This window comes from Cupriavidus pauculus, assembly GCF_022179805.1.
GTDB classification, from domain to species: domain Bacteria; phylum Pseudomonadota; class Gammaproteobacteria; order Burkholderiales; family Burkholderiaceae; genus Cupriavidus; species Cupriavidus pauculus_E.
Window position 1 is genome coordinate 115343 of the sequence record NZ_BPUO01000009.1, and the last position, 178538, is coordinate 293880.

General features: G+C 61.5%; 126 protein-coding genes and 13 pseudogenes (1 of these 139 cut by a window edge). 76 read left to right on the forward strand and 63 right to left on the reverse strand.

The genetic code is table 11. The annotated features are described in order from the left end of the window. The 3 genes from MFF62_RS19840 to atzF all read right to left on the reverse strand — a co-directional run. Nucleotides 1–670, reverse strand: the 5' portion of a protein-coding gene (locus MFF62_RS19840) for an ABC transporter permease (protein ID WP_238264844.1). The gene continues 161 nt to the left of window position 1, outside the view; 670 of the gene's 831 nt are visible here — the first part of the coding sequence; the start codon lies at nt 668–670; its stop codon lies off the left edge, out of view. A 5-nt stretch (nt 671–675) separates the two neighbouring features. Continuing rightward, nucleotides 676–1710, reverse strand: a complete 1035-nt coding sequence (locus MFF62_RS19845) for an ABC transporter substrate-binding protein (RefSeq protein WP_238264845.1) — start codon at nt 1708–1710, stop codon at nt 676–678. Nucleotides 1711–1788: 78 nt separating this feature from the next. Continuing rightward, a complete protein-coding gene (atzF, locus tag MFF62_RS19850; RefSeq protein WP_238264846.1) occupies nt 1789–3516 on the reverse strand; it encodes an allophanate hydrolase in 1728 nt (575 codons plus the stop codon). A gap of 464 nt (nt 3517–3980) precedes the next feature. Here atzF and MFF62_RS30930 point away from each other — a divergent pair, with 464 nt between their 5' ends. After that, nucleotides 3981–4217: an IclR family transcriptional regulator domain-containing protein gene (locus MFF62_RS30930; RefSeq protein ID WP_404990799.1), complete on the forward strand. Its 237-nt coding sequence runs from the start codon at nt 3981–3983 to the stop codon at nt 4215–4217. 1053 nt (nt 4218–5270) lie between these two features. Here the strand turns inward: MFF62_RS30930 and MFF62_RS30800 are convergent. Further along, nucleotides 5271–5405, reverse strand: coding sequence for a hypothetical protein (locus MFF62_RS30800; RefSeq protein ID WP_283205359.1), 135 nt, complete (start codon nt 5403–5405; stop codon nt 5271–5273). 385 nt (nt 5406–5790) lie between these two features. Between MFF62_RS30800 and MFF62_RS19855 the strand changes: the two genes are divergently transcribed. Beyond that, the gene (locus tag MFF62_RS19855) at nt 5791–7287 is read left to right on the forward strand and encodes a beta-propeller fold lactonase family protein (RefSeq protein WP_238264847.1); all 1497 of its coding nucleotides are present in this window, start codon (nt 5791–5793) and stop codon (nt 7285–7287) included. A 120-nt stretch (nt 7288–7407) separates the two neighbouring features. Here the strand turns inward: MFF62_RS19855 and MFF62_RS19860 are convergent, their stop codons facing one another. After that, on the reverse strand, nt 7408–7572 hold the full coding sequence (locus MFF62_RS19860) for a hypothetical protein (protein WP_238264848.1): 165 nt from the start codon (nt 7570–7572) through the stop codon (nt 7408–7410). 313 nt (nt 7573–7885) lie between these two features. Here MFF62_RS19860 and MFF62_RS19865 point away from each other — a divergent pair, with 313 nt between their 5' ends. Then, a complete protein-coding gene (locus tag MFF62_RS19865; protein ID WP_238264849.1) occupies nt 7886–8290 on the forward strand; it encodes an ATP-binding protein in 405 nt (134 codons plus the stop codon). 224 nt (nt 8291–8514) lie between these two features. After that, nucleotides 8515–9681 carry a GGDEF domain-containing protein gene (locus tag MFF62_RS19870; RefSeq protein ID WP_238264850.1) on the forward strand — a complete coding sequence of 389 codons (1167 nt, stop codon included), beginning with the start codon at nt 8515–8517 and terminating at the stop codon, nt 9679–9681. 593 nt (nt 9682–10274) lie between these two features. On the opposite strand, the gene MFF62_RS19875 is transcribed toward MFF62_RS19870, so the two are convergent. Next, nucleotides 10275–15188 (reverse strand): putative Ig domain-containing protein, encoded by a 4914-nt coding sequence (locus MFF62_RS19875; protein WP_238264851.1) that lies wholly within the window; start codon nt 15186–15188, stop codon nt 10275–10277. Between the two features lie 336 nt (nt 15189–15524). Here MFF62_RS19875 and MFF62_RS19880 point away from each other — a divergent pair. From MFF62_RS19880 to MFF62_RS19890, 3 genes and pseudogenes are all read left to right on the forward strand, one after another. Next, nucleotides 15525–15632 (forward strand): annotated as a pseudogene (locus MFF62_RS19880) (phage tail protein); the annotation flags it as partial. Between the two features lie 49 nt (nt 15633–15681). Continuing rightward, on the forward strand, nt 15682–15897 hold the full coding sequence (locus MFF62_RS19885; protein WP_238264852.1) for a hypothetical protein: 216 nt from the start codon (nt 15682–15684) through the stop codon (nt 15895–15897). Between the two features lie 314 nt (nt 15898–16211). Then, a complete protein-coding gene (locus tag MFF62_RS19890; protein WP_238264853.1) occupies nt 16212–17006 on the forward strand; it encodes a bestrophin-like domain in 795 nt (264 codons plus the stop codon). A gap of 655 nt (nt 17007–17661) precedes the next feature. Here the strand turns inward: MFF62_RS19890 and MFF62_RS19895 are convergent. Together MFF62_RS19895 and MFF62_RS19900 are read right to left on the reverse strand one after the other, a co-directional pair. Then, entirely contained in the window at nt 17662–19071 is a 1410-nt protein-coding gene (locus tag MFF62_RS19895) for a DUF2252 domain-containing protein (RefSeq protein ID WP_238264854.1), read from the reverse strand. A gap of 47 nt (nt 19072–19118) precedes the next feature. Beyond that, nucleotides 19119–19357: pseudogene (locus MFF62_RS19900) on the reverse strand (hypothetical protein); the annotation flags it as partial. Between the two features lie 344 nt (nt 19358–19701). Between MFF62_RS19900 and MFF62_RS19905 the strand changes: the two are divergent. The 3 genes from MFF62_RS19905 to MFF62_RS19915 are packed head-to-tail and all read left to right on the forward strand — an operon-like array spanning nt 19702 to nt 22454. Further along, on the forward strand, nt 19702–21672 hold the full coding sequence (locus tag MFF62_RS19905; RefSeq protein WP_238264855.1) for an alkyl/aryl-sulfatase: 1971 nt from the start codon (nt 19702–19704) through the stop codon (nt 21670–21672). Further along, entirely contained in the window at nt 21669–22262 is a 594-nt protein-coding gene (locus MFF62_RS19910; RefSeq protein WP_238264856.1) for a hypothetical protein, read from the forward strand. The genes MFF62_RS19905 and MFF62_RS19910 overlap by 4 nt, the downstream gene beginning before the upstream one ends. A gap of 36 nt (nt 22263–22298) precedes the next feature. Continuing rightward, nucleotides 22299–22454, forward strand: coding sequence for a hypothetical protein (locus MFF62_RS19915; protein WP_238264857.1), 156 nt, complete (start codon nt 22299–22301; stop codon nt 22452–22454). 224 nt (nt 22455–22678) lie between these two features. Here MFF62_RS19915 and MFF62_RS19920 read toward each other — a convergent pair whose 3' ends face one another. Then, on the reverse strand, nt 22679–23455 hold the full coding sequence (locus MFF62_RS19920) for an aldolase (RefSeq protein WP_238264858.1): 777 nt from the start codon (nt 23453–23455) through the stop codon (nt 22679–22681). 47 nt (nt 23456–23502) lie between these two features. Next, the gene (locus tag MFF62_RS19925) at nt 23503–24456 is read right to left on the reverse strand and encodes a Bug family tripartite tricarboxylate transporter substrate binding protein (RefSeq protein ID WP_238264859.1); all 954 of its coding nucleotides are present in this window, start codon (nt 24454–24456) and stop codon (nt 23503–23505) included. Between the two features lie 161 nt (nt 24457–24617). Here MFF62_RS19925 and MFF62_RS19930 point away from each other — a divergent pair, with 161 nt between their 5' ends. Beyond that, nucleotides 24618–25256, forward strand: a complete 639-nt coding sequence (locus MFF62_RS19930) for a helix-turn-helix domain-containing protein (protein WP_238264860.1) — start codon at nt 24618–24620, stop codon at nt 25254–25256. Nucleotides 25257–25316: 60 nt separating this feature from the next. Here the strand turns inward: MFF62_RS19930 and MFF62_RS19935 are convergent, their stop codons facing one another. Then, nucleotides 25317–25898 (reverse strand): TonB-dependent receptor domain-containing protein, encoded by a 582-nt coding sequence (locus tag MFF62_RS19935; protein WP_404990792.1) that lies wholly within the window; start codon nt 25896–25898, stop codon nt 25317–25319. Between the two features lie 274 nt (nt 25899–26172). Beyond that, entirely contained in the window at nt 26173–27765 is a 1593-nt protein-coding gene (locus MFF62_RS19940) for a sensor histidine kinase (protein WP_238264861.1), read from the reverse strand. 205 nt (nt 27766–27970) lie between these two features. Between MFF62_RS19940 and MFF62_RS19945 the strand changes: the two genes are divergently transcribed. Then, entirely contained in the window at nt 27971–28180 is a 210-nt protein-coding gene (locus MFF62_RS19945) for a hypothetical protein (protein ID WP_238264862.1), read from the forward strand. On the opposite strand, the gene MFF62_RS19950 is transcribed toward MFF62_RS19945, so the two are convergent. After that, entirely contained in the window at nt 28175–29143 is a 969-nt protein-coding gene (locus tag MFF62_RS19950) for a DMT family transporter (RefSeq protein ID WP_238264863.1), read from the reverse strand. The genes MFF62_RS19945 and MFF62_RS19950 overlap by 6 nt on opposite strands. A 100-nt stretch (nt 29144–29243) precedes the next feature. Here MFF62_RS19950 and MFF62_RS19955 point away from each other — a divergent pair, with 100 nt between their 5' ends. Then, nucleotides 29244–30167: a LysR family transcriptional regulator gene (locus MFF62_RS19955; RefSeq protein WP_238264864.1), complete on the forward strand. Its 924-nt coding sequence runs from the start codon at nt 29244–29246 to the stop codon at nt 30165–30167. Nucleotides 30168–30176: 9 nt separating this feature from the next. On the opposite strand, the pseudogene MFF62_RS19960 reads toward MFF62_RS19955, so the two are convergent. Beyond that, nucleotides 30177–30307 (reverse strand): annotated as a pseudogene (locus MFF62_RS19960) (IS30 family transposase); the annotation flags it as partial. Between the two features lie 561 nt (nt 30308–30868). On the opposite strand from MFF62_RS19960, the pseudogene MFF62_RS19965 reads away from it, so the two are divergent. Further along, nucleotides 30869–31951 (forward strand): annotated as a pseudogene (locus tag MFF62_RS19965) (hypothetical protein). After that, nucleotides 31939–32798, forward strand: a pseudogene (locus MFF62_RS19970) (nucleotidyl transferase AbiEii/AbiGii toxin family protein). The pseudogenes MFF62_RS19965 and MFF62_RS19970 overlap by 13 nt, the downstream one beginning before the upstream one ends. A 104-nt stretch (nt 32799–32902) precedes the next feature. On the opposite strand, the gene MFF62_RS19975 reads toward MFF62_RS19970, so the two are convergent. After that, on the reverse strand, nt 32903–35818 hold the full coding sequence (locus tag MFF62_RS19975; protein WP_238264865.1) for an HD domain-containing phosphohydrolase: 2916 nt from the start codon (nt 35816–35818) through the stop codon (nt 32903–32905). A 1113-nt stretch (nt 35819–36931) separates the two neighbouring features. On the opposite strand from MFF62_RS19975, the gene MFF62_RS19980 reads away from it, so the two are divergent. Together MFF62_RS19980 and MFF62_RS19985 are read left to right on the forward strand one after the other, a co-directional pair. Next, complete coding sequence (locus MFF62_RS19980) at nt 36932–39817, forward strand: bifunctional diguanylate cyclase/phosphodiesterase (protein WP_238264866.1); 2886 nt, start codon at nt 36932–36934, stop codon at nt 39815–39817. Nucleotides 39818–40820: 1003 nt separating this feature from the next. Next, the gene (locus MFF62_RS19985) at nt 40821–41711 is read left to right on the forward strand and encodes a type IV toxin-antitoxin system AbiEi family antitoxin domain-containing protein (RefSeq protein WP_238264867.1); all 891 of its coding nucleotides are present in this window, start codon (nt 40821–40823) and stop codon (nt 41709–41711) included. Here the strand turns inward: MFF62_RS19985 and MFF62_RS19990 are convergent. Together MFF62_RS19990 and MFF62_RS19995 are read right to left on the reverse strand one after the other, a co-directional pair. Beyond that, on the reverse strand, nt 41688–42569 hold the full coding sequence (locus MFF62_RS19990) for a nucleotidyl transferase AbiEii/AbiGii toxin family protein (RefSeq protein WP_238264868.1): 882 nt from the start codon (nt 42567–42569) through the stop codon (nt 41688–41690). The two genes, MFF62_RS19985 and MFF62_RS19990, sit on opposite strands and share 24 nt — an antisense overlap. 90 nt (nt 42570–42659) lie before the next feature. Next, the gene (locus tag MFF62_RS19995) at nt 42660–43016 is read right to left on the reverse strand and encodes a hypothetical protein (RefSeq protein WP_238264869.1); all 357 of its coding nucleotides are present in this window, start codon (nt 43014–43016) and stop codon (nt 42660–42662) included. Between the two features lie 295 nt (nt 43017–43311). Here MFF62_RS19995 and MFF62_RS30935 point away from each other — a divergent pair, with 295 nt between their 5' ends. Next, nucleotides 43312–43503 carry a hypothetical protein gene (locus MFF62_RS30935; RefSeq protein WP_404990800.1) on the forward strand — a complete coding sequence of 64 codons (192 nt, stop codon included), beginning with the start codon at nt 43312–43314 and terminating at the stop codon, nt 43501–43503. Between the two features lie 613 nt (nt 43504–44116). Further along, complete coding sequence (locus MFF62_RS20000) at nt 44117–44917, forward strand: YecA/YgfB family protein (RefSeq protein WP_238264870.1); 801 nt, start codon at nt 44117–44119, stop codon at nt 44915–44917. Between the two features lie 241 nt (nt 44918–45158). Here the strand turns inward: MFF62_RS20000 and pdxR are convergent, their stop codons facing one another. Then, a complete protein-coding gene (gene pdxR / locus MFF62_RS20005) occupies nt 45159–46688 on the reverse strand; it encodes a MocR-like pyridoxine biosynthesis transcription factor PdxR (protein WP_238264871.1) in 1530 nt (509 codons plus the stop codon). A gap of 186 nt (nt 46689–46874) precedes the next feature. Here pdxR and MFF62_RS20010 point away from each other — a divergent pair, with 186 nt between their 5' ends. Continuing rightward, the gene (locus MFF62_RS20010; RefSeq protein ID WP_238264872.1) at nt 46875–47627 is read left to right on the forward strand and encodes an SDR family oxidoreductase; all 753 of its coding nucleotides are present in this window, start codon (nt 46875–46877) and stop codon (nt 47625–47627) included. A gap of 75 nt (nt 47628–47702) precedes the next feature. Next, entirely contained in the window at nt 47703–48161 is a 459-nt protein-coding gene (locus tag MFF62_RS20015; RefSeq protein WP_238264873.1) for a cupin domain-containing protein, read from the forward strand. A 266-nt stretch (nt 48162–48427) separates the two neighbouring features. Here the strand turns inward: MFF62_RS20015 and MFF62_RS20020 are convergent, their stop codons facing one another. Further along, nucleotides 48428–51448 (reverse strand): autotransporter family protein, encoded by a 3021-nt coding sequence (locus MFF62_RS20020; RefSeq protein ID WP_238264874.1) that lies wholly within the window; start codon nt 51446–51448, stop codon nt 48428–48430. 1158 nt (nt 51449–52606) lie between these two features. Between MFF62_RS20020 and MFF62_RS20025 the strand changes: the two genes are divergently transcribed. The 6 genes from MFF62_RS20025 to MFF62_RS20050 all read left to right on the forward strand — a co-directional run bounded on the left by MFF62_RS20025 (nt 52607) and on the right by MFF62_RS20050 (nt 59219). Continuing rightward, nucleotides 52607–53260, forward strand: a complete 654-nt coding sequence (locus MFF62_RS20025; RefSeq protein WP_238264875.1) for a carboxymuconolactone decarboxylase family protein — start codon at nt 52607–52609, stop codon at nt 53258–53260. Nucleotides 53261–53268: 8 nt separating this feature from the next. Beyond that, nucleotides 53269–53688: an NUDIX domain-containing protein gene (locus MFF62_RS20030; protein ID WP_238264876.1), complete on the forward strand. Its 420-nt coding sequence runs from the start codon at nt 53269–53271 to the stop codon at nt 53686–53688. Between the two features lie 408 nt (nt 53689–54096). Next, nucleotides 54097–54420, forward strand: coding sequence for an H-NS histone family protein (locus tag MFF62_RS20035; protein WP_238264877.1), 324 nt, complete (start codon nt 54097–54099; stop codon nt 54418–54420). A gap of 420 nt (nt 54421–54840) precedes the next feature. After that, a complete protein-coding gene (locus MFF62_RS20040) occupies nt 54841–55128 on the forward strand; it encodes a hypothetical protein (RefSeq protein WP_238264878.1) in 288 nt (95 codons plus the stop codon). A 209-nt stretch (nt 55129–55337) separates the two neighbouring features. Next, nucleotides 55338–55586 (forward strand): hypothetical protein, encoded by a 249-nt coding sequence (locus MFF62_RS20045; RefSeq protein ID WP_238264879.1) that lies wholly within the window; start codon nt 55338–55340, stop codon nt 55584–55586. A gap of 147 nt (nt 55587–55733) precedes the next feature. After that, the gene (locus MFF62_RS20050) at nt 55734–59219 is read left to right on the forward strand and encodes an ATP-binding protein (protein ID WP_238264880.1); all 3486 of its coding nucleotides are present in this window, start codon (nt 55734–55736) and stop codon (nt 59217–59219) included. 497 nt (nt 59220–59716) lie between these two features. Here the strand turns inward: MFF62_RS20050 and MFF62_RS20055 are convergent, their stop codons facing one another. From MFF62_RS20055 to MFF62_RS20065, 3 genes are all read right to left on the reverse strand, one after another. Further along, the gene (locus tag MFF62_RS20055; RefSeq protein WP_238264881.1) at nt 59717–61786 is read right to left on the reverse strand and encodes a Kelch repeat-containing protein; all 2070 of its coding nucleotides are present in this window, start codon (nt 61784–61786) and stop codon (nt 59717–59719) included. A gap of 1025 nt (nt 61787–62811) precedes the next feature. After that, complete coding sequence (locus MFF62_RS20060) at nt 62812–63087, reverse strand: hypothetical protein (protein WP_238264882.1); 276 nt, start codon at nt 63085–63087, stop codon at nt 62812–62814. 593 nt (nt 63088–63680) lie between these two features. Next, nucleotides 63681–64934 carry a lactonase family protein gene (locus MFF62_RS20065; protein WP_238264883.1) on the reverse strand — a complete coding sequence of 418 codons (1254 nt, stop codon included), beginning with the start codon at nt 64932–64934 and terminating at the stop codon, nt 63681–63683. A 519-nt stretch (nt 64935–65453) separates the two neighbouring features. On the opposite strand from MFF62_RS20065, the pseudogene MFF62_RS20070 reads away from it, so the two are divergent. Beyond that, nucleotides 65454–65634, forward strand: a pseudogene (locus MFF62_RS20070) (transposase); the annotation flags it as partial. Nucleotides 65635–65938: 304 nt separating this feature from the next. Here MFF62_RS20070 and MFF62_RS20075 read toward each other — a convergent pair. The 3 genes and pseudogenes from MFF62_RS20075 to MFF62_RS20085 form a co-directional block, all read right to left on the reverse strand. Then, nucleotides 65939–66226, reverse strand: coding sequence for a BrnA antitoxin family protein (locus tag MFF62_RS20075; protein ID WP_238264884.1), 288 nt, complete (start codon nt 66224–66226; stop codon nt 65939–65941). Next, nucleotides 66210–66383, reverse strand: a complete 174-nt coding sequence (locus MFF62_RS20080) for a BrnT family toxin (protein ID WP_238264885.1) — start codon at nt 66381–66383, stop codon at nt 66210–66212. Before MFF62_RS20080 ends, MFF62_RS20075 begins: the two co-directional genes overlap by 17 nt. Before the next feature lie 324 nt (nt 66384–66707). After that, nucleotides 66708–67003 (reverse strand): annotated as a pseudogene (locus tag MFF62_RS20085) (arsenate reductase (azurin) large subunit); the annotation flags it as partial. 129 nt (nt 67004–67132) lie between these two features. Here MFF62_RS20085 and MFF62_RS20090 point away from each other — a divergent pair. The 8 genes and pseudogenes from MFF62_RS20090 (at nt 67133) to MFF62_RS20125 (ending at nt 72370) form a co-directional block, all read left to right on the forward strand. Next, on the forward strand, nt 67133–67468 hold the full coding sequence (locus MFF62_RS20090; RefSeq protein ID WP_238264886.1) for an ArsR/SmtB family transcription factor: 336 nt from the start codon (nt 67133–67135) through the stop codon (nt 67466–67468). Beyond that, a complete protein-coding gene (locus MFF62_RS20095) occupies nt 67465–67944 on the forward strand; it encodes an ArsI/CadI family heavy metal resistance metalloenzyme (protein ID WP_238264887.1) in 480 nt (159 codons plus the stop codon). Before MFF62_RS20090 ends, MFF62_RS20095 begins: the two co-directional genes overlap by 4 nt. Further along, nucleotides 67935–68364, forward strand: a pseudogene (locus tag MFF62_RS20100) (arsenate reductase/protein-tyrosine-phosphatase family protein). Before MFF62_RS20095 ends, MFF62_RS20100 begins: the two are co-directional and overlap by 10 nt. A gap of 41 nt (nt 68365–68405) precedes the next feature. Continuing rightward, the gene (locus MFF62_RS20105; protein WP_238264888.1) at nt 68406–68900 is read left to right on the forward strand and encodes an arsenate reductase ArsC; all 495 of its coding nucleotides are present in this window, start codon (nt 68406–68408) and stop codon (nt 68898–68900) included. A gap of 3 nt (nt 68901–68903) precedes the next feature. Continuing rightward, on the forward strand, nt 68904–69980 hold the full coding sequence (arsB, locus tag MFF62_RS20110; RefSeq protein WP_238264889.1) for an ACR3 family arsenite efflux transporter: 1077 nt from the start codon (nt 68904–68906) through the stop codon (nt 69978–69980). A gap of 9 nt (nt 69981–69989) precedes the next feature. Continuing rightward, nucleotides 69990–70412, forward strand: a complete 423-nt coding sequence (gene arsC, locus MFF62_RS20115) for an arsenate reductase (glutaredoxin) (protein ID WP_238264890.1) — start codon at nt 69990–69992, stop codon at nt 70410–70412. Next, nucleotides 70409–71170, forward strand: a complete 762-nt coding sequence (gene arsH, locus MFF62_RS20120) for an arsenical resistance protein ArsH (protein WP_238264891.1) — start codon at nt 70409–70411, stop codon at nt 71168–71170. The genes arsC and arsH overlap by 4 nt, the downstream gene beginning before the upstream one ends. 18 nt (nt 71171–71188) lie before the next feature. Then, nucleotides 71189–72370, forward strand: a complete 1182-nt coding sequence (locus tag MFF62_RS20125; protein ID WP_238264892.1) for an MFS transporter — start codon at nt 71189–71191, stop codon at nt 72368–72370. A 175-nt stretch (nt 72371–72545) separates the two neighbouring features. On the opposite strand, the gene MFF62_RS20130 is transcribed toward MFF62_RS20125, so the two are convergent. Then, complete coding sequence (locus tag MFF62_RS20130; RefSeq protein ID WP_238264893.1) at nt 72546–72851, reverse strand: hypothetical protein; 306 nt, start codon at nt 72849–72851, stop codon at nt 72546–72548. Between the two features lie 522 nt (nt 72852–73373). Between MFF62_RS20130 and MFF62_RS20135 the strand changes: the two are divergent. Continuing rightward, nucleotides 73374–73583 (forward strand): annotated as a pseudogene (locus MFF62_RS20135) (hypothetical protein); the annotation flags it as partial. 123 nt (nt 73584–73706) lie between these two features. Here MFF62_RS20135 and MFF62_RS20140 read toward each other — a convergent pair. From MFF62_RS20140 to MFF62_RS20155, 4 genes and pseudogenes are all read right to left on the reverse strand, one after another. Further along, entirely contained in the window at nt 73707–74144 is a 438-nt protein-coding gene (locus MFF62_RS20140) for a hypothetical protein (protein WP_238264966.1), read from the reverse strand. 317 nt (nt 74145–74461) lie between these two features. Then, nucleotides 74462–74999: pseudogene (locus MFF62_RS20145) on the reverse strand (BamA/TamA family outer membrane protein); the annotation flags it as partial. A gap of 575 nt (nt 75000–75574) precedes the next feature. Further along, nucleotides 75575–77566 carry a beta-propeller fold lactonase family protein gene (locus MFF62_RS20150; RefSeq protein WP_238264894.1) on the reverse strand — a complete coding sequence of 664 codons (1992 nt, stop codon included), beginning with the start codon at nt 77564–77566 and terminating at the stop codon, nt 75575–75577. A gap of 769 nt (nt 77567–78335) precedes the next feature. After that, nucleotides 78336–79670, reverse strand: coding sequence for a tail fiber protein (locus tag MFF62_RS20155; protein WP_238264895.1), 1335 nt, complete (start codon nt 79668–79670; stop codon nt 78336–78338). A gap of 224 nt (nt 79671–79894) precedes the next feature. Here MFF62_RS20155 and MFF62_RS20160 point away from each other — a divergent pair, with 224 nt between their 5' ends. The 5 genes from MFF62_RS20160 (at nt 79895) to MFF62_RS20180 (ending at nt 85767) form a co-directional block, all read left to right on the forward strand. Further along, nucleotides 79895–80977, forward strand: a complete 1083-nt coding sequence (locus tag MFF62_RS20160) for a tetratricopeptide repeat-containing glycosyltransferase (protein ID WP_238264896.1) — start codon at nt 79895–79897, stop codon at nt 80975–80977. Nucleotides 80978–81337: 360 nt separating this feature from the next. Further along, nucleotides 81338–81700 carry a hypothetical protein gene (locus MFF62_RS20165; RefSeq protein WP_238264897.1) on the forward strand — a complete coding sequence of 121 codons (363 nt, stop codon included), beginning with the start codon at nt 81338–81340 and terminating at the stop codon, nt 81698–81700. A 2-nt stretch (nt 81701–81702) separates the two neighbouring features. Continuing rightward, on the forward strand, nt 81703–83424 hold the full coding sequence (locus MFF62_RS20170) for a hypothetical protein (protein WP_238264898.1): 1722 nt from the start codon (nt 81703–81705) through the stop codon (nt 83422–83424). 160 nt (nt 83425–83584) lie between these two features. Then, nucleotides 83585–84187, forward strand: a complete 603-nt coding sequence (locus MFF62_RS20175) for a hypothetical protein (protein ID WP_238264899.1) — start codon at nt 83585–83587, stop codon at nt 84185–84187. Between the two features lie 23 nt (nt 84188–84210). Beyond that, nucleotides 84211–85767: an AAA family ATPase gene (locus MFF62_RS20180; RefSeq protein ID WP_238264900.1), complete on the forward strand. Its 1557-nt coding sequence runs from the start codon at nt 84211–84213 to the stop codon at nt 85765–85767. Nucleotides 85768–86224: 457 nt separating this feature from the next. Here the strand turns inward: MFF62_RS20180 and MFF62_RS20185 are convergent, their stop codons facing one another. The 4 genes from MFF62_RS20185 to MFF62_RS20200 form a co-directional block, all read right to left on the reverse strand. Next, nucleotides 86225–86575 carry a hypothetical protein gene (locus MFF62_RS20185; protein ID WP_238264901.1) on the reverse strand — a complete coding sequence of 117 codons (351 nt, stop codon included), beginning with the start codon at nt 86573–86575 and terminating at the stop codon, nt 86225–86227. A gap of 3 nt (nt 86576–86578) precedes the next feature. Further along, nucleotides 86579–87112, reverse strand: a complete 534-nt coding sequence (locus MFF62_RS20190; RefSeq protein WP_238264902.1) for a helix-turn-helix domain-containing protein — start codon at nt 87110–87112, stop codon at nt 86579–86581. Further along, a complete protein-coding gene (locus MFF62_RS20195) occupies nt 87093–87611 on the reverse strand; it encodes a hypothetical protein (RefSeq protein WP_238264903.1) in 519 nt (172 codons plus the stop codon). Before MFF62_RS20195 ends, MFF62_RS20190 begins: the two co-directional genes overlap by 20 nt. A 966-nt stretch (nt 87612–88577) precedes the next feature. Next, nucleotides 88578–88904 carry a hypothetical protein gene (locus MFF62_RS20200; RefSeq protein ID WP_238264904.1) on the reverse strand — a complete coding sequence of 109 codons (327 nt, stop codon included), beginning with the start codon at nt 88902–88904 and terminating at the stop codon, nt 88578–88580. A gap of 231 nt (nt 88905–89135) precedes the next feature. On the opposite strand from MFF62_RS20200, the gene MFF62_RS20205 reads away from it, so the two are divergent. The 12 genes from MFF62_RS20205 to MFF62_RS20260 all read left to right on the forward strand — a co-directional run bounded on the left by MFF62_RS20205 (nt 89136) and on the right by MFF62_RS20260 (nt 116916). Further along, nucleotides 89136–90815, forward strand: coding sequence for a ShlB/FhaC/HecB family hemolysin secretion/activation protein (locus tag MFF62_RS20205; RefSeq protein ID WP_238264905.1), 1680 nt, complete (start codon nt 89136–89138; stop codon nt 90813–90815). Nucleotides 90816–90904: 89 nt separating this feature from the next. After that, on the forward strand, nt 90905–92665 hold the full coding sequence (locus tag MFF62_RS20210) for a DUF2341 domain-containing protein (RefSeq protein ID WP_238264906.1): 1761 nt from the start codon (nt 90905–90907) through the stop codon (nt 92663–92665). A gap of 15 nt (nt 92666–92680) precedes the next feature. Further along, complete coding sequence (locus MFF62_RS20215) at nt 92681–93091, forward strand: ExbD/TolR family protein (RefSeq protein ID WP_101683502.1); 411 nt, start codon at nt 92681–92683, stop codon at nt 93089–93091. A gap of 13 nt (nt 93092–93104) precedes the next feature. Further along, a complete protein-coding gene (locus MFF62_RS20220) occupies nt 93105–93818 on the forward strand; it encodes an energy transducer TonB family protein (RefSeq protein ID WP_238264907.1) in 714 nt (237 codons plus the stop codon). A 173-nt stretch (nt 93819–93991) separates the two neighbouring features. Beyond that, the gene (locus tag MFF62_RS20225) at nt 93992–95650 is read left to right on the forward strand and encodes a putative porin (RefSeq protein WP_238264908.1); all 1659 of its coding nucleotides are present in this window, start codon (nt 93992–93994) and stop codon (nt 95648–95650) included. 11 nt (nt 95651–95661) lie between these two features. Beyond that, nucleotides 95662–96525, forward strand: coding sequence for a GumC domain-containing protein (locus tag MFF62_RS20230; RefSeq protein ID WP_238264909.1), 864 nt, complete (start codon nt 95662–95664; stop codon nt 96523–96525). Between the two features lie 51 nt (nt 96526–96576). Then, nucleotides 96577–97188 (forward strand): YbjN domain-containing protein, encoded by a 612-nt coding sequence (locus MFF62_RS20235; RefSeq protein WP_238264910.1) that lies wholly within the window; start codon nt 96577–96579, stop codon nt 97186–97188. A 207-nt stretch (nt 97189–97395) separates the two neighbouring features. Beyond that, on the forward strand, nt 97396–98091 hold the full coding sequence (locus tag MFF62_RS20240; protein WP_238264911.1) for a secretin and TonB N-terminal domain-containing protein: 696 nt from the start codon (nt 97396–97398) through the stop codon (nt 98089–98091). After that, nucleotides 98088–98603, forward strand: a complete 516-nt coding sequence (locus MFF62_RS20245; RefSeq protein WP_238264912.1) for an RNA polymerase sigma factor — start codon at nt 98088–98090, stop codon at nt 98601–98603. The genes MFF62_RS20240 and MFF62_RS20245 overlap by 4 nt, the downstream gene beginning before the upstream one ends. Before the next feature lie 87 nt (nt 98604–98690). Next, the gene (locus MFF62_RS20250) at nt 98691–99674 is read left to right on the forward strand and encodes a FecR family protein (protein WP_238264913.1); all 984 of its coding nucleotides are present in this window, start codon (nt 98691–98693) and stop codon (nt 99672–99674) included. A gap of 187 nt (nt 99675–99861) precedes the next feature. Further along, the gene (locus tag MFF62_RS20255; RefSeq protein WP_238264914.1) at nt 99862–113556 is read left to right on the forward strand and encodes a filamentous haemagglutinin family protein; all 13695 of its coding nucleotides are present in this window, start codon (nt 99862–99864) and stop codon (nt 113554–113556) included. Between the two features lie 726 nt (nt 113557–114282). Then, a complete protein-coding gene (locus MFF62_RS20260; protein WP_238264915.1) occupies nt 114283–116916 on the forward strand; it encodes an autotransporter family protein in 2634 nt (877 codons plus the stop codon). Between the two features lie 222 nt (nt 116917–117138). Here the strand turns inward: MFF62_RS20260 and MFF62_RS30805 are convergent. Both MFF62_RS30805 and MFF62_RS20270 read right to left on the reverse strand, forming a co-directional pair. After that, nucleotides 117139–117339, reverse strand: a pseudogene (locus MFF62_RS30805) (nucleotidyl transferase AbiEii/AbiGii toxin family protein); the annotation flags it as partial. Beyond that, nucleotides 117336–118064 carry a type IV toxin-antitoxin system AbiEi family antitoxin domain-containing protein gene (locus MFF62_RS20270; protein ID WP_238264916.1) on the reverse strand — a complete coding sequence of 243 codons (729 nt, stop codon included), beginning with the start codon at nt 118062–118064 and terminating at the stop codon, nt 117336–117338. The gene MFF62_RS20270 and the pseudogene MFF62_RS30805, both read right to left, overlap by 4 nt. Nucleotides 118065–118661: 597 nt before the next feature. On the opposite strand from MFF62_RS20270, the gene MFF62_RS20275 reads away from it, so the two are divergent. Both MFF62_RS20275 and MFF62_RS20280 read left to right on the forward strand, forming a co-directional pair. Continuing rightward, nucleotides 118662–119114: an antitoxin Xre/MbcA/ParS toxin-binding domain-containing protein gene (locus MFF62_RS20275; RefSeq protein ID WP_238264917.1), complete on the forward strand. Its 453-nt coding sequence runs from the start codon at nt 118662–118664 to the stop codon at nt 119112–119114. Continuing rightward, entirely contained in the window at nt 119111–119581 is a 471-nt protein-coding gene (locus tag MFF62_RS20280) for an RES family NAD+ phosphorylase (RefSeq protein WP_238264918.1), read from the forward strand. The genes MFF62_RS20275 and MFF62_RS20280 overlap by 4 nt, the downstream gene beginning before the upstream one ends. Before the next feature lie 65 nt (nt 119582–119646). On the opposite strand, the gene MFF62_RS20285 is transcribed toward MFF62_RS20280, so the two are convergent. Beyond that, nucleotides 119647–121350 (reverse strand): phage integrase family protein, encoded by a 1704-nt coding sequence (locus MFF62_RS20285; protein WP_238264919.1) that lies wholly within the window; start codon nt 121348–121350, stop codon nt 119647–119649. Between the two features lie 394 nt (nt 121351–121744). Here MFF62_RS20285 and MFF62_RS20290 point away from each other — a divergent pair, with 394 nt between their 5' ends. From MFF62_RS20290 to MFF62_RS20305, 4 genes are all read left to right on the forward strand, one after another. Continuing rightward, on the forward strand, nt 121745–122932 hold the full coding sequence (locus MFF62_RS20290) for an ATP-binding protein (protein ID WP_238264920.1): 1188 nt from the start codon (nt 121745–121747) through the stop codon (nt 122930–122932). Nucleotides 122933–123125: 193 nt separating this feature from the next. Then, nucleotides 123126–123518, forward strand: a complete 393-nt coding sequence (locus tag MFF62_RS20295) for a ubiquitin family protein (RefSeq protein WP_238264921.1) — start codon at nt 123126–123128, stop codon at nt 123516–123518. 773 nt (nt 123519–124291) lie between these two features. Continuing rightward, nucleotides 124292–125233 (forward strand): PIN domain-containing protein, encoded by a 942-nt coding sequence (locus MFF62_RS20300; protein WP_238264922.1) that lies wholly within the window; start codon nt 124292–124294, stop codon nt 125231–125233. A gap of 2 nt (nt 125234–125235) precedes the next feature. Continuing rightward, nucleotides 125236–127650 (forward strand): hypothetical protein, encoded by a 2415-nt coding sequence (locus MFF62_RS20305; protein ID WP_238264923.1) that lies wholly within the window; start codon nt 125236–125238, stop codon nt 127648–127650. Between the two features lie 299 nt (nt 127651–127949). Here MFF62_RS20305 and MFF62_RS20310 read toward each other — a convergent pair whose 3' ends face one another. Beyond that, on the reverse strand, nt 127950–129242 hold the full coding sequence (locus MFF62_RS20310; protein ID WP_238264924.1) for a HEPN domain-containing protein: 1293 nt from the start codon (nt 129240–129242) through the stop codon (nt 127950–127952). Between the two features lie 353 nt (nt 129243–129595). Here MFF62_RS20310 and MFF62_RS20315 point away from each other — a divergent pair, with 353 nt between their 5' ends. From MFF62_RS20315 to MFF62_RS20335, 5 genes and pseudogenes are all read left to right on the forward strand, one after another. Further along, a complete protein-coding gene (locus MFF62_RS20315) occupies nt 129596–130636 on the forward strand; it encodes an H-NS histone family protein (protein ID WP_238264925.1) in 1041 nt (346 codons plus the stop codon). A 722-nt stretch (nt 130637–131358) separates the two neighbouring features. Next, nucleotides 131359–131502 (forward strand): annotated as a pseudogene (locus MFF62_RS20320) (single-stranded DNA-binding protein); the annotation flags it as partial. 302 nt (nt 131503–131804) lie between these two features. Next, nucleotides 131805–132428 carry a hypothetical protein gene (locus tag MFF62_RS20325; protein WP_238264926.1) on the forward strand — a complete coding sequence of 208 codons (624 nt, stop codon included), beginning with the start codon at nt 131805–131807 and terminating at the stop codon, nt 132426–132428. Further along, the gene (locus MFF62_RS20330) at nt 132428–133126 is read left to right on the forward strand and encodes an RES domain-containing protein (RefSeq protein WP_238264927.1); all 699 of its coding nucleotides are present in this window, start codon (nt 132428–132430) and stop codon (nt 133124–133126) included. Before MFF62_RS20325 ends, MFF62_RS20330 begins: the two co-directional genes overlap by 1 nt. Before the next feature lie 269 nt (nt 133127–133395). Further along, the gene (locus MFF62_RS20335) at nt 133396–137235 is read left to right on the forward strand and encodes an NACHT domain-containing protein (protein ID WP_238264928.1); all 3840 of its coding nucleotides are present in this window, start codon (nt 133396–133398) and stop codon (nt 137233–137235) included. 301 nt (nt 137236–137536) lie between these two features. Here the strand turns inward: MFF62_RS20335 and qatD are convergent, their stop codons facing one another. Continuing rightward, entirely contained in the window at nt 137537–138322 is a 786-nt protein-coding gene (qatD, locus tag MFF62_RS20340; protein ID WP_238264929.1) for a Qat anti-phage system TatD family nuclease QatD, read from the reverse strand. A gap of 317 nt (nt 138323–138639) precedes the next feature. Then, nucleotides 138640–140355 carry a hypothetical protein gene (locus tag MFF62_RS20345; protein ID WP_238264930.1) on the reverse strand — a complete coding sequence of 572 codons (1716 nt, stop codon included), beginning with the start codon at nt 140353–140355 and terminating at the stop codon, nt 138640–138642. 718 nt (nt 140356–141073) lie between these two features. On the opposite strand from MFF62_RS20345, the gene MFF62_RS20350 reads away from it, so the two are divergent. Next, nucleotides 141074–142051, forward strand: coding sequence for a DUF3375 family protein (locus MFF62_RS20350; RefSeq protein WP_404990801.1), 978 nt, complete (start codon nt 141074–141076; stop codon nt 142049–142051). Here the strand turns inward: MFF62_RS20350 and MFF62_RS20355 are convergent. The 3 genes from MFF62_RS20355 to MFF62_RS20365 all read right to left on the reverse strand — a co-directional run bounded on the left by MFF62_RS20355 (nt 142026) and on the right by MFF62_RS20365 (nt 145370). Further along, the gene (locus MFF62_RS20355) at nt 142026–142937 is read right to left on the reverse strand and encodes a hypothetical protein (RefSeq protein WP_238264931.1); all 912 of its coding nucleotides are present in this window, start codon (nt 142935–142937) and stop codon (nt 142026–142028) included. The two genes, MFF62_RS20350 and MFF62_RS20355, sit on opposite strands and share 26 nt — an antisense overlap. 434 nt (nt 142938–143371) lie before the next feature. Continuing rightward, nucleotides 143372–144310 carry a hypothetical protein gene (locus tag MFF62_RS20360; RefSeq protein ID WP_238264932.1) on the reverse strand — a complete coding sequence of 313 codons (939 nt, stop codon included), beginning with the start codon at nt 144308–144310 and terminating at the stop codon, nt 143372–143374. Between the two features lie 322 nt (nt 144311–144632). After that, nucleotides 144633–145370 (reverse strand): hypothetical protein, encoded by a 738-nt coding sequence (locus MFF62_RS20365; protein ID WP_238264933.1) that lies wholly within the window; start codon nt 145368–145370, stop codon nt 144633–144635. Nucleotides 145371–145555: 185 nt separating this feature from the next. On the opposite strand from MFF62_RS20365, the gene MFF62_RS20370 reads away from it, so the two are divergent. From MFF62_RS20370 to MFF62_RS20380, 3 genes are all read left to right on the forward strand, one after another. Then, nucleotides 145556–146401: a hypothetical protein gene (locus MFF62_RS20370; protein WP_238264934.1), complete on the forward strand. Its 846-nt coding sequence runs from the start codon at nt 145556–145558 to the stop codon at nt 146399–146401. Nucleotides 146402–146433: 32 nt separating this feature from the next. Beyond that, nucleotides 146434–147765: an HNH endonuclease gene (locus MFF62_RS20375; protein ID WP_238264935.1), complete on the forward strand. Its 1332-nt coding sequence runs from the start codon at nt 146434–146436 to the stop codon at nt 147763–147765. Between the two features lie 999 nt (nt 147766–148764). Then, a complete protein-coding gene (locus MFF62_RS20380; protein ID WP_238264936.1) occupies nt 148765–149328 on the forward strand; it encodes a GIY-YIG nuclease family protein in 564 nt (187 codons plus the stop codon). Nucleotides 149329–149428: 100 nt separating this feature from the next. Here MFF62_RS20380 and MFF62_RS20385 read toward each other — a convergent pair whose 3' ends face one another. From MFF62_RS20385 to MFF62_RS20400, 4 genes are all read right to left on the reverse strand, one after another. After that, a complete protein-coding gene (locus tag MFF62_RS20385; protein ID WP_238264937.1) occupies nt 149429–149872 on the reverse strand; it encodes a hypothetical protein in 444 nt (147 codons plus the stop codon). A 151-nt stretch (nt 149873–150023) separates the two neighbouring features. Continuing rightward, nucleotides 150024–150347 carry a hypothetical protein gene (locus MFF62_RS20390; protein WP_238264938.1) on the reverse strand — a complete coding sequence of 108 codons (324 nt, stop codon included), beginning with the start codon at nt 150345–150347 and terminating at the stop codon, nt 150024–150026. 2 nt (nt 150348–150349) lie between these two features. Beyond that, entirely contained in the window at nt 150350–151093 is a 744-nt protein-coding gene (locus tag MFF62_RS20395; protein WP_238264939.1) for an endonuclease NucS domain-containing protein, read from the reverse strand. A 183-nt stretch (nt 151094–151276) separates the two neighbouring features. Next, entirely contained in the window at nt 151277–152158 is an 882-nt protein-coding gene (locus tag MFF62_RS20400) for a DNA-binding protein (RefSeq protein ID WP_238264940.1), read from the reverse strand. Nucleotides 152159–152289: 131 nt separating this feature from the next. On the opposite strand from MFF62_RS20400, the gene MFF62_RS20405 reads away from it, so the two are divergent. The 4 genes from MFF62_RS20405 to MFF62_RS20420 all read left to right on the forward strand — a co-directional run bounded on the left by MFF62_RS20405 (nt 152290) and on the right by MFF62_RS20420 (nt 155560). Continuing rightward, complete coding sequence (locus tag MFF62_RS20405) at nt 152290–153588, forward strand: tyrosine-type recombinase/integrase (protein ID WP_238264941.1); 1299 nt, start codon at nt 152290–152292, stop codon at nt 153586–153588. Next, nucleotides 153588–153800: an H-NS family nucleoid-associated regulatory protein gene (locus MFF62_RS20410; RefSeq protein ID WP_238264942.1), complete on the forward strand. Its 213-nt coding sequence runs from the start codon at nt 153588–153590 to the stop codon at nt 153798–153800. The genes MFF62_RS20405 and MFF62_RS20410 overlap by 1 nt, the downstream gene beginning before the upstream one ends. A gap of 329 nt (nt 153801–154129) precedes the next feature. Then, nucleotides 154130–154726: a hypothetical protein gene (locus MFF62_RS20415; protein ID WP_238264943.1), complete on the forward strand. Its 597-nt coding sequence runs from the start codon at nt 154130–154132 to the stop codon at nt 154724–154726. A 432-nt stretch (nt 154727–155158) separates the two neighbouring features. Next, nucleotides 155159–155560 (forward strand): hypothetical protein, encoded by a 402-nt coding sequence (locus MFF62_RS20420; protein WP_238264944.1) that lies wholly within the window; start codon nt 155159–155161, stop codon nt 155558–155560. Nucleotides 155561–156570: 1010 nt separating this feature from the next. On the opposite strand, the gene MFF62_RS20425 is transcribed toward MFF62_RS20420, so the two are convergent. Next, nucleotides 156571–158472: a putative Ig domain-containing protein gene (locus tag MFF62_RS20425; RefSeq protein WP_238264945.1), complete on the reverse strand. Its 1902-nt coding sequence runs from the start codon at nt 158470–158472 to the stop codon at nt 156571–156573. Between the two features lie 757 nt (nt 158473–159229). Here MFF62_RS20425 and MFF62_RS20430 point away from each other — a divergent pair. After that, the gene (locus MFF62_RS20430) at nt 159230–161467 is read left to right on the forward strand and encodes a rhodanese-like domain-containing protein (RefSeq protein ID WP_238264946.1); all 2238 of its coding nucleotides are present in this window, start codon (nt 159230–159232) and stop codon (nt 161465–161467) included. A 51-nt stretch (nt 161468–161518) separates the two neighbouring features. On the opposite strand, the gene MFF62_RS20435 is transcribed toward MFF62_RS20430, so the two are convergent. The 10 genes from MFF62_RS20435 to MFF62_RS30810 form a co-directional block, all read right to left on the reverse strand. After that, the gene (locus tag MFF62_RS20435; protein WP_238264947.1) at nt 161519–162946 is read right to left on the reverse strand and encodes an FAD-dependent oxidoreductase; all 1428 of its coding nucleotides are present in this window, start codon (nt 162944–162946) and stop codon (nt 161519–161521) included. Between the two features lie 8 nt (nt 162947–162954). Then, complete coding sequence (metC, locus tag MFF62_RS20440) at nt 162955–164154, reverse strand: cystathionine beta-lyase (RefSeq protein ID WP_238264948.1); 1200 nt, start codon at nt 164152–164154, stop codon at nt 162955–162957. 12 nt (nt 164155–164166) lie between these two features. Continuing rightward, nucleotides 164167–165033, reverse strand: a complete 867-nt coding sequence (locus MFF62_RS20445) for an amino acid ABC transporter ATP-binding protein (RefSeq protein WP_238264949.1) — start codon at nt 165031–165033, stop codon at nt 164167–164169. Next, nucleotides 165020–165832 carry an amino acid ABC transporter permease gene (locus tag MFF62_RS20450; protein ID WP_238264950.1) on the reverse strand — a complete coding sequence of 271 codons (813 nt, stop codon included), beginning with the start codon at nt 165830–165832 and terminating at the stop codon, nt 165020–165022. Before MFF62_RS20450 ends, MFF62_RS20445 begins: the two co-directional genes overlap by 14 nt. Next, nucleotides 165822–166568, reverse strand: coding sequence for an amino acid ABC transporter permease (locus MFF62_RS20455; RefSeq protein ID WP_238264951.1), 747 nt, complete (start codon nt 166566–166568; stop codon nt 165822–165824). Before MFF62_RS20455 ends, MFF62_RS20450 begins: the two co-directional genes overlap by 11 nt. Beyond that, on the reverse strand, nt 166565–167803 hold the full coding sequence (locus MFF62_RS20460) for an aminotransferase class I/II-fold pyridoxal phosphate-dependent enzyme (RefSeq protein WP_238264952.1): 1239 nt from the start codon (nt 167801–167803) through the stop codon (nt 166565–166567). The genes MFF62_RS20455 and MFF62_RS20460 overlap by 4 nt, the downstream gene beginning before the upstream one ends. Beyond that, complete coding sequence (locus tag MFF62_RS20465; RefSeq protein WP_238264953.1) at nt 167800–168678, reverse strand: transporter substrate-binding domain-containing protein; 879 nt, start codon at nt 168676–168678, stop codon at nt 167800–167802. The genes MFF62_RS20460 and MFF62_RS20465 overlap by 4 nt, the downstream gene beginning before the upstream one ends. A 13-nt stretch (nt 168679–168691) precedes the next feature. Further along, the gene (locus tag MFF62_RS20470) at nt 168692–169516 is read right to left on the reverse strand and encodes a transporter substrate-binding domain-containing protein (RefSeq protein WP_238264954.1); all 825 of its coding nucleotides are present in this window, start codon (nt 169514–169516) and stop codon (nt 168692–168694) included. Nucleotides 169517–169620: 104 nt separating this feature from the next. Then, complete coding sequence (locus tag MFF62_RS20475) at nt 169621–170616, reverse strand: tripartite tricarboxylate transporter substrate binding protein (RefSeq protein WP_238264955.1); 996 nt, start codon at nt 170614–170616, stop codon at nt 169621–169623. Between the two features lie 148 nt (nt 170617–170764). Then, complete coding sequence (locus tag MFF62_RS30810; RefSeq protein ID WP_283205361.1) at nt 170765–170890, reverse strand: hypothetical protein; 126 nt, start codon at nt 170888–170890, stop codon at nt 170765–170767. A gap of 226 nt (nt 170891–171116) precedes the next feature. On the opposite strand from MFF62_RS30810, the gene MFF62_RS20480 reads away from it, so the two are divergent. Continuing rightward, the gene (locus tag MFF62_RS20480) at nt 171117–172106 is read left to right on the forward strand and encodes a fatty acid desaturase (protein WP_238264956.1); all 990 of its coding nucleotides are present in this window, start codon (nt 171117–171119) and stop codon (nt 172104–172106) included. Further along, on the forward strand, nt 172093–172920 hold the full coding sequence (locus MFF62_RS20485) for a phosphate/phosphite/phosphonate ABC transporter substrate-binding protein (RefSeq protein WP_238264957.1): 828 nt from the start codon (nt 172093–172095) through the stop codon (nt 172918–172920). The genes MFF62_RS20480 and MFF62_RS20485 overlap by 14 nt, the downstream gene beginning before the upstream one ends. A gap of 29 nt (nt 172921–172949) precedes the next feature. On the opposite strand, the gene MFF62_RS20490 is transcribed toward MFF62_RS20485, so the two are convergent. The 5 genes and pseudogenes from MFF62_RS20490 to MFF62_RS20505 form a co-directional block, all read right to left on the reverse strand. Continuing rightward, on the reverse strand, nt 172950–173984 hold the full coding sequence (locus tag MFF62_RS20490; protein ID WP_404990793.1) for an NtaA/DmoA family FMN-dependent monooxygenase: 1035 nt from the start codon (nt 173982–173984) through the stop codon (nt 172950–172952). Then, a pseudogene (locus MFF62_RS30940) lies at nt 173938–174228 on the reverse strand (LLM class flavin-dependent oxidoreductase); the annotation flags it as partial. The pseudogene MFF62_RS30940 and the gene MFF62_RS20490, both read right to left, overlap by 47 nt. 12 nt (nt 174229–174240) lie before the next feature. Continuing rightward, the gene (locus MFF62_RS20495; protein ID WP_238264958.1) at nt 174241–175239 is read right to left on the reverse strand and encodes a Bug family tripartite tricarboxylate transporter substrate binding protein; all 999 of its coding nucleotides are present in this window, start codon (nt 175237–175239) and stop codon (nt 174241–174243) included. A gap of 133 nt (nt 175240–175372) precedes the next feature. Then, the gene (locus MFF62_RS20500) at nt 175373–176485 is read right to left on the reverse strand and encodes an LLM class flavin-dependent oxidoreductase (RefSeq protein ID WP_238264959.1); all 1113 of its coding nucleotides are present in this window, start codon (nt 176483–176485) and stop codon (nt 175373–175375) included. A 25-nt stretch (nt 176486–176510) separates the two neighbouring features. Then, nucleotides 176511–177881: an LLM class flavin-dependent oxidoreductase gene (locus MFF62_RS20505; protein ID WP_238264960.1), complete on the reverse strand. Its 1371-nt coding sequence runs from the start codon at nt 177879–177881 to the stop codon at nt 176511–176513. Between the last annotated feature and the right edge of the window lie 657 nt (nt 177882–178538).

Sequence of the window (178538 nt, forward strand, 5' to 3'; positions counted from 1 at the left end):
CGATGAACATCTCGGCCACGATCACGATGACCAGCGCCATCGACACTGCCGAACGCAGGCCGACGAAGGTCGGCTGCAGGCTTTCCCAAATCAGCACGTCCTTGAAGATGCGCCAGCGCGAGGCGCCCATCACCTTGGCCGCCATCACACGCTGCTTGCGCGCGTTGATGACGCCGTAGGCGCTGTTGAACACCACGATCAGCAGCGCGCCAAACGCCGCAATGGCGACCTTATTGAAGTCGGATACGCCGAAGATCAGAAGGAACAACGGGATCAGCGCCGACGACGGTGTGGAGCGGAAGAAGTCGATCAGGAATTCCACGCTGCGGTATGCGCGCTCGTTGCTGCCGAGCAGCACGCCCAGCGGCACGCCGACTACGGCGGCGAACGCGAATGCCTGCAGCGTGCGGCCCACGGTAACCAGGAAGTCGGTCAGCAGCGCGCCGCCGGCCAGCCCCGCGACCAGCGCCCCTAGTGTGTCGGCCGGACTGGGCAGCAAGATGGCTTTGATTAGCCCGAAACGCACCACCAGGTCCCAGATGACGAACAGGACTAGCGGGCCGATCACGGGCAGGAAGCGTTCGGCGCGGGGCTTGAGGCGCGCGGCGTCGGCGGAGGCCGGCGGCGCCCAGGGCGCCGCGGCCGAGGTCTTGGTGGCGATTTCGCTCATGATTCTCAGCCCTTGTAGATCAGCGATGCGACGTCGACCTTCTTCGAGTAAATGCCTTTCTCGGTGAACAGGTCGTAGAACTTTTGAAAGTAGGCAATATCGGTAGACTTGAACTGGTCGTAGAACAGGTAATCGGCCATCGGCACCTCGGCGGTCAGCGCGCCTTCGATGGCGGTGTAGCCGGTCAGGTATTTGCGCGCCTCGGTTGGGTTCTTTTGCACCAGTTCCACGCCGCGCCGGTACGCCACCATGTAGCGCTTGGCCACGTCCGGGTTCTTCTTGATGAATTCGCTGGTGAGGCTGGCGGCGCCGCCGTGCCACGGGGCCATGGGATCGCCCAGCACGTACTTGGCGATGACGCCGACTTCCAGCGCGCGCGTGGTGCCGTTGATGCGACCCACGGTGCCGGTCGGTTCCAGCGTGTAGACGCCGTCGATCTGGCCGGCAGCGAGCGCAGCCACGTGCTGGCCAATCGGCAGTTCGATCACGGTCATCTTGCCGGCACCCGCGCGTTCCAGCACTGTCTTGGCCAGCAACACGTTCTGCACGCCCGGGCCGCAGGCCACGCGTTTGCCCTTGAGGTCGGCGATGGTCTTGATGGGGCTGTCCTTGGCCACCAGGAACTCGTCGAGCACGAATTTGGCGTTGGTCGGATTGGTGCAAAAGATCTTGAACAGGCCCGGCTGTGCGATTTCGCCGATGGCGAGCACGCCCGATGCCGTGCCGTTGGCGCTACCGTCGGAGCGGCCTGCCAGCATGGCTTCCATCACCTGTTGTGCACTCGCGAACTTCTGCGCTTCCACGTCCAGCCCAGCTTCCTTGAAATAGCCTTTCTCCACGGCCGCATAGAACGGCAGGCCCGAGGCCACCGGCCAGAAGCCGACACGGATCTTGGGGCCGCTGCCCTGGGCGCGGACGATGGCGGGCGCGGCAAGCACGGACAGGCCGGCGGCGCCGGCCTTGAGGATCTGGCGGCGCGTGGCGGAGGCGGGCGCAGCAGTGGCGTGGTGGACGGCGGCGAATTGCGGGTGCTTGGGCATGACGGTACCTGGTTTGAGAGAGTGTGTGAGGGACGAAAGAGTTGTCGGCAATGCGCGGCGGCGCGGGGGTTCGTGCGACTAGGCGGCGGCAAGCGACTGCACGTAGGCACGCCAGCCACCGTGCGCTGTCACGTCGGTGGCGCCGGCCAGCGCGTGGCCTTCGCAGACGAAGCCGTGCTCCCAGCTACCATCGGCCAGTTCCACGCTGCCCAGCGCGAGCGGCTGCGGCACCAGCGCAAGGAAGCTGCCGACGGCGTGCAGCGGCACCTGCCAGACCTCAACGGCGATGGCGACGCCGTCGCTGCCAGCGGCCACACGTTCCAGGCCTGGCTTGGGCGGCGTGGTGCCAGGCAGCGCGTGGAGGCGATAGCGCGGCGCGGTCGTGGTGGCGAGCGCCAGGCGTGCGCCGCGTTCGGTGAGCTGCGTGTTAAGCGGCATTCCGGACAGATGCGCGCCTACCACTACCAGTGGCAGGTGCGTGGCCGCCGACGGCGCCAGCGCGGCCACTGGTACCGGCGCGGGCAGCGGCTCGCCGGTGACGCCCTGGGCGAGGCCGGTGGCGTGGTGGAAGCGCTGGCCCAGGTCGGCCAATTGCCAGTCGCTGCCCGCGCGGCCGATCAGCGTGATGCCGAAAGGCAGGCCGTCGGGGCGGATGCTGGCCGGCATCGACAAGGCCGCGTAGTCGAGCAGGTTGACGAAATTAGTGTACTGGCCGAGTTCGCGGTTCCGCGCCACGGGTTCGGCGAGCATGTCGTCAAGCGTGCAATGTGTGGGGGCGGTCGGCACGCAGAGCACGTCGATCTGTTCCCACATGGCGCCGGCCTGTTGCGCAAGCGCCTGCAGCCGGTGTTGGGCCGTGTAGAGGTCGGCGGCGTCGTAGCCCGTACCGGCACGCAGGATAGAGCGCACGGGTTCGATCACGGCGTCTTCCTGTTTGTCGAAGAACGCGCGCACCGCTTCGTAGCGCTCGGCTACCAGCGCGCTCTCATACAGCAGCGAGGCGGTTTCAGCGAGAGGGGCATAGTCGATCGGCACCGCGCGGCCACCTTGGGCTTCGAGATCGGCCACGGCGTCGGCGAACGCCTGCGCGGCGAGCGTGTCGCCGAAGAATTCGGGTTGGGCTGGCACGCCGAAGCGGAACGTGGCGGGCAACGGCTCGGTCACCATGCGCAGCCGGCGCGAGTACGGGTCCTGCGGGTCGAAGCCGGCCGCGTTTTCCAGCACCTTGACCGCGGTGGCGACCGTGCGCGCGAGAATGGACACGCAGTCCACGCTCTGCGCGGCGGGCAGCACGCCGAACGCCGAGATCAGTCCCTTGCTCGGCTTGAGCCCCACGATGTTGTTCAGGCCGGCCGGCACCCGTCCCGAGCCGGCGGTATCGGTGCCGAGGGCGAAATCGACTTCGCCGGTGGCGACGGCATAGGCCGAGCCGGAGCTTGACCCGCCGCTCACGTAGCGCGCGTCGAAGGCATTTGGCACGGCGCCGTACGGCGACCGGCTGCCGTTCAGCCCGCAGGCGAACTGGTCAAGATTGGTCTTGCCCTGCAGCGCGGCGCCGGCCTGGAGCAGGCGCGTGATGACGGTGGCGTGGCGCGTGGGCGTGTAGGCGAATTCGGCACAGGCCGCCGTGGTCGGCACGCCGGCCACATCGATGTTGTCCTTGGCGGCAAACGTCAGGCCGGCGAGCGGGCCCCGTCCCTGCGTGCCTGGCGCCCGCAGCGGCGCGGCGAAACGGGTGATCCAAGCATTGGCGGGATCGGCAGTGTGCGCGTCCGTCGCGGAGGCGGCATGAGGCTTGGTCATCATGGGGTTTTGGCTTTGGGTCCTAGAGAAAATCCCTTCTTGGATCCAAGATGAGCAAGCGCTGTGCCAGCAGATGGCAGTGGCTCCGAAAACTGCTGAAATCCATTGTCGGGTCTGCGTTGGCGGCCGGTGGACGGGTTATGGCTAGAGAATGCCCCGGGCGAGGGGCACGGGCGAGCGGCGCCCCAATTCCGGGGTGGTGGGCGCGATAACGGTGCAGGACTCGTGGCGCCGGCGCCTCAGAACCGGGAACAGTGGGGCAGGCGGCGCCCGACCCAAAAAGCGGAGCCCATGACGATCGCGACCAACGTTGCGTGACGACGCCTCGACTCGAATTTGGCATCCCTCTGCCGAGACGCCGTAATTCCCGTTGCTGCTGGTTGGGATCCCCGCCCCGTGACGCAGCCTGAGCATATTCTGGCTCGCCTGCTCGCCTGCTCGCCTGCTCGCCTGCTCGCCTGCTCGCCATTCGCGAGCGCGGATACGCGCTTACCGAGGAGGAATACCTGCTCGGTGACTATTCTGTTGCGGCTGCAGTGGTCGATCGCAGCGGCGTCGCGCATGCGGCTGTAAACATTCCCGTGGCCAAGCCGCGTTGGCAAGGTGCGGACGATGAGCGGCGCTTTGCTGACCTGGTCATTGCCGCCTCAGCAGCAATATCGGGACAGCAAACGCCGCTGGTGGCGTTACGCCAGGAGGGGTGATCCAGGGTCTGTCGTGACGTGGTTCTTGCCTCTCGTTCTATGGCGACAAGCTGATCCGGTAGCGCTTTCGGGCCAAGAAGCGGCCATTGACATCATGTTCTTCCGATGCCCCTTTGTGACCGGACCCGGTCGGCGGCCCACATTGACAGGCTGACGCGGCTCGGTGGGCGGCTCGCGACCCATGTCGGCCGAGCGTCTGCATCAACGGTGACGCCAGCTCCCAAGTCTGAAGCAGTCATCCGGATGATGGTGCATGTTAGTCGCTATGCCGCAGCAGCCTGAGGTCTTGGACGTCAAGACGAGCAGTCAGCGCGTCCAACGCTCCCATTTCCTCGCGTTCGGTACTCACGGCACTCTCTTGAATACGAGATTTAGGCCGCGAACTCCTGGCCGTATTGCACGTGGCCTCCGCTATCCAACCTAGTTATGGGGCGAACATTTCAATACGTTTCGTTTAAATGTCCCGAATTGACAAGCAATCGTCCCCGGATGTCAAACAAGCATTTTCGTCTTCACTGATAATAGCTTGCTTGTGCAGATATTTTGCCGCGCGATGGAGTGCCGACCACCTCGGTGGTTTACTTTCTATGGCGCTTTCTGTTCGGCAACGCGAAATCCTAAAACTGATGTCGAACGGATATCGGATGCTAGTTGTCCGCTCGCCACTAACAACCCGCGCGGTTCATATTGCTTTGGTTTCCCAACGGGGACGCGAAGGACATCGCATTCCACTATGGCGTGTCCAAAAGATGTTAGATATTGGGGCCCTTCGCGCGGACACCGGTTCATTGGAGACGGCGAACGAACTTCGGATAGCTACCGCAGGCTGAAGGTGTGGGAGTGAATCCTCCTTGAAGCAGCCCACACGAACGCCAAATGGTGGATGGCCGTGGCGACGGCCGACGCGACCAGCAACAGCATGAAAAGAACCACCGGATGTCGGATTGTGGCCGGCCTCGGCAGACCGTTTGGCCGTGGTTGTGCACGGCAGTCTCTGGTCGACCCCTTGCAGCCGTCCACCGGCACTTGTTCCGATGCCTCCTACCGAACCCTTTAGCGGTCATGGTGGGTGTCCGGTGTCCAGCGTCGATCACCCAGCCCGGCTATGCCGAGATCGAGAACGGCAAGAGCAAGATGCGCAAGGCAACGCGCGAGAAGGTCGCCGCAGCGCTGCGTCGCATTGCTCATGGGAAAACTCCACATCGTGCAGACGGACGCAGCCCCACAACGGGATCTGTCACCGGTCGGGGTAGGAAATAGGAAGATAGCCCTTCCCAGAATATTGCTGCGTTCAGTCGGACTAGGTGGCAGCGCACCAGGTAGATTCAGGGGCGATTATTGCCCGGAATTCGCGGCGGGGACACGGCGCCCAGACTGCGACCCAACGTAGCCGCGCAAGCATCCCGACCATGCTAATCAGTGAAATGACTGGCAGTAGCGTTGCAACTTACCAACATCACCCCCCCTCTGAAGCGGGGTTTAGAAAGTGGCTTGCTTGCAATGACGAGTGAATCTTTCCATGGGGAAACAGCCGCGTGGCGCTTCATGATCGTGAAACGCCGATATCGATGATTTGCACCAGAAAAAAGGGATTACCAATAATTGTGGTTTGGAGCATAACCGCTACACTTTCGCAGCTTTACTCGACATAGCGAAGACCACCAAACCAAAAATGAGACAACTCACCCCTGCTTTCAAGCGCGTTGCGTCTATCGTTCCTGCGCTTGTTTTGGCCGCATGCTTTGGAGGCGGCGATGGCGACAGCACCGTGTCGCAGCTACCCACACAGCAACCGCCTCAACAACCCGGGCAGCCCAACCCATCCGCTCCGGTTAAGTATGCCGTTGGTGGCAACGTGACCGGACTGGCCGCTAACAAGCAGGTCACACTGAAGAACAACAACAGCGATCCGATGACGGTGAGTGCGGATGGCGCATTCGTGTTTCCGACCCGGGTCGAACAAGGCACGTCGTTCGAGGCAACCGTTTCCGGACAGCCTGCTGGGCAGACTTGCGCGGTAAGCGGCGGGTCGGGCGTGGTGACCGCGGACGTGACGACAATCACAGTCACGTGTTCGGTCAATCAAGTCGCATACATCGTGAATCAAGGCTCCAATACGGTGTCGCAGTTCACGATCGGTGCGGACGGCAAACTGAATCCGATGAGCACCGCGAGCGTACCAACGGGCGCCAGCCCCGCCAGCCTGATGATTTCCCCATCCGGTAAGTTCGCGTACGTGTTGAACTCCGGTGCGGCGACCGCCACGGTTTTCCCGATCCTTGCTGATGGGGCGCTAGATGCGGCGAACGCGATCACCGCAGCGACCGGCGGGATTGGGCCGCAGGCGATGGATTTCTCGCCGGATGGCGCTTATGCGTACGTCGGGCACCTAGATGGGGCGCTCACCACGATCAGCCTGTTGACTGACGGGACGTTCACGCCAACGAAAACCTTTGCGGGCTTCGGTTCGGCGGTATCAAAGGTCATCGTACAGCCCTCAGGCGACGCTCTCCTGATGGGGTTCGGTGGGTGCGTGGCCACGATGACAGTCCAGTCCGACAAGTCGATTGCGTCTTCAGGATATGGACTCTGTACTGCGGGTAGCGTAAGCCAAGTCGCGGTGTCCCCTGATCGCCGATCATTCTTGACGTCATATATTGGCGGTACGTATGTCAGCGTTGGGGCTTTCAATGACCCAGCTACGGATCCAGATTACTTGATCGGCTCTTGGGCCACTGCGTCTGGCGGCTTTTCGGACATAGCTTTTTCGGCGTCAGGCTCCGTAGTCTATGGTGTTTCGCCCAACCTCAGCCAAGTTGTTTATGGCGCGTTCCAGGGGGCTGGAAGGACCTTGACGACCTACCCCGCAGCTCCGGCAAGCACGGGCGCAGGCGCATCGTCGATTACGCTCGACATGGAGAAGAAGTTTGCCTACGTGATTAACTATTCCGCCCAAAGCGTATCGCGCTACCGCGTCGCGGCCGACGAGATGCTGACGCCGATCTCGGTGGATGCGCTCGCAGGTGCGGCGCCAGTCCGCGTGGTTACGTCGTACGTGCCGCTCCACTAGGGTGCCGCCCTGGGCGAGCGATATACGCCTCACCAGGATGGTAAAGCCCGCCGCTGTGAACAACGCCCGCCTCGCGCGGGCGTTTTCTTTACCGACCAGGATGATCTATGCAGGGCAGGTTCACGCTCGACAGAGGTCTGCCGCCGCCTGGATGGACTTGAGCAGCGCCGCTTTATTGCGTGAGCGCACGTAGCCGGTGGCCGCGTCGTTGCGAACGACAAGTTCCTTTCCCGCCCAGACAAACGGATCGAGCCAACCGTAGTGCTGCTTGGCAAGCGCGAGCATGCCGCGCACGGTCGTGCCTGCGCCGCCTCCCAGTCATGGCAGTCCCGCGCATCGGGCACGACTTCGATGTCGCCTGGCGTCCCAGATCGATGCGGACCACCGAGGGTAGTCTGTGAGCTCACCGAGATAGACGTCTTTCACGATCGTTCCCTCCTTCGCCACGCTATAGTCGGCCGTCACGCCGTCACGCCGTCACGCCGTCACGCCGTCACGCCGTCACGCCGTCACGCACACGACCGATATCGGCAGGGGATGGCCAGTCTCAGACACCTACGGTCAGCGGACTAGAACACATAGTTTGCGAAAGCCCCGTATGTCATCTGCGTCTTCCTTTCCACGACCGGGCTGTTCTCAACGCCGCCTGGCAACTTGGCCGCGACAATGCACGCCGGAAGCGATAACGCTGGTCATCAGTGATCGCGGCCCCGGCATCCCCACCGATGTGCTGGATAAGGTATTCAATCGCGTGGAGCCATCGCGAAACCGCTCCACCGGCGGTATGGGGCTAGGCCTCACATCCGCGCTCGCCGTCATTCGTGCCCATGCGGGCGATATTGTCCTCGGCAATCGGGAGGGCGGAGGCCTGGCGGTATGCGTGACGCTTCCGGTATTGCCCAAGACGCACCGAATCCATCAGGGTTTCGGTATGGGGCACGCTGCCATCCTTGTCTCGCTTCAGACAACGGACGAGGTCTGGGGAGGCGGGGCTGCCTCTTGATGCATTTCAATGAAACTAAAGTCTGTAGTAAATTTAATGCATATTAGGTATTTGTAGTGTTGTATGGTGGGCAATACATTGAGTGTTTTCGCCTGGCCTTCCCGCTTAGTACAAGTTTCTTTTCCCGACAATTGCGCCGGCATAGATGTGTACCAGTGTTCTGTGGAGGCTACCGCCGCCTCCGTTCCGACCTACCCATCCGGCCTCCAGTCTCATCGACAAGCATGCCGCAGCGCTCCCCCTACAAGCTTGACCACGTCACGCTACACCCCCTAACCCTCGCGTTTTCGGATATGGCTCTGGAACAGGCGCTGTCTCAGGCCTCGGCTCAGCGCACGCGCTACCAGGGAACAACAGCGATGCTGGTGGGGATATTCGTCTATGTACTGGCTGCAATCCTGGATCACAAATTGGTGCCACCAGCGCATGCCGCAGATGTTTGGCTCATCCGTCTTACCGCCCTGTGCATGCCGGTTTTCGTTCTGGCCCTAACCTTTACCCGCCACTTCAAGTCGTTATGCCACCCTCTGCTGGCGGCGGTTGGTCTTGCGGCCGGGATGGGCGTGATAGGCATCCAATGCCTCTTGCCCATCGAAAATTCTGCCTATTACTACCCCATGATGGTGTTGGCGACTTTCTACACTTACAACTTCGTGGGAACCCGCTTTGTCTACGCTCTCGGCGTCGATTCGGTGATGTTTGTCACGTACAACGCGCTGTTCGGCGTGATGATGGAGTATCCGCCAGACATTCTAATCAGCCACGATTTCTTCATTGTCTCCGCCAATTTGATTGGCGGATCGGCGGGCTACATCTCCGAGCGTCAACGTAGGATGCTTTTCCTGCGTGAGCAAGAGCTCGAAGAGGCCAACGCCATGCTGTGCGACATGAGTGAGCGCGATGCGCTGACAGGCATACCGAATCGACGCAAATTCGACATCGTTTGGTCCGCCAAACTGCAGCGTGCTGCACGGCAGCCTCTTCCTCTGGGAGTCTTGTTGATCGACATCGACCATTTCAAAGGATACAACGACTACTATGGTCATCAATGCGGCGACAACTGCCTCAAACAAGTGGCACAGGCGCTGCAAGCAACGGTTCTACGTACCAACGACCTGGTTGCGCGTATTGGCGGGGAAGAGTTCGTAGCAGTGCTGCCAGGCCTGGATGGCTCGGATGCAGCACTGCTCGCGGAGAAAATGCGACAGGCCGTCGAGGCTAGGAAAATTCCCCACGCCGAGAACAGCGCGGCGCCGGTTGTGACTATCAGTATTGGCGTGGCCGCCGGCATTCCAGAGAGTCCCGCGCAGTTGAGCGTATTACTGAAGGTCGCTGACGCCATGCTTTATCAGGCAAAGCAATCAGGCCGCAATCGGGTAATGGTCGCATGAGAGTACGCCGCCTGACGGAACCACTGGGCATGTAGTCGCGGTGGACTTCCATTGCCCATCCGGCAGGTTTCAAACTGAACAAGCCTTTCGAATGCCGACTCTTCTATTCTGGCGACCGACCGATTATGGCCAGCCTCGGCCGGCCGGTTCGCCGTCGTCATGGTCAGCAGTCTCTGAACGACCCTTCGGCGACTTGCTATCCAGCCAGTCAGAGTGGCAGTTGATTGATCGGTAGCGGACGATTGATTCTGGATAATTTGTGCAAAAGAAAAAGCCCTCGCGCCGGGTAGGCGAGGGCTGAAAGTGGTAGCGGGCGAGTTGCACACACACCCGTTCTGGAATGATCGACTTATGGCCTGCGATGGCGCATCATCAATTTTGATGATGTTGCGCCCAGTAGACACGCAGCGGCGAAGGAGTTGCGGCAGCCGGTCTCCGGGAACGACAGGCCGCATATCGACCCATCTCGGCCATCCATATGTTCCGACGGCAATGGCCGCATCCAGGTCTAAAGCGGGTCATCCGAAGATGCCGTTACGCCAGCGATGACCCGACTTCCCGCCGCCATCCGAAGATGGCGGCGGGAACGTGGGTCAGAACGGTGCGGTGAACGTCAGCCGCACGCCTTGCTGCAGGCCGGTCATGCCGAACAGCACGTTGTAGTCGAGGCCGAAGGTCAGGGTTTTCGTGCGCAGCTTCGCACCCAGGCCTACCTGGATGCGATCGCGGCCGAACGGCGTGCCGTACACCGTGTACGCGGGACCGGCGCTCGCCAGGTCCGCATAGGCGAGATTGGCGGCGCTCTGTCCTTCGAAGTCATGCTGATATTCGACGCGCGCGAACGGCAGGAACATCCCGTAGCGCGTCTCCTTCGCGAACTCGGCACGCATCCCGAATGCTCCGGAGACCGTGGTCACCGTCTGGCCGAAGTACGTCAGCGCGCCGAGTCCAGCGCCCGATTCCGAGAACGGATCGAGCTTGCTCTCCGCGACGAGCATGCGCGCATACGGCGAGAACAGCCACCGGTCGCCGCGATGCTCATAGCCCGCCGACAGCGAGGCGAACAGCTGATGGCCGTCACGCTGGCCGTTCGCGAAAGCGGCTTCTTCCGTGACCCAGCGGCGCGAGTCGAAGCGCAGCAGGCCCGCGCCGGCCACGCCATCGATGAAGTAGGACGGCGTGGGACGATAGCTGCCGTACAGCGCGATGCTGTACGCATCGGCACTGCTATGGGTACCCGACGAGCCGATATCGGTGCCATCGCGCCCGTAGCCGAAGCCCGCGCCGACCGTCACCTGGTCAGACACGCGGTAGTCGGCGCCTACCGTTACACCGCCCGTGGTGAAGCGAAAGCCCGAGCGTTGCGTGCCCACATTGGCAAAGCCGAAGTCCACGCTGCCCGCGGTCCAGAACGCCAGGCGGGCATCGCTGCTATCGTTCCCACCGGCGCCCGCTGCGTCCGCGCCGGGCAGGTCCGGCGCGCCGGCCATGGCGGTACCGAAGCCATCGGGAGAACCGGGCAGGGCGGCCAGTAGCGTGCCGGCGGCAAGCTTGCCGAGCACGCCTTCCGGCGCGCTATTGCGGCCGGATGCATTGGCGGTCTCAGTGCTGCCAGCGCCGATCACCGCCGCATCGCCTGTACCCGTGACGGCCTTGTTGGCGGCGAGCCCGTTCGTGCCGAATCCACTGCCGCTGCGCTGGTTGTTCCGGGTGGACTGTGTGACCACGCCACGCTGGCACATGTCGCGCGCGGACAGGCTCTGGATGTCCTGGCACTGCTGCGGACTACCCGCGGCCGCAGGCATCACGACCGTCAGGTTGTTCGTGAACGCGGCGCGGCCGTTCGCGTGCAGGCGCTCCAGACGTTGGTTGTAGTTCGAGATCTGCGCCGTGGCGAACCGCCGTGCTGCCTGGATCTGCGCGTTGATCAGGCCCGAGACGTCCGGGTCCGTCGAGGGATCGCGACGCGGGGCCACCGAGATCTGCAGCGCGGCCGGCGCTGACGTCGCCGAGGCATTGCTGATCGTATAGGTTATGACCGCCGTGCCCGCGAACGCCGCTGCAGGAGCAAAAGTCACGGTGTAGGTCTGGCCCGCCAGCAGTTGATTGGCCGAACCCTGCGCGGACGCCGACGCAGTCTGCTTCGGTGCCGCGGCCGCGAGCACCGCCGAACCCGCGTTGGACGGCGAGACCGAGAGAATCGCCGCACCCGTGAACGGGCCGCCGGTAGCCCCTTCGGTAATGTCGACGACCACCTCCTTGCCCGCCGCCGTGACGGCCTGCTTCTGCGCGATCGGAATCGGGACCGACGTCACCGTGATGCTCACCTGCACCGGTGCCGAGGCGCCCGCCGCATTCTGCAGTGCGTACGCGAACGTCACCACGCCCGCGCTCGTCGCGGCCGGCGTGAAAATGATGTTGAGCCCCTCGACGCGCGCTGTGCCCGTTGCGGGGGGCGATACGATCGATACACCCGTGAATGGACCATTGGTCGCATTGGCGGTGGCATTGATCGTGATCGGCGCGTTCGAGCCGGTCGTCGCCGCCACCGGCGGCGCGGTGGGCACGGTCTGCGTCGTATTCAAGCTGAACGCGCGCGTGGCCTGGAACGGCGCGCCCGTTCCGGTGCTGCTGTCCATCACGGCAATCGTGAACGCGCTGGCCCCGATCGCCGTCGGGGTGCCGCTGAGCACGCCGGTACTTGGATTGAGCGTCAGACCGGCGGGCAGCGTACCCGCCGAGACCGAGTACGTGTACGGCGCAAGGCCGCCATTTGCGGTCATCGTCTGGTTATAGGCGATACCCACCGCCGGATCGGGCAGGGTGGCTGGATGCAGCGTGATGGTCGGCGCACCGATTGTGAGCGTATAGCCCTGGGTGCCGTTGTACGGCCCCGCGCTGCTGTCGGTCGCGCGAATCGTGAAGTTGAACGTCCCGGCCGCCGTGGTGCTTCCGGACAACACACCTGCCGGGCTCAGCACCAGGCCGGTGGGCAGGCTTCCCGCACTGACCGAGAACGTGTATGGCCCGATGCCGCCGCTGGCCGTGACGGCTTGCGTGTACGGCGCGCCAATCGTCGGGGCGGGCAACGTGGGCGGCGTCAGCGTAATGGCCGGTGCCGCGACGGTGAACGTATAGGCTTGTGTGCCGACGGCCGGACCGCTGCCCGTCGTGCTGTCAGCCGCCCGAACGGTGAAATTGAAAGTGCCTGCCACCGTCGGCGTACCGGAGATCACGCCCAACGGGCTCAGCACGATTCCGGTCGGCAGCGCGCCGATCGAGATGAAGTACGTGTACGGGCCGACGCCGCCGGACGCCGTGACGGTCTGGTTGTAGGCGATGCCCAGGACCGGCGCCGTCAGCGAGCCTGGCGCGACGACCACGCCGCCGGCCACAACGGTCAGCGTGTAGTTACGCGTGACCGGGAACGGACCGGCACCTGTGGTGGAATCGGTCGCGGTGATCGAGATCGGGAACGAACCGGTCGCGGTCGGCGTGCCAGACAGCACGCCGGTAGTGGTCCACGTCATACCTGCCGGGAGTGCACCGGTCATCGAATACGTGTAAGGCGCGGTGCCGCCGGACGTCGTGAAGGTCTGGTTGAAGGCCGTGCCTGCCACCGCGCTGCCAATCGTCGCTGGCAGCAGCGTCAAGGCCGGCGGGATCACTGTCAGTACATATCCCTGCGAGCCCGAGAATCCATGACTGTCGGTGGCCTGGATCGTCGAGTTGAAGGTGCCCGCCGCCGTCGGCGTACCGGAAACGACGCCGCTCGTGGGGTTGAGCGTCATGCCCGGCGGCAGGGAGCCCGCCGTTACCGCAAATGTGTAAGGCGCTGTGCCGCCGCTCGCGCTGATGGTCTGGGTGTAGCCTACGCCAACCTGCGGATTCGTCAGCGACGCGGGAGCGACGGTCACCGTGGGTGCGGCCACCGTCAGCGTATAAGTGCTGATCACCGAGAACGTGCCACCGCTGGTGCTGTCGGTCGCCCTTACGTTGAACGACACCGCGCCCGCCGAAGTCGGTGTACCGGATAACGCGCCGGTCGCAGTATTGAAGCTGAGGCCGGCCGGCATGGTGCCGCCAGTGACGGTCAGCGCGTAGGTGTACGGCGAAGTACCTCCCGCGGCCGTGAAAGCCTGGGTGTAAGCGACACCGACGGAGCCTGTCAGCGCGCCCGGAGCCGGCGACATCGACAACGTTGGCGTAGCGACATTGAGCGTCAACATGCCGCTCGTCGCCCAGAACGGGCCGGTGCCGGTGCTGGCGTCGGTTGCGCGCACTTGGAACGGGAAGTTGCCAACTCCGCTCGGTGTGCCTGTGATCGACCCATTGGTATTCAACGTCAGCCCCGGCGGCAGCGCGCCGAAGGACACCGTATAGGTATAGGGGCTAGCTCCGCCGCTCGCGCCTGCAACGCTGGCGCTGTACGCACCGCCAGCCGTGGCCAGCGCCGGACTGGCGGGCGCATAGGTGACCGTCGCCGAGCCTACGGTGATTGACACCGTTGCCGGACTGGACACACCGGCGCTGTTCTGTGCGTTGTAGAGAAAGCTGTCCGGGCCGGCGTAGCCGATATTCGGCGTGTAGGTGACGTTCGTGCCCGTGATGAACACCGTGCCGTGACTCGCCGCGCCGATGAGATTGATCTGCGTAGGTGCACCGCCCGACAAGGCGAGCGTGATGGCATTCCCACTGCTGCCATAGGCGACGTTGGCGGACGACGGTGCCGCGATCGGCGGATTGGGCGCTACGTACGTGAACTTGGCACTCGCGCTGATGGGGCTCGTGCCGTTCGACGTGGTGACCCGCACGTCGGCGGTGCCGGGTGTGCCGGATGGGGTGACTGCCGTGATGGTGGTTGCGCTGACGACCGTGATGGCGGTTGCGCTGATGCCGCCGACGGTCACAGCATTGGCACCGGTGAAGTTGGTACCGGTAATCGTGATCGACGTGCCGCCTGCGGTAGTCCCGCTGTTGGGCGAGACAGCTGTCACCGTGGGCTGGCTCGCGCCAGCGGGCACGATGAAGTTCACGATACCGTTGGCGACCCAGGGGCCGCCGGCTGTGTTCTGTGTGTAAAACGTGCCGGTGTCGGTACCGGTGAAGCCGAGGGGCGGATAGTAAATAAAACCCGACTGCTGGATGCCCGGGTTCGAACTGCCCGGAATCGCGCCGCTAAAGACGTACAAACGGCCGCCCTGACTGGTTGGCAAGTACGTGTCCTCGCTGCCGGAGTTGGCAAAGCCGCCGACACCGTCCGCAATGCCCCAGTAGCTGCCGTAGCCGAGCCCATTGTCACAGGTGGCGTTATCGGTCGCGTTGAACTCGTAGATTGTCTTGGTGGGGGACGCCTGCGCGCTGACATTGATCGTGCAGGGCTTGGCAAAGGCCTGCGGTGCGACGAGCGCCAGCAGGAAGGCAAGAAGGGCACGCATCAGCAGCGTGCCGATCATGAAACGCCGGACGGCAAACGTCCGGTCCGCTAGTGTGACTGGCGTAATCAACCCAATTCTCCCGTCAACCCGCTCGCAGGCAGGTTTGAAGAAATTACTTCTTTGATATTTTTGAAATGTCTGCGCGATGGCAGCGGCGGAATTGTTTCTGTCCGCTTACAAGTCGGAAACATAAACGAAAACTTCAGGCGCGGCACGCAGAACGGCCGCATTACCTACCAAAGCATGGGAAGGAAAAGAGAAACGTAGGATTTGCCCCACAAAAATTTGTCGAAAAGGGCAAAAACAACACGCGGACTGGCGCGCTGTGGAAAAACACCTGTATGTGCGCGCAAGATCGGGGCGCCCGTCCTTTTTTGTCGGAAGCAACCACCAAGGAGGTCGACTGTGGATCCGTATCTCGGAGAAATCAGGCTCTGCTCTTTTGCGTTTGCACCACGAGGCTGGGCGCTATGCAATGGGGCGCCTCTGTCCATCAGCCAGAATCAGACACTGTTCAGAGTAGTGGTTGATTGGCTTCGCCAAAACCAGGCGACCCGTCACGATGTCGACCTTTATCGCCATGCGGGCGTTCAGCGACGAGAGTTACGTCGGCGCTGCCAAGATTGGCATGCTGATCGGCTCATTTGCTGCCGGGGTGCTTGGATTGGCGTGGGGCTTCATCCTTGCGCGGTCAAAAGTTAGGGGCTTACTCGTGGGTCGCTCCGGCGGACTCATCCCCGACATCTTCCATGTGTATTACAAACTTTGCCTTCAATAATTTCAAGCTTGATGGCCGGACTCCGTCCGTGGGTTGCAGGGTGGGAGACAAACTGCCGACCCATTTCCGTCAGTCAGCTACATGGATGCCAGTGGCCGAAAGCTGATCTGGCGCCTTTGTTCGAAGACCGTTGAGCTGCAGGTTACGTTGGGGCCGATACCGTGCACCAAAGGCTGCATCGTCTGGCAAGCTATAAATGGACTTTCGCCCAATGGACATGGCGTCTTTAGGTGCGCTGAAATTGGGGGTAGCTTCCATCTCGGAGAAGCCTGCATATACACTGAGAAGCCGTGTTCACTACTGGGAAGGCAGATATGGGATCGCTTCTATATGGTTCCGGGATATTCGGCGCCATTGCCTTGGCCGTCGGACTGTTCTTCAGCATCTTGGTTGCCATGGAGGTGGGCCGTTTGGTGTGGCAATGGCAAGTCAATGCTGGCCGGGAACCGGAGAGTAATGGGGTGGGTGCGGTCACAAGCGCCATTTATGCGCTGCTCGGTCTGCTTATCGCCTTCACGTTTTCGGGAGCGGCGAGCCGATTCGAGGGGAGGCGGACTCTGATCGTCCAGGAAGCTAACGACATTGGGACCGCGTACTTGCGCCTCGATCTGCTGCCCACACACGCTCGTGAAGAGCTTCGAGATACGTTTCGGCGATATTTGGATGCTCGACTCCAGGCGTATCGGGCCGTTCCCGATCGCGAGCGGGTTGCGCAAGCTCTCGCGGGCGCTAGTGAGCAGCGTGATCGCCTGTGGGAACGATCAGTCGAAGAGTCCGCCCGTGCCTCGACCACGGCGCCAACTATGCTGCTGCTGCCGGCACTCAATGCTGCATTCGATACGGCATCGACCCGGCTCGCGTCTACGATGGAACATCCACCTGGCGTGATCTACGCACTACTGCTCGCGCTGAGTTGGGTTGGGGCGCTCGTTGCCGGGTACGGAATGGCGAGACGGGGGCCACGCAACTGGCTCCATGCGTTGCTATTCGCGGTCACGCTGGCTGCGGCCCTCTATGTCATCGTCGATCTCGACTTTCCACGTCTAGGCCTGATCCGAGTCGACGAATTCGACCAGGTACTGCAAGAAGTTCGCGACAGCATGAAATGATGGACATTGCCGGGCACGTGCGGGCAGCTCCTAAACCTATTACTTCTCGAACTATTGGATGGCGTTGGCTCTTCAACGGCGTTGTAGGCGTGTCATCACGGCCTAGTCGCCTCTACGATCAGTAGTTCTGGTAGGCAGATTGGTCTCGGCCATTCAGTGTGCAAGCCGAATCGTCCTTTCTTGCCGGGCCTTGGAAGACCGGCTGGCCGCCGATATGCTCGGCAGTCTCACGACGACCCATCGCGAACGCGTACCCTTCACTGATCCGACTACCGGTACCTGACAAAAGGCGGTCGTCCGCAAGCTTCTCGTGCCGCTTCGCCTTCGAACAGAATGGATTTACCCCGCGCTTCCTCTATAACTAGTCCTCGGAGACGTGAAACCATACTCGGGCCGGCTTCAAGGGTCTTCCGTCGACCGAATTTCTCGGCTGGCTGACTGGCTTACCGGGATAAGTTGCCGCTGTATATGCAAGCGCCGCCGTCGCGTCCTCGAACGGGCAAGGCTCCCCGCTAGAACCATCGCTGTTGATCGGGGTCACAAACCACCGCCCGTTCAATCTCGTGATGACCAAGCGCGTAACCAGTGTCATAAGTGGAGGCCGCCGGCTACTTCGTCAGAACGCCCAAAGCGCCGCTCTTGCGCCAGGTCGGATTCACACCCGAAAATCCTGCGCAAACTCTTCATCGCCACGGGCCTCTAGTCTGCCTGTTCGGCACGCAGTCATGAACAGGCCGTAGTCGACCTCGTTTTGTTTAGCGTAGGCAAAGGCATACTCGACCAGCGCATCAGCAAGACGCTCGCCGCTGCCGATGTACGATGAAATCTCAATGGCCTTTCCACCCGCTTTCGCGTGGGCGCGGGCTAGCGCCCAGCCACACATGCGCGCATAACCTTTGAGGACGGTATTGCTCATGCGCTCCACTTCTGCCGACACCTTCATATCCCGCAACTGCCGGAAATAGAAGTGACGATTGGCGGGGCCCGTCGTCCACCCTAGAAACGAATCGCTCGCCGCCTGAAGCAGGCGCTGGCCAGCTACGACGCGCTCTCCCTGATGTGAGGGGCCGGCTGCGGGAAAATAGGTGGCAATGACGGAGGACCGCGCCTCTTTGACTTGCAGAAAAAGGGGATTGTCGTGGCAGTCGATGAACAGCATGACAAGGCAGAACGTACCCACACTGCCAACGCCGACCACCTTGAATGCGATGTCGTGAAGCTCATACTGTGAAATCAGCGCACGCCGGTCAAACGGTAGTGTTTGCACGTAGGCGTCAAAGGCTTTTGCGAGCTTCCCTTTCCATGCATCGGTGTCGGCCCATTTTTCGCTACCAAGCAAGGTGTTTGGGCCGCCAGGGTGGAACAGTGCCGGAGGCGCGTCTTGAATGGTCCAGCGGCCATCCTGCAAGGTCGCCATCTTGGCTAAAACGCTTTCGTTGGTCCGACTCGTCGCCTTTTTGCTCGTCTTTGCAATCAATTCGCGGCCTTCGTCGCTCACCGCACGGTCCATCATTCGGTCGAAGGTAATGACTTCGTGCCAGAGATCCAGTGAACTGGATTCCGAGTATTCGCACATTCTGTCGCTGTACTCCTGCACCGCAGTCGACACGCATTCGGCGATCGCTCCGCGGCCAACGCCCATATGATCGCCAGCGATGGCGAAACTTGCCACGAGGCGCTTCAGGTCCCATTCCCAGGGGCCAGGAGCGACTTCGTCGAAGTCGTTCAGATCGAAGACGAGTTGTCGTTCCGGGGTCGCAAAGCCGCCAAAGTTCGATAAATGTGCGTCCCCACAAATGGGAAGGATGATGCCGGTGTTGACGGTACCCGCGAGGTCGTGTGCCTGCAATACCGCACTGCCTCGAAAGAATGTGAAAGGCGAAACGGACATCCGGCCGTATCGGAGCGGTACCAGCGCCTCAACCCGCCCAGCGCTGTTAGCTTTCAGTAGTTCGATCGGATCACGCTTGGTGTCGCCGATATTTGCGTGCTGAGAGCGTCTGACGTGTTGTCTTGCCTGGCGCCCGAAGTCCTGCCGCGCGGAGGCATTCTGTGAACCGGTCATTTGGGTACCTCTCGTATTTGCCACAGCTAACTTATGCCGCCATCTTTTCAGTATGGTGGATTGACCACGACAAACTGCGAGCCCTGCGGCTGATACCAAGTGTTGCCACATTGCTGGTACACCATGCCGCCACAGTGGACCGACACGCACCCGGGCGGCACCGATCGCACCATCGACCCTATCACCGCCGAGGTCACAGCCACTGTCGCGGTGGCCGCTGAGGCCGTCGCGACGGGTGGTAGTCGTTGTCCCATCCGCCGTGGCAGCCGCCGCCACCTTCAACATGTCGCGCAAACTCTCCGGATCCGTGCAGCATCGGGCGGCTTGGCCCTCATACATGCTTGCAGCGGCGGGCCCTTGGCGGAAGTGAATATTTTCGGCTCTTGATCTAACTGAATTGGCGTTGGCATATAGGTCTTGCCCAACGCAAGGAGAGGACCCCGGCGTAGGTCGTCAGACCGGTAATTTTCACGTTGGCTGTGGTGGTCGACCGCCTGGATGCACTCCCTCACTCTTCCCGAGGTGCAATTCCATAAAACTCTTTAGACGAACAAGAAAAGATTCACTTCTGCCGTGTCAGATGTTGGGAGACCATCCGTTCACTTGGAGGGACTTCTTAGGGGGATAGCGATGAAGGCCGTACTCGTCTTGACTGGCGCGCTTGCCATGGGGTGGACATCATTGGGTTGGGCGCAAACTCAGCCGATAGGGGGCAAGCCAGCAACGGCGGCCACAAAGGCGGCAAACGCTGCCGTCCTGACCGAACTGCCTTTTAATGACAAGGCGGATTTCGAAGACGCGCAACGTGGTCTTGTTGCGAAGCCTGACAAGCTGACGATACGCAACGCCAAAGGCGACGTTGTCTGGGATCTCGAGGCATACAAACAATATATTAGTATCGACAAGCCGGCCCCCGACACAGTAAATCCGAGCCTGTGGCGAAACGCGCAACTAGTCATGCAGAACGGCCTGTTCAAGGTGTCGGATCGCATTTACCAGGTTCGGGGCTTCGACCTGTCCAACGTGACATTTGTGCAAGGTAACACAGGCTGGATTGTCCTCGACCCCCTTATCTCGGAAGAGACAGCGAAGGCAGCCTACGATTTCGTGACGCAGCATCTTGGCTCGAAGCCTGTCGTGGCTGTCGTGTATAGCCATTCACACATCGATCACTACGGTGGCGTGAGAGGCGTGGTGAACGAGGCCGATGTCAAATCGGGCAAGGTCAAGATCTTCGCGCCAGAGGGCTTCACCGAGCATGCGATTAGCGAAAACGTCATTGCCGGTAACGCCATGGGTCGTCGTGCCGTGTACATGTATGGTGCGCTCCTGCCTCGGAACGATCGTGGCGGGGTGAATGGCGGCCTGGGACAAACGGTCTCCACGGGTACGGCAGGGCTGATCGTTCCCACGGACATCATCGGCAAGACCGGCACCGAGGTCACCGTGGATGGCGTGAAAATGGTGTTCCAGATGACACCTGGCACCGAGGCACCAGCCGAGATGAATACGTACTTTCCGCAGTTCAAAGGCATGTGGATGGCCGAGAACACGACCAACACGATGCACAACATTCTGACACTGCGCGGAGCGCAGGTACGCGACGCACTGAAGTGGTCCAGCTACCTGAACGAAACCATCGATACATACGGCAAGGACGTCGATTTCAAGTTTCAGGCTCACCATTGGCCGATGTGGGGTAATGCCAAAATCATCGACTATTGGAAGAAGCAGCGCGATCTCTACAAGTACACCCACGACCAGTCGGTCAACTTGATGAACAAGGGCTACACGGGCGAAGAGATCTCGGAAATGATCAAGCTGCCGCCGGAGCTCGACAAGTTCTGGCCGAACCGAGGCTACTACGGCACGCTGCGCCACAATTCGAGAGCGGTGTATCAGCGGTACATGGGATGGTATGACGGTAATCCGTCGGACCTGAACAACCTGCCGCCCGAAATGGCAGCGAAGAAGTACGTCGAGTATATGGGCGGTGAAGCGGCCATCCTGAAACGTGCCAAGGCGGATTTCGACAAGGGCGATTATCGCTGGACCGCAGAGGCGCTCAAGCAGGTAGTGTTCGCCAATCCGAATAGCAAGGCGGGCAAAGACCTGCTTGCCGATTCCCTCGAGCAGCTCGGCTATCAGGCGGAAAGTGGTCCGTGGCGTTCCGTGTACCTGATGGGTGCATATGAACTGCGTAATGGCGTGCCCAAGGCCGGCGGCACCGATGTGGCAAGCCCGGACACCATCAAGGCGATGCCGCCCGAGATGCTGTTCGACTATCTTTCCGTGCGTCTGAATGGCCCGAAGGCTGCGGGCAAGAAGATCGCCCTGAACCTCGATTTCACCGACCTCAAGAAACAATATGGGCTGGCGGTCGAGAATGCGGTCCTGAACTACGGTAAGCCGTTGCCGCAGGCAGACGCCAAAATCACCTTGTCCAAGGCGACTCTCGATTCCATCCAGCTCAAGGAAACCACGATCGAAAATGCTATCGCAAAGGGCGACATGAAGGTGGAAGGCCGCCGCGAAGCACTTGGCGAGTTCCTCGGTCTGCTGGATTCCTTCCCGTTCTGGTTCAACATCGTGACGCCATGAAGACCAAATCGACTGTGCTAGCCGGTGTGCTCGTAGCGGGCGCGCTGGCCCTGGTCCCGGGCCAGGGAGCGGCATGTGGTTCCGACTTTGTTCTCGGTGACGAAGTTGGGGCCGCCCATCCGGCGTCGATCGGCGTCGCTTTTGCGATGAACGACGCGCTCTCCGGAGGTGCGCTGCCGCCTCCGGAGAATCTGACGGGTATGCAAGCCCGTTTGCGATCGGACGATGCGGCCCACATGCTGGGGCAGCGACTGACGTCGGTCAAATCAAAGCTGCCGCCTACCTCCCTGCTGCTTGTCGAAACACGGCTTTGGACACGATATGTCCCGGTCGGGCAACGCAAGGCTGATGTTCATGCCGACCACGATGCGGGCCCTGCCGAGGGGGACGTTGTAGTGGTCACGGGAGAGCAGGTACTCCGAGGCCTGCTGGAAGGACGGATCTCCTGGCAGCAGGCAGTGGATCATGGACTGGTCGTGGTGACGGGTGATCCGGCAAACCGGATGCGTGTGGCTTCGCTGCTTGCAGGTCGATTTGCGCAGCCACCCGGTGCTGCGCTTGCCAGCCACGAGCAACATGTTCGACGCTAGCCTGATCCCAGAGGCGAACCGCAACAAACGCTGGCAATGAGCGCGATTTCTCAAGGCACCGAATATCGCGGCATGGTGGAGGGGCTGGAATTTACCCTCATCCGCAACGACCTGCTGTTCTACAGCATTGTGCTGGCTACCGCTGGTCATCTGGGCATGGTCCACGGGGCGAATGCTGCCTGGTGGGCCTGACGAGCCCACGCTTGGCGACATTGGCATTCATGTGCGATGCCTGGTTCCCATCCCGCTGATGGTCGTGGGCGAAGCGCTTGCCCAGACGCTGGTGCCGCTGCGCCTGACTCCAGTTCGTACACACTGGTATTGTCAATCCAGACCTGGTGCCACGCTTCCGAGAGGTGATCCTGGGATGGGCAGCCACGCAATCGGTCCTCACTGTGGATTACCGTGTAGCGCGGTCAATTCGCACCGAGTTCACGACGGGCGCGACGCGAATAGTAGGCAAAGGTTGCCTCGAACCGTTTTTGGGTGCTCACCCAGCGCTGTGCCTCACGGCCCAGTTCCGGAGAAATCGGCTGAATCTCGCCGGCGGCCATTGCCAGTAGCTGAAGTCGGGCTGCCCGCTCGAACATGACGCCCAGAACACAGGCTTCCTCCACCGAAGCCCCGGCAACCAGCAGGCCGTGGTGCGAGAGCAGGATCGCCTTCTTGTGGCCGAGCGCTGTGGAGATGATCTCTCCCTCTTCATTGCCCACCGGAATGCCAGGCCACTTTTCGAGGAAAGCCGTCTGATCGTAGAGCACGCACGTGTCCATGTGCGAGATGGTCAGCGGCACTTCCAGCATCGCCAGCGCGGAGGCATGAGGCGCGTGGGAATGCACGATGCAGTTCAGGTCCGGGCGGGCGCGGTAGAGCCAGGAATGGAAGCGGTTGGCCGGGTTAGGCATGCCGCTGCCCGACAGGACTTCAAGGTCTTCGTTGACGAGCAGCAGATTGTCCGACGTGATTTCGTCGAAACCCAGGCCAAGGCGCTGGGTGTAGTACGTGCCGGGCGCTTCGGCACGTGCCGTGATTTGGCCCGAGAGCCCGGAGTCGTGCCCAAAAGCAAACAGGATTCGGCAGGTTTCCGCGACCGCTTCGCGCAGCGGCATCTTGTCAGCCCGGAGTTCGGTCTGCATCTTCTGGAGCGAGGCGGTAACAATCTCGCCCTTGCTCAGTTGCATCGTGTCAGCCATGGTGTGTCCTTTAGGGATGTGCGGGAGAGTGTTGGGAATGCGTGTGTTTATTTGGCTCGATCGCCTGCGCCGAGCAGCGCGGACCATCGTTGATCTTCTTGCTCGATCAGGGTGCGGAATTGTTCAGGTGTCGAGCCGAGTGGCTCTGTGCCTTGCGCCACCAACGTTGCCTTGAACTTCGGATTCGCGATTGTCGTGGCGACAGCGGCGTTGAGCTTTTTCACAATGGCCAGATCGAGCCCTGCTGGACCGATGAGGCCAGCGACCGAGCCTGACACCACGGTCGGGAAACCCAATTCGGCCGTCGACGGCACCTGGGGCGCGGTGGATAGTCGCCGCGGGTTTGCCACGGCCAGGGCGCGAAGTTTGCCTGAGGTCACGAACGGCATGACCTGAGGCGTCGCCTCGAAGGTCATGTTTACCTGTCCCGCGACCACATTGGTGACCGACTCCGCGCCGCTCTTGAATGGCACGTGAAGGAACTCGACCTTTGCCACGTCCTGCAGCACACGCATCCCCTGATAGGGCGAGCTGCCGACGCCAGCGGTGCCGACGCTGACGGCGTCCGGCTTGCGTTGGGCCAGCTTGATCATGTCGGGGAGAGTCTTTGCAGGAACGTCCGAATTCACCACCACCAGATGCGGTGTCGAGCCCACCAGCGAGATGTAGGTGAAGTCTTTTGCGCTGTCAAAGTTAACCTTGACATCGGTATGCGGGTTGACGGCCAGTATGCCGACCGTCGTAAACATCAGCGTGTACCCGTCCGGCCGGGCGCGCCGCACAAAGTCCGCCGCGATGTTGCCGCCCGCACCGGGACGGTTCTCCACGACGATCGATTGACCGAGTTGCTCGGCAAGCGCCTTGCCCGTGGCGCGGGCCACGAGGTCTGTGATGCCGCCCGCGCCAAACGGGACGACCAGCGTGATGGGTTTGTCTGGATACTCTGCCGCGTGAGCGACAAGGGGAAGGCTCGACAACAGTGCAGCAGATAGCGCGACCACGGGCAGGTCACGACAACGGGGGCGGCAGGGACTCACTTGCATTCTCCTAGGGGGCGCTTTTTTAAAGCAGGGATGGAAACAAGTGTGTCTATAATGACACCAAAGTGTCATGTGTGCAACTAAGTTGTCGGGGGCGCGTGGGGGCCGTACAATCGCGGGCCATGGAAGCGCCTGTGCAGGCGCATGAAAACTGCGGTTCTGGGATGACGAAAAAGCAAGAAGTGAGCGCGGAGCCTGCGGCAACCGGCATCGCCGAGCGCCTGGCAGAACTGAGGAAGTTGAACGGCCTGACGCTCGAGGATTTGGCGCAGCGCGCGTCGCTGACTAAGAGCTATCTATCCAAGCTCGAACGCGGGCTGTCGTCGCCGACGATCGGCACCGTGCTTAAGCTCGCTGAAGCGCTGTCGGTAACGGTCGATCAACTGATCTCCAAGGCATCGCGTGCCAAGGAGATCCTGCTCGTGAAAGCGGGCGACCGGATTCCGTTCAGTCCATCGGCTGAGCGGCAGGGATACACCTATGAGGCGATAGCGACAGAACGGCCGGACAAGGCCATGCAGCCGTTCATCATGCTGCCGCCATTCACACTGGCCGAAGACCAGCCGATGGCCAGCCACGCCGGCGAAGAGTTGATCTTCGTGGTATCCGGGCAAATGGAAGTGCTATTTGACGATCGCACCGTGCGGATGAGCGCCGGCGACTCGCTCTACTTCAATGCGTCCATCCCGCACAGATCGCGTTCGGTAGGAAAAGTCCAGGCGCAAGCGCTCGTCGTGGTCAGCGATCGCAAGAAGATCTGATTCCGTTGGTGTTGGAGCGCAGCGGGAGAACGAGGGCGGGAGATGCCTCCCGCCTAGTTGCTACCAGCGATGCTTGTACTGGCCGTCAGGGTAATGCCGGCGGCTGGCAGATGGCTCGTGTTGTCGCTGTTGCGCAGTAGCCGGCTGTAGAGCGGGTAGTAGTAGCGATTCAGAAGGTTCTGGATACCCACCGTGACGGGGTCCTTCTTCGTGACCTGGTAGCCGCTGATTAGGTCCAACGTCGTGTAGCTTGCGGCATCCCGCCGGCCGAAGCTGACCGAACTCGGGCAAATTGACGCCCTGGCTGAATGAGGCGTAGAACTCGTGGTTCTTGACCGGCTTGTAGGCGACGCCGATATTGCCAAGTACGGCACTGTAATCCACCGACCCGTCCTTGACCGTTGCGGGATTTGCCAGGCGGGACTGGGATAGCGGCACGAAGTCGTCAAAGCTCGCCCGTGCGTACTGGTAGCGAAGCCTGCCTTCGGTGGACCATTGCTCATTGAACTTGTGTTGAAGTTGTGCGAAGCCACCGAGGCTCCGCGTCGTGATTGGCGGCATATAAGTCAAGGTGCCGATTTTGTTGAAGACGCGGCCGCCACTGGCGTCGTACGCGGCAGCGTTGAAGATGTCGATGGGCATGTCGCTTCGTTCTTGCTCGAAGTCCATCCCCCAAATGACACGTGTGGTCTTGGCTGCCCCAATTGGCGTCTTGATGGTCAGTCGGCTACCAAGAACCTCAGAATTCTGGTGGCTTGGTCGACGTTACCGCCGCGCGGGCGGCAGAGGTCAAATGTTTGAGTAGGGATCACTATGCCTCCCGGGATGCGGACGCAGATGTCCTCGCTTCGTACACTTCTCGGCCTGGCTGCCCGTCCGCGCAGCAGTCAAATTCGACAGTGAGCCCCAGAAGCGTTCAAGAACGAAGAGCTTCGGCTGCTCCAACGGGTAGGGCAAATCGAAAAACGGTGTGTCCGTTGTCGGCGCGATTAACCCAAAGTCGTCCTTGATGGGCGTCGACAATCAGTTTGCAGATGCTCAAGCCCATGCCGAGCCCTTCTTCCTTTGTTGTGAAGAAGGGGTCGAAGATGCGGTCTATGGTCTGAAGGTCTGGTCCCATGCCTGCATCATGGACAGAGACCTGGACCCAATTGCCTTCGGAGGTCGAGCGAATGGTCATCGACCGCGCCTCCGAAGGCAAATCCGACATTGCCTCGATTCCGTTTACAAACAGGTTACCGAGCAATTGCTGAAGCTGGACGGCATCACCATCAAGAGACGGTAGGTTGGGCGCCAGCTCCAATGTGATTTGTACTTTCGATCGCGCGGCATCGTGCCGGAACAGTCGTACCGTTGTTTCGATCAGCTCATTCAGGTTGATGGGCGCTGTCTTGCCGGGATGCTTTTTCAGGAGAGACCGAATTCCTAAAATGACGGCACCAGCTCGATGGCCATCCAGAACCATGCGTTCCACAGATTCCAGGGCTTCGTCAACCCGAGGGCTCGGCCGGTTAAGCCAACGCATGGCAGCCGACCCATTTGCGACGATGGCGGTAAGCGGTTGATTGATCTCGTGAGCGATGGAACCGGTGAGGGCGCTGAGGGCGGAAATCTTGGCGACGTGTGCGAGCTCAGCCTTCGTTTTGGCGAGCGCTTCTTCGGTCTGCTTTCGGTGGGTGAGATCGAGGACAAACGTGACCCGCCGGTGGGCGCCTTCGCCAAGACGAGTTGCAGTGACCAAGGCGGGGGCTCTACTACCGTCTCGGCGGAAGAATTCGCGCTCGAACGGCGGGAGAATGCCACCGGATCGGAACAGGGCTTCCCGGCGGTCGATTGCCGGCTTCCAGTCATCGGGCGTTAGCGCGTCCAGGGACATCGGGAATGAACTTTCATGGCCGACATAGTCGAGAAAGCGAAGAAAAGCCTCATTTGCCTCGATGATCTTGCCGCCGCGCTCCCAAATCAGAATACCCAGAATGTTCGTGTTGAGGATCTCGCGAACCTGGAAAGGGATGTCCGTTGTTGTATGACGACGAGCATTCTGCAGCGCGGACGCACTGAGCGTGCAGAGGAAGCGCAACTCTGAGCGCTCGGCCGTTTCGAAGCGCTTGCCTCGCCTGACGAACATCACTCCAACGGTCTCGCCGCCAGCGCGCATCCGCGCGCAGAGCAAATGCTCTATCGTGTAGCCGGAGTTATGGGTGGCGTCGCTTTCAGCCTCAAACGCCAAAACGTCCGGGCCTTCTTCGTTTTGGAGAAGTTCCAGTGCTTCTGCGAGTGGAACACAAGGCGACTGGATGGAGAATCTCTCGTAGCCTTCTGCCGAAATGCTGTGTGCTTCCGGCAGAAAATCGTCTTGGCCCGGGGCGCAGACCAGTATGCCTGCGAGCTTCGCACGGAATCGGTTGAGCGCCAGAGACGGCGCACACTGGGAAATCCTCTCGGCTTCTGGCCCGGCAGCTAGCGCTTCTGTCCAAGCGATGGCTGTTTGCAGGTCTATATTGTCCATACTCGGGCTGGCCAAGGTCGAATCTTGAAGAGGCGCTGGCCAGAAGCAAATCGCCGACGCAAAAGCTGTCCTTTTGCCAGAACTCGTGGGCTCGCGTCTATCCGACCTAGGTGTTAATTCGGAGTGCATCGTTCGCGTCGCGACCACCGCCATAGTCGGTCAGGACAGGCTTTAACACCAAAGTCCAACCGGTCACGCGTCGTCCATGACCGAATTCGGGAAATCGAGGGCGCCCGAGGATTTCATCCGCGCGCTGGAGCCACGTGTGGTGGCGCGCGCGACCGACGTCAACGTGAGCAAGGTCTACGTGGCAGTGGGCCTCGGCGTGGCCATCGTCCGACGTTTGGCCGTGGATCCCGCGCGCGATACCGACCTCGCGATCATCGACGCGGGCGACGTGTTTCCGCCGTTATAGGCGCACTTCAGCCTGCGCGGAGACCATTTCATTCGGGGCCACGTGCGGGATTTCATCGAGACGGTCGGGCCGGGCGAGAGCGCGCTGCTGGAACCCGGGTGCCGTGGCGAGCAATGATGCCAATACCATCAGGCCGCCACCGAGCCATGCCCACACCGATAGCTGCTCGCCGAGCCACGCGTACGCGAACAGCGCACCGAAGGCGGGCTCGCCGCCCATCAGCAACGCTACGCGCGTCGGGCTGCTGCGCTTGACCGCAAAGTTCTGCGCGAAGAAGGCAAACAGGGTGCAGGCCAGCACGAGGTAGCCGATGCTAGCCCAGAATGCGCCATGCCCGGCGAGCGCGGGCAGCGGCTGCCACTGGGCGGGCATGAACACCACCGCGATGACGATGCTGCCGAGGGCCACCATGCCAGACTGGATCGCCGTGGCGGTGAGCGGTGCCAGCGTGGCATCGCGCATCACACGTTTGGTCACGCACATCATCAACGCGCGGAGCAGGGCGGCCAGCAGCATCAGCGCATCGCCCAGGGTGGGCGTCGACACGCCACCGCTGACCAGCGCGGCACCGGCCAGCGACAGCGCCACGGCCAGCCATTCTATGGGCAGGGGCCGCCGGCGAAGCAGCACCCATTCCACCAACGGCGTCAGCGCGACGCACAGGCTGATGAGGAACGCGGCATTCGAGGCGTGCGTCATCGATACCCCGAACGTTTCGGCCATCAAGATGCCGAGCAGCAGCACGCTGGAGCCCAGCGCGCCCGCCAGCGTGGACGCCTTGACCCCGCGCAAAGCGAACAACGACGGCGACAGCACAAGAAACGTGATGCCGAATCGCAGCGCGAGCAGGCCGAGCACCGGGTAGAACGCGAGCGCGATCTTGGCGACGCCGTAACTCGTCCCCCATACGACGGCCACGGCCAGCAGCATCAGGTCGGAAATCCACAGTAGACGGTTGGACATGGCAGGAGCGTATTGGCGTTGAACACGCTAGATTGTCGGGTATTGCGCGGAAAACTATAATCGGGTCCATCTGCACAGCTTTTATGTCGTGAATGCACAGATGAACCAGACCGAGCTGTTCGCCTTGTTGCCAGACATGGCCACGTTCTCCCGCGTCGTGGACGCCGGAAATTTCTCCGCGGCCGCGCGCCAGCTCGGCAGCACGCCATCGACGATCAGCCGGCAGATCAAGCGGCTGGAAGAAGCACTGGGCACGCGCCTGCTGGAACGTTCGACCCGCAGCGTGCGGCTGACCGATGCGGGCGCGCAGGTCTATCGACATTGCCGCGACATGGTGGGCGCGGCGTCCGGCGCAGTGGATGTCGCCGGCCAATTGATGAGCGCGCCGCAGGGAAGAGTGAGCATCAGCGCGCCGATCGGCTATGCGCAGGCGGTCATCCACCCGCTGATCGCCGGATTCCTGCGCGAATGGCCGGAAATCGACGTGCAACTGATCTTTACCGACCGCGAGGTCGATCCGTTACGCGACGACGTCGATATCGTAATCCGCCTGACCCGTTCACCACCGTTAGGTCTGGCGGCGCGGTCGCTGGGCAACGCGCGCTGGCTGCTATGCGCCTCACCGGCCTATCTGGCCGCCCGCGGCACACCCGCCACGCCGCACGACCTGACCCGCCACGAGTGCCTGTACCTCGGTGAAACCGTCGACGACAACCGCTGGACCTTCCACCGCAGCAGCGCGAGCCAGACGGTGCAAGTCCGAGGCCGTTACCTCGCCAATGACGTGGGCGCCCGCCTGGACGCCGCCGCACAGTCGATCGGAATCGCCGCCTTGCCCGAATTCGCTGTCGCGGATGGCTTGCAGCACGGCCAACTGGTTCAGGTGCTGGCAGACTGGGAATTCGAAGCACGGGCGTACATGGGGCCGGTCTGGCTGCTGTATCCGCCCAATCGCTTCCTGCCATCGCGGGTGCGCGTCATGATCGATCATTTGATTGAGTCTCTTACGGACCCCATACTTTAAAGGGCGGTTTCAAGTCTGAGATGCAACACCAGTTCGTAAATTTTTGATCTCTTCGGCATGGCTTCGGCGGGAGTCGCGAAGTTGAGAACCGCCCAAGGCCGATAGTTCAGCGGCTTTGCGACTCTGTTCAAGTATCCCTGCCATGCAGGCAACCCGGCGGCCAGGACGGTCGAGCCCCGGCAAATCATCCGAGTGCCCGCCAACTCCCATGCTCTTCTGATTCACGGCGAGCCGGCGTGAGAAGACCCAGTCCGGGGCGGCAGCAAGCGCCAGGAGTTCCTCCGCGATCCTGCAACGACGTCGTTTAGGTCTGAGCCATCTACGTATGCATACAGGGTATGTCGTTGCATGGCGATTTATTTGATTACGCGATCTCGGGATTGTGTGCCATCAAGGCAAGCATGTCGCCCGACGGTTCCTGGCCGGACTCAACCGGGTGGCCGCAGCGCTTCCGCGCCCGGCTCTGTCCGACCTTTATGTGTAGTCCGCCCGTTTGTTTGCCCATGTCACGCACCCCGACAACCGTGCCTTCCTGCGCCGCGCCTTCGACACGATCGACCACCAATGGCGACACCCGAATAAGTTACTAATAAGCCTCTTTTAGATTTATTTCACTTAATTTGATCGTTTCAGCGAATGCTGAAACACGCATTTCCAATGAAATACGGGCAGGATTTCATCCAATGTGGCACTTTCAACGAATGCTGAAAGACCCCGCTCCCATGAAAGAGGCAGAGAGCCGTGCTGTGGACGCACTGCGGAACTTGCTTTCGAAGGTCCCCATTGTGCAGGTAGAGGCTATCGAGCTCGAAGCGACGCAGGCCACCCGGCGCCCCGATTTGATTGCGCGACTGCTAGTCGACGGCCGCCAGCACCTGCTCGTTTGCGAGTACAAATCGAGCGGACAGCCTCGGCACGCGCGTCAGGCGCTGCTTCAACTGCGCGACTATCTCTCGCACTGAGCCCCCTTGGCGACGCCAGTTTTCATCGCGCCCTACATTTCGCCTGCCGTTCGGCAAATGTGCGAAGAGATGGAGGTGGGTTACCTCGACCTGGTTGGCAACGCTCGGATTAGCTTCGGCGGTGTCTTCATTGATCGCACGGTGTCAGATAAGCCAGCGGCCGAACAACGCGAACTGAAGTCCTTGTTCAAGCACAAGTCGGCGCAGGTGCTACGCACCATGTTGCGCGACGTCGGCCATGCATGGCGAGTTACCGAATTGTCCGATCTCTCCGGAGTAAGCGTCGGGCACGTTAGCAATGTGCGCACTGCGTTGATTGATCGGGAGTGGGCGCGTGCTACGGAAGAGGGTCTTGTTATCTCCGACCCCGACGCGATGCTCGATGCATGGCGGGATAGCTACGCCGCGCCGTCAGGAGAGAGGCTACGCTTTTATACGACGTTGCATGGCAGCGCGCTCGAAGGAGCGGCCCGTGAAGCGTTGGGCTCCGCGAGGGACGCCGGACGCGCCGCGTTCGCGTCCTTTTCTGCAGCGCAATGGCTTGCTCCGTACGCCCGAACCGGGATGCACTACTTCTTCGCCGACTATGCAGGACTGCGCAAGCTGCAAGCCGCGCTGAAACTCGAGCCTGCCACGAAGGGTGAGAACGTGGTCGTTACGATGCCGAAAGACATGGGATTGCTTGCCGACGTAGTGGAACCCGAGCTGGGCGCGATTTGTACTAGCCCAATCCAGACCTACCTAGACATCTCAATTGCGGGTGAACGAGGTGCCGAGGCGGCCGAGCACCTGCGGCAAGAAATACTCTCATGGCACAAATGACACCGCAGGAACCCCAATCGGCTGCTGAATACGAAGACCGTACGACCGCAGCCGTCAAGTCCGTGCTGATCGAGATCGGGCAGATCCTCGGCGGCTTCAAGGGTAAGTTCGCAGTCATAGGTGGCGCCTGCTGCTGGCCAATGAGGAAATGCCTCATGTGGGTACGCTCGACGTGGACCTCAGCCTGGATGCTGAGGCCCTTGGCGACGGCGAGTATGCGACCTTGATTGGAGCACTCAAAGGCCATGGATACGCTCAGCGCGAGGGTCTTCGCCGCTTCCAGTTGGTTCGCCAAGTTCCTGCTCAGGATGGTGGAGACGCAATCGATGTTGTGGTCGATTTTCTGATGCCACGGGACGCGGAAATCGTCAAGAACGATCCCCCACTAGTTAGCGACTTTGCGGTGCAGCGGGCCGATGGCGCCGACTTGGCGATGCGGTTCAACGAATTCGTTGCGGTCACAGGGACTATGCCAAATGGTGGAACTAACCGAGTGGAGATCGCGGTGTGTTCCATCCCTGCTCTGCTTGCAATGAAAGGCCATGCTTTGGCAGGCCGATATAAGCAGAAAGACGCTTACGATATCTATTATTGCGTGCGCCACTATCCCGGCGGGATTGAGGCACTGGCACAGCAATGTCGTACGTTGTTGGGGCATGCCAGCGGCGAGCGGGGTTTCCTGTACATCGCCGAAAAGTTCGACACCTTCGATGGCTATGGCCCAACCTGTGTGAGGCGATTCGTCGAAAACACTCATACACTTGGTGACCGCAGCCCCGAGCAGTGGCAGCAGGACGCATTCGGCCAGATCGACGCGCTGCTGCGCGCGATGGCGCTGCGGGGCTAGGAGCCCGATTCGTGAGTCAAGCACCCAGCGCAGCTGCCGGAATTCGACGGATAGCCAGGATAGCGCTTAGATCGTTGCGCCAGCCGTCTTTGCTTAAGAGGGCGTTAATTCGTCCGCTCAAGATACTGACCGACATCTACTGCATCGCGCTGCTCCTCACGCATGAACCTCTGTGCGTAGCGTTGATACACACCCGAGCGCAGGAACAATTCGAACAATTCGGCATCGATGTGCTGTTGCTTCGCAGCGCGCGCCATAATGTCAATAGACTCTGACAAGGTCTTCGCCTTCTTGTAGGGGCGATCCGCGGCTGTAAGCGCCTCGAAAATGTCAGCAATCGCCATCATTCTTGACAGCGGACTCATCTCCTCCCGGCGCAATTGCCGGGGGTATCCGGTGCCGTCCATCTTCTCGTGATGGTTGCCTGCGATCTCAGGCACCTGGCGAAGGTGTTTGGGAAACGGCAATCGGGACAGCATGACTTGCGTCTGCACGATGTGGTCTTCGATCTTGTAACGCTCCTCCTCGCATAGCGTGCCACGGGCGACCATGAGATTGTGCAACTCCCCACGCTGGTACAGACATACCGGGGCGTTTCTCCGGAATCCCCAAGGGTTGTCCGAAGGAATACGGTCAGCCGCGGATCGTGGAATCAAATGTTCCGGCTTGTCCGACAGCAGTGGCTCACGTACCGGCAATGCGGGAGCTGCATCGTGCCGCTTGCGGCCGAGTTCCTGCTGTGACACCCCGAGACAATCATCAAGCGTGCGTGTCCATGTGCGTGTCGCCACCTTCTTCAAACGCACCCTACGCGCTTCGTCCATCGATTCGCCGCCTTGGTTACATTCCGCCACGAAAGCAAAATCTTCATCCAGTTCGGATAGCGTTTGCTGCAGTTGCGTCTCTGCCGTCCTCGAGTCGTCGCCGGCAAGGATGCCACGCAGACAGTCGATCTCCGCTTCGCGTTTGAGCACCTCAAAACGCATGCGAACTTCATGAATCCTGTCATAGAGCGTCTCGAGCTTGGTCGCCTTGTCGATAATGAACTCGGGCGTGGTGACCTTGCCGCAATCATGCAGCCACGCCGCGACATGTAGGGCTTCCCATTCACCCTCTGTCATAGAGAACGACCGATATGGTCCGTCCTTGGCCTCGCATGCGGCTTCCGCCAGCATCTTGACGAGTTCGGGAACGCGGGCGCAATGACCTCCTGTATGCGGACTCTTGGCGTCGATCGCGTCAGCCAGTAGGCGGATGAACGCGTCAAACAACTCTCGCTGGGCGCGCGTCAACTCTCGCACTTCGATTGCGCCGGCAAAAAGGCTCGACAGGGTGGTCAAGAATGCCAGCTGGGATGCCTCCATCGGCGTCTCGCGCAGGATAAGAATCAGGCCTTGCAACTCCCGCTGGCGGTTAACAAGCGGAATCGCGACAGCGTGGCTTTCTCCTTCGTTCAACATCGCCAGCGGTGCAATGGCTTCGCAGTCGCCCTTGCGGAGATACCCGCATTGCGGCTGGCCGTGCCGCAGGGCGTCGCGCAGAAGTGGAGGCACCTGATCCCACTTTAGCTTCACTGGGTCGGACGGCACCGCTTCGCCCGATCGATTTTGCGCTGCCGCGACGACGAGATTCCTGTCATCGACCCGATAGAACACGCCTGCGGCGCCTCCGGCCTCGTTCAATGTCTTCTTCAGCAACACCGGTAGCAACTGCTCCAGACGCCCTTCCGCCGAGATAGCCTGAACGATCACCAGAAACCGGCGGATCGTCTGGCGCATTTGCTCCGTAGCCCGCACCAACGTGTTTATTTCTCTGATATGCGTGTGTACAGAAAGCGGATGGTCAAAATCGAACTTTCGGACAGCCGATAAATCATCGGCCAGCAAGCCTAGCGGCTTGGCAATGTGACGCGTCGCGATCCAGAGTACGGGCATCGAAAGAAGTACGATAGCGATGGTAATCGCCATGCCGATCACCGCCTGCCGTCTCGCGCTAGCCAGCAGTTCGTCTTCTGGTACTGCCGATAGCAGATAGAACGGCTTGCCGGCTCCAGCCAGGATCGTGCTTGTCGTGGCGTACCACTGCCGCCCGCCAGCCGACAGCATGGCGTGCCCCAGTGTGGGCGGGCCGCTTGAGCGCGGCGCCATCGCGGTGAGGACCGGGATACCGTAATCCGCCGGAGCCGCGAGGAGGCTGTCTCGCTGCGCGTCCGGCGCGATGGATGCTTCGGGCAGCTTCCGATCGATGCCGATCACCCGGCCATCGCTGTCGAGCAACGCTAGGACTGTGTTCGCCGTGGCTTTCTTTTTGGCAAGTAATTTGCCGAGCGCCTCGAAGTCGAAGTCCCCACCCACAACCGCCTGCCCGTCGGGCGTGCGGAACGCAATTGATTCGCCCGCCTCATGGTTGGCAAAGAATATATAAGGCTCCGTGCGCACCGGCGCATCGGCGGCAATGGCGTCTTGATACCACGTGCGCAATCGCGGATCGTAGCGCAGGGCATAATCGGTATCGTCCGCCGTCCAGATATTGACTAACTCGCTATCAAAGAAATCAATGCGTCCGTTCGGTGACCCGCCATTTCGATTGACGCTGCGTACTAGGTATGCCGCCGTGGAGGGAGCGTTGAAAAAGGTACGGTCCGTGGCGCTACGCAGCGGTCGAACGTAGAAAAATGCCCCGTCTGCATAGCCGATGAACAGGGCCTGCAAGATTGGCGCGCTTTCCAACGCTTCGCGGGCAAGGGCAAGACGCGCCATGCGTTCGTCGTGGTTACGCGCACTAGCGAGAGAACTGTGGCGAACCAGCCTGACCGCCGCTTCGGCGGGCGCCAACAGTTCATGAACTTCATCGAGCATGTCCGAACCAATCCGCCGCGTCGCATCAGAAGTCGCAGTTTCGAGCGCCGCCTTTGTCATCCAGTAGTTGACGCCGCAGGCAAGCACGCCGACCACCACGACGATCGACCCGAACAGCATCCACAGATAGACAGGCAGTGAGATGCCCTTGTTTGATCGCATACGATCCTTTCCGACGACTAACGAGCCGGTGTGAATCTGCGCAGTATGAAGACTTTGGGAACCATTCCTACGTTATCCACCGAACCGTCCGAAGCATTGTATGAAGAGACGGATGGTGCTCACTCTGAAACACGAAGGCATCGCGTTTAAACCACTGTATGGAGCGTTGGATGACTCCATTCTGCCCACGGCATGGCCTTCCCCGAGTACGTAGGGGTTCGGAACAATTTATACCGAATCGTTCCTGCGTGCGCTACCGAGTTCTCGCCTCAAGCTTCAGTCATATTGCAGTGCGCATAATCACATCCTGCCCCAATGGGGTCGGTGCTATTTTTCGCATTGGTCAATTGGCCGAAGGTCCAATGCGAACGGGAGATGAGTCTTCTATATCGCTGCAGACGGCTTGCTCGGCAAGTCAGCTCCCGATCCAAAATGACACGGCGCCCAGCGATAGGGTTTTCAGATACGCTCACGGAAATTGACGGCGGCGTCGCGCACAGTGAGTACTCAGATATAGCTTCGGTTTGCTCCGGCGTGGCCTTACGCGCGGTACGCAGGTACACATCCGAAGAGCAACCACATTTCTTCGCTCGCGAAAAAGAACGAGCAGGCTGCGTTCGGTTGTAACGGTGGTCCACCTGCGTTGCGCTATCTCACCCGGGCTTCCTACGCCGGTCCCGGCGCTGAACGCTTTGGCAACGAAGCACTGACCTCCTAATGACTTCTAAATTCTGAGGGTAGTCGGGCGTCGCATGCGCGCCGACGGCCACCGAGGCCCGACTCAGACCACTGTCGCGACGGAAGGCCGTCGGGGATGTCAACGCAGAACGACTGGACGGGCACGGCAGGCGCGGACGCTATGTCAGAAAAGGTGACAGTCACTTCCTTGCTCGACTTGACTCGGTCAGTCCCGGTCGCTACTGGAATCCAAAGGAAAGCGGGCACGCGATTTGCCCCAGATTAGGATGAGCCGGTGGCGAATGCCGCACTAGGCGTTAATCTGCGTCTTGAGATGCCGATAAATGAGTCGGCCGCGCGGTTGTCAGCGAGGTGACGCATTGCAATCTTTACATACGTACCGACAAAACTAGAAACTTTGCGAAGGTGACCGCGTTGCCAGATCCCATCAATAGCCGCACAGACGCGGGCGCGCAGCTATCGGGCGGGGCGCTGGAGCAGGTGTTGCGGCAATTCCCGGAGCCGCTCTTGCTGAAAAACGAGCAAGGCGTCTGGCGCTTCGTAAATCCGGCGATGTGCCAGTTGATGCGGCGCCCCGCGGAGGAATTGTTAGGCCGCAGCGATGAGGAGCTATTCGGACCGGCGCGTGCGGCGGCTTATCGCTCGGTGCACCAACGCGTCGTGGATAGCGGCGAGCCGCAGGAAGAGACCGAGGTGTTCCAGGTTGCCGACGGCGACGAACGTGTTCTGCGTACACGCAAGCGGCTGGTGCACATGACGGATGCCGGCGAGCCGGTGTTGTTGGTGTGGATCAGCGATATTACCGAAGCCCATCAGACGGAGCAGGCGCTCTCGGAAAGCGAAGCGCACTATCGCTGTGCCGTTGAACTGAATCCGCAGATACCTTGGACGGCCGACGCGGCTGGACGCATTACAGAAGCCGGACCGCGCTGGGCTGAACTGACCGGCATGCCCCTCAACGAGGCGCTGGGTGAGGGATGGATGCGCTGTGTACACCCTGATGACTTGTCGCGCCTGAGTCATTGGTGGGGCGAGTCCATCGCTACCCATCGGCCGGTGGACCAAGAGTATCGCGTGAGGATGCGCGAGGGTACCTATCGCTGGTTCCGCGCGCGTGCGGCAGCACGTATCGACGACGATGGAAAGGTCATTCGCTGGTACGGCACGCTTGAGGATGTGGACGACCGCAAATCCGCGAGTATCGCGCTGCAGGCCAGCGAACGCTTCGCGCGCAGCATACTTGAGAACAGCCCCGACTGTATCCGGGTGCTCGATCACGAAGGCCGGGTGCTATACATTAATGCGACTGCCGCGCGCGTATTCGACCTAAAGAACCCGGACGCCAAGATCGGTTGCTACTGGCCCGACTTCCTGCCGCACGAGTACAGGGACCTAGCCGAACGCGTACTGCATACCGCGCGTGGCGGACATACCGCCGAGTTCTCTCATTCGCGCGTGCGACCCGATGGCTCGACCCAGTGGCTCAAGAGCGTAGCCACCGGCGTGCCTGCTACCGACGATCTTCCAGCTCGCATCCTTATCATTTCGTCAGATGTTACCGAAGCCCGGCGGGCGCGGGAGGCTGCCAGTACGGCCCGTCGCCATACCGAAGCGCTGGCCGCAAGATTATCTGCAGTGCTGGAAAGCACCACCGACAGCGTGGTGCAGCTGGACCATAACTGGCGTTTGACATATTTCAACGGGAACGCCGGCAGGGCCATGGCCGGACGCCACCCAGCGCTGGGTCGCTCGGTTTGGGACATCTTCCCCGAGGAGCGGCATGGGGTATTCGCGGAACACTATCGCGCAGCGGTACGAACGCAACGACCCGTCGTGTTCGAGCACTTCTTGGAAATGCTGCAGGCCTGGTATGAGGTGCACGTGTATCCGACCGACGAAGGCCTGTCGGTGTTTTTCCGTGATATTTCCGAGCGCAAGCGTGCCGAGCAGCAGTTGCTCGCCAACCAAGAGGCGCTCGCGCACATGGCACGACATGATCCGCTCACTGGCATCGCCAACCGATTGTTATGGCGTGAGCGAATTGAGCAAACCATCGCGGCGGCCGCGCCGAGCAAGGCTGCGGCGTTGCTGTATATCGACCTTGATGGCTTCAAAGGGGTAAACGATGCCTTTGGCCACTACGCTGGCGACATGGTATTGCAACAGGTGGCCGGGCGGTTGTTGCAATGTGTGCGCGACCCCGAGGGTGTGGCGCGCATCGGCGGCGATGAATTTGTCGTGATCCAGGAGGAAATAGGTGATCGACAGGCCGTAGAAAACCTCGCCTGTCATCTTGTCGCGCAACTCTCGCGTCCGTTCCATCTCAAGGGGGAGCCTGTAACCTTGGGCGGTTGTATCGGCATCGCCATGATTCCCGAAGATGGCCGCAATGCCGACGAACTTCTGCAGGCGGCCGACGTGGCGCTTTACCAGGCGAAGGCTGAAGGGCCAGGTACCTGTCGCTTTTTCTCGATCGATGAGGGTGACCGCACTAAGGTGCGCATGGAACGCAAGCGTGCGCTGAACAATGCTTTGGCGGCAGGGCAGTTGGAGCTGCACTATCAGCCCATCTACGATCTACGCTCGGGCCATCTGCGTAGCTTCGAAGCCCTTCTTCGATGGCGCCACCCCGCGCTTGGGCTGGTGTCGCCGGCGGAGTTCATCCCGCTTGCCGAAGAGACAGGCCTCATCGTGCCGATTGGCGAGTGGGCACTCAGCGAAGCGTGCCGGCAATTGGCGCGATGGCCCTCAAGCATCTGCGTGGGCGTCAACCTGTCGCCACTTCAGTTCAGGGGCCGAGCGCTACTCGATGCCGTGCGCCGCGCGGTGGAAGAGGCCGGCGTGCAAATCTCGAGGCTGGAACTCGAGATCACGGAGTCCGTCTTGCTGCGCAACGACTGCGAAAACTTGGAACTGCTCCGAGAGTTGCGCAGCATGGGGGCGCGCATCGCCATGGACGATTTCGGCACAGGCTTTTCGTCCCTGAGCTACTTGCGAAGCTTTCCGTTCGACAAGATTAAGCTTGACCGTGCATTCGTATCGGACCTCGCGACCAGCGCCGAGGCGCGGGCGATTCTCCATGCGGTACGCAGCCTCGGCGCCGCGTTCCGTGTACGCACAACGGCCGAAGGCATCGAGACGCCCGAGCAATTGGCGGTCGTGCGGGAGGAAGGCTACGACGAGGGGCAGGGGTATCTGCTGGGTCGGCCTCAGCGCACCGAGGACGCTTTCGCGCTGGCACACGGTCAGCATGATGCTGTCAAGACCCCAGACAAGCCCGGTAGCGACGAACTTTCATAGTTGTGGGCGCGCCGTCACGCACCATACGGGGAAGCGCCACCGGCATCGTCGAGGGGATCGTCCAGCCGAGACACACCATTATCGTGAGTTGGTCGTCTGTGACGAATAACCCAAATCGTCTATCGCAACCGCTCGGTATGCGGGATGCGGCGCGCTGCCTTTTGCACGCAGAATTTTGCGATGTCGAAGGTCACCCCCCGCACCCGTACAAGCACACCCGCACAAACACACCTATGCTTTAAGCAAATGTCCACGGGGCCGGTATATGTTTGACACACCGAGATTCTTCATTGCCCATGCATTGCGGCGCAGTGCGACGAGCGCGCTTGCCGTACTTATGGCTGTGGGCGTGGCGGGTTGTGAGGGGGTGCCGCGCGATACCACCGCGACCCCGCCCCCACCGCGCGAGTTATTCACTCCCAGCGATGAGCTTAATCCTCCGCCGAGCACGACGCGAGATCAACGGCCAGCCGTGCGTGCGCCGTAGCGTCGGCGACATCTGGCTACCATTCCACACAATCCCTGAAGAGGGCCGATCTTCTGTACCGGACAGCGGACGTGGGCATGCTCTGGGTCAATGCCCTCGCTGAACTGTCCCTCGGTGGCATCAAAGACTCGGGCTGTGGATCGGATGGCGGCCCTGGGCGCTTCAGGCATTTCTCAATGTGCGACCGGTTGCGATTTCCAACGTCTGAGGCGCATGGCGATTGCTATTAATAGCTCACCGAAAAAAGGAACCGATACGCGTACCTTGTCGCATGCGCCGCATCTGTCCCCAGCGCAATCGCGTGAATATCAACTCTACGCGGCATTGATGCCGCGTAGAGTATCACAAATCTGCATCAGTTGGATAGGTGCAAGCGCCTTGTTGTGGCGTTTCGTGAGCTGTTCCTTTGCTAAATTTGTGATATGCTATGCAGCATTAATGCTGCATAGCACGACGTTCTAATGATACCCCCAATGATTGGTCCGCAGCAGGGGTCAAAAATTTGGTATCGCTCCCATGAATCGTTCACGCCTTCAGATCGCGAAAGCAGATATCACCGAGTTTTTTGACAACCTGAGTTGTCCGGTCCTGAAGATGGCACACATTAGAGCCATCCTGTCGAAGCAAAGGCGCTATTGGCGGTTGGCACAACGTACATCGGCGAGCGACCTTATTGAGTTCTTGCGACAACAAGGCAAGCTTAACCAAGTCGAGTTTCCGTTCCCGCAGCGTGCTGAGACGCTGTACCTCTGGGGTGAGGTCGATCTCTATACCAGCCTGTTGGGGCTACGCCAGGGGTCGTACTTTAGTCACTACACCGCCATGCGCTTGCAGGGGCTCACCGAACAGACGCCGACGACGATATATCTGACCGATGAGCGTAGTGCTGGTGTGCCACGGGCGCCGGTAAAGCTCACCCAACTCGATATCGACCACGCATTTGCCCAGCCGCCGCGCACGTCGCGTAATGCGGTCGTGTATGAAGAGCGGAAGCTATGCCTGCTGAACGGCGGTTACACCGGTTACTTGGGTGTTGTGACACAGCGAGTCAACGGCGACACCGGCTTGGACGTCGAAGTGCGCCTGACCAACGTAGAGCGCACGCTGATCGATATCACGGTAAGACCGTTCTATGCAGGGGGAATCTATGAGGTGGTAAAGGCTTTTGAATTGGCGAAGCAGGTGGTGTCCGTCAACAAATTGGTAGCCACCCTGCGTAAGTTGGACTTCGCCTATCCTTACCATCAGGCAATTGGCTATTACCTCGAACGCGCAGGGTACAGACCCTCGCAATTGGATTTAGTACGGCGTTTGCCCTTGGAGCATGACTTCTATCTTGCGCATGCCATGGGAGGCACAACCCGCTACGTAAGTGACTGGCGTCTATTTGTCCCAGATAGTTTTTAATTGCTCGGTTAGTCCGACAACATAGTTGAAGTAGTGTCGGAAATCCTTGAGATCAAATCCGGCGGCGACGGTGTCCTTCACACGATCAGCTCCCCTCACATGAAAGTCGTAGGTGTGCCGAATCCTGCCTAGCAAGTTGAGCGGGACCTTCTTGACCGCGAACATGGAGCGCAAGATCTGCTGGTTGCGATCTCGCAGGAGAGGAATGCCGAGCCCATCCACCAGAACATGGATGTCGACGAAATCCTTAGCTCGCTCGGTGCCCGGGCGGGCGCGCCTAATGATGGACCCATATTCCGGCATCTGTTGACAAATTGCCCGCAATTTTTCCATAACGATCATCGCTGGCGAGTACACATAGATGACAGTCCCATCGACATCATGCAACTGTTTATCTTCCACGAACTCGAAACGACTGATGTCGATGAGAAATCTAGTTCCTTGTCCAAGATTGATGGCCCACTTTCGCAAATCATCGACGTTTCTGTGGTGCTTGGCGTATTTATCCGCCGTGACAAGCTTGAACTCGACACCATAGCCTCCCCAGAAATGTTTCATTTCTTTGCTGATGGCGTGGGGCTTCTCAATCATCCTGTAGTCAAATACGTGAAAGCCACCTTCCTGGAAAGTTGAGGTAAGGGTCTTCTCTATTCTTTCCCGTACTGCATCCGTGCCTTCACCGAAGTCATGCTGCATCGAAAAATCTAGATCGACGGACGCCCGGGCACTGACGCGATGAACCAGTGCCATAGCATTTCCCCCCTTGAGCACGAGTTGGTCCAGCAGCTCATCATCCGAAAACATCGCTTGGATAGCCAGCAGTTTTATGCGTTCGAGAAGCGTGGTGCCCTGCTGCATAGCGGAGCTCATATGAGACCACATCCAGGAATGAAGCTGAAGACCATAGCATCTGTAAGCTGTCTACGACAGTCAGGACGACCAGATCGCTTAACCAAAGTCAAACGAGTCGCGGTTGACAGCCAAACCGATCGTCCGCTTGCTTGGTATCTTTGAATGATGGGGACATTCCGCAAAGGGCAAGCGGCTGATGACCAGATACACGATGAGAGGCTGCTGTCCGTTGCATCTGAACTGGACCGCGTGCATGCGCTTGTTGTGCCGAAGCAGTTCCGGGCCGCGGTAGATTCGGCTGCCCGCGAAAAATCCCCGATGCACAACTGAAATGGCAGAACTGCCAATCTTCACGTTGTCTCCGCGCTCGTTTTTAGAGGTTTGTTGTGGATCAAATCCAAGATGAGCCTTGTAGGAACACGATGAAAGCGGATTGGCGAGTGGCGAGTTCATCGAGACCTCATCGCGATGCCAGCGGCGAGTCCTCTTCAATCCACAATGGGTCGATGCGTTTTGTGTGTCGGTGCGTCCCTGTCACGACGGCATCGGCGCGTTACCCCCCTCCGCAACAAGGCAGCAACATTTGGGAAACGTGCCCATGTTGAAACTCATTTTCCGCCCTCTACGCCGCCTCAAGCAGCGTTTCGGTGCGCGACTCTATCCACAACCAGAGCAGTATGCCGTACGTGCTTTGCCGAATCCCATTGCGCGACTTGTGACGCGACATCGCAAGCGTGGCGCGAAGGAGATGCAGCGACAACTTGCGCTTGGCGTCACTGAATACCGGTGGAAAACTAGGCTGGATAATTGCGTCTGCAGGCTATGCATGGCCAACGAGGGCAAAGTATTTCGCTGGGATGCCCCGCCGATCACTGGACATCCGGGTTCTTGCTTGCGATGCGACAACGGTTACTGCCGGTGTCGGGCTGAAGCTCTCTGACTGGGGGCGACGAACCATACCTCGCGAATGCGCCCTCGACCGCAGCCGAGGCAGGATCCACGGCCTACCGCCGGGCTTTCGTTGCATCGTCATGAATCCACCCAGTTAGCACCGGAAACGCTGCTGCAAAGCTCGCTGGCATTTGCACCACGCACTTGCACTCGTAGTCGAAGAACACAAACAGCACCCCATACCTCGCAGAAAGAGGTCAAAAGAGTTAAGTCAAGCACCGTGGCCATTGCGCCTGACAGGACGATGACTGGACGAGTGGCCGGATCTTCATCGACCTGCATCGCTCATCGTTACGCAATGGAAAGGACGCGCTGCTGATTGATCGTGATGCCGCCCTACGCGGAGCTTAATTTCGCGACTATCCCAGTCATACTGTGTCGGGAAGCGACGTGTTGCCACCGGCCCAAAGGCGCCACTCGGGAGTGGCCGCCGCTCCGCGCAACGGCCGCGGGGATGCACTTGGCTTGCCGCGCGGTACCGAACGTCACGGTCTTGCAAGTCGTACGGCGGCACGCTTGCGAAGGGGCGGCGCTATACTTCGCGGCGATGCGTGCAGCGCATCCCACGCAATCACTGAACCCGCATCGCGAGAACCTGCCCCATGACCGACTCCACCGCCCTGACGCCCGACGAACTCCAGGAGCTTGATGATCTTCTGGACGACCTGCGCCAGCGCGCTGAAGAAATCCCGCAATGGGAGTTCTGCGACGGCTTTCTCACGGCGCTGGTCTGCACGCGCCGACGCATCCCCGCGTCCGACTACCTGCCCATGTTGCTGGGCGACGGCGCGGCGCTCGATGTGGCCGAGGGTAGCCCGCTGCCCTTGCTGCCCGCGTTCCATGAAGCGGCCCAGCAGGCCCGCTTCATGGAGCTGTGGCAGCGCAGATGGAACGAGGTGGAGCACCAACTCGACCAGCCCGTGCAGACGCTGGAGGACGAACATACCTTCCATCCCGAGGCCATGGACATGCGCGGCGCCATCTTGAGCCTGCCCCAGGAAGAGCGCGCCGAGATGGACGGGCGGGAAATCCCGTCGTTTGGCCAGGTGTGGGCGCTGGGCTTCATGTTCGTGGTGGAGAATTGGCCCGAGGAATGGACCGCCCCGCGCGACAAGGAGGCTGCCCAGTGGCTAGACGACGCGCTCAACGGCATCGTCGCCCTGACCGAGGACGACACCGGCCAGCCCGAGATCTGCATGTACAGCGAGGATGGCCCGCCCAGCATCAGCCAGGCACGCGTGGAAACCTTCGCCGAGGCGATCTGGGCTGTCTACGACCTCCGCCAGATCTGGAAGAGCATGGGCCCGCGCGTGGAGGCCCTGGTGAAGGGCGACCAGCCCGGCCGCAACGACCCGTGCCCTTGCGGCAGCGGCAAGAAGTTCAAGAAGTGCCACGGGGGATAAGGGGAAAGCGCTTTTTGGCAGTTTTAGCTGCATCTACCTTGTTTTTTGGCTGGGCGGGCTGGCGTGCCATCGCTGTGATAAGACACGCGTCACTCTCAGCGGGCTAGGACAGGTCGTGGGCCGACTACCGGACAACACGCCGACGCGATCATTGCTATCAGAAAGCTGCACTAGGCGCATAACCGGAGCATTTCTTCCCGTGCCCGAAGGTGCCTCGAGCGGCTACATGGCGCCTCGCAAATCAGCCATCAAGGCACGCCCGTAACGTACGCGCGTGACGGCCCGCTTCGTTCGCATCGCTGATGTTTGCAAAACCCATCACTAGACCACGCGGCGTGTCCCGCATACGGCCGTGCGCATACCAGATCGAAAGCGGCAACACTGCAAGTCCCGCCTGTCGAGCACGCGATGCAATGGCGACATCGTCGATCGGACCATAGGCTGTCTCGGCGAATTGCACCGCGAACTGGATTCCGCCGGACGGCAGCTCAACGGTCAGGTGCTCGCCGAACGTCTGCTTCAAGGCCTGGGCAATCAACAGGCGTCGCTGTCCGTACAACGTGCGCATCCGCTTCACATGCCGCGCAAAATGCCCCTGTTCAATGAAGTCTGCCAGCGCCGCCTGAAACAGCGTTGGCGCACCGGCATTCATGCTGCAGGCCACCCGTGCAACGCGCTCGACCGCGCGCTCCGGCACCACTGTGTAGGCAAGCCGTAGACCGGGGAACATCACCTTGCTGAAGGTGCCGCAATATAAAACGTGATCATGCCGGTCGAGGCTCTTCAAGGCCGGTAAGGGTCGGCCAAGGTAGCGGAACTCGCTGTCGTAATCGTCTTCGATAATCCAGCGAGACGCCGCCTCTGCCCACGTCAGCAATGCCATGCGCCTTGCAAGCGACAGTGTATTCCCCAAGGGACTTTGATGCGATGGCGTGACGATCGCGAAGCGCGCCTCAGGTTCGCGTTCGATGCCTTGATCGACATCGATGCCCTCTTCATCGACGGGCACTGGGACTAGCTGCACGCCGGTCTCGGCCAGGAAGCTGCGCGCAAGCAGATAGCCGGGGTCCTCGAACCAGATCCGATCGCCGGGGCTCGCGAGACTGCGCAACACCAGTTCAAGCGTCGCACGGTAGCCACTGGTAATGAATACCTGATCGGGCAGACATGTGACGCCCCGCGACAGACCAAGATAGGTCGCGATATGTTCCCGTAGCGGCAGGTAACCCGCCGGATCCGGGTAGGCAAGCAGCGTGTGGTCGCCGCTACGCGCATGCCGCGAAACGAGCCGGCTCCATATCTTGCGCGGAAATGCGTCAAGCGCCGGCAGTCCTGGCTGCAAGGGTTGCGGCTGGCCGCTCAGGGCGACGGCGATCGCCGGCTGGCGAGCCGTCGTCGTGCGCCTGGGGGATGCTGGCGTCTTTGCTGCTCCCGCACCCTCTGCGGCCGGCGCGTCATCTGCATCCTGTTCACGGCCGCCATCAGGTGCCTCTTGCCTCAGGGACGCCGATAGCGAAGGCGCTACAAAGGTGCCGGCAGCGCCACGCATCTGCAGGTAGCCCTCGTCGACAAGGATTGAGTAGGCCAGCTCAACGGTGCCTCGCGCCGTATTCAGTTGCGTGGCCAGGCCGCGTAACGCCGGGACCCGGTCACCCGGACGGAGATGTCCCGCCGCGATCGCCGTCCTGAAGCGCTCGCAAATCTGCAGATAGATCGGCAGCGGCTTCTGGCGGTCAATCCTAATGGCCAACGCGGGCTTGCGTAACGTCATGACAGTCTCACTGGCAAATACGGGGCAAAAATCAACTTGGACTAGTCGAATGGTCAATTCTTGACCCTTATCTATAGGGCATGATTGTTCCACAATGATTCAAGCAATGCGACGGTGACGGGCACCTTAGTGATCCCCCCTGCCAGGTGCGCAGCGCCTTCCCTACCCTGATATGGAGAATCTGTCATGAAGATCGTTGTAATCGGTGGTTCCGGCTTGATCGGCACCCGTCTTGTCACGCTGCTCAAGGATGCAGGTCATACGGCTGTCGCCGCATCGCCGCGTACAGGTGTCAACACGGTGACGGGCGAAGGCCTGAACCATGCACTGAGGAATGCGGATGTCGTCGTCGATGTGACGAATGCGCCATCTTGGGAGCCGCAAGCGGTGCTCGACTTCTTCAGCACCTCGGCACGCAATCTTGGCAAGGCCGAGGTGGCCGCGGGCGTGCGCCATCACGTCGCGCTGTCGATCGTTGGTACCGACCGCATGCCAGACAACGCGTATTTCACGGCCAAGGTTGCACAGGAAGCGCTGATCGACGCGGCCGGTGTGCCATACACGATCGTGCGCGCCACGCAGTTCATGGAATTCATCGGCGGTATTGCGGATTACGGCACGGATGGCGCCACTGTGCGCGTCGGTGACGGGATGTTCCAGCCGATCTCTGCGGATGACGTTGCGGAGGCGCTTGCGCAGGTCGCACTGGGCGTACCGCTAAATGGCACCGTCGACATCGCCGGACCGGACCGCGCGCCCTTCGCGGAAATCGTTTCGCGCTATCTAAAGTCGGTGGGCGACGCGCGCACTGTCGTGACGGATCGCGACGCGCGCTATTACGGCGGCCATGTCGAGGAACTGTCGCTGGTGCCGCAGGGCGACGCTCGAATAGGCCGCACCAGTCTTGACCAGTGGCTGGCGCGCGTTCATGTGAATTAAGCCATATACCCGGCGCTTCGCTTGCGGCTCGATATCGACCGCGAGCCATACATCTGCATCTACTTGAGACACGACATGAAGCTTCTCATCGCCACGTTGATCCTCGCCGCGCTGCCCTTGCAGGCAACCCTCGCCCAAGACCATTCCGGCCATCAGGCAACTGTGCCAGTGCAAGGACTGGCGACCACCTCCTCGGGCGTCAAAGTCACGCTCGTGTACCAGCAGGAAATCCCCAACATGCCGGGGAAGAGTGTCAAGGGCGTACTGGTGGAGTATGATCCGGGCGCCGTCAACGCCGCGCATACACACGCAAAGTCAGCAATGATTTATGCAACCGTGCTGGAAGGCGCCGTTCTGAACCAACTTAACGGCGGACCACTTCGCACATTCTCAAAGGGGCAAGACTTCACCGAAATGCCTGGGGATCGGCACGACGTTAGCGCCAACGCGAGCAAGACGGAGCCCGCCAAGCTGCTTGCGGTGTTCGTCGTGGACACGAATGAGACCGTGCTAACCACTCCATTGAAGCGTTAAGGCAGTCTGCGTAGGCACGCGCGGGAACGCAGGCAGTCGCATTGCTGCAGGCGGATACTCACGCTTCCAAATCGGTGTTGATTTGCACTGAGAACCGACCCAGCGGGGGTGCGGACGTTGGGTCGGTTCTCAACACCTCCGGAGAATAGCCAAACCACGATAGTGCTCCTAACCAGCCCTTGGTCGGCCGATCAGCGAGCGGTACGTGCCATGAGGGCGCACGGCCCCGCGCCAGCAGGCGCGGGAGCCGGGCAAGCTCCCCGCCCTTACCAGCGATAGCGGAAGCCAAACTTCGCGCCAATCGCGTTGCTGTCGCCGAAGTTCTGCAAGCTCGTGCGCGCCAGCAGTTCTCCGTAGACCGTGTACCGGTCATCGTTCCAGTTCAACGATGCACCGATACCGAGGCCAGCCCACAGCGCCTGTTCCTTGCTGACCACGCTGATGTCGGCCACACGTGCTGACGTGCCGTGCAGGAAGTCGTAGTACAGGTTCGTGATGCCGTAGATGTGCGAGCGCTGCGTCTTGCCGTTGGCCGCCATCCACCTGGTCTCATGGTCCAGCGACACGCCCAGGCGCGAAACCAGGCTGTTGCCGTTGTCGCGCGACACGTTAGTGCCGTACTGGTCGGTGAACGCATCGAAGCGCACCTGCGACCAGGCCAGTTGGGCCTGCGGCGTGATCGACCAGTTGCCGCCCAGCGCGAGCTGGTGGCCGGCTTCCACGCTGGTGGCCACGCCGCTGCCCCGATTGCCGTTGGCCAGCTTGGTGGCCAGCGTCGACGAACGGATATCGGTGTCGTACCAGGTCAGCGTCGCGCGGGCATCGACATACGAGCCATTGTTGCCATACCACGTAGCCGTACCACCAAAGCCGTAGCCGGTAGCGTCGACCGAGCCGTTGCCGAACATCGACGACACGCTGGAGTTGGCAATGCCGTAGTGGAAGGTCGGCCCCACCACCAGCGTGCCGGACTGGTTCTGGATGACCGGTGCATCGACACCGCCCTCGAACTTCCACATGCGCACGTTGTAGCTGGCGCTGGTGGTGCTGGTGGACGGATCGATATGGGTGTTCGACCCTTCCACGCGCGCCCAGGCACCACGGCCGATGATCGGCTTGCCGGCTTCCTGCTCGGCCTGCACCGAGGCGTTGGGCGACCACGAACGGTTGCCCACGCGCTGCTGCAGCGTGCCCAGTTCGTTGAAGCGTTGCAGCACACTGGAATAGGCTTCATACAGGGGGACCGTCGGGGCCAGCAGCGGGCCGGAAGCCGCCGCCGCTGCCGTGCCGACCGAAGCGGGGTCGAGCAGCGTCGAACGCAGATACCAGTCACCGTCCGTTGGCGTGGACGCGCCGTTCTTGTACAGGCGGTACGCATATGCGCCACCGACCACTGCCTGCTGACCCTGGAACGTATAGTCACCGGCCAGCGTGAAGGTGCCGTTCGACGCGCCCTGCACGTCGATGACCTTGATGCCTTCCGAGGTGAGTGCCCCGGTGCCGCCAACGTTGACCACCCGGAGCTGGCTAGTGCCCGAGGTGTCGCCGCTCACCAATAGGCGTCCCGTGGCCGAGCTATCACCGCCGAGTGCCGTGTTCACCCGCACCGTACCGCCATTGCCGATGTAGTTGCCCGCAATCGTCAGCACGCCAGAACCGCCGCCCGGCGTCACGGTGCCGGTGTTGGTGACGTTGCCAAAGATCGTGCCAGAGCCGGACAGCGTACCTGCCGCATTGACCGCCACCGGGCTGGTGATGGAGCCATCGATGGCCAGCGTGCCGAGGTTGACGGTGGTCGGCCCCGTGTACGTCTGGGCGGTGTTGAATACCGTGGTGCCCGTGCCGTTCTGCGCTACGCCGCCAGCGCCCGAGACGAGGTTGCTGAAGGTGTAGGTGTCAGACCGATTGAACGCCAGCGTGGCGCCATCGTTGACCACGACATTGCTGGTCAGGCTTCCGCTGGTGCCGCCGTTGCCAATCTGCAGCGTGCCCTGGTCAACCGTCCACGGCGCGGTGACCGTGCCGGTGCCGATCAGCGCCCAGGTGCTGGTGCCGGTTTTCGTAAAGGTATCGAAGAAGCGGTACTGGGCGGTATCGCCAATGGTCGAGATGTCGAACACGGCATTCGTGGCGCCGCCAAGGCGGAAGGCGTCGCTGGTGCCGGCGCCGGCGACGACGTTGCCGACGATGTTTGAGCCGGCCTGCAATTCCAGCGTACTGATACCGCTTGTGCCGAATTCGATGGCGTTCGCATTGCCGCTGCCGGCGCGAATGGTGCCGGAGTTTACGACCGTCAGCGTTGTGCCAGGGGCCAGAGCGTAGATGGCAACGTTCCCTGCGCCGCCCTCGATCAGTCCGGAGTTCTCGATGGTATTTGTGCCGCCGCCCACTCGAATTCCGCGGCCACCGCCTGCGCCTCCGCTCAAGTCGGCCCCGCCGCGAATCGTGCCTTGGTTGATTACACTGCCGGCGGTGCTGGTGTTCATCGTCACCCCCGCGCCGGCCATGCCGCCAGAAGCATCGCCGCCAACGATCAGGCCGGTGGCCGAATTGACGAGCGACGTCCCGACCGCCAGCGACACGCCGGTGCTGAATCCATTATTGGCGGCGGTAAAGCCTACCCCGCCGCCACCGCCCTTGATCGCCCCGTTGTTGATGATCATTGCGCCGGCACCGGCGGCGGAAACACCCGTACCGCCGCCTGCGCCGGTTGTCGATGCGGCGCCCCCCGTAATCGACCCGTTGTTGATGACGGTAGCGCCAGCGGCAGCGGCAAGGGAAACCCCCGTACCGCCGAGCATGCCGGCCCCCGATGCGTCGCCCCCTTTGATCGAACCGTTGTTGGTGAGCGTCAGGGCGGCACCGCTCACGAAAACACCCGCGCCGCCGGCAAAGGCTCCCGACGAGTCCCCGCCGGTGACCGTGCCGTTAACGGTGACCTGTGCGCTGGGACCTAGCAGCGTCAGCCCAGTGCCACCCTGGCCGGCTGAGCCCCCCAGGTAATTCCCATTGAATGTCCGGGGCGATGCCGCACTGAATGTGAACCCGGCAGCGCCCGAGTTTCGAATCAACGAAAACCCCTGCGTATCGAAGCTGACCGGCTTAACGGGCGAATTAAACGTCGAGGTGGAGGGCGTGGTGATCGTGATGTCGGCGATGAAGCGGATTGTGGCCGTCGGATCGCCATCGGTCATGGCAGCCCCGAGTGCCGCGCGAAGTTCGGCCTCGGTGCCGACTAGATATTCGGCCCCCGATGCACCCACCGGAAACAGCAGCGCGACGGCCAAGGTTATAGAGGACGTTTGCGGCGCGCGCGCGCGTACCTGCCGCATTCCACGACAAAAATTCGACTGCATTGAACTACCCCATTCCGTTTGTTTTATTTTGGATACAAAGTGATGCGGGGCAGATGGTAGATCACTTTGCGACCCGTTGCTTCATCAACAGATAACGTCCTGTCGCGAGCCAGCGACGTATCGCCCACGTATTGCCAACGTCACGAGAACGTATTAAAGGTGGAGTTCTAAACGTGAATTCTGACAGGCAGAATTCACGTCCCGCGGGCAATGTGCAGCGCCCAAATGAGGCCGCCACAGGTGGCCGAGGCACGTCCAGCGCAGGCTTGCGGGATGCGGCGTTGGGAGTGCGCACGTGCCGCGGGCGTATGGAGCGGAGTGGGCTCTATTTCCATAGCCAGCGAGACGGATGGCTGGTGGGTCCGCTTTACCGCCATTCGACACGGCCGCGCCAAATGACAAAGAAGGGTCCTAACAGAGGAGGGTCGCTCTGGCGCCAGCGGCCTGCGGAGGTAGCCCGAGTGCCAACTACGGCTAAAGAACCTTGGGGCGGCGGTAGCGCCAATCGTGCCGGATCGGCGTCAATATGATCATTCTCCACGTAACCGAACTTGGCTGGTACGCGGTTGTGCCAATGATCCAGACGATCAATGTGCCCATGGCTGTGTCGCGCTGACGGTAAAGGCGCAACCTAGTCTCCCCGCATGACGGCATATGGCCATTCAGCGCGGGCCCGTATTCCCCCGCGCGCAATATCCATCGACCATGGGATGGGCACCAGTGGGGCCGATGACAATTTTCAAAACCGGCAGAAGCGGTCGTTGGCGGTCTCTCACGACCGTTGCGCTAGGCACTGGCCTTCTCCAGCGCGACAGCGCTCGATTTTCATATTCGTTGCTTGGGCTCCTGATCTCGAGATTCGAATTCCTCAAGACGGCAGGATCCGCATGGTCGCAACGCATTGTTGAATGGATCGGAAGCGTTCTTGGCCTTGATGAGCAGTGTGCGCAAAGCCTTGATGGGCTGAATGGGATGGATGTAAGCGGACTGAGACGCAGGGTGGTAAGGTGCGGGCACCAGCGATTTCACGGGTCCGAGGCGTCACGGCCGGAGGAGACACTCGCTTGGCCACGATAAATGTCACTAGATATGATGAAGATTCGATACACCCTGTTCGCAGCCTTGGTTGGCCTCACTTGCATGGCCGGCACCGTATTGGCCGTGGAGGATCGTATGCCACCGATTCCCGCCGAAAAGCTTACCGACGCGCAGAAGAGGTCGATTGAGCTGCTTTCCGAAGGCACGCCCGCAGGCGGCGCGCCCAGGAATGTCAGTGCCGGTCCATGGGTGCCGCTGATGCGCAGCCCCGAGTTGCTGAATCGATTGCAGCGAATGGGCGCCTATCTACGCTACGAGAGCGCGCTGGAGCCTCGATTGAGCGAGTTCGTCATCTTGCTTACCGCGCGGCAGTGGAGCAATCAGTACGAGTGGCTCGCCCACCAGAAGCTGGCAGTCAAGGCAGGTGTGGCGCCGGCGGTCACCCAAGCAATTTCCGAGGGGCGCCGGCCCGTGGGCATGAATTCGGAAGAAGAGGCGGTCTACGACTTTATCGACGAACTGGAGCGCAACAAGAGTGTCAGCGACCCGACTTACGCCCGCATTAAGGAGAAGTTTGGCGAGCGCGGTGTGATCGACCTGATAGCCATCCATGGTTACTACAGCATGCTGGCTGCTGTGCTCAACGTGGCCCAGTCTCCGTTGCCCGGCAATGCCCCGCAACAAATCCCTGCGCTGCCGCGATAGCTATCGATATGACGGCCACCAAGCATGCTGCGGGGCTGGTAGTGGTGCGCCGGATCGCGGGCGAGTGGCATTTTCTGGTGCTGCGCGCCTATCGTAACTGGGATTTCCCGAAGGGGCTGATCGAGCCAGGGGAAGATTGCTTTACGGCTGCCTTGCGCGAAGCCACAGAGGAGACTGGCTTGTCAGCCCTGCAGTTTCCGTGGGGCGATGCCCATCGGGAAACCGTGCCCTATGCAAAAGGGAAGATCGCGCGCTTTTACGTCGCCCTCGCACCAAGCGGGGAGGTCGTGTTATCGGTCAGCCCCGAACTGGGACGCCCCGAACATCATGAATTTCGCTGGCTGCGATTCGAAGCTGCGCACGAACTTTTGCCGCCACGCCTGACGCCCATTCTGGCATGGGCCAATGAACTGATTGGCCATCCATGAGGTTCAGCGGCTGACAGCGCGAGAGCGCGACGATGGCTCGAGCCGCATTCGCGTATTTGCGCAGAATTGGCAACTTCGACAATGCCGTGGGATTCTTGTCGTTATCCAGTCTTTGTTTGCCGCGCCTTGGAGTCGCTAGTGTCATCCGCAGGGTGACCACCGTCTGAATTTCGGAGAATCAGCGCGCTAGGCATCACGACGTTGGCGTAAACCGGAAAAGTACGCGTGTTTAAAGGTGAGATATGGCGGCTAGTGCGTCGGGACGATCATTGGCAAGGGTTGAGGGAAGTGGTTTTCAGCGGATATCCTCGATCTACCGCTCTCAATCTTTGCTCATTCAGTCGATTGGGAGTTCGACAAAACGATTGCGCAGTACTACTGTTAAAGGGCTACCCAAATAGGAGTTATATGGCTACCTACAAGCAATTGCTGACGCAGAAAGAAGCACTGGAAGCTCAGATCGCACAAGCGCGGTCAACGGAAGTCGCAAACGTTGTCGCACATATCCACTCTCTGATGTCGGATTATGGGTTGTCAGTGGACGACGTCATGGGTAAGCGGCGCCCTGGCCGGCCTGCTGGAAGCGGGGCTGCCAAGGCGGCCAAGGCGGCAAGGAATCCGTTGCCTGCCAAGTATCGGGACCCGAAGACCGGCAAGACGTGGTCGGGTCGTGGCAGGGCACCTGGCTGGCTCGGAAAGAACCCGAAGCGATTCCTGATCGAAGAGGCGTAGGGAGCAGGTAGGGCCTGAAAAGCATGGCGACATGCCGGGCATGCCCGCTGCGGTATGGTTGCTTGTTCACGCAAGCATCGGCGGCACGCCATCAGACGTAGATCTGGGGCCTCCCATCTCTCAAGTCACACCCTCGTTCCTAGTCCGGACGGCCGTCAAGTATGCAAGGGCGCTCAGCTTCACGCCAACTGCAGCAACGGGACATCATTCAGCGTGGTGTGTGCTTGCAAGGACCGCCGCTTAGAAGCCCGCTGTGACGAAGCGGTTCACGGATTCGCTTTGCCTTCTATGGCCAGACGCTGCTTTGCCAGGCGCGGGTTGCTTGGCTGCATTCGAGTGTTGGCAGTGGCCGGGACACAACCCCGCTGGGCCGAGCACGTGTATGCTGGCAGAAGGAAGAACTCTGCTCAGGACGAGGCGATGGTCTATCCCATTGGACCCCGGATTGCATACATCGGCAATGATGTTGTCGTCCAATTTGACTATTTCATTGCCGGGCATAGCCAGACATTCGCGGTGACGCGCCAGGCGTTACAGGACCGCTTCGGACTTCACACCGAAGGGCTGTCCGAATCTCAACGGGATATCGCCCTGCACGAGGCATTTGTCGGGGGATGGGAACGCATTCGCAGCGTGGCTGCCCGCAAGGGCGGCAACCCGAGCGACACTCCCGTCGTGATGAGCTCTAATGATTTTCCGCACATTTGACCCCAAGCCGCTGTTGACAAATCGATGGTGAGTGCCTCGTTGGCTGCTACGACCTGGCGTATTTTCAGCGAGTCGGGGCTTGCGTTCGACGCAGATACAATCGGACGGATTCGCGAGGCCGCCTCTCGCGCATTTTCGGCAGTCCCAGGGCATTGTCTGACGTTGGAGGCCGATGGACCGGCCGTACGGATTCCCCGCGGCGGCGCATCGTGGCCGATGCCGACGAATGGGTTATACGTTTCGCACGCATCGCGTTGCAGGATGCCGATTACCGGATCGAGCATTTGGACGAAGACCGAGTCACATCTGGCACTGCATTGCTCGCGGCGCTTCAATCTGCCGGCGTCTCGAATACAGCTATTGAGAGTCACTGGGTGACCATCTGCTCCGGCAACGCCGAGTTTGCGTCAGCGATACACGCGTGCTGGGGAAGTCCGAAGGCCGCCTACGACATTTGAGGCAATCTGTGTTAGGGCAGTAGTGTTGCCCGCTGGCCCGTCCATATCACCGCGCCCCTTTTTATCGCCTGATCTTCCAGCTTCCAATGCTCAGGTGACGCACGTCAAGGCGTCCGTTGTCATCTTGCTGCAAGCTATGAGTGAAGCGTGGCCTGTTTGTCCCCGGCCACTCCCTTCACCGTCGTCATCCTCCATGCGGCAGCGTTCTTCGCCACGGACGACTTTCGGCCCAATTGTCGACCTCCCGTGCTTGCGACACCATTTGCCAAGCCTCCCTCGGAGATTCATCTCCTCCGCCACTACCAGCGGCGTCTCCTGATTGCCGGCGGCGGTCTGCTCAGTCTCGCCTTGCTGCTTGCTCTGGCCCTCACGATATGGACCGATGTCCGTGACTACATCGGGGAGGGGCGGGCAGTCTACAACGCCAGCAAGGCCATGTTCGAGCAAGAACTCGATAAGCGACATGCGGCGATGCGGAGCAACGTTGTACGGGCTGAACTGGTATGGCAGGCAACCGGGGCAGGCCGGTCTATTGACGATTTCCATACCGGGGTGCTCATTACGCGTCGAGATTCGTCACTGGTCCAGCAACTGCATCTGGGCAACGTCTCGCCAACGCAACCGGCGAGTCGGTTCGCGCGATATCTGGCATTTAGCGACAAGATGGCCTACACCATGACCGCTAACGCGCAGGAGTACGGCATGCCATTTGCCGGCTACATGATCGCGCCCGCGCACGGTTTCCTGTCCATGGCGTGGCCGCAATCGGGCTGGAGTGAAGCGGCGACCTTGGATCCAGACAACGCCGCGCAGCTCATCGAGCGCCTGGCGCCGGACATGCGCGCGATCCATGACGGGAAAGCACCGACTGAGCGAGTCATATTCTGGGAGGGACCGATTGATGATCCGCTCAGCAAAGCGCGAGCCGTCAGATTGATTGCACCGGCCTTCGACAAGGCAAACATCTTTGCCGTCTTCGTGAGCAGCATCCCTGTGGCTGAAATCTCGGATTGGTTGCGCGCATCGAGTCACGATGGCAGTTTCATGGTCTTTGATGCAACGGGGAACCTGTTGGGAAGTACGGCAGGGGACACGGGCATCGATTCTGGCTTGCCGATGCGGGTGGTGAGTTCCGGCGTTTGGCGGGAGAAACTTGAGTCCTCTGACTACCTGTTTCGCGATGGAGTCTTCAGTATCAGCGAGCTATTGCCCAGCACTGGCTGGTCCGTCGTCTACGCGTTCTCATGGAAGACCATCCTGGCTGCGCGCGCAAGCTTTCTCACCGGTCACATCGCGGGAGCGGCGCTATTGATGGGCTTGCTGTGGGCATTGATCCTGGCTTATCTGCGCAAGGTGTTGAATCCCTTGCTACGACGTTCGCAAGAAGTCTTCGACAGGGAAATGCTCAATCGCGCGATCGTTGACGCGGCACCCAGTGGCTTGTGTCTGATATCAAATGAAGACGGGCGGGTGTTGTTGGGAAACCATGCGCTCGCTGCCTATATGTGCGAGGGGGAACCCATCGAGAGCCGACTGCTGAAGTTGGGCCGCGTGACACCGCGTGAGGGTAGGGCACAGCTCACTGTGGCGAAGCCTACAGCAACGCATGGGCAGGCGCAGCGATGCGATACCCACGAACTCGGGATCACCACGCGCGACGGCGTGCTGCGACATCTCCTCGTTAGCGTCGTCCATACGCGCTTTCTTTCCGACGAGGCGCTGCTCTGTGCGGTTACCGATATCACAGAGCGCAAACAACTCGAGAAGAATTTGATCGACGCGCGGCAAGCCGCAGAGGCGGCCAGTGGTGCAACGGCGACGTTCCTGGCCACCATGAGTCACGAAATCAGGACGCCCTTGAACGGCATTCTGGGCAACCTCGAACTGCTGAGCCACTCGAAGCTCGACTCGCTGCAACGCGACCGGCTGCTCACGATTGATCGATCGTCACGCGCGTTGCTCGACTTGATTGGGGACATCCTGGACTACTCGAAGATTGAATCCGGCCAACTGACACTTGAGCGAGTGGACTTTGATTTGGTCGAGATGGTAGAGACGGCGATATCGATCTTTGTGCCTGCAGCCAAAGCAAAAGGCTTGAAGATTTACTACGACGTGGCTCTGGACATCGGGCAGTCTTACATTGGCGACCCCACCCGAGTGCGACAAATCCTGGTGAACTTGCTTAGCAATGCAGTGAAGTTCACCGACGCGGGCGAGATTTCTGTAAGCCTGGATTCCGTAGCGTTGAATGGGGAGGCATTGGATCCCACGGGCCCCATGGTATGTCTGCAAGTGGCCGATACCGGGATTGGCATGTCTGAAGCGGTACAGGCACGGCTGTTCAGCCCCTTTGAGCAGGGCGACCCCTCCATGACGCGCCGGTACGGCGGCACTGGCCTGGGCCTGGCCTTGTGTCAACGCCTGTGTCTGGCAATGGGCGGCTCCATCGATGTGGACAGCCGCCCCGGCCATGGCTCCAGGCTAACCGTAAAATTGCCGCTTGTGGCGCAGCATAAGAAAACGCCACCGCCCTTGCGGTTGGCTGATGTTGTGGTGCATTGCGAGGCCCCGTCTTGGCGTGCACATCTGCGTCGATACCTCGAGCATTGGGGACTTCGATGCGCGTGTCCGACTTCATCGACAGCGTCCGCGCAGTCAAATGCGATTGCGGTGCAGTTTGTCGCGAATCAGGCAGCTTCGTCCTGCGAGCCGTGCGGGGCGGGCATGCTGCAGTCGGTGAGCACGATCATTCTGTCGGAAGACGGGCCCCGTCATCCTGTGACGCAGAATAACCATGTATTGCTTTCCTGCTATTCCCTGTCCGGCTTGCGGCAGGCGCTGCATCTCGCGCAAAACTTCGTTACCCGCGGTGGGCCGCTCGACTCCTTGCCTGACACACGTGCCGCGTCAGTGCCGCTGATTCTCGATAAACGTGCCGAGGCTGACAAGATGCGCGCCCTCGTTATCGAAGATCATCCGGTCAACCGGGAGTTGCTGCGCGACCAGCTCGCGCTCATGGGTGTTGATGCTGTGGTTGTTGCAAGTGTGCGCGAAGCATTGCAACGCTTTGCCAGCGATATGTTCGACATCGTGCTGACTGACTTGTCCATGCCGGGGACAGACGGCTATACGCTCGCGAGGATGCTCCGTGCGCAGGGAGCGACGTTGCCGATTATCGCCATCACCGCCCACGCCTCACAGGATCACCGGGATCGATGCATTGGCGCCGGAATCAACGATGTCCTGGTGAAACCGGTCACGCTGGATCAACTCGGCCTTGCGGTCGGACGTTACGTCCGCAAAGGCCAAGGGGACGCGTCGGACCGAAGCCTCCTCACGGCGCCGCGTGCGTCCAGGCGTGTGCTGGCATTGCTCAAATCATCGACTATGGCTTCGTTTGAAAGGGTTGCTGCCACGTCTCCCAAATGGGATTGGGACGTGGTCGCGGACGAACTCCATTCAGTCAAAGGCGCCTACGCGGTGATGGGTTATGTCGATGTTGTCGAACACTGTGTCCGGCTACAGGCCAGGTGCGAGGAAAAGTCCCCGGAACACTTTCGCGAGGCCTTCACGCAATTGCAGCATCTTGTTTTCGACAAGATCGACGCGGCATTCGAAGCCGCAGAATAGGGCGGATATCCTTTTCTTCAAAAAGTGGATTAAAAGCCATATTTATGTCTATTGCCTTGGAGGTTTCTACTAGAAACCCTAAGGAAACAGGCACTTAGGGAATTGAGTTGCACTGATGCCATTGATGGGTTCTGCAAGATATTAAAATAAACGCAATTAACGGCCATGCATTCATTGCCACCACGAACCCAAGGTGCAGCAAAAGGGGCCGAAATCCCTTCGTCAGATCAGGCCGCGTTCGGCTAGCAGCGACGGCCGGAAAACTGGAATTGCAGGCGGATCGCCTGTGGGATGACGTAGTTCTCCGGTTCTTCCGCGGCTTGCCTTAACGAAACCGGATCGCAGCCTCGATTCTCTTCAAAGCTTCTAAGGGCTTTTGTTAGGGAGCAGCGGCAGCACAAGCGCGGGCACCTTGCGCGGCTGCTTGGACTTGCGCCGCGTCCCTGGCCTGGAAGGCTTCGCCCTTCAGGCCAGGGACGCGAACGGCTTAAGGTGGCCTATTGGAACAATTCACCAGTAGCCAGGGACACGCCGACGCGCGATCCTCCCACGATCAGGACCCGGCCATCCCGCAAAACGGTGGCGGTGTGGAGGCTGCGTGCCTCTGCCATCCCAGGCGCAGCAGTCCAACTGTTGTCGGTAGCACTGTAGAGTTCTGTGCTGGTAAGTGTTGCAGAGTTTTGCTCTCCGCCTGCAACAAGTACCCGACCATCAAGCAGTGGGACGAGCCTGAAACTCGAGCGCGGGACAGCCATACTAGCTACGGTTACCCAGTTATTTGAGGCGACGTCATAGCGTTCGACACTGCCGAGATCGTCTGCGTTCCTGCCGCCGGCGACCAGCACCGTGCCATCGGCCAGTGAGGCCATTTGAAATCTCGAGCGGCTCACCGACATGCTCGCGACCGCAATCCATTGATTGATCGCCGGGTCGTAGATTTCCGCACTTGCCTGCGGGCCCAAGTTGTTGGCACCACCGGCCACGAGTACGCGGCCATCTGGCAGCAGTGTTGCAGCGTGATAGATGCGGAATGTCGACATGTCCGCCGCTGCTTCCCATGTATTTGTTGCGGGGTCAAAGATTTCGGCACCTCGACTACCGACCGGGTAGGATTGGTCTGCACCGCCCCCCGCTACGAATACGCGACCGTCGGCCAGCAAGGTTGCGGTATGGCCGAACCGGGCCTGATGCATGTCGGGCAGTGGTACCCAGTTCTCGCTGGAAGGGCTGTAATATTCGGCGCTGGCGATGCCAGACGCGTTGCCCCCGCCAGCGACCAGTACACGGCCATCAAGCAATCGTGTGGCTGTGTGATTAGCCCGAATGGCATTCATCTGGGCGCCCTCATGCCATTGATTGGACGCCGGATCGTAGAACTCGGTGGTGTTCAGGGACGCAGTGCTCTGGCCCCCCGCAACAAGCACGCTGCCATCGAGCAAGAGGGTTGTGGTGTGATGGTTTCGCGCCGTTGCCATGCTGCCAGCCGGCATCCACACGCCGGCATAGTCCGCTTGGATAGTAGTGATCGCGATCTGAGCGGTCGTGTCACCTGCAGCGTTGCTGGCTGTGATGGTATAGGCCTGCCTGTCCTGAAGAACCGTCGGTGTGCCACTGATGACACCGCTGTGCACATCCATGCTCAGACCGGCAGGAAGCGCGGGCGAAACAGCATAAGCACCGATATCGCCGCCCATTGCCGTGGGATGGTTTGCCGTGATTGGCTGACGCACGAGATAGATTGCGTCCACATTGCTGTAGGTCAGATTCGATGGCGGGCTCACCTGGTCACGCACCTCGACATTCAGCTCGATGGTTACGGCTCCTTCGCTGTTGCTGCCGGTGACTGCGTAGTCAGCGGCGGCAGTGATGGCGCTTGGCGTACCGCTAAGGACCCCTGTCTGAGGATCGATCACCAGTCCATCAGGCAGTGCCGGCGTCACGGTGTAAGCAGTGATCGCGCCGCCGGTACTGACCGGATGGTTGGGCGTTATCGCGTTGCCAACTGCGTAGACCACCGGATTGTTCGAATAGCTCAGACTTTCCGGGGCGGTAGGCAACGCTTTCACTTCGATGTCGAGTCGTGCGGTCGCGCTGCCTGCCGGGTTGCTGCCTGTCACGGTATAGACAGTGGCTCCCGTGGCAACGCTTGGAATGCCAGAGATGACACCGGAGTCAGGGTCAAGCACGAGCCCATCGGGCAGAGACGGCTCGACTGCGTAGTGATGAATTGCACCACCACTGCTCGTCGGTGTGTTGGGTACGATTTGGAGATCCACGGTATAGATGGCGTTGGGAGCCTGATAGTGAAGGCCCTCCGGCGGCTCTGTGAGATCTCCTGGGCGAAGTTCTCCGCCGTCGCCACTACCACCGCCTCCACCTCCACCTCCACCGCAACCAGCTACTGCAACACTCAAACAGAATATTGAAAAAAGATACTTCAGTCGCTTGCGCATGGCAGATCCCTCGTCAGTCAACGGAAATAATCCATGTTGAAGGGCGAGGCACTGCGGGGAAATCGGACTCGTCTTAAATGAAGGCTCAGCGGGTCGGACCGGTTCGAATTCCATGCAACCCGTGCAAATGGATGCCGCGCGTATTGCCAATGCAGCGGATAGTCTTCTCCGGATCAGGCTCAAGCCTGCAATCGTCGGTGACCTGCGCAGTCGAGCTATGGGTGGTCAATCCGCTCAATCTGTTTCGAGCGAAAGCCGGAGTTGTTTCGGGGGAGGGTGGTCCGATGCCGTAATCAACCTACGGACTATTGAGCGCTAAACGTGTGGAAGAGATCAGTGACGCTGAGATACTGATCCGAAGATGGCAGCGCCGACGAGACTCGAAGTCCGTATGCAGAGTTCGCAGTCCCAGGCATTATCGTCGACATCAGGCGGATGTCGGGTTCAGATGAGGTGAGCGGCACACCGACTCGCCCGCAACATCAGTGCGCCGCTCGAGGCCGCGGGGCGTTTCCCCCGCGAATGGATCCGGCGTTGCCGTTCGAACGGCGCCGCGCCCGGTCTTGGATTGCTCGCGAACCTCGCACGGTAAGGAAGTCCAAGCCTTCTGCAACGTTCGTAGGACTGCATTCCGGATCCCGTCTTCACCAGAGTTGGCACGCCAGACCTCGGAACCTATCCAGCGGGCCTTCTCCTGGCCCACTTGAGGAGAGGCCGGGCGTCGACACGTCATTCCATGCGGGGACCGTATGCATGAATTGACGATAAGGCATGCTACGTCGGCCCGTTTTGTCTTGTACTGATGTTCATCAATCTTCGCGCGCACACTCGCCGAAAGGTTACAAGCATGGACGAATGGTGCAAAGGCATTTTCAAGAGGACCGGCATGCCCCCTGGGTGGGGAACAAGTGGCACCGGCATGATCTGCGTTCGTGCCTGCAAGCTTCTGGCAAATTTCGCCCATTAGCCGCTTCATGGCCATTGCCTGTAGATGTTTCTGCAGGCGCTACCCAGACTTTCGTGATGCGCGCATGCGCTGCGTTCTGCGAGAAACGAATACGGGGGCCCTACGTGTACGTTGTCGTAGCTCAAAAAGCGTCTAGTGCAAATTCGTTAGCAGCGTTTGCCGAGCGCTCACCTCATTCAAACTCCAGAATAACGTCAGCAATGCGCTGGCCGAAATGGAGTGCCGCCTGTTCCGCTGAATCACGGGTGAAATAGTCGCATTCGTCCCTGCCATCGCCGTCATATTGGGAATCAACCGACGGAACTGCGCTTCGCCCGACGGCCACTAGATAGCCCCATTTCGGCCCTGGAAGGCGACTTTTTGTAGAACTGTCGGCGAGCTGAAACGCTAAGGCGTGGATATATAGGCCTCGATGCGGAGCAGTGATCCAGCGTGGTCGTTCACTCATGGCGGCACTCCGTCAGTTGTACTCTGTTGGGCTTTGTCCAAGGAAGCAATATATCAACTGATGATATGTCGTCACATCATCCAAACGGCGCGGTTCCAATGGCTGTAGGGTTAACCATTTAGAGGTTACTGATGCGTGGTGTAACGCGTCGTCTGCGCCCGTAAGAGCGTTCCTGGCATCGGCTCTGTGGCGCAGACATACCGGTGGAGTGCATCAGCGATTTTCGATTCCAGCCGCATGCCGACATCGACCTACCGCGCCCCCGCAAAGCGACTATGGCATGTGCAGGATCGACGCTGCTTCGGCATGTTGCAAGACCAGCTATATCGAATAATGGGACGATCGTTTGACAGCTTGCTGTAGAGGGGTAGTGTTGCTGGCTTGAGGCGTTAGAGCTGGCAAGGGGCAGGGGCGCCAAATGAAATTGCGCCGCGGCTGCGCAGCGTCTGTCCCATGGTGTCCGGGGCCGTGCGGCGGCGGTATCCGCCGTCATACCGTCGGTGGCACACGGTACGGCGACGCGTGAGATCCCCGTTGAGGTCAGGAGACCGCCGTGCTCTCGCTTCGCCGTTTCGCGTGAGAGGTCTTGGCGATCAGTGCGTCGCCGCGTACCGGGTTGTAATTGAAGTGGGTTGATTTCCCGTGCTGACAGTTGCCGTTGCCATCGGGGTGAGTGCGCCGTTGGCATCGATCACGTACTGCGAGATAGTGTCACTCGCTGAATTCGCCGCGTAGGCATACTTTCCAGTTGCATCCACGGTGATGGATTCCGGAAGAATGCCAGCGCCCACGCTAGCTACCAGCAAGGGTGTGAGCGCGCCGTCGGCACCAATCGCAAACTGCGAGATCGTATTAGTCCCACCGTTTGCCACGTAGGCATACTTGCCAGTCGGGTGCACGCTGACGGAATTAGGCGAGGAGCCGGCACCGGTGCTGACACTGGCCGTCGCCATTGGCGTGAGTGCGCCATCAGCACCGATCATGTACTGCGAGACATTACTACTCGCTTGATTCGAGACATAGGCATACTTTCCCGACGGATCTACGGTGACGGCCCAGGGAACGGTGCCGGTGCCGACACTGGCCGTAGCCATCGGCGTGAGCGCACCGTCCGCGCCAATCGTAAATTGGGAGACGGTATTGCTCAAGTAGTTGACGACATAAGCGTACTTGCCAGACGGATCCACGGTGACGGTAGTCGGGTTGGATCCAGTACCGACAGTCGCCGTTGGCATGGGTGTGAGTGCGCCGTCTGCGCCAATCGTGTACTGCGATACGCTGGTCCCACCTCTGTTCGCCACATAGGCATACTTGCCAGATGGATGCACGGTGACGGACTGAGGGGAGGTGCCCGTGCTGACACTGGCTGTGGCCATGGGCGTGAGTGCGCCCTCGGCACTAACCGTGAACTGCGACACGGTACTGCTCAAAACGTTCGCAACGTAGGCAAAGGTTCCAGTCGGATCCAAGGCGATGGAAAATGGCCCGGAGCCCGTGCCGACACTAGCCGAGGTAAGGGGAGTGAGCGTTCCGTCGGCGCCAATCGAGAACTGCGAGACTGTGTTGTCCGACGCGTTTGTCACATAGGCATACCCGATGCGCGAGCAGGTCACAGCGATGCTGATGACGTTGCTTGTGGCGACCACGCCTGCTCCGTTGGAAACCACGCAGGTCTGTCCCTTGGGTTGCGTACCGACGCTGACGGCGTAGCCGGTGCCTGATGTCACGCTGGTGGCGAAGCCGAAGGTGCCGTTGGCGTTGACAGTCAGCGCGTCGCCGCTTTTGTTCAGCAATGTTACCTGGGTGTCTTTGACAAGACCGGAAATCGTGCCGCCTACCGAATACATTGCGGCTGGTGCCGATGGCGTCGGCCCGCTGGCGGCCGGCGGTGTCGATTCGACTGTGGCTGGCGCCGCGCTCTCGCCGTCCCCACCGCAAGCGGCCAAGGCCAGACACATGGACAAGGCAAACTGGCCTGCGCGCCATCTGGCAGCGTATGTCCAACCGAGTCGATTCACTGTTCGCATGACTCTTATTCCCGTAAATATTCTTGATTGCTTTTTATCTATCTTTGCGACAGCGCCCGACCCTGGGGCGCCTTGCGCGCGAGTCTAGCAGAGGGGGGAGGTTCCCAGCATCCCCTATTGTGGGGGCAAGTGCATGCTTGCTCTGTGCCCGGACCCGAATGGCCAGCCTCCGGTTGTGCCGCTTCCTGGCGTCCGCTGACTAGCGCTTTCCGAACACCTGTTCCAACTGACCAACGGAGTCGTTCGGTGCATGTCATCGTCATGCAGGTAGGGCGATGTCGTCGTGATGGAGGCGTTGCGTAGATTGTCACGCACGGTCGTTAGCGAAGCTCCTCGTGAGACGAATTCGCGCCGCACAAGCGCCATCGCTATGCTGCGGTGGTGGTCGATCCGATTGGACGCCGAGGGCTTTGGATCGGTCAGAGCGGCTCGCGCGAGACGGTATGAAGCTTCTTTGGCCAATTTCCCGGCAGGCGCGGCGGAGTGCATCGAGGCCGTCGCCATTGACATGACGACCGCTTAGGAACCGGAGATCCGCGAGCATTGCCGGCACCCGGAATTGCTCGTTTAACCAAAAAAGAAGCCCGCGGCAGTTCGCGCGCGGGCTTTGGACTGTCATCGTGGGGTCAATCACGACGTGACTTATTGTGGCGTGCACAATGAGTTTCGTCTTCCCCACTTCTGGGGGTGGAGCCTTATATCTCTGATCAAACAGCGATAGATTTGACCACTGAGCGGAGTGAACGCCCTGCTCAAGAACGTGTGTGCGTGCGCGCAGTTGTCGGCGCCGCAGCGACGTCAGGCGCTGTCGTCGCTGCGCTTTCTCATGGCCGATGCGTCGTCAGCCAATCCTTCAACGCATCGTTCATCCTGGTCTGCCAGCCATCGCCGCTCGAGCGAAACGCATCCAGTACATCTGCATCATAGCGGATGCTGACCAGTTCCTTCGTGCTGGCGAGCCTGGGCCGGCCCCGACCTCGTTTGGCGGGCGGCTGCATGGCGCGCATCTGTTCGGCTGATACCTCGAAGGTGTCCGGATCTTCCGCGATGCCGCGATTGATTGCCGCGTCTTCCTCGTCCGTCGGCATGACGATCTTAGGTTTGTTCGACATAGTCGGTCACCTCACGTTTGTTTGCCTTGCGCAGGCTGATGATGTGCATTGCTTCGCCGCGCTGGGTGAACACTACACAGTACAGCCGACCACCGGTGATCCCGAACCCGATCTCGCGCACTTCGCAGTAGTCGCGGCGGTCATCGACACCTGCCATGACGTGGGGCCAGTCCAACATAGATGCCAGCGCCAGCGATACGCCGTGCTTGGCTCAGTTGGTGACGTCCTTGGAAGGGTCGTACGTGATCTCCATGCATCTAATTGCAGCTACGAATATTCAGGGAGGCAAGGAATATTTGTAGCTACGCTTTTAAGCTGATCCCGGCATGTGACCCGAATCCTGAGTGCAATCTGGGCTGGCATACCGTCAAATCGATAGACAAGGCGCGTCTGCATGAGGCGGTCGTCGAGACGTACCCGTCTAGCATCCGCCACCCGGCCATGGACGAATTCGCGCTGCTGGATCTCGGCGCGGTCCCGTGACCACGTCACCCGCCTCAATGCCCTGCGACTTGGCGTCCCCCGGACTCAGCTCGATAAACGCCATGGGGTATCGCCCCTTGACGAAGCCGTTGTACTGATCGTGGTACGCGGTCTGCCAGATCTCGACTTGCCCTTCAGATCTGCCACCGTCTTCGGCAACCCTGGCCACAGAGACGGCTTGCATTCCGCCTTGCCGTCCTTCGTGTCGAACTTGCCATCGACATAGAGCATCTTCGTGCCGACCAGCTTGTCGTTGGCGTATTCCTTGATCGGGAGCTGGGCGCCATTGGGTCCATGGAAGACTACAAGCGGAAGGTCAGCTTCAAGGACCGGCGCTCGTTCAGCACGCAAGACCTTTTAACGACTTGCGGCGTCACAAAAATTTCACTTCTAAAGTTTCCATTATTCGACTATAGTCGAATAATGGAAACACCTAACGCTCTCGAGGCGCTTGCTGCGCTCGCTCACTCAATACGTCTGTCCGTATTCCGGCTGCTCGTGCAGGCCGGCCCCGCAGGTCTGCCTGCCGGCCGGATTGCCGAACTCATGGAGGTACCGGCGTCGTCCTTGTCTTTCCACCTGAAGGAATTGCACCGCGCCGGGCTGCTATCGAGCCGCCAGGACGGTCGCTCCATCATCTACACCGCGCACTTCGAAACGATGAATGCGCTGCTGGCCTACCTCACGGAGAACTGCTGCAGTGGCAACCCGTGCTCCCCTGTGTCCACCTGTTCCGTCACCTCGGGGCCCCAATCATGAAACGCTTCCACGTTCACGTGAGCGTCGCCGACCTATCGGCGAGCATTCGCTACTACTCGGCCCTTTTCGCAGCCGAGCCCACGGTCGTGAAGGAGGACTACGCCAAGTGGATGCTGGAGGATCCACGCGTGAACTTCGCCATTTCGGCACGCGGTGCTGAGGTCGGGGTGGATCACCTGGGTTTCCAAACAGACGATGCGGCTGAACTGGCCGAACTGAAGCAGCAGGCAGAAGCCGCCGACATGGTGCTGCTTGACGAAGGTGAGACCACATGCTGCTACTCACGAAGCGACAAATACTGGATTACCGACCCGCAAGGGATCGTCTGGGAGCACTTCCACACGCTGAGGGACGTGCCCGTCTATGGTGAGTCTCGAAAGCTTGACGCCGCTCAGGAATCGGCCTGCTGCGCGCCGCGCGCGCCGAAAGGCAAGCCGATTGGCGTTGCCGTCAACGCCACGCCGTCCTGCTGCTAGAGAAGACCCATGAAAAAGAAAGAGACTACAACGTGCTGTTTATCTGCACTGGCAATTCGGCACGCTCGATCCTGTCGGAAGGCCTGATGAATCCTCCGGGCAGAGGACGATTCCGTGCCTACTCGGCACGCAGTCATCCGACCGGGACCGTGAATCCGCTCGCTCTGGCGCAATTGGCGCGCTACGACATAGAGACGCACGGCTTTCGCAGCAAGAGCTGGGATGAGTTTTCGCAAGACGGCGCACTGGGGTGTTCCCGATCCTGCCGCTTGCGAAGGGACCGCCGCGCAGAAACAGCAAGCCATCAATGACGCTGCCATTTCGCTCAAACGTCGCATCGAACAGTTCCTGGCATTGCCCCTGCCAAAACTGGATGCCGTTGCGCTCCATACGGCCGTCCGGGACATCGGACAGCAGTAACTCAGTCCGGCCCGCACTCCAATACTCTTACGTAGCGCCCCATGACCACCAACGTTTTGATCTTGTGCACCCACAACTCGGCCCGCAGTGTGCTGAGTGAAGGGATGTTGAACCATCTGGCCAAGCAGCTCGGCCGTGATGTCCGCGCCTACAGCGCGGGAAGCTCGCCGAGCGGTCGTATCAACCCGTTCGCCATCGAAGTGCTTGGTGACGCAGGTGTCGACGTCAGCGGCTTTCGCAGCAAGAGCTGGGATGAGTTTGTGGGCGAAAACGCCCCGGAGATGCGAGTCGTGATTACCGTGTGCGACAGCGCAGCCGAAGAGGAATGTCCCTATTGGCCGGGTAGCCCCGTGAAAGTGCACTGGGGGTACCCCGATCCCTCGAACACCGAAGGTGGGGATGCGAAGAAGTGTCAGGCCTTCGAACTCACGCGCCAGGCGATCGCCTATCGGATGCTGCAGTTGCTGCTGCTGCCGATCGAAGACATGAGCAACGCCGAACTCCATGAGACGCTCCAGCGTCTGGCTGGGAGCTGAACCATGAGTACTCAGAATGTAGCGGCATCCAGCCAAGCCGCGGCCAAGTCGGCCATCAGTTTTTTCGAGCGCTATCTGACCATCTGGGTCGCGCTCTGCATTGTGGCCGGGATCGCGCTGGGCCAGATGCTGCCCGAGGTCTTCCAGGCGATCGGGCGCATGGAGTACGCCCAGGTCAATCTGCCCGTCGGCGTCCTGATCTGGGTGATGATCATCCCGATGCTGATCAAGATCGACTTCGGCGCGCTGGGGCAGGTCAAATCGCACTGGCGTGGCATCGGTGTGACCTTGTTCATCAACTGGGCGGTCAAGCCGTTCTCGATGGCATTGCTCGGATGGATCTTCGTGCGTCACCTCTTTGCGCCGTTGCTGCCCGCCGATCAGCTCGACAGCTATGTGGCTGGCCTGATCCTACTCGCCGCAGCACCTTGCACCGCGATGGTCTTCGTGTGGAGCCAGCTGTGCAAGGGCGACCCGTACTTTACGTTGTCTCAGGTTGCACTGAACGACGCCATCATGGTGGTGGCGTTCGCTCCCGTTGTCGCGCTGTTGCTGGGCTTGTCGTCCATCACCGTACCGTGGGACACGTTGCTCACTTCGGTGGCGCTCTACATCGTAGTGCCGGTCATCATCTCGCAACTGCTGCGCAAGATGCTCCTGAGTCGCGGCGTCGCGTATTTCCAGCGCGTGACCCAGAAGCTAGGCCCGTACTCGATTGCTGCGCTGCTCCTGACGCTGATCCTGCTGTTCGCCTTCCAGGGCAAGGCCATCATCGATCAGCCGCTCGTGATTGCACTGTTGGCGGTACCCATCCTGATCCAGGTCTTCTTCAATTCCGGACTTGCCTACCTTCTGAACCGCAAGCTGGGCGTCGCACACTGCGTAGCGGGTCCGTCCAGCCTGATTGGCGCCAGCAACTTCTTCGAGCTCGCGGTGGCCACTGCCATCAGCCTGTTTGGCTTCCAGTCGGGTGCGGCACTCGCTACGGTCGTTGGGGTACTGATCGAGGTGCCGGTCATGCTGCTGGTCGTCAATATCGTCAACCGTTCGCAGTCCTGGTACGAGACCAAGCGCAACTAAGGAATCCGAATGTCGGTAACGATCTACCACAACCCCGAGTGCGGCACGTCACGCAATACGCTGGCAATGATTCGCAATGCAGGCATTGAACCAACGGTCATTGAGTACCTGAGCTCGCCGCCTGGCCGGCAGACGCTGCAGCAGATGATCCGTGACGCAGGCCTGACGGTTCGCCAGGCCATCCGCGAGAAAGGTACCCCTTACGCGGAACTCGGCTTGTCCGATCCCTCCCTGACTGACGATCAATTGCTGGATGCGATGCTGACCCATCCGATCCTGATCAACCGCCCGTTTGTCGTGACCGGACTCGGCATTCGCCTGTGCCGCCCCTCGGAACTGGTGCTCGATATTCTGCCCGCGCCACAGCGAGGCGCCTTTACCAAGGAGGATGGTGAAGTCGTCATCGACGCGCAGGGGAGGAGGGTCCAATGATGGATTTGCCCAATATCGTCCCCGCGGTGCTGGAAACGCCCAATCTGAACAAACTGGAGCCGGCACACGTCAGTACGCACCCGCCGCGTATCCTGCTGCTCTACGGTTCGCTGCGCGAGACGTCGTACAGCCGCCTGCTCGTGCAGGAAGCCGAACGAATCCTCCAGCATTTCGGCGCTGAGACCCGCATATTTGACCCGCACAGCCTGCCGATGGCCGACAGCGTTCCCGCCGACCACCCCAAGGTTGTTGAGCTGCGCAAGCTGTCGGAATGGTCGGAAGGCCAGGTGTGGTGCAGCCCGGAGCGCCACGGCACGCTGACGGCTGTGTTCAAGAACCAGATCGACTGGCTCCCACTGGAAATCGGCGGCGTCCGCCCGACACAGGGCCGGACGCTGGCCGTGATGCAGGTCAGCGGCGGCTCGCAGTCGTTCAATGCCGTCAACGCACTGCGTGTGTTGGGCCGCTGGATGCGCATGGTGACCATCCCCAATCAGTCATCGGTCGCCAAGGCGTACGAGGAGTTTGACGCCAATGGTCGCATGAAGCCATCGTCCTACTATGACCGGGTCGTGGACGTCATGGAGGAACTCTACAAGTTCACGTTGCTGGTTCGCGATCGCAGCGACTACCTGACAGACCGCTATAGCGAGCGCAAAGAAGCGGCACCTGCGGCGGCTACGACGCTCGCGGCAGCGGCCATGAGCCATGAGCAGGACGCTCAGGTCGGCGACACCGATACCGGCGAAGTCGAATAACAATCGAACGGGATGGCCATGGAGCCTAGCAGTAGCGTGATCGCCAGGCTGGGCATTGCCCAGACGCTGGCTTGGGGGTCGACGTATTACCTGCCGGCCATGCTGGCGACGCCGATGGCGAAGGATCTCGGCGTATCGGCGCCCACGGTATTTGCGGCTTTCAGCGCAGCACTGATCGTGTCGGCGCTGATCGGCCCCTCCGCCGGCAGGATGATCGATCGAACCGGTGGCCGCTCGGTATTGGTGGCCACCAGCCTGATATTTTCCCTCGGACTCGCAGGTCTCGGCTTCGCGCAGGGCGTGATCGGGCTGTTCGCCGCGTGGCTAGTCCTAGGCGTCGGGATGGGCGCTGGCCTCTATGAGGCGGCATTCGCGACACTGGTGGCGCTCTACGGCAACCGCTCCCGTGGCGCCATCACCGGCATCACGTTGATTGCCGGCTTCGCCAGCACCGTCGGCTGGCCACTCTCGACCTACATGGAAGCCCATATCGGATGGCGGGGAGCGTGCCTTGCCTGGGCCGCCCTTCATTTGACGCTTGGGTTGGCCCTGAATCTCAGCATGCCTCGTGGCGCGATTCCAATCGAGAGGCCCATGGCGCGACCGTCCTCCGCAGCCGCGTCGCCAGAAGAGTCTTCGCAACGCTTCGCATCATTTGCGTTGGCATTTGTCTTTGCGGCGACCTGGTTTATCAGTACCGCCATGGCTGCACACTTGCCTCGCCTGCTCCAGGCCGGCGGCGCGACGCTTGCCACCGCCGTCCTGGTAGGCGCGCTGATCGGGCCCGCCCAGGTCGGGGCGCGTATTCTGGAGTTTGGCCTACTGCGCAAGGTCCACCCACTGCTATCCGCGCGTATCGCCGCCGCAATGCATCCGCTTGGCGCACTGGCTTTTGGCTTGCTGGGCGCGCCGGCCGCGGTGCTGTTTGGCGTTCTGCATGGTGCCGGCAACGGCATCCTCACCATCGCAAAGGGCACGCTCCCCCTGGTCATCTTCGGCCCGGGTGGCTACGGGCACCGACAAGGCATTCTGATGGTGCCGGCCCGTGTTGCTCAGGCACTGGCGCCCTGGCTTTTCGGCATGCTGCTCGATATTGCCGGCGCCAAGGCGCTCTGGCTGTCGTCCGGCCTAGGCTGCGCAGCAGTTTTGATGTTGCTTGCCGTTCGGGATGTGAAATCGGCGGAGGCTCAACCGGCTTGAGCGACACCCAGCCAACCTACGCCATTTCACTCCAGCAGCATACGCCGCAGGGCCAGCGAGTTAGTATTGCTGATCACATTGTGATCATGACCGACGCGGTTCGTCGACATCGCTGCCCGAGAACGCTCGCTAGGCTACGGCGCGCCAAATCCTTGGCACTGGTCTGGTTTTCGCGTTACATCGCAATGGCACTCCCTTGCGCGCTTGTTTGAGGTGCGCGCGATCGGACCGCCGTTCGTTTCGGTCCGATCGACATGACAATCCATTCGATCGCTGGGTTCTGCGGGCTTTGCCGAAGGCAGCCAAGGGCGACGAGCTTCTCGACTCGCCACAGCGGGATAGATCCCACCTCGGTGTTCCGTTCGGGATCCCAGAGGCTAGCCCCGACAATACGTCCATGAATCGGCGACCGACGGATGAGCAGCTTGTGCCCTTGTTGTAGCAGCGCGATGATTCTGCGTTGTTCGACGGAGAGGCTCATTTTCGCTCTCCATCGATGCGTCGAATGTCAAAGCTTCTCATACGGTCAGAAGAAAAATCGGCGCCCACGGTCAAGGGAACGCCGGGGCCAAGTCGAGATGGGGTCAAATCAGCTCGATGATTTATTCTCGGTATTCAGGCGGCAATACCGCTTCAGTTGGGCTAAAGAATGCGAGCGACTCGTGGCGAGAACTACGAGGCGACGCCCACGGACAGCACGCGCCTGAACCAAACGCAAAATAAGGCCACCTGACCAAGCGTGGCCCGCCGAGGTAGTGTTGCGCTTGGCGGCAGTTCAGTATGCGCATCCACCATGGTCAATACATAGCCAAAACGGGTTATTCGTTGCGGTAGTCGTCCCCCTTTGTAATCTGCTGTGCTCTTAGCGACTCGCGCCATGCCCTCGGACCATTCCGGAAAAAGTCTCGGGGTGTCGCCGCCCGTGTTTGTTGCGCCCGGGAAGAGCCTGATACCCCCAACCCTAAGGCGGCGGGCGGGCCTTCGGGCTCCTGGCGGCGGCGTCACCCACGCCATGCAGCGGACCAAAGCGTCGCTTATCTACCGTAGAGCTTAGAAACTTCGCGCGGCGCAATTTCTGCTTGGCAACACAAAGCTGGAGAGCACAGTTCGTTACCTCGTTATCGAAGTCAACGATGCGCTTGAGATGGCTGAGCCGACTGGAGTCTTAACAAACCGCCGCCCGGTGAGCCGCGATTCGACACGAGGGAGGTAATTACCACACCCGATCCTAGGCATCCTCCCGAATTTCTTCAGGATCCGGGAAAGCGGATCGGGCGATGCGTGTGGGAATGTAATTTGCGAACTCGATTCGCGACCAGCAAAGCAGTGCTTTCGGTCAATCGTAATATTTGCCGTGCTTGCGCTTGTGATGGTGCTTGCCGCGGTCATGATTGTCGGAGTACGAATTACTGCGGGAGATGTTGCCACCGAGCGCAGAACCGGCTCCACCACCCACCGCTGCGCCAACGAGCGCGCCGGTCGTCCCGCCCATCGCATTACCAGCGGCAGCGCCTGCACCACCTCCAATTGCGCCACCCACTACGGCACCCGTGCGTTCGCGGCCATTCGAGGTAACTGCGCCGCCGGCTGCGCCACCCATAGCGCCACCAACAATCGCGCCTGTGCTGCCGCCAACGGCATTTCCAACTGCTGCGCCAGCAGCACCGCCTAATGCCCCACCTGCTGCATTCTTCAAGTCGCTCGCCATGAGCGACAGCGATGTAGTAGCGATAGCGGTGGCAACCGCCATCCGAGCTGCAATCTTCTTTTGCATTGACTTGTCCTTTCTTTGAAAAGCTTGAACAAGCTTAGCATCCACGCGTACTTCACATTTTACCAAAACAGAATAAATTGCGCCAATTGTCACTATATTCTGGTATTTACCGCGTATCGCTTGTGTTTCGGATTGCGCAATTCTATGTTGTGGCTCGAGATCCTGACCTGTATCAAACATCAGGCGAGAAAGTTCATGCCGCATCCATAATCGCTAAGGAGCCTTTTGCGATGAGTCGCTGCATGGACTGGAAAAAGCCCGGCGAAGAGAGTTCGCAGCGTGGATGCTGTCGAAGCTTCGCTTCCGCCGCCAACACTCTAGCGCCATGCGCTTCCGACCTGGAGATAAAAAGTGTTTTGGTCTTTGCTGTGGGCAATGTCGATACCCATCGATATGCCGCAGCTTGCGGGCGATCATGTAGCGAAACCCTCCGCCCACGCTAACCTCTGTAGCGGCGTCGGAAAATCGTGCCAACGCCCGTATGCCTTGCCGGCTCCTGAGAAGGCGAGCAAGGACCACCGCGGCGTGACGTCCCAGCGAAGTTCAATTTCCGCAGTGATTGCATTGCGATCCTGATAACGCCCCTTCTACACACCGCGCAGATCAACATACGGCCGCGCATAGACCGGCGTTTCCAGTTGAGAACTTGGTATCGGCACGCAGACCCAGGATCCATGTGCGCGACAGAGGCAGCCACGTAAAGCCGCGCGCGTTATACATGTCGAAGCTCTGGGTACTCCCAAGTCCCGCATGTGCGAACTGTGCTTCCAACTCCGCGCAGGTACCCTTGCTTGGGAAAAAGAAATCGTAGTCGACGACGATACCGCCCTTGGCGATCCGCTGGCTCTTGTCAAATGGCGCTCAACCGGAGAATCGTGCCCGGTCGAAGATACCGCGTCAGCATTGACTTTTGCTGCTGCAACGTATCCCGGTATGCCAGTCAGTCAGCCGCGAATGCGGATCGACGGAAAACGCCTAAAGGCGGCCCGAGTCTGGCCTGATGTTCCCGTGGACTAGTTGCGTTGTATTGTTGGGAACTGTGGCAATTCGGTACGAGCCGACGAACGACCGTTAATTCCTCGCCTGCTGCCATCGGAGCAATCGAAGTTGAACGTCTCAGAAGGGTCGACCAGCGACTGCCGGCCATGACCACGGCCATCCGGTCGGCCGAGGCCGGCAAGCTAGCGTCATTCGCAGATGGTCGAATGACCGCTGAAGAGTGAAGCACCGCCAGCGAGCCCAGGCTTGCGCCATGCATGACCTAACCGATAGATACAGTGCGACGAATCTACATACGGATACGGCGATAGCCAGGCCCACGACCTGGCCATCGAGCGCCGCCATGCGGGACAAGCTCTGCCCAAAAACTACGCCAATCCACCGACGACTCTGGGAGATCGGTCCTATGAGTGGGCGGACGGCGCTGGCCTTCAGTGCGTCACTGCGTAGGTGGTTGTTATGACACTGGGCTGAGGTAGTGCCGAATTGAGCGTCGCTATCAGAGAGAGCGCGCCATCGGCGCCAATCATGTACTGTGAGACGGTGGAAGCCTGATTGTTCACCACATAGGCATACTTGCCAGACGGGTCCACGGTGACCGAAGTTGGGAACAACCCAACATTGACACTGGCCCCGGCCATGGGCGAGAGCGCACCGTCAGCACCAATTGTGTACTGCGAGACGGTGTTGCTCGTGTTGTTTGCCACGTAGGCATACTTGCCAGACGGATCCACGGTGACCGAAATCGGGTTGGAACCAGCACCAACACTGGCTATAGCCATCGGCGAGAGCGCACCGTTGGCGCCGATCGTGTACTGCAAGACGGTGTTGCTCACGTTGTTTGCCACGTAGGCATACTTACCAGATGGATCCACGGCGACCGAAGCTGCGGCGCTAGCACTAACACTAGCGACGACCATTGGCGAGAGCGCGCCGTCGGCCCCAATCGTGTACTGTGAGACGGTGTCATCCGCGAGGTTTCCAACATAGGCATACTTGCCAGACGGATCCACGGTGACGGCATTCGGGGCGAACCCCGCATTGACACTGGCCGTCGCCATCGGCGTGAGCGCACCGCCAGCACCAATCGTGTACTGCGAGACGGTGTTGCTCATGTTGTTTGCCACGTAGGCATACTTACTAGACGGATCCACGGTGACGGCATACGGGCCGGACCCAGCATTGACACTGGCCGTAGCCATCGGCGTGAGCGCACCGTCGGCGCCAATCGTGTACTGTGAGACAGTGTTGCTCAGGAAGTTTGCGACATAGGCATACTTGCCAGACGGCGCCACAGTGATGGACCACGGGAAACTGCCAGCATTGACACTGGGCGTGGCCATTGGCGAGAGCGTACCGTCGGCCCCAATCGTGTACTGTGAGACAGTGTTGCTCCCGTTGCTTACCACATAGGCATAGGCATTACGCGTGCACGTCACGCCGATGCTGGTCACATTGCTTGCAGCAACTGCGCCAGATCCGTTGGCCACCGTGCAGGTCTGACCGGCCGGCTGGGCCCCCACGGACAACGCATAGGATGTCGCGCCCAGTCGCGGCGTCGGCATGGTGAATCCGCCGTTCGTGCTGATCACCTGCGTGTCGCCATTGGTGTCGGCCAACTGTAGGCTCGTGCCGGCGATCAGACCGGAGACTATGCCGCCCACGGTATAGGTGGGGGGCAGCGACGCATTGCGCGAGAGCGCCGCGTTGGCGCACAGCCGGCCGCCTGCCGGGGAGTCTGCGCAGGCGGTCAGCGTCGCCGCCCCGGCGGCAGTGGCAGAAGCGGGGCTGGCAACCTGGGCGCTGCGGCTGTCAGCGGCCGGCGTTGCCACGAAGCTCGCGTCATCGCTCGTCCACGACCAATTGGTGAGATCCCCGATGCCGTCCACGCCATCCGAGCGGCGCACCGTCACCGACACGGTTTGCGCGGCGCCGCCGGCCGTCACGGCCAGGGTCGCAGGCGTCAGCGCGAGCGTGTACGACTTGGCCTGCGCGGCCTGCACCACCAGGTGGGTGACGCCCGACGCGCCGCCGCCGCCAGGTAGCGTCGCCGTGACCGTGATATCGGCGACGCCGGCAGCGAGTGTCTGCACCGTCGCATAGATGCCAACGGGTGAGATGACCGAGGCAGCGGGCGCCTTGTCCGAAGCGGACACCACGGTCGCCACGCTCGGATCGGACGAAGTCCAGGCGAAGCTGGCCCCTTTGATCTCGGTGCCGTCGGCCGCGAGCAGCGTCGCCTTGAGCGTCAGCGTGCCGCCGGCCACCGGCGCAGCGCTGCCGGTGTCGAGCACCAGCCGCGATGCCGCCGGCGTCGCGGCTGGGGTGGATGGACTGTCGTCGGAACCGCAGGCGGCAAGCAGCGCCGCGGCGAGCAAGGCAAGGCCGACAGCGCGCGCGCCGGCCAGAGCGTGTGGAAACATGGACCCAACCCGTTTGATATGAAAGAGGGCCGAACCCTTGCGGGCCAGCGGCCAGTGACACGCTCTAACGGCGTGCGCTGCGCGCGACTGTAGCAGCGCAAGACATTCACCACACCCCCCATTTGGGGTGACTGGTGAACAATGCCCCTTTAATGACACCTATATTCCTAGTGAGACACGTCCATGCCTTCTTGCCAAGAGGATGGAATCGGATCCCAGTAGCTCCTGACTACTTGTCGGCCGAAACCCTCGCGCGTTGGCATTGCGCCTTTCCCGTGGGCCGGTAGCCGCCATGTGCCGGCCACCCCCTTTGCCCAAACAAACGATGGGCGGCAATAAAGCAGTTGCTCACCTCGAAGGTATTGGCTGTCTCAAAAGGGTCGATCTGAGCCATCTGGTGTGGCTCGACAGATCGCTACCGCACGACAACGGCAAACGGGGGATCTACGAAGGCTCGCAACTGCCTCCAGACCCTTCTTGGCGTTCAGCCAGGCAGCACCTGGACGGCTGGCAACGGCTTCTGGTGGTCGGTGTGCATAGGCATGGCGCAGCCAGTGCGGCGATGCCTTACGTAGCAACACCTGTGGGCTCGCGCGCCTGCACGCCATCGGTCACCACAGCAAACGCAATGCCGGTGTGCGCCTGGCGGAACCGGCCTTATCGGCCGCGCTCCACCTGCGCCGGGCGTGTCTTCCTGTCGAACCCTAGCTGCATGGCATTGGGACACTCAGATCTCATGGTGGCCAAGTGTCCCATCAGGGATAGAAGCTTACGATCGGCTCGGGAAGATGCCCTGCGTGCAGATCACGTAGTACAGGCCGGTCGGCTCCAGCGCCCGCAGATCCGGCAGCCGGAAGTTGGTGACGCCGTCGCCGCCGAACTTGGTACCCAGCAGCGCGAACAGGGCCTGATTGCTCTGAATGCTCATGACGCGCCCGTCGGCACGCATCCCGCCAGCCGCGAAGCTTGTGGCGGACAGCCACACCGTGGCCATCGTGCAGTCGCTGCCAACGCCGTCGCCCACGACGGTGTCGCCGTTGCCCAAGCCGGGAACCGTGCCAGCCGGGCCCGTGGCGCCAGTTGCGCCTGTGGAACCGGTCGCGCCCGTGGCACCCGTTGCACCTGCCGGCCCGGTAGCGCCCGTGGCCCCGGTTACGCCAGTCGCGCCAGTCGCCCCATTTGAGCCGGCGGTGCCCGTGGCGCCGGTCGGGCCAGTCGCACCGTTAGCACCCGTTGCGCCGGTAGCGCCCGTAGCACCCGTAGCACCCGTAGCACCCGTAGCACCCGTAGCACCCGTAGCACCCGTATTGCCCTGAGGCCCCGTGGCGCCAGTCGGTCCCTGCGGACCCGTCGCTCCCGTTGAACCATCCACACCGTTTGCGCCCGTCGCGCCGGTGGCACCGGCCGCCCCCGTGGCGCCGGTTGCGCCCGTAGCACCCGTTGCGCCAGTGGGGCCCACCGGACCCACCTTGCCCTGCGCCACATCGCTCGATAGCGCTGCCAGTGTCGAATTGGCCAGCTTGAGCTTGGCCGCGATCTCTTCCAGGCGATCGTCGTAGTTGTCGCCGTTGCGGGGATTGAACTTCTGGTTCAATAGATTCAGCGAATCGGCGTCGACACCGAGGGACGCCAGGCGTTGCTTGACCTGCGTGATGGCCAGCGCCAGCTTGTCGCTGGCGGCCGCGGCGGAGACCGTCGAGAAACTTGCGAAAAATGCTTCGGTATCGGCATTGCCCGACGCTGCCGCGACTACCAGTTCGGTAATTGGCGTGACGTTGGTGGTGCCGGCACTTTCGATGTACGAATGCAACACTTCGCCCGAGGCTGTGGTTACACGCAGTACACAAGGCAGCGCCAGATTAGCCGTGGAGGCGCTCCAGTTGCCATCTGCGCCGGTGGTGACGGTAGTCTGACCACTGACGCACTTGATCATCAGCGCCGCATTGGTGATGGGCGCACCCGTGGCTGCCGTGCCCGAAATTGTTGCTGCCGGCAGTGCCGTCGGGGTGCTGGCGCTGGTTCCTGTGTCGTCGCCGCCACCGCAGCTGGCAAGAAGTACAGCGGTGGCAATCGAAAGGGCGGCAGCCCATTGTCGTTGTTTCATTTTTCCCGTTCCCGTGAGAATTGATAGTTTTTGAGGATGTGGCCTCGGAAGCGGGTATGCGGGGCCGCTGCGCGTGGCGGCCAGCATGTTAGCGATGATTGACTCAAACGGGGCATTGCATTTTCACCCCCCGTCGGAGGGGCAGACAGGCTGCGCGCATGATTCGCGCGGGACCGGCAAAGCGGGTATGCTTCGCCCCGGATTTTTGCTACTCGGAGTCTCGCGTGACCCGCATCTGCCTGAACATGATCGTCAAGGACGAAGCCCCGGTGATCGAACGCTGCTTGGCCAGCGTCAAGCCGTGGATTGACCATTGGGTCATCGTGGACACGGGGTCGAGCGACGGCACGCAAGGCACGATTCGCCAGTTCATGGCCGACGTGCCGGGCACCTTGCATGAGCGCCCATGGCGCGACTTTGCTCACAACCGCAACGAAGCCATGGCGCTCGCCCGCACGGCCATGGCAGGCGCGGACGTCTATCTGCTGTGTGTTGACGCCGACGAGACGCTGCGCATGGCACCTGACTTCGCGTGGCTCGACCTGCAGGCCGACGGCTACCAGTTTCGCTGCGAGCTTGATGGCTGGCACTACTTGCGCAACGCTCTGGTGCGCGCGTGTCAGCCATGGCGGTGGGAGGGCGTCCTGCACGAATATCTGACGCAGGACGGGCCGCACCGTTGGGAAGCGCTACCTGAGGCCACCATTGTCGTGTCGCGCGACGGCGCGCGGGCGCGCGATCCGCACACGTACCTGCGCGACATCGAGTTGCTGGAAAAGGCTGTCCGCGAGGCGCCCGGCAACACGCGCTACCGCTTCTATCTCGCGCAAAGCTGTCGCGATGCGGGCAAGCTGGACGAGGCCATCGGCCACTATGAGGAACGCGCCGCGATGGGCGGCTGGGAAGAGGAAGTCTGGTTCGCGCGCTTTCAAATCGGTGCGCTGCGCGAACGCCGCGGCGACGCACAGGTCGCAGTTCAAGCGGCCTATCTCGATGCCTACCAGCTTCGACCCACGCGCGCGGAACCGCTCTGCGCGCTGGCGCGTTACCACCGGCTGCGGGGCGAATTCGCGCTCGCGCACCTTTTCGCGCAGCAGGCCGCCGCCGTGCCGCGTCCGTCCGACTCGCTGTTTGTCGACGATTCTGTCTATGTGTGGCGCGCACTTGATGAACTCGTCGTCAGCGCTTTCTACGTGGGCGCCATCGACCAGGGTCGCCGCGCACTGCAGCGGCTGATCGCGGAGCAACAGTTTCCCGAAAGCGAACGCACCCGCATCGTGGCTAACTGCCAGTACTTCGGTATCTAGCGCCATTCGCATGTTCGGGGCTGGGCATTAGAGTTCGGGATCCCGGAGCGCACATACTCGCAAATTCCGTTTCACTTCCTACTCGGCAGGCTCGTGCTTGCTATTGCCCGCCCCGACCTTTGTGGGGTAATGAGATGTGACGCAAACGCCGAAATTCATGTGATGATGCGGACCCGGTAGCGTGCGTGCGCTGCTACCGCTCGTCGAATCTATTTGCCCGTTGGCCCTGAAGCGGATTACTTGAGAATGGCAAGGAAGTTATTGAGCGCGGCGCCGACCTCAACAGTGTCGACGCTTGCATCGGCTCGCCCGTCGCCCGGAGTTGGATTATCCGCAGCGAAGCTTGAGGCGCGACTGCGTATGAAGCGGTCAACCGGGTATATCGAGGCAATACGCAAGCTTGATGCGGGTGGCCACACGCATGACCGCCAGGCGGTAGAAGCCGTTGTGGCCGCCATCCGTGACGAATTGCCTGATGTCACCATCGACCAGTTGCCGGTTGGCATCGTTTCCCAGTGTTTTCTGGGCGAGCCATACGAAGTCCATACCCTCGACCGGGTCGGCAATATTGTCCATCACTACAAGCGTTTCGAATCACTGCCGCCGTTGCTCGGTCGTGGCAGGGTGCTGGCTGCCAGCGGAAAGTACGCGTTTGTAGAGATCTACACCGATAAAGTCATCGCCGTCTCTGATAGCGGCGACGTGTCTATTGTCAGGGATTGAACATGAGTGCTGGCGAAAGAATTATTCAGGTTGCTGATCTCACGCTAATCACTCGGGGTCTGCAGAGCATCAATCGTGATATCGAGGCGGTATCGACTCAGGTTTCTGCTGTTGGCAACGAGTTAAGCGATACGCGATCAGAACTGGCCCGCCTGGAAGAGGCGTTCATGCGCTTCGTGGAAGCCGACGTGAAAGCGAAGGAGTTGGCGCTCGCCGAAACGCGTCAGGTGAAGGTCCGTCAGGCGCTGGAGACGACCTATGGCTACTACGCCGATGTGCGTCGCCAGGCGACAGGTATCCTGCAGGCGGCAGACCTGAGCGTGGTGCGCGGCGAGACGATGAAGTCCGCGACCGAGGAACTGATGCTGCAGGCGCCTCGGTACTGGCTGGCGCCGGCGTTGGTGGCCCTGGCTGCCTGGCTCAACGATCAGGAAGACCTGGCGCGTCGCGCCCTGGCCGAAGCGCTCAGGCGCGATGACGAAAAGACCTCGCTGCTCTTCGCACTGGTGTGTCGCCGCGCCGGTCGTGTCGAAGCCTGCAGGGCATGGCTGGAGCGCTATTTTGGCATGCAAAACCCTGCAAGCCTGGATCGCCAGACCGTGGTGTTGGTCGACGCGTTGGCAAGTGGGGTGTTCGGCGGCGAGATCCGGATGCATTGCACCAGGCAGGTGGAGCAATGGGTCGAGGAATTGAGCGAGGCCGCCGGTTTCGTTGAAACGCAGCGCGCGCAATGGGAAACGGGCTTGCGCGTGAAGCTCAAGGAAACCGATCATTCCGGCAAGTACTCGCATCTTTCGCGCTTCAGCCCGACGTGGTCGCGCCTGAACCAGTCTCTGAACGAAGCGGCCTTGCACAAGGACGTCCTCGAGCACTTCCGGAGCATCTTCGAGGGCGCGCTGGAAACGGCGCGCAGCGTGGAAGCGGCCGTGGATGGGCTGCTGGACAAGCTGGTGTCGCGTTTCGACGATGAAGAGCTCCCGCTGCGCCGCGAAGACCATCTGAACCAGTTGATCATTAACCATTCCGGGGATCGGCCGGCGGCGGAGCGCAAGCACGCGCTGGAGACGGCGGCGCTGGAAGAGACGGTCAGTTTCACGCAGTTGCTGACAAACGCGGCCATGAACCCGGAACTCAGTCATGCCACGCGTGCGACCCAGCGATACGCCATTGCGCTATCTCGCGCATGGGTGCGAAACGCGCATGACGACCTGACAGCATCGTTCCGCAACCAGGTGCCCACAGATATCCAGATTGCTGTCGAAGGCTGGGAGGGTGTCACCCGCAATGGCGACAACGAGGCCCCCTTGCTCAGTGCGCTCGGCCAGCATCTCGATAATGAGCGTGACAACACACTGGCCGCGATCAAGCTCGGCTTCAAGCATTTTGCCGCTCTTGCCGTGGGGGTGATCGCTGTCCTGATGACACTCAGTGCTGGCTGGTTCTCCCTGCTCGTTGGCGCTGTGGCTATTGGCTGGTTCTTCATGGCCAAATCAGAGATTGCCAAGGCGAAGGCGAAGGTCGTCGAGGAAGCTGCTAAGAAAAAGGAGCAGTGTTCGGCGGCCCTTAAGGCGGCACTCGCGGAAGTCGTGGAGTGGCGCCGCGACGTCGCGGCGCGCGATGCCTTCGCGGCCCACGTTGGTCACCTGCTGGACGGCATTTCCCCTGAACAATACACGTCGAGCACGCACGAAAAGACCCGTCGCGTGATGACGCAAGCTGCATAGGAGCCCGCCCCATGGCCCGTAATTTGATGACCGACGCTAGCGCCACGCAAGCCGCTTCAGTCGAAGTTCCCAACGCGGATGCCGGGGCGACGCCCGCGGCGCAGGTTGCCAACCCCGTGCCGCTTCCGGCCAACGAGGTCCTGGCCGGCGCGTTTCCACAGTGGAATCTTCTACCCGCAACGCCGTTTCTGCGCCGCGTGCGGTAGATGGAACGATGACGCCTCCGGATACCTACGCAAGCTGGTCATCCTGTCTCGAGCTGTTCGAGGGCGCAAACCAGGACGAAGCGGTGATGCAGGCGATGAACGCCGGCTCGCTCAGCTGGACTGGCGGCGTGGCGCCCTTGTTTGCCGAGCGGGTGAGCGGTGTGGTCAACCAGCGTTTGACGTGTATCGCCAAGGACATCTCGCGTGACCTGAAATTCGCTGGGAACCACGGGTTGCTGACGAATGCGCTGCTTAACGCGCGCAACAAGCTCGCGGTGCTTTACCGGTTTTCGCTGTGCGCTCCGTTCCCAAAGGAGTTGTCGGAATTGGTGCAGACGCTGGTTCGCAACTATGCGGAGCAGGCGCAGCAGTCGCTGGAGGACTCGGCGCGCGCGGACCGGAGTGGGCAGCTAGGTTACATCCTCCGCAACAACAGCCTGCTGCGTTATGCCGAGCAGGCGGCGAACATGCCATCCTCGGCCAGCCCCGTCGCTGGCCAGGAAAATTCCCCGATGGTTTCCACCGGCGCCCGCCGACGCAGAACCATTCTTGCCTGACGCTTTGCTTTGCCAGTCCCTCCATGAGTGATACCAAGGAATTCCGCAGCACCCTGACGCGCTATCTGAAGGCCCGTGTCCCGTTTATCTCCATTCGGAGTGCCGAGCGGGCCCGCGTGCTCGATATCCTCAAGGATATCTCCCAGGGTTTGAGCAATGCGCCAATGTATGTGCACACCCTTTCACAAGGCATGCGGGAGCTCGTGAGCAGTCGGTCGGCCAATGATGACCGTTCCGTGCATGGGGCGCTTGATTTCGCCAGTCAGCAGATCGCACAGCGTCAGAATCTGACATTTGTTCTGACGGAAGTCGACGACATTGAGGCGGATTCTGCCTTTGCACGGCAATTGCAGGATGCCGTGATGCTCGCGGCAGAAAATGGCGGGGCCATTGCGGTGATCACCACCAAGCCCGTATGGAGCCAACTGCAACGGCTCGGTATGTCGCTCGTCCTTTCGGCGCCAAACGAAGACGAGATGCTCGAGATCATTAAGGAGCAGATCGGCGCCTATCGTGCGGACTATCACATCGAATGGGATGAGGCCGACGAGCGGGAGGCCGCGGCCATTCTTACCGGCGTATCGCGTATCGAGGCCGAGAATATCATTGCCACGCTGTTGGCCAACGGCAGTATCGTGAAGTCCGATCTGACCCAATTGACGCACGCCAAGGACCGGATTTTTGCCGACATCTCCGGTATCGAGCGGGTCCAGGTACGTGGAGCAGAACTTGACGTAGGCGGTCTGGGTGGGCTGAAGCGATGGCTCGACAAGGAGCGCCCACTACTGACCGCGGACCTTCGCGAGCGCGGCATCCGGCCTCCGCGAGGGGTATTGCTCGTAGGCGTTCCTGGCTGCGGGAAGTCGCTTTCGGCAAAGGCCATTGCCCACAATTGGAAGATGCCGCTGTACCGGCTGGATCTGTCTACCATTCATGGTCAGTACCTGGGCCAGAGTGAGGGACGGCTTAAGGACGCGTTGAGTACGGCTGACCACGTATCGCCATGCGTGCTCTGGATCGACGAAATTGAAAAGGGCCTCGCGGGTGCCATGCAAGGTGCGGGCGACGGCGGGACCTCTACGCGGCTTGTTGGCCAGTTCCTGTACTGGTTGCAGGAGGCACGGTCGCGGGTATTTGTGGTGGCGACCGCCAATGACGTGTCCCGCTTGCCGCCAGAATTGCTGCGTCGCGGCCGATTCGACGAACTGTTCTTCGTGGATTTGCCCACGCCGGAGGAAAGGCGAGAAATCATCAGTATCTACGTCCAGCGCGGCCTGAAGCGTGGCGTGGATACCGATTTGATGAGCGAGTTGGTTGACCTGTCGGAAGGCTTTGCGGGTTCGGACCTGGAATCGGCTGTGCGTGAAGTCGTCAAGGAAGCTTACCTGAACGGCGATGCGGCGGTGTCGAATGAGTTGTTCCGCCGTAGTTTCCAGAACGTCGTGCCGCTGTCCAAAACGAGTCCCGAGCAGATCGAGTCCATCAGGGCCTGGGGGCGGGACCGCGCGGTTCCCGCATCTGGCAATCCTATTGGGGGAGCAAGCAATGCCGCACGGGCCCGCCGTGCCGTGCTGGCGTAGTCGGATTCGGGGAAATCCGACGGTAACGTACATCATCGCCGCCATAGCGGGTGGCACAGTAGGGCGTTGCGGAATTTGAAGGCATGCAGGAGCTCAAACTGATATTCGACGCCTTCCCACACAAACGTCTCTGCGCGTGACGTGTATAGTCACGCCGCCATAACATCAGCATTCTTCCACGACTACTTGATACCGGCAGAGTTGCCTGCCAACACAAGATAGGGCCTTGGCGCGGGATTTCTCCGCAACCCCAGTTTCTTGCCCATGTCGTAATGGAGCGAAGGCAGGTAGTTGGGATCGATAGGCTGCGCGGAAATCCGCCCTTCGGGGCGGGCGGGTGCGGCGGTTGGGCGAGGCGGGGCGTTGCTGCCCGGAACTATGGATATGCAGTGTATCCATTGGCCGTGAGAGAGAGCGGCGCCAAGGCGCCCCAAGCGAAGTGCCCGCCTATCCCCAATTACTTCGGGGAAACTTGCGTCGAATTCAGAACTTCTTTTACTTGAGAGGTAAGCTTCTCATAGTGCACGGTGAGGCTTTGCTCATTGGCTTTCAAAGCATGAACGATCATTTGGCACATCGAAAGAAGTTGATGAGTTGGGATCGCAATTTGCGTTGCAACAGTTCTACTTTCGACGCCTTCCTCTATTTGCTCTTCTGTCTGAGGGGTTATGGAATGAAATACGAGCTTCGAAACAGGGGCGCCGATGATAGCTTGCGAAATTCCATCTACATAGATTTCAGGAAGCGGTGATGGGTATTCCAAGTCAAAAGTGGTGCCATCCTTCCGATTCTTATAAATCTTTGACATAGCTCAATCCTGAAAAGTAATCTGTGCCAACTCAATAAAGCTAACGTCTTCGCAACTTGGGGCCTGGAGAAGTTGTTTTTCGCATGGACTCGTAAACAACTTGTAACCGCTAGCTAAATCCCATTTGTAATCGCTACCGAAGTTATTTGACTGGTCCTCAATGGTGAGGAAAACGGAGGAAGCCAGTTCTGCAATCAAGGGGTTGTCAGCAACCTGGACCATTGCCCATGCTGTGTTGCGGTAAGCAGTTCCAACATGGATTTCCACCTCCTCGCCTACAGCATCTGCAAGCTCGAACAATGTGTCGAGCGTAATGTTCGCCCCACCCAGTTGTCTGGAAACCTGGGATTCCTTCTTACCCATTTTCTCGGCTAGGGCTTTCTGTGAAATTCCCTTTGCCATCATCACGCCCTTGATCTGAGCGGTAACGGCGTACCGTCTGAGCTTCTTTTTAGTTTCGGGCGAAGGGCGCCGTGTCAGAAAAGCCCCAAGGCCTTGAGGCTTTCTTTCTACAACTTCATTTTTTTTTGTCGGCATGGAACGTTACCTGTGGCTTGGGGTGAGCCCTCATGTCGCGAGAGTAGTCCTTGTACAAAGCAATGGCGTGATTTTGTTCTGCCGTAGGTGCCTTCTGAGTTTTTTTCAGGAACGAATGAGACACGATCAGTTGGCGGTGACGGAAGGGGCAGTAGAACCACGGCGTTCGCACTTGGCCATTGATGAGTTCATAGATGGTTCGGTTGTTATCTTCGTACTTAAAGTGGACCATCGCATGACAGTTCCGGTCGTTGAGTGGCGGATTAAGCATGTCCTGCGCGCACGCAGTTCTGAGCATGATGAGCGAACTGACAAACGACCCATAGTGCTTCTCCGAGTATCCGCCTACCGCACCAAACAGGTCACCGGATTCGTCCTCCGGTCCAACGACCGGAAAGTAAGCTTTCCATCGCATCGGGTAGCTGGACAGCTTGGTACCGCTCACTTCATCGAGCACCTTACCAATCTGCTCGCTGAACAACTCCCTGAGATGAATCATTATCGGTTCACTTATATGTCAATTCAAGGCTCCTGGGGCGGAGCATATCAAAAAATCTTTGCTTGTGGGGCTCATAAGCGTCTGCGACCTTGCCGAGGTGTCCCCAACGCTTGTTAAGTACGCGCCCGGCGTGTCCAGCAACCGCTGAGCGGACAGGGCACAGCACATAGCCGGGAAGCGCGAGGCTGGCAGCGTGCGTGTCCGTTTTGCCAGTTGGACTGTGGGTTCCTATCGTCGAGGTAAAAGCGGGAGGGCTGATTCAGATCAAGCCCCGACGCAGGTCGATTTTCTGGCTTTTTTCCGGGCTTTCCCAGAACGGCGCGTGGTTGAGCTAAGTTGCTGGGGATCGAGTTCTTTTCCTCGTACCATTTTCAGTTCTTTCTGAGATTGAAAGATGAACAAAATCAATGGTTTAGCTGAATGTGCGCAAGGCGAGGGTCTGTCGGCTCTTTCCCAGTTTTTCAGCTGCTCTACTCAGAATTAACCCAGGCAGCGTCCTCGGCTACCGCCTGAACCGATCGGGGCGCTACGGCGCCGGGTTGCTTCAATTTATGCAGTTGCACGTCCGCTTGTCTGGGACGTAAGTCGAGCTGTCTCGCTCACCGACACCCCCCCTCCAAGCGATGCCGGTGGGCGGCGCAAGACCATGACCGTCGCGGTGGAGGGTGTCGCCGGCGCGATGGTGGAGTAACGGGAGGGGGCACCAAGCGATATGCAGGCGACCCTATGCATCGAAAAGGATCTATAGAGGCCCAGTACCGCGGCATCAGTTCGGCGGTCTAGGCCCCTTGCTGTCTGTTTGCAGGGCGCCTGTCCTTAGCCTATCCATCGATGGTTCAGGTGGCATAGGCTGCGACCGATATGGCGCGATTCTGCAATAAGAGTCGTTTGGCGCACATTAAGAACGGCGACATCGGCAGGCACGAACTGGACGAGGACACTACGTCAGTAGGGGGGCTGGCCTTCCTATTTGTTGTCCACGGGCCGCTGTGGCAGCACGGAACTTCCGAAGGTATTGCCCATTCGGTGTTCGGTCGCGGCGCGGTTATACAGGCCGAGCTGATTCGACGGTCGATTCGCTATGGATTCCGAGCCGAGTTGCCGTTGCTCGGTCGTTGCACTGTGTGCTGGCGCCAATTGCTGCGTCAGGCAAGCGTACGAAGGTGCGCGCTCCCCGTTGACCTCCACGTCTACGCAGGTGGGCTTGGCCGGCGAGTCGGGCATGTCGGCCCATGCCAGGTCGCTGACGACGATCAACGCCGCGATCACCGCAATCCCCTTTCCATTCCACATGGCGTCTCCTTGATTTGCGTGAAGTGTCACGCCGCATTCCGTCTTTGAACATGAAGTTTTCGTGACAAACGACATATCTGCCAATGACGGACCGTCTAGGCATCTGTGCGTAACGCTGACATGAGCGCTGGTCATCATGTCTCGCGGCGTGATGCCCCCAGATAGTGTCGTCCTTGGTCGGGACCATGGCACGCGGGGCTGGCAATCGATACAAGAAGGTCGAGTCAACTCATGCGAGTCAGGAAGAAGAAGGGCGTGTCGCCGCCATGGCAGGCGGTGTGCGCAGCGGTGATTGGACTGGGAACTCAGGGGGCTGCGCTGGCGCAGGCCGACGGGGCGAAGGCCGACGCGGCGGCCCCAGTCCAGGTGCAAAGCCAGGCGCAAAACCAAACGCAAAGCCAGACCGAGGCGCAGCCGGAGCGCCGCGTCGACATCAACGAATACGTCGTGCGCGGCAACACGGTGCTGGACGTACGCGCGATCGAACGCGCGGTCACGCCCTATCTCGGGCCGTCGCGCACGCTCAAGGACATTGAGGCGGCCCGCGACGCGCTCTTGGCCGTCTACCAGGCGAAGGGGTACCAGTCCGTCTACGTCGATCTGCCCGAGCAACAGGTGACCGGCGGCATCGTCTATCTGCAGGTCAGCGAGACCCGTGTGGGCCGCGTGCGCGTGGTGGGCACGGAGTATCAATCGCCGCGCGAGGTGCGTGAACAGGTGCCGGCGCTCGCCGAGGGTGCGGTGCCAGACTTCACGCAAGCCCAGGCGCAGCTTACGGAACTGAACCGCAGTGGCAAGCGCCAGGTGATGCCGTTGGTCAAGCAGGGCGCGCTGCCGGGCACGATGGATGTGGATCTCAAGGTCGAGGACAGCAGCCCCTGGCGGGCAAGCCTGGGTGTGAATAACGACTACAGCGCGGACACGAAGGAGTTGCGCGCCATTGCCTCGATTGGCCACGACAACCTCTGGCAGCTGGGCCACAGCGCGTCGCTAAGCTTCTTCGGCTCGCCGCAGGACCTGAACCAGACCCAGGTGTGGTCGGGCTCGTATCTGGCGCCCATTCGGGGCACCAACTGGGGCGTGGAAGTCTCGGGCTACCTGTCCGACAGCAACGTAGCCACCGTGGGCGGCACCAACGTGCTGGGCAAGGGCCATTCCATCGGCGTGCGCGGCACCTACACCGTGCCGAACAGCGGGGCCTGGTATCACGCACTGAGCCTGGGTGTCGATTTCAAGGACAACAAGGAAGAAACGCGCCTTGGCTCGGCAGGCGACACCGTCCCGCTCAAGTACGCGCCCATCACCTTGTCGTACGCTGGCTTTACGCAAACCGCGCGGGGCCAGTACGGACTGAACGTCGCGATGGTGGCCGGCACGCGCAGCTTCCTGGGCTACGGCAGCGACTACAAGGAATTCGACTACAAGCGCTACAAGGCGTCGCCAAGCTTCCTGCTGCTCAAGGGCGATACCAATGGCACGTACAACTTCGCGGGCAACGCCCAGGTGGCGTGGCGGCTTGCGGGGCAAATCACCGATTCGCCGCTCGTGTCGAGCGAACAGATCGCTGCCGGCGGCATGAATTCTGTGCGTGGCTACCTGTCCGCCGAAAGCACGGGCGACTACGGCGTGGTGGGCTCGATCGAAGTCCGCACGCCGCCGCTGGACTTCTTTGGCAGCACGATCGAGGACTGGCGCGTCTACGCGTTCGCCGATGCGGGCCAGCTACGTCTGCGCGATCCGTTGCCCGAGCAGACGAGCCGCTTCTCGCTGGCGTCGGTCGGCATTGGCACCAGCTTCCGACTCGCACGCTACGTCAATGGCCGGCTCGACCTGGGCATTCCACTCAAGGATGGCCAGCGTACCGAGCGCTACGACCCGCGGCTAAATTTCAGCGTCATCGCGACCTATTGACCGCCATTTGACCCCGAATTGATTCGCTGGGGCGCTTAGCGCCTCGCATCCAAACCGAATTCCGAAGAACGCAACGGAGAACCCTTGTCATGCGACGTTCCCTCCTTCTGCTGCTTGCTCTGGCGAGCACGCTCCTGCCGAGTCTGGCCCATGCCTGGTGGCAACCAGACTGGGCCTATCGCAAACCGGTGACGATTGATGCCGGGCCGCAAGGCGGCAATATTGGCGGCAACGCTGGCCGGACACCGGTTCTGCTGCGTCTGCATACCGGCAATTTCAGCTTCGAGGGTGTCAGCGATTCCGGCGCCGACCTCCGTTTCGTGGCCGGTGACGACAAGACCGTACTCAACCACCAGATCGAGCAGTTCGATCCGTTGCTGGGTATCGCGCTGGTCTGGGTGGAAGTGCCCGCCGTGTCGGCCGATGGCAAACAGCAGATCTGGATGTACTACGGCAACCCGAAGGCGCCGGCATCGGGCAATGGGCAGCGCGTGTTCGACCCGGATTTCACGCTGGTCTACCACTTTGCCGAAGGCAGCGTGCCGGCCCGCGACAGCACTGCCTATGGCAACAACAGCCAGACGGCTGTGGTCGGTATCGAAGGCACGGTGATCGGCAAGGGTGCGCAACTCGGCACGACCGCGCTGGCGCTGCCTGCCTCGCCGTCGCTGGCGATCCAGGCCGGTGGTGCGTTCACATTCTCCGCGTGGGTACGCCCTGACCAATTGGGTGCGCAGCAACTGCTCTACACCCGTCGCGACGGTGCAGGCGAGCTGCTCATCGGTGTCGACCAAGGCGTCCCGTTCGTGCAGGTCAACGGCCAGCGCAGCAATCCTGGCCAGCCCATCCAGGCCGCCCAGTGGTCGCATGTGGCCGTTATCGCCGATGGCAAGGCCGTCACGCTGTACGTCGGCGGCCGGTCGGCCGCGACCGTGCAGGCAGCGCTGCCCGCACTGAATTCGCATGCGTTCATTGGGGCGGACAGCGAGGGCAAGGGCGCGTTCCCGGGCGCCATCGACGAAGTCCGGGTCTCGAAGGTGGCGCGGCCGGCCGCCATGCTGCTGGCCGATGCCGTATCGCAAGGCGCCGATTCGCGTCTGGTGGCATTCGGCCCGGACGAGCAACAGGCCGGAAAGAGCCATTTCGGGTACATCCTCGCGGCGATGCCGCTGGACGCCTGGGTTGTCGTGGCGGTACTGGGTCTGATGATGGCCGCTTCGTGGACCATCATGATTACCAAGGGCCGCAGCTTCGGCGCCAATGCACGGGCCAATGTGGCCTTCATGGCGCAGTTCCGTGAAGCATCGGGCGTATCGCTCGACCATCTGGCCAAGACGGGCCGTGTCACGGCCGATGTAAAGCAGCATTCGTCGCTCTGGCGTTTGTACGAGATCGCCGTCGACGAGCTGCACCGCCGCCATCAGATGGGCTACGACACCAACGCGGTGGGGGCGGCCACGATTGGTGCCATCCGCGCCTCGATGGATGGCGTGATGGTGCGCGAGAGCGAGCGTATGGCCAGCCGCATGAACTGGCTGTCCACCACCATCGAAGGGGCCCCGTACGTCGGCCTGTTCGGTACCGTGATCGGCATCATGCTGGTGTTCGTGGTGGCAGCTATGGCCGGTGCCGTGGACATCAACTCGGTGGCGCCGGGTATGGCCGCGGCCTTGTTGTGTACGGCCGCAGGCCTAGGCGTCGCCATTCCCGCGCTGTTTGGCTACAACTGGCTGGCCTCCCGCTCGGACGCCATCGCCGCCGACATGGCTGTGTTCGTGGACGAATTCGCCACGCGCCTGGCCGAAGAGCAGGGCGAAGGGCGTCACGCGCCTGTCCTGCAACGCGCCTGAAGCGGAGCCGCGATCATGGCAAACGCAAACAGGTTCGGCGTACGCAAGCGCAGTGGTGGCATCAATATCACCCCGTTCGTCGACGTCCTGCTGGTGGTGCTGGTGATTTTCATTCTGACCAGCAATGCCAGCATTCCGGGCATCAAGGTAGATCTGCCGAAGGCAAGCGCGTCGGTCGCGCTGGAAAAGCCCAAGACCAAGGCGATTACCGTCGATAACGCGGGCCAGGTCTTCCTGGACGCCTATCCCGTGTCGCTCGCTGAACTGGAGGAGCGGCTGCGGACTGAGAAGGCGCTGACACCGGATTTTCCGGTCATCGTGCGCGGCGACGCGTCGGTGCAATACGCGAAGGTGGTGGAGGTGCTCGATCTGCTGCGCAGGATCGATCTCAACCAAATCGGTCTGGTGACCGGCAAGCCGGCCTGAGGGAGCGACGAGCGTGAACCGTCACGAACCCTCGCTGGCATCCCCGGGCCAAGCCGCGCTGCTAAGGCGGCTATGGCGGCGCTGGGGCGGTGTCGGCATAGCCGCCCTGGCGCTGACTGCGGTAGGACTGCTGCTTTGGCATCTGCTGTCGGACACCGCCGCGACACGGCGGGAGGTGCCCAGCACGCCGATGCTGGTGCTGCCCCCACCGCCACCCCCACCGCCTGAGCCAGAAAAGCTCCCCGAGCCCGAACCGGTCAAGCCCGAGGTCGTGGAGCCTGAGCCGAAGCCGGCCGAGCCCACTGAAGCCCCGCAGGACGATGCGCCGCCCAGCCCGTCGCAGGACCTGGGCCAAGCCGTGACGATCGATGGCGCCGCCCAGGCGGGTAACGACGCTTTTGGCATCCAGGCCGGCGGGGGCGGCGGCATGACGGGCAGCGGTGGCGGCCTTGGCAGTCGATCGTATTCGGCCTACGTCTCGAATGCCCTGCAGCAGGCATTCGCGCGCGACAAGCGCACGCGCCAGTTGGCATTCGACGACATCCGCATTGACCTCTGGCTCGACGCCGAGGGTCGGGTGACCCGCGCGCAATTGGTGGGCGGCTCCGGCGGTGCCGAGGCCGACGACGCCGTACTGGCCATGGTCCGTGATTTCCGTGCCGACGAGAAGCCGCCCGCATCGCTGCGCTTCCCGATGCGGCTGTCTATCAAGGGGCGACGGCCGTAAGCGCTTGTCTGCCTGCATCCCAACAGCATTTCGAATATAGAACGATGAAACCTTTCGCTCATCCCCCGCGCCATGCCATGTGCGCCAACGCCCTGGCGGCAGCCGTTGCGCTGGCGTGTCTGGCCACCGTTGGCACTGCTCATGCGCAAGACGCTGCGCCGCAGGAAAGCGCCATGATCAAGCTGATTCGCGGGCTGATCCAGAGCGGCGCGCTGGAAAAGAACGCCGGCGAGGCGCTCCTGGCGCAGGCGCAGACCGAAGCCATGGCCGCGCAGATGGCACAGCGTCCCGCCCCGACTTCGGGTGCCGCGGGCGGTGCTCTGGCTGGCGGAGTGGCCGGCACCGCCGCGGGCACCGTGGCAGCCGTGCCCGGCGAAGTCCGTGTGCCCTATATCCCGGAAACTGTGCGCGACCAGATCCGCGACGAGGTCAAGGGCGAGGTCATGGCGCAGGCGAAAGCCGAGGGTTGGGCCGCTCCGAACGAGACGCCGGAATGGACCAAGCGCATTCGCGTCGAGGGTGATGTGCGTTTGCGCAACGAGTCGCGCTTCTATTCGGGCAACAACAGCGATATCCAGATCGACTGGGCGGCCATCAATTCGGGCAGCGGCTTCGACGTCAACCCGAATACCAACCTGTCGTTGCCGCCCCTGCTCAACACGCGACAGAATCGTCCCAACCAGTGGCGGGCCCGCGCCCGCGTGGGCGTGCTGGCTGACGTGACGGAAACCGTGAAGGCCGGTGTGCGCCTGGCCACGGGCAATGACAACAGCCCGGTTTCCACCAATCAGACGCTCGGTGGAGGCCTCGCCAAGAAGGATGTGTGGCTCGACCAGGCCTGGGCATCATATCAGCCGTTCGAGTGGATGAAAGTGACAGGCGGGCGCTTCGGCAACCCCTTCTTCTCGACGGACACGCTCTATTCGTACGACCTGAACTTCGACGGGCTGGCCGCGCAGTTCGAGAAGGCGCTGCCCAACCGCGACGTGACCATGTTCGGCACGCTCGGCTTCATCCCGCTGGAATACTCGAAGGACAACGCGCCGTCGAACAGCCAGGAGAAGATGAAGAGCGAGATGAAGTACCTGATGGGGGCGCAGGTCGGGGCGGACTGGAAGATCAATACCGAAAACCGCCTGCGCGGCGCATTGGCGTACTACGACTTCCACAACGTCACCGGTCGCGTCTCCGAGCCGTGCGCGCTGTACGCGGGCGCCGACGGCTGCAGCACGGACTGGACCCGCCCGGCCTTCATGCAGAAGGGCAACACGCTGATGCTGTTGCGCAATATCGCCCTCAATCCGCTGGATCCCGCTAATACGCCGCAACCGCAGTACGTGGGCCTCGCCTCGAAGTTCCAGTTGATGGATGTGAATCTGCGCTGGGATACGAAGGTGGCCGGCTACGGCCTGCGCCTGGACGGTAACTACATCCGCAACCTGGCGTATGACGCCGACGAGATGTGGAATCGCGCCAATGGCGGCATCGTCAACAACTTTGGCGGCAGTGGCGGCACCAGCCGCGAGGACTTCAAGAGCGGCGGCAATGCCTATATGTTCCAGGCCACGTTCGGCAAGCCTACGCCTGCCGCGCGCGGCGACTGGAACGTGCTGGCCGGCTACAAACGCATCGAGCCGGATGCGATGCCCGACGGGTACAACGATTCCACGTTCCACGGTGGCGGTACCAACGCACGTGGTTACTACCTGGGCGGCTCCTACGCGCTCGACAAGAATGCATGGGTGACCGGTCGGTGGATCTCCACGAAGGAAGTCTTCGGCCCCCCGCTGTCCATCGATACGCTGCAGTTCGAATTTAACGCGCGGTTCTAAAGGGGGATGACGTGTTTCCGACCATCTTCTGCCGTATCCAGGGCCCGGCGACCCTGGCGTTCCTGGTCACACTGGTGGCAGGCAATGCTTACGCGCAACAGGTGCCGAGCATGGAAGAGCGCCTGCGCAACCAGCTCCGCATCACCACCACGCAGCTGCAGCAGGCGCAGAACGAACTGGCGGCGCTGAAAGCCGGTCAGCCGTCGTCTGGCCAGTCGGTCGGCCGGGCATCCACCAGTGGCGCGGCCGGTGGCGGCGACGCCAGCGCACTGCGCAAGGAGCTCGATGCTGTCCGGGCGCAACTGGCCGCCGAGCGTGGCGCGCGTGAGCAACTGGCCGATGCCACGCGCCAGGCGCATCTGCAGACACAGGGCGTCGTAGAGAAGGCAACCAGTCAGATCGCCCAGTATCGCAAGTCCTATGACGAGCTGCTGCGTATGGCACGCACCCTCGACGCCGAGCGCCGCAACCTGGTCGCCGAAGCTGGCGCGCGCCAGGCCGCCTTGAAGCGTTGCGAGAGCGCCAATACAAAGCTCTACAGCGTGGGGCAGGACATCCTGCGCGCCTACGAGACGGTAGACGTCGCGACGGTGCTGGCCGCGCGTCAGCCGTTCGCGGCGCAGAGCCGCGTGCGTTACGAGCAGATCGCGCAGGATTACGGCGACAAGCTCTACGAGGGCCGTTTCGATGTGCGGGCGGATGTGCGTGCGGGGGAGTCATCGACCGCAGTGCCGAGCGAAACGCCGGTAGAGGGATCGACAGGCGCTCCGGTCCACGCGAGCTCCGCCAGTGCTGCGGCCGCCATCTCACCGGCGATCTCACCGGCCAACTCACCCGCCGTTGCACCCACCGACGCCACACCGACGGCGCAGTAACGGATGTCGTCACCCAAGTCGCCCTACCCGATACGTGAACAAGGAGTTCCCATGACCGAAGCCACCACCCTTGAAGCAGCGCTGGAGCCGACGACCGTCGCACCGGCCGTTGCGGATACCGCTCCTGCTACCTCTCCCGCCCCGGCTACCGATAGCCCGACGCCCGCGCTGCTCACGCATGTCACCGCTGACCATGTGGCCGATGCTATCCGTAACGCCGGATGCGCCGTGCATCTCCTGCAGGAAGATGGCAACGCGCGCTTGCACAGTGCCAGCCATGGCGTGGGTTTCCAGGTGCTGTGGGGTAATCGCGTGAGCGACGGGCAGTTTCTCGATTTCACGCTGAGCTGCCCGCTGCGCGTGGAAGGCGGGCAGTTTCCCGATGCATTGCTCAACGAGTGGCATCGCAGCCGCCGTTTTGCGCGCATCGCGTCGCATGGTGACTTCCTTGTGCTCGAAATGGATGTCACGGTCACGGGTGGCGTGACCGAGGCCTACCTCTCGGTGGCCATGCAGGTCTGGATCCAGATGATGGGCCAGTTTTTCCTGCATCTACGCAACTACCGGCCATCGACGCCAGAGACCATACCGGCCGACGCAGAAGGTGCAGAAGCCGTGGAAGCCGTAGAAGCCTTAGAAGGCGGCGGCGTAGCCAGGGCCTGACGCCGACCAGCGTTTCTTCACTTTGAGACGGCACGCCGGCGTTCCCCGACGGTGTGCCGTTCTCCTTTTGTCATGGCAACGTCACTTTTTCTTCATACGATCCGGGACGGTGTTGCGCTGGCAGGGCCGGCTGCATCGACAGGATCTGACCGGACACCACGCTGTTCCTGACCGGCACACACCTTATGCACAGGCCGCTCGATCTCCATGGCACGTCTGACCGCTGCCGTCCGTGCGCACGCAAATCCTGGACGCGTCGCGACCATTGCACTTGCGGCCAGCCTGGTATGGCCGTGCGTAGCCAGTGGCGAGACCGATATGGCCTTTGACTTGCCGGCGCAGCCGCTGAAATCGGCGCTCGCCCGTTATGACACACAGACCAATGTGTCGGTGTTCTATCCGTCCGAGTTGGCCGACGGCCGTTGGTCACACCCGGTACAAGGCGCGATGCCGCCTTCGCAGGCCCTGCATCGACTACTGGAGGGGACCGGCCTCGTGGCACACGCGACGGCAGGCGATGCGTTCGTCCTGACGCCGACTGGCGAGACGCCGGCTACGGCGGCCGGGCAGGGCGTAGCCGCGGCGCGCCCGCCCTACGATGCACGGGTCCAGTCGCGTGTCCGACAGACCTTGTGCGCGCGACCAGCATTGGCGCTCGGAACCTATCGGCTCGCGCTATCCGTGCGAATCGACCGTACAGGCCGCGTGCAGCGTGCCAGATTGCTGGATACCACTGGCGACAGCGGGCGTGATGCGGCGATTGTCGCCGCGCTGCACCACACCGAGATCGGCGGTGCGCCGCAGAACCCGGATCAGCCCTACGTGCTGCTGGTGCGCCCCGTGCAGTGCCCGCAGGGTGAGCGCTGCCCAATGCCATGTGATGCGCCACGGAGCCTGCAATGAGTGAAGCGGTGCGATCCAGCCTGCGCGAGCTCCTGACGCAGCGCTACGACGATCTCAAGCGTCGTTTGACCTGGCGGTTGGGTTCGGCAGAACTGGCCAGCGATGCCTTGCATGACACGTGGGTGCACCTGGAAGACCGCAGTGACGCCAACGGCCCGGTGGCCAGCCCCGCCGCCTACCTGATGCGTATGGCGACGAACCTGGCGTTGGACCGCCTGCAGCGCGACCGCCGCCTCATGAGCGCCGAGGAACTCGATACGCTGATGCTGGAAATCGCCGACCCGGCCCCAGGGCCGGCGCAGACCGTGGCAGCGCGCGACGAAATGGAGGCCCTGGCAAAGCTGATCGAAAAGATGCCGGCGCGCCGCCGTGCGATCTTCCTGGCGGTGCGCGTGGACGAACTGTCCAACCAGGAGGCCGCCCTGCGCTTCGGCGTGTCGACGCGCCTGATCGGGCTCGAACTGAAACGGGCCCATGAGTACTGTGTGGCGCACATGGATAAGCATGACTGAACAAATTATGCCGATTCGGCGTGCCAGAACCGTCTTGATGTCATGCAACCTTGCACGGCGAGCTTGCCAGACGCCATGACTGCCACCATGAATCCATTGCTCCAACGCCCGCGCGGTCTCACCCGCATTGAACGCCAGGCCATGCGCTGGGTGCGGCGGATTGATGCCGGCCATATGACGCACCGCGATGGCGACGCCTTGCGTCAATGGTGCCAGGCCCATCCCGCGCATGCCGCCGCGTTTGCCGATGCACAACGGCGGTGGAAGCTGTTGGCGATGGGCGGCGAGCGACTACTTGAACAGAAGCCGCTGGCCTCGCGCCCGGACATCACGCCCGCACCAGTGCATTGGCAGCGCCGAGCGTTCCTGGGCGGCGCGGTGGGGACGGTCGCCGCCACAACCACCGCGCTGATGTTTCCGCCGCTGGGGCTATGGCCGTCCGCGCGCGAGCTGCGTGCCGACTATCGCACCGTGGCTGGTGAGCAGCGGCACCTGGCGCTCGGCGGCGGGGTGGCCGTGGAGCTCAATACGCGCACCAGCATCGCGGTGCGCCCGCAAGGGCGTGTGGCCGGCATCGACCTGATCGCGGGCGAGACGGCCATTGACATGGGCGATGCGCGGTTGCCGTTTGCCGTATCGGCGGGCACCGGCCGCGCCGTGGGTGCTCGTGCGCGCTTCGAGGTGCGCCATCTCGCCGAGCAGGTGTGCGTGACCTGCGTGCAGGGACTCGTCCAGGTGGCGCACCCGTCCGGCACGGTCACGCTGACGGCGCGCCAGCAGGTGTCCTACGACGCGCGTCGACTCGCCCGCGCGATCAACCTTGACGCCGCCGGCATGCCGGTCTGGCGCGAAGGCTTCCTACGTTTTGCGGAAACGCCGCTGGGCGAGGTGGTGAACGAGATCAATCGCTATCGCCCTGGCAAGCTGGTACTGATGGCCAGCCAACTGGCCATGCGACCGGTAACGGGTCGCTTCCAGCTCGATGCGCTTGACAAGGCCATCGCGCAGATCCAGCACTCATTTGGGCTGAGTGCACGCCATCTGCCTGGCGGCGTGGTGCTGCTGTCTTGATTCCGTCGCGATCCTGTCACCAAATCTTCAAGGAAAACCTTGCCGATTCGCCAGTGCAAAAGGGTCTAGTTGCCAGGAGCATCGGCGGCACGGTCCGCCGGTGGCAATGACGACAGGGCCGGGCCGCGTTGTGTGTATCGCACGACGCGCACCGGCCCGCAACTTTGCTTGACGGGATCAGGGCACCATGCAGACGCGCGTTTACAAGAACACCTTGCTTGCGCAGGAACCACGCAGAAACACGACGACGGCGCGCCGCGTCCCCACGGCAAGGCCGCTGGCCCGCACCGTGGCCTTGCTGGTGGCCGCCGGTGGCTTCTGGGGCAATGCGCAGGCCAACCAGGCGTTCAGCCGTGCGTGGATGGCCCAGAAGAACATGATGCAGGACACGGCGGCGGCAACGGGCCGACTGCCCAACGGCACGCCGGCCGCATCGCTGACCAGCCCGAACGTGCAGCAGCAGCGCGCCAACGAGCAGTTGCAGCGTTCGATCCAGAACCTGGGCCAGGCCGCGCAGAGCATTGCCGCCATGCAGGCTGCGCAGGCCGCGGCACGCCAGGCCGCCGCACTGGAGTCGTCGGTGCCCGATGGGCTCGCCGAAGGCGGGCTCAAGGTCGATACCAACAGCCTGACGGCTGGCTGGCTCAATGCGAAGAACCCCACGCAGAAAGCGGCCGACGGCCGCACGCAGGTCACCATCGAGCAGACCGCCGACAAGGCGATCCTGAACTGGGAGACCTTCAACGTCGGGCGCAACACCACGGTCGAGTTCCAGCAAAAGCAGGACTGGGCGGTGCTCAACCGCGTCAACGACCCGCAGGCGCGCCCGAGCAAGATCCAGGGGCAGATCAAGGCCGACGGCACGGTGATGATCGTGAACCGCAACGGCATCGTCTTCACCGGCACCAGCCAGGTGGACACCCGCAATCTCGTGGCCGCCGCAGCCGGCATGACCAACGCGCAGTTCGACAAGGGCCTGTTCAGCGAGGCGCGTGGCACGGGCTACGTGCCAACCTTTGCCAATGACCTGGCCGTCAGCGCGACTGCCGTGACCCACGGCGCGACCACGGGCGATGTGGTGGTCGAGGCCGGCGCGCGTATTGCCACGCGCAAGCCCGAGTCGGTCACGCAGGGCGGCGGCTACGTGCTGCTGGTCGGACGCGAGACGCACAATCGCGGCACCATCGTCACACCGGGCGGCCAGACTGCGCTGGCTGCCGGCGACAGCTTTGTGATCCGCCGTGGCCTGGGCACCGATGGCAATCCCAACTCGAGCACGCGCGGCAACGAGATCGACGTGCTGCGACTGGCCGACAGCGCAGCGGGCCGCGTTACCAACAGCGGCCTGATCCAGGCCACCACGGGTGACATCACGCTCAAGGGTCATACGGTCGAGCAATCGGGCGTGTTGGTCTCGTCGACCTCCGTCAACACACGTGGCACGATCCACCTGCGCGCCGAGGGCGACGACAAGAGCCGCGTCACGTTGGCGCCGGGCAGCGCGAGCGCCATCCTGCTGGACGACAGCGGCGGCACGGCGCTCGACGTGCAGCGCGACGCGCTGCTGCGTGACTCCGGCACCGCGAGCGAATCCGGCTACAACCGCCGCGACCAGTCGCTGGTGCAGGTGATCTCGGCAGGCGACGTCCTGTTCGATGGCGATTCGCTGACGCTCGCCACGGGCGGGCAGATCAGTGTCAACGCCGTGCGCCGTGCGCTGCTGGCGGACCGCGCCATCCTCGACGTGGCCGGTGCGGTCGGCGTCAACGTGGCGATGGAAGCCAACAACGTCCAGATCAATACCCAGGGCAACGAGCAACGCGACTCGCCGGGAAACCGCGACTCGGGCAAGCTCAACAACACCACGATGTGGGTGGACCGTCGTTACCTGGTCCGCGTGCCGGCGGGCACCAACGGCTACACCACGGACCGCTGGTACACCGGCGGCGGCCTGCTGGAAGTCAGCGGCTATCTGAACACGAGCGGCCACGGTATCGGCGAATGGGCCGCGCTGGGCGGCACCGTGACCTTCGATGGCGGGCAGTTGGTCACGCAGGCCGGCTCGTCGGTCAACGTCTCGGGCGGCTCGCTGAACGTGCAGACCGGCATGATCCGGCAGAGCTGGCTGCGCGGCGAGGACGGCCGCCTGTACAGCCTCGACAATGCGCCCGCCGACGTGCTCTACAGCGGCCTGTATCGCGGCTACGAAACCCAGCACCAGCGCTGGGGCAAGACGTCCGTCGAACAGTTCAATAGTCCGCTGATCGCGCCGGACCGCCGCCTGGAAAACGGCTACACCGTGGGGCGCGATGCGGGCCGCGTCGTGGTGGGCACGGGCTCGGCGGTGCTGGAAGGCGCCATCGAATCGGCGGTCTACCAGGGCCCGCGCCAGAGCCAGGCGCGCGACGCCACGCTCGATGGCTATCGTCAGTCGCAGATTGCCGCGCCGCTGGCCGGCGAACTCGTGATCGGGTCGATCCGACCGATCTACGACACCGCGTCGGGCATGCTGCGCGACAGTCCGACCGCCGTCGTGAAACAGGTGGAGATCGGCACAGCCGAACGTATCGCCCAAGGGCTCGGTCTGGACGGGGCGATGTCCGAGGCATCGGCCGGCCATATTGCGCTGGATGCCGGCTGGTTCAACGCACAAGGGCTGGGCCGCCTCAAGGTCTACGCGCAGGATGGGATCGAGGTGCACGCGCCGGTGACCGTGGCCAACGGCGGCGGCATCGCGCTGCACGCGGGCAAGGTGGACGTTGACGCCGACCTGAGCGCGCGTGGCGGCCAGATCGTGCTGGGCAACATGGTGGACCGGCTGGCCGGTACGAGTACCACCGACTGGCTGGGCACCCCCATTTCCACGACGCCGGCTGCGATGGCAGGTGTCAACGTGGGGCCTGGCGTCACGCTCGATACGCGCGGTCTCTGGACCAACCTGCGCACGGATGCGGGCGACATCGCGGGGCTCCCGTATATCAACGGCGGCGAGATCCGTATCAGCAGCACGGGGGACATCGTTCTGGACACCGGCAGCGTGCTCGATGTCTCGTCGGGCGCGGCGCTGAAGGCCAACGGCAAGCTCGACGGCGGCCGGGGCGGCAATATCTCGTTGCTGTCGAACCAGCTCGACACCACCGGCAAGAACGCCGGCACGCTGCGCATGGATGGTGAACTGCGCGGCTATGGTGTACGTGGCGGCGGCAAGCTGACCATCGATGCTGGCACGGGTGTGGTCGTTGGCAACAGCCCGCTGGCCGAAAACGGCGTGCTGAAGGCCGGGGAGTCGGCGGCAGTCCAGATGATGCTGACGCAGGACCTGACGATGCCGGTGGGCACGGTGCTGCCGACCGACTACACGTACACCACCGACCGCGTCCAGGCGGGCGCCATCGCAAGAGGCAGCTTGCTGGCCACGGTGGACAAGCCCGTGACGCTGGCGGGCAACTGGCAGGTGCCGGCTGGCGAGGGCGGTGGCGCGTACACGGTCTACGACAGTTTCGGCAACTTCTACCAGACCGGCATGACCGTGCCGGCCGGCGCGAAACTGACCAGAACGGTCGGCAATATGGTGGCCGGTTACGTGGTGCCGGTGGGGGTGTTTGCCGACGGCATGCCGGTGGCGCCGTTTGACACCACGATCAAGGCCGGCACGCCGTTCACGCAGGCGGTGACGCTGCACGCGGGCGACCGGCTCGCGCCGGGCACCGCGCTGGCAGCCGATGTGAAGATCAAGCCATTGTTGGTGCTCGATGGCAAGGTGTTCCAGACCGGCTTCGGCCAATACGAGGTAATCGGCCAGCAAGGCGTGGCGGTGGCGCCGGGTGCGATCATCGATGTCAACATGCCTGTGTTGCGCCACGACACCGTGCACGCGCACGCGGCGCCCACCGGCACGGCGCCGGCGGACGCGATGCAACAGTGGCTGCCGCCAGTCTGGGAGGAAGATCCCGAAGACGGCGTGCTGACGCAGCGGCGGGGTGCCGATCTGGTGCTGACGGGCGGCAGCGTGTACGGGAAAGCGCCGGTGACAATGGGCGCGGGCAGTGTGGTCTCGGTCGATCCGGGCCACAAGATCACGATGCAGGGCAACGGCCAGATCACCATCGACGGCACGCTCAACGCATGGGGCGGCAAGATCTCCGTGCTCGAAACGGCGCTGGGCCTCGGTCCGGCCGATACGCCGAGCGGTCACGCGGACAGCCGTTCGATCTGGATCGGCAACCACGCGGTACTCGACGCAGCGGGCCGTGCGGCCACCGCACGCGACAATGCCGGGCGCGTCTACGGCCACGCGGCCGATGGCGGCACCATCGAAATCGGCGCGCCCTATGTCGCTGGCGCGCGTCAGGTGGATGCAGCGGACGCGTTCATCGTGGTGCGTCCGGGCGCGCGGCTCGACGCATCGGGCGCCTCGGCCACGATCGATGTGCGTGGCCAGGGTGGCGTCGCGCTGCCGGGAAACGGCGGCGTGATTGCGCTCAGTTCCATGCGCGGGCTGTTCGTCGATGGCGCGCTGCGCGCGGGCTCAGCCGGTCCCGGCGCGGCGGGTGGCACGCTGGCACTGGCGCTGGAAACGCCGGCCTACATCGGTGTGGCGAACAACACGCTGCAAGGCGTTGGCGTGGAGGATGCCGTGCGGGTGCCGCGCGAGATGATCCTCGCACAGGTGCAGGGCGCCAGCCTCTTGTCCGACGACCTGGCACCGGGCGCGAACCGTGCAAACGGCGAGACGCTGGCCTTCGGCTACGCGCGCGTGGGTGTGGACCGTATCCAGGCGGGGGGCTTCGGCAACCTGGCGCTGCTGGCCAACGGCCTGATCAGCTTCGAGGGCGATGTCGACCTGAAGATGGACCAGAGCCTGCGCCTCGTTGCCAGCTCGATAGGCCTGGCCGCGCAGGCGGACCGGGCGACGCAGGTCACGCTGGCGGCACCCTATGTGCAGCTCGCGGGCAGCACGCGCCGTGCGGTGGACAACTCGATCATGCCCAATCCGGTGGTCGGCTCGCGCAACCTGGTCAACTCCGGCGGCGGGGCGCTCGGCGTGCCGCTGGTGGCCGACGACGCGGGCCTGACGGTGGATGCAGGCTTCCTCGATATCGCCGGGCAGATGCTGATGGGCACGCGCGGCGATATCGTCATGAACAGCGGCACGCCGCTGAAGGTGGTGCGTGACGCCTTCGGGTCAGTCAACCTGCGCAGCGCGGCCGATATCCGCCTGTCAGGTGCCGCCGAGCTCTATTCGTCCGGCAACCTGACGCTGGCCGCGTCGCAGATCTATCCGGCCACGCTCGACAGCGGCAAGATCGTCGTTGGCCTGGAAACCTACGTGGACCAGTGGGGCAACATGAAGACCCGCATGGTCCCCACACGCGTACTGAACATCGAGCGCACGGGTGAGGCTGGCGTGGGGGATCCCGCGCTACCGTACTCGGTATTTGGCACCATCCAGCTTGCCGGCCCCACGGTCAACCAGCGCGGCGTGGTGCGCGCGCCGATGGGCAGCGTGACCATCGGCTCCAGCCAGAACGGCCAGGAAACCGGCATCGTCAACCTGCAGCCGGGTAGCGTCACGTCCGTGAGCGCCAAGGGCCTGACCATGCCGTTCGGTGGATCGCTGGATGGCCTCAGCTACCTGTACGACGGTGCCGACGTCGCGTTCGACAAGGCCGGTACCGGGCCCGCTGTCACGCTGGCCGGCCACGTCATCGACGTGCAGGCGGGGGCCGTGCTGGACATGAGCGGAGGTGGCGACCTGAAGGGCGCTGCGTTCCTGTCTGGCCGGGGCGGTTCCACCGATGCGCGGATGAACCCGCTCATTCAGGTGGACCCACAGGGCGGCTTCACGCTGCCGGGCCTGGCCACCAATCCGGTCTACGCCATCGTGCCGGGGGCACAGGCCGGTTACGCGCCCATCGTGGCGGAGAAGGGCGCGGGCGACCCCGGCATCGGCCGCCAGATCACCATCGGCGCGGGCGTGCCGGGCCTGCCGGCGGGCACCTACACGCTGCTGCCGTCCACCTATGCGCTGCTCCCGGGTGCGTTCCGCGTGGAGTTGAACGGCGCGCAGGCCACCGCCACCGCCATGCGGCAGGATGCGCTGGCCATGCGTAATGGCTCGTACGCCACCAGCGCGCAACTCAGCACGGTCGGGACCAGTATTCGCGACGCGCTGCCCACGCAGGCCATCGTCACATCGGCGGACGTGCTGCGCCGCTATTCGCAGTACAACGAGACGAGCTATACCGACTACGCCATGGCCGCGGCCCAGCGCAACGGCATGCCCCGCACGATGATCGAGCGCGACGCCAAGACGCTCAAGCTGGATTTCCTCTCCGGCGCGTCCAACGGCAGGATTGGCGAGGCCGAGGCGCTGCACTTCGCCGGCCGCGCGCTGTACGACACGCCGGAAGGCGGCTGGGGCGGCAGCGCGCTGGTGACTGGCGCAGGCAACTACGAGATCCTGGCCGCGGGCGGCACACCTGGGGCGTTGAGTGCGACGCTGTATCCGGTGGCGCTGCATGCCGATGACCTCAACGCGATCGGCGCGACACGGCTGGGCATCGGCGGATTGCCGAAGGTCGGCGGCGTGGGCAGCTCGGGGCCACGCGGCAACGTGGCGACATTCGACCAGTCCGGCAGCAATATCGTGCTGCGCGAAGGCGCCATGCTGAAGGCGCCTGAGGTCTACCTCGTCACCGGTAATCCGAACGGTGGCATCACCATCGAGCAGGGTGCGGGCATCAACACGCTTGGGCTGGGCAAGGCCGCGTGGGACTCCACCAACGGCTTTGTCTTCGAGCCAGGCCAGCGCTCGGTGGTGGCGCTGTCAAACGGCTGGCTGGACATGCTGGCACCCGCCGCAGGCAGCTCGAACTCGGGCGGCGGCTTCATCGACATCGGCGCCTGTGCGCCAGGGGCCGCGTGCCAGACCAACGCGCAGCTGTATTCGGAGGGCACTATCGCGGCGGCCACCGACAAGTCGTTCGAGTTGCGCGACGCCGTGCGCTACGGCACACGCAACCTCTCGCTGTCAGTGGGGTCCATCAACGTGGGCACCGAGGCGGCGCTTGCTGCGGCGGCCGCGCGTGAGGCACTGACGCCGGGCCTGCGGCTCTCGCAGGACGTGCTGAACCGCCTGATCAACGGCGACACCAGCACCGGTGCCCCGGCGCTGGAGAACCTGATCCTGACCGCACGTGACGCGGTCAACTTCCACGACTCGATCACGCTCTCGACGCTCGACCCGGTCACCGGCAAATCCGTGCTCGACCGTCTGGTACTGACCACGCCGGCCATCTATGGTGCGGGCAACGCCAATGCCGACGCGCGCATCCAGACCGATGTGCTGGTGTGGAACGGCGCCACCACGCCAGCTGGGCAGGTGGCCGCCGGCGGGGCTGGCACGGGCTCGGGCAAATTGACCATCGAAGCGCGAGAGATCGAGTTCGGCTTTGCGCCATCCGTGCGCGTGGATACCGTGCATGACATGGACCGGCTGGCGCTCGGCTTCAGCGATGTCAACCTGAAGGCCAGCGAGCGCATCACGGCCAACCGCAAGGGCACGCTCGCGGTCTACCAGTCGCGCGGTGCGTGGGATGACGCGGCAGGCAAGTTCACGTACAGCGGCGGCAACCTGCATATCGAGACGCCACTGCTGACGGGCCACGCAGGTTCCGTCAACACGCTGCGCGCGGGGGGCGACATCAGCGTGGTGGCACCGGCTGGCGCCACAGCGCCGGTACTGACGAACGCGGCACGGGTAGCGGCGCTGGGCGCGGAGATCGCGCTGGAAGGGCGTAATGTCTCGCTGGACACCGCCGTGGCGCTGCCAAGCGGCAAGCTCACGGTCTCCGCACAGGGGGACATCGCACTGGGCGACAGCGCCGACCTCGACCTCGCCGGCCGCAAGCTCGACTTCTTCGATACCAGCAAGTACAGCTGGGGCGGGGATGTGGTGCTGGACAGCCGCGCGGGCAATATCCGCCAGGCAGCGGGTTCGCACGTCGATCTCTCGGCGGTTGAGAACCGCGCGGGCAAGTTCACCGCCATTGCGCTGGGCACCGGCGCGGGCGTGATCGATCTGCAAGGCTCGTTCGCGGGCGGCAGCACTGGCCACTACGACGCGGGCGGCACGTACGTGCCGTATGCCGCAGGCGGCGCCGATATCCGGGGCCAGCAGGTCGCCGACTTCGCGGGCCTGAACCAGCGACTCAATGCGGGCAAGGTCAGCGGCAGCCGCAACTTCCAGCTCAAGCAGGGCGACCTGGCGATTGGCGACGAACTGCAGGCGCGCGAGATCAGCGTGTCGGTCGATGGTGGCAGACTGGTGGTCAACGGCACCGTGGATGCCAGCGGCGAGCAGGTCGGCAGCATCCGGCTGGCGGCGCGCGATGGCGTGACCATCGGCAGCCAGGCATTGCTCGATGCGCACAGCCGCGTGCTGCGCGTGGACAGCTACGGCAAGATCATCGAGGCGCCGAATCGCGCCATGATCGAGATCCAGAGCGGCAACGGCACGCTGGTGCTGGCCGATGGCGCGCGCATGGACGTGCGCGCCGGCACCGATGGCACGGCGCAGGCGCTGGGCACCGTGGAACTGAGCGCGCGGCGCCTGGGCGGCGCACGTGGCACGGACGTGGATATCGATGCCTCGGGCACCGTACGCATCGACGGCGCGCGCAGCATCTACGTCAACGCGTTCCAGCGCTATGACAACGCACCGCTGATTGCCAACGGCACCGTGGATGGCCGCGACTATCAATCGATCACGCAGGGCTACCTGAAGGACCTGCACGATGACAGCGTGGTGTTCATGGGCAACGCGCTGGCCAACGGCGACTTGATGAACCGCAAGCTCGCCGGCTTGCGTGGCTACACCGATGCCTTCCATCTGCGCCCAGGCGTGGAGATTGTCAGCGCCACGCCCGATGGTGATCTTCATGTCGATGGTGACATCGACCTGTCCGGCTTCCGCTACGCCAGCGTCAATCCGCACTCGCAACTGACCGGCGTCTACGGGGCGGGCGAAGCGGGCGCGCTGGTGCTGCGCGCCGGCGGCAACCTGAAGGTCTACGGCAGCCTGACAGACGGCTTCGATACCTCGGTGCTGCAGCCCACGGTCGACGACAAGGGCTGGATTCTGGTCAAGGGCCGCGTGCCCTGGGGGGGCGACGTCATCATCCCGACCGATGGACTTGTCACGCTGGCCGAGGGCACGTTCTTCTACTCGGGCCGCGCGCTGAACTATGCGTTGTCAATGCAGGCGATGTCGCTGCGCGCAGGCACCGAACTGGCCACGCGCGCCACGCTGACGGCGGACCTGGTGCTGCCGGCCGGCACGGTGCTGGGCGGTGCGGTGCGCGATGCCGGCGGCAACGTGATCTATGCCGCGGGCGCCGTGCTGTCGCAGGCCGTGACGCTGTCCAGCGGCATGCAGCTCGACGCAGGCAATCGCCTGCCGGCTGCCGCCAAGGTGGGGCCGATGGTCTGGCCGGCGGGCGTTCCGCTGCCGTTCCCGGATGGCGCGATCGTGGACGTCGGCACCGCGTCGGCCCCGGTGAACGGCGTGCAACTGGCGGGTTCGCTGACGCTGCGCAAGGGCGCGATGGTGCCCGCCGAGACCGTGGTCCGCCTGCCGGGCGACGCGGAAAGCGTGCAGATGCGTCCTGCCGATGCCGATGGCAACCAGGGCCGCAACCTCGCGCTGGCGCCGATGCTCGTGCCGGGATCGCAATCGTGGTCGATCCGTCTGGTGGGCGGCGCGGACCTCGATGCGGCGGACACGCGCGCGCTGCTGGCGCACAGTGCCACTGGCCACGTGCTTCTGGCCGATACGCACTACGGGCTGGTGCCGGATACCGTGCTCAAGCCGGGCACGGGCCTGCCGGGGCAATATATTTGGGGCCCGGACGCCGAGATTTTCGGCTATGTGCCGGGCGAGCCGATCACTGACCTGGCATCGTGGGGCGGCGAGGAAGCCCTGATGGGGTTGAACGACTGGGGCCTCGGTGTACTGGTCGTCAAGACGGCCGAGGGCACGCCGCCCGAGTATGAAGACCGCCCGACGCCGGGGCGCCAGCAACTCTTCAGCGTGCTGCGGACCGGCACGGGCGATCTGGATGTGCTGGCCGCGGGCGATTTCACGATGTCCTCGCCGTTCGGCGTCTACACGGCGGGCACGCAGTCGATTGGCGTGGATGCCGCGTACAACCAGTCGCGCTCGATCGGGAAGGACGGCAACATCCTGGGGGCCAAGGGTGCCTTCCTTGAGCCCTACGTCAATGGCGGCACGCAGAGTCTCTATCAGGCGTGGTATCCGGAGCATGGCGGCAACGTGCTGGTGCGCGCGCAGGGCACGGTGCGTGGGGACACTATCGGCCAGTCGTCTGGCACCGTCCGCACCGACGATGTGCTCGGCATCATGCGGCCGCATATCGACACGTCCGCCGTGGGCGGCTGGCTGTGGCGCCAGGGCACCGGCAGCGCCGCGCAGCCCGGCGAAGGCGTGCCGACCGCGTGGTGGGTCAACTTCGGCACCTACGTGCCCGCTGCCATGGGCGGCGCCGGGGCCCGGCATGACGGCACGCCGTTCCTGGTGGGGTTCACCGGTATCGGCACGCTGGGCGGGGGCAATCTCGTGCTGGAGGCCGGCGCTGATGCCGGCATGATGGAATCGCGCATGGGGCAGGCGGCCCACGTACTGTCGCGCAGCCAGGGTCTGAACCTGGCAGTGGCCAGCACGGGCCGTGTGTCGGCCGATGGCAGCACACTGACGCTGACCGGTGGCGGCGACCTCGACATCCGCATCGGAGGCGGCCTCAACCCGGTGGCCGAGGTGCGTGCGACGCCGAATCCGGGCAGCGGCGTGGATGGCAGCATCCTGCGCTACGACAACATGCAGGTCCCGCTTAACAGCACGTTCACGAACCTGCGCGGCGCCCTGCGGCTGGCGGCCGGCTCGGTGGGTGGCGTGGAGTTGCGCTATGACTTGTCGGACCGCATGGAAACGCGTGCGTACCAGCCCAACGTGTCGACGTCAGCGATTGCAGCCGGTGGGCCGGTGCTGGTCCCGGGCGATGCCACGGTCAGCATCGATGCGCGCGGCGATATCGCCGTGGGCGGCGTGGCCGATCCGGGACGGGTGCCGCAGTACCACAACGGCACGCCGTTCACGCTCAACGGCACGGCGCAGGACGGCGAAGGCTGGAGCTGGTTCTCGCTCTGGACCCCGGCCACGGCAGTGAACCTGCTGGCGGCGGGCGGCAACCTGACGCCATCGATGGCGTGGATGGATAACCGTGGCGGCCAGAATCACAGCGCCACGGATGGCCGCTTCGTGATGCCCGCGATCCTGCGCGCGGCCGCTCCCAATGGCAGCCTCTTCTACGGCGGTTCAAGCCAGGGCAAACGGGATGGCGATGGCAAGCCAGTCCAGTCGCCGTATGGCCTGATGCTGGCCCCGTCGCCGGTGGGTCCGCAGTTCACGACCACTGGCAGCGGCGCGTTGGAACTGCTGGCGGGCGACTCGATCTACGCCGGTGGCTACGCGGTGACGCAGTCGGGCGCCGATGGCGCCGCACTGCCCACGCCGTTCAATCCCGGATTTGCCGGCGTGGTGGGGCAGGTCTGGTATGGCCCGTGGGTCGTCGGCAATGTCAGCCAGCAAGGTCTGGCGCCGAGCGTGATGTTCGGCACCGGCCTGGGCAGCGAGCAGCAGTATCCGCTGTTCAGCCTGGCTTCGCCGAGTGCCTCCGGTCAGGCCCATGTGGGCCAACCACCCGCGCGCTTCTATGCCAATATGGGCGACATCGTGGGGCTGCGAACGGGCGGCATCATCACGCGTGGTAACCCCAATGGCGCGAGCGGGCCGCAAGCGACGTGGTACGAGGGTGGCGGGCCAGTGGCCATCCGCGCGGGGCGCGACATCGTCAACGCCGGCACGGAACTGGGCACTACGGAGACAGTGCCCGGTGCCGCGCTCGGCTGGTTCGGCCAGTACTACAGTTCCAATCCCAATGCGCCGCTGCGTCCGACACGGATCGATACCAGCAGCTTGCGCGGCAACCTGATCGTCCACAACAGCGCAGACGATATCTCGGTGATTTCGGCCGGGCGCGACATTCTGGGTGGCACGTTCTACGTAGCGGGTCCGGGCCTGATGGAGGTGACCGCTGGCCGCGACCTCTATCTGGCCGACAAGGGCGAGCTCAAGAGCATCGGGCAGGTGGTCAATGTACGGGCGGGTGACCGCGCCAGCGGGGCCGGCATCGCCGTGGCAGCGGGTGTGGGCGCGCGCGGACTCGACGGGCTGGGCTTCCAGGCGTTCGCGGCGCGCTACCTCGATCCGGCCAACCAGGCCGACCCGGGCCGCCCGCTGGCCGACCAGCCGGGCAAGGCGGTGACCACGTACGGTGGCAAGCTGACGCTGGGTGACTGGCTGCGCGCCGAGTTCGACTACAAGGGTAGCGAGGCTGACGCGCCTGCATTCCTCGCCGCCAAGCAAGGCGAACTGGACCTTGCGCGCGACCAGAAGCAGGCAAGTGGGACTGGGGCCACCAGCCGCGACCTGCAGCGCGAGTTCGGACTCGTGAGCCAGTTGCACCTCGTGAACTGGCTGACGGACCGCTTCGGCGGCGCCAATGGCCTGGGTTTGCATTTCGATGCGGCCACTGGCGATGCGCGCGCGTTCTTCGCCGCGCTGCCGCCCGAGCAGCAGCGCGCCTACCTGCGCAACGTCTACTACGCGGAACTGAAGGCATCGGGGCGTGAGTACAACGACGTGGGTGGCCCGCGCGCCGGCAGCTACCTGCGCGGCCGGGAGGCCATCGCCACGCTGCTGCCAAACGGCGCGAGCCTGGGCAATGCGACGGGCGAGGGTGCCTACGACGGTGACCTGACCATGTTCAGCAGCGCGAAGTACTACATGGACGCGTCCAACCCGACCTTCACCACCCGTCCCCGGGCTGGCGTGAAGTACCTGACCAAGGCGCAGTGGGTCGCGGGAGGATCGCAGGCCAATGTGCCGTACTTCGACGTGCTCGATTCCGGCATCCACACCGACTTCGGCGGCGACGTCAGCATCCTGACGCCGGGTGGCCGCACGCTGGTGGGCGTGGACGGCGGCTTCGTGCCGGGCGAGGGCTCGGGTGTGCTGACACAGGGTTCGGGCGAGATCCAGATGTATGCGCGGGACAGCATCCTGCTGGGTCAGAGCCGGATCTTCACCACGTTCGGCGGCAACATCCTGGGCTGGTCGGCACAGGGTGACATCAACGCGGGCCGGGGTTCGAAGTCCACCGTGGTCTACACGCCGCAACGCCGTGTCTACGATGATTTTGGCCGCGTGACGCTGTCGCCCACCACGCCGAACACGGGCGCGGGTATTGCCACTCTGAACCCGATCGCGGAGGTGCCACCGGGCGATATCGACCTGATCGCACCGTTGGGCACCATCGACGCAGGGGAGGCGGGCATCCGCGTCTCGGGCAACGTCAACCTGGCTGCCCTGCGCGTGGTGAACGCCGAGAACATCCAGGTCCAGGGCAAGGCCACTGGCATTCCGGTGGTGGCTGCCGTCAACGTTGGAGCGCTGACCAACGCTAGTGCTGCCGCCTCGCAGGCCGCAAATGCAGCGCAGGAAGCGGTGCAGCGCGAACGCTCCGCGGCCCGCCAGGCCATGCCGTCTGTGTTCACGGTGCGCGTGCTGGGCACGGGCGGGGAGCCGGCGGAAGGCGCGGTGCGCCCTCGCGAAGGTGCAAGCCTGCAGACACCGTCGTATGACCACAAGGGTGCGGTGCAGGTGCTGGGCCAGATGAGTCTGGATTCAGCGGCGCTTGGCCAGCTGACCCCGACGGAACGCAGGAGCTTGCGACAACCTTGAGTAAAACGAGCACCTGCCGCCTTGTCCGATGCAATGGTCTTCAAATGGATTGCATCCTCTGGGCGGGAGGTGCACCACGCTGTGGATGTGTCCAGGACAGCGTGAATCGGAAAGATTTGACTTTCAAGTGTGAAAGCGAGGGTGTTCAAAGCCCTGGTGTTGGGCACCTGCGCCGCTCGGCTTATCAGTTGCGAATGAGAATCTGGGCCGTAGGACGGCCATCTTGTTAGTTAAAAACATGGTGTTAGCTGCACAGCTAACGTAGCCCAGACGTAACCACCATTGTCACATTTAGAGCGTTCTCTCTAATACGTTCTTGACCATACCCGCAACGGGGAAATTTGTGACGTCGTCCTCTCACCACAGCACTTATCTGTAGCGCTTACGTAACTTTCTTGTCTGAACTACCATCTGGTCCGCAGCACTTTGTACCTAAAAAAATACATTTAGCCTGAACGGGGTAGTTCAATGAGAACCCATTTTTGTCGTGGAATTCGGCAGGCGCTCCCGCGCGCGCCGAAAGCGTCCTCCATCACCGTCGCCGTCGCACTGCTGTTTCCGCTGGGCGCGTCGGCCGGCGAGTATTTCGTCTCCAGTCTGACCGAACTGCAAAATGCCATCACCGCCGCCAATGCGGATCCGGATAGCAGTGCCGTCATCCGCCTGAGTGCGGACGTCACACTCCCCGCTGGCATATGGGGAACGGCGACGCCCACGAAGCCCATCATGATCGATACGAACGGCTTTGTGCTGACCAAAACTGATTCGCTTGGGAACTTCAACACGTCGGCAACGCAACCGTTCACGTTCGTTGGGACGTTTGCCGGCACTTCGGGTGCGACCCCGACAAATGCCATGCTGCTCACCGGCGGTGGGCTGGCGATCAACAATGGCACCGTGACCGGTGGCAATACGACCACGACTGGCGGGGCTGGAGCCACTGGCATCTCGGTGCTGACTAACACGGATCTCGTCAACAACGGCTCAGTGAAGGGGGGTAGTGCGACTGGCACTGCCGTGGCGAACGGCGGCGCTGGCGTGGCGTTATCGGTGGGTGCCACCCTTGTCAACTCGGCCACCGGTCTCATTGCGGGTGGCGACAGCTTCGGCAGTACAGGAGGCGCGGGTGTTACGGTCACAAACACCCTCAACGGCAGCCTGATCAACCAGGGGACTATTCGCGGCGGCGTCGCTCTGGATGGGAGCGCGCGCGGGGGGCGCGCCGTCACTGCCTCAGGCGGTGGTTCCATGACGATAGAGAATTCAGGGCTGCTCGAAGCCGGCGTCGGTAACTCTGCCATCGGGGTCATTCAGGCCACTGGTAACCTTACCGTGATCAACGCTGGCACCATCCGCGCCGGGACCGGCTATGCCAATGCAATCGAGTTCGCCTCGGGGGCCGGCCGCTCCATACTCGAGTTGCAGGCCGGTTCGAACATCGTCGGCAACGTCGTCGCCGGTACGGGCAGCAACGACACGTTGCGCCTGGGCGGCGGCACCGACAGCGTATTCGATGTCTCCACCATTGGCGACGCGGCCCAATACCGCTACTTCGACAACTTCGTGAAGACCGGCACCAGCACCTGGGCGCTGATCGGCACCGGCACGGTCACCGCGCCGTGGACGGTTGACCAGGGCACGCTGCAGATCGGCAATGGGGGCACCAGCGGCAGCCTGGCCGGCAACGTGACCGTGAACACGGGTGCCACGCTGGCATTCAACCGCTCTGACGCCTATACGTACAGCGGTGTCGTGTCCGGCGCCGGCGGGCTGGCGCAGAGCGGCGCGGGCGCCACGACGTTAACCGCGGGCAATACGTACACGGGCTCGACCACCGTCAACCTCGGCACGCTGGCCATCGATGGCTCGATCACCAGCCCGGTGGCGGTCAATGCGGCAGGTACGCTGTCCGGCTCTGGCACGATCTTTGGCAACGTCACCAACACCGGCACCGTGACGCCGGGCGGCGGTTCTGGCGTGCTGACGATTGCGGGCAACTACATCGGCAATGGCGGTACGGTGCGGGTGAACACGGCACTCGGCGGTGATAGCTCGGCCACGGGACGCCTATTGGTGAGCGGCGACACGTCGGGCACTAGCCAGCTCCGGGTGGTCAACGTTGGCGGCACCGGGGCACTCACCTCGGAAGGTATCAAGGTCATCGACGTGCAGGGCGCGTCGAACGGCACCTTCACGCTGGCCGGCGACTATACGTTCCAGGGTCAGCAGGCAGTGGTCGGTGGTGCATATGCGTACCGCCTGTACAAGAACGGCGCGTCTACGCCGACGGACGGTGACTGGTATCTGCGTTCGACGCTGCTCGACCCCGCTTCGGTCGGCACGGCAGCCGCGGCGGCTTCCGGACCGCTGCTGGCCCCGACGGTCCCCCTGTATGAAGCCTATTCCAGTGTGCTGCAACGCTTCAACGAACTGGGCACGCTGCAGCAGCGCGTGGGCAACCGTTCGTGGTCGCCCAACGCCTCGGTGCAGGCCGAGCAGGAAGCCGGCAAGCCGATCATCGGCCGTGGTGCCTGGGCGCGCGTGGAAGGGTCGAACACCCATATCGATCCGTCCACCAGCACGACCAGCGCCAGCTACAACGTGCGCATGTGGAAGTTCGAAGGCGGTGTCGATGCGCCGGTCGTCCAGAACCAGTCTGGCACGCTCGTGGTGGGGCCGACCTTCCACTACGGCATTGCCAACTCCAACGTCTCGTCGATGTTCGGCAACGGCTCGGTCGACGCTACCGGCTACGGCTTTGGTGGTACGGCTACGTGGTACGGCAACAATGGCTCGTATGTCGATGCCCGCGCGACGCTGACCTGGTACGACACCGATATCCGTTCGTCGACGCTGGCCACCAAGCTGGCCAACGGCAATCGGGGCAGCGGCGTGGCCACCAGCGTGGAAGCCGGCCACCAGCTCGCGCTGGGCGGCAACTGGTCGATCACGCCGCAGGCCCAACTGGCCTGGTCGCAGGTGCGCTTCGATGCGTTCACCGACCAGTACGGCACTAACGTGTCGCGCGACAACGGCAACAGCCTGATTTCGCGCCTGGGGGTGTCGCTGGACCATGAGACCAGGTGGACGGCGGCCAACGGCAAGACGCAGCGCTCGCACATCTACGGCATCACGAACCTGTACTACGACTTCCTGCACGGCACGTCAGCACGTGTGGCCGACATCAGCGTGGTCAGCAAGGAACAGGCGCTGTGGGCTGGCCTCGGTATCGGTGCATCGCTGAACTGGAACGATGACCGGTACACGGTCTACGGAGAACTGCTGGCGCGCACGAGCTTGCAGAACTTCGGCGACAGCAACGCGATTGGCGCGAAGTTTGGCTTCCGCTATCGCTGGTAAGGCCTCAATACGGTCCCCGCGCTGCAGTGGCGCGGGACCGTGCATCATCTGATTTGGGAAGAGCACCTCATGAGTTGGCCGATTGGGTCCTCCGAGGTAGCCGTCAAAGCAATCGACGAAGTCGGCTTGCATGCGGCACACCTCAGAGCGGTGCAGGACATCGAAGATGTCTGTTGAGTGTTGCCGATCCATTGCGGCGCCCAGCTTGGCGCGCGCAAGCTCATTGCCAATGCTCTGCAGCGCTTCCTCGCGCGGCATCGTGTGGTCAATGAACACGAAATCGATATCGACAGACCGACGTGGCAAGTCTTGTAGAAGCAGGGCTGATGGCAGTCCCCCCTTCATCGCGAACTTGTTGGTATCGAAGACGGCCGGAGCGATATCTATGAGCAGGCGGACGTTGTCGAGGTAGCTATCGTTCAAGGCTTTAGTGTGATACGCACATCATTCATCTTGTTGGACCACCGCTTCCCCTGACTACGCTGATCGACGTACTGTTGGAGGTCTTTGCCCCAGTCAAATCCACTATCCTCCCCCAGCGTTCTCGCCAGCTTGAGCACTTTGATGCGTGTGCAGTGCTGCATGAACATGTGGAGGACGGGCGCACGGAGGCTGCGCATGGTGACGACGATGTTCTGGACCTCTTCGAGCGTTTGACCCTTGCCCACGTCGCTCACGAGCTCGAGAAATGCCCGTTCTGGAGCCGACACCAGTACTGAGGGATTTCCGTTTGGGATGGGTTTGAGGCCTTCACCATATTGGAACGATTCGTCGAAAAGATCGGTCGTCTGATAGGAGTACAGGAGATGCTGGTCGACCCAATCAGGAAACCTGTAGGGGGCCTCTCCCCACAGGACGACTTTCTGGCGAAAGGCGACGTTATGGCGAACCCCTTGCCAGTCCAGCGCAGTCTTTCCGCCAACGTGCAGGCCCGTTATCCTCCGGCTCAAGAACGCCAGGATCCCGTCCTGAGTTGGCTGGTCGCCCCGTAGCAGATAAGCGCCTCTCCCCAGCCGTTCGAGCCAGGCGGCGCTGACGAGATGACTGAGGGAACGTTCCGACACTCCCATCTCGCGGAGCATCTCTGTGTCCATCGGCTGGCCGCGTGGCGCTTGAGCCATCAAATTGTGAAGTGGCTGATTACGCATTTTAGCTTTTCGCGTTATTTTTTTGTAAAAACCCTCTATGGAAAGAATGTTACTGTAAAAAAATAACGCGGCCCTAGCCCGGTTCCTGGCCCGGTGCACTGAGACGTCCTACTCCGGCACTTCTACGCGTCACGCGCCTGAACAGGGCCGCGCTCCCACCGCGTGCACTGGCCGGGTGGATCGAAGCGGGTTCGCATCATCGGTCGCCCGATCACCCCCACGGCTCCCTGGTGGGCGCGCTGCCTACTGCGCGACTTCCCGATGCGGCTCGGCGGATCGTTTGAGCTCAGCTTATAGCCGTCCAAATACCTTCTCCAGCTGATCGGTTCGCTGACGGTCGTCATCGTGCAGATAGCGGGAGATCGTCGTAATGGACGCATGGCGAAGGTTGTCACGCACGGAGCTTTCCGGGGCGTACCGCCAGAAAATGCACAGAGAAAGTACGATGACCCCGTAAAGGAGGCGGCGCTGACAAATTGTGCTCTTCGAGGCTCATCCATTTGGGGATACCCATTTTTATCCCGAATGGGAGTTTATTGACTTTCATTTGGGATAATCTAAAATGGGAATATCACTTCGACCAAATGAGAGGGCGGCATGAGCTATGTGATCGCATCTAGTACCCACGGTCTGGGCGCTCAGCCGGACGACTTTGACCTTTTCTTGCACCGCATGGGCGCGCTTGAACAAAGGAAGGTCATTCGTGAGGGGATGGACGCCACCATTGTCGAGCGCGTCGCCAAGGAGTTACTCCGCATCCCCGTACAGACTCTTCTCAATGGGTTGGGACTTCCTAGCTCGACCGTACTTCGTAAGATCTCGAAGCATGAGCGTCTGTCTGGACCGGAGTCTGACAGAGTTGCGCGAGTTCTCTATGTACACGAGCTTGCCACCGATGTCTTGGAAGATTCGAAGCTTGCTGCGCAGTGGATGCAGAAGCCACTGTTTGAATTGGATGGCATGAAGCCGCTTGAGGTCCTGGATTCGCAACCGGGGTACGACCGCGTGAGAGACATCCTGATGCGCGCAGCGTTTGGCATTCCTGTATGAAGGTTTATCGACTTGCAAAGGAAAAACCGGGGCGCTACAAAGCAGATGATCTGAGTGGGAATGGGGCGGCCCTCGTAGGAGGCCGTTGGAATCCGCGCGGTATGCGAGTCGTCTACACGTGCTGCAATCCCTCTACCACTGTGCTTGAGACTTTGGTGCACTTAGGCGGTCTCATGCCCGTGGTACACCACTTCATGGTGACGATTGAGGTGCCGGATGCATGTTTCGCTGACGCGCTTCTTCCCGAGATGCCCACTGATTGGGATGCACCGGGTCGGGATCCGCAGTCCACACTGTCCATCGGGCAACGCTGGATCGAAGCAGGCGAACATTTAGCCCTCAAAGTTCCATCGGTTGTCTGCCCAGCGGATTTCAACTTGTTGCTGAATCCTCTGCACGCCGATATGAACCGCGTTCGGGTCGTTGATATTGCGCTCTTCAAGTTCGATGCGAGGTTGTTCGGTTGATGACTGAAGCATAGGGTAGTCGCATTCGACGGCCGCGGGTTACGCGTGCTAGCAGGGTGACTAGGCTATCGCTTCCCGAATACTTTCTCCAGCTGATCGGTTCGCTGCCGGTCGTCATCGTGCAGGTAGCGGGAGGTCGTCGTGATGGACGCATGGCGCAGGTTGTCACGCACGGTCGTGAGCGATGCGCCTTGCGCGAGCGCGTGGGTCGCATGGGTGTGGCGCAGCCAGTGAGGTGTGGCCCGTCGGAGCTTGTCTGCCAGGGGCGGATGGTCCATTTCAATCGCATCGGCGGCAAGCGAGAGGAAGCGCCGCAGCACCGCCCGCAGGCGCGGCGTGGTGATCGGCGAGCCATCCTCGAGATGCGCCAGGATCGGGCAATGGCGGTCCCAGCGCGCCGGCGTCACGGGCAGACCGCGCGCCACCAGGTATTGGTCTAGCGCCTGGTGGGCGAGGGAAGGGAGCGCGACCTTGCCCCGGCGCTCCCCCTTGCCGACCAGGTGCAGCCAGCGTTCGCCCCGCGCGCCAATCTCGATGCCACCGAGCGTCACCCCGACCAGTTCGGCCGCCCGCAACCCCGTCGCATACCCGAAATCGAGCACAAATCGCAGGCGCATCGCCGCGTCCGGCGTCCAGCCGTACGACCACTCCAGACCGTCCGCCAGGGTACGAAGCAACGTCCATTCACCATCGGTGAAAGCGCGGGACGTGTCAAGATCCGCGGCACGCTGGGCACCGCGCACTTTCAGCCCGGCGAAGGGGTTGGCCAGGACGTAACGCTGCGCGATCAGCCAGCGGAAAAGCGCACCAATGACACCCAAGGCGTAGGCGATCGAACCCGGCGAGAGCGCGCCGGCGAATGGACGCCATTCCGGTGATGTTCTCGGGCATGCCGGACCGACCCATCGAGATGTCGGTGCGCGCAAGAAAGACCGGTAGGCCGTGGCATCCTCGGCGGTCAGCGACGATAGTGGCTTGCCGCGCTCTAGGATCGCCCAAAGCAGCAATCTCTCGGCCTCCTTGCGATACGCCCGCGCCGTCGCTTCGGCTTCGTGCAACCCGAGCCAGGCATTGATGGCGTCGTAGTCATTGTCCGCCGTCAGCGAACACATCGCCCGTGGCGCACGAAAGACCCCATGTGAGCCGTCTACGGCAAGCGGCAACGCAATGCGTTCCCACGGCACGATGCGTGCGGCATCTGCGGCTGTAGGACGCGTCACGAGCGCCCGCGCTCGCTCGGTCAACTGGGGATGTTCGGCAAAGAATGTCTCGATAGCCTGGGCACTACGCTGGCCTAAACCATCGATCGCCAGCCACCAGCGCCGGCGACGTGGAATGCGCACGGTCAGATCTGCCAAAGTCTTCAGCCCGTGGGCTTGCAGCGCCGCGGCGGCGCGCGCGGGGAGCCATGCGTCGACCATGTCCGTGATCTGAGGCGTTGCCGGCGCCAGTTGACGCAGCGTTTCCAGGGCGCGGGCAACCGCTGTTGCGTGCGCGGTACGACCATCCGCGGCACAGGTGAAGAGCCTAGCTAGGTCGTCGCGCTGGCGTCGACGTGAGGCTTCAGCCAACTGACGTCGGAGGGCGCCGATCACGCCGCGTGCCGACCGGCCTGGCGTCAACGCATCGGGCCAAAAGCGGGTGATGGCAGCGCGCGATGGCGTTCCCTCGTACCAGGCGCGCAAGGCAGCGAGCGCATCGGCGCCAGGCAGGGGCACGGCGCTTTCGGACGACAGGGTTTCGTCGGGGGCAGGGCGTGAGCGAACCATTCGGAGGTGTGGCACAAATTGTTAGCATCTAGTTTGCCATGAAAAAACATCAGTATCGATAATGTTTGTTATCGATATAGCAGTGTGTTGAGGGGCGAAACTCCGCTCGCTGAGCGCTGACACACCTAAATTTGTGTCTTCGTTCTCCCAAAATTGTGTCTTATCGGACTATCGGACTAGCGTCGTAGATCTAGCAGATACACGTGCTAGCGAACTTAGGAGGAATGCGGAGACAACTGAGTCAACATCTTCGGCCAATGCGACACATCAGATTAGAACTTCCTGTGCCACTACGGAAACCGTGTGATCCACCGGGGGTAGAATCAATCTTCCCTTGCTAGTCGTCGGTCGCCCAACTCAGGTTGGCGATTCTAACCATTCCATTGGACCTGTCGTGACGGATGAATTTCTGAATGCGCTCCGATACAAGAGCGAAGGCACTGATATCGACTTCAAGTCTGCTCAGTACCGATTCATTGGCGGTAACGAGGAAGACAAAGCTGAGATGCTCAAGGACATCCTTGCGATGGCCAATGCGTGGCGCGATGGTCCTGGCTACATCTTGCTTGGTTTTAAGGACCAACGTCCACATCCAGCCGCTGTTGTGGGCATTTCTGAGAGCATTGATGATGCCAAGATTCAGCAATTCGTGCACGGGAAGGTAAAGCCAAAGCTGATTTTCAAATATGAAGAGCACCTGTACGAAGGAAAGACAGTCGGCGTCTTCACTATTCCAAAGCAGAAGCGCGCTTTCTACTTGGGGCATGCGTATGGAAAGTTGAAGAGTAACGTCGTGTACGTGCGCCGCGGAAGCAGTACGGACGAAGCAGAGCCTCCGGAAATTGCAGCGATGATGCTGGCGGACACTGGACGTGGTAACTTGCGCTGCGAACTGTCGGTACTAACTCCAACCAACGAGGAGCTTGGAGCCACGCTCGCTCTGAGTTTCCTGCGCTTCCCGGAGCAACTACCTGACTACGAAACTCCACGAAGAGAGAAGGACCCGTTCGGGTTCCAATTTACCGTGCCATCAATCTGGCGCGACAACAAAGACTTCTGGAGGGAATATGCAGAGTTCGCCCGCGTTCAGGCGGCGCTCATCGAGATGAAGTTCATATTGCGCAATCGCTCTGACGTGCAACTCTCGAACGCGAAGGTTGAGGTCTCGGTAGAGCCGCTCGACGGTCAGCTCTTCCAGATGATATCCGGAGCGGATTTGCCTGCGGAACCAGAGAGCCAATTGAGTACCTTTCACGGCATCAGTAACTTGCCAGAAATGTTGGATCGACGGAATGCGAAGTTAATCGTAGACCATAGCGGGGAGTCGCCCATCTGTCACGTACGCTTTGGCTCTCTCCTGCCTGGTGAAGAGGGACGATCCTCTGGTACTGTGGCCATCATCCCGCTTGGGCCAGGGAAGCTGAGGGTGCGCCTCCGACTGCTTGGAGGAGAACTCTCGGAACCGCAGGAGATCGACCATGTGCTCGAGGTGGTCGGAGATGAGAAGGTCCTTGACGTCCGCGCATTAAATGAGATTTGGGGGCAATCGTTGATTGCCCGTCATCAGTCTTCTGGCGAGTAGCCTTTCGACATCGCGGTACCGAGCATTTGGCAGCTTTTGCAAGCTAACTGTCTGGTCTACCGCAAGAACAACTGCGAGCGTCGGATTATGTAGCCAAGCGCCTGACGGTGGGGTGGTGAGCCGGCACAAAGTTTGTGCAACTGAGGGGGGCCCACACGGAGACATCGATGCAGCGCGGGCGCTACGAGTGCAGTTGCTGTTGCGCTTCGCCTATGCCACCGGTCTGCGCATCTCGGTGCAGGCTCAGGTCACCATCGGTGATCTGCGGCAGCAGGGCCTGCCGCCCGACCAGCGCGGCATTTGGACGTTGTCGTTCGTGGGGAAGAGCACTCGGGTCCGCGAGGTGATCGTGCCGGTTATCGAGGAGCTGCGCGACTATCCGGCCGTGCGGGGCCTGGGCCGGGCGTTCGAACACCTGCATCGTGAGACGCCGCTGATCGGCCATGTCAAGACTGACGGCAGGCTGGCAAGCTGTCGGTGGCGCAACTCGACCCGATCTGGAAGAGGTTCTTTGCCCAGGCGGCTGACGTGCTGGCCGAGGAGGATGCGCCCCGGAGCGGAGACCCATAACGCGATTCGGTTTTAGCGGAGTCCGCTCTAGAATTAGTATTCTCATCACGCTTGCCCAAATACGTATGCATGAAGTGCGGTTGTCCATGAGGAATCGACCGAAGGTCCTGCGACACGGTGATGCCGTCTTTATTCTGCCGAGGGGGCTTGTAGAAAAAAATGACGAAGTAGCGCTCGTGGCCCGACTCATCTGCGATCGCCAGCTTTTTGGTGCGTGCTATCGGGGTATCCTCCCCGGCCGATTCAACGAACTAGGGTGGACGCTGGGGTGATGGTGGCCGGGTTAGTCCCTTCATCTGAAGTTATGCTGGATATGGCTTGCCCCGGCGGGTTAGCGAGATTGCCCTTGAGCTATCCTCGGGAATGGCCAACAAACCATGCAGCAATCCTTCCAGTCCCCGAGTCGCTGTGGGAACTGAGCATCGATGCTGATTTCGGCCCACCATTGTCGGCACCGGTTGCCGTGGAGTCCAACATCGCATGCGGTTAGGTTCCGCCAGGAATATTCACGTCGGACCTTATTCTTGCCGGTTTGACATGGTGGGCATTAGTACAGGTATCAATGTTTGGCTGGCTGCCAGTGTTGGAATTACTCCCAGCAAGCCTGCGAAGCGAGATTCGACGACGTTCCGGAGGCGTCTTCAGTCTATACTCGCGTTCAAGTGCTGGCGTTCTAGGGAGCGCTTTCTGTCGTGGGTGCAGGCTATGTGCTGCAATTTTTGACAGGCGCCCCTATTACTGACTTGACCGCAAGAGTTTCCTGCGACACACCGACTTTGAACGTAAGCCATGGACATCTTTCACGTCATCATCGACACCAGCATACTGAGGCGAACGTATTTCAAAACTGGCGAGTTCGAGCGTCTGCTGAAGCGGGCCAAGCAGGGTGTCCTCAAATTATATATCCCAGAGATCGTCCTCGAAGAGCGGCGTACACAATTGCTCTTCGAGTACAACAAGCTCGTGGCCGACGCAAGGGCAGCGATTGAAAGAATGCAGCGCAGCCATATGACTATGCTGCTTGAAGGTCTGCCGGCGCCTGAGTGTATGTTTCCTAGCGCAGAGGATGTTGACCGCAACTCCCACGCCGTTTTCCAGCAGTATTTAGCCGAAAATCGCGTCGAGGTGATTCCTTTTTCGTATGAACATGCCGCACGGGCATTGCAACGGTATATGCGGAGAGTTTCTCCGTTCGCATATGTCGAGGATCGTTCGGGTGAGCGCAAGCACATTCCAGATTCATGGATACTAGAGGCGGCCATCGACATCAAAGGACGGCCCGGGCGTCACTGCGTTCTCGTGGACGACGGGCGCTTTGAGGATGCCTTAAAGCTCGTTGGATTCGAAGTCTACAAAGACATCGAAAAGTTGGACATGGCGGTCGCTGATGCCACTGCCGTTGTCCCGATTGTTGTGGCTGAGAATCGTGATGGTGGTGAGCCACCCGAAGCATTGCCGATGGATAAGCTTCGCGAGGACGTTTTTAAGGGCATGAACGTCATTGTCATGGGTGTTAATGAGGCCTTGGGAAATCCGGGTAAGGATCAACTCTTTGCCTCCCTGGAAGCGGCGGGAGTAGATCGCGCCATTGCAGAGCATGAGGCCAAGACGCTGGTTTTTTCCGGCCTGTTGACCGATATGGGTAGCCACCTAATTCCGACGGATGCCGGAGTCGCCCGCCGAGCAGCGGCCGAAAAGGTCGTTACTGATCTCCTTATGAAGATGATCTGACAATGGACCTTGAATTGCGTTTGGCCGCCCTAGCTAACTTAGTAGCAGTCAACACGGATGAGGTCGAACTGCGGCTGCTCGCTGAGTTGGATCGCGTTGAATCTGTATTGCGGAACAGCGTCGAGTACGATGAGTTAGTGGGAGCCCTGAAGACGTTGACCGTGCTGGCCCCCCGATTTCATGCGCGAGTAGTTCCGATGTTGGCGGAATTTGTACGAACTGTTTCAATGCGCGATCTGCTACAGGGTGGAGAGCCAATTCCGACAGCATGGCGCAAATATAGGTCGGCTAGCCACTTGATCCGTGAGGCAATCGAAGTGCCTCGCTCAATCCGATTTGTGCACATCAGCCGTCTGCTGGATTTTTTGCTGGAGCTCTGGCGCTACGACGATGACGACGTTCGGGGGAAGGCTGAGCGGGCGTTGGAAGCCTTGGCAGAATTCGATTTGAACCTGTTTTATGGCGAGCGCGGCCTTGGCGCGCGGCCACAAGCCGAGATCGTGAATTACTTTGCCGCACTTGACGACGGGCCACTCGTTCGGCATGCAGAGGTAATTCTAAAGATGTTGAGCAAGGTCCTCTCGCCTTCGCTAGAAGGGCATACGTGGTCCTACGACAGTGTGACGATTAGTCGGGGAGAAATTACCGCTGGCCTCGGCGTGCGTGAGATGAGAGCGTCAGCCGTCGCGCTCCTCAAGCGCATGTATCCACTGGACGAAGCGTTCCAATACCGCAAGCATGTGTTGAATGTAATCGGTACGGCAATGCGCCGTGAACGCCCGGGCATTAACGCTGATACGTCAGCAATGTTTGACCGTGATGCAGTCGAAGTTCTGAATTTCTTCCGCGACTTGGTGAATACTGAAGAGCTGCAGTTGATCCAGATGATCGAGCACAGCGCCTATTGGGCCTACTACCATGCCGGTTCGTTACGAGTTTCCGAGGCTGCACTGAAGGTGCGAGACGCCATAGGAGGTTGTCCTGAGTATAAAATTTACAAGCAACTCATCGGGTTCGAGGGGATACACGGTGTATGGGAGAGTCTGAAAAGTTCCGAGGAGGCTTGGGATTACAGCGACACCAAGCGCATGGAAGCTGCAGCCCGGTACGTTAGCGAAATCGACAACGACACCTATGCTGTGTGGCGAGACAGGATTCTGCGGTTCTCGAAAACGAGATCCGATGACTTAGCGGCGTTCCCCGTCTATTACGAGTTCCTGAAGAGCGTTGGCCAGGATCGGCCGGAGTTGGCGCTGGAACTGATCAGGGACCATATGGACGTAATGGAGCCGTTCTTGATCGCGCTACTGCTTGGCCTCTGGTCTAGTGAGCGAAGCACGGACGCGGAGGCGATCGCACGTCAGTGGATCGCCGAACACAGCAATCTGACCATACTTGCGAAGTCGTTGAACGTCGAAGAGCGGCCGCGACTAGATCTCCTATCCGAGGTGATTTCGAAAGCAGATAGTGCGGAGAACACCAACGCGATCGTCGAAGCAATGGGCGTAGCGGCTCGTCAATACGGGCGCGGCCTCTTGGAGGCTAAATCAGTGTTCATGCAAGGGATGCGAGCCGTGGCGCGACGAGGGGATGCCCGGTGGGCGAACGTCGTTTGGTACAGCCGAGATTTCCGAAAGCTGGTAACGGAGATGGATCACACGGAACGAGCCGAAGTTCTCGCGAGCATGGCGCCGTTGCAAGAGTTGAGATATCAGGCGGAGGAAGTGTTGTATGCCATTGGAGAGCACGATTCAGAGGCGCTACTGAGTTACTTGATGGAGCGTGTGCGGAGTGAGAACGCCAAGAGGCTCGACGCGCGCACGGACGAGGCTAGCCAAGACGACCGCTTCGAAGCGATACCTTACAGCTTGCAGAGGCTCAACAAACTTCTTGTGACGATGCCGAAGGAGGTGCTATCGGCGGTTCGGAAGGAGTACAGCGCCAGGACTGCAGGGATGTTCCAGTACTCCGGAGGAGCTCGCCTTGTCAAAGCGGCTTTCCCTGAACTCGAACAGTCTTTGCAGAACGAACTACTTTCCTACATTCGAAGTGGCAACCCGGAGGACATCGACTTTGTGATTGCGATCGTTCGCAGCTATGGAGGTGAGGCGCCCATCCTGCCCCTTTGCAAGGAGATCGTGAGAGCTGTTCCTGAAAGGTCAGGCGCCTGGACGGAGATGGCTGCGGCGCTGGAATCGACGGGCGTAGTTTCGGGGGAGTACGGTACCGTCCATGCATACGAAGCACTCCGCTCAGGGATCGTCCCATTGCTTTCCGATGACGATCCAAAGGTAAGGGCTTTCGCGGCCTGGCTTATCGAGGATCTCGATCAGTTCATTGTGCGCGAACGCCGGCGTGCTGACGAGGGGTTGGCGTTGCGTAAGTACAAGTATGGAATTGGAAAAAACGAGGCTTAGCGACGTGAATCGATTCGCATAGCCTCTTCATTTTGGGGCTACAGGTAGCGCATCTGGTCCATGATTTGGGGTTATCGTACTTTCCGTGCAAAATCTGGCGCATTTCAAGCTGTCGGGCCAGCGACGCCGAGTTGCGTGAGATAGTCCCATAACGCGGCGTTTCCATACTTCATACCGTCTTGTTGATTTGTGTCGTAGAAGACCCTAACTTTCTCGGTTCGATTTGAAAGCTGGGAACAAAAGAATCGTTCTCATTGAGGATGTCTGCGCAAGCTCATCGTTCTTCGTTGGGGCCGGTCTCATGTTTGTGGCCCAGCTAGGACCAATTCATCCCAATCCACACCACCTGCTAGGATGACTGCTTTGATTGCGCTTGCGCATATCGCCTCTCCCTCTTTGATGGCAGTTGCCGCGCGCTCCCACTCGCTAGTCTTTGCGTGGCTGGAGACTATTCTCCCGTAGTGAGCGGCGCCGGAACGGTACTTGTACAGTTGTTTTAGCTTCTTCATCAAGGATCGACGCTCCTCAATGGAGCTCCCTAGGAGCCATGCCCCTCTCAATGCGAGTTGATAGGATAATTGTGGTGCATTCTGCTCCTCCAGCAGAAGGGACTCTAGGGCAATGCCTAGGTCAATAGCCTTGTCCACGGGGTTCATGTTCCCCACGGTACGGTTCAACCGTTGGATCGGAACGTCGAGCTTGAGACGTTTCTCTCGCGATAATGAAAGATAGGCCTCGACAACTGAACGAAACTCAACGAGTTGTTCAAGTGCCAATGTGACTACGGGGGGGCGGTGGAGGTTAGTGGATAGCGGGCTCATCCATCCGCCACCTAGGCGCCCCTTCATAAAGCTGCCGTCCACCATTTCCGTAAAATTCCTGTGAATAATCGGACTGGAAGGGCCCATCACTGTTAGGAGCCATCCGATACGCTGAAGCAGTACCGCATCATCAAACTCAGAGTCAGACACCTTAGACGGCGCGGTCTGAAGGCTCTCCGCCGTGATGAACATAGGGCGGGGAGTGACAAATCGATATAGAGCAGCCTTGGGTTCCAGTTTCTGAACGAGATTTTCCAAGGATTGGGGATTGAAGAACCGAAGCGGTGGCTCGCGGAGCGACGAGAGATATCCTCGCGACGTGGATGACGGGACATCATCTGGCCGGCAAACGAATACGCCAGGAACCAGTTCTACAGGTTCATCGACTTGGACACCCTCTAATAGGAGTACCTCGATATGTTCGACATGATCTGATTGCAGGAAAGAGTATAGATCGGTAACGGCTTGTTCAGGGCCTGCATCGAGTGCTCTAGCCACCAATGCTTCCCCGCATGAGCGGCGATGCATCATGCTCTTGGTGTTGATGCCGTTGAAAAGCATTCCATCGTATTTGCGCAGTTCTGGAATGTTGTCGAGCATGAACTCAATAGAGGACGGACATGAAAAATGTCGGTAGCTATCGTTCGGAAGGGTGTAAGAGAGCGAGTCGGCTCCGCGTTCAAGTTCTAACCTGAGTGCGTCCAGCAACTTGGCTCTTAACGATGCGCTATCAACGTCGATTGGCTGAGTGCCGTCGTCTGAGTTTGTCATTCCGTTGCTCCAGTATTGTGCTTCATGGCATCAAGGTAATCTGCCCACACTTGCACAGATCCCTGCGCCCTCAGACTGTCAGTCTTTGCGTTGTTGGCAGGAACAGCTTCCGTGTGTTCGATTCCCGCCGTGCGTCCACCATGACGTAGCTGGAAGTCGGGACGCTCGCCCTCCGTCAGCTCAAGTGGGAATTGCATCGAGGTAGGCGGGGGAGAAGCTAGCAATCGCGCGACGGTGTATCGCTCCATATATTCGGATGTTCTTCCTGCGCCCCTGGGCGGAGCGATAATGTCGATTTATGGCAAGAGCCGTCTGAGCTCTTCGAGGCTGCAAGCACTAAGCATTACGACCTCATGAGTTTCTCGATCGACCGTATCCTACTTCACAAGAAGCTCTCGCAGGTACTGAAGCTGCAGCCGTGGTGGGCACTGACGGCTTGGCTGACCGCCATGATCCAACCCGGGCATGGAAGTTTGGCGCCAAGAATGTCGCGCCGCAGTGCGATGGAAGCCATCGACTCGGAAGCGTTGATTGAATCCGACTGGTCGGAAGTGCCCATTGAAGCCATGCCGTTCGAAGCGACTACTGAAGCCGTGGCCGAAATTCCGGTTGAAGTCCCGGCCATGGACGAACCGACGGAAACTTCCGCCCCGGACGAATTGACCGAATCGGCTGCCCTGGTTGCGCCGCGTTACGCGCAAGCTTCGGAAGCTGCGCCTGAAGAGACGCGGGCCCCGAAGCGCAATCGGAAGCCGAAAACCGTAGCCGAGGTTGCTTCTCCGGAAGTCACGACTCAAAAGAGCCCAGCGCGGAAACACGGTCGGAAGCCGAAAGCGCTCATCCAAACTGCCACTCTGGAAGCTTCGCCGGAAGAGAGGCGGACCCCGAAGCGCGGTCAGAACCCGAAAATCCTAGCTGAAGTTGCCAGTGCGGAAGTCACGACTCAAGAGACGCCAACCTGGAAGGGCGGTGCGAAGCAGATAACACTGCATGGAGCGGAGGCGGCCCCGGAAGCGCGGACTCAGAATACGCAAACTCGTAAGACGCGACAGAGGCAAAAAGTGCCTACTGCAACCCAAAGCCCGACCAGATCCACACTGCTCGCGCAACTCGCATCTGTCAATGCTCAGCTTGAGCGGTTGCGTGCCACGGAAGTGCCAAAGATCGTGGAGGAGATTCAGCAATTAATGCGGGAGTATGAACTGAGCATTGAGGACATTGCGGGCAAGCCCAGTGATGAGCCCGCTGGCCGCGCTGTTCCAACCAAGACGAAGGCCGCGCCGCGTCCGAAGTACCGCGACCCCAAGACGGGCCAGACCTGGTCGGGCCGCGGTAGGGCTCCCGCGTGGATTGGCAAGAAGCCCGAGGGTTTCCTAATCGACCGTTTGTACTGAACGAGAGGTTGGCGGGCAGCCGTGTGCCCGCTTGACTTGCGAACTTGGGCGGAGCAGGGCAGCGAGCCGGCGGCGCTGCCTAAAGTAGGACAAAGGCAACGACAGCGGTGAAGGCAGTGATGCCAGCGAAAAAGGGCCCGCGGAGTGATTCGCCGGATGCTGGCACAGATGGACGACCATGCTCGCCATGGAAGAGTTCGACGCGCCGGGGTGCTCTGCGCTGCCGGCCCACCAGAGTTACGTCCACCGCCCCTACCACCGGCGCCGGTGGTCGGCTACCGCAACGCGGAAGGGCTGACTTGGGGGGCAGTGCAAGATGTCTTCCTGCCTCGAGCGCGCGGGAAATTCACGTGATGGCTGACCCACATCGTCAACTTGCAGGGAACCGACGAATCTGTGCAGCTTTTGATTTGAAAAGTTAATTAAAAGCCTCTCGTATGACGATTTCGCGCAGAATTTCTGAGAAACTTGCGAAAGTTGAGAGCATTGATTAGGATGGAGTCATTCTCTTCAAGGTCTATTCCGACATGACGTCCTTTTCCAGCGTCGCCGATCTGGCGCGACGCATGTGTATAGACAGGGCAGCGCTGCTTCAGCGGTTCCGTGAAGCTGGGGTTCTCAAAGCCTCGGCAGACGCGCCGGTTTTTGAGGCAGACGTCGCGGCATTGAGCGCTCACTATCGGACCCTACTCGGCCCGCGGGCGGTGGAAATCGCTGCTGAAGTGCGTAGAGAGGCGACAGGTGAACGTCCCCGGCGACATCGGGTCGTGCTGGTCGGCCAACTCGGAAAGGATCCGGAAACCCGTTACATGCCATCCGGGGATGCCGTCACCAATATCCGGCTTGCCACGACGGACCGGTACCGGCGACTTTGCGAGCAGGCGCTGGAATGCGGCATTCTGACTGATCGCACCCGCGCACTCCTCTATCTTGACCTTCTTCTAGGTCGTATCCCTGCGAAACTCCGTTCTCTTTCGGGCGGCCTTCTGCGAGCTTTATTTCGAGCGGCGATCGACGAGGTGAGCCGCAATCATCAACGTTTATCGCGCCTTTCGCGCTCCAAGTCATTCCGGGCGCGAAATGTCTTGTCTTGCCGAACGGCGGAGCGGGAATCGTCCGTTCACCCCGCCTTTGCGCCGCCCCGTGTTGTCATCTGAAGGAGTTTGATATGACATCGCACCTTTTCTCCGCTAACGCCGCCCCTCAAGGCGCACCCCTGGTAGAAAAATTGGTCCACGATATCGACGAGCAACTGGAACATACCATTGACGCAGGTGAGCGCGCCCGTGTGATGGCGATTGTGCGCCAGTGTCTGACAGCAACGCTCGCCAGCGCGCCTGGTGCTGCAACCGATACCGATGGCCGACTCGCCGTGTCATATCTGAAACCCTCGGAAGTCATCGACCGTGGCCTGGTGGCCATGTCGCAGGCAACGCTGTACCGTGCGGTGGAGGATGGGCGCTTCTATTGCGTCACGCCGCGCGGAAAGGCTATCGGCAAAGCTTTCCCGGTGTGGCAGTTCGCGCCCCCCGTCCCCGAAATGCTGGCCGCGGTCCTGCAACAGATGAAATCGCTTCCGAGCAGTGAAATCCACGCGTTCTGGGTAACACCGGTCGACGCGTTTGATGACCTGACGCCGGCAGAGGTGTTGGCGGGTCGGGCATTCGAGACGCGTGCGGCGCTGTCTGCCGTACAGCGTGGTCATCTTGCGCAAGCTGCCGGGGAACGGCAGGGCAGGGTGATCGCGCAGTTGGCCGCGCTGCCCTCGCGTAGTTCGGACCTAATCAGCTGATGACGAAATTTGTTCCGCCTCCTGATATCGCAGCAACTCTTCCTCCCCAGGACCGGCTCCGCCAAGCGCTCACTGGTGCGGAGATTATCCTGCCCGCTGGCACGAAAGTGTTCCGGGCGGTTCGGCATCCCGCCGCAGTGATTCCGCCGTACGTCGAACAAACCTACCGCTTCGGACCGCCCGCGTCATTCGCTGGACCGGACGGTCGTCACGCAACCTATTGGATGTACGCGGCCGCAGATCTGACGACCGCGCTATGGGAGTCGAATTTCTGCACAAAGGACGTGACACAGCCTGGCACCTTCCATATTTCGGCGGACGTCGCCCAGAAGGGCCTAATTGCCGTCTTTACGCTGCATACTGATGTTAGCGTGCTTGATCTCAACGGCACCGTGTTGAGTAAGCTGGGTATCTACGACGAGATACACGGCGACCATAGATGGTGCCAGTGGTTCGGCCTGGATATGTTCGAGGCGCTTGCCGGCTATGCCGGAGACGCTGCGCCGGTGGGTTTTCGTTACCCTTCGCGCAAGCATAAGAATTATCTCGCCTTGGCGGTTCAGTCCGGGGCGCTGAATATTTGGCGGGCACGCGTGGATATACAGGTGACCCGCTTCTCAGAGATGCCGGAGTACCGGACCTTGCTGGCTGACCCGAACTATGCCGATCCGCTTAAGGGCGGCTTCTCGGCGCGCTAATCAGATTCAAGCGTCTCACGTTGCGCACAGTGACCAAATCCTCTCCCGAAAGCCCGCGGCGCATCCCTGCCTATATCGCCCGACGCCTGAAGATCGACGGGGTGCATTTGCCAGAAGCCGAGCTTTCGATGGAAAGCGGACAAGTCACCGTGATCTTGTCTGAGCCGGGGGCGGGAAAGACGACTTTCCTAAACGCTATGGCCGCGCGGCACGGGACAAGAACAATACGGGCCAGCGTTGCGCGACATCGTCCCCTGGCGTCCGATCGATTGCTCGTTATCGACGCGTTGGACGAGGTCGCCAGGCAGGACCCAGGGGCGCTGGACGAGCTGCTCGCCAAGACGATCGAAGCAAGTTCAGGACACGTCGTTCTGGCAAGCCGATCGGCTGAGTGGAGCGAAGCGCAGAGCGAACTGATTGTGGAGCTAACGGGAGCTAAGCCGCGCTTTGCCTATCTGATCCCTCTTGATCGCACGGAGCAGGCAGCGATATTTCACTCCCTCTTTCAAGACGAGAACTTCGAGACTTTTCTTGACGAAGTTGAGAAGGTTGGACTCGCAGGGTTACTCGGCAATCCCATGTTCCTCTTGCTGTTCGTGGAGGGGTTCATTCAGGGTGGGCGCCAGCTGCATTCCAAGGCCCGGACGTTCCAGGATGCCGTAGAGCGACTGGCCATTGAGCAGAACCCACGTCCGGCAGAGCAGTATAGGCCGCCAGTTCGAGAAGCCCTCCGCGTAGCCTCCGAGATGTTCGCAAAGCTACTCCTCGCTGGCGCCTCGGGCGTGGGAACCATTGAGCGGTTGAAAGATGATGACTTCCCCTACGTCGCTTCATTGTCGACGCGCAATGATGTCATCCCCGCTGTACTGGACAGTCGGCTCTTCCGCCCGACCGGGGACGTCGCACAACATGAACCCGTGCACCGCATCATTGCGGAGTACTGTGCCGCGTGCGACTTGAATGCGCGGATTGCGAATCCTCGTTCGCAGGTTACATTGAGCCGGTGCCTGGCACTGATCGCTCCGAATGGGGTGGTGCGGGACGATCTGCGCGGATTACTTGGTTGGCTGGCGGCCTTGGGGGCGGAAGCCACACAGGCTGCAATCGTCGATCTGGACCCCTACGCAGTGATCGCCAACGGCGACCCGGGGGCACTCACCACGAAGGTAAAGCGACGCCTGCTTCTGGCGCTGCAGACGCTGGCTGATCAAGATCCCTATTTCCGGCGTTCGGATGCGTGGCGCAGTTTCAATGCCGCCGGGTTCTTCACGCCTGACATGAGCCCTGAGGTGAACGCCATATTGAGCGGCGGCCACTCCCACCGAATCGTGGTGCAACTGCTGCTGGAGTTGATAATGGGCGAGCCGATTGTCACGACTTTGGTTACGACGCTCTGCCAACTCGTGTCCGACTCGGGTCTAGAGACAGAAACCAGGCGTCTGGCAGCGCATTGTCTGAAAGATCACTCAAAGACAGAATCCATTGAGCTGGCAATGGGGTGTTTGCTCGCAGAAGGCACTATGGACGGGCTGAAAGTGTTCGGCGATCTGACATCGGAAGCTGCTGTCGAGACGGAGACACTCGTTGCGCTGCTTCGAGGTTGCCAACGGCATCTCGATGACGAGAACGCGTGGCTGGATGTCGAGTATCTGTTGAGGCGTACACTGTTCAATGTCACGGATACGCAAGCTCTGGGCGAGGCGCTTTCCACCTTTGCTGGCTCGATCCAATGTGACTGTACGCCGGAGCACGTTTTCGGATGCCGGTGTCGCGAGGCGCCCAGCCGCATCGCCAGCCTATTGATGGACCGCTACTTCGAGCTTGCTGACGGTTCCGTTGTTCCCGAGTTGGTTTGGGGTTGGCTTCAAAATCTGCACTTCGGAACAGGATCGCGACCGCATGACGGGGCAGCACTGCGTGCGCTCCAATCCAGCAGCATGTTGCGACGCAGGGTGCAGGAATTGTGTATGGTCGGCGGAGGAAGCACGCCAACGGGTCGCTTCGCGCTGCTGCGGCACGGTCTTCTGCACCCTGGCCTTTCAATGACCGAAGGGGACACTCACCATCTTGTCGATGCTGCCTTCCGCGCGGGCAATGTGGAAGTTTGGTCTTCCTTCATTCGCCCCCATCGGAGGCATGGCGATGCGAGATCGGTCGACTCGCTGCGTACCACCATGCGTGGGCACGCAAATCAAAACACCATATTCATGGCGGCATGGAGTCGGCTGAATCGGTTCTGGCGCCGGGAGACGCCTCGTGATACCCGCATGCGGCGTTTAAGCAATCGAAGCGCCCGACGCAGACAAGAGCGCGAAGACGATCGATCACGCCATTTGCTCGAGCATCGCTTGCGCATTCAGCGGGGAGAGTCTTGGGGGTGGAACCAAGAGTTCGCCTATAAGTATCTAAACAAGCCCGAACGGCTGGAAGATTACGAGTTGGCTGAAGACGCGCTAGCCAACGGCATAGACAAGCTTGCGCCATATACGCCAACGCTTGCGGAACTGGCCCGCGGCGAGAAGACGCACATCGCCATGGTGCTGCAGGCAGGATGCCTAGTGATGTTCAGAAGAGGGCTCTCTCTGGAAGGGCTCGACAAGGACATCTTACTTGCTGTGAAAACCCAGGCAAGGTTCTCGAACGAATACGGCGAAGGCGAGCGGGAACGCTTTGAAGCCGCGATCGACAGGGTAGTCATGTTTTCCCCGTCCGAAACCGAAGCCTTTGCTCGTAGTTTCATTGGTGCCTCGCTGAATGCAGAAGGCCCAGATCAATTGTGGTGGCTCTCTGCCGAAGAGCGGTTCCACGGGTTGGCGGGACCACTCGCTGTCGAATGGCTGTCGGGCTATCCGGATCTACCGCTGCAGAAGTTGGAATCGCTCTTCGAGATCGCGGTACAGTTCGCGCCGCGTGAGTGGTTAGTTCGCTTTATAGAAGAGCGTTGCGATGCAGTGCTTTCCGCCCGCCCGTCCGCCGACTCACCAGAATCCGAGCACCAGACGTTTTGGTTTTTGCGTCATTTTTTCTTTGCAACATCGGACCGGGACGGAATCTGGGATTTGCTGCTACGCGACAAGATGATCGTGCTGGCGCTGGAGCATCGAACCAGTGCCCTTCAGCGCAGCCGTCACGCAGCATGGCCTCAACTAGACTCGATAAAGGCCTTCCGGGTCCTGAGCGCGCAGGTGACGAACTGGCCGACCGTACCGCTTCCAAGCCATTGGGGCACGTCATCGCCGCGAAGCGAAACTGCCTACCGCTATCTCCGTGACCTGGTGTGGTTGATTGACCGTGACCACGCGGATCGAAGCCTGCCTGTGATAGAGCAACTACTGGGAGACGATCGATTCGACCACTTTGAGCAAGACCTGAAGAGCATTCGCACTGCCGCGCTTCGCCGGCGTGCGCTCGAAGGCTTCTACCCGCCTCGTTTGCCGGATATCTCAGCGATGTTAGAAGCTGGAACGGTTGCTTCCGTCGAAGACATGCGAGCGTTGCTGAAGGAGCAGCTTGAGTCATTCCAACGTTGGATCGATGGGGCTGAAACCAACCCACGGGAGATGTTCTGGCCAGGTGGCAAGCGAGTGGACGAGAACACCGCGCGCAATCGAATCGTAGAGCGTCTTACCGCCCAGCTCGAGGCGCTTGGACAGTCAGTTGTCATTGAACATCATATGTCCAATGACAACCGTTGCGACTTCACCGTGACAAAGGTTTCGGAAGGAAAACGCCTACTTCTTGTTTGCGAGGTAAAAGGGCAATGGCATCCCGCCCTCTTTACCGCCGCTTCCGAACAGTTGGACGCGCTATACACAACCCACCCTGACGCTGCGCAGCAGGGGGTCTATTTGGTTCTATGGGTTGGAGGACAGGAAAAGATAGCGGGAAGGAAGTCTCATGGAATCGCTAGCGCGGCAGCGTTGCGCGAGCGTATTGTCGATTCGCTCGACTCTAAGTCGGCGGGACGCTTGGACGTCGTCGTACTCGACCTCGAGAACAAGGTGGACTCCACCGTTGAGCGACTCCCCGATGCTCGCAGCCGTCCCGCGTGGTCGACCGCACCTCGTATCGCTGGCCGCCGCGCAGCAACGCCTGAGCGAGATGATTGACAGTGTGAACTGCGCTGTCTTTTCGCCCGGCCAGATGCTGCAGCCGGAACTCAAGGCTGAAGCTGTAGCCCACCAGGCGTCGCAAGGTGCCTCGCGACCCGGCTAAGCCCTGACAGAAATATACCGTCTCGCAGCCCCGCATTGCCCGGGCTGAATTCTTACTGCGAAAAGATAAATCGCTTGAAATTAATCCACATTTCAACCTGGATGATCTGCACCGACCAGTTTAAATTGGTCAGCACTTTTCCAAACCTTCCTTGAGCACACGCATGTCGAGCGTCGGGGGATGCGGAGCCGGGCTCTAGCATTCGCCTGTACTGAGCAGGGCCTTAAGGTTATGCATCAGTCGCAACCGCATATCTTCGGACGATAGGCCGAAAAGGGACGCCATTTCGTTCACCGCATCCCGGACATCGCTGGGACGCACAGGACGTCCCTCATGCGAGACGAAGGGGCCGTCCGTTTCGGTCAGAAGACGCTCTAGCGGTAGGCCTCTGACGAGCTTGCGGTGCTTCGCCGACCTCAGCATCTCACTATTCACGGAGAAGTAGCAGCCGAGTTCTACTGCGCGGCGGGCGTCATTCGCAGTGCCCGTAAACCAGTGAAGGACTATGCGTCCGCGATCGGCCGGGAGGGCCGTCTCAATGTGGCCCAATACCTTGGCGACGGCACGGACACTGTGAACGGTGACGACCTTGTTGCCCTGTTCCGCGCAGGCTCTGAGGATGTGCTCAAACACTTTCTGCTGCGCATCGAAGCTGTGGTAGAAGCGTGGCCCGGCGTCGAGCCCGATTTCGCCAACATATCTGGCATCCGCAAGATAGCGCTCCAGGAGTGATAGTTCCCCCCGGCGCTCAGCCACGAGCTGGGGGTGGAGGCCCAAGGCAATGCGCACATGCTTTGCATCTGCGGCCAGTTCGCGATTGCGCGGCCACGCCTTCGGGGTGGTCGTCACCGCGAGTGTGGCAACCCCTTCTCGGTCGCATTCCGCTATCAGCGCCTCGTGATCGGGATAGAGATCCAGATGGCAGTGGAAGTCCACCCAGCGTTCTTCAGGTTGTAGTTGTTGGTACTTCGTTCTCGTCATTCATCACACCTTACCGAATGGCAAGGTGTTGCACTTCAAATTTGAGGCCGCCCTTACTGATAGGCACAAGACTATCCCTTATTTTAAAAGAGTCCTTGTGTCCTCAGATACGTGGGGCCGCTCCACCTTTGCTCCCGAGACAGATGCCATGGCGATGCCCTGCGTGGCAAACCGCTGCTGCGGACGAGGAAGGCCGGATCGGCCGCCGTTCACAAGTCCGGTAGCGGGCACCTCCTCGAGTACGAAATGGAGGTCCGCCATGGCCTTGAGTGCGAATGCGACGGACTTTCAATATCTCCGGCTCCGCAAATAGTCGGCTACTTTTTATGGGTGGCTCGGTCAAGGCGGACTTCTGACTCATCGATAGCTGGGACCTGAGGTGCGATCGCGGCTCGGATATATCCGGAATAGTTTCCCTTGTAGGTTCTTGCCTGGGACTTTGTGTATCCCAGAACCTGGTCCTTCGGGACAATCAGTTGGATGCAACGTAAAGCATCTGCTTGCACCGGGTCCGACGACTCTAGCTGATCCAGAAGGAGGGGGTCGCACGTCTTGGCTGCGGCGCTTTTACGTCCCATATGTCGGATGGCGATGAGCGTGATTTCGTTGTCAATTGTCCACCTTGCGTCATCCTTCGTCCTAATTCCCTTAGCTCCATCAGCAGGATCTGGCCGATCTTCAATTAGTAGCTCGAGTATCATGGAATTTCCGAGCCTACTTAGCATGTTGACATCAACAAGCGTGATCGGCTGGCTACTCTTAGCTAGGCACGGAACACCGTAAGGGACCAGCGCCGCGCATTGTTGGCTAGAAAGAGCCAACGTTGCGAACCGTTCGTTACCCAATCCCAGCATCGACACTATCATCTTCGGGAACATCAGCGGGTTACGCGCAAGCAATGGGTAGCTTAGAAGAATCAACGCTGCCGTAACCAAGCCAATCATTGCACGGTCCTTCCATTCACGAACGGAGAATGAGGCGCAGTTCAGAAAAATCAGAAAGCTTGAAACGATGAAGAAATTGCGATACCAATCTTGGCGGCTTCCCATGCTGGCCATGGTGTGCACAACGATGAAAACCACCCCGGAACTAACGAAGAACGCCATCGTTACTAGTATTTTCGCGCCGATGAAAGTGGCATCTGCGCGGTCTCCGGCGACCAGATGTAACGCAGGTTTGAAGATGCACACGACGCGAGCGCGTATCTGACGCGGAATTAGACGAAGAAGAAGCGTTGCCGACCAGGTCACGGTCGCGACAACATGCTTGAGATATATCAGTCCCAGTGCGATGGCTACAGCGATGATGCCTATCGCCAAGGACTGATCAAGTGCTCGCAGAAGATAGGGCGTCCAATCGACCTGGGGCTGGTTGTCGACGTGATTGGACGAGTGGATAACCAACGTGTCCGGACCGTTAGCCCACGCCGCAATTATCAAAATGGTTGTGGTGATACTTCCGGCCAGAAGGCCGAGCAGGGCATTACGGCAACCTTTGACCGCGAAACGATGCCAATCAATTAGAACCAACGCCGTAACTGTGGCCAGCGCCAGCGTCAGCGAAGTCCATAGTCTCTCGTTATATGGCGATATAAGGCTTGTATCGGAAAGACTTATGATTGCGGCCGTCCAACCTAGTACACTCAGGCATGTAGCTCCCAACACGAACGGGCCACGCACTAGCCGCCGGTAGGCAGTTTTATCATCACCAGTATTGGAGTCTTCAGGTGCTAACGCGGCGTCAGGGTATACGAGTTCCAATGCCCAACGTGCCGCAAAACCCGCGCACAAACAGTAAAGAACTAGTGCAGCTACCACCAGGACGCCAGTCGCACAAACTGCCAGGAGAGTACCGAATAGATCGTTCCAGGTGAAATCGGGAAGATGCCCGATACCCAGCGAGTTGAACAACAGCGTGATGCCGCCGAGTGTGAGAGACGTACTTGTAAGGACGAGTGAGAACTTCTTCTTGGCACGCCAGTACGCCACAGATGCATATCTTGACATTCGAGATTTCTTAACTTCAGGTGCCACGGACCATCCTATCAAGGCCATTTCAAATCGCAACCATATCGGTATTTTATAAAAATTATTATCCCCTGCAGGCGGGGGAGCGCTCTACAGGGTTGCGGCTATGACCTCAAGGGCTCGGGGTATCGTTTGGCTAAGAAGCAGCGATTTGTCGTGGCAAGATCGCGTCAACTCTTCGGGTCCCATGCTTGTACCGCGGCAGGTGACGGCAGCTTGTGCACAGCAAAGGAATCGAATTGCTGAAGGTGAACCGCATGTACGGTGCTGTGAGGTAGATGCAGTTGCAGGCAGATGGCATGCAACTGTTCGGAACATCATTCCGTCCTACGCACCGAATTTAACATAAATTGCGTTCGATTCACGACGCAACGCCGGAAAACGGAGTTCCGACGGGATTCGTGGTTCGCTACAAGGGCTCGGTCAAGCCGCGATCTGGCTGTCGCGTTTTTACCGCGGCGCGTCGTGTCCCACCAGCGTGGGCTTGTCTCTGCGCGGCCTCGCCCGGATACTGCTTCTCGCATCGCGCACGCAACTAGCGCGCAACCGACTCGATTTGAGAAGCATTTCTTTGACACCGCAATGGATTTCGATTGGAAGCAACGGACGAATCAGTATGTCCAAGCCAGGCGGCAGCATCCTGCCTGGCTTTTGCTCGCCGCGCGCAGCGCGCCACTGGTACTGAGCTGCCTTCAGACCCGTTTTTGAGAAGGGCCATGACGGCATTGCCGTCGAAGAGGCTGAGCTCAGCCTGGCCGCCATGCTTGAGGCGCATGCCAATGCCGAAGAGTTTGGGGTGGACCCCGAGGGGGATTTTTCGGGCCAGGCGCGAAGGGAGTTGCGCGGATGGATCCGACGCTCGCTCGTGATCGAGCGCGAAGGACGGCTCTATGCCACCGACGCGCTCGAAGAGGCCCTGCGGTTTGCGGCGGCCCTTGACGGCCGTCTCATGACGTCGACGGCGTCGCGTCTGTCGATTGTCCAGCGGGAGATCGAGAACCTTGAATTCAGTCTGAATCCCGATCCGCGCACGCGAGAACGATATCTGCAGCGCAAGATCCAGGACCTCGAGAAGGAGCTGGAGGAGGTGCGGGCAGGGAACCTCAGGGTGCTCAGCCAGCCAGAGGCTGTCGAGGCAATCCGCGAAATCTATAGTCTTGCCACAAGCCTGCGCGCCGACTTCAGGCGGGTCGAGGACTCCTACCGGGAGGCTGACATGGCGTTGCGTCAATCCATCGTCAGCGAGCGTAGCCATCGTGGGGAAATTGTCGACAAACTGCTCAATAGCCACGATGAACTGCTGGAAACTGCCGAAGGGAAGGTCTTTCGCGGTTTTCAGCAGCAACTCGGCCGCACGGCAGAACTGGATGCCATGAAGCATCGTCTGCGATTAATTGTAAGGCATCCGGCGACCAGATCGGCCCTAAATGCCCACCAAGAGAATGAACTGAGATGGCTCATAATCCGCCTAGTCGACGAATCGGCTGCGGTCATCCGTGCGCGAGCGGAGCTGGTGCCTGGCAACCGCCGATCGGAAAGAGAGTGGATGACGGTTTGCACTCTTAGCGTCTTACGTTACCGTAAGGCAAGCAAACAGTATCTAGCAAGATTATTCATCGCCAAATCATTTCGAAAATCGGTCCGACGGGAGGAATTGAGGATGCGATCGGAGGTAATTAAATACGCTCAGGCATGGCGTTAAGACCTGCCATCGGTTGATCAAAAACCAAGGAATTCCCAGTTTTCCCTAGAAGGTCAAGCATGCTAGCGATCGCCTCCTCCAGCGGGGAGTAAATTAATTCAAGGCGAGATTTCGTCTCGGAATCGACTCGCGTTAGATTCTCTTGATAGCGTGGCCTTAGAATATCTTCCGCCTCTTTTCCAGTGCGGTTGAAGATCCATCCGGTTTCAATCTTCTTTTGGCCGGTGGGTGGATTGTACCGTCCTCGATATAAGGTGAAGCAGGCGTACCCTTCATGGTTACGGTTAAAAGGTCCACGCGGACTGCCGGGATCACGGGGTTCCACGTATGAGTTTCCTTGGGAAGTTAGCGCCGAGACGGTTTCATCTTCCATTAAGTGCAGGTATTGCCTCGTCGTCTTAAGCTTCGTGATACCGTCCTTAATGACGTCAATCAGGATTTTTTCAGCCCCCTGAATGTTTATGTCGTAGGCGAGAACAGACCAAAATGCAAAATTTGTCGCGACAAAGCGCGTCACCGGAACAAACTGAACGCGAAAATAGTCTAGGCCGCGTGTAGCGCTGAGGAGATCGATGTCCGCCCACGCACTATTCAGACGGGACTGAACCTCTTGTATATTCAGCAGGCTAACGTTTCTGGATGTTCTGTATTGATTCAAATGAAGAATGGCCACGTCCACATCATGCACCACCGCACGATCTTGTACCGCTTCGAACTCTTGATGTATATATGATTCGATTTCTAGAACCGCTTTTCGCAGATCCTCTTTGGTAGCTAAATTTCCACTCGATACCCCCGACAGAAGACCCCTGGCCAATTCCTTGCCGAACCCTTCCGCAGCGGCAGCCCCCATAGCAATTAAGAGATCGTCTACTCCAATCGGCATGGCTTCCTCCGAAAAATAGAATGGGCGAAAACGTCGCGTTGCAAAACTACCTTGCGACAGAGCAAATCACCATTGTGCTTACGGTTGATACAATTGACGTCGACGCGCTTGCACGCTTGACGTAGTGGGCGGCAGTTAACGGGCAAAGCCGCTCACCAATGACGACGACCTGCAACCGCGTACCGTACTTCGTCACCGGACAGACGATCTGCACCGATAAGGAGGCTGGTTCACCATCGCGCGAATCGGTGCGCCCAAGCGCCGATTGTGGGGCGCAGCGGCGGCCTCGCGTCATGTCGTTCGGGATATGTATGGGTCGCGGGTGCAGTTCGATAACGCGGTCTCTAGGAAAGGCGAGGGAAGCAGGCAAAAGCAAGCCGTCGCCAATCCGCGCAGAACCTGGGCTCGAGCGAACTCCCTTCTGAGAGGGAGCGTTAGCGACTCGGATGCGCCGTCCGAAGAATCAGTCCAACGCCGTCGGGCGCCTGAACTCTGAGCGCCCAACGCCCCTCGTCGACAAAAGAGCCCTGCAACCATGGAACGTCTGGAAGCGACGGCTCAACTTCCCCGCGCACTGCGCCAGCCAGTATTTCTGCCTCACAATACACCGCAGCCTCCATGGGCACGTTGTGGCCCGACGGCCTTAAGCGGGTGAATGGGGCCACGAACGCTGCGGCCTGAGGTAAATCGCTAATGCCGGGCAAACCGCCGGCAAGTTCGCGAACACGGTCTCCCATCTCTCGAGACACACGAGGATGGGTTGCAAACCCCTTGTCCGACGTTGCTGAACGCATCTGCTCAGCCGTCTCTGGCATATCGAGGAGCTTGCAGATATTCACCATGCTGGCACGCTGGGCCGCCAAGAGATCAGGTAATACCCCATCAGCCCCAATCTGTTCCGGCAGGGCCGACAGATTGGGCCCAGCGCCCTGAAACTCCCCATGTGCGATGAAAGAGCGAATCTTCCGCTCGCAGCGCGGGCCCCCAAGTTCGGTGCCCACTACACGGCCCTCCGTTGGCAACATCGGGCCAAAGCCAGGTAGCTTGACTACTTCGTCCTTATTCGGCCATATCTGGCGAAACCAGTGTTTCTGCATGGCAGACATAGACGTGTTGCGTGCGCCTTTTGCCTCCATAATGCACGCGGCGGCCCGGCCCGCGCCTGCGGGTCTAAAGAACACAAAGTCAGGACGTTTCCCGCGCGCCGGCGCCCCACAATCTTCCCAATGAACGCCCCAAATATATCCCGCCGCGTACATCTGCAAGAGCGCGAAGCCAGCGCCGAGATTGCCAGACACGCCAGACCTATTGAAGTCCTTCACATGTCCCAACTCGCGGTTCAGATACCAGCCCCCTCCCGCGTCGGTTGCCAAGCAGCCGAGGGCCGCCTCTGCGGTCGCATGGGCAACCTGATAGCCCGGACCACCTAACGAGATACCGAGTTGGGTAGTCCTGACGATGGCCAGACGTAAGAGCTCTTGGGTAACGAGAACCCCTCCAGGCTGCAACCGTGGCGCCCAGCTTTCTGTCGGTGGCGGCGAGACCAGATGCGATTCCTCGTGAACAAAGACGGGTTGCATACGCGCGGGATAGCAGATTGGATTGGGCGCTATTGTCGGGCTATTGAACCAAAGTCGCTCCAATCATACGAACTGCGTCGCATGCATAGTTGCTACCCGACAACATTTCGCCGTTCTATTTGCTTTCAGTCCGTCGCAGAATGCCGCTTGGGCGATCGATAGCATCGAGGCGAGACACCGCTTTTCCGAGGAAACAACTGAAGCCGACGACCAGCGAAAAAGCAGAGGCTGACGCAGCAAGCTGGCGGACCGTACCTTCCTTCTTGGGATCATCGACCAGCCATTGGTGAACCTCCCAACCCACTCCATAGCGAAGCCATAGGAAGACCCCCACGACGAAAACGAAAGCCGAGGGTCGCTCGCGGGCTGACCTCACAACATCCCAGTTTGAGATTCCAACGGCCAGAATCAAGACAACGGCCAGCAGCGCGATAGCCCAGTCGGCCTGGCTGTAAACCAGCCTCGACAGTACTGCCAGTGCTATTGCCGCAGCGAGCGCCCCCACTACGCTCGTGGCAAGTCGCCCGGCTCGCTCATGGCCGGTGACATGGTCAATGCACACCACAGCAATCCATACAAAGACCCCCACGGCCGCACACCATGCTCCGAAAAGAACATGATCGACCGTATTTGGTAAGAGTGGGTGTAATTGCGCCTCCCATGCCCTCAGCGCAGCAACGCGCTCTATCACTCCGACGGAATAGTCAACGGGAGGGTTGGTGCGGATAGCGTACCGGTGACCACCGACGACCTCACGAGTGAACATCAAAAGCGCGCACGCAGCGAGAAAGATCGCTCCACAATCGACGACGAAGGCACGGACATTGAGCACAAGACGCTTGAGATTAATCATTCGCATGACCGGCTGTTGGAAAGGCACGTTTATGGACGATTGCGGCCTGCGGGTCAAGCAACAGGAAATTCACATATTCTGTTCGGAGCCGTGCCAAGGCGTGATCGGACGGGCATTCCCTTGCATTCGATAGGCGCCGCCAACTGTGCTTAAATTGCTAATCCCGAACTACAGCACGAAACCGCATGCTTCTCGTTGCCAATAGCACTCCCGAAGAATTTCGCGATGGTCCAAGTGCTCACGTGCCTGTATCGCTCCTGCTTTCTCTCCATAACGCCCTCGATCCGAGCCATGCATTACGGGGGACCGTACTGCGATTCATCGAATTCACGGCGGCTACCGACAAGAAAGCCCATTGGTGCCGAGCTATCTTGGCCGATGAAAGCGGCAATCTAGAATTCGAGCGCGATCTGTGGAATCGATCCACTAACCTTGGCAAGCAGGAGACGCGCTTCCTAGCGGCCGAGGAGGCTCTAGCCAAGCTTAGCGAAGAAATGGCTATGCTTTCCTTCTTTTTGAAGGATGAGCCGCAACAACCCCAACTTTCCAGCGGGCGCACAGCAGTTGTGCCAATGGCTCCGCCTGGTCCATCTCTCGCTCGACTCAAGGCGCACTCTGGGAACATCGCTGTTCTGGCCGATCAGATGAAATGCGGCTTGTCAAACAACCTTCTTGGCACCACGGAGACCCGTTACGACGTTTTTTTGCCCTCCGAAGGCGAGTATGACGGCGGTGCTGCAGAGCTGTTCACCGAGTTGCTCGAACGTGGTCACACGGCACAGATCGAATGCGGTTTCGATTCCTCCGTCATCGATCTATCCGCAAGTCTCTTCCTTCTGGTGCACGCCGGCGACTCGCCTGCGCGCGGAGTGGTCTCGCTGCATCGACATAGCGACGATGAGCTGAGTAACGGCGTCAAACTGGCCGAGTGGTCAGTATCCAAGGGCTCAAAAGACGATTTCTTCACCGTTGTCAACGGCGTCGAAGCGTTCATGACGGACGGATCGCGCAGAATTGACAGTGCGATATAACGGACCGCCCGAACCCCCAACATAGAAACCCCATGGCCAGCTTCCGCGATCCCGCGACCCTGCAACAACTCACCCGCGACCACTTTCATGCCGCCGCCGACGCCTGGAACGCCGGGAGGCGGGCAGCATCGCTGCGCCCAACGACCGACTGGACGGTCGAAATCGGCGGTGGCTGGTATCCGACCAAGGCGATCACCGGCGTTGCCCACGAAATCGCCGGCTTTGGCGAACTGACCCGCGCCACCTTGGCCGGGGACGCCGCACGCCGCCGGTTAAAAGCGCTCGGCTTCGAACTCGAGCGACGTCTGTCCAAGGACTCCGTGACAGCGGACCATGTCGAATCCGCCGCCCGCGACCTGCTTGCGGCCGGTCAAACCGAGGCCTACGAATTCCGCGGCAACCGGTGGCTCGTCCAAGTCGGAGACCACTGGTACGGATACCGAAACCTTGTGCGACGCGCCGCACACTGGGCGGGCCTGCCGGAGATCCGTGACACGAACCTCACCGAACCGCAGGGCGGACGTTGGCGCGACCGGCTGCGCGAACTGGGCTTCCGTCTCAGCGACGAGGAGCGCGAAGGGCAGCCGATTGCGCCTCTGACAGAAGCCACGGCCGACGACCTGACGGCGGACGCGGTGCGCGCTGCTGCTGCGGCCTGGGATGCCAAGGACAGCGCTTTCCAACAGGCGCACGCCTCTAGCGGCTACAACGTCTGGATCGACGGCGAGCCCTATCCGCCCAAGTCGATCGGGGTATTGGCTGCGGAGTCGCTCGGCCTGGCGCCGCCAACGGGGTACGGCTACGGCACCATGAACGGTCCGTGGTATCCGAAGCTGGCCGCGCTAGGCTTTCCAGTCCTGCGCAAGGACGAGGCCCCAGAAGGTAGCGGGCAACGGGAAAGCCAAACCGCCGCAGACGTGGAAGCGCTCAAAGTCGACCCATCGCTGGACGCCACCACAAAACAGCGCCTGGTGGACGCACGCCTGGGCCAAGGACGTTTTCGCAGCCAGTTGGAAGGTCACTGGGATGCGGCGTGCGCCGTCACCGGCGTTCGTGTCCGAGCGATTCTACGGGCCAGCCACATCCAGCCGTGGGCCGCCAGCGACAATGAGGAGCGACTTGACCCTCACAACGGCCTGCTACTGGTGGCCAATCTGGATGCCCTTTTCGACCGTGGCCTGATCAGCTTTGCCGACGATGGTACGTTGCTAATTGGCAAGGGCCTGCCCGACGACGCCGTGCGCGAGCTTGGCCTGACACAGTTGCGCCTGCGGAATAGCGCCAAGGGGGATGCCGCCCGGCGTGCCGCATTCCTGCGCCGGCACCGGGCAAAGTACAGCTACGACGACGCCACGAGTCTCTGAAGTTGCCATGGTCGCCGCCAAGCAAGATTCCGAGCTCGCCCCGTTGGAACGAGGCCCCACGCCGGCAGCGGCGTTCCGTCACGCGCCGCCAGTCGCATCGGGAGCATTTCGGGGTCCAGGGGGACATCATCCAGGGACGCATGTACCTATTGGAGGAGGGCGAGTAGCGCCAATCCGGCAGCCCGCTCAATTGCAATCCACCCCCAAGGTCTGCCAGGTGACAACGCGGCTGTGCCGCTGGCTCGCCGCGGTGGAGCACAACACCGATCAACTCACTCCAGACACACTGCCCAACTGTCATGACCGACTATTACTCTCTTGAGCTTCCGACGACGACTGAGCTATCCGGCGAAGATTCGCCGCTGTTGGTCACAGTTGATTCGCCCGAGTGGGCGAGGGCGGCCGCCGAGAAGCTGGGCTACTACTTCAAACGCGAACTGGGAACCGACTTCCCGCCTATGGAGGCTAGCGAGCACCCGGGAACTCGTGGCTTTATAACGTACGAGATCTATCTCTTTCACGAAGCCGCGCACGACCTATTCGAGGAGGATGCGCCCGCTTGTCGGCGCCTATTTGGCGCGTGCGGACTGCGACACGTCACCTTCGCGAACGAGCATGAGCCTCGGTGGGAAATGCAATGGGCGTGGTTTCACCCATTCTTCCGGCATCGAGGTCATCTAGCCAAGGCCTGGCCCTTTCTGCGCCAGAGCTATGGTGACTTTCTCATCCAAAGGCCACGTCGCCAGATATGCAGGCATTCGTCGGCAAACACGACGTGCCTCGCCCGAAATAGACGCCTTCGTCGCGACCCCTAAGCGGAAGCGCTCTCGGGGCGTGGGCGAACCGTCACTACCGACGCTGCCCTTTGTCAGCTTCAATCGAGGAGTCGGTTCAGAGCCCGCTATAGATACAGTTGTGATCCGCGGACTTCCTTCGTGCTGATAAACTAGCTTTGCGCCGTACGATGCTTCGACACCTGAAGAGCGATATGGGAGCCATATGACACAACTTACCACAGAGCAACTCTCATTTCTTAGAGCACAACGGATCTCACTGTCGTGGGTGTTTGATGCTTCCGGTCTTTCGGCAGCCGAACGCAAGAGCGTCATGAGCGCTCTCTCCAAAAAGTTCTACTATGGAGGGGCTTCGTGTAAGGCGGCCGGGCATTCATTGCGTACGAAGAGTGGCCACTGCATCCAGTGTGACACTTCGAAGATAGCCTATGAATTGCGCAGTTCTGCCAGCGGCCATGTGTACCTGGCGCATTCTCCAAGCACCGGACTCATAAAGATTGGCTACACGCAACAGCATCCGCAGGATAGAGGCCAATTCCTGCGTAACGAAGCCTACGGCGGAATTCAGGACTGGGACATCAAACGCCTTGCTGTATTAGATAAGGATGCGGGAAAGAAGGAATTTGAGATTCATCAACGCTTAGACCGATTTCAGAAGCCAATCCTTTACAAGAAAGGGGCGGTAGTCGTTGAATGCCGTGAGATATTTAGCTGTGATCTATCTAGCGCTATAATCATTTTCGATGAGATAGTTGCTAAAAAATCCTAACTGCGACGATCCGATCCGTCGGCTGTTGTCCGAAAATAGCACACGACTCCGCCCGCTCGTAAGCGAATTGAGTAGCGCTAATAGAACATGCCGCCGCATGCTACTTATCGATGGTTTGGAAACTGACGGGCGCCTTCGCGTGATCGAAAACTTGCGTGAAGTCCCATTCTTCGCCGTGCACTTCTGCGACCGGCAATCCAACCTCTCGGCGCAACCGCTGCGCGAGATTCCACGCATGCGCGCCAAGTATCCTTGCTTGCTTCCGGAGCTCCGCTGACATGGTGTAGCTGTAGCCCGCAGCAATGGGCTGATACTCTTTCGCTATCGCATGCCGGCTCGAAACCACTCGTACGCGCATGCCAAGAATGTCATTGGCAATACCTGGTGAAATCCATCGCCAATCCACGTCCTCAGGCAAAAATAGCTCTGGCATCGTATCGGCCGACACGCCGATCTCGCCGCCATGACGTCCGCCGTCCTCGACTTCCCGAAGCTGCTCGTCAATCGCCACGGCACAGGCTTGGCCAAAGGTTTCGAGGGACACAGCGATTAGTAGAGCGCTCCGCACGGTTTCGCGTCGCTGGTCTCGTCGGCGCTGTGCGAATATGACACCTTGGTTGAGGACTGCGACAACGACTGCGCCGCCAAAAGCCCAAGCCGCAGGTCCGATTTAAAATCCTGCTGTCGCCATTGTCCTAAAGTCCCAGCTTCGCCAACGCAGCAGGCAAATCCACCGACAAATTCTTGCCGGCGAGATAAGCGACGGAGCCATCATTGAGAGTCTTGGTGGCTGATTCCAGGTATTTCGAAAAGGGCGTGTCGTGTTCGAGATCACCGCGACCGTAATGCAGTAACGCTTTGACGTAGATCAGATCCTCTTGCGATAGCGTCGCGAGCAACCTTTCCACTGGATCGGGAAGAAAAATTGAATGGTCTATACTACCGCCGGTACTTATCTCATGCCGTTGGAGATCCAGCTTTACGAGTTCATCGATGGTCTTGCGTAGAGTCGGTGTCATAGCTAATCCTTCGTGGAAGAGGGCGTCGATTCGCCTGAAGCCAACGCCCGTCCGATCGGGGAGAGCGAAAAGCTTACCTGGTACTCAAATAGCGCGATGTTGGGCACTACGACGATCGCTTCCCGGAGTGCATCACTGATCGTTCTCGCAACGATCACTCCGCTAACGGCCTTTCCTTTGGCAAGGTTGAGGGTGACCCATCCCATGTAGTTTGCGAGTTGACCAATAGCCTTGTCCGGAGCCTGCCCACGCTTGAGTTCAAAAACTACAAAATTACCATCTTCGTCCGTTGCCAGGATGTCGATTCGGCGTCCACTGCTGGTCGGGTACTCGAGCCCATTGTTCCCATTCTCTCCGTAAAGTCGGAGCCGCCTGCCATGGACCGGGATCGATGCTAGATTGGCAGCGATAAATTCCTGAAGTTGCCGTTCGAGTTGAAACACGGTTTCAGTCGCTTCTTCATCGTCGACGCGGGACTCCTCGTCGCCAATAGACCCAAGGACCTCGTCAGCCTGTGCCAGAATGCCTGGCCGCCCGATACGAACTTCCGTATCGCTTTCGAAGATGCTCCAGCCCATCCGCTCGAACCCGCGGCGGAGCTTTTGAGAATTGTCGCCGTCAGGCGTCATACCTGGCGGAGTCTGCGCCGGATTTGAGCGACACCACTTCTTCATTTCGTGTAGTTGAATGCCACCGTCGGGCGCAGGTTCGACAATTAGGTAACGCTTGGGGGGTCGGCGAAACACGCAGACTCCTTTCGGAACACTCAATAGAACTCAGTAGGGGCGGGATACGCGCAATTGTGCGCTGGAATATTGCCTCGCACCTTCATTCGACGCAACGGGGCAACCCCGAACGTCCACCGGCCACGTCTCGTCTGCGTCAGGACTGCTGCGCAGGCCAAGCGTACGATCGACGATTCGCGCCTATCAGCAAGCTCGGCGCGGCTTCCGCCCGCGAATAGCAGGTCGACTAGATCTTCGGCGAGGCGAGGGGAGGGCCCCACCGGCAAGAGGGCTGCCGTCAGATCGGCGACCAAATCTCGACTCGTTACGGAGCCGCAAAGTGAGTTCACCCTCAAGAACGCCGACCCGATGTCGTTCACGCGAAACATCTCGTAGCCCACGCTCCACCTCCTCACGCAGCGCGGCTTCCGTGTTAGCGCTACGCTGGCGCAGTTCTTCGAGGGAACGCTGGATGGTAATGCTTGCCGTGCGCGCGCGATCGATCTCCAGCACCGAACGGCGAGCAGCTTCTTCGTAGCGTTCGGCTGCCATTTGAGCCTGCTCGCGCGTGGCCGCAAGCTCGGCGGCGAAATCCTTTCGAGCGCGGTCCAATGCATCGTCGCGCAACCGCATCTCCTCGCGCAATCCTGCAACTTCCTGCTCGAGGTTCTTCCTGCCTTCCAATGCTGCGGCAAGCCGGCTTTCGACCAGCCGGATCTCTGAACGCGCCGTGGCGAGTTCGGCCTCCACGCGCACGACCTCGGCCTGCTTCCGCTGAACCTCCTCACGAGCTTGCGCAACGTCGGCTCCGGCCTGCGCACGCTCCGCGCCAAGCTGGCCACGCTCGAGCCCCAAGCCCGTATCGGCATCGGCAACAGCGCGCTCCCACAACGTTCCCACCATGTCTGCCGCGAGTTTGAGAAGTTCTGGGCTCATGTCCGTGCGATCGATGCGAATGCGTGCCGTCGCCCGAATCTCGTGCCAGAACTCCCGCAGCACTGCGCCAGGCGTGCCCATAGAGCCTTTGCGCACAAGTTGATAGAGGCCATTAGCTGTTGGCGTGATCCCGTATTCAAGAAAGAGCAAGCGGCACACCTGTCGGTAGACCTCGCGCAGATTTCGAGAGCTACATTAGGCACTTACTAACGAAAGTTGCCGAGAAATGCATCTTGGTTTCAGGCCGATCTTTCCATGTCAGCTTTGCGTCAGGAGCGTCGATGAGAACGGATATTGGCGTACCCACGAGATACGCCGCGGCAGTGAAACTCCGCGCGAGCCAAGTCGGCGGTTTCGGCTCCAACCTTGGGGATGCGACTCGCCTGCAGATCCGCGTCCAAACTGACCTGGACGCCGTTTCGCTGTGGCTAGCCAACTATGTCGACAGCCCGGCAACGCACGCGAACTATCGAAAGGAAGCCGACCGCCTGCTGCTCTGGGCCCTCGCGGATGCTCTCAAGGGGCCGGCCGCGATCGCGCAAGAAGACCTGCGCCTGTTCCGCGCCTTTCTGGCGGCTCCCGAACGCAGCAACCCAATCTGGACAGTAATTGCGGAGGTCAAGCCCATTTCGTCGCTGACCCACGAGGACCTCACGCGCTATCGCCAATTCTTGGCGGACCCCCAGCCGGCCTCGACATGGATCACCGAAAACGGTGCCCGCTTCGCAACAGACGATCCGCGTTGGCGGCCCTTTGCTGGCCAGCTCGAGCCAGCGAGCGTCAAGCAGGCCGTCGTGATCCTGGACAGCATGTTCGGGTGGCTCGTCGAGTCAGGTTATTTGCGAGGCAATCCGCTAGGCCTGCTGCGCCAACGGCGCCGACGGCCGTCCCAGGGCGTCACACGCTATCTGCCAGCCGTGATGTGGCAACACGTGAAGGATTACGTCGGCGCCATGCCGCAAGGCAATCCGGCGGAGCAGCGCAACCACGCCCGCGCACGATGGCTGACCACCCTCCTCTATCTGATGGGCCTGCGGATCTCTGAAGTCGCTGCCGGCACGATGGGCAACTTCGTGCGCGAGATTGACGCCGGCGGCACGCAGCGCTGGTGGCTAGAAGTGGTCGGCAAGGGCCAGAAATACCGGCGCATCCCGGTTTCGGAAGAGCTGCTGCTCGAGTTAATGCGCTATCGCCAGGTGCACGGTCTCGCGCCCTTGCCAGCACGCAACGACCTGACCCCCCTGCTCTTGCCATTTCGCCGGCGTGCCGGCAATGCTTCGGGCGAAGGCGTCAATCGCAAAACGGTGCACAACGCGATCAAGGACGTTTTCGAGCGCGCGGCCGACTGGACGGAAGACAAGGGCGAGGGATACGTCGAGCACGCCGCCCACATTCGTGAAGCCTCCGCGCACTGGCTGCGACATACCGCTGCCTCGCACATGCTGGACAGCAAGATGGATTTGCGGACCGTACGCGACAACCTTGGCCATGACTCCATCAATACTACAAGCCAGTACGCGCATGAAGAAGACGATCGCCGCCATGACGAAACGACGCAGAGCCATCGTATGAACTGGTGATGACCCGCCTCGAGCTAACGTGCGAGCACCTTCTGGCGATAGGATGTTTTGACGCGCTTGGCGTCGCCGGCGACACTGCCTCAGGCGTGATCCGCTTCCGCGACGCCAATGGCCACGCCTGGACCGGCCTTGGCGATTTGCCGGATTGGCTGCAGCGCGCCGTCAATGCAGGACAGTCGATCGAGCACTTCCGCGTCCGGCGAAAGGCATAGCTTGAGCCAAGGCCGGTCCCGACCGAGGCCGTGTGGAACTGTCTCCCCTCGCACACAAGCGCCTAGCTGGAGCGGCCTAGGGGAAACCCCGATTTGCCTACGGAATTAATGAGATGTTGTAGGCACGCAGGGCTTGCAGCCAGCAGAAATTCTACAGCAGCCGAGCACGAGCGATACTTGACCAAGCCGTTAAAAGTGCTAACTTCGCAAAAATGCCCGACCGACGGTGGAGGTAAAAAATGTCTCGGATGCGCTTTTTGCTGCTCCTTACACTCTGCGTTTTATCCTCGCTCAGTTATGGTTGGGAAGTGAAGACGAAAACGGATTCTATGACCGATGAAGTGCGACGGTCTGCCGTGACACGTAATGCACAAGGCTTCGAACTTTCGTTCTATCGCATCAGTCCCGACGGCGCCGTGTGGGCAAATTTCTCGCTGCCGGACAATTTTGATGTCCTCGGCACCCAGTCCCCGATGTACCGAATTGACCAATTGAAGCCGGTTGACTTGAATGTGGGCCGGAACTCAAAAATCGCCGGGCTTCCCGAAATGGTGAGGCGCGAACCGAAGTGGATCAATTTCTTGGTGTGGCATGGTAAGGGCCAACTGCTGACCGGAACGCTGCGAGACTTTATGGATGGGAAGAGCGTGACATTCCGCTATTACCTGGCTACAGGTGGCAGCAAAGAGACGACATTCGATTTGCGAGGTGGAAAGGAGGCCATTGCGCAGGCCGTTGGCGTGGAGGCAAATCCGGACCCTGCCGCCGTTGACCAGGAAAAGGCTCGCAAGGCCGCCATGAACGAGGCGATGGAAAAGTGCAGCCATGAGTTTAATGGTTCCGACAGACAGACAATTCTGAATCGCATGAACTGCATGCAGCAGGCAGCGAAGGCAGCAGCAGAAGCTGAGAAGGCAGCGCGGTAGTCCGATGTATCTGGAATAAATATTCCTTGCCATAGTGCTTGCTGCGGCCACAAGCGCACCGAGCGTTTGCACCCAACGCTGCAATATCGATGTCGATGTCGGGTTCCATGTACGTACCGCCTATGGAAGGCAATTCATCCGCCACCACCTATTCGGAGTATTCGATTTCTTCACACGAATGGCGGCAATGGGTGTTAGCCGAAAAGGCCTTGGATTTTTGCGCCCAATCCCACTGCGCTGAAATGGCTAGCCGACGTATCCAAGCGTCCACATAAGTCGTGAATCGTCAATCACATAGAGGACTCGCTCAGTTAAATGAGCGTGTGGATTTGATCTGCCGCAAATAGCGGCGAGACTCACCGCTCAAAATAGTGCCTGTCGCGGACGGCAATCGTGTCGTCGCGTAAGTCTTAAAGTAGGCAACGACGTACCATGAAAGCCCCAGCAACTACCCTTATGCTTGCCGCAGCCATTCTGGCCGGCTGTGCCGGTTCGCCGGCACGTATTTCGATGATGGATGAGGCCGAGCTTGCTCAGCAATCAAGCGACAATCTTTGCTTGGCGTACAACTTCGGCAGTAACAAAGAACGAGTTATGACCGAGCTACAGAGACGCAACGCTCTCAACGCTCGTGACCTCGATAACGTCGCCGGCAGAACCGTCCAAATCGGGATGTCCCGGACGGGACTCTATTGCTCTTGGGGTCGTCCTGCCCGGATCAACAGCACGACAACGCGCTACGGTACTCGCGAGCAGTGGGTATATGAGCGTTCAAGCGCCTCCCGGCAATACGTGTACGTGGAAAATGGCGTGGTGTCTGCATATCAGAACTAGTGGGAAATGCGTTCCCCAGGCCGGCGAGTGACGAACTGCATTTGCGTATTGCCGTGCCGCTTCGTGTCCCACTTGCCGTAGCAGCACCATTTCTTTAGAGAAAGGGGTGCTACGCTACGACGCAAATATGGGGTACGTAGCAGCCTCGTAGGTGCTACGCAGCAGCCAAGATCGGTTTGCAATAAGGCGCTTCAGGTGCTACGCAAGGCGTGGGCGTAGCACCCCTCGTGCCAGACTGAAGGACGTGGCGGCGCGGTGCGCGGGCAGCTATGGTACCGCGGGATCTCTCAGAGTCTGCCGACGGTCGCCGGAGTGGACCGGCAATCCTTGCCAGTAAAGGCTTTCAGGGAAAGCGCCAGATTTAGCACGAAAAGTACGATTACCCCATTTTGAGGGGGGTCAGCGAGGATCTCAACAGATTGTTGAGCAAATCTGTTTGCACAAGCCTATTTTGTGATTTATGAATCGCTTTATAGCGTCCCTCAACCGTCGCTTTGCCAGCTGCAACAACGCTTCGGCGGTCGAAGGGCGGGATAACGTCGCAGCACGAGCACGTTTGGGTTGAGAACGCTTCGTTGGCTTCTGCAAACACCACGCACTGCCTGATGGGCCTTGTACTTGGGTATCTTTGATTTCCCTGCACTTTACCGGGGTAGCCAGCCCTAGCATCCGTGCGGGTTTCCGGGCGGCGCTCGCCTGACACCCCAGTCAAATCAGTCACTTGCTGACTGGTCCTTTGCTCCCCCTCCTGAACCGCTGATCGGCCCCTGGGCCCTCGGGGCGTGCCGGCGAGCCCGTGCGATGCCCCTGTTTCGGCAAGATAATGATAGTTATCCGTCTTTGATCATTTCTTACCCTAATCAAACGCCTTTCCTAACGTTAGGCTCGTGCGTTAGTTGGGAGCGCGTTCAACTCTGCCCGACGCCCGTCCCTAGCCACTACGCCCGACAGGATCCGGGCGACCTGCGGGCCCGATGCACGAAAGATCCTCCACTGCCAACGAGCACGCCCTATGGCGTAAAGCGTTCGACGATTGCGACATCGGTACTGCCAACGGAGCCGCCGAGCATGAGCACGCTGCCATCGGCAAGGACCACGGCCTGTGCCGCGGCGCGGCCGGCGGCCATCGGCGCGCCGGCGATCCACGTGTTCGTGGCCGGGTCGTAGATCTCGGTCGAGGTCGTGCGCACGCCACCGCTGCTGACCAGGGTGCCACCCGACACGAGCACTCGGCCATCGGCAAGCCGTGTGACGGTCGGGATCGAACGTGCCGAGATCATGCTGCTGGCCGTCCACGTCAGCGTGGTGGGATCGTAGCGATACGCGCGCGGAGCGGCAGCGCTTGTGGCATCGCCGAGGACGAGGACCGATCCATCGGCCAGTGTCGTGCCCATGGTCACGTTGCCGAATACGACGGGTGCGGGGGAGACGGACGTGCCGCTGTCGTCGATGGCGACAATCTCGGTGGTGCCGAGCAGGCCGCCGTTGCCGATGCCGCCCGCCAGCAGGACGTTGCCATCGGGCAGCCGCGCCGCGGCGTGCTGCGCGCGCGGGCTGGCCAGCGTGGTGGTCATCGTCGTCCAGGCGTTGGTGACCGGGTCGTAGACGTCCATGCTGGCCAGGTTCGTGACGAAGCCGCCGAGCTGGTTGAAGCCACCCGCGACGAGTACCTTGCCGTTGGCGAGCAGCGTGGACGACTGGTTCTGGCGCGCGTCACTCATGAGGCCCGCGGGACTCCACGTGCCCGTGGCGGGGTCGTAGATCTCCGCGGAGTCGGTTTCTATTTGCGAGAACACCTGGCCGCCCGAAATGAGCACGCGGCCATCCTGCAGCAGCGTTGCTGTATGGCTGCTGCGGGGCACGAACATCGTGCCAGTCGGCGCCCAGGTGTCGGTGGCCGGGTTGTACAGCCATGCGCTGTCGGTCGAGCCGCCGCCGGTGAAGCCGCCCGCGACGAGCACGAGCCCGTTATTGAGGCGTGTGGCCGTGAAGTAGTGCACCGGGAGTGGCATCGTTGCGGCTGCCGTACTCCAGCTGCCGCGCGACGTGATGGTGATCTGTACCTGCGCCTGCGCGCTGCCGGCCGTATTGCTGCCGGTAATCGTGTACGTGATGGCCGACTGGCCGGCCGTGGGCGTGCCGCTGATCACGCCGGTATTGGCGTTGAGGCTCAGCCCCGCGGGCAGCACAGGGGAGACCGTGAAGCTGGTGATCGCGCCACCCGTCGCCACGGGCGCGTTCGGCGTGATCGGCGTGGTGGTGAAGTAGATCGGGCTTGCCGTCGTGTAGGACAGGTTGGCGGGCGCGACCACGGCGGCGATCACCGTGATTTGCAGCGTGGCAGCGGTCGATCCGGTCACGTTGGTGCCGGTCACTGTGTACGTCGCGGCGGCCGTTGTGGCGGTGGGCGTGCCGCTGATGATGCCGGTCTGCGCGTCGAGCGAGAGGCCCGCCGGCAGCGCGGGCGCAATGCTGTACGCCGTGATGGGGCCGCCGCCGCTGGTCGGCGTGTTGGCCGCAATGGCCTGGCCGGCGGCGTACGTGACTGTGGCTTCGCGGTAGCTCAACGATACCGGTGCAGCCGCCACGCTGCGCACTTCGATCTGTACGCGCGCGGTGGCGCTGCCGGCCGCATTCTCTGCCGTGACCGTGTAGACGGCCGAAGCGCTTTCCGATGCGGGCGTGCCCGTGATGACTCCGCTGGCGCCGTCTAGCGAGAGACCTACCGGCAGGGCCGGGGTAACCGTGTAGCGTTCGATGGCGCCGCCGCTGGCAGTAGGACGATTTGGCACGATCGGACTGCCAACCGGATAGACGGCCGATGTCATGCCGTACGCCAGACCGGCCGGCGGATCCAGCGATGACTCGTCGGCCACGCATGCCGAGAGCAGGCACGTGAACAGCAGGAGCAACCAGATGATGACTCGCCGTGGCGATGGCGCGTGGGACGACACGTGTGCCCGCATGGTGGAAAACAGCGGTGCGAACCCGTGTGTATCGACGTCAGAGCAATAGAGCATGAACCCAACCCGTATCAAGAAAGGAGCACCGTCCGGCAGACTGGGCGAGAACGGCGGCGCCTGGACCTGGCGCGCGTGTGCGACTTTAGCAGAGGGACCCGAACTTCCGCGTCCCCCAATCAGGGGACACTAAAGTCGTTGAATTTAGTGCTTGACCGATAGTAATGCGAAAGAACTATCGGTCTGATTTGCCGATGCGCACGTCCATCCCCCTGCGAGTGAAGATGGATCGGCCAAGGCGGATTGTGGGGCTCTTCATCGCCATCTGATAGGCTTCATTTTTTTGAGATCTGAGTTCGGAGACTCTCAGCATGTATCAGATAAACGCTGACACCACGCGCAGCACTGAGTCGATAGCCTTTGCTTCGGGATATTGACCCGTCCCGACACCCCCTGTAGCCCGCCAGTTCGCTGGCGGGCATTTTTTTCTGAAGAATTGGCGATTGTTTCAGGATTCCAGGCAGCCAGGAGTGCGAGAAAATTCGTCCCTTCGATGGCTGCTTCTCTGGCCGTCTCGCCGCTCGATAGGTGCCATGCACTTGCCATTTGCGCATAACCATGTGCGTGTTTGTTCGTTCCTTGTATAGGCGGTAGCCCCTAGAGTTGGTAGCTTGTCCCTATCCGACTCAAGAACCATTGGGCCTTAGCCATGACCGCATCCCAGTTATTTCATGCTGAATCTTCAGGAACCGACATCGCCAGTCGCCGCCATCAGGCCGTGGCACGGCTTGTGGCCGAGACGCGCCGGCTCCTCGGCAACACCGACGTGACCGACAAATCCAAGCTTGAACCGGTGGCGAGTGCGCTGGAAGCGCTGGGTCAGCAACGGGAGTTATTCCCTGAGGCTCACTTTCCGGTGTCTGCCAGCAATCCCGCGCAGGTATACAGGCTGGCCGAGGACCTCGATGGCCGTTTCGCACTGTATGTCTCGGCCGGTCTCCCGGGCAAAGCGCAGCCGCCGCACGATCACACCACGTGGGCGATCATCGCCGGCGTCACCGGCCGTGAGCGAAACAACTTCTATGCGCGGGAGGCAACGGACAACCCGGCGCGCGACAAGCTGCGGGAAATCGAGGAATTCGATGTGGTGGCCGGCTCCTCGGTGACGCTGTTGCCCGACGACGTGCATACCATCGAACTGATTGGCGAGGAGAACGGGCTGCATCTGCATTTCTATGGCCTCGCACTGGATCGACTCGCTGGCCGCGTGGTCTTTGAGAGCAAGGCAGGTGGCAGCTATCGCCACTTCGGCCCGCCGCGCCGGCTGGCCGCGCCCGTGATCGGGGCTGAGGCGCTGAAGGCTGCGCTGGCCGATGGGCAGGAAATCGCGCTGCTCGACGTGCGCGAGACCGGTGTCCATACGAAGGGCCATCCGTTGCTGGCGGCTTCCGCGCCATTGTGGCGGCTGGAACTGCTGATCGATCGGCTGGTACCGAGGCGCGATACGCGCATCGTCCTGCTCGACAGCGGCGACAATGCCGACGCGCTCGCGCACCAGGCCGCGGCAAAGCTGGTGCGGCTGGGCTGGGGCAATGTATCGGTGCTGGAGGGCGGCGTGACGGCCTGGGTGGCAGCCGGCAACGAATTGTTCACCGGCAGCAACGTACCAAGCAAGGCCTTTGGCGAAATCATCGAACATCAAAAACACACGCCGTGGATCGATGCCGATGAACAGCACCGCCGTATTGAAGAGGGCGAAGACATCGTCGTGGTGGATAGCCGCACCACAGAGGAGTTTGCCGATTTCAGCCTGCCGTTCGCGCATAGCTTGCCTGGTGCGGAACTGGTGTACCGGATTGGCGAATTGGCGCCGAATCCTGACACGCTCGTGGTGGTCAATTGCGCAGGCCGCACGCGCAGCATTGTGGGAGCTCAGACGTTGATCGATGCGGGCATCCCAAATCCGGTAGCATCGCTCAAGGACGGCACCATGGCCTGGCTTCTATCGGGCCGGACGCTGGCACAGGGGCGCGTAACGCCGCTGCCGGAGCCGACGGCTGCCGCGCTCGAAGGCGCCCGTTCCCGCGCCGAAGGTGTGGCCGCCCGGGCCGGTGTGCGCCGGATCGACGCCGCCGGCCTTGCGGCGTTGGACGCGGCATCGCAGACCCATACCCTGTACCGCTTCGACGTGCGCACGCGCGGCGAGTATGAATCGGGCCATCTGCCGGGCTGGCGCTGGGCACCTGGCGGTCAACTGGTGCAGGCTACCGACGAGTTTCTGGCTACCCGTCATGCCCGCATCGTGCTGGCAGATTTCGACGGCGTGCGTGCGTTGACGACGGCCGCCTGGCTGGCGCAGCTTGGCGGGCACGAAGTGTTCGTCTACGCCCCTTCGGCCGATGCGGCTTTCGTGACCGGCCCAGAGCCTGTCCGTGTGCTGGCATCGCGTCCGGCCGCAGCGTCGGTGTCAACACAGCAGGCCGTGCAACGGCTGACCTCCGGCACGGCGAGGGTGTTCGACGTGGAGCGAAGGTCAGCCTTCGAGAAGCGTCACGCAGCGGGTGCGTACTTCGCCGTCCCCGACCGGCTCGAAGCACTGACCGCCGACGTTCCGGCCGAGCACGCCATTCTGATCACCTCTTCGGACGGCGTGCTCGCACGCGTGGTGGCCGCGGAGCTGGCAGCGCGAACGGGCCGCGATGTCCGCTACGTGACTGGCGGCACGCAGGCGTGGGCGGCTGCGGGTCTACCCGTGGATACGGGCGGCGAGCGGGTGCTGACCGGTGACGACGACTACTGGTTCAGCCCGTATCAGCATGCCGACCTGGCACAGCGCAATGCCGGCTTCCAGGCTTACCTGGACTGGGAGGTCAATCTTGTGGAACAGCTCGGGCGCGAGGGCGATATCGGCTTCCGATTGATCGGGGCGGCCGAGACAGCAAGGTGAGGCGGACAGCAAGTACATCTGAATGACACAAGGGGGCAATGCCCCCTTGTGTCATTCAGCGCGCCAGATGGCGTGTTCGTACAGGTCTGGGCCGAAGTCAGGTGACACGTCAGCGAGTGCGCGTGCCTGGTGCAGTTCCAGGTCGGTGTGAAACAGGTCGTGGCTGACGCGCGACACGATCCGGGGGATGTCCCGCCGCATGCTCGGGATATCGCCCAGTGGAACGCCAGTGCTGGCGTATCCAGCCGGATTGAACACGTGGATCGCACCGAGCCAGGGCGCGGCCCCCCTGTGCTTCCCGGTGTATTCGAGGCCGGACCCAAGATACGGGGAAGCGCCAAGCGCGTCATCGCGCTCGCCCGGTAGCGGCTCATACCGATCGCGCCAGCGAGCAATCAATGGTGCGATGCTGGCCAGTTCGGCGCGATCGGCAGGGTCGGTGGTGTATCCCGTGCCGGCGATCACGAAGCCGAACGCAAACGTGCGGTCCGCCACATGGGCTTCGACGCTGCCGTCGCGCAGTGTGGCAGCCTGCCACGGCGAGGATAGATGGAGATGGAAGTTCGCATGGGCGGTTGCGCGCTTGACGGCATCGGCCGGAGGCGTCGAGCCGGCGCGGCGGTAGCGTACCGCGTGCTGCCAACGCTGCGCATCGGACAGGCTGGCGTAGTTCTCGAAGAAGCCGGAATACATGCGCGGCTTGGCCACGGCCCGAGCCGCAATGTGATCGCGCCGCGAGAACAACCGCACCGATTGCGCGCCAGCTTCCAGCGCCACGGCCGCCGCATCGAACGCCGAAGCGGCGGCGCCGATCACCGCCACGGTCTTGCCGCGCAACGCCGCAAAGTCGATGGCATCGGCCGTATGCGCGGCGAGCCCCGCCTGCACCGCTGCCTGCAGGTAGGCCGGCACGAATGGCGCACCGTTGCCGGCTACGCCGCTGGCCAGGATCAGCTTGCGCGTCGTTTCGAAGTGCCTCACACCGCCGACTTCGAGCGTTAACCGCAGGGCTAGTACGCCGGCGTCCTCCCACGGTGCGATGTCGACGAGCCGGGTGCCGTGGCGAACCTCGATATGGAGGAAGTCGCGGAACCACGCGATATAGGCGGCCCAGTCGGCGCGCGGAATGCGGTCGAGAGCTGCGAAGGCATCCTGGCCGTGGCGGGCTTCGAACCATTGCTGGAAGCCCAGCGCGGTAATGCCGAGTTCCGGTCCTACCAGCGATTTGAGCGTGCGCAGCTTGTGCATGCGTGCGCGGGTCAGCCAGACGCCGGCGCCGGAAGGGTCTTCTGCGGCGTCAATCACGGAAACGCCGCCGATGCCCGCCCGCCGCAGTGCGTGGGCGATGGCAGTGCCGCCCTGGCCGCCGCCGACGATAACGACGTTATGGTCGATGCCGTTGCGCTGGGGCACCCAGTTGTCGGGAGCCGGGCCAAGTAGCCGGAGCGTGTCTCGCGCGAATTGGTCGATGTCGCTCATAGTCAGTCTCAGGCGATGGTCCGTTGGAAGGCTTGCCGCAGATCCGCGATCAGGTCGTGTGGATCTTCCAGCCCGACATGCAGGCGAATGACCGGCGCGTTGTTACCGTGTTCCAGCCAGCTTCGGGAGGCGTTGAGGCGCTCCGGAGGCGCCACCAGCGCCAGGCTCTCATAGCCGCCCCACGATGCACCGATCGAAAACAGTCGCAGTGCGTCGACCAGCCGGTTGGCGGCGGCGTGGTCGCTGGTCCGCAGGGCAAACGACACCAGCCCGCTGGCGCCCGTGAAATCTCGCTTCCACAGCGTGTGACCGGGGTCGTCGGGCAGCGCGGGATAGAAGGTTCGGGACACCTGCGGCTGGTGCTGCAGCCATTGCCCCACCTCTGTCGCATTGCGCTGGTGCTGGGCTAGCCGTACGGGCAGCGTGCGGAGCCCGCGCAGCGCCAAATAGGCATCGTCGGCGCCAATGGTGAGGCCCAGCGCCTCATGCGTGGCGCCAATGCGCTCTGCCAGCGCCGCGCTGTCGACCACAACGGCGCCCTGCATCACATCGGAGTGGCCGGCGATGTACTTGGTGGCAGCCTGGATCGAGATGTTGGCGCCGTGCCGTAGCGGCTGCAGAAACCAGCCGCCGCTCCACGTGTTGTCAATGGCGACGGGCACGCCTTTGGCGCGCGCGATGGCCGTCAGCGCGGGCAAGTCGAGGACATCGAACAGCAGGGAACCTGGCGATTCCAGATAGACGAGCCGTGTGTTGGTGCGAATCAGTTCATCGAGGTCGTCATGCGCGGGCGAGAAATACTCCACTTCCACGCCAAGCCGCTGCAACAGCGTCTGGTCGACCCGGCGAAGTGGAGCATAGACCGTGTCGGAAACCAGTGCGTGGTCGCCGGGGCCGAGCAGCGCCAGCAGCACCAGTGTGATTGCCGACAGCCCGGACGGCGCCAGGAAGGCACGATGCCCGCCTTCGAGCGTACACAGCGCATCTTCCAGCGCCTCATGGGTGTCGAGGCCGTGACGCCCATAGGTGGCGATCCGTTCGCCATGCGAGCGGCGGTGATGGCGGTCGGCCAGGGTCTCGACGTTTTCGAAGCGGACGGTGCTGGTGCGCACCACGGGCACGTTGACGGGGCCGGCGCCATCGCGCAGTCGTGGCGCACCGGCATGCAGCAGCCGCGTATGGATGCCGTCCGTGGGATTCTGGCTCATGGATGATCCTTGTCAGCCTTGGGTGGTTGCGGGTGCTGGAGCGAACGCGGCGTTGAATTCGGCGGGCAGGCGCGGAATGGCACCCAGCGCCCGGCGTAAGAAGGCTCGCGTGCGTTCGTGGCTGGGGTTGCCGAAGATCTGCTCGGGCGGCCCGTGCTCGACAATGCGGCCCGCTTCGGTGAAGTAGATGTGATCGCTGATCTCGGCGGCAAAGCGCATCTCGTGGGTGACCAGCACGCACGTCATCCCGTCTTCCACAAGTTCTCGGATCACGGTCAGGACTTCGCCGACGGTTTCGGGGTCAAGCGCCGACGTCACCTCGTCGAACAGGATCAACTCGGGCCGCATCGCCAGCGCCCGGGCAATCGCCACGCGTTGCTGCTGACCGCCCGACAGTTCGCCCGGATACGCGTGTGCCTTGTCGGACAGCCGCACTTTGCCCAGCAGCGCATGCGCTTCCTGCTCGGCCTCGCGCCGGTTGCGGCCGATCACCCGGGTGGGGGCGATCACCAGGTTCTCCAGCACGGTCAGGTGCGGGAACAGGTTGTACTGCTGGAAGACAAAACCCACGCGCTTGCGCAGCGCAATCAGTTCGTCTTCGGTGCGGAGCGTTTCCACGGCGGTGTCGCCAACGCGGATCTGCCCCTGCTGCGCTCGCAGCAGACCGGTGATGCAGCGCAGGATCGTGCTCTTGCCAGAGCCGGATGGGCCGATGATGGTCACGGCCTCGCCGCGCCGCACCTCGACATCGATACCATTGAGCACCGTGTTGTCGCCGAAGGTCAGGTGCACGTCGTGCAGTGCGACCAACGGCCTGGCAGGTGAGTCGGCGGACGCCTGCGTCTGGCGGTTGCGCAGAAAGGAATCAGTGGCGGTCATGACGACGCTCCAGTGCACGCGTGGCGCGCGCGATCGGATAGCAATAGGCAAAGAACAGGGCCAGCAGCGTGAAATAGACCAGGACCGTGAAATCGTTCCGGGCCACGGTATTGCTGGCCACCTGGGCGGTATCGACCACATCGTGCACGCCCACCAGCGAGGCCAGCGACGTGCTCATGGTGATGCTGGCGTAGAGGTTCATCCACGGCGGCAACATGCGCCGCAGGCACTGCGGGAGCACGATCAGCCGGAAAATCTGGCTGCGCCGGAACGCCAGCGACTGGGCTGCCTCCCACTGGGCGGCCGGAATCGACTGGATCGCGCCCCGGAAAATCTCGGCCACATTGGCACTGGCAGGCAGGGCAAGGCCCAGCACGACCTTGATCCAGTCGGGAAACGGCACTGTCCATTGGCCAATGTGAAGTTCGAACGGAAACACATAGGTGGTGAAGTACACCAGCACCAGAATGGGTGCGTTGCGGAACGCCTGTACCCACAGCCGTGCCAGGTGGCGTGTCCAGCGATGAGTGGACAGCGACAACGCGCCGATCAACAGGCCAGCCAACGTGCCGAGTGCCATTGCCAGGATGCTGATCTCGATATTGGCCCACATGCCGCGCAGCAGCGCGGGCGACCACGTCCACAGGTTTCGGAACGCAGCCGGGGTGCTGCCGGTGGCGATCCAGAAACCGACCACGGCCAGCGCGCACAGCGCGGCCAGCACCCAGGGGCTGGCAAGGGCGTGCCTGACGGGGTGAGGCGCGGTGCGCCAGGGCAGGGCAATCGGGTTACTGGCCATAGCCGGGCATCCTCAAGCGCAGTTCCAACCAGCGGCCCGTGCGGCTGACCAGCCAGGTCAGCACGCCGAAGAACGCCAGGATCAGCAACAGCAATTCCAGCACGTTGTCGCGCTGGGTCCAGATCATGATGGACTCGTACGTGACGTCGCCCACGGCGATGGCCGACGCGACGGCCGTCATCTTGACCAGGTCGACAAGGTTGTTGACCAGCGCTGGCAGCGCGAAACGGACGGCCAGCGGCAATTCCACCTGCAGCAGCAACTGCCGGCGCGAGAAGCCCAGCGAGCGCGCGGCCTCCAGCGTGACGCGCGGCACCGCTTCGATACCAGCCCGCAGGGCCTCGGCGTGAAACACCGCCTTGTGCAGCGACACGACGGCCACCACCCAGAAGAACGGCGTCAGCGGGTTGCTGCCGCCGAGATTGTTCAGATGCTGGGTGATCAGCATGTTCAGCACGAGAAAGCCGCAATAGAGCTGCACGAGCGTGGGCGTATTGCGGGTCAGCTCGACGAACGCACGTGCTGGCGTAGCCAGGGCCTTGTTGCCGGATGTGAGCATTGCTGCCAGGGCGGCGCCCGCCAGAAGGCTGCACGGGATCGTCAGCGCGCACAGTTGCAGCGTGACGACCAGTCCATGCAGGAACGCAGCGCGCTCGGTGGTGTCGAGAACGAAGGCGTAGTTCAGGCCCAGGGATTTCAGCGCCGCGATCCCGGAAACGGTCCAGGCGTCGATCATGGGCGCGCCTCCAGCGATCCGCGGCGCAGTGTCGCTACGGCCTGCGCAATGCGCTGCAACGCCGCTTCCAGCACGTTGTTCGCAGCGGCGAACGACAGGCGAAAGTACGGCGAAAGGCCATAGGCGGCGCCTTCCACCACCGCAACGCCCGCGCTGTCCAGCAGCCAGTCCACCACGTCGCTGTCGGTGGCCAGCACCTGACCGTCGGGCCGCACCTGTCCGATCAGTCCGCCGCAGTGGATGTAGGCGAAGAAGGCCCCGTCGGGCGGCAGCAGGCGCAACCCGGGAATGCGGTTGATCGCCGCGACCGTGAAGGTGGCCCGGCGCGCATAGGCGTCGCGGGCCTGCTCGACGAAAGCCCGGTCGTTGGCCAGTAGCGCCGCTGCGGCTGCGGCCTGTCCGATCGAATTGGCACCCGACGAGACCTGCGACTGGATCGCCGTCATCGCCTGCACCAGTTCGGCCGGTGCGATGCCCCAGCCGATGCGCCAGCCGGTCATCGCATAGGTTTTCGACGCGCCGTTGAGGATCAGGGAGCGCCCGCGCAGGTCGGGCGCCAGTGTCAGCCAATGCCGGCCAGGCGCGACAAAACGGATCTGGTCGTAGATTTCGTCGAGCAGCACCAGCACGTGCGGATGCCGACGCAGCACCTCGGCAAGCGCCAGCAACTCGTCTTCCGTGTACACCGCGCCGGAAGGATTCGACGGCGAATTCAGGATCACCCAGCGCGTGCGCGGCGTGATGGCGGCTTCCAGCGCGCCCGCGCCCAGCTTGAAACCACTTTGCTGGTCGCAGGACACGATGACCGGGTTGCCGTCGTTGACGCGCACGATGTCCGGAAACGAGGACCAGTAGGGTGCGGGAACGATAACTTCGTCGCCGGCGTCCAGCGTGGCGGCAAACGCGTCGAAGATCACCTGCTTGCCGCCGCTGCCAATGAACACTTCCGCCGGCGCGATGTGGATGGCGTGGTCGGCGGAAAAGCGCTCGGCCACGGCGCGCCGCAACGCCCGCGTGCCCGGCGTCGGCGTGTACCGCGTCTCGCCGCGTGCCATGGCCGCGATGGCGGCCTGCTGGATGGCGGGCGGGGTGTCGAATTCCGGCTCGCCGGAGGTGAGCGTCAGGACGTCACGGCCCTGGCTGATCAGCGCGGCGGCACGTTGCCCGGCCGCCGCAATGGGAGACAGGCGGACGCGGCGGGCACGCTGGGACAGCGGTATGGTCGGGGCGGTCATGACTTGCGCCCTTCCGTGAAGACCGCGAAGTCCTGTGGTGCCACATCGAACTTGCCCTGACGCGCGTGATCGTGCGCCGGCCGGATATAGGCGCCCTCAGGCACGCCAAACTTGCGTGCCTGTTCGAGCAGGAATCCCGTGCGATGCAAGTCCCGGATGGCCTTGTCGACGAAGGCCACGGTGTCCTGCTCGCCGCGTCGCGTCCACACTACAGTTGGCGAGGGAATCAACTGGTCCTCGGTGGCCAGCGCAAAGGCGGTCCACTCGGCGCGGTTGGGACCATTCAGCGTCTGGTACAGCGCCGGCTGGATATGCACGGATGCCGCGCAGGTGCCGCCCTTGAGCGCGAGCAGCGATTCGGGAATGCCGCGCAGGCCCTTGACGATGGCGCCGTACTGCTCGGCCAGCGGCCTGGCGAAGTTGCTGCCCTGGGAGACGCAGGCCACCTTGCCGCGCAGGTCCTCCCAGCGCTTGATGCCGCTTTGCCTGGACACCATGGCGGCACCGCCGACCAGGTCGTAAGGCGTGGGGGCGAAGCTCAGGATCTCGCTGCGCTCCTGCGTCCACTGAATATTCGCCACCAGCAGGTCGACCTTGCCCGCCTGCAGGAACTGCACGCGCGTGGAAGCGGTCACCGGAACGGTTTCCAGTTGCACGCCAAGACGGCGCGCCAGATCGGCCGCCAGTTCCGTCTGGTAGCCGCCAGTCTTTCCGGTAGCGGTATCGAGGATGCCGAACGGCGGGCTGGGGCCATCGATGCCAACCGACCGCTTGCCGCGCTGGCGAATCTTGTCGAGCGTGGCGTCGGCCCAGGCGGCATGGGCCGTGGCAAAGCCGGCCAGCAGCAGGGCGGCCGATACGAGGTACTTGTTCATCGCGTGCCCGCCCTCAACCCTTGAATCTTGCCTGCAGTTCGGGCAGCAACGGCTGTGGCGGCGTGATGCCCAGCCGCTTTTCGGTGCCGATCAGCCAGCCGGTGCGATGCCATTCCTGCACCACCTTGTCCACGGCGGCGACGGTATCCGTCTCACCCTTGCGCGTCCAGACCACCGACGGCGCCGGCAGGATCTCGGTGGCAATCGGTGCGGCATAGCCGGCCCACTCGGTATTGGCGCGCAGCAGCGGATGGATCAACGTGGCGTCATGTACGGCCGCCACGCATTGGCCGCCGCGCAACGCCAGCAGGGATTCGGATGCCGTCTTGAAGCCACGTACCTGCGCGCCATACTGCTCCTGTAGCGGCTTCACGAAGCTGCTGCCCTGCGAAGCGCATACGGTCTTGCCGCGCAGGTCTTCCCACTGATGGATGCCGCTGGTCTTGAGCACTGCAGCGGTGCCGCCGACGCGGTAGAACGGCGTGGGTGCGTAGGACAGCAGTTCGCCACGATCCGGGTTGTATTCCATCGAGGCAATCAGCAGGTCGACCTTGCCAGCCTGCAGGAACTGCACGCGGTTGGACGGGTTGACCTGTACGAGTTCAGCTTCCACCCCGAGGCGTTTGGCCAGGTCACGGGCAAGTTCGGGGTTCCAGCCGACCAGTTGCTGGGTGGCTGGATCGATCGATCCAAATGGTCCTCCGTTGACCAGTACGCCGATGGCAACCTTGCCGCGCTGCTTGATTTTGTCGAGCGTGGTGTCGGCGCGTGCCGGCTGGGTGGCGAGGAGAGTCAGTGCGAGCGCGGCAATGGCGCGCAGGGTGTAGGCGGATGTCATGGGGCAGGTGAAGTTGGCGCCAGGCAGCCGATGCCCCAGGAAGGCATCGCTGCACGGCAAGGACAGGTTTGCTGTGGAAGGAGAGGGGGGGCGTCGCGCTGCAGCTAGTTCAGCTTGATGCTCGCCGAGGCGATGACCGCCGCGTAACGCGGCAGGTCCTTTGATAGCGTGTCGTCGAGTGCTTGCGCCGAAGATGCCACCACGACGAAGCCGGCTTCTTCGAGTTGCTGCCGGGTGCCCGGCTGCGCCAGCACGGCCGTGGCATCACGGTTGATGCGCTCGACGATGTCGATGGACGTGCCGGCCGGGGCCAGCAGGCCCTGCCAGCTTTCGACGGCGAAGCCGGGTGCGCCGGCCTCGGCCATGGTGGGTACCTGTGGCAGCGCCTTCGAACGATAGGGCGTGGTGACGGCCAGCGCGGTCAGGCGTCCGCTGCGTACATAGTCGGTGACGGCTGCCAGTGTGATCAGCGTGCCGTCGATATGGCCGCCCAGCAAGTCGAGCGTTGCGGGGCCACCACCGGGATAGGGAATGTAGTTGACCTCGATGCCGAGCTGGCGCGACAGCATCTCGTGCGCGACATGGGCGATGCCGCCATTGCCCGGCAATCCCAACGCGAGCTCGCCCGGCTTGCGCTTTGTCAGGGCCAGATATTCGCCGAAGGTCTTCACGCCCAGATCGGGACGAACCACTAGAACCTGGGGACTGACCACGGCCTTGATCACGCCGCGGAATGCGTGGCGCGTATCGTAGGGGAGCCGCTTGAACAACGACGCATTCAGCGTCACGCCTTCGCCGCCGAGCAGCAGCGTATAGCCGTCCGGCGCGGCGCGGGCCACTTGCCCTGCGCCAATCGTGCCACTGGCGCCCGACACGTTCTCGACCACCACACTTTGATGCCACCGCTCGCTGAGCTTCTGAGCCAGCGTGCGGGCCAGCTTGTCCGCGCTGCCGCCAGCGGCCACCGGCACGATGATGCGCACGGTCTTGTTCGGGAATCCATCGACCGGCGTGTTGGCGATGGACGGGGTGGCGCAGGTGGCGTAGGCAAAGGCCGCCAGTGCGAGTTTCAACGAGTCGAGCAGTCTGCGGCGCAGCATGATGGATGCGGGTATGAGTCCGGACACGCCTGCAGACACGATGTCGGCAGGCAATCGCGCAATGTCGCGGACCAATCAGCTTATGGAGTGCAGCGTTCGATACGAACAAATCTTTTCGTACTTCGATATGCGCGGCGGACTTGCGCGGTCAACGAGGCGGCTGGCGCTTCGAGGGTTCGCTGTCTTTGTGGGGCGGGTAGAGCGGATGGCGCAGCGCGGCGTAGACCAGGACCACGGCGCAGATGGCCGTGAACCAGTCGAGCAGATCGGTCATGGCAAGGCTCCCCGTGATTGTTGAAAAGCCATGTTGTGGACGGAGAAGTCCGGTACGTCAACGAAGCAATCCGACTATGCAAATCCGGTGAATGTCGCCAGCGCCCAGCGCATGTGATGCGACGCGGGCGCGGTACATATCGTTATCGGCAATCGTTCGTTCCTGAGCGTGCACTGACGCCCGTATGCTGCGGCGTCGTTCTCTCTCTTTCACGGACCCACCGCCGATGACTACTTATCTCGACGATCAGCAGCGCATGGAACTTGCGCAGGCGGCGCGGCATTGGCTGTGGCGCGCCGAGCTGCCCACGTGGATGCTGGTCGTGGCCGTGTATGGATCCTGGTTTGGCGTGGCGACCTATGCCAGGCAGCTCGGCCTGCCGCTGGCCTGCGTACTGCTGACGCTGTGCACCACGTGGTATCTGTCGCTGCAGCACGAGCTGCTGCACGGGCATCCGACGCGTCTGCCATGGCTGAATACGCTGCTAGGCGCGGCGCCGCTGGGCGTATGGCTGCCCTATGCGCTATACCGTCGGGCACATCTGCAGCACCATGAGGCCGAACTGACGCATCCGCATACAGACCCCGAAAGCTATTTCCTCGATGCGGGCGCGTGGCAGGCTAAGCCCAGAGTGTTGCGTCGCATCTATGCGGCACGCAACACGATGGCCGGACGCATCCTGTTGCAGCCGGCGTTCGCCATCGCGTCGATCGTGGGCGACGCGCTTTTGCGGCTACGTTTGGGAGACTGGCGAGATCTGCCGGTCTGGGTAGCGCATCTTGCCGCGCTGACGGTATTGCTGGCGTGGCTGCAGCGCGAATGCGGCATGCCTGCCTGGCTGATGCTGGCGGGTGTTGCGTACCCCGCGCTGTCCCTGGCGGCGATCCGGTCCTTCCAGGAACATCGCGCCAGCGAAGCCGAAGTGTCTCGCAGCGTCATCAACGAGGCCGGCCTGGGCTGGCGGCTCCTGTTCCTGAACAACAACTACCACCTCGTGCATCACGATCTGCCTGGCGTGCCGTGGTTTGCGTTGGCATGGGTCTATCGCCAACGGGTGCATGACTACCTTGCGCGCAACGATGGCTTCTTCGTCCAGGGCTACCGCGAGTGGCTGGTGCGTTATGCGTGGCGCACGGTGGCACCTGTGGTTCATCCGCGCTTCGGCGGGACGCTTGCGTGTCGTATCGAAGCATCGGGGCATCATGGCGAAGCCTGAGCGCTGGGTAGCGGCACTGCCCATGTACAACGTGTCGGCCCGGTTGCGCGAAGACTGGTTGCTGCTGATTGACCGGGTCGGCCAGTCGCTGGCCCGCGCGCGGGTGCCGGTGACGCTCACGGCGGTGGATCCCGGCGAAGGCGCCGACGCGCTGCATGCCTTCTGGCGCCGCGACGACCTGCTGCTGTCGCAGACTTGCGGGTATCCGCTGGTACACGGCCTGGCCCCTTATGTCCGGCTGATCGGCACGCCGCGCTTTGCGGTGTCCGGTTGCCATCGGCAGACCTACCGCAGCGCGATCGTAGTGCGTGCGGACGATGGGCCGGCAACGATCGAGGCCTGCCGGGGTGCGCGAGCCGCGTGCAACGGCGCCGATTCGCATAGCGGCATGAACGCGCTGCGCCACGTCGTTGCGCCGCTGGCCCGGGACGGGCAGTTCTTCGCAGACATCGTTCACACCGGCTCGCATCTGGCCTCGCTGGCGGCAGTTGGCGACGGCAGGGCCGATGTGGCGGCGATCGATTGCGTGACACTGGCATTTGCGGCCGATCATCACCCGGCGCTGGTGGCCGGCATCCGCCAGATAGGCTTGACGCGAGCCGTGCCCGGTCTGCCCTTTATCGCGTCGCGGCGCGCCCGCACACCTCTGGTCCGGCAGGTTCGCGTGGCCCTGCGCGAGGCGCTACGCGACGACGCCAGCCTGAGGTCGCGCCTGCATTTGGACGACGTCGTGCGGACGACTGCGGCGGCGTACCAGCCGATTGCCGCCATGGCGCTGGACGCTCAACGCTTAGGCTATGGCAAGCTGGGTTGACGGCGAAGGGCGCGCGACCGACCGTGCCGCTATCCCCGTTGGGGATGCGGCAGTTGCAGGTGGTCCCGCAACGTGCGGCCCTCGTACTCGCGGCGGAATGCACCACGGGCTTGCAGGATAGGGACCACCTCGCGCGTAAAGTCCTCGAAGCCACCGGGAAAGTAGGCCGGCATGATGTTGAAGCCATCGGCGGCGCCGGCACGTACCCATTCGATCATGTGGTCGGCCACCTGCTCGGCGGTGCCCGCCACGATCTGGTGACCCCGCGCGCTCGCGACCAGATGATAGAGCTGGCGCAGCGTCAGGTTACGCTCGCGCGCCAGCCTGATCAGCAGCGCGCTGCGGCTATGCACGACGATATCGGAGGGCAAGGGCGGCAGTGGTGCGTCGAGCGCAAAGCCCGACACGTCAACGGCCAGTTGCTCGGCGAGGATGGCCAGTGCATTCGACTGGTCTGTGAACGACTGCAACTGTGCAAGCTTGTCATGCGCCTCGGCTTCGGTCGCGCCGATGATCGGCATCAGGCCCGGCATGATCAGGCAATGACGTGGATCGCGTCCCGCGTCGGCCACCTGTTTGCGCAGGCCGGTAGCGAATTCCAGTGCGGCGCCGATGTCCTGTTGCGCCGTGAAGACAACCTCGGCGTGACGCGCGGCCAGTTGCTGTCCCGGCCCAGACGAGCCCGCCTGGATCAGCACGGGCTGGCCTTGCTCGCTGCTTGTGACGTTGAGTGGGCCCGCCACCGAGAAATGCCGCCCCTCGTGGTTCAGCGCGTGCATCTTCCCGACGTCAATATAGATGCCTCGCGCCTTGTCCTGAACATACGGGTCCGGGTCCCAGGAGCGCCAAAGTCCCTTCACCACCGTAACGAATTCCTCCGCGATGGCGTAGCGCTCGGCGTGCTCGGGGTGGCGGCTGCGGCTGAAGTTCACCGAGCCATCGGCAAAGGTGGTCACGATTCCACGCGGCACGGCCGTGCGACAGCTTGTCGACCGTCGCCAGCGTCCGTGCCAGGTTGAACGGCTCGCTATACGTGGTGGAGGCGGTGGCGGCAAGACCGACATGCGTGGTCACCATCGACAATGCGGCCAGTATGGCTAGCGGATCGGGACGGGTGATCATCGACGGGTGCGCATCGGCCGACGTCAGCAGCCGGTCGCCGAAGAACACCATGTCGAACTTTGCGCGTTCGGCGGCCTGCGTCATGCGTACCACCAGATCGATGTTCTCGGTGCCGGATTCGGCGTCCGGATATCGCCAGCCGGCCGCGTGATGCCCGGCTGCGAGCAGGAACAATCCAAGTTTCATGATGGTGTCCGCTCAGTTGCCTTGCGCGGTGCCGTCCTTGACCACGCGCGCGGCAATCTCGTGCACCTGGCGGATGCGCTGTGCAGTCTGCTCCGGCGTCAACGTCTGCACGTCCACCTGCACGCGGCTCAGGGCTGCCACGGTGTCGGGTTCGGCCAGGATCTCGCCGATCCACTGGCGCAGCTTTGCCAGCACCTCAGGCGGCACGTTGCGTGGCGCCGTGATGAAGAACGCGCCGGCCAGCGAATCTTCCCAGCCCTTGACGCCCGCATCGCGCACGCTGGGCACATTGGGCAGGTCGGGTGACCGTGCACCGCCGAAGTAGGCCAGTGCCCGCAGCTTGCCCTGCTTGATGAACTGCGTGCTGAGCGGGTCGAATACCAGGTCGACATGGCCGGCGACCACATCGGCCACGGCGGGCGCGCTGCCTTTGTAGGGTACGTGACGGATGTCGATGCCGGTCTGCCGCTTGAGCAACTCGCCGGCCAGATGCCCCGGCGTGCCGTTGCCGGAACTGGCAAACGTGAGCTTGCCGGGGTTGGTCCGCGCATAGGCAATCAGTTCGGGCAGCGTCCGGATCGGCAGCGAAGGATTGATGGCGACGGTCGCCAGCGAGTTGCCGATATAGGCCACGGGCACCAGGTCGTGGAACGGATCGAACTTCACGGTCACCAACTGCGGTGCAATGGCCACGTTGCCGATCGAGGTGTTGAGCAGGGTGTAACCGTCTGCCGGAGACGCCGCTACGAAGCCGGCGCCGAGCGTGCCGCCGGCGCCGGCCTTGTACTCGATGACCACCGGTTGCCCCGCCTTCTCGGCCAGCCGCCTGGTGATGACGCGTGCGACATTGTCATTGGTGCCGCCGGGCGTATAGGGCACCACGTAGGTGATTGGCTTGGACGGGAACGGCTGCTGGGCCAACGCGTCCGTGGTAGTGGCGTGGAGGGAGGCGGTGACGACGAACGCGGTGATCGCGGCGCGCAGGGGTGCGGGGAAGACAGGGAAATGCATGAGAATTGGCAGGAGAGACCGGACGAGTGGATGCACGAGGCAGACCGGTCATCGTAGGTCGATACCCGCGAGGCCGGAACTGCTGATTCGTCATGTCGTTAGCCGCTCCGGTGATAAGCGGCCCGCACCAAGATCAGGCTGCGTGGCCCTGGTGCTGGGCGTCGATCAGCCGTGCACCGTCTCGCAGCAAGGGAATCAGCTCACGGCCAAATTCGACGGCATCAGTGCGTGGATCGAAGCCGCGGAACAGGAAGCCGCCAATCCCTGCGCGGTAGTACGCCAGCAGCGCGTCGGCGACCTGGGCGGCCGTGCCGACGATAGCGGTGGTGTTGCCAGGCGCATTGGTGGCCTTTGCCACCCCCGTGAAAAGCCGCTGGTCCAGCACGTCGCCCTGGGCCACCTGGCGTAGCAGACGTCGCGAGCCTTCATTCTCCGCGCTGGGTGGCGGTGTGTGGCCACCGAAGACAGGCGAGGCGGGACTCCAGAGTCCGACTTCCCGGGTCTGATGCTCGATCTCGTGCGCACGCCGCCACGCCTCGTCTTCCGTCGCACCGAGGATCACGCGAATGGAGATGCTGAACGTGGGCCGTCGGCCCAACGGGCGTGCCGCGTCCAGCACGCTGGCGGTTAACTCCCTCGCGCCATCGAGCGATTCCCCCCACAGCGCGAAGATATCGGCGCGCCGTGCGGCAACGGCGATGGCAGCGGACGACGCACCGCCGAAGGAGATGGGGATGCCGGATGCCTGCAGCGGCTTGAGTTCCGAGAACGCGTTCTCAAAGCGATAGCAGGCGCCTTCGTGGCTGAATGGATCGTGACTTGTCCAGACGTTGCGGAGGATTTCAAGGTACTCGTCCGTGCGGGCGTAACGTTCATCATGTTCGAGGTAGTCGCCGTCGCGTCGTTGCTCGACGTTACGGCCGCCAGTGATGATGTGGAGCAGCAGCCGGCCGCCGGTGTAGTGGTCGAGCGTGGCGAGCTTGCGGGCCGCAAGCGTGGGCGAGATGAACCCCGGACGATGCGCGAGCAGGAACTTCAGCCGTTTTGTCACGCCGGCTGCGCGGGCGGTCGTCAGGAAGTTGTCGGCCCAGCCGGAATTATGCGGTAGTAACACGCCGTCAAAGCCAGCCGCCTCGTGCTCCATCGCGCGCTGCTCGATGTGTGCGGTGTCGAAGGCGGGTCCTTGCGCTGGAATGACTTCCGAGAACAGGCGTGGATAAAGCGTGCCATACAGGTCAATGGGCATGGTTGGCTAGCAGAGTCGGAGGATGTCAGGCGATGGCAGCTTCGGACGCCTGCCGGGCGACGGTCGCGGGATGCGGGGGGCGCTTCAGACCCAGGTGGTCGCGTAGCGTATTGCCGGTGTACTCGGTGCGGAACAGGCCGCGACGGCGCAGTTCCGGCAACACCAGACGGATAAAGTCGTGCAATCCGCCGGGCAGGTACGGCGCCATGATGTTGTAGCCATCGGCACCGTAGTGGCGGAAGCGTTCTTCGAGGGCGTCGGCAATCTGCGCGGGAGTGCCCACCAGTTGCCAATGCCCGCGTGCGCCGGCTACGCGCTGGTAGAGCTGGCGGATGGTCAGGTTCTCGCGGCGGGCCAGATCTACCACCAGCCGCTGGCGGCTCTTGGTGCCATTGGTTTCGGGCAGATCGGGAATCGGGCCGTCAAGCGGATAGGCGGACAGATCGAAACCGCCAGTCAGGTTGGACACCAGCGTTAGGCCCACCACGGGATCAATCAGGGCCTGCAACTGCTCGAACTTCTCCTGTGCCTCGGCCTGGGACGCTCCTACGACCGGGAATACCCCCGGCATGATCTTGAGGTCGTCGGCTGTCCGGCCGTGGCGCACCAGACGCGACTTGAGGTCGGCATAGAAGGCGACCGCTTCATCCAGCGTTTGTTGGGCAGTAAATACGACTTCGCCGCAACGCGCGGCCAGTTCCTTGCCCGCTTCGGAAGATCCAGCCTGCACCACGACCGGATGCCCCTGTGGTGGCCGCGAGACATTGAGCGGTCCCTGTACCTGGAAGTGCTCGCCCTCGTGGTGCAGAACATGGCGCTTGTCGCGCTGGAAGTAGAAGCCGGCGGCCTTGTCGCGCACAAAGGCATCATCTTCCCAGCTATCCCAGAGGCCCGTCACGACATCCACGAACTCGGTGGCGCGCGCGTAGCGATCAGCGTGTAGCAGGTTGTTGTCGCGGTTGAAATTGCGGGCCTCGTGGTCGTTGCCCGTCGTCACCACGTTCCAGCCGGCGCGGCCGTCGGACAAGTGGTCGAGCGAGGCGAACTTGCGCGCGATATGGTACGGCTCGTTGAAGGATGTTGAGGCGGTTGCCACCAGCCCGATTCGCTCCGTGATGGCCGACAGCGCCGACAGCAATGTAATCGGCTCGAACTGCGCCTGGTAGTTGTGCGCTACCCGGCTGAGGAAGTCAACGTTGTCCCCCCGCGTGCCGACACCATCGGCCAGGAAGATCAGGTCGAACTTGGCGCCTTCTGCCGCGCGAGCCAAGTCGGCATAGAAGCGCAGGTCAGTGCCGCCGTCGGCCTGCGCCTGCGGATGCCGCCATGCGGCGATGTGATGGCCAGAGGGGTAGAGGAAGGCTCCCAGGCTCAATTGACCGTTGCGTTGGGACATGTATGTCGAGGGTCGTCATGATGGAGCCTTCCAGCCTAACCAATCACGTGCGCATGGCGAACTACGAATACTGCATGTCGATACTGCTATCTGTCGTTGATCGATATGCGACCTTCCGCCTAGGAGCAGTCTATTGGCCGATGGTGGTATCGATGGGCGCCGTCTCACATCGACCCTGAACAATGAACAGGCGGCTTACATCGTGGCAGGTGCTCGGCATCACGACGTCGGAAAGCTGGGGGTTCCTCCTGAGGCGCCGCCGGGATTCGCAAAAAAATCCGCCACATCTCCGCTAAGCCGCTGATTTGAATGCGACATCGATCGATGGGTCGAGCGGCGGCACGTGCCGGCTGCAGGTCGACCGTATCCGCCAGCCTGTCATGCGCGATTTCGCCCGATGGCCCGATCCGCGCCTTCTTTAGGGACGCAGTATCGCCGCCCGCCTGGCCAATCCGGGACAGGTCAGGCCTCCGGACAAACATCAATTATTTTGAATAACTATGACAGCGATAGCCGACTTTCTCCGGTTAGGCGACCGCTATAGTTCTGCACATGGACAGCGCAGCAACGCACTGAAGCAAACGAAGCGAAGCCCGCGCCGCCCGATAAAACCTCAAATTCATTGAATTATCTTTTATACCGGAGAATCACCATGTC

Coding starts and splice junctions, on each gene's coding strand:
- MFF62_RS19845 (WP_238264845.1), bottom strand. CDS start 1,710: ATGCCCAAGCACCCGCAATTCGCCGCCGTCCACCACGCCACTGCTGCG.
- atzF (WP_238264846.1), bottom strand. CDS start 3,516: ATGATGACCAAGCCTCATGCCGCCTCCGCGACGGACGCGCACACTGCC.
- MFF62_RS30800 (WP_283205359.1), bottom strand. CDS start 5,405: ATGAGCAATGCGACGCAGCGCTGCGGCGACCTTCTCGCGCGTTGCCTT.
- MFF62_RS19860 (WP_238264848.1), bottom strand. CDS start 7,572: ATGCTCGCGCTTGCCAAGCAGCACTACGGTTGGCTCGATCCGTTTGTC.
- MFF62_RS19865 (WP_238264849.1), top strand. CDS start 7,886: ATGTCATCTGCGTCTTCCTTTCCACGACCGGGCTGTTCTCAACGCCGC.
- MFF62_RS19870 (WP_238264850.1), top strand. CDS start 8,515: ATGCCGCAGCGCTCCCCCTACAAGCTTGACCACGTCACGCTACACCCC.
- MFF62_RS19885 (WP_238264852.1), top strand. CDS start 15,682: ATGTCGACCTTTATCGCCATGCGGGCGTTCAGCGACGAGAGTTACGTC.
- MFF62_RS19890 (WP_238264853.1), top strand. CDS start 16,212: ATGGGATCGCTTCTATATGGTTCCGGGATATTCGGCGCCATTGCCTTG.
- MFF62_RS19895 (WP_238264854.1), bottom strand. CDS start 19,071: ATGACCGGTTCACAGAATGCCTCCGCGCGGCAGGACTTCGGGCGCCAG.
- MFF62_RS19905 (WP_238264855.1), top strand. CDS start 19,702: ATGAAGGCCGTACTCGTCTTGACTGGCGCGCTTGCCATGGGGTGGACA.
- MFF62_RS19910 (WP_238264856.1), top strand. CDS start 21,669: ATGAAGACCAAATCGACTGTGCTAGCCGGTGTGCTCGTAGCGGGCGCG.
- MFF62_RS19915 (WP_238264857.1), top strand. CDS start 22,299: ATGAGCGCGATTTCTCAAGGCACCGAATATCGCGGCATGGTGGAGGGG.
- MFF62_RS19920 (WP_238264858.1), bottom strand. CDS start 23,455: ATGGCTGACACGATGCAACTGAGCAAGGGCGAGATTGTTACCGCCTCG.
- MFF62_RS19930 (WP_238264860.1), top strand. CDS start 24,618: ATGGAAGCGCCTGTGCAGGCGCATGAAAACTGCGGTTCTGGGATGACG.
- MFF62_RS19935 (WP_404990792.1), bottom strand. CDS start 25,898: ATGCCCATCGACATCTTCAACGCTGCCGCGTACGACGCCAGTGGCGGC.
- MFF62_RS19940 (WP_238264861.1), bottom strand. CDS start 27,765: ATGGACAATATAGACCTGCAAACAGCCATCGCTTGGACAGAAGCGCTA.
- MFF62_RS19945 (WP_238264862.1), top strand. CDS start 27,971: ATGACCGAATTCGGGAAATCGAGGGCGCCCGAGGATTTCATCCGCGCG.
- MFF62_RS19950 (WP_238264863.1), bottom strand. CDS start 29,143: ATGTCCAACCGTCTACTGTGGATTTCCGACCTGATGCTGCTGGCCGTG.
- MFF62_RS19955 (WP_238264864.1), top strand. CDS start 29,244: ATGAACCAGACCGAGCTGTTCGCCTTGTTGCCAGACATGGCCACGTTC.
- MFF62_RS19975 (WP_238264865.1), bottom strand. CDS start 35,818: ATGCGATCAAACAAGGGCATCTCACTGCCTGTCTATCTGTGGATGCTG.
- MFF62_RS19985 (WP_238264867.1), top strand. CDS start 40,821: ATGAATCGTTCACGCCTTCAGATCGCGAAAGCAGATATCACCGAGTTT.
- MFF62_RS19990 (WP_238264868.1), bottom strand. CDS start 42,569: ATGCAGCAGGGCACCACGCTTCTCGAACGCATAAAACTGCTGGCTATC.
- MFF62_RS19995 (WP_238264869.1), bottom strand. CDS start 43,016: ATGAACTCGCCACTCGCCAATCCGCTTTCATCGTGTTCCTACAAGGCT.
- MFF62_RS30935 (WP_404990800.1), top strand. CDS start 43,312: ATGCAGCGACAACTTGCGCTTGGCGTCACTGAATACCGGTGGAAAACT.
- MFF62_RS20000 (WP_238264870.1), top strand. CDS start 44,117: ATGACCGACTCCACCGCCCTGACGCCCGACGAACTCCAGGAGCTTGAT.
- pdxR (WP_238264871.1), bottom strand. CDS start 46,688: ATGACGTTACGCAAGCCCGCGTTGGCCATTAGGATTGACCGCCAGAAG.
- MFF62_RS20010 (WP_238264872.1), top strand. CDS start 46,875: ATGAAGATCGTTGTAATCGGTGGTTCCGGCTTGATCGGCACCCGTCTT.
- MFF62_RS20015 (WP_238264873.1), top strand. CDS start 47,703: ATGAAGCTTCTCATCGCCACGTTGATCCTCGCCGCGCTGCCCTTGCAG.
- MFF62_RS20025 (WP_238264875.1), top strand. CDS start 52,607: ATGATGAAGATTCGATACACCCTGTTCGCAGCCTTGGTTGGCCTCACT.
- MFF62_RS20030 (WP_238264876.1), top strand. CDS start 53,269: ATGACGGCCACCAAGCATGCTGCGGGGCTGGTAGTGGTGCGCCGGATC.
- MFF62_RS20035 (WP_238264877.1), top strand. CDS start 54,097: ATGGCTACCTACAAGCAATTGCTGACGCAGAAAGAAGCACTGGAAGCT.
- MFF62_RS20040 (WP_238264878.1), top strand. CDS start 54,841: ATGGTCTATCCCATTGGACCCCGGATTGCATACATCGGCAATGATGTT.
- MFF62_RS20055 (WP_238264881.1), bottom strand. CDS start 61,786: ATGGAATTCGAACCGGTCCGACCCGCTGAGCCTTCATTTAAGACGAGT.
- MFF62_RS20060 (WP_238264882.1), bottom strand. CDS start 63,087: ATGAGTGAACGACCACGCTGGATCACTGCTCCGCATCGAGGCCTATAT.
- MFF62_RS20065 (WP_238264883.1), bottom strand. CDS start 64,934: ATGTATTCGGTAGGCGGCACGATTTCCGGTCTTGTCAAAGACACCCAG.
- MFF62_RS20075 (WP_238264884.1), bottom strand. CDS start 66,226: ATGTCGAACAAACCTAAGATCGTCATGCCGACGGACGAGGAAGACGCG.
- MFF62_RS20080 (WP_238264885.1), bottom strand. CDS start 66,383: ATGGCAGGTGTCGATGACCGCCGCGACTACTGCGAAGTGCGCGAGATC.
- MFF62_RS20090 (WP_238264886.1), top strand. CDS start 67,133: ATGGAAACACCTAACGCTCTCGAGGCGCTTGCTGCGCTCGCTCACTCA.
- MFF62_RS20095 (WP_238264887.1), top strand. CDS start 67,465: ATGAAACGCTTCCACGTTCACGTGAGCGTCGCCGACCTATCGGCGAGC.
- MFF62_RS20105 (WP_238264888.1), top strand. CDS start 68,406: ATGACCACCAACGTTTTGATCTTGTGCACCCACAACTCGGCCCGCAGT.
- arsB (WP_238264889.1), top strand. CDS start 68,904: ATGAGTACTCAGAATGTAGCGGCATCCAGCCAAGCCGCGGCCAAGTCG.
- arsC (WP_238264890.1), top strand. CDS start 69,990: ATGTCGGTAACGATCTACCACAACCCCGAGTGCGGCACGTCACGCAAT.
- arsH (WP_238264891.1), top strand. CDS start 70,409: ATGATGGATTTGCCCAATATCGTCCCCGCGGTGCTGGAAACGCCCAAT.
- MFF62_RS20125 (WP_238264892.1), top strand. CDS start 71,189: ATGGAGCCTAGCAGTAGCGTGATCGCCAGGCTGGGCATTGCCCAGACG.
- MFF62_RS20130 (WP_238264893.1), bottom strand. CDS start 72,851: ATGAGCCTCTCCGTCGAACAACGCAGAATCATCGCGCTGCTACAACAA.
- MFF62_RS20140 (WP_238264966.1), bottom strand. CDS start 74,144: ATGCAAAAGAAGATTGCAGCTCGGATGGCGGTTGCCACCGCTATCGCT.
- MFF62_RS20150 (WP_238264894.1), bottom strand. CDS start 77,566: ATGTTTCCACACGCTCTGGCCGGCGCGCGCGCTGTCGGCCTTGCCTTG.
- MFF62_RS20155 (WP_238264895.1), bottom strand. CDS start 79,670: ATGAAACAACGACAATGGGCTGCCGCCCTTTCGATTGCCACCGCTGTA.
- MFF62_RS20165 (WP_238264897.1), top strand. CDS start 81,338: ATGAAGCGGTCAACCGGGTATATCGAGGCAATACGCAAGCTTGATGCG.
- MFF62_RS20170 (WP_238264898.1), top strand. CDS start 81,703: ATGAGTGCTGGCGAAAGAATTATTCAGGTTGCTGATCTCACGCTAATC.
- MFF62_RS20180 (WP_238264900.1), top strand. CDS start 84,211: ATGAGTGATACCAAGGAATTCCGCAGCACCCTGACGCGCTATCTGAAG.
- MFF62_RS20185 (WP_238264901.1), bottom strand. CDS start 86,575: ATGTCAAAGATTTATAAGAATCGGAAGGATGGCACCACTTTTGACTTG.
- MFF62_RS20190 (WP_238264902.1), bottom strand. CDS start 87,112: ATGCCGACAAAAAAAAATGAAGTTGTAGAAAGAAAGCCTCAAGGCCTT.
- MFF62_RS20195 (WP_238264903.1), bottom strand. CDS start 87,611: ATGATTCATCTCAGGGAGTTGTTCAGCGAGCAGATTGGTAAGGTGCTC.
- MFF62_RS20200 (WP_238264904.1), bottom strand. CDS start 88,904: ATGTGGAATGGAAAGGGGATTGCGGTGATCGCGGCGTTGATCGTCGTC.
- MFF62_RS20205 (WP_238264905.1), top strand. CDS start 89,136: ATGCGAGTCAGGAAGAAGAAGGGCGTGTCGCCGCCATGGCAGGCGGTG.
- MFF62_RS20210 (WP_238264906.1), top strand. CDS start 90,905: ATGCGACGTTCCCTCCTTCTGCTGCTTGCTCTGGCGAGCACGCTCCTG.
- MFF62_RS20215 (WP_101683502.1), top strand. CDS start 92,681: ATGGCAAACGCAAACAGGTTCGGCGTACGCAAGCGCAGTGGTGGCATC.
- MFF62_RS20225 (WP_238264908.1), top strand. CDS start 93,992: ATGATCAAGCTGATTCGCGGGCTGATCCAGAGCGGCGCGCTGGAAAAG.
- MFF62_RS20235 (WP_238264910.1), top strand. CDS start 96,577: ATGACCGAAGCCACCACCCTTGAAGCAGCGCTGGAGCCGACGACCGTC.
- MFF62_RS20240 (WP_238264911.1), top strand. CDS start 97,396: ATGGCACGTCTGACCGCTGCCGTCCGTGCGCACGCAAATCCTGGACGC.
- MFF62_RS20245 (WP_238264912.1), top strand. CDS start 98,088: ATGAGTGAAGCGGTGCGATCCAGCCTGCGCGAGCTCCTGACGCAGCGC.
- MFF62_RS20250 (WP_238264913.1), top strand. CDS start 98,691: ATGAATCCATTGCTCCAACGCCCGCGCGGTCTCACCCGCATTGAACGC.
- MFF62_RS20255 (WP_238264914.1), top strand. CDS start 99,862: ATGCAGACGCGCGTTTACAAGAACACCTTGCTTGCGCAGGAACCACGC.
- MFF62_RS20260 (WP_238264915.1), top strand. CDS start 114,283: ATGATCGATACGAACGGCTTTGTGCTGACCAAAACTGATTCGCTTGGG.
- MFF62_RS20270 (WP_238264916.1), bottom strand. CDS start 118,064: ATGCGTAATCAGCCACTTCACAATTTGATGGCTCAAGCGCCACGCGGC.
- MFF62_RS20275 (WP_238264917.1), top strand. CDS start 118,662: ATGAGCTATGTGATCGCATCTAGTACCCACGGTCTGGGCGCTCAGCCG.
- MFF62_RS20280 (WP_238264918.1), top strand. CDS start 119,111: ATGAAGGTTTATCGACTTGCAAAGGAAAAACCGGGGCGCTACAAAGCA.
- MFF62_RS20285 (WP_238264919.1), bottom strand. CDS start 121,350: ATGGTTCGCTCACGCCCTGCCCCCGACGAAACCCTGTCGTCCGAAAGC.
- MFF62_RS20300 (WP_238264922.1), top strand. CDS start 124,292: ATGGACATCTTTCACGTCATCATCGACACCAGCATACTGAGGCGAACG.
- MFF62_RS20305 (WP_238264923.1), top strand. CDS start 125,236: ATGGACCTTGAATTGCGTTTGGCCGCCCTAGCTAACTTAGTAGCAGTC.
- MFF62_RS20310 (WP_238264924.1), bottom strand. CDS start 129,242: ATGACAAACTCAGACGACGGCACTCAGCCAATCGACGTTGATAGCGCA.
- MFF62_RS20315 (WP_238264925.1), top strand. CDS start 129,596: ATGAGTTTCTCGATCGACCGTATCCTACTTCACAAGAAGCTCTCGCAG.
- MFF62_RS20325 (WP_238264926.1), top strand. CDS start 131,805: ATGACATCGCACCTTTTCTCCGCTAACGCCGCCCCTCAAGGCGCACCC.
- MFF62_RS20330 (WP_238264927.1), top strand. CDS start 132,428: ATGACGAAATTTGTTCCGCCTCCTGATATCGCAGCAACTCTTCCTCCC.
- qatD (WP_238264929.1), bottom strand. CDS start 138,322: ATGACGAGAACGAAGTACCAACAACTACAACCTGAAGAACGCTGGGTG.
- MFF62_RS20355 (WP_238264931.1), bottom strand. CDS start 142,937: ATGCCGATTGGAGTAGACGATCTCTTAATTGCTATGGGGGCTGCCGCT.
- MFF62_RS20365 (WP_238264933.1), bottom strand. CDS start 145,370: ATGATTAATCTCAAGCGTCTTGTGCTCAATGTCCGTGCCTTCGTCGTC.
- MFF62_RS20370 (WP_238264934.1), top strand. CDS start 145,556: ATGCTTCTCGTTGCCAATAGCACTCCCGAAGAATTTCGCGATGGTCCA.
- MFF62_RS20375 (WP_238264935.1), top strand. CDS start 146,434: ATGGCCAGCTTCCGCGATCCCGCGACCCTGCAACAACTCACCCGCGAC.
- MFF62_RS20380 (WP_238264936.1), top strand. CDS start 148,765: ATGACACAACTTACCACAGAGCAACTCTCATTTCTTAGAGCACAACGG.
- MFF62_RS20390 (WP_238264938.1), bottom strand. CDS start 150,347: ATGACACCGACTCTACGCAAGACCATCGATGAACTCGTAAAGCTGGAT.
- MFF62_RS20405 (WP_238264941.1), top strand. CDS start 152,290: ATGAGAACGGATATTGGCGTACCCACGAGATACGCCGCGGCAGTGAAA.
- MFF62_RS20410 (WP_238264942.1), top strand. CDS start 153,588: ATGACCCGCCTCGAGCTAACGTGCGAGCACCTTCTGGCGATAGGATGT.
- MFF62_RS20415 (WP_238264943.1), top strand. CDS start 154,130: ATGACCGATGAAGTGCGACGGTCTGCCGTGACACGTAATGCACAAGGC.
- MFF62_RS20420 (WP_238264944.1), top strand. CDS start 155,159: ATGAAAGCCCCAGCAACTACCCTTATGCTTGCCGCAGCCATTCTGGCC.
- MFF62_RS20430 (WP_238264946.1), top strand. CDS start 159,230: ATGACCGCATCCCAGTTATTTCATGCTGAATCTTCAGGAACCGACATC.
- MFF62_RS20435 (WP_238264947.1), bottom strand. CDS start 162,946: ATGAGCGACATCGACCAATTCGCGCGAGACACGCTCCGGCTACTTGGC.
- metC (WP_238264948.1), bottom strand. CDS start 164,154: ATGAGCCAGAATCCCACGGACGGCATCCATACGCGGCTGCTGCATGCC.
- MFF62_RS20445 (WP_238264949.1), bottom strand. CDS start 165,033: ATGACCGCCACTGATTCCTTTCTGCGCAACCGCCAGACGCAGGCGTCC.
- MFF62_RS20450 (WP_238264950.1), bottom strand. CDS start 165,832: ATGGCCAGTAACCCGATTGCCCTGCCCTGGCGCACCGCGCCTCACCCC.
- MFF62_RS20455 (WP_238264951.1), bottom strand. CDS start 166,568: ATGATCGACGCCTGGACCGTTTCCGGGATCGCGGCGCTGAAATCCCTG.
- MFF62_RS20460 (WP_238264952.1), bottom strand. CDS start 167,803: ATGACCGCCCCGACCATACCGCTGTCCCAGCGTGCCCGCCGCGTCCGC.
- MFF62_RS20465 (WP_238264953.1), bottom strand. CDS start 168,678: ATGAACAAGTACCTCGTATCGGCCGCCCTGCTGCTGGCCGGCTTTGCC.
- MFF62_RS20470 (WP_238264954.1), bottom strand. CDS start 169,516: ATGACATCCGCCTACACCCTGCGCGCCATTGCCGCGCTCGCACTGACT.
- MFF62_RS20475 (WP_238264955.1), bottom strand. CDS start 170,616: ATGCTGCGCCGCAGACTGCTCGACTCGTTGAAACTCGCACTGGCGGCC.
- MFF62_RS30810 (WP_283205361.1), bottom strand. CDS start 170,890: ATGACCGATCTGCTCGACTGGTTCACGGCCATCTGCGCCGTGGTCCTG.
- MFF62_RS20480 (WP_238264956.1), top strand. CDS start 171,117: ATGACTACTTATCTCGACGATCAGCAGCGCATGGAACTTGCGCAGGCG.
- MFF62_RS20485 (WP_238264957.1), top strand. CDS start 172,093: ATGGCGAAGCCTGAGCGCTGGGTAGCGGCACTGCCCATGTACAACGTG.
- MFF62_RS20490 (WP_404990793.1), bottom strand. CDS start 173,984: ATGTCGGTCTTGCCGCCACCGCCTCCACCACGTATAGCGAGCCGTTCA.
- MFF62_RS20495 (WP_238264958.1), bottom strand. CDS start 175,239: ATGCATTTCCCTGTCTTCCCCGCACCCCTGCGCGCCGCGATCACCGCG.
- MFF62_RS20500 (WP_238264959.1), bottom strand. CDS start 176,485: ATGCCCATTGACCTGTATGGCACGCTTTATCCACGCCTGTTCTCGGAA.
- MFF62_RS20505 (WP_238264960.1), bottom strand. CDS start 177,881: ATGTCCCAACGCAACGGTCAATTGAGCCTGGGAGCCTTCCTCTACCCC.